At 32.5% G+C, this 230,686-nt stretch carries 197 protein-coding genes (2 of these 197 only partly in view); 88 read left to right on the top strand and 109 right to left on the bottom strand.

Annotated elements, in window-relative coordinates; genetic code table 11:
- From LPB88_RS05520 to LPB88_RS05495, 6 genes are all read left to right on the top strand, one after another.
- Positions 1–155, top strand: partial view of an aspartate aminotransferase family protein gene (locus LPB88_RS05520; RefSeq protein WP_230713309.1) — the end only. Its footprint begins 1,042 nt before the window's first position; the window shows 155 of its 1,197 coding nt (coding positions 1,043–1,197); its start codon lies off the left edge, out of view; it ends in the stop codon at positions 153–155.
- 345 nt (positions 156–500) lie between these two features.
- Positions 501–1,898, top strand: coding sequence for a tetratricopeptide repeat protein (locus LPB88_RS05515; RefSeq protein ID WP_230713307.1), 1,398 nt, complete (start codon positions 501–503; stop codon positions 1,896–1,898).
- On the top strand, positions 1,898–2,647 hold the full coding sequence (locus LPB88_RS05510) for a shikimate dehydrogenase (RefSeq protein WP_230713305.1): 750 nt from the start codon (positions 1,898–1,900) through the stop codon (positions 2,645–2,647). Before LPB88_RS05515 ends, LPB88_RS05510 begins: the two co-directional genes overlap by 1 nt.
- A gap of 102 nt (positions 2,648–2,749) precedes the next feature.
- Positions 2,750–3,478 carry a lipid A phosphoethanolamine transferase gene (locus LPB88_RS05505; protein WP_230713303.1) on the top strand — a complete coding sequence of 243 codons (729 nt, stop codon included), beginning with the start codon at positions 2,750–2,752 and terminating at the stop codon, positions 3,476–3,478.
- Positions 3,479–3,774: 296 nt separating this feature from the next.
- On the top strand, positions 3,775–5,766 hold the full coding sequence (locus tag LPB88_RS05500) for a DUF349 domain-containing protein (RefSeq protein ID WP_230713301.1): 1,992 nt from the start codon (positions 3,775–3,777) through the stop codon (positions 5,764–5,766).
- Positions 5,767–6,079: 313 nt separating this feature from the next.
- Positions 6,080–6,496: an OsmC family protein gene (locus tag LPB88_RS05495; protein ID WP_230713299.1), complete on the top strand. Its 417-nt coding sequence runs from the start codon at positions 6,080–6,082 to the stop codon at positions 6,494–6,496.
- Positions 6,497–6,570: 74 nt separating this feature from the next.
- Here LPB88_RS05495 and LPB88_RS05490 read toward each other — a convergent pair whose 3' ends face one another.
- Both LPB88_RS05490 and gyrA read right to left on the bottom strand, forming a co-directional pair.
- Positions 6,571–7,842, bottom strand: a complete 1,272-nt coding sequence (locus LPB88_RS05490) for a lipopolysaccharide assembly protein LapB (RefSeq protein WP_230713297.1) — start codon at positions 7,840–7,842, stop codon at positions 6,571–6,573.
- A 42-nt stretch (positions 7,843–7,884) separates the two neighbouring features.
- A complete protein-coding gene (gene gyrA / locus LPB88_RS05485; protein ID WP_230713295.1) occupies positions 7,885–10,527 on the bottom strand; it encodes a DNA gyrase subunit A in 2,643 nt (880 codons plus the stop codon).
- 258 nt (positions 10,528–10,785) lie between these two features.
- Here gyrA and LPB88_RS05480 point away from each other — a divergent pair, with 258 nt between their 5' ends.
- From LPB88_RS05480 to LPB88_RS05470, 3 genes are all read left to right on the top strand, one after another.
- Complete coding sequence (locus LPB88_RS05480) at positions 10,786–13,332, top strand: ATP-dependent Clp protease ATP-binding subunit (RefSeq protein WP_230713293.1); 2,547 nt, start codon at positions 10,786–10,788, stop codon at positions 13,330–13,332.
- Between the two features lie 140 nt (positions 13,333–13,472).
- Positions 13,473–14,843 carry a 30S ribosomal protein S6--L-glutamate ligase gene (rimK, locus tag LPB88_RS05475; RefSeq protein WP_230713291.1) on the top strand — a complete coding sequence of 457 codons (1,371 nt, stop codon included), beginning with the start codon at positions 13,473–13,475 and terminating at the stop codon, positions 14,841–14,843.
- 93 nt (positions 14,844–14,936) lie between these two features.
- On the top strand, positions 14,937–15,455 hold the full coding sequence (locus LPB88_RS05470; RefSeq protein ID WP_089352424.1) for a DUF421 domain-containing protein: 519 nt from the start codon (positions 14,937–14,939) through the stop codon (positions 15,453–15,455).
- 75 nt (positions 15,456–15,530) lie between these two features.
- Here the strand turns inward: LPB88_RS05470 and LPB88_RS05465 are convergent, their stop codons facing one another.
- The 4 genes from LPB88_RS05465 to hutH all read right to left on the bottom strand — a co-directional run bounded on the left by LPB88_RS05465 (position 15,531) and on the right by hutH (position 20,817).
- Positions 15,531–16,916, bottom strand: coding sequence for an SMI1/KNR4 family protein (locus tag LPB88_RS05465; protein WP_230713289.1), 1,386 nt, complete (start codon positions 16,914–16,916; stop codon positions 15,531–15,533).
- A 325-nt stretch (positions 16,917–17,241) separates the two neighbouring features.
- A complete protein-coding gene (locus tag LPB88_RS05460; protein ID WP_230713287.1) occupies positions 17,242–18,576 on the bottom strand; it encodes an inorganic phosphate transporter in 1,335 nt (444 codons plus the stop codon).
- Between the two features lie 33 nt (positions 18,577–18,609).
- Positions 18,610–19,254 carry a DUF47 domain-containing protein gene (locus LPB88_RS05455; protein ID WP_042564245.1) on the bottom strand — a complete coding sequence of 215 codons (645 nt, stop codon included), beginning with the start codon at positions 19,252–19,254 and terminating at the stop codon, positions 18,610–18,612.
- 48 nt (positions 19,255–19,302) lie between these two features.
- Complete coding sequence (hutH, locus tag LPB88_RS05450) at positions 19,303–20,817, bottom strand: histidine ammonia-lyase (RefSeq protein WP_230713285.1); 1,515 nt, start codon at positions 20,815–20,817, stop codon at positions 19,303–19,305.
- A gap of 650 nt (positions 20,818–21,467) precedes the next feature.
- Here hutH and thrA point away from each other — a divergent pair.
- The 9 genes from thrA (at position 21,468) to LPB88_RS05405 (ending at position 33,566) form a co-directional block, all read left to right on the top strand.
- Complete coding sequence (thrA, locus tag LPB88_RS05445) at positions 21,468–23,915, top strand: bifunctional aspartate kinase/homoserine dehydrogenase I (RefSeq protein ID WP_230713283.1); 2,448 nt, start codon at positions 21,468–21,470, stop codon at positions 23,913–23,915.
- Between the two features lie 147 nt (positions 23,916–24,062).
- A complete protein-coding gene (locus LPB88_RS05440; RefSeq protein ID WP_230713281.1) occupies positions 24,063–24,983 on the top strand; it encodes a homoserine kinase in 921 nt (306 codons plus the stop codon).
- 140 nt (positions 24,984–25,123) lie between these two features.
- Entirely contained in the window at positions 25,124–26,413 is a 1,290-nt protein-coding gene (gene thrC / locus LPB88_RS05435; protein ID WP_230713279.1) for a threonine synthase, read from the top strand.
- A gap of 134 nt (positions 26,414–26,547) precedes the next feature.
- Positions 26,548–29,256 carry a leucine-rich repeat domain-containing protein gene (locus LPB88_RS05430; protein WP_230713277.1) on the top strand — a complete coding sequence of 903 codons (2,709 nt, stop codon included), beginning with the start codon at positions 26,548–26,550 and terminating at the stop codon, positions 29,254–29,256.
- A gap of 301 nt (positions 29,257–29,557) precedes the next feature.
- The gene (locus LPB88_RS05425; protein WP_230713275.1) at positions 29,558–30,604 is read left to right on the top strand and encodes a serine hydrolase; all 1,047 of its coding nucleotides are present in this window, start codon (positions 29,558–29,560) and stop codon (positions 30,602–30,604) included.
- A 201-nt stretch (positions 30,605–30,805) separates the two neighbouring features.
- On the top strand, positions 30,806–31,333 hold the full coding sequence (locus LPB88_RS05420) for a DinB family protein (RefSeq protein WP_230713273.1): 528 nt from the start codon (positions 30,806–30,808) through the stop codon (positions 31,331–31,333).
- Between the two features lie 24 nt (positions 31,334–31,357).
- Positions 31,358–32,185, top strand: coding sequence for a hypothetical protein (locus LPB88_RS05415; RefSeq protein WP_230713271.1), 828 nt, complete (start codon positions 31,358–31,360; stop codon positions 32,183–32,185).
- Positions 32,186–32,317: 132 nt separating this feature from the next.
- Positions 32,318–32,824 carry a GNAT family N-acetyltransferase gene (locus LPB88_RS05410; RefSeq protein WP_230713269.1) on the top strand — a complete coding sequence of 169 codons (507 nt, stop codon included), beginning with the start codon at positions 32,318–32,320 and terminating at the stop codon, positions 32,822–32,824.
- A 193-nt stretch (positions 32,825–33,017) separates the two neighbouring features.
- On the top strand, positions 33,018–33,566 hold the full coding sequence (locus LPB88_RS05405) for a HutD family protein (RefSeq protein WP_230713267.1): 549 nt from the start codon (positions 33,018–33,020) through the stop codon (positions 33,564–33,566).
- Positions 33,567–33,828: 262 nt separating this feature from the next.
- Here LPB88_RS05405 and LPB88_RS05400 read toward each other — a convergent pair whose 3' ends face one another.
- A complete protein-coding gene (locus LPB88_RS05400) occupies positions 33,829–34,398 on the bottom strand; it encodes a Crp/Fnr family transcriptional regulator (RefSeq protein ID WP_230713265.1) in 570 nt (189 codons plus the stop codon).
- A 214-nt stretch (positions 34,399–34,612) separates the two neighbouring features.
- Between LPB88_RS05400 and LPB88_RS05395 the strand changes: the two genes are divergently transcribed.
- Complete coding sequence (locus tag LPB88_RS05395; RefSeq protein ID WP_230713262.1) at positions 34,613–35,725, top strand: polysaccharide lyase family 1 protein; 1,113 nt, start codon at positions 34,613–34,615, stop codon at positions 35,723–35,725.
- Positions 35,726–35,933: 208 nt separating this feature from the next.
- Here LPB88_RS05395 and LPB88_RS05390 read toward each other — a convergent pair whose 3' ends face one another.
- The 3 genes from LPB88_RS05390 to LPB88_RS05380 all read right to left on the bottom strand — a co-directional run bounded on the left by LPB88_RS05390 (position 35,934) and on the right by LPB88_RS05380 (position 38,263).
- Entirely contained in the window at positions 35,934–36,317 is a 384-nt protein-coding gene (locus LPB88_RS05390) for a DUF3037 domain-containing protein (RefSeq protein WP_230713260.1), read from the bottom strand.
- On the bottom strand, positions 36,307–37,089 hold the full coding sequence (locus LPB88_RS05385; RefSeq protein ID WP_230713258.1) for a HipA family kinase: 783 nt from the start codon (positions 37,087–37,089) through the stop codon (positions 36,307–36,309). Before LPB88_RS05385 ends, LPB88_RS05390 begins: the two co-directional genes overlap by 11 nt.
- Positions 37,090–37,414: 325 nt before the next feature.
- On the bottom strand, positions 37,415–38,263 hold the full coding sequence (locus tag LPB88_RS05380; RefSeq protein WP_230713256.1) for an NAD(P)H-hydrate dehydratase: 849 nt from the start codon (positions 38,261–38,263) through the stop codon (positions 37,415–37,417).
- 233 nt (positions 38,264–38,496) lie between these two features.
- On the opposite strand from LPB88_RS05380, the gene gcvT reads away from it, so the two are divergent.
- The 12 genes from gcvT to LPB88_RS05320 all read left to right on the top strand — a co-directional run bounded on the left by gcvT (position 38,497) and on the right by LPB88_RS05320 (position 66,672).
- Positions 38,497–39,579: a glycine cleavage system aminomethyltransferase GcvT gene (gene gcvT / locus LPB88_RS05375; RefSeq protein ID WP_230713254.1), complete on the top strand. Its 1,083-nt coding sequence runs from the start codon at positions 38,497–38,499 to the stop codon at positions 39,577–39,579.
- A gap of 261 nt (positions 39,580–39,840) precedes the next feature.
- Positions 39,841–41,871 carry a S41 family peptidase gene (locus tag LPB88_RS05370; RefSeq protein WP_230713253.1) on the top strand — a complete coding sequence of 677 codons (2,031 nt, stop codon included), beginning with the start codon at positions 39,841–39,843 and terminating at the stop codon, positions 41,869–41,871.
- Between the two features lie 187 nt (positions 41,872–42,058).
- A complete protein-coding gene (locus tag LPB88_RS05365; RefSeq protein ID WP_007811539.1) occupies positions 42,059–42,772 on the top strand; it encodes a YebC/PmpR family DNA-binding transcriptional regulator in 714 nt (237 codons plus the stop codon).
- A gap of 253 nt (positions 42,773–43,025) precedes the next feature.
- On the top strand, positions 43,026–47,717 hold the full coding sequence (locus LPB88_RS05360) for a hypothetical protein (protein WP_230713251.1): 4,692 nt from the start codon (positions 43,026–43,028) through the stop codon (positions 47,715–47,717).
- 1 nt (position 47,718) lies between these two features.
- Positions 47,719–49,797 (top strand): hypothetical protein, encoded by a 2,079-nt coding sequence (locus LPB88_RS05355; RefSeq protein ID WP_230713249.1) that lies wholly within the window; start codon positions 47,719–47,721, stop codon positions 49,795–49,797.
- Between the two features lie 3 nt (positions 49,798–49,800).
- A complete protein-coding gene (locus LPB88_RS05350; protein ID WP_230713247.1) occupies positions 49,801–51,171 on the top strand; it encodes a SprB repeat-containing protein in 1,371 nt (456 codons plus the stop codon).
- The gene (locus LPB88_RS05345; RefSeq protein WP_230713245.1) at positions 51,168–52,343 is read left to right on the top strand and encodes a hypothetical protein; all 1,176 of its coding nucleotides are present in this window, start codon (positions 51,168–51,170) and stop codon (positions 52,341–52,343) included. The genes LPB88_RS05350 and LPB88_RS05345 overlap by 4 nt, the downstream gene beginning before the upstream one ends.
- A 3-nt stretch (positions 52,344–52,346) precedes the next feature.
- The gene (locus LPB88_RS05340; RefSeq protein WP_230713243.1) at positions 52,347–57,218 is read left to right on the top strand and encodes a T9SS type A sorting domain-containing protein; all 4,872 of its coding nucleotides are present in this window, start codon (positions 52,347–52,349) and stop codon (positions 57,216–57,218) included.
- A 75-nt stretch (positions 57,219–57,293) separates the two neighbouring features.
- Positions 57,294–59,747 carry a hypothetical protein gene (locus LPB88_RS05335; RefSeq protein ID WP_230713241.1) on the top strand — a complete coding sequence of 818 codons (2,454 nt, stop codon included), beginning with the start codon at positions 57,294–57,296 and terminating at the stop codon, positions 59,745–59,747.
- A 54-nt stretch (positions 59,748–59,801) separates the two neighbouring features.
- Complete coding sequence (locus LPB88_RS05330; protein ID WP_230713239.1) at positions 59,802–65,765, top strand: fibronectin type III domain-containing protein; 5,964 nt, start codon at positions 59,802–59,804, stop codon at positions 65,763–65,765.
- The gene (locus LPB88_RS05325) at positions 65,765–66,262 is read left to right on the top strand and encodes a hypothetical protein (protein ID WP_230713237.1); all 498 of its coding nucleotides are present in this window, start codon (positions 65,765–65,767) and stop codon (positions 66,260–66,262) included. The genes LPB88_RS05330 and LPB88_RS05325 overlap by 1 nt, the downstream gene beginning before the upstream one ends.
- A gap of 35 nt (positions 66,263–66,297) precedes the next feature.
- Positions 66,298–66,672: a hypothetical protein gene (locus LPB88_RS05320; RefSeq protein WP_230713235.1), complete on the top strand. Its 375-nt coding sequence runs from the start codon at positions 66,298–66,300 to the stop codon at positions 66,670–66,672.
- A gap of 127 nt (positions 66,673–66,799) precedes the next feature.
- Here LPB88_RS05320 and LPB88_RS05315 read toward each other — a convergent pair whose 3' ends face one another.
- The 6 genes from LPB88_RS05315 to LPB88_RS05290 form a co-directional block, all read right to left on the bottom strand.
- Positions 66,800–67,555: a hypothetical protein gene (locus tag LPB88_RS05315; protein WP_230713233.1), complete on the bottom strand. Its 756-nt coding sequence runs from the start codon at positions 67,553–67,555 to the stop codon at positions 66,800–66,802.
- Positions 67,556–67,965: 410 nt separating this feature from the next.
- Entirely contained in the window at positions 67,966–68,598 is a 633-nt protein-coding gene (locus LPB88_RS05310; protein ID WP_230713496.1) for a LamG domain-containing protein, read from the bottom strand.
- A 41-nt stretch (positions 68,599–68,639) separates the two neighbouring features.
- Entirely contained in the window at positions 68,640–68,882 is a 243-nt protein-coding gene (locus tag LPB88_RS05305; RefSeq protein ID WP_230713231.1) for a hypothetical protein, read from the bottom strand.
- A gap of 396 nt (positions 68,883–69,278) precedes the next feature.
- Entirely contained in the window at positions 69,279–70,148 is an 870-nt protein-coding gene (locus tag LPB88_RS05300) for a LamG domain-containing protein (protein ID WP_230713229.1), read from the bottom strand.
- A gap of 332 nt (positions 70,149–70,480) precedes the next feature.
- Positions 70,481–71,521: a PLP-dependent cysteine synthase family protein gene (locus LPB88_RS05295; protein WP_230713227.1), complete on the bottom strand. Its 1,041-nt coding sequence runs from the start codon at positions 71,519–71,521 to the stop codon at positions 70,481–70,483.
- A gap of 70 nt (positions 71,522–71,591) precedes the next feature.
- Entirely contained in the window at positions 71,592–73,652 is a 2,061-nt protein-coding gene (locus tag LPB88_RS05290; protein ID WP_230713225.1) for a S9 family peptidase, read from the bottom strand.
- Positions 73,653–73,796: 144 nt separating this feature from the next.
- Here LPB88_RS05290 and LPB88_RS05285 point away from each other — a divergent pair, with 144 nt between their 5' ends.
- Positions 73,797–74,117, top strand: a complete 321-nt coding sequence (locus LPB88_RS05285; protein WP_230713223.1) for a YbaB/EbfC family nucleoid-associated protein — start codon at positions 73,797–73,799, stop codon at positions 74,115–74,117.
- Positions 74,118–74,261: 144 nt separating this feature from the next.
- On the opposite strand, the gene LPB88_RS05280 is transcribed toward LPB88_RS05285, so the two are convergent.
- The gene (locus LPB88_RS05280; RefSeq protein WP_230713221.1) at positions 74,262–75,281 is read right to left on the bottom strand and encodes a low specificity L-threonine aldolase; all 1,020 of its coding nucleotides are present in this window, start codon (positions 75,279–75,281) and stop codon (positions 74,262–74,264) included.
- 445 nt (positions 75,282–75,726) lie between these two features.
- Between LPB88_RS05280 and prfB the strand changes: the two genes are divergently transcribed.
- The 4 genes from prfB (at position 75,727) to lpxD (ending at position 79,614) form a co-directional block, all read left to right on the top strand.
- Positions 75,727–76,825, top strand: a protein-coding gene (prfB, locus tag LPB88_RS05275; RefSeq protein WP_230713219.1) for a peptide chain release factor 2 whose coding sequence is annotated in 2 segments (ribosomal slippage) — positions 75,727–75,789 and positions 75,791–76,825 — 1,098 coding nt in all. Because the reading frame shifts where the segments join, the coding sequence is not laid out codon by codon here.
- Positions 76,826–77,683 carry a hypothetical protein gene (locus tag LPB88_RS05270; RefSeq protein ID WP_230713217.1) on the top strand — a complete coding sequence of 286 codons (858 nt, stop codon included), beginning with the start codon at positions 76,826–76,828 and terminating at the stop codon, positions 77,681–77,683.
- Between the two features lie 118 nt (positions 77,684–77,801).
- Positions 77,802–78,248, top strand: coding sequence for a peptide-methionine (R)-S-oxide reductase MsrB (msrB, locus tag LPB88_RS05265; RefSeq protein WP_230713215.1), 447 nt, complete (start codon positions 77,802–77,804; stop codon positions 78,246–78,248).
- A 367-nt stretch (positions 78,249–78,615) separates the two neighbouring features.
- The gene (lpxD, locus tag LPB88_RS05260; protein WP_230713213.1) at positions 78,616–79,614 is read left to right on the top strand and encodes a UDP-3-O-(3-hydroxymyristoyl)glucosamine N-acyltransferase; all 999 of its coding nucleotides are present in this window, start codon (positions 78,616–78,618) and stop codon (positions 79,612–79,614) included.
- Between the two features lie 79 nt (positions 79,615–79,693).
- Here lpxD and LPB88_RS05255 read toward each other — a convergent pair whose 3' ends face one another.
- The 4 genes from LPB88_RS05255 to LPB88_RS05240 all read right to left on the bottom strand — a co-directional run bounded on the left by LPB88_RS05255 (position 79,694) and on the right by LPB88_RS05240 (position 81,371).
- Entirely contained in the window at positions 79,694–79,903 is a 210-nt protein-coding gene (locus LPB88_RS05255; protein WP_230713211.1) for a hypothetical protein, read from the bottom strand.
- A gap of 22 nt (positions 79,904–79,925) precedes the next feature.
- On the bottom strand, positions 79,926–80,246 hold the full coding sequence (locus tag LPB88_RS05250) for a DUF3817 domain-containing protein (protein ID WP_230713209.1): 321 nt from the start codon (positions 80,244–80,246) through the stop codon (positions 79,926–79,928).
- Positions 80,247–80,253: 7 nt separating this feature from the next.
- Positions 80,254–80,712, bottom strand: a complete 459-nt coding sequence (locus LPB88_RS05245) for a hypothetical protein (RefSeq protein ID WP_230713200.1) — start codon at positions 80,710–80,712, stop codon at positions 80,254–80,256.
- A 68-nt stretch (positions 80,713–80,780) separates the two neighbouring features.
- Entirely contained in the window at positions 80,781–81,371 is a 591-nt protein-coding gene (locus tag LPB88_RS05240; protein ID WP_230713198.1) for a TetR/AcrR family transcriptional regulator, read from the bottom strand.
- 200 nt (positions 81,372–81,571) lie between these two features.
- On the opposite strand from LPB88_RS05240, the gene LPB88_RS05235 reads away from it, so the two are divergent.
- The 5 genes from LPB88_RS05235 to hemN all read left to right on the top strand — a co-directional run bounded on the left by LPB88_RS05235 (position 81,572) and on the right by hemN (position 86,296).
- Positions 81,572–83,200, top strand: a complete 1,629-nt coding sequence (locus LPB88_RS05235) for an acyl-CoA carboxylase subunit beta (protein ID WP_230713195.1) — start codon at positions 81,572–81,574, stop codon at positions 83,198–83,200.
- A gap of 121 nt (positions 83,201–83,321) precedes the next feature.
- Positions 83,322–83,744: a DoxX family protein gene (locus LPB88_RS05230; RefSeq protein ID WP_230713193.1), complete on the top strand. Its 423-nt coding sequence runs from the start codon at positions 83,322–83,324 to the stop codon at positions 83,742–83,744.
- Between the two features lie 120 nt (positions 83,745–83,864).
- The gene (locus LPB88_RS05225) at positions 83,865–84,221 is read left to right on the top strand and encodes a hypothetical protein (protein WP_230713191.1); all 357 of its coding nucleotides are present in this window, start codon (positions 83,865–83,867) and stop codon (positions 84,219–84,221) included.
- Positions 84,222–84,334: 113 nt separating this feature from the next.
- Positions 84,335–84,811, top strand: coding sequence for a hypothetical protein (locus tag LPB88_RS05220; protein WP_230713189.1), 477 nt, complete (start codon positions 84,335–84,337; stop codon positions 84,809–84,811).
- 120 nt (positions 84,812–84,931) lie between these two features.
- On the top strand, positions 84,932–86,296 hold the full coding sequence (hemN, locus tag LPB88_RS05215; RefSeq protein WP_230713187.1) for an oxygen-independent coproporphyrinogen III oxidase: 1,365 nt from the start codon (positions 84,932–84,934) through the stop codon (positions 86,294–86,296).
- Positions 86,297–86,303: 7 nt separating this feature from the next.
- Here hemN and LPB88_RS05210 read toward each other — a convergent pair whose 3' ends face one another.
- The 8 genes from LPB88_RS05210 to LPB88_RS05175 all read right to left on the bottom strand — a co-directional run bounded on the left by LPB88_RS05210 (position 86,304) and on the right by LPB88_RS05175 (position 94,997).
- Positions 86,304–87,005 (bottom strand): sulfite exporter TauE/SafE family protein, encoded by a 702-nt coding sequence (locus LPB88_RS05210; RefSeq protein WP_230713185.1) that lies wholly within the window; start codon positions 87,003–87,005, stop codon positions 86,304–86,306.
- A gap of 67 nt (positions 87,006–87,072) precedes the next feature.
- On the bottom strand, positions 87,073–87,522 hold the full coding sequence (locus tag LPB88_RS05205) for a FixH family protein (protein WP_230713183.1): 450 nt from the start codon (positions 87,520–87,522) through the stop codon (positions 87,073–87,075).
- Between the two features lie 12 nt (positions 87,523–87,534).
- A complete protein-coding gene (gene ccoG / locus LPB88_RS05200; RefSeq protein WP_230713180.1) occupies positions 87,535–88,953 on the bottom strand; it encodes a cytochrome c oxidase accessory protein CcoG in 1,419 nt (472 codons plus the stop codon).
- 11 nt (positions 88,954–88,964) lie between these two features.
- Entirely contained in the window at positions 88,965–89,906 is a 942-nt protein-coding gene (locus LPB88_RS05195; RefSeq protein ID WP_230713178.1) for a cbb3-type cytochrome c oxidase N-terminal domain-containing protein, read from the bottom strand.
- A gap of 1 nt (position 89,907) precedes the next feature.
- On the bottom strand, positions 89,908–90,102 hold the full coding sequence (locus tag LPB88_RS05190) for a CcoQ/FixQ family Cbb3-type cytochrome c oxidase assembly chaperone (RefSeq protein ID WP_230713172.1): 195 nt from the start codon (positions 90,100–90,102) through the stop codon (positions 89,908–89,910).
- A gap of 7 nt (positions 90,103–90,109) precedes the next feature.
- A complete protein-coding gene (ccoN, locus tag LPB88_RS05185; RefSeq protein ID WP_230713171.1) occupies positions 90,110–92,299 on the bottom strand; it encodes a cytochrome-c oxidase, cbb3-type subunit I in 2,190 nt (729 codons plus the stop codon).
- A gap of 2 nt (positions 92,300–92,301) precedes the next feature.
- Complete coding sequence (ccoS, locus tag LPB88_RS05180; protein ID WP_089352373.1) at positions 92,302–92,493, bottom strand: cbb3-type cytochrome oxidase assembly protein CcoS; 192 nt, start codon at positions 92,491–92,493, stop codon at positions 92,302–92,304.
- Between the two features lie 116 nt (positions 92,494–92,609).
- The gene (locus LPB88_RS05175) at positions 92,610–94,997 is read right to left on the bottom strand and encodes a heavy metal translocating P-type ATPase metal-binding domain-containing protein (protein WP_230713170.1); all 2,388 of its coding nucleotides are present in this window, start codon (positions 94,995–94,997) and stop codon (positions 92,610–92,612) included.
- Positions 94,998–95,199: 202 nt separating this feature from the next.
- Here LPB88_RS05175 and LPB88_RS05170 point away from each other — a divergent pair, with 202 nt between their 5' ends.
- Positions 95,200–95,880 (top strand): Crp/Fnr family transcriptional regulator, encoded by a 681-nt coding sequence (locus LPB88_RS05170; protein ID WP_230713168.1) that lies wholly within the window; start codon positions 95,200–95,202, stop codon positions 95,878–95,880.
- Here LPB88_RS05170 and mazG read toward each other — a convergent pair whose 3' ends face one another.
- The 4 genes from mazG to def form a co-directional block, all read right to left on the bottom strand.
- A complete protein-coding gene (gene mazG, locus LPB88_RS05165) occupies positions 95,881–96,651 on the bottom strand; it encodes a nucleoside triphosphate pyrophosphohydrolase (protein WP_230713166.1) in 771 nt (256 codons plus the stop codon).
- A gap of 97 nt (positions 96,652–96,748) precedes the next feature.
- A complete protein-coding gene (locus LPB88_RS05160) occupies positions 96,749–97,528 on the bottom strand; it encodes a carbonic anhydrase (RefSeq protein ID WP_230713164.1) in 780 nt (259 codons plus the stop codon).
- Between the two features lie 255 nt (positions 97,529–97,783).
- Positions 97,784–98,272 (bottom strand): DUF5606 domain-containing protein, encoded by a 489-nt coding sequence (locus LPB88_RS05155; protein ID WP_230713162.1) that lies wholly within the window; start codon positions 98,270–98,272, stop codon positions 97,784–97,786.
- Positions 98,273–98,341: 69 nt separating this feature from the next.
- The gene (gene def, locus LPB88_RS05150; RefSeq protein ID WP_230713160.1) at positions 98,342–98,932 is read right to left on the bottom strand and encodes a peptide deformylase; all 591 of its coding nucleotides are present in this window, start codon (positions 98,930–98,932) and stop codon (positions 98,342–98,344) included.
- 201 nt (positions 98,933–99,133) lie between these two features.
- On the opposite strand from def, the gene LPB88_RS05145 reads away from it, so the two are divergent.
- Positions 99,134–101,356: an FUSC family membrane protein gene (locus tag LPB88_RS05145; RefSeq protein WP_230713158.1), complete on the top strand. Its 2,223-nt coding sequence runs from the start codon at positions 99,134–99,136 to the stop codon at positions 101,354–101,356.
- A 35-nt stretch (positions 101,357–101,391) separates the two neighbouring features.
- Here LPB88_RS05145 and LPB88_RS05140 read toward each other — a convergent pair whose 3' ends face one another.
- The 4 genes from LPB88_RS05140 to LPB88_RS05125 all read right to left on the bottom strand — a co-directional run bounded on the left by LPB88_RS05140 (position 101,392) and on the right by LPB88_RS05125 (position 104,732).
- Positions 101,392–102,891: a malate:quinone oxidoreductase gene (locus LPB88_RS05140; RefSeq protein WP_230713156.1), complete on the bottom strand. Its 1,500-nt coding sequence runs from the start codon at positions 102,889–102,891 to the stop codon at positions 101,392–101,394.
- A 121-nt stretch (positions 102,892–103,012) separates the two neighbouring features.
- A complete protein-coding gene (gene ruvX, locus LPB88_RS05135) occupies positions 103,013–103,429 on the bottom strand; it encodes a Holliday junction resolvase RuvX (protein ID WP_230713154.1) in 417 nt (138 codons plus the stop codon).
- 301 nt (positions 103,430–103,730) lie between these two features.
- Positions 103,731–103,964: a hypothetical protein gene (locus tag LPB88_RS05130; protein WP_230713138.1), complete on the bottom strand. Its 234-nt coding sequence runs from the start codon at positions 103,962–103,964 to the stop codon at positions 103,731–103,733.
- 138 nt (positions 103,965–104,102) lie between these two features.
- Entirely contained in the window at positions 104,103–104,732 is a 630-nt protein-coding gene (locus LPB88_RS05125; protein WP_230713130.1) for a PAS domain-containing protein, read from the bottom strand.
- A 290-nt stretch (positions 104,733–105,022) separates the two neighbouring features.
- Between LPB88_RS05125 and LPB88_RS05120 the strand changes: the two genes are divergently transcribed.
- From LPB88_RS05120 to LPB88_RS05110, 3 genes are all read left to right on the top strand, one after another.
- Positions 105,023–105,838: a 2,3,4,5-tetrahydropyridine-2,6-dicarboxylate N-succinyltransferase gene (locus LPB88_RS05120; protein WP_026982140.1), complete on the top strand. Its 816-nt coding sequence runs from the start codon at positions 105,023–105,025 to the stop codon at positions 105,836–105,838.
- A gap of 108 nt (positions 105,839–105,946) precedes the next feature.
- The gene (locus LPB88_RS05115; RefSeq protein WP_230713128.1) at positions 105,947–107,023 is read left to right on the top strand and encodes a glycosyltransferase family 9 protein; all 1,077 of its coding nucleotides are present in this window, start codon (positions 105,947–105,949) and stop codon (positions 107,021–107,023) included.
- Positions 107,020–107,790 (top strand): glycosyltransferase family 2 protein, encoded by a 771-nt coding sequence (locus tag LPB88_RS05110; RefSeq protein ID WP_230713126.1) that lies wholly within the window; start codon positions 107,020–107,022, stop codon positions 107,788–107,790. The genes LPB88_RS05115 and LPB88_RS05110 overlap by 4 nt, the downstream gene beginning before the upstream one ends.
- Here LPB88_RS05110 and LPB88_RS05105 read toward each other — a convergent pair.
- Positions 107,787–108,554 carry a Kdo domain containing protein gene (locus tag LPB88_RS05105; RefSeq protein WP_230713123.1) on the bottom strand — a complete coding sequence of 256 codons (768 nt, stop codon included), beginning with the start codon at positions 108,552–108,554 and terminating at the stop codon, positions 107,787–107,789. The two genes, LPB88_RS05110 and LPB88_RS05105, sit on opposite strands and share 4 nt — an antisense overlap.
- Before the next feature lie 83 nt (positions 108,555–108,637).
- Between LPB88_RS05105 and LPB88_RS05100 the strand changes: the two genes are divergently transcribed.
- A complete protein-coding gene (locus LPB88_RS05100; RefSeq protein ID WP_230713121.1) occupies positions 108,638–109,714 on the top strand; it encodes a glycosyltransferase family 1 protein in 1,077 nt (358 codons plus the stop codon).
- On the opposite strand, the gene LPB88_RS05095 is transcribed toward LPB88_RS05100, so the two are convergent.
- On the bottom strand, positions 109,711–110,595 hold the full coding sequence (locus tag LPB88_RS05095; RefSeq protein WP_230713119.1) for a hypothetical protein: 885 nt from the start codon (positions 110,593–110,595) through the stop codon (positions 109,711–109,713). The two genes, LPB88_RS05100 and LPB88_RS05095, sit on opposite strands and share 4 nt — an antisense overlap.
- Before the next feature lie 287 nt (positions 110,596–110,882).
- Between LPB88_RS05095 and glf the strand changes: the two genes are divergently transcribed.
- From glf to LPB88_RS05080, 3 genes are read left to right on the top strand one after another with little or no spacing between them, the layout of a single operon-like run.
- Complete coding sequence (glf, locus tag LPB88_RS05090; protein ID WP_230713117.1) at positions 110,883–111,995, top strand: UDP-galactopyranose mutase; 1,113 nt, start codon at positions 110,883–110,885, stop codon at positions 111,993–111,995.
- A complete protein-coding gene (locus LPB88_RS05085; RefSeq protein WP_230713115.1) occupies positions 111,988–112,752 on the top strand; it encodes a DUF4422 domain-containing protein in 765 nt (254 codons plus the stop codon). Before glf ends, LPB88_RS05085 begins: the two co-directional genes overlap by 8 nt.
- A 1-nt stretch (position 112,753) precedes the next feature.
- Complete coding sequence (locus tag LPB88_RS05080; protein ID WP_230713114.1) at positions 112,754–113,314, top strand: L-threonylcarbamoyladenylate synthase; 561 nt, start codon at positions 112,754–112,756, stop codon at positions 113,312–113,314.
- A gap of 119 nt (positions 113,315–113,433) precedes the next feature.
- Here the strand turns inward: LPB88_RS05080 and LPB88_RS05075 are convergent, their stop codons facing one another.
- Positions 113,434–114,558, bottom strand: a complete 1,125-nt coding sequence (locus LPB88_RS05075) for a cysteine desulfurase family protein (protein ID WP_230713112.1) — start codon at positions 114,556–114,558, stop codon at positions 113,434–113,436.
- Positions 114,559–114,644: 86 nt separating this feature from the next.
- Here LPB88_RS05075 and LPB88_RS05070 point away from each other — a divergent pair, with 86 nt between their 5' ends.
- Positions 114,645–115,610: a hypothetical protein gene (locus LPB88_RS05070; protein ID WP_230713110.1), complete on the top strand. Its 966-nt coding sequence runs from the start codon at positions 114,645–114,647 to the stop codon at positions 115,608–115,610.
- Between the two features lie 142 nt (positions 115,611–115,752).
- Here the strand turns inward: LPB88_RS05070 and LPB88_RS05065 are convergent, their stop codons facing one another.
- Together LPB88_RS05065 and LPB88_RS05060 are read right to left on the bottom strand one after the other, a co-directional pair.
- Complete coding sequence (locus LPB88_RS05065) at positions 115,753–116,304, bottom strand: Smr/MutS family protein (RefSeq protein ID WP_230713108.1); 552 nt, start codon at positions 116,302–116,304, stop codon at positions 115,753–115,755.
- The gene (locus tag LPB88_RS05060) at positions 116,294–116,479 is read right to left on the bottom strand and encodes a hypothetical protein (RefSeq protein WP_230713106.1); all 186 of its coding nucleotides are present in this window, start codon (positions 116,477–116,479) and stop codon (positions 116,294–116,296) included. The genes LPB88_RS05065 and LPB88_RS05060 overlap by 11 nt, the downstream gene beginning before the upstream one ends.
- 123 nt (positions 116,480–116,602) lie before the next feature.
- On the opposite strand from LPB88_RS05060, the gene LPB88_RS05055 reads away from it, so the two are divergent.
- The gene (locus tag LPB88_RS05055; protein WP_230713494.1) at positions 116,603–116,869 is read left to right on the top strand and encodes a DUF2752 domain-containing protein; all 267 of its coding nucleotides are present in this window, start codon (positions 116,603–116,605) and stop codon (positions 116,867–116,869) included.
- 26 nt (positions 116,870–116,895) lie between these two features.
- Here the strand turns inward: LPB88_RS05055 and LPB88_RS05050 are convergent, their stop codons facing one another.
- Positions 116,896–117,597: a DUF1003 domain-containing protein gene (locus LPB88_RS05050; RefSeq protein ID WP_230713104.1), complete on the bottom strand. Its 702-nt coding sequence runs from the start codon at positions 117,595–117,597 to the stop codon at positions 116,896–116,898.
- Between the two features lie 190 nt (positions 117,598–117,787).
- Between LPB88_RS05050 and LPB88_RS05045 the strand changes: the two genes are divergently transcribed.
- Positions 117,788–118,579, top strand: coding sequence for a serine acetyltransferase (locus LPB88_RS05045; protein WP_230713102.1), 792 nt, complete (start codon positions 117,788–117,790; stop codon positions 118,577–118,579).
- A 1-nt stretch (position 118,580) separates the two neighbouring features.
- Positions 118,581–119,468 carry a cysteine synthase CysM gene (gene cysM, locus LPB88_RS05040; RefSeq protein WP_230713100.1) on the top strand — a complete coding sequence of 296 codons (888 nt, stop codon included), beginning with the start codon at positions 118,581–118,583 and terminating at the stop codon, positions 119,466–119,468.
- Between the two features lie 151 nt (positions 119,469–119,619).
- Here the strand turns inward: cysM and LPB88_RS05035 are convergent, their stop codons facing one another.
- Positions 119,620–120,501, bottom strand: coding sequence for a sensor histidine kinase KdpD (locus LPB88_RS05035; protein WP_230713098.1), 882 nt, complete (start codon positions 120,499–120,501; stop codon positions 119,620–119,622).
- Positions 120,502–120,834: 333 nt separating this feature from the next.
- Here LPB88_RS05035 and rlmD point away from each other — a divergent pair, with 333 nt between their 5' ends.
- From rlmD to LPB88_RS05020, 3 genes are read left to right on the top strand one after another with little or no spacing between them, the layout of a single operon-like run.
- On the top strand, positions 120,835–122,247 hold the full coding sequence (gene rlmD, locus LPB88_RS05030; protein ID WP_230713096.1) for a 23S rRNA (uracil(1939)-C(5))-methyltransferase RlmD: 1,413 nt from the start codon (positions 120,835–120,837) through the stop codon (positions 122,245–122,247).
- Between the two features lie 13 nt (positions 122,248–122,260).
- A complete protein-coding gene (locus LPB88_RS05025) occupies positions 122,261–122,827 on the top strand; it encodes a DUF6452 family protein (protein WP_230713094.1) in 567 nt (188 codons plus the stop codon).
- Entirely contained in the window at positions 122,799–123,635 is an 837-nt protein-coding gene (locus LPB88_RS05020) for a DUF6048 family protein (protein ID WP_230713092.1), read from the top strand. Before LPB88_RS05025 ends, LPB88_RS05020 begins: the two co-directional genes overlap by 29 nt.
- Positions 123,636–123,699: 64 nt before the next feature.
- On the opposite strand, the gene LPB88_RS05015 is transcribed toward LPB88_RS05020, so the two are convergent.
- From LPB88_RS05015 to LPB88_RS05005, 3 genes are all read right to left on the bottom strand, one after another.
- Complete coding sequence (locus tag LPB88_RS05015) at positions 123,700–124,392, bottom strand: aspartate/glutamate racemase family protein (protein ID WP_230713090.1); 693 nt, start codon at positions 124,390–124,392, stop codon at positions 123,700–123,702.
- A 273-nt stretch (positions 124,393–124,665) separates the two neighbouring features.
- The gene (locus tag LPB88_RS05010) at positions 124,666–124,902 is read right to left on the bottom strand and encodes a hypothetical protein (RefSeq protein WP_230713088.1); all 237 of its coding nucleotides are present in this window, start codon (positions 124,900–124,902) and stop codon (positions 124,666–124,668) included.
- A gap of 81 nt (positions 124,903–124,983) precedes the next feature.
- Positions 124,984–126,150, bottom strand: coding sequence for a class I SAM-dependent RNA methyltransferase (locus tag LPB88_RS05005; RefSeq protein ID WP_230713086.1), 1,167 nt, complete (start codon positions 126,148–126,150; stop codon positions 124,984–124,986).
- A 134-nt stretch (positions 126,151–126,284) separates the two neighbouring features.
- On the opposite strand from LPB88_RS05005, the gene LPB88_RS05000 reads away from it, so the two are divergent.
- Both LPB88_RS05000 and LPB88_RS04995 read left to right on the top strand, forming a co-directional pair.
- Positions 126,285–127,049 carry a bifunctional 2-polyprenyl-6-hydroxyphenol methylase/3-demethylubiquinol 3-O-methyltransferase UbiG gene (locus LPB88_RS05000; RefSeq protein ID WP_230713084.1) on the top strand — a complete coding sequence of 255 codons (765 nt, stop codon included), beginning with the start codon at positions 126,285–126,287 and terminating at the stop codon, positions 127,047–127,049.
- An 89-nt stretch (positions 127,050–127,138) separates the two neighbouring features.
- Positions 127,139–127,807 (top strand): ZIP family metal transporter, encoded by a 669-nt coding sequence (locus tag LPB88_RS04995; RefSeq protein WP_230713082.1) that lies wholly within the window; start codon positions 127,139–127,141, stop codon positions 127,805–127,807.
- Between the two features lie 285 nt (positions 127,808–128,092).
- On the opposite strand, the gene LPB88_RS04990 is transcribed toward LPB88_RS04995, so the two are convergent.
- Positions 128,093–130,480: a TonB-dependent receptor domain-containing protein gene (locus tag LPB88_RS04990; RefSeq protein ID WP_230713080.1), complete on the bottom strand. Its 2,388-nt coding sequence runs from the start codon at positions 130,478–130,480 to the stop codon at positions 128,093–128,095.
- Positions 130,481–130,633: 153 nt separating this feature from the next.
- The gene (locus tag LPB88_RS04985) at positions 130,634–131,776 is read right to left on the bottom strand and encodes an AraC family transcriptional regulator (RefSeq protein WP_230713078.1); all 1,143 of its coding nucleotides are present in this window, start codon (positions 131,774–131,776) and stop codon (positions 130,634–130,636) included.
- 104 nt (positions 131,777–131,880) lie between these two features.
- Between LPB88_RS04985 and murQ the strand changes: the two genes are divergently transcribed.
- The 8 genes from murQ to LPB88_RS04945 all read left to right on the top strand — a co-directional run bounded on the left by murQ (position 131,881) and on the right by LPB88_RS04945 (position 138,149).
- Complete coding sequence (gene murQ / locus LPB88_RS04980; RefSeq protein WP_230713077.1) at positions 131,881–132,693, top strand: N-acetylmuramic acid 6-phosphate etherase; 813 nt, start codon at positions 131,881–131,883, stop codon at positions 132,691–132,693.
- Positions 132,694–132,857: 164 nt separating this feature from the next.
- The gene (locus LPB88_RS04975) at positions 132,858–133,079 is read left to right on the top strand and encodes a DUF6095 family protein (protein ID WP_140504408.1); all 222 of its coding nucleotides are present in this window, start codon (positions 132,858–132,860) and stop codon (positions 133,077–133,079) included.
- 103 nt (positions 133,080–133,182) lie between these two features.
- Positions 133,183–133,755, top strand: coding sequence for a pentapeptide repeat-containing protein (locus LPB88_RS04970; protein WP_230713075.1), 573 nt, complete (start codon positions 133,183–133,185; stop codon positions 133,753–133,755).
- Between the two features lie 101 nt (positions 133,756–133,856).
- Positions 133,857–134,432 carry a DUF1572 family protein gene (locus tag LPB88_RS04965; protein ID WP_230713073.1) on the top strand — a complete coding sequence of 192 codons (576 nt, stop codon included), beginning with the start codon at positions 133,857–133,859 and terminating at the stop codon, positions 134,430–134,432.
- 31 nt (positions 134,433–134,463) lie between these two features.
- Positions 134,464–134,928, top strand: coding sequence for a hypothetical protein (locus LPB88_RS04960; protein ID WP_230713071.1), 465 nt, complete (start codon positions 134,464–134,466; stop codon positions 134,926–134,928).
- A gap of 153 nt (positions 134,929–135,081) precedes the next feature.
- Positions 135,082–135,453, top strand: a complete 372-nt coding sequence (locus LPB88_RS04955) for a DNA topoisomerase IV (RefSeq protein WP_230713069.1) — start codon at positions 135,082–135,084, stop codon at positions 135,451–135,453.
- 147 nt (positions 135,454–135,600) lie between these two features.
- Entirely contained in the window at positions 135,601–137,520 is a 1,920-nt protein-coding gene (locus LPB88_RS04950) for a DUF294 nucleotidyltransferase-like domain-containing protein (protein WP_230713066.1), read from the top strand.
- Positions 137,521–137,522: 2 nt separating this feature from the next.
- Positions 137,523–138,149: a PolC-type DNA polymerase III gene (locus LPB88_RS04945; protein WP_230713064.1), complete on the top strand. Its 627-nt coding sequence runs from the start codon at positions 137,523–137,525 to the stop codon at positions 138,147–138,149.
- Between the two features lie 7 nt (positions 138,150–138,156).
- On the opposite strand, the gene LPB88_RS04940 is transcribed toward LPB88_RS04945, so the two are convergent.
- From LPB88_RS04940 to LPB88_RS04815, 26 genes are all read right to left on the bottom strand, one after another.
- Positions 138,157–138,489, bottom strand: a complete 333-nt coding sequence (locus LPB88_RS04940; protein WP_230713062.1) for a carboxypeptidase-like regulatory domain-containing protein — start codon at positions 138,487–138,489, stop codon at positions 138,157–138,159.
- 182 nt (positions 138,490–138,671) lie between these two features.
- Complete coding sequence (locus LPB88_RS04935; RefSeq protein ID WP_230713061.1) at positions 138,672–140,510, bottom strand: type VI secretion system baseplate subunit TssF; 1,839 nt, start codon at positions 140,508–140,510, stop codon at positions 138,672–138,674.
- 59 nt (positions 140,511–140,569) lie between these two features.
- Positions 140,570–140,983 carry a hypothetical protein gene (locus LPB88_RS04930; protein ID WP_230713053.1) on the bottom strand — a complete coding sequence of 138 codons (414 nt, stop codon included), beginning with the start codon at positions 140,981–140,983 and terminating at the stop codon, positions 140,570–140,572.
- A gap of 369 nt (positions 140,984–141,352) precedes the next feature.
- Positions 141,353–142,036 carry a hypothetical protein gene (locus LPB88_RS04925; protein WP_230713052.1) on the bottom strand — a complete coding sequence of 228 codons (684 nt, stop codon included), beginning with the start codon at positions 142,034–142,036 and terminating at the stop codon, positions 141,353–141,355.
- Positions 142,037–142,730: 694 nt separating this feature from the next.
- Positions 142,731–144,017 (bottom strand): hypothetical protein, encoded by a 1,287-nt coding sequence (locus LPB88_RS04920; protein ID WP_230713050.1) that lies wholly within the window; start codon positions 144,015–144,017, stop codon positions 142,731–142,733.
- Between the two features lie 2 nt (positions 144,018–144,019).
- Complete coding sequence (locus LPB88_RS04915; protein WP_230713048.1) at positions 144,020–145,831, bottom strand: type VI secretion system Vgr family protein; 1,812 nt, start codon at positions 145,829–145,831, stop codon at positions 144,020–144,022.
- 33 nt (positions 145,832–145,864) lie between these two features.
- Positions 145,865–146,260, bottom strand: coding sequence for a type VI secretion system tube protein TssD (gene tssD, locus LPB88_RS04910; RefSeq protein ID WP_115847644.1), 396 nt, complete (start codon positions 146,258–146,260; stop codon positions 145,865–145,867).
- Between the two features lie 156 nt (positions 146,261–146,416).
- Entirely contained in the window at positions 146,417–146,803 is a 387-nt protein-coding gene (tssD, locus tag LPB88_RS04905) for a type VI secretion system tube protein TssD (RefSeq protein ID WP_012025247.1), read from the bottom strand.
- Positions 146,804–146,976: 173 nt separating this feature from the next.
- Complete coding sequence (locus LPB88_RS04900; protein ID WP_230713046.1) at positions 146,977–147,408, bottom strand: GPW/gp25 family protein; 432 nt, start codon at positions 147,406–147,408, stop codon at positions 146,977–146,979.
- Between the two features lie 11 nt (positions 147,409–147,419).
- On the bottom strand, positions 147,420–148,133 hold the full coding sequence (locus LPB88_RS04895) for a hypothetical protein (RefSeq protein WP_230713037.1): 714 nt from the start codon (positions 148,131–148,133) through the stop codon (positions 147,420–147,422).
- 58 nt (positions 148,134–148,191) lie between these two features.
- On the bottom strand, positions 148,192–148,716 hold the full coding sequence (locus LPB88_RS04890) for a hypothetical protein (protein WP_230713035.1): 525 nt from the start codon (positions 148,714–148,716) through the stop codon (positions 148,192–148,194).
- A 106-nt stretch (positions 148,717–148,822) separates the two neighbouring features.
- Entirely contained in the window at positions 148,823–150,193 is a 1,371-nt protein-coding gene (locus tag LPB88_RS04885) for a DUF5458 family protein (RefSeq protein WP_230713033.1), read from the bottom strand.
- A 20-nt stretch (positions 150,194–150,213) separates the two neighbouring features.
- Complete coding sequence (locus tag LPB88_RS04880; RefSeq protein ID WP_230713031.1) at positions 150,214–150,663, bottom strand: hypothetical protein; 450 nt, start codon at positions 150,661–150,663, stop codon at positions 150,214–150,216.
- Between the two features lie 51 nt (positions 150,664–150,714).
- Positions 150,715–151,227 (bottom strand): type VI secretion system TssO, encoded by a 513-nt coding sequence (tssO, locus tag LPB88_RS04875; RefSeq protein ID WP_230713029.1) that lies wholly within the window; start codon positions 151,225–151,227, stop codon positions 150,715–150,717.
- Between the two features lie 22 nt (positions 151,228–151,249).
- The gene (locus tag LPB88_RS04870) at positions 151,250–152,419 is read right to left on the bottom strand and encodes a hypothetical protein (protein WP_230713027.1); all 1,170 of its coding nucleotides are present in this window, start codon (positions 152,417–152,419) and stop codon (positions 151,250–151,252) included.
- A gap of 39 nt (positions 152,420–152,458) precedes the next feature.
- The gene (locus tag LPB88_RS04865) at positions 152,459–153,412 is read right to left on the bottom strand and encodes a hypothetical protein (protein ID WP_230713025.1); all 954 of its coding nucleotides are present in this window, start codon (positions 153,410–153,412) and stop codon (positions 152,459–152,461) included.
- 155 nt (positions 153,413–153,567) lie between these two features.
- On the bottom strand, positions 153,568–154,614 hold the full coding sequence (locus tag LPB88_RS04860) for an SH3 domain-containing protein (RefSeq protein ID WP_230713023.1): 1,047 nt from the start codon (positions 154,612–154,614) through the stop codon (positions 153,568–153,570).
- A 285-nt stretch (positions 154,615–154,899) separates the two neighbouring features.
- On the bottom strand, positions 154,900–155,997 hold the full coding sequence (locus LPB88_RS04855; protein WP_230713022.1) for a hypothetical protein: 1,098 nt from the start codon (positions 155,995–155,997) through the stop codon (positions 154,900–154,902).
- 221 nt (positions 155,998–156,218) lie between these two features.
- Positions 156,219–156,860 carry a hypothetical protein gene (locus LPB88_RS04850; RefSeq protein ID WP_230713019.1) on the bottom strand — a complete coding sequence of 214 codons (642 nt, stop codon included), beginning with the start codon at positions 156,858–156,860 and terminating at the stop codon, positions 156,219–156,221.
- A gap of 124 nt (positions 156,861–156,984) precedes the next feature.
- Positions 156,985–158,211 carry an SH3 domain-containing protein gene (locus LPB88_RS04845; RefSeq protein WP_230713017.1) on the bottom strand — a complete coding sequence of 409 codons (1,227 nt, stop codon included), beginning with the start codon at positions 158,209–158,211 and terminating at the stop codon, positions 156,985–156,987.
- On the bottom strand, positions 158,204–160,627 hold the full coding sequence (locus LPB88_RS04840; protein ID WP_230713015.1) for a DUF5675 family protein: 2,424 nt from the start codon (positions 160,625–160,627) through the stop codon (positions 158,204–158,206). Before LPB88_RS04840 ends, LPB88_RS04845 begins: the two co-directional genes overlap by 8 nt.
- A gap of 10 nt (positions 160,628–160,637) precedes the next feature.
- Positions 160,638–161,132: a DUF4280 domain-containing protein gene (locus LPB88_RS04835; RefSeq protein ID WP_230713013.1), complete on the bottom strand. Its 495-nt coding sequence runs from the start codon at positions 161,130–161,132 to the stop codon at positions 160,638–160,640.
- An 83-nt stretch (positions 161,133–161,215) separates the two neighbouring features.
- The gene (locus tag LPB88_RS04830; protein ID WP_230713011.1) at positions 161,216–162,298 is read right to left on the bottom strand and encodes a peptidoglycan-binding protein LysM; all 1,083 of its coding nucleotides are present in this window, start codon (positions 162,296–162,298) and stop codon (positions 161,216–161,218) included.
- A 12-nt stretch (positions 162,299–162,310) separates the two neighbouring features.
- On the bottom strand, positions 162,311–163,303 hold the full coding sequence (locus LPB88_RS04825; protein ID WP_230713009.1) for a TssN family type VI secretion system protein: 993 nt from the start codon (positions 163,301–163,303) through the stop codon (positions 162,311–162,313).
- A 2-nt stretch (positions 163,304–163,305) separates the two neighbouring features.
- Positions 163,306–164,250, bottom strand: coding sequence for a type VI secretion system baseplate subunit TssG (locus tag LPB88_RS04820; RefSeq protein ID WP_230713008.1), 945 nt, complete (start codon positions 164,248–164,250; stop codon positions 163,306–163,308).
- Positions 164,234–164,875 (bottom strand): C40 family peptidase, encoded by a 642-nt coding sequence (locus tag LPB88_RS04815; protein WP_230713007.1) that lies wholly within the window; start codon positions 164,873–164,875, stop codon positions 164,234–164,236. Before LPB88_RS04815 ends, LPB88_RS04820 begins: the two co-directional genes overlap by 17 nt.
- A gap of 330 nt (positions 164,876–165,205) precedes the next feature.
- On the opposite strand from LPB88_RS04815, the gene LPB88_RS04810 reads away from it, so the two are divergent.
- Positions 165,206–166,258: a PKD domain-containing protein gene (locus tag LPB88_RS04810; RefSeq protein ID WP_230713005.1), complete on the top strand. Its 1,053-nt coding sequence runs from the start codon at positions 165,206–165,208 to the stop codon at positions 166,256–166,258.
- A gap of 5 nt (positions 166,259–166,263) precedes the next feature.
- Positions 166,264–168,723, top strand: a complete 2,460-nt coding sequence (locus LPB88_RS04805) for an AAA family ATPase (protein ID WP_230713003.1) — start codon at positions 166,264–166,266, stop codon at positions 168,721–168,723.
- A gap of 57 nt (positions 168,724–168,780) precedes the next feature.
- Here the strand turns inward: LPB88_RS04805 and LPB88_RS04800 are convergent, their stop codons facing one another.
- The 10 genes from LPB88_RS04800 to ychF all read right to left on the bottom strand — a co-directional run bounded on the left by LPB88_RS04800 (position 168,781) and on the right by ychF (position 180,989).
- Positions 168,781–171,495: a DNA gyrase/topoisomerase IV subunit A gene (locus LPB88_RS04800; protein ID WP_230713001.1), complete on the bottom strand. Its 2,715-nt coding sequence runs from the start codon at positions 171,493–171,495 to the stop codon at positions 168,781–168,783.
- 40 nt (positions 171,496–171,535) lie between these two features.
- The gene (locus tag LPB88_RS04795) at positions 171,536–172,027 is read right to left on the bottom strand and encodes a hypothetical protein (RefSeq protein ID WP_230712998.1); all 492 of its coding nucleotides are present in this window, start codon (positions 172,025–172,027) and stop codon (positions 171,536–171,538) included.
- Positions 172,028–172,258: 231 nt separating this feature from the next.
- Positions 172,259–174,130, bottom strand: coding sequence for a DNA topoisomerase IV subunit B (locus LPB88_RS04790; protein ID WP_230712996.1), 1,872 nt, complete (start codon positions 174,128–174,130; stop codon positions 172,259–172,261).
- A 163-nt stretch (positions 174,131–174,293) separates the two neighbouring features.
- On the bottom strand, positions 174,294–175,469 hold the full coding sequence (pncB, locus tag LPB88_RS04785) for a nicotinate phosphoribosyltransferase (RefSeq protein WP_230712994.1): 1,176 nt from the start codon (positions 175,467–175,469) through the stop codon (positions 174,294–174,296).
- Between the two features lie 98 nt (positions 175,470–175,567).
- Positions 175,568–176,545, bottom strand: a complete 978-nt coding sequence (locus LPB88_RS04780) for a transglutaminase domain-containing protein (protein WP_230712992.1) — start codon at positions 176,543–176,545, stop codon at positions 175,568–175,570.
- 3 nt (positions 176,546–176,548) lie between these two features.
- Entirely contained in the window at positions 176,549–177,073 is a 525-nt protein-coding gene (locus tag LPB88_RS04775) for an NADPH-dependent FMN reductase (protein ID WP_230712990.1), read from the bottom strand.
- Positions 177,074–177,143: 70 nt separating this feature from the next.
- Positions 177,144–178,058 carry a YihY/virulence factor BrkB family protein gene (locus LPB88_RS04770; RefSeq protein ID WP_230712988.1) on the bottom strand — a complete coding sequence of 305 codons (915 nt, stop codon included), beginning with the start codon at positions 178,056–178,058 and terminating at the stop codon, positions 177,144–177,146.
- A gap of 106 nt (positions 178,059–178,164) precedes the next feature.
- Positions 178,165–178,848: a hypothetical protein gene (locus tag LPB88_RS04765; protein ID WP_230712986.1), complete on the bottom strand. Its 684-nt coding sequence runs from the start codon at positions 178,846–178,848 to the stop codon at positions 178,165–178,167.
- A gap of 8 nt (positions 178,849–178,856) precedes the next feature.
- Positions 178,857–179,534 carry a TIGR02117 family protein gene (locus tag LPB88_RS04760; protein ID WP_230712984.1) on the bottom strand — a complete coding sequence of 226 codons (678 nt, stop codon included), beginning with the start codon at positions 179,532–179,534 and terminating at the stop codon, positions 178,857–178,859.
- Between the two features lie 360 nt (positions 179,535–179,894).
- On the bottom strand, positions 179,895–180,989 hold the full coding sequence (ychF, locus tag LPB88_RS04755; RefSeq protein WP_230712982.1) for a redox-regulated ATPase YchF: 1,095 nt from the start codon (positions 180,987–180,989) through the stop codon (positions 179,895–179,897).
- A 321-nt stretch (positions 180,990–181,310) separates the two neighbouring features.
- On the opposite strand from ychF, the gene LPB88_RS04750 reads away from it, so the two are divergent.
- Positions 181,311–183,965 (top strand): TonB-dependent receptor, encoded by a 2,655-nt coding sequence (locus LPB88_RS04750; RefSeq protein WP_230712980.1) that lies wholly within the window; start codon positions 181,311–181,313, stop codon positions 183,963–183,965.
- An 81-nt stretch (positions 183,966–184,046) separates the two neighbouring features.
- Entirely contained in the window at positions 184,047–184,793 is a 747-nt protein-coding gene (locus tag LPB88_RS04745) for a class I SAM-dependent methyltransferase (protein WP_230712978.1), read from the top strand.
- 83 nt (positions 184,794–184,876) lie between these two features.
- Here the strand turns inward: LPB88_RS04745 and LPB88_RS04740 are convergent, their stop codons facing one another.
- The 3 genes from LPB88_RS04740 to LPB88_RS04730 form a co-directional block, all read right to left on the bottom strand.
- Positions 184,877–186,049, bottom strand: a complete 1,173-nt coding sequence (locus LPB88_RS04740) for a hypothetical protein (RefSeq protein ID WP_230712976.1) — start codon at positions 186,047–186,049, stop codon at positions 184,877–184,879.
- A gap of 154 nt (positions 186,050–186,203) precedes the next feature.
- Positions 186,204–186,632: a hypothetical protein gene (locus LPB88_RS04735; protein ID WP_230712974.1), complete on the bottom strand. Its 429-nt coding sequence runs from the start codon at positions 186,630–186,632 to the stop codon at positions 186,204–186,206.
- The gene (locus tag LPB88_RS04730) at positions 186,622–186,972 is read right to left on the bottom strand and encodes a 4Fe-4S dicluster domain-containing protein (protein WP_230712972.1); all 351 of its coding nucleotides are present in this window, start codon (positions 186,970–186,972) and stop codon (positions 186,622–186,624) included. Before LPB88_RS04730 ends, LPB88_RS04735 begins: the two co-directional genes overlap by 11 nt.
- 138 nt (positions 186,973–187,110) lie before the next feature.
- Here LPB88_RS04730 and LPB88_RS04725 point away from each other — a divergent pair, with 138 nt between their 5' ends.
- The 6 genes from LPB88_RS04725 (at position 187,111) to LPB88_RS04700 (ending at position 192,228) form a co-directional block, all read left to right on the top strand.
- Positions 187,111–188,184: an acyl-CoA reductase gene (locus LPB88_RS04725; RefSeq protein WP_230712970.1), complete on the top strand. Its 1,074-nt coding sequence runs from the start codon at positions 187,111–187,113 to the stop codon at positions 188,182–188,184.
- A 93-nt stretch (positions 188,185–188,277) separates the two neighbouring features.
- The gene (gene serC / locus LPB88_RS04720; protein ID WP_230712968.1) at positions 188,278–189,348 is read left to right on the top strand and encodes a 3-phosphoserine/phosphohydroxythreonine transaminase; all 1,071 of its coding nucleotides are present in this window, start codon (positions 188,278–188,280) and stop codon (positions 189,346–189,348) included.
- A 243-nt stretch (positions 189,349–189,591) separates the two neighbouring features.
- Positions 189,592–190,542, top strand: a complete 951-nt coding sequence (locus LPB88_RS04715; RefSeq protein ID WP_230712966.1) for a D-2-hydroxyacid dehydrogenase — start codon at positions 189,592–189,594, stop codon at positions 190,540–190,542.
- Between the two features lie 103 nt (positions 190,543–190,645).
- The gene (locus LPB88_RS04710; protein ID WP_230712964.1) at positions 190,646–191,215 is read left to right on the top strand and encodes a hypothetical protein; all 570 of its coding nucleotides are present in this window, start codon (positions 190,646–190,648) and stop codon (positions 191,213–191,215) included.
- A gap of 235 nt (positions 191,216–191,450) precedes the next feature.
- Positions 191,451–191,891, top strand: a complete 441-nt coding sequence (locus tag LPB88_RS04705) for a DUF6146 family protein (protein WP_230712962.1) — start codon at positions 191,451–191,453, stop codon at positions 191,889–191,891.
- Positions 191,892–191,925: 34 nt separating this feature from the next.
- Complete coding sequence (locus tag LPB88_RS04700) at positions 191,926–192,228, top strand: DUF6787 family protein (protein ID WP_230712960.1); 303 nt, start codon at positions 191,926–191,928, stop codon at positions 192,226–192,228.
- Here LPB88_RS04700 and LPB88_RS04695 read toward each other — a convergent pair.
- Together LPB88_RS04695 and LPB88_RS04690 are read right to left on the bottom strand one after the other, a co-directional pair.
- Positions 192,225–192,521, bottom strand: a complete 297-nt coding sequence (locus tag LPB88_RS04695; RefSeq protein WP_230712957.1) for a hypothetical protein — start codon at positions 192,519–192,521, stop codon at positions 192,225–192,227. The genes LPB88_RS04700 and LPB88_RS04695 overlap by 4 nt on opposite strands.
- Before the next feature lie 76 nt (positions 192,522–192,597).
- A complete protein-coding gene (locus LPB88_RS04690; protein WP_230712955.1) occupies positions 192,598–193,338 on the bottom strand; it encodes a phosphodiester glycosidase family protein in 741 nt (246 codons plus the stop codon).
- 131 nt (positions 193,339–193,469) lie between these two features.
- Here LPB88_RS04690 and LPB88_RS04685 point away from each other — a divergent pair, with 131 nt between their 5' ends.
- The 3 genes from LPB88_RS04685 to LPB88_RS04675 all read left to right on the top strand — a co-directional run bounded on the left by LPB88_RS04685 (position 193,470) and on the right by LPB88_RS04675 (position 196,467).
- On the top strand, positions 193,470–194,135 hold the full coding sequence (locus LPB88_RS04685) for an ABC transporter ATP-binding protein (protein ID WP_230712953.1): 666 nt from the start codon (positions 193,470–193,472) through the stop codon (positions 194,133–194,135).
- A 112-nt stretch (positions 194,136–194,247) separates the two neighbouring features.
- Positions 194,248–195,012 carry a TIGR02757 family protein gene (locus LPB88_RS04680; protein ID WP_230712951.1) on the top strand — a complete coding sequence of 255 codons (765 nt, stop codon included), beginning with the start codon at positions 194,248–194,250 and terminating at the stop codon, positions 195,010–195,012.
- 102 nt (positions 195,013–195,114) lie between these two features.
- The gene (locus LPB88_RS04675; RefSeq protein ID WP_230712949.1) at positions 195,115–196,467 is read left to right on the top strand and encodes a DEAD/DEAH box helicase; all 1,353 of its coding nucleotides are present in this window, start codon (positions 195,115–195,117) and stop codon (positions 196,465–196,467) included.
- A gap of 146 nt (positions 196,468–196,613) precedes the next feature.
- Here LPB88_RS04675 and LPB88_RS04670 read toward each other — a convergent pair whose 3' ends face one another.
- On the bottom strand, positions 196,614–197,726 hold the full coding sequence (locus LPB88_RS04670) for a lactonase family protein (protein ID WP_230712947.1): 1,113 nt from the start codon (positions 197,724–197,726) through the stop codon (positions 196,614–196,616).
- A 263-nt stretch (positions 197,727–197,989) separates the two neighbouring features.
- Between LPB88_RS04670 and LPB88_RS04665 the strand changes: the two genes are divergently transcribed.
- The 5 genes from LPB88_RS04665 to LPB88_RS04645 all read left to right on the top strand — a co-directional run bounded on the left by LPB88_RS04665 (position 197,990) and on the right by LPB88_RS04645 (position 202,974).
- The gene (locus tag LPB88_RS04665; RefSeq protein ID WP_230712945.1) at positions 197,990–199,918 is read left to right on the top strand and encodes a BatA domain-containing protein; all 1,929 of its coding nucleotides are present in this window, start codon (positions 197,990–197,992) and stop codon (positions 199,916–199,918) included.
- Positions 199,919–199,996: 78 nt separating this feature from the next.
- Entirely contained in the window at positions 199,997–201,256 is a 1,260-nt protein-coding gene (locus tag LPB88_RS04660; protein WP_230712943.1) for a dihydroorotase family protein, read from the top strand.
- Between the two features lie 5 nt (positions 201,257–201,261).
- Positions 201,262–201,588, top strand: a complete 327-nt coding sequence (locus tag LPB88_RS04655) for a hypothetical protein (protein WP_230712941.1) — start codon at positions 201,262–201,264, stop codon at positions 201,586–201,588.
- A 120-nt stretch (positions 201,589–201,708) separates the two neighbouring features.
- Complete coding sequence (locus LPB88_RS04650; RefSeq protein WP_089352721.1) at positions 201,709–202,353, top strand: alpha/beta hydrolase; 645 nt, start codon at positions 201,709–201,711, stop codon at positions 202,351–202,353.
- A gap of 51 nt (positions 202,354–202,404) precedes the next feature.
- Entirely contained in the window at positions 202,405–202,974 is a 570-nt protein-coding gene (locus LPB88_RS04645) for a cysteine hydrolase family protein (RefSeq protein WP_230712939.1), read from the top strand.
- An 85-nt stretch (positions 202,975–203,059) separates the two neighbouring features.
- On the opposite strand, the gene LPB88_RS04640 is transcribed toward LPB88_RS04645, so the two are convergent.
- Genes LPB88_RS04640 through LPB88_RS04630 form a run of 3 tightly spaced genes read right to left on the bottom strand, consistent with a single transcriptional unit; the run spans position 203,060 to position 204,813 of the window.
- On the bottom strand, positions 203,060–203,482 hold the full coding sequence (locus LPB88_RS04640) for a hypothetical protein (RefSeq protein ID WP_230712937.1): 423 nt from the start codon (positions 203,480–203,482) through the stop codon (positions 203,060–203,062).
- A gap of 49 nt (positions 203,483–203,531) precedes the next feature.
- Positions 203,532–204,035, bottom strand: a complete 504-nt coding sequence (locus LPB88_RS04635) for a hypothetical protein (protein WP_230712935.1) — start codon at positions 204,033–204,035, stop codon at positions 203,532–203,534.
- Positions 204,036–204,048: 13 nt separating this feature from the next.
- The gene (locus tag LPB88_RS04630) at positions 204,049–204,813 is read right to left on the bottom strand and encodes an MBL fold metallo-hydrolase (RefSeq protein ID WP_230712933.1); all 765 of its coding nucleotides are present in this window, start codon (positions 204,811–204,813) and stop codon (positions 204,049–204,051) included.
- A gap of 90 nt (positions 204,814–204,903) precedes the next feature.
- On the opposite strand from LPB88_RS04630, the gene LPB88_RS04625 reads away from it, so the two are divergent.
- Complete coding sequence (locus LPB88_RS04625; protein WP_230712931.1) at positions 204,904–206,364, top strand: TonB-dependent receptor; 1,461 nt, start codon at positions 204,904–204,906, stop codon at positions 206,362–206,364.
- Positions 206,365–206,638: 274 nt separating this feature from the next.
- Here LPB88_RS04625 and bcp read toward each other — a convergent pair whose 3' ends face one another.
- Entirely contained in the window at positions 206,639–207,091 is a 453-nt protein-coding gene (bcp, locus tag LPB88_RS04620) for a thioredoxin-dependent thiol peroxidase (RefSeq protein ID WP_230712929.1), read from the bottom strand.
- 59 nt (positions 207,092–207,150) lie between these two features.
- Positions 207,151–207,747: a hypothetical protein gene (locus LPB88_RS04615; protein ID WP_230712927.1), complete on the bottom strand. Its 597-nt coding sequence runs from the start codon at positions 207,745–207,747 to the stop codon at positions 207,151–207,153.
- Positions 207,748–208,056: 309 nt separating this feature from the next.
- On the opposite strand from LPB88_RS04615, the gene nth reads away from it, so the two are divergent.
- Positions 208,057–208,707 carry an endonuclease III gene (gene nth, locus LPB88_RS04610; RefSeq protein WP_230712925.1) on the top strand — a complete coding sequence of 217 codons (651 nt, stop codon included), beginning with the start codon at positions 208,057–208,059 and terminating at the stop codon, positions 208,705–208,707.
- Between the two features lie 36 nt (positions 208,708–208,743).
- Here the strand turns inward: nth and LPB88_RS04605 are convergent, their stop codons facing one another.
- From LPB88_RS04605 to LPB88_RS04565, 9 genes are all read right to left on the bottom strand, one after another.
- Entirely contained in the window at positions 208,744–209,808 is a 1,065-nt protein-coding gene (locus LPB88_RS04605; RefSeq protein WP_230712923.1) for a tetratricopeptide repeat protein, read from the bottom strand.
- Between the two features lie 586 nt (positions 209,809–210,394).
- Positions 210,395–210,538, bottom strand: a complete 144-nt coding sequence (locus LPB88_RS04600) for a hypothetical protein (protein ID WP_230712917.1) — start codon at positions 210,536–210,538, stop codon at positions 210,395–210,397.
- A 50-nt stretch (positions 210,539–210,588) separates the two neighbouring features.
- Positions 210,589–211,173: an RNA polymerase sigma factor gene (locus LPB88_RS04595; protein ID WP_230712915.1), complete on the bottom strand. Its 585-nt coding sequence runs from the start codon at positions 211,171–211,173 to the stop codon at positions 210,589–210,591.
- A gap of 330 nt (positions 211,174–211,503) precedes the next feature.
- On the bottom strand, positions 211,504–212,262 hold the full coding sequence (locus LPB88_RS04590) for a family 16 glycosylhydrolase (protein WP_230712913.1): 759 nt from the start codon (positions 212,260–212,262) through the stop codon (positions 211,504–211,506).
- Positions 212,263–212,345: 83 nt separating this feature from the next.
- Entirely contained in the window at positions 212,346–214,007 is a 1,662-nt protein-coding gene (locus LPB88_RS04585; RefSeq protein WP_370635817.1) for a family 16 glycosylhydrolase, read from the bottom strand.
- 12 nt (positions 214,008–214,019) lie between these two features.
- A complete protein-coding gene (locus LPB88_RS04580) occupies positions 214,020–215,573 on the bottom strand; it encodes a hypothetical protein (RefSeq protein ID WP_230712911.1) in 1,554 nt (517 codons plus the stop codon).
- Between the two features lie 12 nt (positions 215,574–215,585).
- Positions 215,586–217,085 (bottom strand): RagB/SusD family nutrient uptake outer membrane protein, encoded by a 1,500-nt coding sequence (locus LPB88_RS04575; RefSeq protein WP_230712909.1) that lies wholly within the window; start codon positions 217,083–217,085, stop codon positions 215,586–215,588.
- An 11-nt stretch (positions 217,086–217,096) separates the two neighbouring features.
- Positions 217,097–220,135 (bottom strand): TonB-dependent receptor, encoded by a 3,039-nt coding sequence (locus LPB88_RS04570; protein WP_230712907.1) that lies wholly within the window; start codon positions 220,133–220,135, stop codon positions 217,097–217,099.
- A gap of 241 nt (positions 220,136–220,376) precedes the next feature.
- Positions 220,377–223,145 (bottom strand): triple tyrosine motif-containing protein, encoded by a 2,769-nt coding sequence (locus LPB88_RS04565; protein ID WP_230712904.1) that lies wholly within the window; start codon positions 223,143–223,145, stop codon positions 220,377–220,379.
- Between the two features lie 427 nt (positions 223,146–223,572).
- Between LPB88_RS04565 and uvrA the strand changes: the two genes are divergently transcribed.
- On the top strand, positions 223,573–226,368 hold the full coding sequence (gene uvrA / locus LPB88_RS04560) for an excinuclease ABC subunit UvrA (RefSeq protein WP_230712902.1): 2,796 nt from the start codon (positions 223,573–223,575) through the stop codon (positions 226,366–226,368).
- Positions 226,369–226,476: 108 nt separating this feature from the next.
- On the opposite strand, the gene LPB88_RS04555 is transcribed toward uvrA, so the two are convergent.
- The 4 genes from LPB88_RS04555 to LPB88_RS04540 all read right to left on the bottom strand — a co-directional run.
- Positions 226,477–226,776, bottom strand: a complete 300-nt coding sequence (locus LPB88_RS04555; protein WP_230712900.1) for a hypothetical protein — start codon at positions 226,774–226,776, stop codon at positions 226,477–226,479.
- A 239-nt stretch (positions 226,777–227,015) separates the two neighbouring features.
- Positions 227,016–228,662: a mechanosensitive ion channel family protein gene (locus tag LPB88_RS04550; protein WP_230712898.1), complete on the bottom strand. Its 1,647-nt coding sequence runs from the start codon at positions 228,660–228,662 to the stop codon at positions 227,016–227,018.
- A 91-nt stretch (positions 228,663–228,753) separates the two neighbouring features.
- Complete coding sequence (locus LPB88_RS04545; RefSeq protein WP_230712896.1) at positions 228,754–230,223, bottom strand: oligosaccharide flippase family protein; 1,470 nt, start codon at positions 230,221–230,223, stop codon at positions 228,754–228,756.
- 51 nt (positions 230,224–230,274) lie between these two features.
- Positions 230,275–230,686 carry the end of a glycosyltransferase family 4 protein gene (locus tag LPB88_RS04540; protein WP_230712893.1) on the bottom strand. The gene runs 875 nt beyond the window's last position, so only the last 412 of its 1,287 coding nucleotides appear in the window; its start codon lies off the right edge, out of view — the gene reads right to left on this strand; it ends in the stop codon at positions 230,275–230,277.

The raw sequence follows: 230,686 nt of genomic DNA, 5'->3' as shown, positions 1-230,686 counted from the left end.
AAGACAAAGGGCTCATTTTATTCTGGTTGCTGTTTGAAGGATGCGCCATTAGAATAACACCTCCATTAACAATTTCTGAAGAAGAAATAAAAGAAGGTTGTGCCATAATCTTAAGTGTTATGGATGAAATCCTGAAAAAAGAGCAAAAAGCATAATTTGGAGCTATTTACTGCGTCAGTTCGCTGTCGCTCGTGTCCTGCTATCCGCTTTATCTTTTATCCGCCGCGGCGAAACAAAAGAATATCGCTTCAAACGAAGTTCACTGAACTCCGATTAAAAACAGAAGCAAGGTGAAGTAATCAGGGCTAGGGCTTTACGTTAAAAATAAACTATAATAATAACTAATAATCTACTTAATAATAAGAAGATTATGACTAAAAACAGAATCGGAATTCTGTCCATATTGTTAATTAAATTGTTCAAAACAATTAATTTCCTTTCCCCACAACAATAATATGGTTGCCTAAATTTATAACAGGCTAATTTCAAATAAACAAAGTATGCAATTAAGCAACGAAGAAGAAGATTATAACCTATCCCTATCTAAATTTGAGTCGATGTTAAAAACTAACAAAGTACTCTTTTTTGATTCTGAAGAATTTGAAGAAATCATTCTTCATTATTTAGATATAGGTAAGGCTAATTTAGCAAAAAAGGCCTTGAAACTTGCATTAGACCAACACCCAAAATCTACGGGCTTAAAATTAGTACAAGTAGAAATGTTGGTTTACGACGACAAACTAGAAATCGCCGAGAAACTCCTGAATGAGTTATATGCAATTGAACCTAACAACGAGGAAATTTACATCCAAAAAGCCAATATTTGTTCTAAGAGAGATCAACACGAAAAAGCGGTAGAATTGCTTAAAATTGCCTTGCAATATACGGACGATTACGCTGATGTGTACAACTTAATTGGAATGGAATATCTTTTTATGGATAACCTTGAGATGGCAAAAGACAGTTTTATCAAATGTCTTGAAGAAGATTTAGAAGATCAATCTGCCTTATATAACGTGGTTTACTGTTTTGAATTTTTAGATCAAAATCAGGAAGCTATTTTGTATCTTAACAATTATATTAATAAAAACCCATATAGCGAAATCGCCTGGCATCAGCTTGGACGTTTGCATTATGGTGTAAAAGAATATGAAAATGCTATTCGCGCTTTTGATTATGCAACACTTATTGACGATGAGTTTTTAGGTGCTTTCATGGAAAAAGCGAAAGCCTACGAACGTCTTAAAAAATACGGCGAAGCAATCGAAAGCTACAACCGTACAATTGAGTTAGACGACGCAACTTCTTATGCCTTATTGCGCATCGGAAAATGTTACGAAAAGCTTGGCAATTCGGCGAAAGCCTTACAATATTACAACCAGACAGTGCACGAAGATCCGCTTTTAGACAAAGGCTGGATTGCGATAACTGATTTTCATGTTCGTCAAAAAAACTTCCAAAAAGCGTTATTTTTTGTCAACAAAGCATTAGCTATCGACAACCAAAATCGTTTGTACTGGAAACGTTATGCGACTATCAATAAACAAATGAACTTCTTTGAAGAAGCAGAATTTGGATATAGAAAAGCTGTAGAATTTGGAGATTATGCCTTAGATACCTGGTTATTTTGGGTTGATATCCTTCAGTTTTTAGGCGAATTCGAAAGTGCTATTCAAACTTTATTACAAGCGACAGAGTACTTTCCGGAAGAAAATGAAATCGAATATCGTTTGGCTGGATTGTATTTTATGGTACAGGACACCACAAAAGCAAAATTCCATTTAAGCAATGGTTTACGTTTGAACTTCGATAATTATATTCTAATCGAAGATTTATTTCCAGTGGTTTGGTCCAAAAAAACAGTTAAAAACTATATTGAAAAACATAGAAAACAATAATGATTGATATTTTAAGAAGACGTTTTGGCTTGTTGGGCCGTAATATTAGTTACTCTTTTTCGAAAGGATATTTTACAGAAAAATTTAGTGATGAGGTGTTTGCTGGTAACAGCTACGAGAATTTCGACATTTCTGAAATCAACTATTTTACTGAATTAGTAAAAAACAATCCTGATTTAAAAGGTTTAAATGTTACTATTCCATACAAAGAGCAAGTCATACCTTTTTTAGATAAACTTTCAAGAAAAGCAGCCTTAATTGGTGCTGTAAACACTATTAAATTTACCAAAAACGGAAAATTAAAAGGTTACAACACCGATTATTATGGCTTCAAAAAATCATTAGAACCACTACTGGAACCACATCACAAAAAGGCTCTGATTCTTGGTACTGGTGGCGCATCAAAAGGTGTTGCTTTTGCACTTGACGAACTTAATATTCCGTACATTTTTGTTTCGCGAGAAGCCAAAGAAAACATCATTGATTACAACTTAATCAACGCCACTACGTTTGATAATTTTCAGATCATAATCAATTGTACTCCGGTTGGTACAAGCCCAAATACAGAAGCTTGTCCGGATCTTCCTTATGAGTTTTTTACAGAGAAACATATAGCCTATGATTTAATATATAATCCGGCAGAAACTCAATTTTTAAAAAATGCTAAAGAAAGAGGTGCAACTATAAAAAACGGCTATGATATGCTTATTTTTCAGGCGGAAAAAGCCTGGAAAATCTGGAATAAATAAAACTTTCATTACAAAGAAAATGTTAATGTAATTTTTGTAAATTAGACTACTCATTTATAAGTAGTTATGATTAAATTACAAAAGCTATTCTTACTTAATTTTTTGATTACAGTTTCTGCCTTTGCGCAGGATAATAATCAAGATGCAAATGAAAATTCACAAAACCTTTACACAGAAGCCCGGTATCATTACTACTTAAAAACTATTTTGCTTTTTAATGAGTATTTAGATACCGACAGCGGATCTTTTAATACCACAGAACTCAGGTTTTTACACCCAATAGCCAATAAAGCCTGGAATTTAAGAGTAGATCTTCCATTAATTTCTACCAATACATCTTCTATAAATAAAACCGGAATTGGAGATATTGGTGTCGGAATCAGCTATATTCCATATTTAAAGCATGAAAGTGGCGGGATTGCCTTTCGTGCAAGGGTAATTTCCAATTCGGCAGCAGATCCGGCTTTAGGATCTGGAAAATGGGTCTTCGCACCTGCTATCTTTTATGGAAAATACCTAATTGCAAATAAACTTCTTTGGATAACCAATCTCGAAAATCAATCTAGTTTTGCAGGCTCAAGCAACCGAAACGATGTAAACCTTACTGCATTAGAAAATTATTTCATGTACATTATTGGAAAGAATTGGATTGCTGCCGATGTCGCATTCCGATATAACAATACCAATAAAGGATATCCCAATAATGCTTTTGTAGAATTTGGCCGAAAAATTACCCAAAATGATATGGCATATATACATCCAAGCGTTGGTTTTGGAGGTCACAAAACATATAATTATGGAATTGAAGTTGGAATGCTGATTTTATTCTGATCTTTTTACTAAAAGAAACTTCAAAAAACACTCTCAACAGATATTTCAATTGCAAAAAAATCAATTCAATTGAATCAAAATATCAACTTCACATTATTTTTCTTAAATGAATATTTATTTTTAATTTAAATTAACTTTAAAAAAAACAGCAAAAAAACAACGATCACATTCCTAAAATACTTCAATAAATAGGAATTTCATCGTAAAATAACGTATAAACAAACGATTTATTTTGTATTTAGAAACACCTTTACTATCTTTCGCTCTGTTTAAAATAAAAACCTTATACATTTAAAATGTTAGAAGAAAAGAATGATAACCTGCAAGAAGCAGACGGAAAATTAGAAATCGAAATTAGCGATTCTACACAAAATAATGCTACTGAAACAGCTGCTCCTGAAGCAACAACTGAAAATGAAATTTCGAGCAACGAAGTTGAATTAGAAAATACAGTTGAAACTACAGAAACTGCTCACCAAACTGCATTAGATGCTATAACAAATTCGAATGCCGAAGAAAGTGAAGATGAAACTCTAAAAGAGCGTCATGATATTCCTATGCAGGACTACAACACTTTTTCTTTGGATGCTCTTGTTGACGAATTGAAAAAATTGGTCAATGATGATAAAGCAATGTCTGTAAAAGACCATATCGAAGAAATTAAAAAAGCATTTTTACTACAATACAACCATCTTATAGAGGAGAAAAAAGAAGAATTCAATGCTTCTAAAGAAGATCCGAACGAAGAATTTGAATATCATTCTCCATTAAAATCTAAATTTGATGAATATTATAATATTTTTAGAGAGAAAAGAAATGCTCATTTTAAACATTTACAAACCAATCTAAAATCAAATTTAGAGAATCGACTTGCTATAGTTGAGGAACTAAAAGAGCTTATAAACCCACAGGAAAACATCAAAGACACTCTTAAACATTTTAATGATTTAAGAGAAAGATGGAAAAATGCAGGAGCAATCCCAAAAGACAAATACAATCACGTTTGGAACAACTATCACTTTCATGTAGAAAATTTTTATGACTACCTGCATTTAGATCGTGAAGCCAGAGATTTGGACTTTAAATACAACTTAGAGCAAAAACAAAAAATAATTGCTCGCGTTGAAGAATTAGTTAACGAAACTGATATTAGTAAAGCTTTCCGTGAATTGCAGGATTTACACAGAATCTGGAAAGAAGATATTGGACCGGTTTCTAAAGAACACCGTGATTCAATCTGGAATAAATTTAGTGAGTTAACTAAAAAAATTCATGACAAAAGAGAAATTTTGTTCGAAAGCCAAAGAGCAAACGAACAAAAAAATCTTGAAGTTAAAAAAGAAATCATTGCAAAAATTGAGGTTTTAGGAACCGAAAAAGTAAACTCTCATTCACAATGGCTGGTACAAATTCAGAAAGTAGAAGCGCTTAGAAATGAGTTTTTTGCTGCCGGAAAAGTACCTTCAGAAGTAAATGAAGAAACCTGGGCTGCTTTTAAAACTGCTGTGAGAAATTTTAATTCTTTTAAAAATTCGTTTTACAAAGACATTAAAAAAGATCAAAACGACAATCTAAATAAAAAAATGGCTCTTGTTGCAAAAGCCAAAGAATTACAAGAAAGTGTTGATTTTGGTGCTACTACTCCAATCATGAAGCAAATTCAGGAAGAGTGGAAACAAATTGGTCACGTTCCTAAAAAGTATTCAGATAAGATCTGGAAAGAATTTAAGGATGCTTGTAATCACTATTTTGATAAATTAAAAGAACACAAATCAGAAGAAAACATTGATGAGGTTGCTGCTTTTGACAACAAAAAAGCTTATTTGGATGTTTTGAGAGCCTACCAGCTAACTGGTGATCACAAAACTGATCTGGACGCTATAAAAGCACATATCGAAATCTGGAAAAGTTACGGAAAAGTACCTTTTGCAAGACGTCACATCGAAGGAAAATTCAATAAAATCCTGGACGCTCTTTTTGAAAAATTAAGTTTGAGTAAAAAAGAAACCGAAATGATGCGTTTTGCTAACAGAATTGATTCTTTATCTGATAGCAACGACACTCGTAAATTAGACAACGAGAAGATTTTCTTAATGCGTAAAATTGAAGAAGTTCAAAATGAAATTTTCCAATTGGAAAATAACATTCAGTTTTTCACGAATACTAAAAACGCTAAGAAAGAAAACTCAATTGTTCTTGAAGTTCGTAAAAACATTGCTATTCACAAAGAAAGCCTTGACGTTTGGAAAGATAAATTGAAACAGTTACGTAATTTAGGTCAGGAATAATCTTTGATTTATAAATATAAAATTAGGTGTAATAATATTCTCATTGCACCTTTTTTTATGCACTAATTTTTTTTTACCGCAAAGCGCGCAAAGATTTTACGCAAAGTTCGCAAAGCTAAATCAACATACAGCTTTGCGAACTTTGTGTTTTTTATAAACTCCGGCATATTTAAAAAACTTTGCGCGCTTTGCGGTTAATTTTTTCACACACTTCTACCCAAACTTAACATTCAAATTAAATTTCATAAAACTATTCTTTAAAATATTGATTATATTTGAGAATCAAAAGATTATAAACCTAAAATACTATAAAATGAAATTTACAAGAAAAGCAAATGCCAACTGGAAAGGAACAGGCATGGAAGGAAAAGGAACAATCAGTACTCAAAGTACTACATTAGATAATGCTCAATTATCATTTAAAACAAGATTTGCAGACGGCGTAGGAACTAATCCCGAAGAACTTGTTGCCGCAGCGCATTCTGGCTGTTTTACGATGCAATTAAGCTTTTTACTTAACGAAGGTGGTTTTACTGCTGATGATTTATCTACAGAAGCGACAGTTACCTTTGAAGACGGAACAATCACTTTGATTCATTTAGATTTAAAAGGAAAAGTTCCTTCAATCTCTGCGGAAGAATTTGCTCAAACTGCAGCAAAAGCAAAAGAGATTTGTCCGATCTCGAAACTTTTAAATACAACAATTACTTTATCAGCTACTTTAGTTTAGTCAACAACAGTAATTCTTAGGCATAAAAAAATCCCGTCGAAACGGGATTTTTTTTATAAATCAATAATGAATTATTAGTTCATTGTAGCTTTTAATGCTTTTGCTTCAGCAGTCATTTCTAAAGCTTTGTAAACTCCTAATAATGTTTTAGAAACATCTTCGTTTTTAGGATCTAATTCATTTGCTTTTTTAAGGTAAGGAATTACTCCTCTAAAAACGCTTTCTCTTTGTGCTTTTAATACATCGTAACGTTTCATATCTTTAGCAGAAGTACCCAATTTATTCATTTCGTCAATAATTGGTTTCTCAGCTTCTAATTTTAATGCTGCAACGTTAAGGTAAGCATTTGTATAGTTTGGATTGATTTCGATCGCTCTCAAATAATATTTCTCAGCATCAGCAGGGTTTTTAGCGTTTGCACTAATAACTCCTAAATTGAAAACTAAATCAGCATTGTTTGGATCTTTTTGTAAAGCTTCGCCAACTAGTTTTTTATAAGTATCGTAATCTTTAGTTTCAAGATATAAATTAGCTTCTGATAAAATTAAAGAAGCATCATCCGGATTTGCTTTTCTTGCATCTGCAATAGCTTTTTTAGCTTCTTCAGTACGTCCTTTTTGAACTAAGATTAAAGCTAAGTTTTTGTATATCTCACCTCTTTTAGAAGGAATAGCTTCTGTTTTTGGTTTTTCGTGAGTTCCCAATTTTACAGCCAAATCTCTTTCTTTTGCAGTATTAAAACCGTCTTCATTACCTGAAGCTTTATTCAAAGCAGTATAAGAAGTTCCTTTTCCAGAATAGTTTAATTTTTTCAATTCTTCATACATTGGTAAAGCCGTATCAAAATCCTGAGCATTTACCGCTGTTGAAGCTGCATAATACAAGTTAATTGTATCTTTTTTATCTAACAAATAAGCATCGTACAGTTTTTTTGCACCTTCAGCACTTTTGTTAGCTTGTGTATCAGCAATTGCAGCGTTAATTAACTTTCCTTTAATTTCGGTAATTGAAGCTGCAGCCTGAACTGAATATTTTTGTTTTCCAGACGTTTTTTCAACTTCTATTAACTTATTATAGCTCTCAGCAGCAAGAGACAAGTTTTTACTCTCTTCTACTTTTTTGTTTGCAAGCTCTAAATAAGCGTTTCCTTGTACAAAATAGTATTGTGCTTGTTCAACATCTTTGGCATTTACTACCAAGTTTTGAGCATCTTTCAATATCGTAATTGCTCCTTGAGCATCGCCGCTTTTTAGTGCTTTTTCAGCATTCTTAATTTGATCTTTCTGAGCAAAAGTAGCTACCGAAATCAATAATGCTGATGCTAGTATTACATACTTACTTTTCATAATATTCAATTTGTGTATTTAATTATTCCTGGGTTAAATTTATTATTCTTCAGATTCTTCCTCTTCAGAGTCGTCGTCGTCTTCTATTTCTTCGTCAGAATCGTCATCGTCATCTTCTTCTACAGTTCCATCATCTTCCAGAACCTCTAAGTCAGGCTTAACTCTTTCGATTACAGACTCAATAACATTACCATCTTCGTCAACAACAACTTCGGCAACATCATCTTTCATAACTTTTGTTACAGCTGCGATAGAATCTTTACCTTTTAAGTTAATCAATCGAACACCTTGTGTTGCACGACCCATTACACGTAAATCTTCAATAGCCATTCTAATTGTTAATCCTGATTTATTGATAATCATTAAATCATCAGCATCAGTTACAGCGCTAATAGAGATTAATTTTCCTGTTTTCTCCGTAATATTAAGTGTTTTAACACCTTTTCCACCACGGTTTGTAATTCTGTACACATCTTCACCATCGTCATCAACTAATTTAGTACGTTTACCGTATCCGTTTTCAGTTACAACTAAAATTTGCGAATCGTTTACATTTTCTTTATCAACAGTAACCATACCAATTACTTCATCAGTATCGTCTTTTAAGGTAATTCCACGAACTCCAGAAGCTGTTCTTCCCATCGGACGTGTTTTAGTTTCCTCAAAACGAACTAATTTACCAGACTTAACCGCAAGGATAATTTGACTTTCTCCATTCGTTAATTTAGCTTCAAGTAATTCATCTCCTTCCTTAATAGTAATGGCAGCAACACCATTTACTCTAGGTTTAGAATATTTCTCTAAAGATGTTTTCTTAACCTGACCTTGTTTTGTTACCATTACAAGGTTATGACTGTTGATATAATCTTTGTCTTTTAAGTCTTGCGTACAAATGAAAGCTTTTACTTTATCATCGCTTTCAATATTTACCAAGTTTTGGATTGCTCTACCTTTTGCAGTTTTACTTCCTTCCGGAATTTCATAAACACGCATCCAGAAACATTTTCCTTTTTGAGTAAAGAACATCATATATTGGTGATTGGTCGCAACGAACATGTGTTCAAGGAAATCCTGATCTCTTGTTCCGGCACTTTTTTGCCCAACTCCTCCTCTATTCTGAGTTTTGTATTCTGTCAAGTTTGTACGTTTGATATAACCTGCGTGCGAAATTGTAATAACCACATTTTCGTCAGCAATCAAATCTTCGATACTTACATCTCCACCAGAATATTCAATAGTAGAACGACGCTCATCTCCGTATTTTTCACGAATTTCTTCAAGCTCCTCTTTAATTAAATTCGTTCTTAGATCTACATCCGCTAATAATGCTTTTAAGTGCTCGATTAACTTCATTAATTCTTCAAACTCTGCTCTTAATTTATCTTGCTCCAGACCTGTTAACTGACGTAAACGCATCTCAACAATAGCACGAGCCTGAATATCTGACAAATTAAATCTTTCGATTAATTTATCACGAGCTTCTTCTGTATTTTTAGATCCTCTGATGATCGCGATTACTTCATCAATATTATCCGAAGCAATAATTAAACCTTCTAAAATATGTGCTCTTTCCTCCGCTTTACGCAATTCAAAACGAGTTCTACGAACTACTACATCATGACGGTGCTCAATAAAATAGTGAATCATATCTTTTAGATTCAACATTTGTGGGCGACCTTTTACCAGTGCAATATTATTTACACTAAAAGAAGATTGTAATGATGTAAACTTATATAAGGTATTCAAAACTACGTTTGGCGTAGCATCACGTTTCAGGATATAAACGATACGCATACCGTTTCTGTCCGATTCGTCACGAATATTCGCAATACCTTCAATTTTTTTATCGTTAACTAAATCAGCCGTACGTTTGATCATTTCGGCTTTGTTAACCTGATATGGAATTTCAGTAACAATAATACATTCTCTTCCGTCAACTTCTTCAAAACCAACTTTTGCACGCATTACAATACGCCCTCTACCAGTTTTAAAAGCTTCACGAACACCTTCATAACCATATATTACACCACCGGTTGGAAAATCCGGAGCTTTAATATGTGTCATTAATTCGTCAATTTCAATATCATTATTATCAAGGTAAGCAAGTGTACCGTTGATAACTTCAGTTAAATTGTGTGGAGGCATATTTGTTGCCATACCAACCGCAATACCAGTTGCTCCGTTTACTAATAAAGTAGGAACTCTTGTAGGCATTACTTTTGGCTCATATAATGTATCGTCAAAGTTCAATTGAAAGTCAACTGTTTCTTTTTCGATATCTGCCATGATATCTTCTGAGATTTTGCGCATTCTGGCCTCAGTATAACGCATTGCTGCCGGACTGTCACCATCGACAGAACCAAAGTTACCCTGACCATCCACTAATAAATAACGCATACTCCATTCCTGAGCCATACGTACCATTGCATCATAAACAGAGGTATCTCCGTGTGGGTGATACTTACCCAGAACCTCCCCTACGATTCTCGCAGATTTTTTGTGGGCAGATCTTGATGTTACTCCTAAGTCATACATTCCGTAAAGAACTCTTCGATGCACTGGTTTCAAGCCATCTCTAACATCAGGAAGCGCTCTCGATACGATTACTGACATCGAATAATCGATGTAAGCTGATTTCATTTCATCTTCTATGTTAATAGGAATTAACTTTTCTCCTTCAGACATAAGTTGTTATGTTTAAATAATTATATTAGTTTCAAAGCGTGCCAAGATACGTTTTTTTGGAATTTTTTCAGCTATTTCCTTACACTTATTTCAATGATTTATTAACAACTTTATTTCATCTTTTAGTTAATAAATTAAGCGTATTTTAACGCTTTTATTGTTATTTTTTTCGTCCCTTAGCTGTCAGGAGATCTCGAAGGGTATGGTTTTTGTTTTTCAAACACTAATTCACTAAATTTACAATACCAATTATATATTATGGATGATAATTTTTCACCAAGAGTAAAAGATGTTATTACCTACAGTAAAGAGGAAGCCTTACGTTTGGGCCACGACTTTATTGGTACTGAACATCTAATGCTAGGCATTTTAAGGGATGGAAACGGAAAAGCTATTCATATACTTAATAACCTTGCAGTCGATCTAGATCATTTACGCAGGAAAGTAGAAATACTGAGTCCAGCCAATCAAAGCGTTGAAGTAAATGCCGAGAAGAAAAATCTTCATCTTACCCGTCAAGCGGAAAGAGCCCTGAAGACAACCTTTCTTGAAGCAAAAGTATTTCAAAGCTCGTCGATTAGCACGGCGCACTTGCTTTTATGCATCTTACGAAACGAAAACGATCCAACAACCAAGCTATTGAATAAACTAAAAATAGATTATGACATAGCTAAAGAACAATATTTAAACATGACTCCAAACGAAGAAGAATTCTTAGAAAACTTGCCAAGAAACGAATCGTATAATGACGATTCAGGACAAGATGACAGTCTTAAAGAAAGTAGTTTTAATAATCCCGCCAATAAGTCAAACAAAAAATCTAAAACTCCGGTTCTAGATAATTTTGGGAGAGATTTAACAGAAATGGCCGAGGAAGGAAAACTAGATCCGGTTGTAGGACGCGAAAAAGAAATTGAACGTGTTTCTCAAATCCTAAGCCGTAGAAAAAAGAACAACCCACTTCTTATTGGAGAACCTGGAGTTGGTAAATCTGCTATTGCAGAAGGACTTGCTTTGCGTATTATCCAAAAGAAAGTATCTCGTATTCTTTTCCACAAACGTGTGGTTACTCTTGATTTGGCTAGTTTAGTAGCCGGAACAAAATACCGTGGTCAGTTTGAGGAAAGAATGAAAGCCGTAATGAACGAGCTGGAGAAAAATGACGACATTATTCTTTTCATTGATGAAATTCACACTATCGTAGGCGCTGGTGGAGCAACAGGTTCTCTTGATGCTTCAAACATGTTTAAACCTGCTTTAGCAAGAGGTGAAATCCAATGTATTGGAGCCACTACTCTTGATGAGTACAGACAATATATTGAGAAAGATGGTGCTCTTGAAAGACGTTTCCAAAAAGTAATTGTAGAACCAACTTCTGTTGAAGAAACGATTGCGATTTTGAACAACGTAAAAGACAAATACGAAGATCACCACAATGTAACTTATACTCAGGAAGCAATTGAAGCTTGTGTGAAGTTAACAAACAGATATATGTCTGAGCGTTTTTTACCGGACAAAGCTATTGATGCTCTTGACGAAGCTGGTTCTCGCGTACACATTACTAACATTGATGTCCCTAAACAAATTCTTGATTTAGAACGTCAGTTAGAAGAAGTTCGTGAAAACAAAAACATGGTAGTTAAAAAACAAAAATATGAAGAAGCTGCCAAACTTCGTGATGATGAAAAACGTATCGAAAAAGATCTAGCGGTTGCTCAAGAACAATGGGAAGAAGATTCTAAAAACAACAGAATTGAAGTTACAGAAGATAATGTAGCTGATGTTGTTTCGATGATGACCGGAATTCCTGTAAACAGAATTGCACAAACAGAAAGTAATAAACTGGCTAAATTACCTGAATTGATTCAGAATAAAGTAATTGGTCAAAACGAAGCAGTATTAAAAATTGCACGTTCTATTCAACGTAACAGAGCCGGACTTAAAGATCCTAACAAACCAATTGGTTCGTTCATTTTCTTAGGTCAGACTGGAGTTGGTAAAACACAATTGGCGAAAGTTTTAGCAAAAGAATTATTCGATTCTGAAGATGCGTTAATTCGTATTGACATGAGTGAATACATGGAGAAATTTGCGATCTCTCGTTTAGTTGGAGCGCCTCCGGGATATGTTGGTTACGAAGAAGGTGGTCAATTGACTGAAAAAGTTCGTAGAAAACCATATTGCGTTGTACTTTTAGACGAGATCGAAAAAGCACATCCTGATGTATTTAATATGATGCTTCAGGTTCTTGATGACGGATACTTGACTGATAGTTTAGGTCGCAAAATCGACTTTAAAAACACTATCATTATCATGACATCTAACGTTGGAGCACGTCAGTTAAAAGATTTTGGACAAGGTGTAGGATTCGGAACTGCTGCAAAAGTGGCTCAAGCCGATGAAAACTCAAAAAGCATTATCGAAAATGCATTGAAAAAAACCTTTGCTCCTGAATTCTTAAACAGAATTGACGACGTAATCGTATTCAACGCACTAGAAAAAGCTGATATTGATTTGATTATCGAAATAGAACTTGCAAAATTATATTCTCGCGTTTCTGAATTAGGATACAAATTAAATCTTACCGATAAAGCAAAAGCATTTATTGCTGAAAAAGGTTTTGACAGACAATTTGGAGCAAGACCTCTAAAAAGAGCAATCCAGAAATACGTTGAAGATTTATTGGCAGAAGAAATCATCACTTCAAAAATACATTCAGGTGACGAAATCTTAATGGATTTGAAAGATGACTCTCAAGAACTTTCAGTAGAAATACACAAAGCGGAAGAGCCAACTAATCAATAAATTATTCAAATTTTTTAACAAATTTAATTTACCCGTTACGTTTTCATAACATAACGGGTATTTTTTTTGGATAATTTACTATCTTTAGTAAAAGCAAATAGCTATTTTTGGCTATTAAATTCTATAATAAAAAACAACGTATGCTTCAAAACAAAGTCATTTTAGGTAGCGAAGAATGGTGCTCATTTCCAGAACTAGGAATTCCAACAATCAAGGCTCGTGTTGATTCTGGCGCCAAAACTTCGGCAATGCACGCCATAAACATAGCTCCTTTTATTAAAAATGATACCAATTGGGTAAAATTTGATATTAATCCTATTCAGAATAACATCAAAACCATTATTCATTGTGAAGCCCCGTTGGTTGACAAGAGAATTGTAAAAAGCTCAAGCGGATTTAGAGAACATCGTTATGTTATTCAGACCACTTTTAAAATTGGCGACTCAAAATGGCCAATCGAGATGACTTTGACCAATCGTGACTCTATGGGTTTCCGAATGCTTTTAGGTCGTGAAGCCATGAGCGGACGTGTTTTGGTTGATCCCGAAGAAAAATACTTATTAGGACAACCTACACCGGAATCTTTAAAGGAATTATACCAAAACTCTGAAAAAGCGAGTTCTGGTTTAAGAATTGGACTTCTTGCCAGTAATCCGGAATTATATAGCAACAAAAGAATCATGGAAGCCGGAGAAATGCGCGGTCATGAAATGCATTTTTTGAACATCAAAGAATGCTACATGAAACTGGATGCTAAAACCCCAGAGATTCATTACCGTGGTGGAAAAATATTAAATCAATTTGATGCTATTATTCCAAGAATCCGACCAAGCATAACGTTTTACGGATGTGCTTTAACGCGTCAGTTTGAAGCTTTGAAAGTTTTCGTTTTAAATTCGGCTACAGCCATAACACAATCGCGCGATAAACTATACTCATTGCAATTGCTTTTGAACAGCGGAATTGACATTCCGACAACTGGTTTTGCTAATTCTCCTTTGGATACAGATAATTTAATTAAAATGGTTGGAGGCTCACCATTAATCGTAAAATTATTAGAAGGAACCCAAGGAAAAGGAGTCGTTCTTGCAGAAACCAAAAAAGCAGCAGAAAGTGTTATTAATGCTTTCAAAAGCTTAAATGCAAACATCTTAGTTCAGGAATTCATTAAAGAAGCCAACGGAAAAGACATTCGTTGTTTTGTAATTGACGGAAAGGTGGTCGCAGCAATCCAGCGGGAAGCAATGCCCGGCGAATTTAGAGCCAACATTCACCTTGGCGGAACTGCTTCTGTTATAAAAGTTACTCCAGAAGAAAAAAAGATCGCTATAAAAGCCGCAAAAGCTATGGATTTAAAAGTGGCTGGTGTTGATATTATTCGTTCTTCAAAAGGACCTTTATTACTTGAAGTAAACTCTTCTCCAGGACTTGAAGGAATCGAAGGCGCAACAAACAAAGATATTGCTGGAGAAATGATCAGAGCAATCGAAAAGAATTTTAAATTAAGCTAATTCACTTTAACTTAATATTTCATACTTATTTTAGCAGCTTTGTCAAAGTTTAAAACTTTGACAAAGCTTTTTTTAAAACTAAATTGTAAAAGAATGACATTACTTCCATATATAGACATCAGTTTAAGAAGTCTCGCAGTATATTTTTTCATGACGATTGCCTTGAGAATCTTCGGTAAAAAAGAGCTTTCGCAATTAAACACTGCCGACATTATTCTGATTTTACTAATTAGTAATTCCGTGCAAAACGCGATGGTTGGTCCTGATACAAGTCTTTCAGGAGGATTGATTGCTGCTTCGGTTTTGTTTATAATCAACTTTATAATCAAAAAACTAACACATAAATATAAAATAGTTAATGATCTGCTTCTGGACAAACCCGAAATCCTGATTCATAACGGAACATTGGATTTTGATGCTCTGAGCAAACTAGACATCTCACACGAAGAACTAAAAGAAGCGGCACGTGAGCATGGTTTAGAACATTTAACAGATATAAAGCTCTGTACGCTAGAAATTGACGGTACAATAAGCATTATTTCGAAAGACAAAACCAACTTAAAAGAAACTCATTACAAGCGCAAGCACAATCATAAGAATTTAAGAAAGTGATTCTTTCAACGGAATAAATACTTTACAAAAAAAGCTAGTTTCAAATAAAGAAACTAGCTTTTTGTTTTTGCGATTCTACTTTTTAACTTCGCCAATAAAATAGTTATCTACATCGATCTTTTTTATTGTTTTGTTTGTTAAACCGTATGATTTAAGTCTATGATTCAGGTTTACTAAAATATAATCTTTTTCTTTTGGAAATTTTTCAGCAACGATCTTATAATGCGGTAAAAGTTTTCGATCTTCTACTCCATCCAGAGCCTGCAAAACCGTATGAATTACTCTATTTGAAGCATCAGAAAGACCTGTTATAAAAGTATCTATATAATTAGCTTTATTTTTCAATTGACCAAGTGCATAATAAGAACTAATTCTTATGTTTTTATTTTTATTAGAAGTAAAAGGAATAAGAATACCACCGTAATCCAAATCTGTTTCTTTTAGCAAATAAGTACACAATCGAAACGTTTCTTCATCTTTTATTGCATCAGCATTTGACTTGATAGTTTCTACCCAATCAGAACTTTTGTCTTTTGCGTACCAAAATATACACTGAAAAACTTCTAACAAACTCTCTTTTGTAAAATCAAGCAAATGAGGATACGCTCGTTCGTAATCAAATTTAGTCAGGATTTGAAGTAGTCTTTTTTGAATTGCACCGGAGTTTATTCTATACTGCTCTTCTACTAAATTAATAGTTTTCTGATCGAGATTTTTCTTTTTTAGAATCCCAAATAGGCAGTCCATTTTAGTATCAATTGTATGCGTTGAAAAATACACCTCAAAAATATGACTGCTTATTCCTCCTAGCGTATATCGGAACAAATCAGGATCAGCTGTCTTTATATTTTCAGGTATAATTTCGTCAAGCCATCTCTCATACCAATCTAAAAAATTTGATTCAAAAGTGAAGTGTGGCTTTTGCCTGTCACTATCTATATTTACAACTCTTCCTTTAAATTCGCCGTTTAAAACAAGGGCATGATAATAAGTACAACCCTGACTGCCCAGGGGTAATATTCCGGAAAATATTTTACCTAATTCGAGATCAAATTCTTCCTCAGAAATATCATCGTTTTCTTCAATATTTTTATTGAGATCAGACCAAAATTCATCAGACATTTTTGGAGAGATTTTACAATCTTCTTTTAAATAGCTTTTGGTATTTTCATAGATAAATTCATCCGTATTTTTCCCTAAAGAATAAATTCCATAGTAAGGTCCGGCAGCAGAATTTGAATCTGAAATTCCACCATTTCCTATATGGAGTAAAAACTCTTTATACGCTTCCGGAAGTTCCAGATTATACTCTTTTTCGAAATCTGAAATTTGGTTTTTACTTACCGTTTCTCCTACAAAATACTTATGACTCTCTGCACCAAATACCTCTAAGTTTTTATCGGCATCTTTTGCTATAATCAACTTGCTTTTGATTCTTTCAATCTGATTTAAGTAATCCATTTTCAATCTTTATACTTTCTTATTTTACAGTAAATATAATACGTTGGGTTCATATCAAACACATAGAAACATAGATTTTATGCCCAAATAAGAATATTAAAAAGAAATATATTTCTTTCTCATAGCCAACTCTGTGCATTTAAAAAAGTGAAACGCCTTTTTGAGAATACAACATCTATATTTCTATGTGTTAAAATAAATTACATTTTAATTTAAACAACTAATGAAATAAAACAAAAAAGCCGGTTTCAATAAAGAAACCAGCTTTTTTTATGTCGATAAAATGAGATCAAAAACCTTCTCCCATTTTACAAAAATCTTTTCACTAAGAAATAAATACGCTCAATACAAAGTAAACCAATCCTGCTAAAATAGCCGAGATAGGAATCGTTAATATCCAAGCCCAAATCAAACTTACAGTTACTCCCCAACGAACAGCAGATACACGTTTTGTTAATCCAACCCCGATGATAGAACCTGTAATTGTATGTGTTGTACTTACCGGAATTTTTAAGTGTTCTGTAAAGTAAAGTGTCAAAGCTCCAGCAGTTTCAGCGGCTACACCTTCAAACGAAGTTACTTTTGTGATTTTAGAACCCATTGTTTTCACAATTTTCCAACCACCACTCAAAGTTCCTGCAGCAATAGCAGAATAACATGCTAACGGAATCCAACCCGGCATAACTCCTTTTACACCCAAATCATCATTTGGTAAAACAACATCTAACCAAGAATCCATGTGAACACCCGGATTAGTGTGAATATATACTGCTACAGCAGCAGCAATAATACCCATTACTTTTTGAGAATCATTTCCACCGTGACCTAGACTAAAGGCTGCAGAAGATAATAATTGCATTTTTTTCAAAGCAGCATCAGCCTGATGAAGATTTAAACTACTGAATATTAAACAAAATGCACTTACTGTTAAGATAATAAAGGCTACTAGAAACCATTTAATATTATGTGGATCAAAAGCTACACTCCAAAAATGAGATTCAAATCTAGGCTTATCTATATCAGCATAAGGTACCATAAGGTTACTAACAAGCCAAACCGTTGCAATCATTAAGGCAACTGTAAATATTTTAGGCCCTATAATTTTACGAGAAGCATTTAACAACCAGATCGAAATCAAATAAGAAGCTAATGCTCCTAATAAAGGTGCTAAAACAATAAAAGCAATAATAATTAGAACTCCCGAAGGCATTCCTCCGTCTTTTCCTGCTTTATACCAGCTTACGATTTCGTACCAATAATGAGTAGCTCCATCTTCGCCAACGTAACCAGAAAAACCATGTACAGCGATCGCATGAGCAACTGCTGCTCCGGCAAAACCACCAATTAATGTATGTGATGAACTTGAAGGAATTCCTAACCACCAAGTCAATAAATTCCAACAAATCGCTGCAATAACCCCAGCTAGAATCACGACCAGGTTAATCTCCATAGTGTGCGCTGTTTTTGCAACAGTATCCGCAACACCAAATCCGAAAACCCAATAGGCCAGAAAGTTAAAAAATGCTGCCCAAAGAACGGCCTGAAAAGGCGTTAAAACCTTTGTAGCAACAACGGTTGCTATAGCATTTGCCGCATCATGAAAACCATTGATGTAATCAAAAATTAAGGCTAGTACTATAATAATTATAAGTAGCGTCATAAAATTATAACTTCAGAATGAAATAAATTGAATTTAAGAATGTTTTACAGAAATAGATTCTAGTATGTTCGCAACACTCTTACATTTGTCTGTTGCTGATTCTAAAACAGATAACACTTCTTTATATTTAATAATATTTTTAGCGTCTGTTTCGTTTTCAAAAATTTCAAAAACTGCTTTGTTATAAACGTTATCAGATTTGTTTTCTAGTTTATTAATTCTAGCACAAGCTTCTTTAATAATGTTCATGTTTTTCAGGTTGCTCAACTCTTTTACAGCACTGTCAATGTTTTGACAAGCTTCAAGGTTGATTTCTGTCATCTTTCTGATAGATTTTGTAATCTTATCAACTTGATATAATCTCATTCTGCTTGCTGCACCGTGAAGATAATCAGCAACGTTATCAATTGAAGTAATTAATGTATGAATATCCTCTCTATCGAATGGAGTAATGAAATTTCTGCTCAATTCAAGATTGGTCTGACGTGTAATGTCTTCTCCTCTTTGCTCTAACTCATCAATTTTCTGAAAAAGAACTTCTCTTTCTTTTAATGGAAGGTTTACAGCTTCGTGTAAATTAGAAGCTAATTCAATTAAATTGCTTGAAGCCTCTTCAAAAAGTGGAAAGAATTTCTTGTCTTTCGGCACTAAAAATTGGAAAATACTGTTTATTGACATTTTTTTATTTTTGATAGTGCAAAATTACTTCATTATTATTTTGTCATGTTAAGCCATTGTTAACAAATCGTTTTCAATTTGGAAACTATTCAAGAACGAAACTGTTTTTTCAATGTCATAATGTAAGATTCTATCCTCTTTTACCAAAGGCACAACTTCTCTATAGCTGCTCAGGAACATTTCGATAAAATCACTTGATTTCAAAGGCGCTCTGTAAGCAATGGCCTGTGAAGCATTCATAAGCTCAATTGCCAAAATACGCTCTAGATTATCCATAACACGCAATGCTTTTGTAGCTCCATTCGCTCCCATACTCACGTGATCTTCTTGTCCGTTACTTGAAACAATACTATCTATACTTGACGGAGTTGCCAATTGTTTGTTTTGACTTGCAATACTTGCAGCGGTATATTGCGGAATCATAAATCCTGAATTCAATCCCGGATTATCAACTAAAAATGCTGGAAGATTGCGCAAACCAGAAATCAATTGATACGTTCTTCTTTCAGAAATACTTCCTAATTCAGCCAAAGCAATTGCCATAAAATCTAAAGCTAAAGCCAAAGGTTGTCCGTGGAAATTTCCTCCAGAGATAATCTGATCTGATTCGATAAATATATTTGGATTATCTGTAACCGAATTAATTTCGGTTTTGAATACTTTTCTAACATAATCAATCGCATCTTTTGAAGCTCCGTGAACCTGAGGAATACAACGGAAAGAATACGGATCCTGAACATGCTTTTTCTCCTGAGCAATGATTTCACTTCCATCTAAAAACTCATTGACACGTTGAGCCGTCACAATTTGACCTTTGTGAGGACGTATAAAATGGATCAATTCGTTAAAAGGCTCAATTCTTCCATCAAAACCTTCTAATGAAATTGTTCCAATTAAATCTGCTAAATAAGAATATTTATAAGCTTTCAATAAAATATGAGCTCCGTAAGCGCTCATAAACTGAGTTCCGTTTAATAATGCTAAACCTTCTTTTGACTGTAAAACGATTGGTTCCCAGTTAAAATGTTTTAAAACATCTCCCGAAGCCATTTTTTTATCTTCAAAAAGTACTTCTCCTTCTCCTAATAAAGGCAAAGATAAATGTGCCAACGGCGCTAAATCTCCCGAAGCTCCAAGTGAACCCTGTGTATAGATTATAGGTAAAACATCATTATTATAGAAATCAACCAAACGTTGTAAAGTTTGTAACTGAACTCCTGAATGACCGTAGCTTAAAGATTGAATTTTAAGCAACAACATCATTTTTACAATTTCAGCAGGCACTTCTTCGCCAGTTCCGCATGCATGCGATTTCACAAGGTTTTCCTGAAGTTGTGATAAATTTTCATTAGAGATTTTCACATTACAAAGTGATCCAAAACCTGTATTGATACCGTAAATAGGTTCTGAATGTGAAGCCATTTTTTTATCTAAATAATCACGGCATTTTTGAACGTTTACTTTAGCTTCTTCTGATAATTCAAGTGTTTTTTGATTAACAATAATTTCTTGTAAAGCTTCTAAACTTAAAGTTTCAGTACTTATATAATGGATTTCTCTCATGATGTTTATAATTTAAGACCCCAAAATTCAACAAATCAATATTAAAAAGCAACATTTGTTCATAATAATTAAAATTAGACCAATACAATTTCTGCACTTTTAACTTTTTCACAATACTAATCACACGAAATCAGCTCCTTATTTTGCTTTCGGGAAATTAAATTTTTAGAATGCAGAAACAAAAATCAAAAAAAATCAATTCCTACTTAGCATATAGACTAAATTCGATATTTTTCAGAACATTTTTCTTAAAAATCAAGCCATTAACTCTTATCAGACTCAACAGAAATAAGCCTAAATATACGAATACATCAATTTATCATATCCTATCTTAATAAAAACTCAATATTAATTTCATGAGATTTAAATTATTAAAATATTCGTAAAAAGACATTAAAGGTTTTTAACTTTTATAAAAAACTGTACTTTTGAAACATCAAAAATGAAAAGTAACAGCGCAAAATATCAATCTTCAATGACAACTCAAACCAGAGTTGCAATTGCTGCTACAATTATTTCTACTACAACAACTACTACCCCTTAGGGGTATACATTTTACATATAATCCTGGTTATCTATACTTTTTTCCTGAAAGAAGAAAGGCATTGGATACATAAAAATATTTGCATAAAAAGAAAAAAATCATCAAAATGAAAGTATTAAAATTTGGCGGAACTTCGGTTGCCAATGCTCAAAATATAAAACTCGTTCTCGAAATCATAAAACAAAATTCTAAACAAGATAAATTAGCTGTCGTAGTTTCTGCTTTAAGCAAAGTCACTGATTTATTGCAATTAGCGGCATCAAAAGCAGCGGCAAACGACGAAAGCTTCAGAGAAATTGTTGCCGAAATCGAGAAAAAACACCTTGACACTTTAAAAGAATTAATTCCGGTAAGTGAGCAAAGCAGCTTACTAAGCCACGTAAAAAGAATTATCAATCATCTTGAAACTTTATTGGACGGTTGCTTTTTATTAGGCGAATTATCTCCAAGAACTGCTGACACTATTTTAAGTTTTGGAGAGTTGCTTTCGTCATATATCATCGCTCAGGCGTATCAACAAATTGACAAAGATGTAGTTTACAAAGACAGCCGTGAATTAATCAAGACTAATAGCAATTTTAGTAAAGCAGTTGTAAATTTTGAAGTTTCGAATCAATTGATTCAGGAATATTTTGGAGGAAATCAATCGCAAATTACTATTTTACCGGGTTTCATATCTCAAACTCTTGACGGAATCACTACAACTCTAGGTCGTGGAGGTTCTGATTATACTGCTGCAATTATCGCGGGAGCGCTCCAGGCATCTCAATTAGAAATTTGGACAGATGTAAACGGAATGTTTACTGCAAACCCAAAAATTGTAAAACAAGCGCGACCAATTGCGAACATCTCTTATCAGGAAGCGATGGAATTATCGCATTTTGGAGCAAAAGTGTTGTATCCGCCAACAATTCAGCCGGTTTTAAGAAAAAACATTCCAATTTTAATCAAAAATACTTTTGAACCGGAAGCCGAAGGAACTTTAATTTCAAGTCAGGTTTCGTCAAAAGATACTGTTGTAAAAGGAATCAGTCATATTGATCATATTTCGCTTGTAACACTTGAAGGTCCTGGAATGATTGGAGTTTCGGGTTCATCAAAACGTTTGTTTGAAGTATTATCTCACGAAAAAATTAATGTAATTTTTATTACTCAGGCTTCTTCTGAGCATTCTATTTGTATCGGAATTTTAAATTCAGATGCTGACAATGCCGAAGCTGCGATTAATAAAGCTTTTGAAGTTGAGATTTTACAAAACAAAATCGATCCTGCAATTGTAGAAAAAGATCTTTGCATTATTGCTTTGGTGGGCGAAAACATGAAAAATCACCAAGGTTTAAGCGGAAGAATGTTTAGTACTCTTGGAAAAAATAACGTAAATATCCGTGCCATTGCGCAAGGTGCTTCTGAGCGTAATATCTCGACTGTTATCAACGAAAGAGACGTTAAAAAAGCATTGAACACTCTGCACGAAAACTTCTTTGAGGAGAACACCAAACAATTGAATTTATTCGTGATGGGTGTTGGAAATGTAGGTGAAAAATTCATCGAACAAATTCACAATCAAAGAAAGTTCTTAAAAGATAATTTGAAGATTAATGTTCGTGTAATTGCATTATCAAATTCAAGAAAAATGCTTTTTGACGAAGATGGAATTTCTTTAAAAGAATGGCAATCCGATTTAGATAAAGGCGAGCCTGCAAACAAAGAAGGATTCATCGCTCGTGCTAAAGATCTGAATTTACGTAACAGTATTTTTGTTGATATTACTGCAAATGCAAGTGTTTCTGAAACTTACGAGAACTTCTTAAAACAAAGTATTGCTGTTGTAACTTGTAATAAAATTGCCTGTTCATCAGCTTATGATAATTATAAAAAATTAAAGAATTTATCTCGTCAATATAATGCTCCATTTTTGTTTGAAACCAATGTGGGAGCAGGATTACCAATTATCGATACGGTAAAAAACTTAATTGCTTCTGGCGATAAAGTGCATAAAATTCAGGCTGTTTTATCCGGAAGTTTGAACTTCATTTTCAATAATTTTGATACCAATAATTCTTTTCATGATGTTGTAAAAGAAGCCGGAGTTCAGGGATTTACAGAACCTGATCCAAAAATTGACTTAAGCGGAGTTGACGTTGCGCGTAAAATCCTGATTTTAATTCGCGAAAGCGGTTACGAAATGGATATTGACGCCATTGCAAACGAATCGTTCCTGCCTGCAGAATGTCTGGAAACAACAAATAACGAAGACTTTTTTGCTTCGCTGATTAAACACGCTTCGCATTTTGAGAAAATCTATGAAGAAGCTTTAGCCAAAGATTCAAGATTGAAATACGTAGCACAATTCGAAAACGGAAAAGCAAGTGTTGGTCTGCAATTCATTCCAAAAGATCATCCTTTTTACAATCTGGAAGGAAAAGACAATATCGTACTTTTCTACACAGATCGTTACGTAGATCAGCCTTTATTAATCAAAGGCGCCGGAGCCGGAGCAGCAGTTACCGCCTCAGGAATTTTTGCGGATGTAATTCGCATTGGAAACGTATAAAAAGGTGCAAAGGTTCAGAGATGCAAAGGCTCAAAGCAAAGAACCTTTGAACCTATGGACCTTTGTAACTTTGAACCTTAAAATAAAAATAATAAGTAGCAAAAACCTCTGCACCTTTGAGCCTTTGCCACTTTGAACCTATAACAAATGACAGAAATAAAACTATTTTGCCCGGCAACTATCGCGAATCTTTCGTGCGGATTTGACGTACTTGGACTTTGCTTAGACAATGCGGGTGACGAAATGATTGTTCGAAAAGTAGCTCAAAAAGGAGTTCGTATTACTAAAATTGTTGGTGCCGATTTACCTTTAGAAACCGAGAAAAATGTTTCGGGTGTTGCGGCTCTTGCAATGTTAGAAACGCTGGACGTTGATTGCGGATTCGAAATCGAGATCTACAAACATATCAAAGCCGGAAGCGGAATTGGAAGCAGCGCCGCAAGTTCGGCCGGAGCAGTTTTTGGAATTAATGAACTTTTAGGAAGACCTTATTCCCGCAAAGATTTGGTGCAATTTGCCATGCAAGGCGAGAAATTAGCCAGCGGAAACGCTCATGCTGATAACGTTGCTCCTGCCCTTTTGGGAGGTTTTACTTTGGTAAGAAGTTATGCTCCGCTTGATATTATAAGAATTGATAGTCCTGAGGAACTATATGCAACGGTTGTTCATCCACAAATTGAGTTAAAAACTTCTGATGCACGTTCGGTATTAAAACAAAACGTTTCCCTAAAAAGCGCCATTATGCAATGGGGAAATGTAGGCGGATTAATAGCCGGATTATACACCAAAGATTATGATTTGATTGGAAGATCACTTCATGACGAAATCGTTGAACCTTTGAGAAGTGTTTTGATTCCGGGATTTGATTTAATCAAACAAACGGCTTTAGAAAACGGTGCTTTAGGTTCTGGAATTTCAGGTTCTGGTCCGTCGATTTTTGCTTTAAGCAGAGGAAAAAATACCGCAGACCAAATCGCCAAAGCCATGAGTGACGTTTACGAAAATATGAATTTACCATATGAAATTCACGTTTCGAAAATTAATCCTGATGGAGTTCGTGTTCTTTGAACGCTGTAAGCAATAGGCTTTAGGCAATAAGCTTAAAACCTTTGCGAAAAATAAAATGAAGAAAAAAGAAAAAAGAAACAAGTTAAACGCATTAGAAAAAAGCCTAAAGCGTATTGCCTATAGCCTAAAGCAAAACAACCATGAAATACTATAGTTTAAACCATAATGCCCCAAAAGTTTCGTTTCAGGAAGCTGTAATACAAGGATTAGCAAGCGATAAAGGATTATACTTTCCAGAAAATATTACGGCTTTAGACCCTTCTTTTTTTGATAAAATCGAGAGTTTAAGCCACGAAGAAATTGCTTTTGAAGCAATCAAACAATTTGTGGGTGATGAAATCACTGCAAAAAAACTAAAAGAGATTATTGCCGAGACATTATGTTTTGATTTTCCGGTTGTGAAAGTCGAAAATGGCATTTATTCGTTAGAATTATTCCATGGACCAACAATGGCTTTTAAAGACGTTGGAGCGCGATTTATGTCACGTTGTCTGGCGTATTTTAATAAAGACAAAAAAGACAGTAAAAATACGGTTTTAGTAGCAACTTCCGGAGATACTGGCGGTGCGGTTGCAAGCGGATTTCTGGGTGTTGACGGTGTTGATGTTGTCATTTTATATCCGTCTGGAAAAGTAAGTGATATTCAGGAAAAACAATTAACAACTTTAGGGCAAAACATAAAAGCGCTTGAAGTAGATGGTGTTTTTGATGATTGTCAGGATATGGTTAAAAAAGCTTTTTTAGACGAAACTCTGGCGCATAAAAACCTGACTTCGGCAAATTCTATAAATATTGCACGTTGGTTACCGCAAATGTTCTATTTTTTCTTTGCTTACAAAGCGTTGAAAAGCCAAAACAAACCGTTGGTTTTCTCTTGCCCAAGTGGGAATTTTGGAAATATCTGCGCGGGAATCATGGCAAAAAAATTAGGATTGCCAATTGAACATTTCGTAGCTTCTACAAACGTAAATGATACCGTACCAAGATTCTTAGAAAACGGAAAATACGATCCAAAACCTTCTAAAGCGACAATTTCGAACGCAATGGACGTTGGAAATCCAAGTAACTTCATAAGAATTCAGGAATTATACAATAATGATTTAAAAGCTTTTGAAAAAGATTTCTCATCGTACAGTTATACAGATGAAGAAACACTTGTAGCTTTAAAAAAAATCTATAAAGCTAACGGTTACATCGCAGAACCACACGGTGCAGTTGGATATTTAGGTTTGAAAAAAGAACTTCAAAAACACGAAAACGCAATTGGTGTTTTCTTAGAAACCGCACATCCTATTAAATTTCTTGACGTTGTTGAACCTGCTTTAGGAATTACACTTCCGATTCCAGAACAAATTAAAAGTGTTATTAATGAGGAAAAAGTTAGTGTGAAGATTTCTAGTTATGAGGAATTGAAGGCATTTTTGGGATAATAATTTTACTAATAAAAAAAGTGACTAATAAATATTTATTAGTCGCTTTTTTTATATAAGCTGTTTCTATATTTTATATCAATACAAATATGCTAATTTATTAATACGAATTAATTTATATTTGAAAAAAAAATATGAAAAAACCAAATCAAATTATTAAAATAGAGTCTCTTTTGGAGGTTGTACTTTCTGAATACAATCTAAAAGATAATGTGATTGGTTATGTTAATAGAAACACATATGAGCTTAATAATAATGGAGAAATTATAGGCCTCAATTTAATAGGTAATAGAATAATTGATATTTATTTTTTAGAAGACTTTACATCGTTAAAATCATTGAATTTAGCAAATAATAAAATTTCTGACATTTCCATAATACAAAATTTGAAATTATTAGAACGTCTTGATTTGGATCATAATGACATTTCTAATATTTCTGCAATTAAAAATTTAACAAATCTAACTAGTTTAGTTATTTGGAAAAACAAAATATCTGACATTTCAATATTAAAAAATTTAAAAAACTTACTTTTTTTAGATCTTTCATACAATCAAATATCTGATATTTCTGTAATGTCAAATTTTACTCATTTATCAGAATTAATTCTCTGGGAAAACAATTTACACGATATAACAGTCTTAGAAAAACTGATTAATTTAAAAACTTTAAATCTTGGACAAAATCTAATAAATGATATATCATCTTTAAAAAATCTAAAAAATTTAAAAGAAGTTAATTTAGAAAACAATCAAATTTCGGATATAACACTATTGTTAAAAATTGACAGCTTAGAAACCGTAATATTAAATGGTAACAAAAAAATTGAAATAGATTTTCCATCAGAAGTTTTAAATGCAGACTGGCAGGCTGTAAAATTTTATTCTGAAAACTCAAAAAAATCTGTTCCTTTTAAAAATGTGAAAATTTTATTATTGGGAAACCCTAACATTGGAAAATCAAATTTACTAGAATATTTAGAAACCAATAAAATACCAAGACTAAATGAATTAACTCATGGTGTTGTTTATAAGAGAATTACATTTAATGATATTAATTTCCATATTTGGGATTTTGGAGGACAAGAATATTTTCACGCAACACATAAATTATTTTTTAGTCCAAGTGCTTTGAATATTGTTCTTTGGGGAAATTATCAGTCTCGACTAGAAGATGAATCAAGAACTCAAAACTTTGATTTAAATTATTGGTTACGAACAATTGAACAATTGACTAAAACCGATAAAAAAGAAGAGGTTTTAGTAATAGAAAACAAAACAGATCTAAATGATCCCAAGTACAGTGCAACCCCTCAAAATCAAGTCCAATTTGCAAATAATTTCAAATCCCTCAATATTACATTTTTAGATTTTTGCCTCCTAGAATTAAAAAAAACTGACACCTTTAAACTCACTTTGTTTGATCTTTCTCAAAAAATAATTTCAAAGTTCAACTATCCGGCTTTCTATGAAGTTTTTTGGAAAAGAATCGAAAATTTAAATAAAGATTTTGTTACTATTGAGGAAATAAATAATAGACCAAGAATAGAAAATACAATATCTGCTGTAAAGGTTTTTCACAATATGGGACTATTATTATATTTCCCTGAAATAATTGCTAGTAAAGTTTTTGTAAAACCCCAAATTTTATTAGAATTATTATATGAAAAAGTCTTGAGCAAGGATAAAAAAGATAGACTTAGTAAAATCGAAATTCAAAATGCAATAATAGGAAATTCGCTTGATTTAAGTGTTGAAGAAGTAATTAGCCTATTAAAATATTTCGATTTGTGTTTTGAAATAGATATAGAAAAAAACATATACTTTATCCCTCAATATTTAGAAGAGAAAAATCCTTATGTAACAATTTTTGAGAAAACGACTTTTAATTTTTGTAATATAAAGATACAAGCAGATAACTATTTGATGAGTTTAGCAATGTTAAAGATATTTACAAAATATGGAAATAATGTAAAAGGCAAAAGTACTAAGGAATATTTATTTTGGAATGATGGAATCATTATAGAAAAAGAAGATGAGATCCTAATGATTAAATTTCAACGAGAATCTCAAACTATCGAATTGTATGAATCAAAAAATGCACCTAATTTTAATTTGCAAAGAGAAATTGTAAATTATATTTTAAATCTGCCACACAGCGATGCAATAATTTTTAAAACAAATTACTATGGAAATATAATTTGGGATATTAATTGGAAATCCGATTATTTTAATGTCTTAATTAGTTTAGATGGCGAATATTTTATCCCTTGGCATAAATTAAATATTAATCAAGATTTAAGTCAAATAAAGACAAATAAATTAAATGGAGAAAAAATTGAAGACGTATCTAAATTCAATAAATATTTAAATATTATTTTGGAAGAAAAAAAAGAAATAGAAATAGTCGAAAAAGACAATCAAAAATCGGTAATAAATAACGTAACAAACTTCAATGGTCCCGTTACTAATCACGGTACAATTGGTAATAATAATCAAACCCCAATAAACAATTATCAAGATGCAAGTGCAAAATCTAACAGCAAGTCTAGTATAACAGATAAAGAAAAAAAGGATGTAAAAAAATGGAAAAATAATGCATTATTCTTATTTATATTTTCATCAATAATTACGAGTTTCCTTGTAATAATTTATTTTTACGAGTTTACTTTTATTATGAATCTAAAAAACTGGGGAGAATTCAAAAAAAATAAATTAACTAATCTTTTAATTTTTATTGGAATGACAATATGGAATGGATGGATTATAAAAATGACTTACGATAGATTTTATGATCCATCTAAAGAAAACTCATTCATAGATTTACACCGGAAAAAGAACTAGTTTTAGCATTAAAATAAAAATAATCTCTCATCAAAAACCAACCATGAAAAAAAGGGACTTCGTTAAAACAACATTACTTTTTGTCACATCGGTACAATTGTTTCCTAACAAATTGCTTAACTTCTAAAAAAAATTGAACTACCAAAGCTAATTTATTAGAAAGAAAAAGAAGCAACAAAGAAAAATTAAAATCCTTTTTTTAGGCTAAATATTTATTATTTACAGAAAACAGATTAACAAAGATTCTATTACTTTTGTGTTTTATCCCTTATCATAAAACACAAAAGTAATTTTACAAAAAATGAAAAACAAGTTACCTTTTCTTTCTATTGCTGTACTCCTATTTTTTATATCAAACCAGACCATTTTTGCTCAAAAAGATAATTATAGCGCAATAGACAGCTTGATTAAAACAACTTCGGTTCGACCTTTTAATGGTACAATTCTCGTATCTCAAAATGGAAAAATCAAATATTCTAAAGCCTACGGCTATTCTGATTTTGTAAAAAAAACACCTCTTAAATTAGATGACCCTTTTGTTATTTTATCCAATAGCAAGCAAATTACTGCTGTTCTGATTCTTCAGCAAGTAGAACTAGGGAAAATAGTTTTAAATACTGCTATAAAAAAATACTTGCCAAACATAAAACAACCTTGGACAAGTACTGTAACTGTCGAAAATTTATTAAATCATACTTCGGGCATTGTTGATTTAGAGAAGCCTGCAATTTTTCCCGCCGGAACTCAATTTAAATACTCTGATTTAAATTATATTTTGTTAGCACAAATTTTAGAAAGAGTAACTAACAAAACTTATGAAACTGTTGTAACCGAATTGTTCAAGAAGAACTATATGAAAGATAGTTTTTTCCCTAATGCCTCTAACCAGGATGAGGTTGTAAACGGTCTTCAATTTTTTAAAGACAATACAACCAAAGAAATCAAAGGTGTTATTGTTCCTAAAGAGCGAATTCCTGCAGCAGGACTTGTTAGCACGGTCGAAGACTTAGCACTTTGGAATAATTTGTTACATAATGGTAAACTTTTGAACTTAGTAACTTATGGCCGAATGACTAGTTATACGATCACAAACCAATATTCGGTTTTTGGTGATAAAGAAATTGGTTATGGATATGGGATTCGAGTAAACGATGAAGCAAAAATTAAAGAATTTGGTCATACCGGAATTGTACCTGACCAAGGATTTACATCGGTAAATTTATATTATCCAAAAACCAAAACAAGCGTGATTGTTCTGGAAAACCAAACCTTTGAAAATTTTGATATCGCTTATTATTTTGAAACTGAAATTCGAAAAATCGTACTCAATAGTGGATTACTGGATTAAGAAAAATGAATGATTTAAAGATTGAAAAATTAAATGAAAAGCTACAACTATAAATTTTGTAGCTTTTTTTATGAAAATCAATTTCAGTATTAGATTTCTATAAGTGAAATCGTTAAGTTTGAAATAAATAAACTAAGCCATTTTTATATCCGTTTGTATTATATTTTTTGAACCCCATAAAACATCAGAAATAAATTAATCATGAAATTAATAACAAAAGCAAAAAAAGGTGAATACCCTGAATATGCAGAAATGTATATGAAACTATTATCTGATGACGGTTTGATTTTAAAACATCTGAAAGATAATTTTTTGATGATAAAAGACTTCATATATTCTTTACCCGAAGAAAAATTATTACATCGTTATCAAGAAAACAAATGGAGTATTAAAGAAATATTAGTGCATATCATTGATGACGAGAGAATTTTTTCTTATCGCGCATTGAGATTTGCAAGAAATGAAAAACTAAACTTAATTGGGTTTGACCAAGATTCTTATGCTATTTATTCTGGAGCAGATAAACGAGATTTAGATAATATTTTTGAAGAATATGAAGCCGTAAGAAATTCTACAATTGCTCTTTTTAATGGGCTTCCCGAAGAAGCATTTGACAGAATGGGACATGGTACCGGAACTGCGAATGATGCAACTGTCAGAGCATTAGCTTATCATATTGCAGGACACGAACTTCATCATTTTAATTTTATCAAAGAAAACTATCTGTAGAAAAGAAATCTAAAACCAATCAAAATGAAAAAAAAATTTTTTTATGTTTTATTGCTATTTATTATAAGTTTTTCGGGTATTGCCCAACATTCTTTAAATAGAATTTGGATAACTGATAGTATTTTACCAATTCCTGAATCGGTATTATATGACAAAACAGATCAGATTTTATACACCTCTTTAATGGATGGTTCACCAGCTGAACGTGACGGAAAAGGAAGCATAGGAAAATTAGCTACCGATGGGAAAATCATTAATTTAGATTGGATACCAGGCTTAAATGCCCCAAAAGGAATAGCAAAATTCAAGAATAAATTATTTGTAGCCGACCTTACGGAAATTGTAATTATAGATATAAAACAACAAAAAATATTAAAAAAAATAACCATTGATGATTCCAAAATATTAAACGATGTAACTATTGATAAAAAAGGAGTTGTTTATGTGTCTGATCCAAAAGTTGGTAAGATTTTCAAATTAGAAAATGATATTGCAACTGTTTATTTAGAAAATCTAAACAAGCCAAATGGTTTAAAATTTATCGATAATGATTTGTATTTTTTAGACAATGGATCATTATACAAAATGGATGATAACAAGAACAAACAACTTTTGGCAGAAGGCATGGATGAAAATACAGATGGAATTGAGCCGATAGCAGACAAGGAGTTTATTGTGAGTTGCTGGACTGGAGTTGTTTATTATGTAAATAAAGATGGCTCAAAAGAAATTCTTTCGGATACCAGAAAAGAGGAATATTACTCAGCGGATATAGGACTCGACAATGAGAAAAAAATAGTCTATGTCCCTTCTCTTTTCAAAAAAACCATAGCAGCATATTCACTTAGGTAAAACAATAATAAAAGTCTGTCTTTCCTTTTAAATTATCTATTTTAGAAACCACTTATTATAAACTAAAAGCTACAACTATAATTTTGCAGCTTTTTTTATCTTTGAAAAATCAATCACAAGAATATATTACTCATGATTACAAAAGCATCTTTACAAGACATTCCGGCATTAAATATATTGATAAATTCGGCTTATCGTGGTGAATCATCTAAAAAAGGATGGACAACTGAAGCTAACTTATTAGAAGGAAAAAGAACCAACGAAGAAGAATTGACAGAAACAATTCTGGATCCTAAAAACACCATTCTTAAATATACCGAAGACAATCAAATTATTGGATCGGTTTTATTGGTAGAGAAAGAACATCAATTGTATTTAGGAATGCTGACCGTTTCGCCTGAATTGCAAAATAGCGGAATTGGTAAAAAGATGTTGGCTGAAGCCGAAAATCACGCCAGAGCTTTAGGATTGTCTTCTATTATTATGACGGTAATTTCGGTTCGTGAAGAACTTATTGCGTGGTACAAACGCCACGGTTATGTTGATACTGGCAAAAGAGAAGCATTTCCTGAAAGTGGAATTCATGTTACGATTTCGGAGAAACCTTTAGAATTTATTTATTTCGAGAAGCAAGTTTAAATGTTTTGCCACGAAGACACAAAGACACTAAGTTTTTTTAATCTTGCAAAGTTTCTTTTTTATATTTCTTTGCGACTCTGCGACTTTGTGAGATTTTCAATTCTTACGTTAGACGCACTGCTGTGCGTCTCAACAAAAAAACCTTTGCCTCTTTGTAACTTTGCAACTTTGAACCTTTTTTAAAAAATAAAAAATGAACATACGCCTTTTGCCTAAAAAAGATAGTAAAGCTTCTATTTGGAGTGGTGGATTGACATATGAATATATGATATATCCGGAAACAGCAAGCTATGCCGATAGAGATTTTATATTCAGAATAAGCAGTGCTACAATAGAAGAAGTGCCTTCAGTGTTTACCAAATTTAAGGGCTATCACCGCTATTTGGTTATGCTTGATAACAGCTTACATATTGAGGTAAACAAAGAAAAAAAAGTATATGAGAAATATGAAATCATGGAGTTTAACTCAGATGATGAAGTGATTTCTTATACAAAAGGTATTGATTTTAACTGGATGGTTTCTGAAAAAATAAGCCATCACAAACTGGAAATAACAAATAGTAATGAGAATTCTACTGCTCAAATAATACTTTTATTTTCTTTAGATACAACAGTTATTAAAATTAATGAAAAGCCATACGATCTAGAACCTTATGATTTATTGGTCATTGAAAATCAAGAAAAGGAAAATATAATGCTTCATTTTTCTAATGAATGCCTCTGTGGAATATTGGATTTTTAATGAGAATCATGTATGGTTTTACCACAGAGATTCACAAAGGTTTTGCGCAGAGATTCGCTGAGTTTTTTAATCTCGCAAAGACGCAAAGTCGCAAAGTTTATTTTCTTTACCTCTTCGCTTCTTTGCGAGATTTTTCAATAATACATGAGACGCACTGCTGTACGCCCCCACGGAAAAACCTTTGTTCCTTTGTCACTCTGCACCTTTGAACCTCTACAAAAAACCTTAGTCCCGATAGCTATCGGGATAGCATCTCAGAACCTTAGCACCTCTTTTTAATCTTTGACAAAAATTCGTGCGAAACTCCTAGATAAGAAGATAAATTTCGGTTATTGATTTTATCAACTTTGTTTGAATATCTCTCTATAAATTCCAGATATCTTTGTTTTGAAGTTTTATTCAATACATCTAAAAGTCTTTGCTGAATGGCAATATTAGCTTTTTCGACCATCAGAATATGAAACTGTATTAACTTGGGCACTTGCTCAAATAAGAGTACTTTGTTGGCTTTGCTAATCACCAGAATCTCGCTGTCTTCTATCGCCTTGATATTATAGGTTGTTGGCTTTTGATGATAGAAACTTTCGAGATCGCACATCCATTCATTTTCGAACGAGAAAAAAATAACACTTTCGTTGCCATTATCATTCAAAATGTAGGTTTTGAAAGCTCCTTTCAGAATAAATCCTTCATAAGAACTGTTGGAATCCTGAATCTGCAAAAACTCGTTTTTTTTGAGCTTTATAAATTCTGTCTTCTCCAGTATTAATTTCCATTCTTCATCAGTTAGTGGTATTTTACGTTCAATACTCAATCGTAGGTTTTTGTACATGTTTTTTACTTTTATTCTTACTCAGGGGCGTAAGTATGTGAATGAATTAAAAATAATGTAATCGATTACGCAAAAATATATCTTTTTGTAATGCGATTGGTGTTAAAAACACATTTAATAGTAAATTATTTTCAAAACATTGAACTTGTTCAACTTTTTTCATCCTAATTATAAGCAGATTTGCAGTCTTAACTATTTAACCAAACTTAATATTATGAAAATTAGATCAACATTTTCAGTGTTTCTATTAACACTTGTTTTCGGTTTTACAGCGTGTAATACTGAAGAGATTTCTTCTCCTCAAAGCAGTGAGAATGCAATTATTGAAACTCCCGCTCCAACTTCCGGTAGTTTAACTGCAAAAGTTGGAGACTGTACTCAGGTTCCCGGTTGGGCTTCGCAAAACGGTGGTACAACGGGTGGCGGAATTTCTGCAGAAACAACAGTTACTACTTATGCACAACTGAAATCGGCAATTGAAAACAGCGCGGTTAAGGTGATAAAAGTTAGCGGTACAATTACCATTACCACAAGATTATCATTGCAAGACCAAAGTGGTAAAACTATTTATGGCGCAAGCGGTGCAAAATTGGTTTCGACCAACCAAACTAAAGACGGTTCTGGCATTATCAACATTAAAAGATGTACGAATCTAATCATCAGAAATTTAATTTTTGAAGGTCCGGGCGCTTACGATACTGATGGTTGGGACAATGCCATCTTAGACGATTGTCAAAATGTATGGGTTGACCACTGCGAATTTAGAGATGGTGTTGACGGAAACTTTGACATCAAAAACAAATCAGATTATGTGACGGTTTCGTATTGCAAATTCGGTTATTTGAAAGCACCAAGAGCCGGAGGTCCCGGAGGTTCTGATGATCACAGATATTCAAACTTAATTGGATCAAGTGATGGTGCAACTGCTGATCGTGGAAAATTGAGAATTACTTTTGCTCGTTGCTGGTGGGCTCCCGGTTGTAAAGAAAGAATGCCAAGGGTTCGTTTTGGAAAAGTGCATTTGATCAACAACTATTTTAATAGTACTGTGAGCAATAAATGCATTGCAGCTGGTTTTGAAGCTAATCTTAAAGTAGAAAACAATGTTTTTGAAGGTGTTAAAACGCCAATCGATTTAATGACAGGATACACGGCTGTTACAGCTGTTGGAAATGTATTTACAAACACTACAGGAAACACAGCAGGAAGTAATACTGCTTTTACTCCACCCTATTCTATTGTAACACTTGCGGCTTCTGCTGTTAAAGCTGATGTTACTGGTGGAGCTGGTGCTACATTTACAGGTAATACTTGTGGATCGTTTTAATAAAAATTGAGTTAGTTATTTAAGCAGATGCTTAATATTCTCGCAAAGTCGCCAAGACGCAAAGTTTTTTATATTCTTTGCGTCTTGGCGTCTTGGCGAGATTTTTTATAAATATTATGTTAGAGCACTGCTGTACGCCTCTACAGAAAACCTTAGAACCTTAGCAACTCAGAACCTCAGAATCTTAAAAAAAACCTTTGAACCTCTACTAAAGAACTAACTCTTCGAATAATCTCTGAATCGTTTTTTCTAAATCCTCACACAATCCCGGATGTGGTCTTGATGTTTGAATTGCTGAGCTGCGAATCGCCGTTAACCATCGAAAACGCTCTGGAATTTCCATTTGGGCGATTGGACCGCCGTCTTTGGCTCCGTTAGCAATTTTTTCTAATGCGGTTACATTGCGATGCAATTGTTCGATATCAAAATCGTTTGAAAGGGCTTCAATTTTAGTATCGTTTATGTGGTGTAATACTTTGATAAATTTGGCTTTTTTGCAAAACAAAATGATTCCGATATTTAGGAATTCTTCGCGCTCCACTCTTGGTACCACACGAATTACGGCATACTCATATAAGTGACTATCTTGCATTTTGGGCTTGATTTACAAAGATTTCTGAATTATTTAATCGGGTTTGCAAAAATTGTAAGTAAACGTTTCGCAAAGCTTCTGGGGTTTCATCGGTATCTTCCCATTGCAGCCATTCCTGTGGAATTATATTTACAATTTCTTCGAGAATTACTGGTGTTAAAAGTGCTTTAAATTCAGCATCAACTTCTTTTAAAAGGGTCGCTTGTGGCAATAAAACATGATCTTTTATCAATGCAAAAGGGCTTTTGGCATGTTGCTCCCAATTGTTCCAGGAATGATGAAAATACAAACACGCTCCGTGGTCGATAAGCCATAATTCTTTGTGCCAAATCAACATATTGGTATTTCTAAACGTACGATCTACATTAGTGATATATGCGTCAAGCCAAACAATTTGCGACGCTAATTTAGCATCTACAGTAGTTACAACAGGATCAAATGTTATGGCGCCTGATAAAAAATGAAGTGCCAAATTTAATCCCTGACTTCCTTGCAGTAAATCCTGAATTTCTTCGTCGCCTTCACTTCTTCCAAAAGCTTCGTCGAGATTGGCGAAAACCAATTCCGGCAATTGCAATTTTAAAGCTTTGGCTATTTGTCCGCCAACTAATTCGGCTATTAAAGCTTTTACACCGTGACCGGCTCCTTTGAATTTTAAGACATATTTAAAATCGTCATCGGCTTCTGCCAAAGCGGGTAATGAACCGCCTTCGCGCAAAGGCGTTATGTAACGTGTAACATTTACGGTTCTTAGATCGAAATTGTTTTTCATATTTGTAAAATGAACTACAAACTTACGAATTTAGATTTCTGATTGTAGGGTTTAGATTTTAGATTTTTCTTGCTTTATGGTAAAGTTTTAAAAATAATCACGCAATCCCGATAGCTATCGGGAGCAAAGACGCAAAGTTTTGTATTCCTGAGCAAAGTCGAAGGTGTGCCAATTGGAAAGCGGCTTCGACTTCGATCAGCCTGACATAAAATATGTGTGAACTTTAGTTTATAAACAAAAGTCTATACGCAAATCGGATGAACTTGAAACTTGAAACAAAGAAAACCTGAAACAAATTATCTAATTATCTAATTATCTCAATTGCCTAATTCTCTAATTCAAGAAAAGCTTTTCCAAGATTCTCTATAATATCTGAGGCTATAAACGACTGATAACCGGTTTGTGGCAAGGCAATATCAGCGGTTAATCCGTGGAGGAAAACACCTAGTTTTGCGGCATATTTGGGCTCGTAACCTTGGGCAATCAAACTTGTGATGATTCCGGTTAAGGTGTCGCCGCTTCCTGCGGTTGCTAATGCGGCGTTTCCAGTGGTGTTTTCGTAGATTTCGGATTTGTTTATTATGTAAGTTGGTGCGCCTTTCATGACGATTATAACTTTGTATTTTTCAGAAAAAGCGACTGTTTTTTGAAACTTTTCCGATTCTGAATTCCACTTGCCAATTAGGCGCTCTAATTCTTTTGGGTGAGGTGTTAAAATCGTGTTTTCGGGAACTAAATCTAACCAGGATTGGTTTTGTGCTAAGATATTCAGGGCGTCGGCATCGAGAACTAAAGGTAAATTATTAATTCTTAAAAATTCAAATAGGGCTTTTTGGGTGCCTAACTCCTGCCCGATTCCGGGTCCAATTGCGATTGCCTGGGGAATTAATGGCAGATGAATATTGGTGATGAAATTGGCATTTTCATCGGTTACAACCATAACTTCGGGAATACAGATTTGCAGGATTTGATAACCGCATTTTGGTGTAAAAGTAGTTACGAGTCCGCAGCCTGATTTTAAACATGATTTTGAAGCGAGAACTGCTGCTCCTATTTTGCCGTAGCTTCCGGCAATAATCACGGCGTGACCCTGAAGTCCTTTGTGTGTAAGAGGATTTACCGGTTTGTAGAATTTTAGTATATCTTCTTTTGTGATTAGAAACGGATCTTTCATTGCGCCTGTTTTATGAATTAAAGTTACATAAAAAATGATGACGAAAATGTTTCTTATTACCATAGAGCCCTAGCCCTGATAGCAGCGGCATCCTTTTTGTTTTTTCTTTAAAAACAAAAAGATATAGCGGATAGCAGGAAATAGCTCCTAATCATTGCGAAATTTATAATTTAGTGTGTATCATTTTGATATTTTTTGAATAAATTTGCGATTCAATTTTTTAAAACAACACAATGAAAAACACTGCGCTTACGCACATACATGAGGGTTTGGGAGCGAAAATGCTACCATTTGCCGGTTACAACATGCCTATTACATACGAGGGAGTAAATGCTGAACACGAAACGGTTCGAAACAGTGTGGGAGTCTTTGACGTTTCTCACATGGGAGAATTTTTATTGACTGGACCAAATGCTTTGGCTTTGATTCAGAAAGTGACTTCAAACGATGCATCGACTTTGACGATTGGAAGAGCGCAATATTCTTGCCTGCCTAATAATGATGGCGGAATCGTAGATGATTTGATTGTATATAAAATGAAAGATGAGGAGTATTTATTGGTTGTAAATGCTTCGAATATTGAAAAAGACTGGAACTGGATTTCATCTCACAACGATTTGGGTGTTGATATGAAAAACATTTCTGATGATTATTCTTTGTTGGCGATTCAGGGGCCAAAAGCGGTTGAAGCTATGCAGCCTTTGTCTTCTATAGATTTATCGGCAATTGCTTATTACCATTTTGAAGTGGCTGATTTTGCAGGTTTTAGTGACGTAATTATCTCTGCAACTGGTTATACTGGTTCTGGTGGTTTTGAAATTTACTGCAAAAATGCTGATGCTGAAGCGATCTGGAATAAAGTTTTTGAAGCTGGTGCTGCTTTTGGTATTAAACCAATTGGTTTGGCTGCTCGTGATACTTTACGTCTTGAAATGGGTTTCTGTTTGTACGGAAATGATATTAATGATACTACTTCTCCGCTTGAAGCTGGATTAGGATGGATTACTAAATTCACTAAAGACTTTACAAATTCTGAAAATTTTAAAAAACAAAAAGAGGAAGGTGTTACTAAAAAACTTGTTGCTTTTGAAATGCAGGAACGCGCTGTGCCTAGACATGACTACGAAATTGTTGATGTTGACGGTGCTGTAATTGGTGTTGTAACTTCTGGAACGATGTCGCCTTCTATGAATAAAGGTATTGGTTTAGGATATGTTACGGTAAATAATAGTGCTGTTGATAGTGATATCTTCATCAGAATTAGAAAAAATGATGTTGCTGCAAAAGTGGTTAAATTACCTTTCTACAAGAAATAGTTTTTTAAGACATACATATTTTAGAAATGCGTTACTTTTTTGAGTGACGCATTTTTTTTTGCCACGAATTCACGAATTATTTTTAATTTCTTTTAATGAATTCTTGACTTCTTTTTCCGGTTTTACATTTTAAAAACTCATCCCGAAGCTTCGGGACTATATGTTAAAATAAATCTTCCGGTTGTAGGATATTTTAGAAAAAATATAACCTACTATCGAAAATTAAACGTAACTTTAGTGTAAACGATAGACTTTCTGTTTATGAAAAAAATTTGGCTAGTATTTCTGTTGACTTCTACTGTTCTATTTAGTCAAAATAGCGCTGAAACATGCGAATTAGTAAACAAAATAAACGCACTTATTCAGGCGGAACACATTAGGCCAAAACCTATGGACGATAGTTTATCTGTTTATGTTTTTGATAACCTTATCAATGGCTTAGATCCTTCGAGAAACATTTTCTACAAGAGTGAATACGACGAAATGGCGGCTAAATATCGCTTGAATTTAGACGATTTAATTCTGAGTGATGATTGCTCTTTTTTGGCTAATATCACGGATAAATACAAAACTGGTCTTTTGAGAACTAAAGCAGTTTTAGAAAAAATTCAGGCCGGACCTATTGATTACACTAAGAAAGATACTATTCGGTTTTATAAAAAATCATTTCCGTTTTATCTTAAAAAAGAAGATTTAGAGAAAGTCTGGCTCAAAAAACTTCGCTACCAAATTCTGGATGAAATGGCGGAAACGAGTGAGAATCTGGATTCGATTAAAGCTAATTTTAAATCGATTGAACTTGCTTCGAGAAAATTGATTTTGACAAATGAGATTTGCAGAATCAATACGCTTCTTGAAACGAAACTAAAACAGGAAGAAAACTTCTATAATTTCTTTTGTACTTATTTTGATCCGCATACGGCTTATTTTAGTGATGATTCTAAAACAAGTTTTGTGGCTTCATTATCCAAAGAGCATTTGTCCCTGGGAATGAGCGTGAATCTAAATGAGAAAAATGAAATTATTATAGAAGAAATTGACCCCAATGGGCCTGCTTACAAAACGGGACAAATAAAAAAAGGGGATCAGATTGTTTCTATTTCGAATCAGAAGGAAACCTTGCAGGTTTCTTGTGCATCACTTGAATCTATTTCGACAATGATTTTATCGGAATCTAATAAAAGTATTACGCTTACGCTAAAGCGAAACTCCGGTAAAAGCTTTGATGTTTATATCGAAAAACAAGTGATGAAAGACGAAGAAAATTCGGTTTTTAGTTTTATTGTTGGTAAAGAGAGTAAAATTGGATACATCAAGATTCCGAGTTTTTATGCTGATTTAGACGGAACGAGCAGAAAAGGCTGTGCCGATGATGTGGCTCGTGAAGTTATAAAACTGGAAAGAGATAATATAAAAGGTCTTGTAATTGATTTGATCGATAACGGCGGCGGATCTATGGAGGAAGCCATAAAAATGGCCGGAATGTTTATTGATTATGGTCCGTTGTCTATTGTGATAGATAATAAACAACAAACATCTGTGATTAATGATCCTTATAAAGGCTTGATTTATAAAGGACCAATTGTAGTCTTGATCAATAGCAATACGGCTTCTGCCAGTGAATTTTTTTCTTCGATATTGCAAGATTATAATCGTGCTTTGTTACTGGGAAGCAGTACACTTGGAAAAGCTACTATGCAAACTATTCTTTCGCTTGACGAAAGTAAAAATACTGACTTTCTAAAAATTACGATTAACAAATTCTACAGGGTTACGGGCAAAAGTCATCAATATATTGGGGTTAAGCCTGATGTAGTGCTTCCGGAATTCTACGAGGGTGTTTATCAAAAAGAAAGTGATTTTCCGACTGCAATCAAAAATGATAGTATCGAGCCGTTTTTAAAATACAGACCTTATGTAAAGAGAAATCTTATCGATAAACTGGCTAAAAATAGTACTGTAAGATTGACTGATAATTCTTTTTTTAATAATATTAAAAAAATCAATCTGAAAATCGATCAGTTGGTGAATATACCCAAAGCGGAGATTCCGATGACATTGGATGCAATTTTTCAGCAGAAAAAAATCGTAAATTCTCTTTGGACTGAAATCAGTACTTTTAATGATGAGAATAATCCATTGGAAGTTTACAATTCTACCGTAAATCAATTTTTACTTGGCGCCTATCCTACCGAAAAAACGATAAACCAATATCAAATTGACAATCTGAAAACGAATCCGTATCTAAATGAAGCGGTGAATGTTATTAATGAGTTTAATGCGGCGAAGTAGTTTCAGGTTTCAGGTTTCAATAAAAAATCTCGAATTCTAATTCAGAATTTGAGATTTTTTACTTTATTGACGCCAACAAAACCTGAAACCTGAAACTTGAAACTTTTTAACTAAAAATATAATTGAAATTGATTTTGCAAAAATAAGGAATAACCGTATTTTTGCATCACAAAACTAAAAATTAGAAATGGGAAGAGCGTTCGAATTTAGAAAAGGAAGAAAAATGAAACGTTGGTCAGCAATGGCTAAAACATTTACCCGAATTGGTAAAGATATCGTTATGGCCGTTAAAGAAGGTGGTCCTAACCCAGATGCCAATTCTAGATTAAGAGCTGTAATACAAAATGCAAAAGCGGCCAACATGCCTAAGGACAATGTGGAGCGCGCTATAAAAAATGCAAGTAATAAAGATACTGCCAATTATAAGGAAATTTTGTTTGAAGGATATGCTCCTCACGGAATTGCAATCTTAATTGAAACGGCATCTGACAACAATAATAGAACGGTTGCGAACATTCGCAGCTACTTTAACAAATGTAATGGTACAATGGGAACGCAAGGTTCTGTTGAGTTTATGTTTGACCATACTTGTAATTTCAGAATTGCAAAAGGCAATCTTGATCCTGAAGAATTAGAATTAGAATTAATCGATTTTGGTGCCGAAGAAGTTTTTGAAGATGAAGACGGAATTTTAATCTATGCGCCTTTTGGAAGCTTTGGTGCTTTGCAAAAAGAATTAGAAAACAGAGGTCTTGAAATTTTATCTTCTGGTTTTGAGCGTATTCCTCAAATCACTAAAGAACTTACTGAAGCTCAAATCGCTGATGTTGAGAAATTAATCGAAAAAATTGAAGAAGATGATGACGTCATGAACGTTTATCACACAATGAAAGAGGAATAATATCTTTCTTTTACAACTATAAAAAAAACTCCAGAGCAATCTGGAGTTTTTTTATGCCCGAATGTGGAAAACCGTAAAGATAAATGTAATGAATGTTTTAAGTTTGGCTGAGATTATTTTAGAGCTGATAATTATATAAACTTTAAAGGAAATAATATAATAACTTTTTATAAACAATTCTTTTCCTGTTAAAAACTATATATATTTGATACTCTAAAACACCATAAATACCACACCAAAACCTACAAAAACATTGAAAAAAACTACTCTTAGATTACGCCCTTTCGTATACATTTTAGTTTTATTTACAATCAGTTCGAACTGTTTTTCAAACACTTACACAGACACGATAAGTAATTCAAAAAAACTTTCTTTAACTAAAAGTAACAATTCAAAACCAAATTTTCTTCCAGAGAATAATTCCTTCAATTTCATTCAAAATTCTGAAAGTGAATTTACGAATGATTACCTAAGAAAGAATTTTCCTATTTCAGAACAAACTTCTGATGATTTACAGAAGGCAATGGCAACTTGTCTTAAAATAGATGAAAATGGTAATCTTACAGATAATCTTGAACCAAAGAATTTGTCGCAATTACCTTTGGGTATAAAAAAGACAATTGGCGGTATCCAATATCTATTGGGAATCAGTAATGCAAAATTTACACCTGAATATACCGAGTTAACAGCTTTTGTCAGAATCATTATTCCACAACATGACGCTGACGGAAAAGCGAAAGAATTATTTTTTGGTGCAAATAATATCAAGTTGTCCCATAAAGGAGGTTTGGTTGGAGATACCAATTTGGTTTTACTTGGTGATGTTCCTATTAAAATAAACGGCGAAAATCTATTATTGATTCTGAAGGGCGGAATGGATATGAAGACTGGAGCCGTTGAGAACAAAACTTATGTAACTATTGATTGTAATGGTTTTAAAGAACTTGGAATAACGGCTGATGTCCAGTTTTCAAGAAACATGCTAGAACCTGTTGACAATAATTATGTTGCCATTGCTTCTCCTGCCCTTGTTACTGGAAACTTTAAAACGATTGTTTCTAACTGGAATGATATTTTAATCGAAATATCATTGCCTAAATTTCAGTTAACATCTAAAAAAGGTTTTTGCTTTGAATTAAATAAAGCGGTAATCGATTTTAGTGATTTACGAAACTCTACAAATGTAAAATGGCCCCCCAATTACACTACGAAATATTTAGTCCCCGGAAATGAAAATCTGTGGCGTGGTCTTTATGTACAATCACTTAAAATAGTTTTACCCGAAGAGTTTAAGAAAAAAGAAAGCAAGGAAAGGATTCGCTTTGAAGCGACCGATTTATTGATCGACCGGATGGGTGTTTCCGGAACTTTTTCGGGAAGCAACTTAATTGGTATTGATGAAGGAGATGCTTCAGGATGGCAAATTTCTCTTGATACGGTTAGTATTACATTAGTCGCAAATTCAGTAACTGCTGCTAGTTTTGGCGGAGACATTCTTTTACCTCTTTCTGAAAAATCAGCAAATTGTAATGCCGGTATGCGATCTGAGCTTGCTTATAAAGCATTAATTGATCCGGTAAACAATGAATACCTTTTAAATGCGCAGGTTACAAACGGTATTTGCTTTCAAGCGTTTAAGGCAAATGCTATTATTGAAAAAAACTCTTATATAGAGCTCAAAGTAAAAGATGGTAAGTTTTTACCAAAAGCCGTTCTATACGGCACTTTATCTTTAAAAGCTAGTAACAAGCCAATTACTGCTGCAGAAGCGCAATCTGGTACAAATGCGCAAACCAAAGAAACGGTTGATTTTAAAGGAATCATATTCCAAAATTTAATGTTACAAACGGTATCTCCGTACTTAAGTGCTGATTATTTTGGATATAAAAATATTCAGGGCAAGGATCAAAGTGTTAGTAATTTCCCGGTAACGATTAATGAAATTGCTCTAATTACTACTCCCGAAAGTGCCAGTTTAAAGGTTGATATTGCCATTAATATGATGGAAAATCAATTTACCGGCCAAACTAAATTTTATGTGATTGGAAAATTTGGTAAGGATCAGGGAATCCAGAAATGGAAATATGACCACCTTAAATTTGAGCAAGTTTCTATTGGTGCCGACTTAGGCGGAATGAAATTAAAGGGGAGCATTACCATTATGGATAATGATCCTGTTTATGGAAAAGGCTTTAAAGGAATGCTAAGTTGCGATTTTACGGGAGGTATTAAAGTAGAAGCCAATGCCATTTTTGGATCTATCGATTTTAGATACTGGTATGTAGATGCCATGGTTGATGGTTTAAACATTCCCGCAGGAGCAATTACATTTAAAGGTTTTGGTGGTGGTGCTTATTATCATATGAAAAAAGACGGTTTCAGTAACCGATTTGCTGCTTCGGGATCTAATTACGTACCTGATATAGATTCTGGTCTTGGTGTAAAAGCCATGATTAAATTTGCCGGTACTGCTACTGCAGATGCATTTTGGGGAGGTGCTGGTTTCGAAATTGCCTTTAATGGTCATGGTGGTATTAACAGAATTAGTATTTATGGTGAAGGCCACGTAATGCAGACTTTTGAAATACCAGGCGCAGAAGAATTAACCGGCGCTTTAAAAGCAGTAACGGAAAATGAATCACTATTATCTAAAGCGGCATTAGAAGTTTTAAAAGTATCTGATTTATCTAAAGCGGCAAAAGACTTATACCCAAATACCGTGGAAACATCAATGGGAATTAATGCTTTTGCTGCGATCGAATATGATTTTAGATCAAAAACACTTCACGGTACATTCGATTTATATATTGACACTCCGGGTGGTTTTATAAAAGGCCGTGCATCAGGAAACAGAGCTGGTTGGGCAGTTTTACATTTTGCTCCAGACAAATGGTACATCCGTATGGGTACACCTACTGATCGTTTGGGAATAAAAATGGCTATTGGTTCTATCGAAGTCGAAGCCGGTGGTTATTTTATGCTTGGTGATGACATTCCTGCAAGTCCGCCACCGCCTGATATAGTTGCTCAATTGCTTGGTGTTAATGTTGCGGTTCTGGATTATATGCGTGATGAAAATAGTGTTGCATCTGGTAAAGGTTTTGCTTTTGGATCTGATTTTAGTATCAAAACAGGAGATTTAAGCTTTTTGATGTTTTATGCAAATTTCCAGGCTGGTTTTGGCTTTGATATTATGGTAAAAGATTATGGTGAAGCACAATGCAAAGGTTCTGGGCAAATTGGTATTAATGGCTGGTATGCAAATGGTCAATCGTATGCATATCTTCAAGGGGAACTTGGAATTAATATTAAATTGTTTTTTATAAGAAAGAAAATATCGATTATAAAAGGTGGAGGTGCCGTTTTACTTCAGGCAAAATTGCCAAATCCGGTTTGGATTCGAGGTTATATGGCCGGTTATTTTGATATTTTGGGCGGTGCAATAAAAGGCAGTTTCAGGTTTAAATTAGAATTTGGAAAAATGTGTGAATTCACAACGAATAATCCTCTTGAAGGTTTAAAATCGATTGCAGATATTACTCCTTCTGAAGGAACAAAAGATGTAAATGTTTTCACGGTACCACAAGTTGGTTTTAACATGCCAATTGATAAAAACTTTAAAATTGAAGGAGATAATGGTGTAAAAACATATCGTTTAAAACTGGAAGAATATACTATTAAAAAAGATGGAGTTCCGGTAATAGGAAGTTTAAGCTGGAATCAAACTAATGATTTAGTGAGTTTTAATTCTGTTGAAGTTTTACCACAAAATTCAAATTTAGTTTTAACCGTTAAGGTTAGTTTTCAAGAAAACATTAACGGAGCGTGGCAAACAATTTATGACCAGGGACAAGTTGCTATGGAAAGCGAAGTAAGAAACTTTACTACAGGAGCTGCTCCAAATAATATTCCGGTAACAAATATTGCTTACAGTTATCCTGTTTTTGAGCAAAAATATGTTTATCCAAACGAAAGTAAACAAGCATACGTTGTTTTAAAACAAGGACAATCTTATTTGTTTGAATTAAAACCGGGACAATCACAAAAGGCAATTTACAAAACAGGTGAAAAAACGATAAATTCTGCTATTACTTATAATGTTGGACTTAAAAAAGTAATTATTGATATGCCATCGCTTCAAACCCTTAAGCCATATAGCTTGTCTTTAATGACTTTAGAACCACAAACAGATGCTAATTCGAATTTGTCTCAAAATTATGAAAAACAAGATCTTGGTGACAATAATAGTGTAGAAATGAAAAGTAATTCGCTGAGTGAAACCGTGATTGGAGGTGATGGTACAGAAATGTTACAGTACAATTTTAATACTAGTCAGTACAATACGTTTCAGGAAAAAATGGCTGTAAAAAAACCAAAACAAACTTTGGTTGAGATTATTTATGCTGATGTGCATGCTTTACAATCACTAAATAGTTCATCAGAACCATTTGAGCTTCTTGAACTTATTGGAACCGATAAAAATCAAAATGCACCATTGATTAGTGCCGAAGCGATATTAGATGACGCATATTTTAAAGAGGAAATTTCTCCTTTAATCTATAGTGGATATCCATTAGAAAGTGATCTTACTTTTGACAGAAATACAGCTGTTTTGGGGATTCAGCCAGTTAAAGCAATTGAAGTAATGTCATGGTATCAGGATTATGCAATGAATATGCCTACTAATTTTATGCTTAAAGAATATTTACCTTTTAGATACAACCTACCATATTATTATAAAACAGATTTTGTTCAGCTGAGATATAAAATCGCGAACAAATACGTAAATACATTAAATCAGGCAATGATTGAAAAATATAATTATATCATTAATGGTCAGTTTCCATACATTAGAAAAGGAACTTATAATATTAAATTGAATTATACGCTACCGGGAGGACAAGCTGGTACAAGTTCAATTTTCACATACAACAAATCAAATTAGCATGAAATTTAAATTTTTAACTATCCTTTTTTTAATTGCAATTGTTAGCGGTCATGCACAGGTCGTTAGTAATAAGGATTCGATTATTACCGAAAAAAAAATAGAAATACAGGTTATAGCCAGAATTCAAAAAAATAAAATTTTATTGCGTTGGGCGGTAAACGATCCTCTTGCCTGGAAAAAATTAAACAAATATGGCTATTCATTAGAACGATATACAGTTACTAGAGATAATAAAACGCTTGAAAAACCTGAAAAATTAGTTCTCGCTCAAGTAATTAAACCGGAACCTCTTGAAGCGTGGGAAAAACTTATAGAAATTAATGACGAAGCTGCAATTGTAGCTCAGGCATTGTATGGAGAAGAGTTTGCCGTTAACGGAGCTGATAATTTACAATCCATTATTAATCTTTCTGAAGAGATGCAACAGCGATTTACTTTTGCTTTGTATACTGCCGATAAGGATTATCAGATTGCAAAAAAAGCTGGTTTGGGTTTTGAAGATTTATCTCCTAAACAAAATGAAAAATATATTTACCGAATAATTTCAAATGTGCCTGAAACCGAAATGGATATCGCATACGGTGGTGTATTTGTAAGTTTGAAAGAATATGAGCCTTTGCCAAAACCAATGGATTTTACTGCAAATTTTACTGATAGCAGTACAATGTTAAGTTGGAATTTTAAGATTCTTGCAAATGAATATGGTAGTTACTATATTGAACGTTCTACTGATAAAAAAATATTTAAGCGAATTACTGAAAAACCGTATACAAGTTTAAGCCAGCAAAACTCAAACAATAATCGAATTTTCTATATAGATTCGATCGCTAATAATGTTTCGTATAGTTATAGAATTCAAGGAATTTCGGCATTTGGAGAATTAGGCCCTTACTCTGAAATAGTGACTGGAAAGGGCAAAAAAGTACTGAAATTTGTGCCGCATCTTACTATTAAAGAGTTCAAAGACGATACTACTGTTAACTTAATTTGGGAATTTCCTGAAGAAGGTGACAGTGAAATATCTGGTTTTGAGCTTAATCGTTCTGACGAGGATGATAGCAAATACACAACTGTGGTTAAAAATATTTCGGTAAAATCACGAAGCGTAGTCTATAATAAATTATTGGGAACTAATTATTTTACACTAACCGCTATTGGTAAAAACGGCAACAACAGAACTTCGTTTCCTATGCTTGTTCAGCCCGTTGATTCAATTCCTCCATCAAAACCTGTTGGATTAAAAGGTGTGATAGATAGTTTGGGCGTTGTAAAATTAACCTGGACACATAATACCGAAAAAGATTTATTGGGATATAGAATTTACAAGGCAAACAACCCTGATGAAGAGTATAGCCAGGTGACAATAAGTCCGAGCGAACCCAATACATTTGAAGATAAAGTTGTTGTAAAAACATTAAATAGTAAAGTTTATTACAAAATTATTGCTGTCGATTACCGCTATAATATGTCTGATTTCTCAGAACCATTAATTCTAAAAAAAACAGATTTAATTCCCCCAGCATCGCCTGCCTTTACAAAATATGAGATAAAAGATAGTTCGATTTTTCTGGAATGGGCCAATAGTTCAAGTGATGATGTTGCAGTTCATCAGTTATATCGCAAGGAAGACGATCAGAAAGATTGGAGCTTAGTTTTTGAAACTAAAAACAAAGAAGAAAAATTTCAGGACAAAAATGTAAAAGATGGCTCTCTTTATAAATATACCATTTTTGCAAAAGATGAAAGTAATCTTGTTTCTAATCCTTCGCCGGGAGTTAATCTACTTGTTCCTAAATATTCTGTTATGCCATCTGTGAAAGGATTTTTTGCGCAGGCAAACAAAACGACCAATACGATTGATTTGTCTTGGGAATATTCTAATAATGAAGTGGATAGTTTTGAAATTTATAAGGCCTCTGATAAAGATGCATTGCAACTAATTCAAATTGTAGTTGGAAAAATAAAACGTTTATCTGACCCAACTATAACCATAAATACTACTTATAAATACGGAATTAGAGCTGTATATAAAGATGGCAGAACATCTCAAATGGATTTTTACACAATTAAATTTTAGGCTATGAGAAAAAACTACATTATATTTTTCCTTTTTTCGTGGATAAGTTTTTACGGACAAACTTATAATTTTAACATAACTAGTGGTATTCAATGTAACATATGCCAGGAAGAAGGAGCTCCTCCCGGCGGCCCCACATATAATTCATTTACAGCTGCTAATTATTATTATTTAATTAAATACAACAATACAACTATTGCTACCGAGAACACTAACTATGTATCTTATACGAATTCAGTTCCTCGCTACTCTGTCGCAATACCTAATGGGAGTTTAGTTACCGTAACTATGACCTCTAAAGGTAGTGTGCACTATGACACTACCTCAGGACCTTGTAATACAACTGATCCACCAAAAACAATGAGTTTAAAAGATCTGATTATTAATGGATCAGTAGGTTTTCAAAATTATCCTTGTGGACTTAGTGCCAATATTAATTCTTTTAAACCAAATATAACTATAAAAAATGTAGATCCTTTGGATCCAAATACTGTATGCGCAGGAGCTACAGTGAGTTTAAATGCCTTTTCAACAAATGATAATGGACGGTTTCCTGATGAGGCATATCATTGGCAGTATTCACTTGATAATAATAATTGGACAGATTTCCCCGCAACAATTACAAATAATACTCCCGCTCCAATATTTTCAATGCAACAATTGTTAGGTACTTCACATGCAGATTATTTTGATACGTTAATCTATTTTAGAACAGGTTATACAGTCAGGTCATTTTCTAATGTTTTATCTATTAAATATTCTTCTTGTGCACCTGTAATAAATGCCATCACTTACGTGGGTCCAAAGTGTTCTGGAGATAAAATTCAAAAAGTTGACATTACTTTTGACAGAGCATTAAAAAACGACGAAGGTTTGTATTTAATTGCAATGGTAAACGTTCAAAGTGGTGCAATCCGAAATCAGAGAAGTAATATCGAAATAACAGACTTCATCAGCTCAAATGTTTATTCGTACACCAACCTTGAAAACGACTTAGAACCAGGGCAAACGTACAAAATAGTTTATCAGGCAAAAATTAACAATCCGGCAGATCCTACTAAACCTTTCGTAAGGGGTACTATGGATTCTCCAGTTTCAACGAACTTTACCTATACTCCTCCTACTCCGATAAAGTTTGATATAACGGATAAAAAAAATCCTTCATGTGTTGGCGGAAATGATGGTTTTGTCGAAATAACGGTTACAAGCGGTACAGCACCATATAATTTTTATTTAGATGAACAACCCGTAACTGCAAATTATAATTCTGGCAATGGTAAATATTACATCTATGACTTAAAAGACAAGACTTTTAATGTCAAGGTTACAGACAAATTTAACTGTATCGATAAAACAGCAAACGATAGTCTATGAAAAAACTTTACATATTATTTTTCATTTTATATTTTGGAACTAACATGATTTGGTCTCAAACCGAATATGGCTTGCTTTTTATTTCTGACATCGACGCCAGAGAAGAGCAAGAACAAACTGTTGGGATACATCAAATTCAATTTGATAATGATATGTTAGCTTTTTATCCTAATTCTTATTTTACTCCAATACAAGCTCAGGAAGATTTTTTTTATGTTTCGCCAAACTTAACTACAAGAAAGATTTATTTTAATTTTAATAGTGATCATAGAGGCTGCTTTATTACTGAAAATCCTGTTTTTGATATTGATCTTCAAAATAACAGCAATAATGGTAGCGAGGTATATTTTACGGGATGCTTTGCTACGACAGTTCCTTATCTTATTCATCTTTTTCAGCCAACTAACGCAAAAAATTGTGTCGAGCAACTAATTGATTTGCACCACGGCTGGAACTGGCAATATAGTTACAATGGAATAAACTGGAGTGATTTCCCAAGTGAATATCAAGACCAAAGAAGTATTTCATTTAAAATAAAAGAATTAACCGGTTATGAAGATAAAACAAAAATTTTTTTCCGAACAGGTTATAAAACAAAATTTACAAATACAGTAACTTATGATATTATACCTTGTTCGCCTAATTTAGTAGGGGAACCTTTAAAAGTGAATACTCTTTGCAGTTACAGTAATGATGGTAAGGTAACTTTTACTTTTGACAGAGACATTGCCAACAATGAACGTTTTAGTCTTAATATTTTTGACATTACTATTCCTACTAAGCCAAGACTTGTAGACGAAATTAATATTTATAGCACAGGATTTCCAGATCGAAAATTTACTTATTCTGGCTTAGCAAAAGGAGACTATTTTTTAAGATATCAAACATTTATTGGTGCACAGGAAACAAGTACCGCAGATAGTCCTCCTTTTACGATTTCTAATCCTTCTGTTTTTAGTTTTCGGGCTTTAGAAAGTGCTCCAAACTGTCATGATGACTTCGGAACAATAAATATAATACCATCTGACGGAACACCTCCATACTATTATAAAATAAATACAGATCCTGAAATTGAATTTACAACGGCAATTACAATTCAAAAAAAATCAGGCGATTATTCAATTAAAGTAAGAGATTCTAAAAATTGCATTGATACAACTGCAAATAACTAAAATATGAAAAAAATTATACTTTTATTATTACTGATTACTGTTACAATTAGTTATTCTCAAACAGGTATCAGAAAAGTGACTATTTCAAATCCACCAGCTTTTAGTGCGATCACGGCAAACATCACAAATGTTACCGGATCTGGATTATCTGACGGAACGATTACTTTAAATGCGATTTCCGGAGGAACACCATCATCACCTGGTGCATATAACATTGCATGGACATATTTAACAAATCCAGCTGAAACTGTAAATACCACCCAATTAAAAGCAGGAACATACAGAGTTAGAGTAACTGATTCTAAAGGTTGTTTTGTAGAAAAAGACTTTGTTGTAAATCAGCCAGATCTAATTGAAGTTGCGATTGATGAACCAACTGTAATTTCTTGTTTTGGAGGAAATGGAAGCTTAACAGCAAAAGCGAAAGGTGGTTTTCCGTATGGTGGAACCCCAACTTATACATACAACTGGTTTAAATGCGATAATATAAATGGTGATAATCCCTTAGCTGTTAATAACACAGGAGCGCAATTACTCAATGTAAAAGCAGGGTTTTATATGGTAAATGTGATTGATAACCAAAACATGACCAAAATCACAACAGATATTGAGGAGTTAAAACAAAATCCTAAAATTCAAGTTATTGAAGTCGTTACTCCTGTTAGCTGTCGAGAAGCTGAAACAGGTTCAATCAAACTTACACCATCTGGAGGTGCACCAGGCACAACATATTCAATAGCTTGGAATGACGACTCCACAATAAAATCATTTGAACGTACAGGTTTAACAGCAGGAACTTATAGATATACTATTACTGATAATCTGGTAGTGGGATGTTCTACAGCCACAGTAGCTGTTACAATTAATCAGCCTGCAGTTGATCTTAGCGTGACCTACACCTCTATCCAACCAACACTAACAAACAATAATGGCGAAATCACACTAAATGTAACAGGCGGAATTCTTCCAGGTGGAGTTAATAGTTACACTTACGCATGGTCAAAAGTTGGTGATACTTCATTCCAATCGCAAGATGTAAGCCAAAGAACTGATTTAGGAAATGGCACCTATAATATCACAGTTATTTCATCTTCAGGATGTATCTTGTCACCTTCTATTTCTATAACATTAGAGGCTTTGAACATAAAGAGCTATACACAACAAAATATTAAATGTTTTGGTGCTGAAACAGGTTCATTAACTGTAGAAGTAAGTGGAGGAACAAATAATTTAACAGGTTATCATTACAAATGGTTTAAAAACGACATAGAAATTACCGGAGAAGAAACTAAAGCAATAACAGCACTTGCGGCAGGAACTTATCGTGTAGAAGTAAACGATGATCTTACAACAATTAATAAAACCTACATTATTACAACCGAGCCTTCAGCACCACTCTCAGCAACCCATACTTTTACAGATGTAGTTTGTTTCGGAGAAAATAACGGAGCAATAACGCTAAACATTAAAGGAGGAATGATTCCGTACACTGTTGTTTGGAAAGATGTACTTACCGGAGATACTGTTAGTGACCCGACAAAACTAAAATTGGGAACATATTCTTATGTTATTACTGATGCTAACTTGTGTACATTTCCAAGTCCGCAGAATATTGTAATAAATCAGAAAAGTGCAATAGCAATATCAAATATTACGCAAAAACAACCTACATTATTTACCACAACCGATGGTGAAATCACGATCAATGCAACTGGAGGAACAAATAATTATACTTATATTTTAAAGAAAAATAATGTTATCACTGAATATCCAGCAAGTCCCATAACAGGACTAGGAGAAGGTGTTTATGAAGTATCAGTAAAAGATAGTAATAATTGTACCACAGCTGTTCAGACAATTACTCTAAAAGCTTTAGCCGTTGTGTTTGTAAATAAAGTCGATGTAACTTGTAACAGCGCAAATACCGGAAGTATTGAAGTACTTGCCAGCGGAGGTACACCAATAATTCCTAATCAATATACATATAAATGGTCTTACAAAGAAAAAGCAGTAGATACTTATACTGTATTAACTGGAAAAATAACGAATAAAATCGAAAATTTATATGCCGGATTTTATAAAATACTTGTAACCGATAATGTAAATATTTCAAGAGAACTGGAAATTGCAGAACTGACTGAAAGACCTGCCATAACATATACTTTCACAAAAACAGAAGTGAATTGCTATAATGGAAGCGATGGAACTATTACATTAAATATTCAGGGAGGAACAGGAAATTACCATGTTGTTTGGAATGATGGCATTACCACAAAAGACAGAACAGGAATTCCTATGGGTGATTATTCATTCTCTATAACAGATGATAACGGATGTTCATATTCATCAACTCCAATACCAGTTAAAATTACGCAGCCATTAAAACCATTACTTATAGCATCTTCAAATAAAGTTGAAGCAACTGGTTATGGCTTAAAAAATGGTAGTATTGATATCGTGGTTTCTGACGGAACATTTCCTTACACTTATCAATGGTACCAAGGAGCGGCCAAAACCTTAATGACAGGTAAAACAAATCCTTTATTAAACGGAATTGGCACAGACACTTACACTGTCATTGTTACAGATATAAACGGATGTACAACAGAAGCAACTTATACGATCCTTCAGCCGAATAAACTTTTAATCACCGCAATAAATGAAACCGAATCAATAAAATGTTTTGGATACAAAGAAGCCGTTTTAAAAGCAACAATTACCGGTGGAGCACCAATTGGAGTTTTGGATGCTACTAAAAATTATATTTACAGATGGTACAATGAACTTGATCCTTTGGTAACAGTTTCAACAAATAATCCAACTGAAGTATTACTTGCAGGAAACTATTTCTTAGAAGTTTCTGACGGTTTTGGAAATAGTTTTACTTCAAATAAAGTAACGATAAACGAACCTACTCCAGTAAAAATAAGTTTTACCCAAACAGATGTTTCATGTAAAAATGGTCATGACGGAAAAATTGAAATTACTACAACTGGAGGTACCGGATTGCATACCATTTCGTGGAGTGTGCCTTCTGGAGCAAATCCTAATGTGATCGATAATTTATACGCAGGAAATTATTCTGTAACCGTAAGAGATGAGAATAACTGTTTTGATACTCAGAATTTTATTATAACAGAGCCTGAAATTTTAGCCATTAAAAGTGTCGTAAAAACGCCGCCATCAGCTTTAGGTGTAGATGATGCAAGTATTGCTGTAACGGTTCAGGGTGGAACTCCAAATTATAATTTTAATTGGCTTGACCAAAACAAAAATGTAATCTTTACTGATAACAATCAAAACTCAAATACGAGTATTTATAATATTTATGCCGGTCAGTATTTTATTTCTATTACCGATGCAAAAGGCTGTACAATTATAGAAAGAGATTTAGATAAAGTTGATCCGTTGTTTATTGATTTGGTTCAGATCAATACGGTACAATGCTTTGATGATGCTACAGCGAGTATAAAAGCGCTTACTTCTGGCGGACTTCCAGGCTATTATTATAAATGGTATAATGTAAATAATCCTGCAATTGTTGTGGGAACAACCGAAACATTAACAAATGCAAAAGCAGGAACCTATTATGTTGTTGCAACAGATTCTTTTGATAAATCTATTCAAAGTAAAAATATTACAATCACAGAACCAACTGCTTTAACCAATACGCTTTCTTCAGAATATGTTCGTTGTGGGAATTTAAATGACTGGACAATAACTTCGGCAGTTTTAGGAGGTACTTTGCCTTATACTTATTTATGGAATACGGGAGCAAAAACGCCAAATTTAATAGACGTTATTCCTGGAAATTATTCTTTAATTGTAACAGATAAAAACAGCTGTACCATAACCAAAAACATAACTGTTACAGCTCCTGCTCATTTAGATGCTGCCGAAAAAATAAAAATACCAACTTGTTATGAAGGTTCTGATGCAACTATTGTAGTTACGCCAATTGCTGGTACTGCACCTTATAAATATTTATGGAATACCGGCGAGACAACAAACATCTTAAATAATGCAGCAGCAGGAGAATATTCGGTTGAAATTACAGATGCCAGAGGTTGTATCATTTTAAGAAATTACACAATTATAAATCCTCCAAAAGATATTATTAATTTAGGTGAAGACGTAACCTTGTGTTTTGATCAGACTTTAACAGTCAATGCGGCTATTGACGATGATAAAGCTACTTATTCCTGGACATCTGACAAAGGATTTACAAGCAATAAAGCACTAATTACGGTTTCTGAACCTGCAAATTATACAGTTGTAGTTACAAATAAATTAGGCTGTAAGGCAACAGACACTATTAAAATATCGAGTCAGCAAACTGCGATTAGTGCCGAATTTGCGGTTTCAAGTCAGGTATTCAAAAACGAAAAAATCATAATTGTTGATATTAGTAATCCTGCCCCTGACACTGTAGAATGGGTAATTCCAGCTGATGCAACTATCGTTTCTAAAGATAAAGATTATGCCGAAATTAGTTTTAGTAAAGCCGGAGAATATGATATTACTCTAAACACTACTAAAGGAAATTGTACGGCTTCTCAAACAAAAACTGTTTTAGTTACTGAAGGTGAATACCAGGAAAACAATCCGGAAGAAACAACGAAAAATTTCGATTTAAAGATTTATCCAAATCCGTCATCAGGAAATTTCACGGTAGATGTAACACTCGATAAAGTTATGCCTGCAAACGTAAAAGTATATAGTTTGAATAACAATCTTCTTATAGATTCTAAAACTGATAATGGTAAATCAAATTATCTGTTCAACTTTAGTTTAAACGGACTCCCATCAGGAATATATTTTGTTCTTTTTGAGTCACAACAAGGAAGTAAATTGAGAAAAATCATTATTCAATAATACTTAATTATAAAATATCAATTCAAACAATAATGAAAATCCGAAAACAAAACTGATTTTCATAGAAGATAAATAATGATTTTAAATAAACTAAAATTTAGTATAATACTGTTTCTCATTAGTACATTAAGTTTTTCGCAAAACTTTAATGTACAGGAATTAGGAAAAGCAAAATTGATAAATGTATCCGGAGGAGTTTCTGCCAACAGCGTATTCTACTCCGGAAATGCAGCCAGAGATCCTTTCAGCTATTTTTTAAATGGAAACGTTAATTTCAACGTGGCCGGACTGTACAATATTCCTTTTTCATTCTCCTATACCAATCAAAAATTTGGATACGGAAAGCCTGTTTTAATGAATCGCTTAAGTATTCATCCATCTTATAAATGGGCAACTGCGCATATTGGAGACGTGAGCATGACTTTTTCGCCTTATACTTTGGCCGGACATCAATTTACCGGTTTTGGTGTGGATTTAACGCCACAGGGAAAATTCAAAATAAGTGCCATGTACGGGAGATTATTAAAAAGCAGCGAATACAACAATGCTTATCCGGATATTCTTCCAACTTATAAAAGATTTGGTTACGGATTTAAAACAAACTATGCATTAGAAAAAATCACTCTTGGATTAACTTTCTTTAAAGCAAAAGACGTCATTAATTCTATATCAAATCCTGTACCTTTTGAATTGGGAGTTTCTCCAAAAGAAAATGCTGCAATAAGTTTGGAAACATCTTTCAAACTGTTTGATAAATTACTGGTTTCTACTGAAATTGCAAACAGCAGTATTACCGAAGATACCAGAACAGCAGACGGAACTAAAGCAAAAGGAGTTGCTGCATTGTTCTTGAGTCCAAACAATACAACGGCAAGTTACAATGCTTTTAAAGGTCAGTTGGTTTACCCGGCCGGAAAAGGTACTCTTGGTTTAGGATATGAAAGAATCGACCCAAATTACAGAACATTAGGAGGTTATTATTTTAATAATGATTTAGAGAATATTACGGTAAATGCAACAGAAACTTTATATAAAGACAAAGTTTCTGTTTCGGTAAATCTTGGACTTCAAAAAGACAATTTAGACAAGCAGAAAGAAAGTCAGATGAAACGTTTAGTATCTGCTTTAACAATTGATTATCGTGCTAATGACAAATTAAATTTCAATGTAAATTATTCCAATTTCCAATCTTATACAAATAGTCGTAATCAATTTGATTATATCAATCAGGTTTCTAATTACGATTATCTCGATACTTTAAACTTTAGACAGGTCAATCAAAATGTGACTCTTGCAGTAAATTATTTATTGAGGAACGAGAAAACAATAAAAAAATCGATCAATGCTAATTTTTCAATGCAGGATGCCGTAAATCAACAGCAAGGAAGAACAATTGAAGGCGGTGCAACTACTTATTATAATTCAGGGCTTTCCTACAGCATTGGTTATCCTATGAAAGATTTAAACTTGATTGCATCGATAAACAATACTTACGGAAAAACAGATTCTGGTAAAAACCTTATTATTGGGCCAACAATTGGTGCAACAAAATTATTTTTTGATAAAAAATTCACTACTTCTGCCTCAACGAGTTATAATACAAGTTATAACGATGGTGTAAAGCAAAATGATATTTTTAATTTCAGAGTAAACGCATCTTACATCTATCAGCAGAAACATAATTTTAGTGCCGGAATTATATCATTATTCAGCAATTCTCAAACTCGAAAAAATAATGATCTAACAGCAACACTTACTTATACCTACTCTTTTGATAAAATAAAACTGCGCCCGAAAAGAGAACCAAAAACGGAAGATGAAACAGTTCAAAAATTAGAACCAATTCTAAAAATAAACCTCAACGGAAAAACTTTCGAAGGGACACGTGATGAAATCAGCGCGCAATTAAAAGAAATGCAGCTTGCTTTACAGCCATTACCAGCAGAAGAAACCATCAAATTAGAAGAATTATTAAATGCCACAACTCTTGCCAAAGAAGAGAAAGAGTTTAAGGAAAAGGCTTTGGACTATCTGGAAGCTTATTTTACTGAAGCTGAAACTTTAGAAAAATACAATGATTATTTCGCAGAATCGGTACAGAAACTTGAAAAAGACATGATCCATAAAGACGAGAGTCTTGAAAACGATTATTCAGTTGCAATTGGAAGAGTAAACAATCACGCTTTGCATAATGTAAACAATCCTGATACCAATACATCAAGTTACAAATCGTACATGAAATTGGCTGAAAGAGCCGAAAACAGTCGTAAGCAATTGGTAAATCACAGATGGATGTTAAAGGAAATTGGAGCTTTAGCAAAAGTACCAGCAGCCCAAATACAGCAAAATCAGTATGCAGCCGATTTTACTAAGCAAGAAATTGGCGAAGCTTTTCAACTAATCAATAGTAAAAAAGCATCAACAGAAATTGCCGATGCAATAGAACTAAAAATGATTCCATTCTATCATGAACTTGCTGTAAAAAACGCTGCAAATGATGAAATCGAATTAAAGTATATTCAAAAATAAAGACGTAAAAATAAGATACCAGCTCAAATAATGGATAAATCTCAATTACCCAAAATGATAAAAAAACTACACTTGTACCTGTTATTGTTATGTTCGCTTGCAGGAGGATTAGGAGGTTATGCACAAACCTTTCCGATAAGGATAACAACACAGCTAACACAGCCCTCACCTATTTATTTAAGTAATTATGCAGATGCTAATACTATAAACAGTCCAATAAAAATACAATTGGTGCTGAACGATTTGACTATTTCGAATCGTCAGGTGAGATTGAAAATATATTTTCAGGGCAACGGAATCGCGTTTAACACAAACGACTTTGTCGCAGGTGCAAAACCTTTATACCTTGAAGGAGGATTTCCGTTACAGTTAACAAATGTCGATTTAGCGCCTTATTTTGAGTATCAAAATTTATTAGGTCTTACGCCAAACCAATATGCACAGCCTTTACCGGAAGGTCTTTATAATATTTATGTTGAGGTTTACGACTTTGCAACTGGCAAAAAACTATCTAATAAAACGGGTTCTTCAACGATTATTTTCCAGAATGAACCGCCATTTTTAAATCTGCCTTTGAATAATACTTCAATTATGCAGCAAAACATTCAGAATATTATTTTTGGATGGACACCAAGAAGTATAAATGTCAGCAATGTTGAGTATGAATTTTCATTAGTCGAAATCTGGGATAAATATACGCCTGTACAAAATGCATTTGCCTATTCACCGCCTTTATATACAACTACTACCAGAACAACTTCTCTTCAATATGGCATAAACGAACCACAGCTTATTCCAGGTAAAAAATATGCATGGCGAGTAAAAGCAAAAGCACTACTTGGCGCCGAAGAAATTGGAGTTTTTAAAAATAATGGTTACAGCGAAATTTACTCTTTTACCTACGAAGTATTTTGTACAGCGCCATTAGCAATTAATACAGAAGGAATAAGCGAAAATCAGGCAAAAATTACCTGGAGCGGCAGTATTGATAACTTCGATTATCAGGTAAAATACAGAGAGAAAAATGCCGGATCAGAATGGTATGATCTTGTAACGCCAAGAGAAAATGTTACAATCAGTAATTTAAAACCAAAAACTACTTACGAATATACCGTTGGAGCATCTTGCGATGTTGGTAAATACACTCATAGCACTGTAAAAGAATTTACAACTCTTGTGAGAGACGAAATTGCTTTTCAGGGTTGTGGTATAAAACCAGATCCGGCTGATTTAGCCAATAAAAAACCATTACCGGAACTTTTCCCGAATGACGTTATTGCTGCAGGAGATTTTCCTATTGTGGTTATACATTCAACCGGAAGTAACGGAACTTTTTCAGGAGATGGTTATGTAACACTTCCTTTTCTTGAAAAATTCAGAAAACTAATCGATGCTGCCGATGCCTTAGGAGGAGATAAAATCAATATTGGACAATTCTCACGTATTAGAATTACGTTTAACAACATTGGTCTAAATACCGATTTCAAATTGATTTCTGGGGAGATTATTGCTTCTTATGACCCGAATTGGAGTGGTATCGGAGATCTTGATGGTGTTGTAAATGACGTATTTGGAGATGCCGGTAATGTGGTTAATCAACAAGTTGATTTTCCTGTAAAATCAGTTATTAAAAATGAGGATGGCACTATAACAATCGTAGGTCCTGATAATGTCAAAACTACACTTCCGAAAACAGTAAATGACATTGTAATAACAGATAAAGATGGAAAACAGTTTGCTGTTCCGGCGAATGCTCCTGCAGGGGATATTAAACAGACTGGACAACTGGCTCCAGGTGGAATACCAACCCCTAAGAACACTAATGGAATGGGATCCAGCGGTGATGTTGCCCAGATTTCATCTGAAGATGTTACTGTAGTCTTTTCTAAAGGAAACGGATTATATGCTTTTGATACTGCTCCAACAAAAGAAAATGGACAATTAAACAAAACCTACACAACTATTCCTCAAAAAAGCGGAGGTACATACAATGTCAATTACAAGGCAATCTCTGACAGTCCTAATAAAATAGATGTTATAACTGCAACTGCGGTATTCAAAAACGGAAAAACGAAAAAAGATCTTGTTTTTAAAACTCAAAATGGTACTGCTATAGACAGTACACAAATTGTCTGGAAAGACAATGTTGCAACATTGACGTTGAAAAAGACTTTAGATTTTGCAAAAGAAACTCTTATAGCCACTGTAAGACCAGCAGCACCAAAAGATCCGAAAGAAGCAGCTGGAAAATATGATATTGCCGGGGCTATAGATTTATGGCATTTGACAAACAAAAAGGTAAATGTCACTTTAGTAAGCGTGAATAATGCTACTTTACCAGTAAATGCTCAAAAAGAATTAAACGCAATTTACGAACCTGCAGGAATTTCTTTTGAAGTAAATACAAAAAATATAAGTTTAGAAAATACTTGGGGACCAAGTATAGAAACCAGTGAAAGTGATTTACTTAACACCTACACTGGAAAACAGCAAAAAATAACGGAAAACTTAAAACAGCAGTTAGGTTCAAATTACAAAAAAGACACCTATTACATTATTTATACAGGCTCTCCATCTGATAAATCAAACATTCTAGGCTTCATGCCTTTAAAACGTCAATATGGCTTTATTTTCAATAGTACTAATACTGTTAGAACATTAGCACACGAATTAGGTCATGGTGTTTTTGGTTTGAAGCATCCTTTTACAGAATACAATACCACTACCACAACTGATCTATTAATGGATTATGGAACCGGTGTTCAATTAAGTCACAACGACTGGCAAGTTCTTCATGCTCCTGGATTACAGTTGTATCCCTTTATTCAAGGGGATAGTGATGGAGAATATAAAGCATGGTCAAAACTTATAGGTACCATCGTACAAAATATACCAGGCTATGAAAATCAAATAAAATCTTTTGTAAGTCTTACAGGAGAAACTATAAGCTTACCTAAAGATGCTCGAGATTTTGGCTTTATAAATGGCTATTTAGTTGGCTTTACTATTGGTGAAGAAAGATGGTCCGGATTTGTCACTAAACCTGATGACAAAATCTTCAAAGGATATTATAAAGATGCAATAGAAAGTGCAAATGGTTATGACTTTACGGGTAAAGTACCGTACTCAATGAAAAGCGAAAGTAATCAAGTTTTCTTTACGCAAAATGGTAACTCTGATTGTTCTTCATACACAGTTTATTCTGGAATATTAAAAAATAGTGCAATTATAGATGGAGGTATTGATAAAGAAAATATTTATGCTTCAAAAAATATAAATCAACTAGCAGGACTAACTGAAATAAAATTAGAAGCTACAATTAATGACAAAATAAATTGTCTAAAAGGAAGAGCCCAAGAATTTTACAAATTTGTATTAGAACACTATCAATCAAATAATATAACAATTACCGAAACAGAAAAAGATGAATTGGCAGATTATATTTTAGCATACAAAAATGTGTTTATAGATAAACTGGATGGAGATGCAAATTCTATTGAATTAAAGCAGGTTATTAATTTCAGAGAAATGTTAAAATATGGTCATAAAGATTTAATAGCAAAGCTTAAAGGTGTTTCCGGATCAAATCTTAATGATGTTACTTTGGTAATAAATTTAGAAGATTATAAAAGAATTAAGGATGAATATCTTTTATATAAATATATTACTGAGGAATTTGATACTGATTGTACAATTGCTGAAAATTTAAGGCAAAAAATTCAAAAAGATGGCAATGAAATAAAACTTGATTTTGAACTTCTAGAAGCTTTAGGTAAAGATACTTATGAATTAATTAGTGGTAATGAAGCTATTGAATTATTAAGTTGTTTGTTAAAAAATCTAAAAATACCTGAAAGCTATTATAATCCAAACCGAATTGATAATGTTCAAAATAAAGTTTTTGATTATTTATTTGAAAGAGCAGGAGTTAAGCCAGAAAGTTTAGCAGCATTAATTCCTAAAGATTTCTATAATTATCCTAATGCATGTGGTTGCGGAATATGGAATTCTATAGTAGATCTAGCATTAGGAATTACCACTTTAGCTGATGGTTTGACATCCAATCCTGCAGACATTAATAAATTTTTAAGTGAAACATACAATGGTTTATCAAAGGAAAATGCTTTTTCTTCTATAGGAAAAGATTTATGGACAACTTTAAAAGAACACCATGGTTACGTGGATGGATACGGGCTTGATGGATACCAAACAACATACGCAACATGTTACGATGTAGTTTTTGTATTATCTTTTTATATTGGAGTTGGAGAAATAAAGGCACTTTCAACAGCTGGAGAACTTTCAGATGTAGCAAAAATTATTGCAAATGTTATTAAATCAGCACCATCAAGAACAGTAGCAACAATAACAGCACTTAAAAATGTTATTCCTGCTATGGCTAAATTTGGTAATAATATTACCCGAAAGATTGTTTTAGGAATTATAGAAAGAGTTCCTGAAGATGTTTTAAAAGTTCTGCCTGATGGAGCCAAAATAAGAATTATAAATGCACATTTAAACAAAAATATTTTAGAATTTTCAAAAGAGGGCTTAAAAATAATAGCTCCAATTGGATCTGGATCAAATCAAGTAAATCATATTCTTTATGAGTCAAACGAAGTAATTACTGATATGATTTCAGGAAAAACCGGAATCCTAAAAATAGGAAAAGATGACGCAGGAAATATAGTTGCCTGGATATTCTCTTCAAATACAGAAACCGGAATTTTAACTCGAATCGAAAATTTAGGATATAAAAACCTAGCCGATGAAATAACTAAACTAACACCAGACTTAAAATCTAAATTTTTAAGTGATTTTGAAGTTGCAACGTCAACCGTATTTAAGTCATTGAATGATGATATTGAATTATTTGAAGTTTGGAAAAAATGGAATAATAAAGGTATAAAATCAATTGACGACTTAGGTGCTTTTAAAAAGGTGTGGAAATTAAAAGTAAGAAACGTTACATTTGAAGAATTCTATATTAAAACAGCTTCACAAATAAAGAATGCAAATGGAAATAAATTTGCTCCTGAAATTTATGAGGCATGGACAAAAGGTAAAGGGCATGAAAATGATTTAAAAACCGTATATAGAAAATTTGGCCTAGATCCTGCTAAAGAATATCCACCATGTGAAGGAGTATGGGGAGTTGATAAAAGAAAAGCTCCTTCAATTGATGAAATTTTTGACAGGTTTCAAACAAGAGAAGGTTTAGGTGGTGGTTATGCTGGCGTCGTTCCTCCTAATTCAAGCTATACTATTTCTTCACGTGCTTTAATGGAAAATTATTCCGTATTAGTTGAAGAAGGTAAAGAGTATTTTTATTATAAATATAGAATGAAATCTATACCTTCGGATTTGATATTTGAATATGGAGAAGCAATTCCTTGGTTTGATGAATTAGGTGGTGCAATACAGGTAAAAACATCCAATTCATTTCAAAATCTTTCCAAAGAAATAGAAATCTTGGAAACATGGAAAATGAAAGATGGTGCTTGGGAACAAATTACTGGAACATTAGGCTCTCTTGTCAAAAATGGTAATAAAATTGAGTATACAAATCCCGCAGGAAAATTACTCAAATGGTCTGAACAAGGAGTCAAAGATATTGATCAAGCAATTGAAGCAACAAAAAAATTGGATATTTTAGATCCAAATAATATTGGCCGTATCACAGAGGGGAAAGTTGGTGAATTTGTAAAGACCAAAAAAACTTTAACTGGATTTGGTCAAAAAATAAATCCTAATATAACAGATTTTGATGTTGCGACATTAGATGAAATAATAGAAGTAAAAGCTACTTTTAATTCAGTTAAGGAAGATCAATTTACAAAGTTATTAGATAAATCAGCAGACAACTTTTGTAATCCTAACCAGAAAAAAATAATTCTTTATGTTGATAAATCGTTAAAAGAGGCTACAGATGCTCAAGTTAGAATGATTGATAGAATTAAATCGCAAGGAGTTATCTTTGTCAACTCTTTAGAAGAACTTGAAAAAATTTTAAAATAATGGGAACATATGCACATATTATTAAAAATTGGGAAAAACATAATCCTGAAAAAGTTTTTATGGATGCCGCAAATATTTGTTACAATATAAATGCTATGTTTTATTTTCATAATTACAAAACATTTTACAGTGATGGAAAACTAAAACATACATATGTAGGCATAATAGATGATAAGGTTTCAGTATCAGAGAATAATAACAATCAATTTATATTCAATATACAAGGAGTTAATAAAGAAGATATTGATATTGGACTAGATAAAGATTTAGATTATTTAATTCCTAATAAGAAATTATGTAGTCTCGCCTACATTGAAAAAGTAAGAGATGAAAATACAGAATTAATTTTTCGTTTTGCATATGAATATTTAAAATTAAATCCTGATGAATATTTTTGGTTTGAATGGGATTATGCTTTTAGTTGGGACGATATGGTAAAATTAAGAAAACGCCCATTCAATAAAAATTGGTGTTTTATAAATCCAAATAACCTTTAATTCTATATTTGAATTAAAGAAAATATACATAAAACATGATATACATTTTTTTCGATGGTTTAAAATCACATCAAGTAATCAACCAATATGATGATTGGTTAAGTTCTACAGACTATTCTATTTGGAGTAATTCATATATAGAAGTTCAAAATAAAAGAATTTATATTATAAAAGAAAATGTAAAAGTATTATCCACTTTTAGATATTTTGATAAAATAGAACTTGAGTTATTAGCAAAAAAATATAATGTCAAAGTAAAAGAGGAAGAAGGTATTTATTATGCTTATACTGATGATCATAGTTCAAGACAATTTGAAATTTCTGAAAATAACGAATTAGTTGTCATCTATTGTATAGAAGGCGGAAATATGCCCGAAAGTATTTTTATTTATGGCGTTTTTGAAAAATAGATTGTCCATTTTATGTCAACTTATTTTAGAACCAGACAATGTAAAACCAAAAGCCTTCTGAAATTCAGAAGGCTTTTTTACTATTACAATACCTGATATTACTCTTACAAAATATTCTTTGTCACGATCAAATCTCCCTACTCCCCTTTTTATCAACATAATTAACTCCCAATCCACCTAACCTATAAATTTTACTCATCTTTTCGCTGTCTATAATTATATCTTGATGAAGAACATTCCCTTTCAATGATTGTATATTAAAAGGTATCATTTTAGAATGATAATAATCGTTGCTGTTAACAGTAATCATTAACGTTTTACTATTTTTTAAAACATTTAACGGAATAGAAAACTCTCCCGTTTTGGGATTCATCATAAACGGAGTTGGTGAATTATTAATGGTAAGAGTCAGGTTTGGATATGTTCTGTCAGCCAAAGGTTTATGGGTTCTGGCATCTAATAATTTCCCTTTAATTATTATCGAAATTTCCTCTTCTATAGTTTGACTAAAAGCAACTTTACCAAGAATATGTGTAGTTGGCTTTTGGATGCTTATTTCAGTTTCAACTGACACTTTTTCTTGTGCAACAACACTTGACGTTAGTAGAACTGAAGCTGCAATTGCCGCATATTTAAGATTATTCATCTTAGAAACTTCATTGTACTCAAATTCATTTTCTAATTGCGTTGTTTTAAGTCTTGCGCAAATATTTTCATTTTTATTTTCTACAATAAATCTTGCGATTTCAGAATCTGTCTTTCTACTTAAATCAATTACATTTTTAGCGCAAGAATTACAAAATGAACCGTTTGAATTAGGAACCATTTTATCAAAATTTTCAGAACAAGAACTTGCTATTTCTAAAGTGAATTTCTTTTTCATTCTCTATTTTTTTAAGTTAAAACCATGCTGAGATGGCTATTACTTATATAGAGAACGTTTTAAACAAAAAGGTTGGGAAGAGAACAAAACTATTCTTTTATCTAAGATTATTCTTATTTTAATTATTTTTTAAGATCAATAAATCAAATTAACTATTATATTTGCCGATCTCAAATCTAAATTAATTTTAAATAAACATTATGCAAACATCTAAATACACAAAATTCGCCGTAATTATTCTGGTGATTTTATTTGTTGTTCTTAGCGTTATTAGCTAGAAATAAGAAACTAATAGATACAAAAAAACCTTCTGAAAGGATCTTTAGAAGGTTTTTTCTACTATTCCAAAAAATTTAACTCTACTAAACAACATAAAAAACTAACTAACTATTTAAAAATTATTCTTCATCTTATTTTAAAGTGATTTTTTTAGATGGAGAATTTGTTATTTTCAACAAATAGGTTCCTTCCGGTAAATCATTTATACTCATTGAATTATTGCCTATTATTCTTTGACCTTGCGAGAAAACCTCAACCTTTTTAGACATTCCAACCATATCGCTTGTCGCAACAATATTAATATCTGACTGCGCTACTTTTGCAGCTGTTTTTCCTTTAGTGGCTGTAGAGACAGGTTTCACTACAACTACTGGCTCGGCAGCAACAATTAAAGCTTTAGAGCTGTCATAAAGTGCTGTAACCTGATTGTCTGTAAGCCCAATATCATATATTTTTAAATCGTCTATATCAGCATTAATCCCTACAGTTGTATTAATTTCTCCTAATCTGAAGATATTACCTTTGGTAGAACGACTGATTCCGCTTAGAGATTTTAGCAATTTTCCATCTCTATATATTTTCGAAACTTTACCATCATAAGTAATTGTATAGTTGTACCAAACATCTTTTGCAAGCGGAGTCGAAACAATTACATCGTTTGTAGCACCCCAACCCGCCAAACTTAAGTCTGAGTTAGTCGATGCAGTACCTTGCTGCAATAAACCACAATATTGGGCATTATAAGCGGTTCCGTATCCCCAAATATAGTTTGCCGATGAAATATCATTTAATTTAACCCAGATACTTACTGTTCTTGCGCTATTTCCTGAGGAAGATTATCAATAACAGCTTCCAGGGCTTTATTGTTTAACCGCTGTGCTCCTTTTACAACTCCGGATCTATCAGTTACGAAATTATCAGCCCCCATAAAAGAAGTTGTATTATTGGTATTGTTTAAAGTACCATTAAAATTAAACTCCTGAATAGGATTTTGTGCATTGACATTCAAATAACTTACAAACATTAATGTGAGCAGTATTTTTTTCATAATAGTAAATTTAGGGTGTTAAAAAACATTGTGTTATTCTAACACTACTAAACTATATTATTATGTTTTTCAGCAAAAATTTGTTCGACAACTAACCTAAATAATCGTTAAATAACCAAAATTGATGATTTCAAACACTTTATTGCATTTACCTATACCTTTAACAATATTATTAAAATACCAAAATTATTCTAATAAAAACCAATTATTCTTACGTATAAATACGGTATTTATAATTAAATTAAAAATATTAGCATTTCCAGATAAACGAAAATATTCTGATATTAAATGCATAATGATTCTGTAGAAATTCAAGAAAAAAAACTCCATTCGTTTTGCGAATGGAGTTATTCCAGAAAGTAATGTATATTAGCAATTATTTATAATTGACTATTCTTAATTTTGACCGTTTGTTATTTTCAGTAAATATGTTCCTTCCGGCAAGTCATTAATATTTGTTGCATTGCTGCCAAGTATTTTTTTTCCTTGCGAGAAAATTTCAACTTTTTTTGCAATAATATTGCCTTTAGCTGTATTTTTAAAATCAGTTTTTGCATCTGTTGTACCTTTTTTAGCCATTGTCGTCTTTTCATCAACAGCTGCTATAGGCTTTGAACTGGTGTAAGATTCCATAACCTGCTCGTCTGTCATCGCAACATTATATATCTTAATATCGTCTATATCAGCATTAAGTCCAACAGAAGTATTCATTTGCCCCAGTCTAAAAATATATCCTTTTGTGGAACGTGTAATCCCTCCTCCTGATGATTTTAATAATTCACCATTACGATATATTTTAGATGTAGTACCGTCATAAGTAACACTATATTGATACCAAATACCTTTTGCAAGCGGAGCTGTAACTACAACATCATTTGGAGCGCCCCAACCTGCCAAACATAAATCAGCATTAGTTCCTGCTATGTTTTTCTGTAACAAACCAAAATATTGTGCGTTTACCGGACTTCCATATCCAAAAATATAATTAGCTGCAGCAATTGCATTAAATTTTACCCAAATAGATATTGATCTCGGTTTATTGTCTTGCGGAAGATCACCTACAACAGTCTGTAAAGCTTTATTAGTAAGACGTATAGCACCATTAGCAACTCCCATTCTGTCATTTACAAAAGTAGAAGATCCCAAAAATGAAATTGTTTTATCGTTATTACTTAAACTTCCATTGAAATTGAATTCCTGAACGGGATTTTGAGCATTCGCATTAAAAAAACTTACAAACATTAATGTGAGTAATAATTTATTCATATTGACAGATTTTAGAGGCGTTTAAAACGAGATTCATTAACAATACTAAAAATTTTAGAAGGAAAAAGATTTATTCAGTACAATATAAATAATCAAAACTGATGTTTTTATTTTTTCAATTAAATTCTCTTATACTTTCTATAATTTTGTTAAAACTATAAATTTTATTCAACTTAACAAATGATATTCAAGTATAAATGTAGTATTCTCATAAAAATAAAAATTTGTAGCAATTAAAGACAATTTACATCACAAATTTGTAAAAACATTTTTACAAAAAAAAACTCCATTTGTCAAAACAAATGGAGTTCTATATTTTTAAAAGTATTTTATTACTTTACGAATTCAATTTTTTGAACTTCTTCTTCATTGATGCTATCAAAGAATCCTTGTTCATTCATCCAATCATCGCTGAATACTTTACTCATATAACGAGATCCGTGATCCGGGAAAATTGCTATAATATTACTGTCTTTTGTAAATTCTCCCTCTTCTGCATATTGTTTGATCGCTTGCATTACTGCTCCTGATGTATATCCTACAAATAAACCTTCTTTTCGAGTAATCTCTCTGGCAGAGTGAGCACTTTCTTCATCGGTTACTTTCATGAATTTGTCAATAATATCAAAATCTGTAGCCGATGGGATTAAATTTTTTCCTAAACCTTCTATACGGTACGGATAAATTTCTTTGTTATCAAACTCTTTTGTTTCGTGGTATTTCTTTAATACTGATCCAAAAGCATCTACTCCTAAAATTCTAATATTTGGATTTTGCTCTTTCAGGAATTTTGCAGTTCCTGAGATTGTTCCTCCAGTTCCGCTACAAGCAACAAGGTGTGTAATTTGTCCTTTTGTCTGTTCCCAAATTTCCGGACCTGTACTGTTATAATGTGCATCAATATTTAATTGGTTAAAATATTGATTAATATAAACAGAACCTTTTGTTTCCTCGTGTAAACGTTTGGCCACGTTATAGTATGATCTTTCATCATCTGCTGAAACGTGTGCAGGACAAACATATACTTTTGCACCCAAACTTCTCAACATGTCAATTTTATCTTTCGATGATTTTGAACTTACTGCCAAAATACAGTTGTAGCCTTTTATAATGCTTACCATTGCCAAACTAAAACCTGTATTACCAGATGTTGTTTCTATAATGGTATCTCCCGGCGACAGAATTCCTTTCTTCTCGGCTTCTTCAATAATATATAACGCTATTCTATCTTTTGAGGAATGACCCGGATTAAAAGCTTCCACCTTTGCGTAGAAATTTCCTTCTAAGTCTTCGGTAATTTTATTTAGCTTAATAAGTGGGGTGTTACCTATTAACTCTAAAACATTATTATAAGCGTTTATTTCTTCTTTCATAAAAAAATAGTTAATCAAAGGCATTTTAAAATAACCTTGATAGGTTGCAAATTTAACAAAAAATTTCTAATTAGCTTTTAATTTTTTCTAAATCTAATAAAAAACTAAATTCTTTTGCTAAGTCTTTTAAAGCCTCAAAACGTCCCGAAGCTCCACCATGTCCCGCATCCATATTGGTATCTAAAAACAAAAGATTATTATTTGTTTTTACATTTCTCAATTTGGCTACCCATTTAGCTGGCTCCCAATATTGTACCTGCGAATCGTGCAATCCAGTAGATACATACATGTTTGGATAATTTTGCGCTTTTACATTATCGTAAGGTGAGTACGACAACATATAATCGTAATATTTTTTATTGTTTGGGTTCCCCCATTCATCGTATTCTCCAGTTGTCAACGGAATACTGTCGTCTAACATTGTCGTAATAACGTCTACAAAAGGCACCTGAGCAATAACTCCGTTGTATAATTCTGGGGCTTCATTTACGATAACTCCCATTAAAAGTCCTCCTGCTGATCCTCCTTCTGCATACAAATGTTTAGAAGAAGTATATTTTTCGTTAATTACAAATTTAGAGCAATCGACGAAATCTGTAAAGGTATTTTTCTTTTTTAACAGTTTTCCGTCTTCATACCATTGTCTTCCTAAGTCTTCTCCGCCTCTAATATGGGCGATTGCGTAAACAAATCCGCGGTCTAACAACGAAAGTCTTGTTGATGAAAAATAAGTATCCATTGTTATTCCGTATGAACCATACGCGTAAAGCAATAACGGATTTTTACCATCTTTATTTAATCCTTTGCGATAAATCATCGATATTGGCACTTTTACTCCATCTCTGGCAGTTGCCCAAACACGTTCTTCGATATAATTTTCTTTATCAAATTTACCTCCCAAAACCTGTTGTTCTTTAAGAATTTCTTTGGTTTTAGTTGTCATATTAAAATCAATTACAGACGAAGGCGTTGCAAGTGATTGATAGCTGTAACGTAAAACATCAGTATCAAAATCAATATTTGTGGTAGTAAAAGCACTATAGGTTTCGCTGCCAAAAGGAAGATAATAATCAGGTTCATCATTCCAAGGCATAACACGAATATGATTTAACCCGTTTGAACGCTCTTCTACAACTAAATAGTTTTTGAAGATTTCGATATCTTCTAACAAAACATCTTCGCGATGCGGAATAAGATCTACCCAATTTCTCTTTCCTGTTTTATTCTCAGGCGTTTTCATCAACTTAAAGTTAGTCGCCTTATCTTTATTGGTCAGAATGTAAAATGAGTCTTCAAAATGCGAAATACTATATTCTAAACCACGAACACGCGTCTGGAAAACTTCAAATTCTCCATCAGGGTTATCTGAATTCAAAATTCTATATTCAGTCGTTAAGGTGCTTCCTGAACCAATAACAATATATTTTCTAGATTTTTCTTTGCTTATCGAAACATTAAAAGTATCGTCGGTTTCATTAAAAACCAAAACATCCGTTGCAGAATCTGTATTTAATTTGTGTCTGAAAATTTTATCAGCTCTTAAAGTAACTTCGTCTTGTTTGGTATAAAAAACAGTTTTGTTGTCGTTTGCCCAAACAGATCCGCCGGTAGCATTTTCGATTTTATCAGACAGAATTTCTCCTGTTTCTAAATTTTTAAACTGAATGGTATAAATTCTTCTTCCAACAATATCTACTCCAAAACTGGCAAATTTGTTATCCGGACTTATACTTAATCCTCCTAATTTAAAGTAAGCATGTCCTACAGATAATTCATTACAGTTGAACAAAATTTCTTCTTCTGCCGAAAGGCTTCCTTTTTTTCTGGCGAAAATTGGATAATCCTTTCCGGTTTCAAAACGAGTGATATAAAAATACCCATTATAAAAATAAGGTACAGACGAATCGTCTTCTTTAATTCTGCCTTTCATTTCCTCATACAAGTTCTCCTGAAGAGTTTTTGTATGGGTTGTCATGTTTTTGTAGTAGGCATTTTCCTGATTTAAATAATCAATAACCTCAGGATTCTCGCGGTCATTTAGCCAAAAATAATTGTCAATTCGGGCTTCTTTGTGTTTTTTTAATGTTTTTGGAATCTCTTTGGCCTTTGGAGCCATTATATCGTTTTGCATTGATTAAGCATTGGTTTTTAAATTCGGAGCTGCAAAAATACTACAATCACAATAGAACCAAATTAATTTTTTCATAAAATATTCTATTGATATAATACAGCAATATACTAATTTTGTATGAAATAATTTAAAAATCAACAAAAAATGGATTTAATGGGAATGATGGGTAAACTTAAAGAAACCCAACAAAAAATTGAAGATACAAAAAAGCGTCTGGATACAGTTTTGATTGATGAACAAAGCGCTGATGGATTATTAAAAGTAACGCTTACTGCAAATAGAAAAGTAAAAACAATCTCTATTGACGACTCTTTACTTGAAGATAAAGAACAACTGGAAGATTACTTAATTGTAACGTTAAATAAAGCAATCGAAAAAGCAACAAACGTTAACGAAAGAGAATTGGACGCCGTTGCAAAAATGGATATGCCAATGATTCCGGGAATGGATAATCTTTTTAAGTAAGGTTCAAAGGTTTTAAAAAAGGTTCAAAGGGACAAAGGTTTTTCTATTGTGAATAAAACCTTTGTCCCTTTTTTATGTCTTTGAATTTTTATTTTTCAAAAAAAGCCTCTGTTCCCCTGAACCTTTGCAACTTTGAACCTTTTTCTAAAACTTCTGAAGCGTTTCAATTACATACGTATGCATTACTTCTTTGTAATCAAGATGCGTAACGATTCTAAGTTTATTGTGTCCCATTGAACTTATTAAAATATTTTTAAGTTTCAATTTTTCAATTAAAAGCTGGTCGCTGTAACCTTCGGCCAAGGAGAAAATCAAAATATTAGTTTCTACTGGTTCAATCGCTGCCACCCAAGATTTTGTACTTAGAATTGCTGCAATTTCTTTGGCTCTTCTGTGATCTTCTGCCAGTCTTTCGATGTTATTAGCCAAAGCAAACAATCCGGCTGCAGCCAAATAACCTACCTGACGCATTCCTCCGCCCAATATCTTTCTGATTCTCAACGCTCTACGAATATCATCTTTAGTTCCAAGTAAAACTGAACCTATTGGAGCGCCCAATCCTTTTGACAAACAAACTGAAATGGTATCGAAAATAGCTCCAAATTCTTTCGGATTTTGTCTCTTAGCCACCAACGCATTCCAAATTCTGGCTCCATCTAAGTGAAACTTCAGATTATTAGCGTCGCAAACCTTTTTTATCTCTTTTAAATCTTCTAATTCATAACAAGCTCCGCCACCTTTATTTGTCGTGTTTTCTACACAAACCAAACTCGTTAACGGACTGTGATAAAACTCTGGATCATTAATCGCAGCAGCAACCTGAGAAGCATTTATCATTCCGCGATTTCCGTCTAACAAGCAACATGAAACACCGCTGTTAAAAGAAACTCCTCCTCCTTCATAATGATAAACATGAGCATATTTATCAGCAATTAATTGTTCTCCTGGCTGTGTATGTAATTTAATAGCGGCTTGGTTTGCCATAGTTCCCGATGGGAAAAAAAGTCCGGCCTCCATACCAAAAAACTCAGCCACTTTAGTCTCTAATTCAATAACTGTGGGATCTTGCCTGTATACGTCATCGCCAACATGAGCGTTAAACATATACTGCAACATTTCGTATGTTGGTTTGGTAATGGTATCGCTAATTAAATTTATTTCCATATTCTAAAAAATATCTCTTTTTTGTGTGGCAAAATTACGTATTACTAATAGTTATTCTTGGCAAGTTTTGCTAAAATTTAACTAGCAGCTTACTATAGAACCAAATTAACGTAATATTTACAAAAAACATATAAAACTAGTATATTATTCTAAATCTAACTTACAATTTTTGAAACTATTTTTTTGGTCGAAATAATCTGTCTTATTATACAGTGATAAAAACATCATAAATTATTTAAGGTGCTTAAATATTTTTGCAATCAAAACTTTTGAATATACTTTTTTCTTCTGTTAAATTATTTTCAATATTCTGAAAACTATATCTTATTTTTGTACAACAAAATTACGCACTTACAAATGGTTTATTTTGATGAAGTTTCATTAAAATTTGGCCCTTGAATAATTACGTAATATTTATAAAAAAACTAAAAACTACTATTAATTTATGACAACTACCGAGCAAATAAAAGGTATTGTGGAGCGCCTTGGTGCGTTGAGGAGGTATCTTTGACGTCGATGCCAAACTAATTGAAATTGCCAACGAAGAAGAAAAAACCTTTGCACCTGACTTTTGGAACAATGCAAAAGAAGCCGAAGTCATTGTAAAAAACCTTCGAAACAAGAAAAAATGGATCGAAGATTATAACAAAGCAATCGAACTTACAGATGAATTGCAACTTGCCTATGATTTCTATAAAGAAGGAGAACTTTCTGCAGAAGAATTAGACGAGCATTACAATACAACGCAAACTCATATAGAGAATATTGAGTTCAAAAACATGCTTTCTGACGAAGGTGACAGTTTAAGTGCCGTAGTTCAGATTACTGCCGGCGCCGGAGGAACTGAAAGTTGTGATTGGGCAGGAATGCTAATGCGTATGTATATGATGTGGGGCGAAAGTTATGGTTATAAAATAAAAGAACTGAACTTTCAGGCTGGCGAGGTTGCGGGAATCAAAACCGTTACGCTGGAGTTTGAAGGGGATTATTCTTTTGGATACTTAAAAGGAGAAAACGGTGTACATCGTTTGGTTAGAATTTCTCCTTTTGATAGTAATGCCAAACGCCATACTTCATTTGCTTCTGTTTATGTTTATCCGCTTGTTGATGATAGTATCGAAATTGACATTAATCCTGCCGATATCGAAATTACAACTTCTCGCTCTAGTGGAGCCGGAGGACAAAACGTAAATAAGGTAGAAACCAAAGTACAATTGGTACACAAACCAACCGGAATTCAGATTCAATGTTCTGAAACACGATCTCAACAAGACAACAGACAACGTGCCATGCAAATGTTACGTTCTCAATTGTACGAAATCGAATTAAAGAAACAACAGGCACAACGCGCTGATATCGAAGCCGGAAAAATGAAAATCGAATGGGGTTCGCAAATACGTAATTACGTAATGCAGCCTTACAAGTTAGTAAAAGATGTTCGTACAGGCCATGAAACCAGTGATGTTGATGGCGTTATGAACGGAAATATTGATCCTTTCCTAAAAGCATTTTTAATGATGATGGGGCAAAAAGAGGAAGAATAAATGAATAAATATATCAAAGGTTGTTTAGTTCTAATAGGTATTATTATTACTGTAATAGCAATAATAATTGGCTTGTTCTTTTGGTCATCAAATAGCCGCAGAAAACAAGCCGAAATTGATGGAGTTGCATTCTCAAAAGAATGCGATTCTGTCAAAGTTATTACTGAACAACCAGAGATTCAGTTTGCAAGATTCAAAAAAAATGAAATTAACATTCTGAAGTTCCAGATATTAAGAGATGGGAATTTTATTCAGGACACCTTGATTAAAAATGGGTTTAATAAAGAAGCCAACTCTAGTGAATACAAATCTATTACTATTCCCTATAAAGAATTTTTAAAGACCGATACCATTGTAGTTACCACACAAAACAAATTACATTATTACATTTCAGGGTATCATCATTATGCTTACTTACATTACGGAATGGCTGGCTATGTTGGAAGTCATGACTGTAGATTTTCTGAAAATCCTATGATTAACAATCTAGTTCATCTAAGACCCGTACTTTTTAGAGAAAACGGCTGGATTAACCCCGAAATATCAAAACATATTCAAAAAATCAGCGCTTCTGATAGTGTTGCATATCATGATTTTTCTAAAAAATCTGCTATAAAAATAGAAGATGCTGAACGCATCTTTATGAAAAAAAGACATAATAAAACACTTATTTCTATGTATTTTTATGGAATTGATGTTGGTTCCCAAAAAAGCTATTACTTATTTGGCGAGGAAATAGAACCTAGTAAAAGAAGCGATCTGTATGTAACGCAAAAAAATCCACAAAGAGATGTAATTAAGATTGATTGCCAAACCGGAGAATACAAACGTTATAAAAATTATCCATTTGACAATTGAGCATTTTAATTTTATAATTAATGAGTAAGTATACTTGTCACTTTTTATCTACCTAAAAGAATAGTAACTTTACAAAACAACGCAATTCAATCTTTTTTAAATTTTAAAAATTACAATCATGATCAAATGGGCAGATATAATTCGTTTTACGAATAAAGGGAATCCAACTCCGGAGAAAAGAGTTGAAAAAACACCGGAAGAATGGAAACAGATCTTAACTCCTGAAGAATTTCAGGTAGCGCGATTAAAAGGCACCGAAAGATCTTTTAGTTCTGAACTTTGCAGTTTATTTGATCCCGGAATTTATGAATGTAAATGTTGTGGCACTTTGCTTTTTGATGCAACCGAGAAATTCGAATCAGGAACAGGCTGGCCTTCTTTTACACAACCGTTAAAAGAAAATGCTATTGCTTATCTTGCAGACAAATCATATGGAATGATTCGTGTTGAGGTGGTTTGCAATACCTGCGACGCACATTTGGGACATGTTTTTCCTGATGGACCAGAACCAAGCGGCTTGCGCTATTGTATTAATGCTGTTTCATTATCTAAAATAAAAGAATAAATATTCTCCAAAAGCGATTCCTTTTAAGTAAAAAAGTGAATCGCTTTTTTGTTTTGTCAGTTCTTTTCAAAACATATCGATTTACAAAATTGTAAGTCTCTACGTATCAAATAATTATTTTTATTTCCCAATTCCTTTTAACAGGAATTAAAGCTTAATTTATAGGTAAATCCAACCAAATACACTCCTGAGACAGTAACTCAAAATTGCAATACCTGCAAGAAATTAATACGTAAAATGTTAATTTTTTAGTATTAGAACCGATATATTAAACATATTTCAATAAACTAAAAAAAAATATTAGGTAATTAAGATCTAATTGGTTTTATTTGGAAAAAATTAACCTCATATCTATTAAAATCAATAAATGAAATCCTATTCAATTCAAGAAATCAATGAAGTTATCAATGGCGTAATCTACGGTACTACTTCGCAAAGCATTACTGCAACAGAGCAATTAGAGAAAGCTACAACTTCAGAAATTTCATTTATAGGAAACAAAAAATATGAAAAATTTTGGTCAGCCTCAAATGCATCTATTGCCGTAGTTAACGAGGATATTTCGATAGAACCTGGTGAAAATCGCGCTTTTATAAAAGTAAAAAATGCAGATTTGGCAATGTCTCAAATTCTTGCCCTTTTTGCTCCACCTACTCCATTATTTCACAATGATATTCATAGAACAGCTGTTGTAGACGAAACAGCGATTATTGGCGAAGGTGCACGAATTGGTGCCGGTTGCTATATTGGACCAAAAGTTGAAATTGGTGCTTATGCAACTATATATCCAAACGTAACTATTCTGGACGAATGCACAATTGGTAAAAATACTATTATTTGGTCAGGAACTGTGGTTCGTGAGCGTTGTCATATTGGAAATGATTGTATTATTCATCCAAATGCTACAATTGGAGCCGATGGTTTCGGATTCCGTCCTTGCAGCGAAAAAGGTTTGGTGAAAATTCCACAAATTGGAAATGTAATTATCGGAAACGGAGTTGAAATTGGAGCAAATACTTGTGTTGATCGCGGTAAATTTAGCTCAACTGTTCTTGGTGACGGTTGTAAAATTGATAACTTAGTACAAATTGGACATAATAGTAAATTAGGTAAATTTTGTATTATGGCCGGAAACAGCGGTTTAGCAGGTTCTGTAACTTTAGGAAATGGTGTTATTATTGGTGGAAGCGCTTCTATAAAAGATCATACTACTATTGGTGACGGAGCTATTGTAGGAGCTGGTTCAGGTGTAGTTGGAGATATTCCGGCAGGAAAAACAATGTTAGGTTATCCGGCTGTAGAAGCTCGCGATGCACTAAAACAATGGGCAATTTTAAAACGAATGGTTTGTGATTCTAAAAAATAATCGAAACACTATTATATAAAAAAACCAGAAGTTAGCTTCTGGTTTTTTTATGCTTATTTCACAACGACAAAAAATCTATTTATAAAGCCTCACATTTGAAACCTAAGACTTTCATTAAAAGAATAATTTCTTTTATAATATCATTATCCGATTCAAGTCGCAAAATACGATCACAATCTTCAAGATCAAAATTCCATTTTACTTTCGGAAATAAATGATTCAATTTTGGAGCAATTCGCTTTACTTTCGAAAGAGAATCTACATTTGTTTTAAATACTAAAACCATCATTTGAATTCTTTTTTAGATTGATTTAATTTTCAGATGAAACCTTTATTTTGCTTAAAATTTTACTGTCAATATAAAAGGTTCCAAACGGAATGATACAAGCTAAAAGCACTTTCCAGGTTGTATCCTTAAATCGCCAGTTTTGCTCTACTCCTACGCTTAAAGTATTAAAAATAAAAAGCAAAAATAAAGCGCCATGAACCGTACCAATGGGTCTCGTTAAAAATGGCATTCCAAAAATATATTTTAGCGGTACAGCAATAAATAAGAGTATCAATAAAGATGTTCCTTCTAAAAATCCAATGATTCGTAATCTTCCAGTATTTGTTTGTAGTAAGTTTTTCATAAAAATGTTATCTAAAATAAGGTCTGTTTGCTAAAGGAGAAAATGGCCACGGAATCGCGATAAATATGACAATTAAAGCGATAGAAAACCATAACAGTATTGTTTTGAATTTATCGCTGTCGTTTTGTTTTCTTTTGGCTAAAGCCGAACCAATCGTGATTAAAACAATTGCGGACAGCATTAAGAGAATATGCAGTATCCCGAAAAAAGCAATATCGGTACTTTGCATCCCTTCTGAAAAGTTTTTCCAAAAGTATTTTACTATCGGACTTTGTACATAAATGAGGATTCCGAAAATGAGCTGAATATGTGCGATCGTAGCAGTCCAATGCCGGACTGAATTATCTGTTTTAGTAAAAGGCAGTTTTGAAGAATACCCCTTATAAGCTCGAAAAATAGAGTACAATAAGCCAACTAAAACAAACCATCGCAAAGCCGAATGGCAGAATAAAAGTGATTGATACATTGTTTTTTGATTAAGACAATGCAAATATATTCAAAAACATACTAATTAGTATGTTTTTGAATTAAAATTTATTTAAGGCTATTTAAGTAATTCTTAAACTCCTTTAAATAAACAAAATAACAAGAATTACTATCCTGAAGTTTTCCAAAATTACGGATTCCCCAATAACCTGACATGATGAAAAAAGAAACTTGTTTACCGTCTACATCTCTTCGGATCAATCCTAAAGTTTGAGCTCTTTCAATTGCATTTTCGATTGTCATCATCCATTGATTTACCAGTTCAGACAAAGCCTGACTAAACTGATTGTTCCAAGGCGTCATTTCCTGTGTCAGGTTTCCAACCGGACAGCCATATTTCACCTGCAATAAAGGATCTTCAAGCAATAAATAAGAAATCATATTGTAAAAATCATCGATTGGGTTTTCTGAATTTTCTATTGGTTTTATAAAACTCCCCAACATTGTAGGCTTCAAAATCTCTTCGATAATAGCAACTCCCATTTCATCTTTTGTTTTAAAATGATAATAAAAAGCACCTTTAGTTACCTGTGTTGTTGCAATAATTTCATCGATACTTGTCGTTTGATATCCTTTTGAATAAATCAATTCAAATGCTTTCTGAAGAATTGTAAGTCTTGTATTTGCTGCTTTTGACATAAAAAATACTAGTTAGTATGAAACAACAAATTAAAACAAAAAAAATGACTTATTACTCGTTCAGCTTTTGAGTATAAATTATTAGAATTTTGAATATTGGTAACTTGTTTTTATTTCATCTTCCGATAATATTTTATGCTGTCAGTTTCAATTGATTTTGTAAATTAGCCAACACTATTTTGTAAAAACTTTAATATATTATGGATTTAAACTTCAATAAAAACGAAGATCACAATAAATTACTACTTTCTGAACTAAAACAAAAATTTGCCAAAGTAAAATTAGGCGGAGGCGAAAAACGTATTAAGAAACTACACGCCGAAGGTAAAATGACCGCACGCGAACGTATAGAATATTTACTGGATGAAAATTCTAAATGTATAGAAATTGGAGGCTTTGTTGGAGAAGGAATGTACGCAGAACATGGCGGATGCCCATCTGGCGGTGTTGTTATCAAAATAGGATATATTAGAGGCAAACAATGTATTGTTGTCGCAAATGACGCCACTGTAAAAGCTGGTGCCTGGTTCCCGATTACAGCGAAGAAAAACCTGCGTGCACAGGAAATTGCCATGGAAAACAGATTACCAATTATCTATTTAGTAGATAGTGCAGGTGTTTATTTACCGCTTCAAGATGAAATTTTTCCGGATAAAGAACATTTCGGACGTATTTTTAGAAACAATGCCCAAATGAGCAGCATAGGAATCACTCAAATTGCCGCTGTAATGGGAAGTTGTGTTGCTGGTGGCGCCTATCTGCCAATTATGAGTGATGAAGCTTTAATTGTAGATAAAACAGGAAGTATTTTCCTTGCCGGAAGTTATTTGGTAAAAGCAGCAATTGGAGAAACTATTGACAATGAAACCCTGGGTGGTGCAACCACACATTGCGAGATCTCAGGAGTTACTGATTATAAAGCTAAAGACGATAAAGACGCTTTAGACAAAATAAAAAATATCGTAGATAAAATTGGTGAATATGACAAAGCTGGCTATAGCCGAACAAAAGCGGAGAAACCAACACTGGAACCAAAAGATATTTACGGAATATTACCAAAAGCCAGAAACGAGCAATATGATATGATGGAAATCATTAATCGTTTGGTTGATAATTCAGAATTTGAGGCTTACAAAGACGGTTATGGTCAAACAATAATTACAGGTTACGCCAGAATTGACGGCTGGGCAGTGGGAATTGTTGCTAACCAACGAAAAGTAGTAAAAACCAAAAAAGGCGAAATGCAATTTGGTGGTGTTATCTATTCTGATAGTGCCGATAAAGCAACTCGTTTTATTGCCAATTGTAACCAAAAGAAAATACCATTGGTTTTTCTGCAAGACGTTACCGGTTTCATGGTTGGATCAAAATCTGAACATGGCGGAATCATAAAAGACGGTGCAAAAATGGTAAATGCAGTGAGTAATTCAGTCGTTCCGAAATTCACTGTCATTGTTGGAAATTCTTATGGAGCAGGAAATTATGCAATGTGCGGAAAAGCCTATGACCCTAGATTAATTTTTGCATGGCCTAGCGCAGAACTTGCTGTAATGGGCGGAACTCAGGCTGCTAAAGTTTTGGCACAAATTGAAGCTTCTTCGCTTAAAGCAAAAGGAGAAATCATTGACGAAGCCAAAGAAGCAGAGCTTTTTAATAAAATTAAAGCACGTTACGACGAACAAACTTCGCCTTATTACGCCGCTTCAAGATTATGGACAGATGCAATCATTGATCCTTTAGATACCCGCACGTGGATCTCTATGGGAATCGAAGCTGCAAACCATGCTCCTATTCAAAAACCATTTAATTTGGGTGTAATTCAGGTTTAGGTTTTAGAAAATCGCAAAAACACGTTAAATAAATCGCAAAAAACTTATTTTCAACCACTTAAAAATACTTATATCATTAAAAATTAGTAACTTTATTTATAATTTTTAATCACGTAGTATCATGGAAAATGTAAAAAGTTTGAATAAATGGGCAAATGCGCACACTTATTTACCTGTAGATTTAGTACGTATTGTATTGGGCGTTTTTTTATTTATGAAAGGAGTTTCATTTGTAACAAACGTTCAATATCTGCATGATTTAATTTCTCCTATTGATCAATTTGGCGGTGGAATGTTTTTATTACATTACATTGCACCAGCCCACATGATTGGGGGTATTATGATTGTTTTTGGGCTTCTCACCCGATGGGCAATTGCAGCTCAATTACCAATACTTTTTGGAGCAATTCTAATAAATTTCATGGGACACATGCATTCCGAAAACTTGATTCTGGCAATCGTAGTTTTATTAATCTGTGTGTTTTTCTTGTTTTATGGAAGTGGAAAACGTTCGGCTGATTATTATTTCAAAATGCAACAATAACCTTATTTTATCCTCAATGGTAATAGTAAAATCTTGAGGATAAAATAATAAGCTCACTTTTAAAGTTAAATAATTCTATAAAATTTCTTTAATCGTCATTTATGGGTTAAATTCGCCGCCATGAATTGGATTCGTAAAACCGTTATTTTTGTATCACTTTTGATCATAGCCTTCTTTGCTTGTCAAGCGAATGAGGTTGCTGTGCATGAAAATCAAAAAAGTAAAAATCAAAATACAGATCCAAATTTCTCTATCGATCAATCAAATTCTTTAGCTTTTATCCAGCCACAAATTAGTTATCAATTTGCGGCAAATGCAAAGACAAACCCATCTATTTTAGTTAAGTGGTTTGATTCTATTTTTATGGTGATTCCACAGCATAAAGCAATAAAATCAACATCAAACTTTGCAAATCAATTTCTTACCCAGAGCAAAAAAGTTTTACTGATGCTCTATCCTTTCCATTTTTTCTGGTAGGTAAATACATGAAATTCTGATTAGAAGAATCTATTTCTTCTAAATTAAATAAGTGGTTTTCTTTCTGAAAACTATTTATCATTTCATATTATTTATCAAATTTTAAACACAAAATGGAAACAAGTGTAACCATAATAGGTATTGTGATTGCGATCATAGTAGCCGTTCCTATTTATTTTTCTGCACGATCAAGCGCTGCAAACAAATCGAAGATTTTAAATATAAAAAAGAAATTTAATCCAAGTCATCCAGAGGATTTTGATGTAACAGAATCTCAAAGCAATAAAACGCTTACAATAGATCAAAAACACAGGAATTTTATTTTAATGAATTTTAATCCAAATCAACAAGAATCAACTTATTTAGATTTAAAAAGTGTTTCTTCCTGTAAATTGGTTTTAACAAATGATGGAAATTCAGATACAATACTAAAAATTGATTTTGAATTTCAGGAAAAAGAAACCTCAAAAAAAATCACCATTCCATTCTACGATTTTGATGATGATCGCATCAAGCAAATAAGTGCGTATCAAGATCATATGTTTGCGAAAAAATGGCTTAAAATCATTCAAGATTCTATTTCACGTTAGTTATTTAATTCAGAAAATAGGCTCATTATGAGCCTATTTTTTTGCTAATTACATGACATTTGTCATTTTATGTCTTATGCCTAAGTCTTAATTTTGAAAGACACAAAAATCCGTCTTTTTATGAAACTTTCATTGACACAAAAATACAATGTACCAGGTCCAAGATATACAAGCTATCCAACTATTCCTTACTGGAATGAAACTGGTTTCACAACGGAAAAATGGATAGAATCTTTTAAGAAAGCATTCGTAGAAAGCAACTCAAAAAGCGGAATCAGTTTATATATTCATTTGCCATTTTGCGAAAGCATGTGTACTTTCTGTGGCTGCAATAAACGAATTACAAAAAATCACTCAGTTGAAGAAAACTACATAAAAGCACTTTTAAAAGAGTGGAGTTTGTATTGCAAACTATTACCCGAAAGACCAATTATAAAAGAAATACATTTAGGCGGAGGAACTCCAACTTTTTTCTCGACAAACAATTTAGAACATCTTATAAATGGCATTTTTTGTTTTGCCAATAAAGCGGAGAATTATGAATTTAGTTTTGAAGGCCATCCTAACAATACTACTTATGAACAACTTAAAAAACTATATGATTTAGGCTTTCGCCGAGTAAGTTTTGGTGTTCAGGACTACGCCGAAAAAGTTCAGAAAGCAATCCACAGAATTCAGCCTTTTCACAATGTTGCCAAAGTAACTTTTTGGGCCAAAGAAATTGGCTATACTTCTATCGGACATGATATTATCTTCGGTTTACCATTTCAAACCATTGAAGATGTCATTGATACTATCGAAAAAACAAACTCTCTTAAACCAGATCGTTTAGCTTTTTACAGCTATGCTCATGTACCGTGGATAAAAGGAAACGGGCAACGTGGTTTCAATGACGAAAACCTTCCAAAAGATTCTGAAAAAAGAAAATTATACGAAGTTGGAAAACAGATGCTTTCTAAAAACGGTTATAACGAAATAGGAATGGATCATTTTGCTTTAGCATCCGACAGTTTACACAAAGCTGTACAAAACAAAAAACTACATCGAAATTTTATGGGTTACAGTGCTTCAAAAACTCAACTAATGATTGGTTTAGGTGTTTCTTCCATAAGTGATAGTTGGTATAGTTTTACCCAAAACACAAAAAATCTGGAGGATTATTATCAGTTACTAGAATGGGATAAACTCCCTGTCGTTAAAGGTCATATTCTAGATAATGAAGACCTAATTATCCGCAAACATATTCTAAACCTAACCTGTGAATTTGAAACTTCATGGCATAACGAAGATCTTTATTTTAAAGAACTTCCAAATGTTTTATCAGATCTTAAAGAAATAGAAAACGATCAATTAATTGTAATTGAAGAAGATAAAATAAAAATCACCGAAGCTGGAAAACCATTCGTTCGAAATATTTGTATGGCTTTTGATTTGCATTTAAAAAGAAAATCACCGGAAACTAATTTGTTTTCGATGACCGTTTAATAAAAACTTAATGACAGTTAGGAGTTCCTTGTACAAACAAACTCATATTTGATGGGGAAATATAAGGAATTCCTAAACCTAGTCCTCTAAGGATAAATAAAACCCCAATAATAACTGCAACGTAAGGAATTGCTTTTTGTATTTTATTTCTAAAAGGAAGCTTTATTAATGAATTAACATATACTACAATAGTCATTAATGGCATTGTTCCTAATCCGAATAAAATCATGTACAAAACGCCAAAACCAGCGCTCTGCATTGCGATAGCGCCAAACAAAGCAACGTACACCATTCCACAAGGCAAGAAACCATTCAATAATCCTATTGTGAAAAGAGATTTATAGGTTCTCTTTTTAAATTGATTTCCTAAACTTGATTTTATTTTTGAAATAATCTTATAAACCGGTTTTGAAAAATTATACTTAGCGAAAACTTTCTCCGGAATCAAAACCACAATTATCATCGCAATACCGATAAAAATAGACATTTTTTGCTGTAATCCAGCCAGGAAAAACCCTCTACCCAACAAACCAAAAATTAAACCGATTGTTGCGTAAGCGGTCAAACGTCCTAAATGATAGGTAATAATTTGAGTTACACGTTTTGTTTCATTCTGGCGATCTACAGGTAACATCATAGCAATTGGACCACACATTCCTACGCAGTGTAAACTACTAATTAAACCTAATATAAAAGCTGAATATAACATTTTTGATATTTTTTTGCCACATATTAATTAGACTAAATTGATTCAAAAAAATTGCTTAAAAAACACTTTAATTTACATAAATCACTTCTTTCGAAAGATACTTTGTTCCTTTATATTCCCATTCCATATTAACATCCCAACGACCTTTAATAAGCTTCTTTTGCGGAATAAGTAAAGAGGAGTTAGTCAAAACTATTTGAGTATCAAAATCAAATTTCTTGTTTGAAGGTCTGTATAAAAGTACATTTCCTTTTACTTTATCACTTTCAAAAGTTGCAGGAAAAGCTATTTTCACACCGTTTTCAGTATAGATAATTGATGGTTTTTGCTGTAAATCATGAGCATTTTGAATTCGGGCCATTTCATCCTGAAAATGTGAATCGTGTTTGTAATATTCTTCAACAACCAAGTCATTGTCATACTTACTATTTGACTGTACTTCAAAAACAAAATATAAAATAAAAGTCATAAACAATGCAAATGCAATGACAATTCCAGTTCCCCAATTTATTTTCATGATATTGTATTTTTAATTAAAACTTCGTGGTCCTAAAAAATTAGTTGTTGTGGTTTCAATCAACTCTTTACCATTATAAACTCCAATTTTAACTTTGGTTTTATCGCTTTCCAAAAGAGCTTCTTCAATTTCTATAAATAATGTTCCTTGCGAAATTCCTTCTTTTAAAACTTTAAAATGTTGTGTTCCTACATTTTTAATATCACCCTTTTGATCAATTAATTCAAAATGAATATCATGATAATCTTTCATGGTTTTATTAACGATCTTGTAGGTGTAAACATTACTGATTTTATCACCTTTGTGTTGAAATAGCTGCCCGGGTAAACGCAAAACAATTGCCTGAACATCTGTTCTTAAAAATAACATTCCCATAAAAATACTTAACAAGATAAACAAAACAGCTGTATAGCCTTTCATTCTGGCTGTAAATTTAAACGGTGCTTTTTTTACAATTTCATCTTCAGATGCATATCTAATAAGTCCTTTAGGCAGGCCAACACTTTCCATAATCGTATCGCATTCGTCGATACAAGCAGTACAATTGGTACATTCCAGCTGCGTTCCGTTTCTAATATCAATTCCCATTGGGCAAACATGTACACATTGATGACAATCAATACAATCACCTTTTCCTGTTACAGCTCTGTCTTCTTTTTTATTAAACTTTGCTCGTCCTTCTTCTTTTTCTCCTCGCACAAAATCATAGGCCACGTTAATTGATTTATCATCTAAAAGCACGCCTTGTAATCTTCCATAAGGACATGCAATAATACAAACCTGTTCGCGAAACCAAACAAAAACAAAATAGAAAACTCCCGTAAAAATTAATAGTGCAATAAAATTACTTGCTTGTTTAATTGGTCCTTCCTCGACCATCAAAAACAGCTGGTCACTTCCTACCAGATAAGCTAGGAAAACATTGGCAATACCAAATGAAATCACGAAAAATATTGTCCATTTTGTCAATCTTTTTCTAATTTTTTCTGAATTCCATTCTTGTCTTGCTAGTCGCGATTGAGCACCGCGATCCCCATCAATCCAATATTCGATTCGGCGGAAAACCATTTCAAGAAAAATAGTTTGCGGACAGATCCATCCGCAAAAAATCCTGCCAAATACAACTGTAAACAAGATAATAAAGACAATACCAACAAGCATTGAAATTACGAAGAGGTAAAAATCCTGTGGCCAAAATGGAAATCCAAAAATATTAAATCGACGTTCCATAACATTGAACATCATAAATTGGTTCCCATTCACTTTAATAAATGGATTGGCAACTAAAATAGCTAATAATACATAACTAACTATTTTTCTATATTCGTAAAATTTACCAGATGGTTTTTTAGGAAAAATAAATTTTCGATTACCTCCTTCATCAATAGTTCCAATGGTATCTCTAAAAGCTTCGTCTGGTAAATTTGACATGATTCTTATAATTATTTTTTAACTTCAGTACTATCTTTTTCGGTACTTGCGGTGGTATCTTTTGTTGGAGCACTATCATCTACCCAAATCTCGCCTTCAGCAGCTTTTGGATCTTTAGGATTACTACCTTGTAATGACAAAATGTAACTTGCTACTTTCTGGATTTCTTTTGGTTTTAAACCATTGTTTTTCCATGAAACCATTCCTTTGCCATCACGTCCTCCGTTGGTTATAGTGTGGAAAATATTTTTAATTCCACCACCTAAAATCCAATGATCATCTGTCAAGTTTGGTCCAATTTGTCCTCCGGCATCAGCACGGTGACAAGCAGCACAATTCATTGTAAATATTTCTTTACCAGCTGCTAAACTTTCCGGATCAGTAAGCAAAACAACCGTTTTTTCATCCATTAAATCCGGTGCTGTTTTAAGATATTCATCTACATCTATTTTTGCCTGAGCCATTTCTTTTTTAAGCTCTGTTTCCTGATCATCGCCACCAAAAAGTTCGTAACGGGCAACATAAATTACTCCAAAAACAATACAGATATAGAATAAATATACCCACCAAGGCGGTAAATTATTGTCTAACTCTTTAATACCGTCATAATCATGGTCCATTAACAAATCACCTTCTTTTTCAATTGGCTGCGTTTGAGTAAGCTTAAGCATTAAATCTTTGTACCAGGTACTTTCTGTTAAACTCAAACTATCCTCATGTTCTTGTTTTGCTTTTTCTTCAGGCGACATCAATTGATACATAATGCGATTAACAGCACTTAATGTAATCTCGATTGCAATCAGAATAAATAGAAAGACAAACAAAAAGATAGAAACCATTGGGTATTTTATAAAAGCCGGTTTATCTCCTGAGTCTATAAAGTATTCCATCAAAGCAAAAACGATGAAGAAAATCAGTGGTACTCTTACATATACTGGGAAAAATTTTTTCATTTTAAATATCTTTTGAAATTAAACTATGCCCTTCATCCAAAGGTATTTCACTCATTTCCTGAATTTTTTCTTTTTTATATGAGAAAACCCAAAAGCCTAATCCAACAAAAAAGAAAAAGAATATCAAGAGAGAAAGTATCGGGTAAATTTCTATACCCGAAATAGTCTCCATATTGTGTTTTATTTGTTCAAACATAATGTTGTTATTTAGAAGAAATTTCTTTTACTTTAATATCAGTTCCAAGTCTTTGTATATAGGCAATCATAGCAACTATCTCTCTTTCATTCATAGGAATGAATTTTTCGCCTCGTGCAGCTGCTTTTTTCTTACTTTCCTCATAACTTTTCACATAGTCCGGATCGTTTTCTAAACTTTTTTCGATTGCTAATGCCTGGGTTCTTAATGTTTTTTGTGCATTTGTAATTTCAGCTTCTGTATATGGAACACCAAGTGTAACCATGGCCTGCATTTTCTTTTGAGTTAATGAAATGTCCATCGCCTCATTATCAAATAACCATTTGTACCCTGGCATAATTGAACCTGCAGAAATACTTTGCGGATTCCAGAAATGGTTAAAATGCCAATTGTCATTGTATTTTCCACCTACTCTTAGCAAATCAGGACCTGTACGTTTTGATCCCCAAAGGAATGGATGATCATACACAAACTCTCCTGCTTTTGCTTGTGGTCCGTAACGTTCTACTTCACTTCTAAAAGGACGAACTGACTGTGAATGACAACCAACACAACCTTCTCTGATATATAGATCACGTCCTTCAAGTTCTAAAGGTGAATATGGTTTAACACTTGAAATTGTTGGAATGTTTGATTTAACCATAATCGTTGGTACTATTTGAATAATCCCTCCAATTAAAATGGCAATTGTAGCCAAAATGGTTAACTGAATTGGCTTTCTTTCTAACCAGGTATGAAATTTTTCTCCATTAAGCCTGCCACTGCTAATTCTTTGTAAAGCCGGAGCCTGAGCCAATTCATCTTCAATAGTATTACCTGCTCTCACGGTCATAATGATATTATAAACCAATGTCAGCATTCCAATTAAATACAAAGTACCTCCAATTGCTCTCATCCAATATAATGGCATGATTGCAGTTACTGTTTCAAGGAAGTTACCATATGTTAAGGTACCATCAGGATTGAATTGTTTCCACATCGATGCTTGTTGAAAACCTGCAACGTACATTGGTAAAGCGTATAAAATAATTCCTAAAGTCCCAATCCAGAAGTGGAAGTTGGCTAATTTCTTTGAGAATAATGTACTTTTTGTCATTCTTGGAATCAACCAATAAATAATACCAAATGACATGAACCCGTTCCAAGCTAATGCTCCTACGTGAACGTGTGCAATAATCCAGTCTGTATAGTGCGCAATAGCATTTACATTTTTTAAAGAAAGCATTGGTCCTTCAAAAGTCGCCATTCCGTAACCTGTAATAGCCACTACAAAGAATTTCAAAACTGGTTCTTCACGAACTTTATCCCAGGCACCTCTCAACGTCAAAAGTCCGTTGATCATACCTCCCCAAGATGGAGCGATTAACATTACAGAAAATGCAACACCTAAATTTTGAGCCCAGTTTGGTAGAGCTGAATATAATAGGTGGTGTGGCCCTGCCCAGATATAAATAAAGATTAAAGACCAAAAGTGAATAATTGATAAACGGTAAGAATAAATAGGACGATTAGCAACTTTTGGAATAAAATAATACATCAATCCTAAAAATGGTGTTGTTAAGAAAAAAGCAACTGCATTATGACCGTACCACCATTGTACCAGTGCATCCTGAACTCCCGCATAAACAGAATAACTTTTTAAAGCTGAAACCGGAAGTTCAATATTATTGAAAATATGCAAAACTGCTACTGTTACAAAAGTTGCAAGATAAAACCAAATTGCAACATATAAATGACGCTCTCTACGACGCAACATTGTACCAATCATATTGATTCCCATTACTACCCAAATAAGTGCAATAGCAATATCTATTGGCCATTCTAACTCAGCATATTCTTTAGAAGAAGTATAACCTAAAGGTAATGTTATAGCTGCCGCAACAATAATAAGCTGCCAGCCCCAAAAATGTAAGTTACTTAAAAAATCACTAAACATTCTGGCTTTTAACAATCGCTGTAGCGAGTAATACATACCGGCAAAAAAAGCATTTCCAACAAAAGCAAAAATAACCGCATTGGTGTGTAATGGTCTTAATCGACCGTAACTAAGCCATGAAATCCCGTCTGTGATATTGGGAAAAAGGTACATAACCGCTAAGGTTAGCCCCACTAACATACCCACTACTCCAAAAAGGATGGTGGCGTAAATGAATTTTTTTACAATTTTGTTGTCGTAGTAAAACTGTTCCATTTCCATAATTATACTTGTTTTTCTTCTGTTGGTGAATTATTATTCTTGGGAGTGATTTTGGTTTCGTCGTCAAAAAGCATTCTGACTGAAGGTGTATAATCGTCGTCGTACTGCCCTGATTTAACAGCTACGATAAAAGCAATAAAGAATCCAATTGCAACGAAAATACTTACTGAAATTAATAGATAAATAACACTCATACCCTAAATTTATGTTAACAAAATTACTACGTTACTGGCAGGTAAAATATGATAATTATCATAGTTAGAGGCTTATGTTAAATTTATAAAAAAAAAACTTATAAAATTATTTATAATTATTCTAAATTTCTGATACTGAAATAGTTAGACATTGACGTAACAAAACTAACTATCGTAATAGTGCTCAAAGGCATGATAATCGCAGCAACTAATGGGAGTAAATTACCTGTAATAGCAAATGAAAGTCCAACGATATTATAGAGTAGTGATAATCCAAAACTCATTTTTATTATAGTAATAGACTTTTGAGATAATTTTAAAAAGTAATCTAGTCGCGAAAATTCACTTGCGGCCAAAATTGCATCGCAAGCTGGAGAAAATACATTAACGTTTTCAGAAATTGAAATCCCGACATTACTTTGTGCTAATGCTCCAGCATCATTTAAACCATCACCAACCATCATCACGTTTTGACCATTTTCTTGTAGTTCTTTAATAAACTCTAGTTTCTGCTCCGGTTTTTGATTAAAAATAAGTTCTGTGGTTTTAGGTAAAATTGCCTCTAAATTGGCTCTCTCTCCGTCATTATCTCCTGAGAGTACTTTTATCTGGTAGTCTTTACTTAGTGTCATGAATAATTTTTCCAGACCTTCACGATATTGATTCTGGAAGGTAAATTTCCCATAATAAACAGTATCAATTCTAATATGCAGTCCTGTTTTTTCGATTTCAGAAAGGTCTGTAACCGGGCTATCCACAAACTCCGCAGATCCTATTTTGATTGTTTTATTTTGAGCAGATGCCTCAATTCCTTTTCCGGTTATTTCCTGAAAGTTATCAATTACTATTCTTTTCGATTCCGGCAAAAAATCATATAACATTCGGCTCAAAGGGTGATTTGAGCCACGAAGAACATTTTTGATAAGTATAAAATCTGCTTCACTTAATTTATCTCCTTCATATAGAATATTGGATTTTTTGTTGGTTGTAATTGTTCCGGTTTTATCAAAAACTATGGTATCTACTTTAGCCAATTGTTCTATAACTAAAGCATTTTTAAGATACATTTTTTGCTTGCCCATTATTCTCAGAATATTCCCAAAGGCAAAAGGTGCTGTAAGGGCCAGCGCACAAGGACAAGCCACAATTAAAACGGCAGTAAAAACATTGAAAGCCGTATTGGCATCGATAAATATCCAGTAGCCAAATCCTCCAAAAGCAATTAATAATAAAATAGGTGTAAAGTAGCGACTAATTGCATCGGTAATTGTTTTGTGTTTCTGGAATACTTTTTTCTGGAAAATTTCATTACTCCACAACTGCGTCAGATAACTTTGGGAAACGGAATGCAAAACTTCCATTTCAACAACTTTACCTATTTGTTTTCCGCCTGCAAATACTTTATCTCCCGATTTTTTTGTGATAGGAACTGCTTCTCCTGTTACAAAACTGTAATCAATTTCAGCGCTTTCACTTATTAAAATACCGTCAACGGGTATTAATTCCTGATTTCTAATTAATAATCGATTCCCTTTTAAAATATCATAAATAGGAACACTTTCTTCAGATGTATCTGCATTGATTCGGGTAACAGCAATTGGGAAATAAGATTTAAAGTCACGTTCGAAACTTAAAAAACTATAGGTTTTTATTTGAAACATTTTCCCGAGCAACATAAAGAAAACCAGTCCCGTTAAGCTGTCAAAAAAACCAGATCCATAATTCATAACAATATCAAAAGTGCTTCGAATAAACATGACGATAATTCCTAAAGCAATTGGAATATCGATGTTCAACATTCTTGATTTGATACTTTTATAAGCCGAAACATAATAACCACTTGCCGAATATAGAAAACTAGGCAAGGCTAAAAGAAAAATTAAAATTCTAAAAAAAGGTTTGTAATTATCTAACCAGAATTCTTTAATTTCAAAGTATTCCGGAAAAGAAAGCAACATAATATTTCCAAAACAAAAGAAAGCAACACCAAGTTTATAGGTTAAACTTCGATCGATACTATTTTTTCCTGTCTCGTAATTTTCTAAACTAATATAAGGTTCATAACCAATTGAACTAAGTAAATTTGCAATGTCTTTGAGGGAAACAACATCTGAATTGAAGGTAATTCGAACTCTTTTTTCAGGAAAATTAACTTGTGAAGTACTTATTCCTGATTGAATTCTGTTTAAATTTTCCAAAATCCAAATACAAGAACTGCAATGAATATGAGGTATGTTTAAAGAAACAATTGCTGTATTGCCTTCTTGAAATTCTAATATTTTTGATAAAATAGCCTCATTGTCCAGGAAGTCATATTTACCCTGAATATCTTGCGGAGTGGCACCTGGTGATTTCTCAAAATCATAATAACAGGTTAAATCATGAAGACTAAAAATTTCGTAAACGGTTTTACAGCCGTTGCAACAAAACTTTTTTTCATCAAAATTGATTTCTTCATTTTTAGGAATGGTAAGTCCACAATGAAAGCAACTCTGTTCACTCATAATTTGTTTTTTTAATCTAACAAATATTCAAAATAAGAAGCGACTTTAAATATGACATTTATCATAGTACAATAAAATCAAATTCTAATTTACTGAAATAAAACAGGTAAATAACAAGATAAGATTTTTTATATATTTTTTTAGGTCGTAATAGCACCTTCGAAAGCGATTATTGGTTAATTTTGCAGTAAATTTTTTTGCTATGAATAAATGTGACCAATGTATCGTAAGACAGCTTTCTTCTCTTAAAGCACTGAATAAAGATGAGGTTGTACAGTTGGCTAATAGCAAATCTACCTACAAAATAAAAAAGGGAGAAGCAATTTTTGAAGAAGGCGAAATCACAAATGGCGTCTTTTGTATAAAAGACGGTGTTGGAAAACTTTCTAAATTAAGTGCTAACGGAAAAGATCAGATTGTTAAGCTGGTAAAATCAGGAGAACTTTTAGGTCAGCGCTCTATGATTAGTAACGAACCGGCAAACCTGACTGCAAAAGCTGTTGCCGATATGGAAGTTTGCTTTATTCCAAAAACCGAAATCATACACTTCTTTAATAATAACAATCAGTTCTCAATGAACCTGATGCAATCTGTTTGTGAGGATTTGAAAGAATCTGAAAACGATAAAATCGCATTGGTTCAAAAAACGGTTAAACAGCGATTGGCAGAAACCTTGTTATATCTATATGACTGCTTTGGCGAAAACGCAGATAAAACTCTAAAAGTACAGCTTAGCAGAGAAGAATTAGCCGGAATGATTGGAACTGCTACTGAAAGCTGTATTCGATTGTTATCTGATTTTAATAAACTGGAATTGATTGAATTAAAAGGAAAAAAAATTATGCTGAAAGATATTAAAACATTAAAAAAACTAGCTGAATAGTTATAGTTTCTTAGCCTCGTTCCAAAAAATATCCATTTCTGCCAAAGTCATATCCATTAACGGCTTTCCTAATTCACTGGCTTTGCTTTCAAGGTATTGAAAACGCTTGATAAACTTTTTATTTGTACGTTCTAGAGCGTCTTCCGGATTCACATTTAGAAATCTTGCATAATTAATCATCGAGAATAGAACATCACCAAATTCGGCTTCAATTTTATCCTGATCGCCAGATAGCACCTCTACTTGCAATTCTTCAAGTTCTTCCTGGACTTTATCCCAAACCTGGTGCGGTTCTTCCCAATCAAAACCAACTCCTTTTACTTTATCCTGAATTCGGCTTGCTTTTACCAATGCCGGCAAACTTCTTGGAACTCCTTCTAAAACGGATTTTTTCCCTTCTTTAAGCTTTAATTTTTCCCAGTTTTGCTTAACTTCTTCTTCGTCTTTTACAACTGTATCACTATAAATATGGGGATGACGATGAATTAGCTTATCGCAAATTTCATTACAAACATCAGCAATATCAAAATCATTGGTTTCAGAACCTATTTTAGCGTAAAAAACAATATGAAGTAATAAATCACCTAATTCTTTTTTAACTTCATTTAGATCATTATCCAAAATAGCATCTCCTAATTCGTAAGTCTCCTCAATTGTAAGATGTCTAAGGGTTTGCAACGTTTGTTTTTTATCCCAAGGACATTGTTCACGCAGCTCATCCATGATAATTAATAATCTTTCGAAGGCTTTAAGTTGAAGTTCTTTGCTCATTGTTTTATTTATTAGAACAAAAATAATTTATTTTATTAATTAAGTCATCTATATATATAAAAAGAAGATCTTACGATCTTCTTTTTTCTAACAATACTTATTTAGATTCCTTAATAACTCGCCCATTTAATTGCTGGATATCTCTAAAATTATTAATTGGCATTATTTTTCTTAAATCCTCAATCATTTTTAAAGAAACATCTACTGAATTTTTAAAAATAAACCATTGAACTCCCTCTGTACAAGGAGGAGTTGTTAGTGACCCCGTATATGTATAATATGCTTGATTATCAGGTAAAACTTCTTTTAAATTGAAAACATCTTTTACTTCAATAGTCTCGTTAACTTTAATTGGTAAAAATTTATCAAGAAAATCAAAAGTTTCATTATTCTCCTTACTTTCTTTTGCCATTATAGCCACCACGGCAAACTTCCCTTCCTTATTTTTATGAACCATATGAATTACTAATGGATATCTAACTCCTTTAACAGTATGTTCTGCCGGTTCATGAAAATGAAATTGCACTAAATTATATTGATCCCCATTAAGAGTTATATAATTTTGTTCCTCAAAATTAAACTGAATAGAATGTCCATTATTTACAACATCATGTATTTTTGTTTCTTCACTGTAATGGAAATCAATAGGCTGTAAAGTTTCATCCATTTCGGTTTCTACAATATCTACAGGAGATTGTGCATTTCCTCCACAATCACTCTGATCAATTTCTGACCAATATTTTGGTCCTGTTTCTCCATCGTAACTCCAATGCTTTGCTTCATTATCCGTTACTTTTTTTTCTCCTTTATTATTCTCACAAGATGTAAGAATAATTACTGTCAATCCAAGCAAAATTTTTGCGCTAACCTTTTCCATCTTTTTATTTAAAATTAAATTATAGAAAAACATATCAACTTTCAATTCAATTTTCAAAACTAAAAGCATCAAACCGAAACAGGATTCTTTTATTTAAGCAAATGAATAATTAGATATATTTTCCTACAAATTTAAATTTTAAATTTCATTAATTGCCTTTAAAAAATCATAAATAATTCTAAATATGTATAGCTAAAAAAAATCCTGTCAAGAAAATGTCTTAACAGGATTAATATATTTGAATGTAAAAATCTACTATTCTTCTTTTTTAGCTTTTGCTTTTTTAGCAGCAGGAGCTTTTTTTGCTTTTTCTTCAACAACTGGAGCTTCTTCTGTAGTTTCAGCAGCAGCAGCTGGAGCTAAATCAGTAACTAATCCTTTAGCCTGAAGTGTGTTATACCAGTTTAATACTTTTTTAATATCAGAAGGATAAACTCTTTCTTCATCATAATCTGGTAAAATTTCTTTGAAATAACCTGCTAATGTAGCGTTATCTTCTTTGTGCGAAATAGCTTGTCCTTTATTCTCTTTAGCTGCAATACGTTGCATTACTTCAGTTAATGGTTTTTCGCCATCGTGCGTATAAATTGAAATTTCTGATAATAAACTTACGTTACTTTTTAAGTTTACTGTAATTTTTTTTCCATCTAATAATGATTCTGCCACAAAACCTGTACGAGTTTGTACTTTCAATACATATAAACCTGGTTTCCCAGAAATGGCTAAAATTTTCTCTAAATTCATGTTTATTAAAATTAGTATTAAGAATTTGATTTATTATATTTTCTCGATTCTAAAACTACTTTAGAATACTTATCTTCCTTTTTTTGCAGCAGCAAATTTCATTCTGTACTCTTGAAAAGTTTTACCTTCAGTAATATTTTTCAATTTCTTTTGAATCAAACGCTTTTTCAGAGAAGATATTTTATCTGTGAATAAAACGCCTTCGATATGATCGTATTCGTGCTGAATAACTCTTGCTATTAAACCATCAAAAACCTCTGTTTTCATCACGAAATCTTCTTCGCAATATTCTATCGTAACAGTTGGTTTTCTATAAACATCTTCGCGAACATCCGGAATACTTAAGCATCCTTCGTTAAAACTCCACTCCTCACCTTCTTCTTTAAGAATTTTAGCATTGATAAAAGTCTTTTTAAATCCTTTTAAGTTTTTTTGCTCTTCTGACGGTAAATCTTCATCATCGCTAAAAGGAGTCGTATCAATCACAAACAAACGAATTGCCATACCCACTTGCGGTGCAGCAAGTCCAACACCATAAGCGTTGTACATGGTTTCATACATGTTTGCTATTGTTTCTTTTAAGTTTGGGTAATCTGGCGTAATTGCCTCACCCACTTTTCTTAAAACAGGATCACCATATCCTACAATTGGTAAAATCATTTGTATTATTTTAATGTATTATCTACTGAAAAACCTAAATTTAGTCCTCCTTAATTCAGGTGGCAAAAATAGTAAAAAATAGTCAATGAATAATTTTCTACAATAGAATATATCTATTTTTCGATTATTCCGCAAAATCTCATCCATAATTATGCCAAAATAATTCGTACAATTCTTACCTTTGCTAGTAAACCGCAATATATGCTTGATCGTATCTCGAAATTCACCAACAGTACTTCTTTTTTAAATGCCTCAAAAGTAACTATTGCTTCTGTTGTTCCTGTTTTAATTTTAAATTTTTTAGGACATTTCGAAATTGGTTTTACAATCGCCTTAGGTGCATTTTATACGTATCCAAGTGACATTCCTAGTTCATTAAGTCATAAGATTAAGGGACTTATTGTTGCGTCCTTTATTGTATCAGGTGTCAATTTATTAGTAAATCTTACCTATCCATATCCGTTTTTATTTTATCCTTTTTTGGGGTTCTTACTTTTTCTATGCTCGATGATTTCGGTTTATGGACAACGTGCTACTTTAGTTTCATTTTCAGCTTTATTATCAATTTCATTATCATTTGGGCATTTGCATGAAGGATGGGAAGCTTTTGAATACTCCGGTTTTATCTTTATTGGTGGTATTCTTTATTTAATTGTATCTCTTGTTTTTCATTTTATACAACCATATAAGTATGTCGAATTACAAATTGCCGAAGGAATAAAACTAACTGCAAAATACTTAAAATTAAGAGGTGATTTATGGAGTCCTGAAGCTAATCGACAAGCCATAATTGAGAAACAATTGGCTGTTCAAGTTGATTTAAACTTGATTCATGAAGATTTAAGAAAGATGCTTATTGGTAATCAAAGCGCATCCGCAACCACGAGTCAAAACCGTAAAATGCTGCTTGTTTTTATCACATTAGTCGAAATTCAGGAACTGGCACTTTATACCTCATTTGATCATAGCAAACTTCACGAGAAATTTGCCAAACATCCGGATGTTCTCAGAACTTATCAAAATGTAGCTTATAAACTAGCTTCAACTCTGAAGAAGCTTTCTAAAAACGTACATCATATTGCCGTTTATGTAGATAAAAATGATTTAAAAAATGAACTTGATGCTCTTGAGTTTGCCATTTTTGATTATGAAAAAACATTAGGCCCGGAAGAAGCTGCCGAAGGCGTTTTGATGTTAACCAATATGCTGAAATATGCTAAAAACCAAGTTGGAAAAATTAAAATTATCCAACGTGCTTTTTCGCTTGCTATGCAATCTTATAAACTAAAAGATAAGGACAAAGAGTTAGAGAAATTCTTAACACCTCAATATTATCCGTTACGTACATTAACAGAAAACTTAAGTCTTTCCTCTTCTATTTTCAGGCATTCCTTGCGTTTAACGATCACCATTTTGATTGGTTTTGTTATTGGGCAGCTTTTACCATTTCAAAATGTCTATTGGATTTTATTGACGATAGTAGTAATTATGCGGCCTGGTTATGGACTAACCAAGGAACGTTCGTACAATAGAATTTTCGGAACTATTCTAGGCGGATTATTGGCTTTCGGAATTGTTTCAATCATTCAAAACCACGTTGCGCTTAGTATATTATCTATTATTTGTATGCTTCTTGGAATTTCGTTTACTCAAATCAATTATAAAATAAGCGCCACTTTTGTAACAATGTACGTTGTTTTTATTTACGGAATTTTAACGCCGAATGTTGTTGAAGTGATTCAGTTCAGAGTTTTAGACACATTAGCTGGGGCAATTTTAGCCTTTGTCGCCAATCAGTTTTTATGGCCTGCCTGGGAATTTATAAATACACCTATACATATTGAAAATACGATTCGTGCCAATAGAAATTACCTTAAAGAAATTGCTGATTATTATAATAAAAAAGGAGAAGTACCAACATCATACAGATTAGCCCGAAAAAATGCTTTTGTTGAAATTGGTAATTTAATGACTTCCTTTCAGCGAATGATGCAGGAGCCAAAATCGAAGCAAAAAACACTACCATTAGTTAACAAACTGGTTGTTTTAAACCATTCGATATTATCTGCTTTGGCATCATTATCGACTTATATTCAGTCGCACCAGACAACATCGGCCTCTGAATCCTTTAATTATATTATAAAAACCATTTTATCAAATTTAGATCATTCGATTTCTATTTTACGAAATGAAGCCATTATAACGGATACTTTTTTTGATAAAGAAGATGTCACGCTACAATTTGAAGAACTTAAACGTGTTAATTTTAAACGTTTAGCTGCAGATGACGAACTCGACAAAGAAACTCGTCAAGCAAAAATGCAGGAAGCACAAATGGTTATCGAACAATTGATTTGGATGAGTAATCTTGCCGAGAAGATTCTGAAGATTACAAAAGAGATAAAAGCAACAAATCCAGATTAATTCATCTGGATTTGTTATTTATATAAGATCTGATCTTAGTTATTTCTTAATTTCAAAACTTCAGCAGTTTGTTTTCTAAGTTCTGCTAAAAGCTCTGGTTTATCATTTAAAGTCTGTCCGTAAGAAGGAATCATATTTTTCATTTTTGCTTCCCATTCCGGTGTTTTAATTTGGTCTGTAAAACATCTGCTCACCAAATCTATCATAATAGCAACTGCAGTCGATGCTCCCGGAGAAGCTCCTAATAATACTGCCAAAGTTCCATCATGCGTATTGATTACTTCAGTACCAAATTCTAAAACTCCACCACCTTTTTCATCTTTTTTAATTACTTGAACACGTTGTCCCGCTTTCTCTAATTTCCAGTCTTTAGAACGTGCTGTTGGCAAATATTCGCGCAAAGCTTTCATTCTGTCTTTTGGAGATTGACGTACTTGCTCGATCAAATATTTAGTTAATGGAATATTATGGAATCCCGCTGATAACATCGGAATTAAATTATTTGCTTTTATAGATAATGGTAAATCCAAGTAAGAACCATTTTTTAAGAAACGTGTAGAGAATCCTGCAAAAGGACCAAAAAGCAATGCTTTTTCTCCATCAATTACACGAGTATCAATATGCGGAACTGACATTGGTGGCGCACCAACACTAGCTTTACCGTAAACTTTTGCCTGATGTTTAGCAATTACTTCCGGATTTGTACATTTCAACCATTGTCCGCTTACCGGAAAACCTCCGTAACCATTTCCTTCAGGAACATTTGCTTTTTCTAATAATGGCAATGAACCACCACCAGCACCAATAAAAACAAACTTAGTATAAGCTTTTCTTTTTTGACCTGTTGCTATATCTGTAATTTTAATTCTCCAGGATTTATCCTCACGTTGTCTTAATTTGACCACTTCATGATTAAAATATAAAGAAACACCATCCAGTTTTTCTAAATAATTAAACATACTTCTGGTCAAAGCCCCAAAATTTACATCGGTTCCAATTTCCATGTGTGTTGCGGCTAATTTTTCAGTAGTATCCCTACCTTCCATAACAAGCGGCATCCATTCTTTCAGTTTTTCAAAATCAGAACTGAATTCCATTTGAGAAAATATAGGATTGCTTTGCAGGGCTTCGAATCTCTTTTTAAGATATTCAACATTTTTATCTCCCCAGACAAAACTCATGTGAGGAACACTTTTTATAAAATTATCCGGAGATGGTACTTTATTCTCTTGGACTAGATAAGACCAAAATTGACGCGAAATCTCAAAAGATTCTGCTATACTTATTGCTTTTTTTGGATCAATACTTCCGTCAGCCTTTTCTGGAGTGTAATTTAGCTCACAAAAAGCTGAATGTCCCGTTCCTGCATTATTCCAAGCATCTGAGCTTTCGGCTGCAGCAACATCTAATCTTTCGTAAATTTCAATTTTTATATCAGGTTGTAATTCTTTCAAAATTACCCCAAGAGTAGCACTCATAATTCCCGCTCCAATAAGTACTACTTCACTATTAGAACGTATTGTTTCATTAGGCATAACAATATTGTTTTTAAAGTGCAAAGGTACTTTTTATAATTGCAAAAAAAAACTAAAATTACATGATAAAAGTTATGTTTTTCTAAAAATTAAGAGGCTATGGTTTTGAACGTTAAAAAAATTAAAAACGCTTTGAAGAAAGATAATCCTGAAGCATTATTGTAGCCGAAATTTCGTCAATTAATCCTTTATTCTGACGTTGTTTTTTGCTCAATCCGCTATCGATCATAGTTTGAAATGCCATTTTTGAAGTAAAACGCTCATCTACACGAACGACTTTCATATCTGGAAAAATATTAGAAAAATGAGTTACAAAACCTTTAATAATTGAAGCACTTTGTGAAGGTTGACCATTCATTTGTTTAGGCTCACCAATTAAAACTGCTTCGACTTTTTCTTTGGCAAAATAATCTTTCAAAAAATCGATTACAGTATTTGTTGGAATCGTAGTCAAACCCGACGCTATGATTTGCATTTCGTCAGTAACGGCAATTCCGGTACGTTTTTGTCCGTAGTCTATGGAGAGAATTCTTGGCATTTTGCAATTTTTTTATTCAAAGGTAAAAGGAAAATTCACAAACCTAAAGAGAATCTCTAATATTTTATAAAACTGAAAACCAAAACTATATTTTCATCAGTATCAACTTCATAAACTGAAACATAATCTCTAATATATTCACTATCAAAATACCTTGATTTTTTTAAAGAGAAAAGGATTGCGAACATCTTTCTTCAATTTTTTTATTAAATCATTTTTGAATTTTCTAGCCGCTTGTGGTTTATCTCTAGCTATATAATCAACTTGTTCATTTAGGACAAACAAAAAATCTTCAGTAAAACTAATCTTCATATTTAGAAATTGTTTTTTCTAAAATTTCATCAACTTCTTCTAGCGTATATAATTTTGTTGTTCCATTTTTTAATTTAGAATAAGCTGCATGTACTTTTCTTTTATTTTCATCAAAATCAGGATCTTCCGGAGTTATTTTTAATTCATCTGAAGAAAATGAATTTAAAAAACTCAAGATTTTTTCCTTAATTTCTGGCTGAAATTCTAATCTGATCGCATCCATAATACTTTCATTTATAACACAAATATAAACCATTTCGATCTAATGTTATTTAGATTTAACTTTCCAATAAAAAATCCGTTTTGAAAACTCAAAACGGACTTTACCCAAATATCTGAAACTAAAAAAATACAATTAAATTTATCTATTAAATAACCTTCTAAAAAAACCTTTTTCCTCTTCTTCTTCCTCCTCTTCTTCTACATATTGAGAGAATTTCGCCTGCCCTTTTTCATGTTCATAAATCAGTTCTTTAATATATTCGACATAAGTTCTCTTTTTTTCTTCGAGAAATCCAATCAAATATTTTTCGCTAAACTCAACTCCGCTTGCAGCTTCAATTTGCAGAAGTTTTTTATATAAAGGAATAATGTGTTGTGTTATCACTTCTTGCGGAACTGATTGTCTTCTTCCAAAATAATTTACAATTACGCCATTTTCATCTTTTGCGATTTCAAAATCGGTAATAACCCAATAATATCTTCCGGATTTAGCAAGATTCTTTACAATTGCATGAAAGTTTTTTCCACTTTTCAGATTTTCCCAAAGCACTTTAAAAATGACTTTTGGCATATCCGGATGGCGAATAATATTGTGCGGTTGCCCCATTAATTCGTAATCCTCATAACCTGATACATCAACAAATGTCTCGTTTGCATACTCAATTATGCCAAACGCATTTGTTTTACTCATAATTACCTGAGTTTTGTCCCACGAGACTTCTTTATCAATAACTGTAATTTGGTTTTGCAGCTGATTTTCTTGATTCATCTTTTACTGATTAAATGATTTTGTTTTGGAATGGTATATATAATTCCGTTTCTAAATCGTGTCGGAATTGTACCGCAAAATTAAAGAGAAGAAAAAACTCAAAATCTGATTTTTGTCATATTTTGATATTAAAAAAACTTTTAGAGGAGGTTAGTAAAAAGATATATGATTAAGAAACAAACTTTTTATTTATCAAATTAAAAACAAAAAGTTATATCTGTAACATTTTACAAAGCTTTTACTTTTTTGCTTTTGCCCAAATAAGTTATCTTTGCCAAAAATTAAATCTTATGAATTCTTTACAGACTATAATTGAACAAGCTTGGGAAAACAGAGCTTTATTACAAGAAACTACTACGACTGACGCCATTAGAGAAGTTATCGAATTGGTTGATGCAGGAAAATTACGTTGTGCTGAACCAGTTGGTGACAAATGGCAAGTAAACGAATGGGTTAAGAAAGCTGTTGTAATGTATTTCCCAATTCAAAAAATGGAAACATGGGAATCTGGTATTTTCGAGTATCACGACAAAATGTTGCTAAAAAGAGGTTATGCTGAAAAAGGAATTCGCGTAGTACCAAACGCTGTTGCACGTTACGGAGCTTATATCTCTAGCGGTGTTATTTTGATGCCAAGTTATGTAAATATTGGTGCTTATGTAGACGAAGGAACTATGGTTGATACTTGGGCAACTGTTGGTAGTTGTGCTCAAATTGGTAAAAATGTTCACTTAAGCGGTGGTGTTGGAATTGGTGGAGTTTTAGAGCCATTACAAGCTGCTCCGGTAATTATTGAAGACGGTGCTTTTATTGGTTCTCGTTGTATCGTTGTAGAAGGAGTTCATGTTGGTAAAGAAGCTGTTCTTGGTGCTAACGTTTGTTTGACTGCTTCAACAAAAATTATTGATGTAACTGGTGACGAGCCTGTTGAAATGAAAGGTTTTGTTCCTGCACGTTCAGTTGTAATTCCTGGAAGTTATACTAAAAAATTCGCTGCTGGTGAATTTCAGGTTCCATGTGCCTTGATTATTGGTACACGTAAACCATCTACAGATTTAAAAACTTCTTTAAACAATGCACTTCGTGAATACGACGTAGCTGTTTAATATATTTAAATAAAAGAAATTAAAAAATCCAAATTCCAATCTTATCAATTGGAATTTGGATTTTTTTTGCTTCAATTTGTAACCAACAAAAAGATTCCGTTTTTCAATATGAAGATACTTGTAATTCAACAAAAAATGATTGGCGACGTTTTGATAAGCAGTATAATATGCAATAATTTGCGTGCTGCATATCCTGATGCTCAAATAGATTATTTGGTATATGTTTCGACAACTCCGGTTTTAGAAGGCAATTCAAGTATTGACAACATTATTTTATTCGAAGAAAAACATCGCAAAAGCAAAAAAGAATTATTAAATCTTGGTTTACAGATCCGAAAAGAAAAATATGATTTGCTAATTGATGCGTATTCAAAATTAGAAAGCTGGATATTGGTTTTATTAAGCAATGCTAAACAAAAAATCTCGTATAAAAAACCAGGAAGAACCCTTTTATATACTGATAATGTTCCGTTTGAACCTTTCCCTAAAAGTAATTTAGGTTTAGCGATCGAAAGACGTCTTTCATTGCTAGAACCTTTGAATTTAAAGATAAAAACAGATCCAATTCCTAAATTATTTGTTTCTGAAAAAGAAAATCAGGAAGCTATTGCTCTTTTTGAAAAACACAATGTTCGAAAAGATCGAAAAACGGTTATGATAAGTCTTTTAGGAAGTGAAAAGCTAAAAACATATCCTTTAGAATTCATGGCTAAAGTAGTTGATTATGTTGCAGACAATACTGACGTAAATATTCTATTCAATTATTTTCCGAAACAAATTGAAGAAGCAAAAACTGTTTTTGACGCCTGTAAACCTTCCACACAGGAAAAAATATATTTTGATTTATTAGGTGGAGATTTACGTTCTTTTATTGGTTTAGTCAATCAATGTGATTTGATTATTGGTAACGATGGCGGCGCAATTAATATGGCAAAAGCTCTTGAAAAACCTTCTTTTATTATTTTTTCCCCTTGGATAGAAAAGAAAATCTGGGCCACTTTTGAAGATGGAATTCATCATCTTTCTGTGCATTTAAAAGATTATCGCTCTGATTTATTCGAACAGAAAACAGAAAAAATGCTCAAAAAAGAGTCTTTGTCTTTATATCAGGAATTTAAACCTGAATTTTTTAAGGATAAAATCGAATTGTTTCTAAAGCAAAATCTAAGCTCTTCTGCAAAATGATTTTATCAGAAAAACAACTTTTAACGGCATTGGTAATTACCTATAATGAGGAACAAAATATAAAAACTGTTCTCGATCATTTGGCTTTCGCCGATGAAATTATCGTTGTCGATTCTTTCAGTACAGATAAAACCTTCGAAATAGCAGCTTCATACGAAAACGTAAAAGTTGTACAGCGTGCTTTCGACAACTTTGCTTGTCAACGCAATTATGCTTTGAGTTTAGCCTCAAATTCATGGGTTCTTTTTATGGATGCAGATGAAAGAATAACACCTGAATTACAGCAAGAAATTAGCTTTGTAATCAATCAGCAAAATAGTGCTGCAGCGTATTATATGCGTCGAAATTTTATGTTCGAAAATAAAAAATTACGCTTTAGCGGATGGCAAACTGATAAAATTATCAGACTTTTCAAGAAAGAAAATGCCAGTTATAATATCAAGAAAATCGTTCACGAGAAACTAATCGTAAACGGGAAAATCGGAAAACTGAAAAACAGGCTTATTCATCATTCGTATTCGAATTATGATGATTATAAGCAAAAAATGGTTTTCTACGGACAATTAAAAGCTCAGGAAGAAGTTTTAAAAAAAACTTCTCCCAATTTTTTTCATTTTTATATTCGTCCCGCGTATCAATTTCTGAATCAATATCTGGTTCGTTTTGGTTTTCTGGACGGTAAAAAAGGAGTTATAATTTGCTACTTAAATGCTTTAAGTGTTGCCGTACGTTTTCAGGAACTTAAAAAAATCAAAGCAAAAAACTAAGATTTCCAGAATTTCAGCTTCTTTTTAAGTCTTTTCTTTTTCGCAAATCCTTCTTGAAAATCAGACGTTGCCTGCCACATTTTTTCAAAAATTTCAGCCTCAGTTTTCTCCTTATAAAACTTCGAATATTCGTTGCTCATTATTGCAATCATTCCTTTTTGTGGTGTTAAACGACTAAAATTATTCATGCGTTGCTCAAAACTCATTGCAGCATGAAAATTCATTCTGTTTAAATCAACCAAAAAGAATTCGTATTTATTTTCAACACCCTTTTTGATTAACGTATTTCCCGGAGAATGGTCCAGGAACTCTACTCCTTTTTCGTGCAAATCAAAAGTAAACTTCGTAAACTGTCTCAATATATTGTCGTGATCCGGATAATCAGGAATTTCAACCAATTCGCGATACGTTAATTCTGTTATCAAATGCTCGCTTACATAATAACTGTCTTTTAATCCGATAAGATTAAAATTTTCAAGAAATGCAATAGGTTGTGGTGTACCTATATTCTTCTCTAATAAAATGGTAGCAAATTCAAAAGATCGTTTTGCTTTTGATTTTCGAAAATACTTATACGCAATTTTATTAACGATATTCGGAATTTTAAACGATTTAATGTTGACCGTTTTTCCGTTAAGATCAAACAACTTAATCTTATTACGATCTCCATTTCCAAATAATTCTCCTGAAGAATTAAACGTTTTAATTTTGTCAAGAATTGACACCGTGCTATTTTCAAAAATGGGATTTACCTTAAAATTCATCAGTAGATTTTTATAACCAACAAAAATACGTATACAATTTAAGACTTCAAATTAATATTGTATTTTCGTAAAAAAAATAAAGGATGTCGCATCAAAAGAGTGTTTTTTTAGAAACTCATAATATAAACAACAGGGCAAGTGGCTTGGGAACTTTTAATTATGAATTAATTAAAGGATTGGCTTCATTAGATTTTAATGATCTGGAATTAACTTTAAACAGCTCAAAACCAGAGCTTCTTAAAGAAGAATTTAAAGACAAATTTAAGTACCATAAATACAACAGCCTTTCAAGACATCCGTTGTTCCGAATTCGAAAAAAATATGATTTATGGCATTCTGTAAACCAGAACATTAAAGTTGAGCCTTTTCGCACCAATAAATATTTGTTAACGGTTCATGATATTCATTTTGTTGAAGAAGTTTCTGCAGACAAAGATCATAGATTGAACAAGCTTTTTAAAGCAAAACTGGAAAGATCTAGTGCAATTACTTACATTTCAGAATTTGCTAAAAAACATACGCATGAACATTTTGATGTACCAAATGTTCCGGAATATATTATTTATAACGGAAACCCAATTTCAACACTTTTAGATACTTCATCTTTTACAAGCAATATTCCTGTAGACAAACCTTTTTTTTTCACGATTGGAGATTTTATTGAAAGAAAAAATTACGGTTCAATCATTAATATGATGAAACTAATAAAAGATTTCAATTTAATTATTTCCGGAAATAACAATAAAAAATATGGTGAAGAAATCAGGAAATTAATTGATGACAATGGTTTGAGCAATCAGGTTTTTTTGACTGGAAAAATATCTGATGAAGGAAAACAGTTTTATATGAAAAACTGTACTGCCTTTCTTTTTCCATCAATTCGGGAAGGTTTTGGACTTCCGCCAATTGAAGCTATGAGTTTTGGTAAACCTATATTTTTATCTGATAAAACTTCATTGCCTGAAATTGGAGGTGATATTTCTAATTACTGGACAAATTTTGATCCGGAGTATATGAAAAATGTACTTTTTGACGGATTAAATCATTTTGACACCAATAAAAATGAGATAGAAACTCTTTTGAAAAAAAGAGCTGCAAGTTTCGATTGGAAAATTGCAGCTGCTAGTTATTTAGATGTGTATAAACAAATTTTGTATTAAGGCCTAATCTTTTTTTTCATAAGAAACTTAAACCACTGTCCAAAGTTCTTTTTTAATAAAAAGAATTTTCCAACGTTAATTTTATTCGTTAATTTAAAATTGCTTAACAATTCCTGAAGAGATTTTCCTTCCATAAATTCTACTGTTTTCCAATGCATTGGATCTAAATAGAAAAAACCACGAATTTCTTTGTAATTAGAAAACGTAACCGAATCCCATTTACTCATAAATTCAGTTTTATTGATCTCATCATTATGTCCCCAATTTTCAAGTTTTTGAACCAAATCTTCTCTTGAACGGGACAAGCAATCGTGTAGAGCAACAGAATCAGTATAAATCGAACGACATTTGCCATGTCTTCCTACTTTATAATTTGGATAGTTTGTTGCAATCATAAATTTATCCAGTTTATCCACATACAAAACACCCTGATCTACATATTTATATAGATTAATTTTAAAACCACATATCTGAACTAACTTGTCCTGAGGATTTATCAGCAAATCATTTTTTGATTTAAGAAAAGAAACGAACTTACTAAAGTCATAAAAATATTCATCAGAATCCAGTTGAATTAACCAATTTCCAATTCCCATTTTATGAGCAAGCATTTTACGTTCCCGTATTTCGCACTCCATTGTAGTAAGTCCCTGAACATAGAACTCCTCTTCATATATGACTATTTTTTTTTGAACATCAAAGTCTTCAATCCATTTAAAAAAATCATCTTTAATTCCTATAGACTCCCCTTTCCAGGTCTTTCTATTGCTGTCAATTGCTAAAAAAATGGTATCTGCCTCTTTATAAACTGTTGGAATTGCATTTTTTAACAACTCATAATCGTAGGAAACTAAATATCCTACTTGTATTTTTCCTATCATTGATGCTTTTATGAAATTTGACACAAATTTACTACTTTATCTCTATTTTTGTTAAAAAAATCCTAATTTTATTTTAGATCCATATTTAAACCACATGTCTAAAAGTTCTTAAAATAGCTTGTTGTGTGCAATGTTTAAACTTAGATTTCCAATTCTCAGAACGCGCTTTTACATTCTTTTATTTCATACTACATTCCTGTCATTTCGGGAATATCTTACATTTTTCGTGTCATTGATGCTTTTACAAAATCTGTTGCATTTTATTAATTAATATCTATTTTTACGCCATGAAAAAGCAATATGATTATTTAATAATTGGATCGGGACTCTTTGGAAGTGTTTTCACATATGAGGCAACAAAAGCAGGTAAAAAATGTCTGGTTATTGACAAAAGAGAACATACCGGAGGAAATGTATATTGTGAAAATATTGAAGGAATTAATGTTCATAAATACGGTGCTCACATATTTCATACAAACGATAAAGGATTGTGGGATTATGTAAATCAATTTGTTGAATTTAATAATTTTACCAATTCTCCAATGGCATTAGCAAAAGGAAAATTATACAATTTACCTTTTAACATGAATACTTTTTATCAGCTTTGGGGCACAAAAACACCTCAGGAAGCGAAAGCAAAGATTGATGAACAAATAGCCATTTATGGTGTTGAAAACCCACAAAATCTCGAAGAACAGGCTTTAAGTCTTGTTGGAAAAGACATTTACGATAATTTCATTAAAGAATATACCGAAAAACAGTGGGGAAGAAAAGCTACTGAATTACCGGCTTTTATTATCAAGAGACTTCCGGTTAGGTTTACTTTTGATAATAATTATTTTAACGATAAATATCAGGGAATCCCAATTGGCGGATACAATAAACTAATCGAAGGTTTACTTGAAGGTATTGAAGTGGTTACCAACACTGATTATTTTTCGGACAGGGAAAAATTTAATGCCCTTGCTGATAAGATTGTTTATTCTGGAAAAATCGATGAATATTTCGATTATAAATTAGGGGTTTTAGAATACAGATCGCTTCATTTTGAAAACGAAGTTCTGGATACAGACAATTTTCAAGGAAATGCTGTCGTTAATTATAATGATGCCAGTTATGATTTTACCAGAATAATCGAGCATAAACATTTTGAATTTGGCAAACAAAGCAAAACGGTTATTACTAAAGAATATCCGCAGGAATGGAATCCGTCAAATGAAGCTTTTTATCCTATAAATGATGATAAAAACCAAGCGCTGTTTGAAGAATACAAAGAACTATCTCTAAAAGAAGAAAATGTAATATTTGGAGGAAGATTATCTGAATACAAATATTATGATATGCATCAGGTAATTGCTATGGCCTTAACAAGAACTAAAAAAGAATTTAAAAATGATTAAAATTTTTGTTGTTACTCATAAAGAAGATCCTTTATTAGCAAATGAAGTACTCGTTCCTATTCAGGTTGGAACAAATGAGCCTATTACGGCAACTATTTTAAGAGACAATACGCTTGACAATATCTCTGCAAAAAATGGTAATTATTGCGAATTAACAGCCGCATACTGGATTTGGAAAAACGTAAAAGATGCTGATTATGTAGGTATTTGTCATTATAGAAGATATTTAAACTTTTATAGTGATTGGTATAATTTGAAACCTTCTGCACAGAAGAAAATCAAAACTGAGGATTTTAAAAATACCAAATTATACAATACTTCTTCTGAAAAATTAGAGAAAAAAATAGCTTCTGTTCTTTCAGAATATGATGTAATTATGTGTAAACCATACACATTCAAAGATACTACTTTGACCCAAAACTATTGTGACGATCATCGTCTTGAAGATTGGGATTTGACTAAAAAGATAATTTTGGAGAAATATCCGGAATATAAAGATAGCATTGTTTCGTTTTTAGATGAAGGAACGACATTTCATATTGGGAACATGATGATTTCCTCTAAAGAGAAATTTGATGCCTACTACAGCTGGTTATTCTCAATTCTTTTTGAACTTGAATCCAGAATTACAATTCCAGAAGATGCTTATCAAGCCAGAATTTTTGGCTTTATTTCAGAGAGATTGATTAACCTTTATATGTACCACAACAAATTTAAAATTAAAGGAGTTCCGTCATATAAAATAATAGATTTATAAAATGAACGAGGAAATAATCAACGCTTACGAAGTCATAAAAGAGGGCGGAATCATTCTGTACCCTACTGATACCGTATGGGGAATTGGCTGTGACGCCACAAATCCAGAAGCTGTTGCCAAAATATATAAATTAAAACAACGTGCCGAAACGCAAAGCATGATTGTATTGATGAATGGCGAAAAAATGATGTATAATGTCTTCAAAAACATTCCTGAAGTTGCGTGGCAAATTTTAGATTTATCTGAAAACCCAACTACTTTAATTCTAGATGAACCCAGAAATGTAGCAAAAAACATTATTGCAGCAGATAATTCGCTTGGAGTTCGAATCGTAAAAGAGCCTTTTTGTTTTAAACTATTAGAGCGAATGAAAAAACCATTGGTTTCAACTTCGGCTAATATCTCGGGGCAACCCACACCTATCGCTTTCAAGGATATAAATCCGGAAATCATAAAAGGTGTCGATTATGTAGTAAAACTAAATCAGGATAAAGTTGCTGGAAAACCTTCGACAATTATAAAGTTGACAAACGATTCACAAGTAAAAGTGATCCGCAAATAATTTACTTCGACTTCGCTCAGTCTGACAAAAGATTTCATTGTCTTTCTGAGCGAAGTCGAAGAATATTTTAAAAAAAGCTTAGTGACTTAGCTGCTTAGAACCTTAGCAACTAAAAAAAGCTAAACAGTTTTCAAACTCTCAATCAGCCAATCAATATCTTCTTTGGTATTGTAATGACTAAATGAAATTCGGAGATTTGGCAATTTCAAATCAGTCTCTGATAACATTTCTTTTAGCACATGTGATGGCTTTATACTTCCGGATTGGCATGCACTTCCTCTTGAAACTGCAATTCCTTTCATATCCAAACTAAACAAAAGCATCGAAGTTTTATCTGCTGAAAAAGGTAAAATGATATTGATAATATTATAAAAATCATCCTTTTTTCCGTTGATTCTAAAGCCCGGAAAATGAATTTCCAATTGCTCAATCAAATACATTTTTAAATCAGTAATGTATTTTCTTTCCTGATCTAAATTTTCATAAGAAAGTGATAAGGCTTTTGCCATTCCTGCAATTTGATGAACCGCTTCAGTCCCTGCGCGAAGTCCTTTTTCTTGTTCTCCACCAAAAATTAAAGGCTGTAAACCGGAATTTTTTCGAACAAAAGCAAAACCAACTCCTTTTGGCCCATGAAATTTATGTGCACTTGCTATTATAAAGTCAACTGGTGTTTGCTGTAAATCGATTTCTGTTTTCCCTATAGATTGTACCGTATCCGAATGAAATAAGACGCCATATTGTTTGCAAATAACTCCAACTCTATCTAAATCTAAAATAGTTCCGGTTTCGTTATTTACATGCATTAAACTAACGATTGTCTTTTTTTCTTCTGATAATAAATTCGACAAATGAGTCAAATCAATACTTCCGTCAGGATTAATATTAACATAATCGACCTGAGTATTATAGTCGAATTGCAATACCAGCGCCGTATGCAAAACGGCGTGATGCTCAATTTTTGTAGTAATGATTCTCTCGACTTTAAGGTCTTCAACCGCCGAGCGAAGAATCCAGTTATCCGCTTCAGTTCCTCCTGAAGTAAAAATAATTTCCTGTGCAGAGCAATTTAAATACTTTGCAATACTTTTTCTTGAAAGTTCTAAAACAGTTTTTCCATTTCGTCCAAAGCTATGTGTAGAAGACGGATTACCAAAATCTTCTGTCATAACTTTAGTCATTTCCTGAATAACTTCAGGGCGCATAGCCGTTGTAGAGGCGTTGTCGAGATATACTTTTTTCATCGCTGCAAAGTTATGAAATATCAATTATGAAATCTTAAATATCATTTGCGAAATTTTTCACTATTTTTGACCCAAATAAATTTACGATGAAAAAATATGCATGCCTTCTCTTATTTGCGCTACTTTTAAATGGTTGCGATGATGGCGATTTAACAGTTGATTCTATAGATTTTGATAAAGTTACTGCTACAAGCTGTGACACAACAAACACTTTACTTTATAAACTTAAAGACAGAGAATCATTATTATTGCAATTAGCTCCAAACAGCCTTATAAACAACCCAACACCAGAAGGTCTACCAGTAACTTACGACATTAAGGACGACAGTCAGTATCGTGTTGTTTACAGAGCCTATGACGGTACAGTTGGAGTACCAAATATTTGCGGTATAATCCCTCCAAAAACACCAAATGTTATCGAAGAATGGCTAGGAACTGGTGGGAAAATAGAAATAACTACTACGCAAATTACCTCCGCTCCAAGTGAAGTAGACGGTAGTACCCGAGTTACAGGTTATAACCATAACATTGTTTTTAAAAATATAACTTTTTCAAAACCTTCGGGACCACAAGTTGAGCAAGAATACATTTTTGGAGATTATAAAATTACGATAACACCTACTCCTTTAACTTTTGCGAAACCGGAGGAAGCTGGAGAATGTCCACTTTTAAATCAAGTTTATAACTACAATGCTGCATTTTACATCATGCTTCAAAACTTTGATCAAAGTCTGTTTAAAAACGAAGCGACTCCAGCCGGGCAACCAAGAATAGGAACTATAAGTGCAACACAAAACAACGTAGTCTATCGTACCCTTACCGGTGTTGCTTTAAATAAAGATTATTTCTGTCAGGCTATCGCTCCAACAAATCCTGCCGTAAAAGAAACCTGGAACGGTTCAAGCGGAACAGTTGAAGTTACAACGCAAATCGCCGGAACCATAGTTCAGCACACCATTGTAATAAAAAATGTAACGCTTGTAAAAGGAAACAGCAGCTTCAAATTAGGTAATAATTTTGCATTAGGAACTGTAACTAAATCGACGAATTAGGGCTTTAAAGACAATTTTAAAACCAATTTAATTCCTACAAAAAAACGTCCGTTTTTCAAAACCGATTTAATTAAAAATCAGAAAGAAAAACGGACGTTTTTTTTTGCTTAAAAATAAACAACTCTAGCCTCGAAAAACAACTTTATTTATTGTTTTGCCTAAAATAAACTTCGGTGGCACCTAAGCCATATTTTTGATAATTGGCATCCTGAAAATCTATTCCGTCATAACGACCCAATAAAAAATCAAGTTCGGCTTTTAAAATTCCCTCGCCAACACCGTGAATAAAAACAATTTTTGGAATGCGATTTCTAATTGCAAATTCTATGTGTCTTTTTGCCGTTTCGGTCTGTAAAGTCAAGATATCATAATTTGACATTCCGCGTTTGTTTGGAACCAGTTTTTCGATGTGTAAATCAAATTCGGGAGCCGGAATTTCGCGTTTATCTTTCTTTTCTTTTACAAAACTTCTTGGTTTTGGCTCTGTTTTCTCTTTTGTAATCTCATCTAAATTAATTCTTTTAATAGAATTCATTAAATTACTGGAATCGTGAATTTTAAGCAATTCGTTGACAAAAAACGTCATCGTAAATCCGTCTTCTGTTTCTATTAAAACTTCGTTATTTTTAACCGAAACTACCGTTCCGTTTATGGCTTCGTCTAAGACTGAAACCTTATCTCCTTTAGTTAACATCCTGCTCCTCTTTATCTTGATTTTTACTTGGTGTTTTTGCGCTCAGCTGCATCATTCCAAACATGAAAACTGCAATTGCAATTACCGTGATATAGACATTCTTTTCTGCCGAAACCTGCTCGTATAACGCAACCGAAATGGCAAGAATCATTATTATAATTTTAATCGCTTTCATATTTTAAAGTATAAGAGTTCAAAAGTATAAAACTTTAAAATAGCAGTTCACTCCTTTTGACATGTTATCAAATATTTTTTTGTAAAATTGTAAAAAATAATCGACTTGAATTTAGAGAAATATATGATCCCCTGCCTGTTCAAAACATTCTTCGGAGTTGAGTGTTTGGGATGTGGTTTTCAGCGCGCTTTATTCTTACTTTTTCAAGGCGAATTTTCGGCCGCTTTTCAGATGTATCCGGCGCTTTATTCTACCCTTATCTTTTTCGCTTTTGTCGCTTTGTATTTTTTAGATAAATCGAGAAACTACAAAAAAATCGTTTGGAATATCGCATTCATAAATCTCGTTTTTATGCTTGGTGGATACTATTATAAACACTTCTATCTTTAATTTTTTTCATTCAAAAATTGCTCAAATTATTTCTTAATCTGGTTCAAAATATCATTCATCATTTCGATTTGCACTTTTTGAATTTCGATTAATTCCTGTTGTTGATGCATAATCATGTGATCAATTTTATCGTGAATCATTCTTATTTCTAATTCAGATTTCAGGTTAATCATATAATCTTTTTTGGCTCTGTTTCTGTCTTTTTCTTCCTGACGATTTTGGCTCATCATAATTACCGGAGCTTGCAATGCGGCGATACAGGATAAAATCAAATTCAATAAAATAAACGGATATGGATCAAAACCTTTATTAACCAAAATATAAACATTAGCACTAATCCAAATGACTATGAAAGCTAAAAACGAAATAATAAACGTCCAGCTTCCGCCAAAATCTGCCACCTGATCTGCTATTTTCTGTCCAAAGCTTCTGGTTTCCTGCTCATCTTCTGCAATAGTCACAATTGATCTGTCTTCTTTTAGAGATGTAATAACACTTTTTTCAAGATCAGAAAGCGTACCTATTTCGGTAGACAAATAATTCGAAACATATTTTTGGCGATATTCATTTAACTCCTTAACCGCAATACAATCGTCTTCGCAAAAAGAAGGATGATCCTTGATAATTAGTCCTAAAATTGGATCATGTATCGATTTTCCATAAATTTTCTGACTTTCGGGAAATTCAAGATTAGAAATAGCGCTTTTAAAAGTTGAATTATTTTTCATTTTTATAAATTTTACTGGCTAATTTACGCATTTAACTTCTTAAGAATCATATAAAATAATCGCTTTTATCATTCTTTTTTTTATCACAAATAGAATTTGCTATGCAAAATTTCTTTAGTTAATTCGTGCCCTTATTTACAAAAAACGCCTTACTTTTAACGTTTTAAATTATCCACTCAATTTTACAATTGTGACAAAAGACAGTATCATACAAAATATAAAAGCTCTAAAAAGCCATTCAAACATTAATTACGGAATCAAAACCAAAACAGAAGATTTTACCGAAAAGCTTTTCTACACTCTTTTTGATTCAAATGCAGCTTTAGACGAGAGCATTGACGAACTCGAAATCCGCTTTAAAGAGATTGCCGTTCTGGCCTGCAAAAAACCTCAGAACTTATGCGAATCTATTTGGGACCGATTCCTCGAAAAATTACCCAGCGTCTTAGAAAAACTAAATGATGATGCTTCCTATATTTTAGAGAATGACCCTGCATCAAATAGTATCGACGAGGTTTATTTGGCATATCCCGGTTTCTACGCCATCGCTATTTACAGATTAAGTCATGAACTTTATAATCTGGATTTGTTATTATTCTCAAGATTAATGAGCGAATATGCGCATCGAATTACCGGAACTGATATTCATGCCGGTGCTCAAATTGCATCGCCGTTTTTTATCGATCACGCAACCGGAATTGTTATTGGTCAAACGACCGTTATCAAAAAACATGTTAAAATCTACCAAGGTGTAACTCTGGGAGCATTAAGCGTAAGCAAGGAAATGAAAAACGCCAAAAGACATCCAACAGTAGAAGCAAATGTTTGCATTTATGCCAATGCAACTATTTTGGGAGGCGAAACCGTTATTGGCAAAAATAGTATTGTGGGAGGAAATGCATGGATTACCAAATCGATTCCCGAAGATTCTATCGTTCTAAACACTACTACAACTGAAGTTAAAATAAAAGAAAAAAAATAAAATGGGTCCACAGAAATTGCTTAACCTAATTGGAAATACTCCTTTGATGGAAACTGTCAATTTGGTTAAAAATAAAAACGTAAAACTTTTACTAAAGCTCGAAGGAAATAATCCCGGCGGAAGTGTAAAAGACAGAGCCGCATACAATATGATTGCTTCGGCTCTTGAAAGAGGCGATATTAAAAAAGGAGACAAACTAATTGAAGCAACAAGTGGCAACACCGGAATTGCTCTTGCGATGATTGCTCAATTGTTTCAAATAGAAATAGAATTGGTTTTACCCGAAGATTCTACAAAAGAACGCACTCAAACAATGCGTGCTTATGGCGCTACAGTGATTTTAACGCCTGCTAGCGAAGGAATTATTGGTTCAAGGGATTATGCCGACAAAAAAGTGGCAGAAGGCGGTTATTTGATGCTAAATCAGTTTGCAAATGAGGACAACTGGAAAGCACATTATAAAACTACCGGTCCTGAAATCTGGAATGATACTGACGGAACCGTTACACACTTTGTTTCGGCAATGGGAACTACGGGAACGATCATTGGAACTTCGACTTATTTAAAAGAAAAAAATCCGGCAATTCAAATCATTGGAGCGCAGCCAAGCGACGGATCTCAAATTCCGGGAATTCGTAAATGGCCACAGGAATATTTACCGAAGATTTTTGATGCTTCAAAAGTAGATACCGTAATTGATGTTAGCGAAGAAGAAGCTCGTGCAATGACTAAAAGATTAGCGCTTGAAGAAGGCGTTTTTGCAGGAATGAGCAGCGGAGGTTCTGTTGCCGTAGCGTTAAAAATTGCCGAACAATTGGAATCAGGTGTAATCGTAGCGGTTATCTGCGATCGTGGTGATCGTTATCTTTCTTCTGATTTATTTGATTGAGAAATCTAGGTACAAAGGTTCAAAGCTACAAAGGTTCAAAGTTTTACAGACTGACTACAAAACCTTTATATTCTAAAAAAGACGCACTACTGTGCGTCTCAACAGAAAACCTTTGTCACTCTGAACCTTTGCATCTTTGTACCTTTTTTAATCAATAATTAATATCAAACTCAATTTTAAATTCAGCTCCTTTGTTTTTTCCTTCGCTGATGGCGGTTAATTTACCTTTGTTTCTTTCGATAATTTTCTTGCACAAATACAACCCAATTCCGGTTGATAATTCATTGGCAGTTCCTAATCGGCTCATTTTGGTAAATTTCTTAAACAATTCATCAATCTGAGTTTTATCAAAACCAATTCCTTTATCTATAACACTTATAACCAAATTCGAATTTTGAAGATATATTCTAACTTTAATTTCGCTGTCAAAATAAGAGAACTTAATTGCATTGCTGACTAAATTAACCAAAACCTGAACCAATAAACCTTCATCTATTTTAAGTTTTGCTTCGACCAGTTCTAAGCTTAAAGTCAGTTTAATATTTTTATCAATTAAACGCTGCTCAACCTGCTCGTTTATAAAAGGTAAAATATTAGGAAATATAATTGTTTTTGGATCCTGATTTACTTTTACAACCTGATCCTGTTCCTTGAGAAGTTTTATGAAATTTTCGATGTATCGGAATTGCAAATTAGTCGATTCACAAATTAATTCCGCCAAATGCTTAATCGAATCTGATGGATTTTCGCTTAAAATTAACTTTGCCAAACCTTGCGGGTTACCAGCGAAATTTTTCAAATCATGAGAAAGCATGTAAATCAAATCCTGTTTTTCATTTATAAAACTTTCAGATTCATAGATTGATTCCTGAATATTACACATCAATAATCCCGCTTCATCTGTATATTCTGTTGGTAAAACCGATAATTGTCTGTTATTTCTATAATCATCCAGAGATTTAGATGCTAAAGAAATAGGCTTAATTAATTGATTTAAAACCAAAAGCGTCACTAAAGTTGCTAATAAAGTCATTATTAAAGCAAAAATTATAATTGAAATTGGAGAAATAGAGTGATTTGAAAAAAGTACGAAAAACAATATACCAATTAAGGGGATATGGATACCTATGAAAGCAACAAATAGAAATTTGAACACATAACTTTTTCTTAGAAAGCCTATTTGCGAAAGATTATGATACAACTTCATAAAATAATAACAATACTATAGGTTAAAAATGCAGCATTTGGGCTTATTGCTATTAACAAAGTTAGCTTTTAAACTCGATAAAACTAGTATTTTAAAGAAATTGATAAAATATTTTGAAATTTAAATTTATAAAAGTTTACAAACCCTTATTTTTGCGCTATGGGAAGAAAAAATACAGACAAAGTTGTCTTTCATCAAATTCAGGTTCTTGATGCTGGAGCAAAGGGAGTGTCAGTGGCTAAGGCTCCTGACGGAAAAGTAATCTTTATTCCGAATGTTGTTCCGGGTGATGTAGTTGACGTACAAACTTTCAAAAAAAGAAAAGCCTATTATGAAGGCAAAGCCGTAAAATTTCACGAATTTTCAGAACATCGTATAGAACCAATATGCGAGCATTTTGGAGTTTGTGGAGGATGTAAATGGCAAAATATGAAATACAGCCAACAGTTGTATTATAAACAAAATGAGGTAAAAAATCATTTGCAACGCATAGGAAAGGTTGAACTTCCTGAATTTGAAGATATTTTAGGTTCAGAAAAACAGTTTTTCTATAGAAACAAAATGGAATTTTCGTTTTCTAACAGCCGTTGGTTAACCGAAAAGGAAATTGAAAGCACAGAAGATTTAGGAAACAGAAACGCCTTAGGATTTCACATTCCGAAGATGTGGGATAAAATTCTTGACATCAACAAATGTCATTTACAAGAAGATCCTTCAAACGCGATCAGAAACGAGATCAGAGATTTTGCAAACGAGCATAATTTAGCATTCTTTAATCCTAGAGAACAATCTGGTTTATTGAGAACTTTTATGATCCGTACGGCTTCAACCGGAGAAATCATGGTTTTGATTCAGTTTTTCGAAAATGACAAAAAAAATCGTGAACTTATTTTAGATCATCTTTACGAGAAGTTTCCACAAATTACTTCATTGCAATATGTCGTAAATTCAAAACAAAACGATACTATTTACGATCAGAATATCAAACTATATAAAGGTAGAGATTATATTCTGGAAGAAATGGAAGGTTTAAAATTCAGCATCAATGCTAAATCTTTTTACCAAACCAATTCTGACCAAGCGTATGAATTATACAAAATAACACGCGACTTTGCCGGACTTTCTGGTAATGAAACTGTTTATGATTTATATACAGGAACAGGAACTATTGCACAATTCGTTTCTAAAAAAGCGAAAAAAGTAATTGGTGTAGAAAGTGTTCCCGAAGCGATTTTAGACGCTAAAGCAAATGCTGAACGCAATAATATAACTAATTGTGAGTTTTTTGTAGGAGACATGAAAGTGGTATTTAACGAAAGTTTTATCGCTCAACATGGAAAACCTGATGTTATTATCACAGATCCGCCTCGTGACGGAATGCACAAAGACGTTATTGATCAAATCTTGAAAATTGCTCCTAAAAAAGTAGTTTATGTAAGTTGTAATTCAGCAACACAAGCTCGTGATTTGGCTCTAATGGATGAAAAATACAAAGTTACACGTGTGCGTCCGGTCGATATGTTTCCGCAAACGCATCATGTTGAAAATGTTGTACTTTTAGAACTTCGATAACAAAAAACTATAAATGAAAAAAATAGTAGCTTTTTTATTGCTCTTTACTTTTGGCTTATCAAGCTGCGAGAAAGATGATATTTGCGATCCAACTACTCCTACTACTCCGCGATTGGTAATATCATTTTTTGATAATGCTGATGCAAGTTTACCTAGAAAAGTAACCAATTTAAAAGTAGTTGGAAAAGATAAGGATGGTAATGATTTGGCTGAGGGAATTGTTTTTAACGAAACTAGTACAACAGATACTAAGTATTATGCAAATGGTACTTCAATTTCAATTCCGTTAAAAACAAATGAAAACACTACCACTTATAGTTTTATTTATAATGCTGCAAGTACAGATCCCACTTTGATTAATAAAGATGTAATACGATTTGACTATACACATCAGGACTTATATGTATCAAGAGCATGTGGCTATAAAACTACTTTTACATTAAATCCTTTTGTTGCCGATCCAGTATCACAGCCTTTTATATATAGCCCGGGAGTAGATGGACCTTGGATAAGAGTCATTAACGTAGAAAAATATAACATTGAATCTGAAAATGAGACACACATTAAAATATACTTTTAGTTTTTGCTTATTGTTTTCAATGTTTTTGGTTCAAGCCCAGGAAACGCCGACTACTACAGCAACAAAAGAAATTGTTCCCGAAAAGCCAAAAGCAAAACCCAAAGCTGAAACTGCTAAACCGGCAATTCAGGAAACAAAAAAAGATTCCGTTCCTAAAACAGATCGTTATGGTTTGCGTGTGGGTGTCGATTTATATAAACTGACTCGTGGACTTTATGATAAAGATTATAAAGGTGTTGAATTTGTGGGAGATTTTCGCTTGACGAAAAAATACTATCTGGCAGCCGAACTTGGTTATGAAGACAAAACAACTGACGACGACAGACTAAACTCAACCACAAACGGAACTTATATAAAAGGAGGTTTTGACTATAATATGTACCAAAACTGGCTTGACATGGAAAACCTGATTACGATAGGTTTAAGAGGTGGTTTTAGCTCGTTTAGCCAACAAATAAACAGTTATAAAATCTATAATCCTAATCCGTATTGGGGAGAACAGCCTGCGATTGTGTCCGGCGAAAAATTCAACGGTTTAACAGCCGGATGGCTTGAAGTTGCGATGGGAATAAAAGCCAAGGTATTTAATAACATATTTGTAGGTTTTGGTGTTCAGCTAAAACTTTTAGTTATGAATAACAAACCAAGCGGCTTTGACAATCTTTACATTCCTGGTTTTAACAGAACTTATGATGGAAATTTTGGAGTAGGTTTTAATTACACAGTTTCTTACTTTATACCTTTATACAAGAAAAAAGTAATTGTACCTGAAATCGATACTAAAAAAGAAACTTCTAAAAAACAGTAGTTTTCTTAATATAAAAAAAGAGCCCCGAATTTAGATATTCGGGGCTCTTTTTTATTTGTATATTTTAAGACAATTGGAATGCTATTGCAGCATTTGAATGTATTAAAGTGGTATCAAAAACAGGAACAGTAACATCTTCTGGTTTTATAACCAAAGGAAGTTCTGTACAACCCAGAATAACACCTTCGGCACCATTTTCTATTAGTTCATTTGTAATCCTCAAAATATGTTTTTTAGTTTCGTCAGTAACGATACCTTTTCCTAATTCCTCAAAAATTGTAGTATGTAGAAAATCTCTGTCCTCACTATTCTCCGGAATAATGGCTTCAATACCTCTAGCACTCAGTTTTTCTTTAAAGAAATCCAGTTCCATTGTAAACTTAGTTCCCAAAAGAGCCACTTTTTTAAGGTTTTGCTTTTCAATTTGAATAGCCGTTTCTGTAGCAATGTGAATAATAGGCAAATCAATAGCTTTTTCAAGTCTATCAGCAATTAAGTGCATGGTATTGGCACATAAAAGAATCGCTTCTGCTCCACCCGATTTTAAGAATTGACAAGCTTTAAAAAGCATTTCAAAAGTACGATCCCAATCATTGGCATCGTTGTTCTTTTTTATATCAGCATAATTGAAAGAATAAATCAAACATTCTGAGAAGTTAAGTCCTCCCATTTTCTCGTTCATCCCCTGATTTATAAGTTTGTAATAATCTGCTGTCGAAACCCAGCTAATCCCGCCTATAAGTCCAATTATCTTCATAAACAACTATTTTTAAACCGTTGGGTGCAATTAATAAAAGTTTTAAATCTATATTTCGCTTATTTGCCTAAATATTTTTTCACGCAGATTTTAAAAAGATTTAAGCAAATGCACGCAGATAATTATCTAAATTTTATCTGCTCAAATCTGCAGAATCTGCGTGAAATATTTTTTTTTATAATCCTTTAGTCTTTGGCTAATATAATACTCATTCTTGCAAAATAAAATCTATATATGTCTTAAAAGAAACGATACACAACTGAATAATTTATCTTATCCAATTTCTTTAATTCCTTTTATAAAAATCCATTTCATAAACAGTTTTTCTCCGTCTTTGGTTTTCACCGCCTGAAATTTAGGTGAAATCAAAGTTGCCGCAATAAAAGAAGTCATCGGGATCCAAAATCCTGTTAAATGGGTATAGGTTGCCACTAAATATCTTCCTAAAATAAATAGAATCGCAAAACATCCTAATTGATATAAAAAAGCTCTTACTTGTAGTTTAGTCATTATTTTTTCTTTTTAAGTTTCAGAGGTTCAAAGGGGCAAAGTTTTTCCCTCTGTGCCTTTTGAACCTCTGAGCCTTTGAACCTATTGTTCGTTAACTTGAAATTTCGTTCTCTTACTTCCTTCGTACATTTCGTATTTAACCAAACGTGCTTCTAAGCTTGCGTTAAAAAGTTTGATTTTACGAGAAGGTTTTAAACCTACAAACTTCAATGCTTCAAGATTTGCAGTAATAAACCAGGCATTTGTTCCTGGGTAACTTTTCTTTAAAGTATCTCCGATATTTTTGTAGAATTCTTCCATGTGAATATCCAAACGCTCATCATAAGGCGGATTAAAAACCATGTGTAACTTTCCTTCAACTGCTTTTTCAGAATCAAAAAAGTTATTTTCTTCAACTGTAACGTAGTCGTCTAAATTCGCATTTTTGATGTTGTCTTTGGCTTTGTTTACAGCACTTGGAGCTTTATCAAAACCTTTTATAGTATAATGGAATTCTTTTGTTTTTTTCATCAGACTGTTTACAATCTCATCGAATAAATCATTATCCCAATCTTTCCATTTTTCAAAAGCAAATTCTTTTCTGTTGATATTTGCCGGAATGTTGCAGGCAATCATAGCAGCTTCTGCAAGGAAAGTTCCAGAACCACACATTGGATCTAAAAAGTGACTTTGGCCTTCCCAACCCGATAATAATAAGATTCCCGCTGCCAAAACTTCGTTGATTGGTGCAATATTTGTCGCGGTTCTATAACCACGTTGGTGCAGTGAATTTCCTGAAGTATCCAATGCAACCGAAACCTGATCTTTGTCAATATGAATATTGATTCTCAAATCCGGAAATGCTTTATCGATACTAGGCCTTTGCCCCGTTCTTTCTCTAAACTGATCTACAATTGCATCTTTACATTTTTGAGAAACAAACTCTGAGTGATTAAAATAAGTCGAATGTACTGTCGCATCAATTACAAACGTTTGATTTGCATTTAATAATTTAGACCAGTTTACACCCGAAATTCCTTTATATAGTGCTTGTTCATTATTTGCTCTAAACGAGTAAATAGGTTTTAAGACTTTAAGTGCTGTACGCAACGATAAATTGGCTTTGTACATAAAACCTTTATCGCCCTTAAAGCTTACCATTCTCACTCCTTTTTCAACATCCTGAGCGCCAAGAGCACGTAATTCGTTCTCTAATATTTCTTCAAAACCAAAAAAACATTTGGCAATCATTCTAAAATTTTCTTCCATCTTTATTTTTGTATTAAAAAACAACTCCGATCGTGATACACAACTAATGATTATACAGCTATATCGCGAAATAGTTATTTTTCGGCAAAAATACACTAAATTTGCGGTACTTTGAATTAATTGAAATAGAATAAATGTCTGAAGCACCAAACTCATCAACACCAAATCAGGATCGTAACACTCAAAACTGGTTCACATCATGGTTTGATACTCCGTATTATCACATTCTTTATAAAGACCGAAATTACAGAGAGGCGCAGATTTTTATGGATAATCTTACACATTATTTAAACCTGCCTGAAAAAGCTAAAGTACTTGATTTAGCTTGCGGAAAAGGACGTCATTCTATTTACCTAAACCAATTAGGATTTAACGTTTTAGGCGCAGATTTATCTGAAAACAGCATTGCCGAAGCCAGCAAAAACAGCAACGAAACCCTGCATTTTAAAGTGCACGATATGCGTGAGCCGTTTGAAGAAAAATTTGACGCTATTTTCAATTTATTTACCAGTTTTGGTTATTTTGAAAATGACGATGATAATTTGACGACTCTAAAAGCAATAAAAGAAAGCTTGTCTGAATATGGTTTTGCCGTAATTGATTTTATGAATGTAAATCAGGTAATCGAAACTTTGGTTCCTGAAGAAGTAAAAACCGTTGAAGGAATCGATTTTAAAATCAAAAGATACGTTGAGGACGGACATATTTTTAAGGAAATAGACTTTGAAGATCAGGGCCAAAAGTATCATTTTACTGAAAAAGTAAAAGCATTAACTTTGAAAGATTTTGAAGAATTAATGGCCGAAGCCGGTATTTTTCTGTTAGATATTTTTGGAGACTATAAACTCAAAAAATTCCATAAAACCGAAAGCGAACGATTAATCATGATTTTTAAATAATTGGTAAATCGTTAAATTGTTTAACCGGCTAATCGATTAAACAAATCAACAGTTAAACGATTAAACCAAAAAAACCGATTAAACAAAATATGAACTATCTTTTACCTTTATTTTCTGTACTATTAGGATATATTGTGGCTTTGTTTTTAAAACCTCAAAACAAAACCAACCTAAAATTGCTATTAGCATTTAGCGGTTCATTTTTACTATCGTTAACCGTAATGCATTTATTGCCGGAGGTTTACGAATCACACAATCATAATATTGGTTTATTTATTATGGTCGGAATTTTATTTCAGATCATCCTGGAGTTCTTCTCAAAAGGGGCAGAACATGGTCACGTTCACGGACATGCACAAATGTCTCAGATTCCGTGGTTATTATTCATAAGTTTGTGTATTCACGCCTTTTTAGAAGGTTTTCCTGTAAGTCTTCATCATGATTTAGCCGTCGGGATTGCCATTCATCATTTGCCAATTGCAGTCATTCTGACTACCTTTTTCATCAACGCAAATCTGGACAAAAAAGCTATTTTTATATTCATGCTTACCTTTGCAATTATGACACCGCTTGGCACAATTGCATCTGAATACTTATCCTTTTTAAACGATTATTATACCGAAATAACTGCTGTTGTAATCGGAATTCTTTTCCATATTTCGTCGACAATTATTTTTGAAAGCAGTGAAGGACATAAATTCAATATCGCCAAAGTTTCGATGATTGTTTTGGGAATTTTACTGGCATTTTTTATATAAGTTGGGCGTGACATTAAGTTAAGCTTTTAGAAAATAGAATTAATCTCCAAAGAGGTAAAATCGCAAAGCTTAAACATAATCTTGTCAGAAATGACAAAATCTTTGCGATTTTGCTCCCGATGGCTATCGGGATTGCGAGAGATTTATTTGCCATGGCATTATAGATTTTCTCTTAACTTAACGACATTGGCTCCTATCCCTCACGCAAATAAAACCAAAATAACATCTCGTAATTTCATTTTCATAATTCCAATTATCTAATTTTCTAATTGACTAATTATCTAATTAGTTCCCCGTTCTCTTTTTCTCCTCCTGATTTCCAAAAGCTCTTTCTTCTACTTTTATCTTTTTATTTCCAAAATTATAAACCACAGATAAACGAACGAATCTATTACTTTCCGTTTGACTGTAAACCTGTTTTACGCCATTTACAACCGAAGTAAAATCTTTTAAATAAGACGTATTAAAAATATCATTCGCCAAAAACGCAATCTGCATGGTTTTGTTAAACAAATCCTGTTTGAAACCGATATCAAAACTCGAAGCATATCCTAATTCATACAAACCGCTTTTAAAAGGCGTAGTATATGAAAAATCGATTTGTAATTTTGTTGTTTTACCTAATACAAAAGTATTATTTGTCGAAAAATCAATCTGTAAACTGTTTGATGGATTCGCATTGATGTCTTTAATAAATTCCGTTTTTGCACCTAAAAAGTATAATGAATTTTCACTTTGCCACCAATCTGCAAAAGTTGCCGAATAACTTTCTCCAACTCCATAACTCAAATTTTTAAAATAATTCTCACGTGTTACAATTTGTGTATTCGTTTCTGGGTTTGCACTAAATAAAACGCCATAACCATTTGTAACAGAATTGACAAAAACACTAGTTCTTAGAATTTCTTTATAAGAATGCGCAAACTCAAAATTATCACTAAAAGAAGGTTTCAAAAACGGATTCCCTTCTGAATAACTATTACTGCTAATGTAAATACGAAACGGATTCAATAAGTCAAAACGAGGTCTATTGATTCTTTTCCCATAATTTAAAGTGAAACTATTGTTTTCATTTTTCTTGTAAGAAGCATAAACCGTTGGAAACAATTTCAAATAATTGTTTTCTGTAGTTTGATTCATAGTTTCAGAAAACCCATTTGTTCTAGTATTTTCCAATCGTAATCCCATTTGAAAGTTCCATTTTTCATTTAGTTTTTTATCAGCATTCACATAAATCGCCTGATTATTTTCAGTGTATTTAAATCGGTTTGACTGATTCGGATCCAATTCTGGAGTTCCTGAAATTGTATTGTAATAAAGTACATCGCTAATACTATTTGTAAAACTCATTTTTGCACCGTAAGACAAATTGATCGCTTGAAGCGGATGTTCCATATCGGCCTTAAAACTCCAGTTGTCAATATCCTGATTCGAAATATTTCTTCCCGCCTGATTCACATCTGTAAATATCATGTCTGGCGTATAATTATTAGCAATAAAACTTCTGTCGAATTTAGAATCGTAATTAAAATAATCCACATCAAAAGATAATTTTCGCTTTAAGTCATCTAGATTGGTAATCAAATGCGCATTATAAGTTTGATTGCCAGATCCTCTGTCTGTATTACTTTTATTCAGGGTAATATTGTCCAATTGATTTTGAGCATTATAATTATTAATCGAAATATCCGATTTGAAATCTGGATTATTTCTGTCATTCATAAATTGAAAACCAACTGTCGTACGTTCAGAGAAATCATAATCCAAAGCTATTTTTCCCGAAAGGTTTTCGGTTTTTACTTTTGTTATGCTACTCATATGTGAAAGTCCATCAGGAAAATACATTTTTAAATCATCTGTAGCATTCAAATAACCTGTTTTTGCATTAACGCTGGCAGAAAAACGAAACTTCTTTTTATTGTAAAAGAAATTATCTCTCAAAGTAAAAATTCCATATTTATTCTGATCATAAGAAGCTGTGGTTGTGTTTTTCCACGAATCACGGACTCCTTTTTTCATGATAATATTAATCAGTCCGCCAGTTCCTTCCGCTTCATATTTCGCCGGCGGATTGCTAATAATTTCAATATTTTTAATATCACTTGCTGATATTGATTTCAAAAAGTTATTCAATTCTTCGCCAGCCAATTCAATCATTCTTCCGTCAATCATAACGCGAGAAGTTCCTTTTCCTAAAATAGTAATGGTGTTATTTTTAACTACAACTCCGGGCGCCGTATTAATCGCGCTTAAAGCATCACCTCCAACATTTGCAACATTATTCTCAAGATTGTACACCAAACGATCTGTCTTCTGTTCGATCGTTTTCTTTTTAGATTGAACAACAACTTCAACTAAATTGGTTGTATTTTCTTTTAAGATAATAGTTCCTAAATCAGTATCCTTTTCTATTGAAATCTCTTTTTCGTATTCTTCAAATCCCAAAAGACTAACGCCAATTTTATAAAAATCTTTTTTTAGATTGATTTCAAAAGTTCCATCTTGTTTCGTTGTTGTTCCGTCAATAATTTTCCCTTCTGAATTTAATATTGAAATATCTGCCCATTCTAAAGATGTTGTTTCGCTCGCTATTTTTCCTTTTAATTTAAATGATGCTTGTGCTAAGCAAAAGAATGGCAGTAATAAAAAGATAAGGAGGTTTGATGTTTTCATAATTTCTAATTTTAACTTGTTCAATTAATTTGAAGCAAAGTTGCCTTAGAAATTTTCGAGATTCGACCGACAAAAAAAAGTCGAACCATTTTCTACTAAAGAAATTGGTTCGACTTTATAAGGCACGAAGTACGACTTTTTACAAAACCCTTATTATGAATCGTTTCGGTAAGCAGTAGGCGTTAAATTGGTATATTTTTTAAAAGAAGTATTAAACGAAGATTTGGAGTTAAAACCAACTTCATATAAAATTTCTAAAACCGTAAGCTGACTTTTAGACTCATCTTTCAAAATGTTCATGGCTTTTTGGATGCGATATTCATTCACAAAATCAAAAAAGTGCTGATCCATTTTATGATTAATCAAAACAGACAAATCTCGAACCGGAATATCAATTTGATTGGCCAATTCCTGAATCGTAAGCGACGGATCAAGAAAAGGTTCTTTCTCAAGCATATATTGTTTCAAAGTCGAAATTTGGTTTGTAATCAAATCATTCTGAACATTTGATGGAACAGATTTATCTTTAACTTCCGGCAGAATATCTTTTGTGAGTTTCAATTTAGAATTAACTCCTCTAAAAAGTTCGGGATGATTCAATGCTTTCATTATAAACCAGCAGGTTATAAACAAAGCGATACTTCCTACAAGTACATTTGCCCAAAGAAATACCTCTCTGAAACCGCTATAGCGCAATAAATTTTTTAATGCCACAATTGAATGTGCGATAAGAAAAACACAAGTTATCTGAAAAAGCCATTTATAAGTTGCCGTACTGGGATTTGCGTAATTTTCTAAATAGATTTCTCTATACTTTTTCAGAATTAAAAATACACTGACAATGTAAAACGCATATTGAAATTCAATTAAAATCTGGACAAAATAAATCTCAGGCAATTGATTAAACGTTGAAAGAAAAGTATCTTTATCTGTGTCAAAGTTTAAATAAATTCTAGGAATGAAAACTAAATTGACAACTATAAAGGGTAGTAAATGAATTAAATGTTTCCATTGTAATCTAAAATCAGAATAACAAACTGCCAACACAAAAAAGTAAAACAAAGGCATTTCAAATAAACATGTAGTCGACCTAAAAATCTCCCAATTTAGTTCGGTTCGCGTTGCAGCATCAATAAAAAGTCCACTTAGATCGACAGCAGAAAAAATAAAAAACCAGGCAAATAATCTGTTTGCCAATTTATTTTCAGTTTTAACTGTTAATAAAAAAAAGGCCAGCAGTAAAGAAACAAAAACAGAGATCTTACCAATCCCTTGCAACAAGCTTAATTTATCCATTTATCTTTTAATATGTAACAAATATAATATTTTAGTTCTTTTAAAAAGGTTCGAAAAATTGCGATAAAAAAGATTAATTTTGGCATGAGTAATTATACGAAAAAATGACCTTTACAAAAACCACAGAACAAGCTTCAAAATACGAACATTTAGAAAAAATGTCTGTTCATGAATTGCTTATGAATATCAATCAGGAAGACAAAACGGTGCCCGATGCTGTCGAAAAAGCAATTCCGCAAATTGAAACTTTAGTCGCTCAGGTAGCTGAAAAATTAAAATTAGGCGGGCGATTATTTTACATCGGAGCCGGAACATCCGGGCGTTTAGGCGTTGTCGATGCTTCTGAATGTCCTCCTACTTTTGGTGTTCCTTTTGATTTGGTAAACGGAATTATTGCGGGCGGAGACACTGCAATTCGTCGCGCTGTAGAAAATGCAGAAGACAATGCAACACAAGCCTGGATTGACTTACAAGCTAATAATATTGGCGAGCATGATGTTGTAATTGGTATTGCAGCTTCTGGAACTACACCTTATGTTATTGGTGGTTTAGAAACCTGCAATCAAAATAATATCGTTACCGGATGTATTACCAATAATGCAGGAAGTCCTTTGGCTCTGACAGCTCAATTTCCGGTTGAAGTAGTTGTAGGTCCTGAATTCATTACCGGAAGCTCGAGAATGAAAGCAGGAACAGCTCAGAAATTAGTATTGAATATGATTTCGACTGCAGCCATGATTCAGCTTGGAAAAGTAAAAGGTAATAAAATGGTCGATATGCAGTTGAGTAATATCAAACTGGTTGATCGTGGAGTAAAAATGATTATGGGAGAAATTCCAGTTTCATACGAAGAAGCTTCAGAATTATTAAAAAAATATGGCAGCGTGAGAAATGCTGTTGACAATTATTTAAAGTAAAAAGTTTATTGTGAAAGGTTAAATGTTGTTTAACCGCAAAGTTCGTGAAGGTTTTTCGCAAAGGCATCTTTGTCAAAGTTTAAAACTTTGACAAAGATTATACGAACTTGAAACCTGAAACTTGAAACTTGAAACATTTCAAAACTTGAAACTAAAAACAAAAAATGGCAACAAATAAAGAATTATTAGGAAAAGGAATTAAATACTTAACAGGTTCGTTGCCTTTATTATTTATTGGGCCTTCGTTGATTTATAATGCTTTTATGAATCAGCATACAAATTGGCATTATTTAGTTTTAGGAATCGGGATTGTGGCTTGTTTGAGTGCTATGTTTTTAATTTTTTATGGATTGAAAATCATTATGAAAGGTTTGTTTAATGACTAATTTAGTCGCTTAAGCAAACCCGACAGGTTTTTAAAACCTACTGGGTTTAAAAATAAAATAATTCAAGTCTTCTAGTCCAATTCTATATCCAATATCTTTTTACATGGAAAGTCTAATTCACATTCAGAAAACCTTCGAGAAAGTCGCTTACATTGACAAAAAAATAAACAATCGGGAGTTTGAAGATTGTGTTTTTAAAAACTGTGATTTCTCTAATAGTAATTTTGGTTACATTACTTTTTTAGACTGCGAGTTTATTGATTGCAATTTATCGATGACAAGCTTATTTAGTACAAGCTTGAAGAATGTTACTTTTAAAAATTGTAAACTTCTCGGAATTGCTTTTAATGAATGTGACGATTTCCTATTTCAGGTTTATTTTGAAGAAAGCACTTTGGATTATGCAATTTTTTCGAATAAAAAAATGCCTAAAACCAAGTTCATCAATTGTTCTGTAAGAGAAGTAACTTTTATAGGAACGAACTTAACAAGTTCGGTTTTTGATAATTGTAATCTGGAAGGAGCAATTTTTAACGATACACAATTGGCAGCAGTTAATTTTAAAACCGCTTACAATTATAAAATTGATCCTGAATTTAATCCGATGAGAAAGGCACAATTTTCAAATGATGGAATTGTTGGGCTTTTGGATAAATATGACATTAAGATTGTATAAAAAAATATGCCACTAATTTCACCAATTTTTCCGAATTAAAATTTTAATCGTCTTGTATTAAATCAGTAAATTGGTGAAATTCGTGGCAAAAAAATATAATTATGGAAGCAACTGAATCTTATTTAGAAAGCGTTAAAAAACAATTTTTATACTATAAAATGCTGGGGGAAAAAGCAATGGATCAATTAGAACCAGATCAGCTTTTTGTTTCTGTAAATGAAGATACTAATAGTATTGCTGCTATAATCAAACATGTCTCTGGTAATATGCTTTCGCGCTGGACTGATTTTTTAACTTCGGATGGTGAAAAAGAATGGCGTAATCGTGATGCCGAATTTGAAAATGATCTACAATCTAAAGAGGAAGTTTTAGAAGCCTGGAATAAAGGCTGGGATTGTTTTCTGGATGCTTTGAATAATTTAAAAGCGGATCAACTTTCTGATATTATTTATATTCGTAACGAAGGTCATACGGTTATTGAAGCCATAAACAGACAATTGGCGCATTATCCATATCATATTGGTCAGATTGTTTTTTATGCCAAACAACTAAAGAATAGCAGTTGGAATAGTTTGTCGATTCCGAGGAATAAATCAGGAAATTATAATGCTGAAAAGTTTGCCAAGGAAAAAGAAATCAAGAACTTTACCGATGACGAATTGAAAAGGTTGAAATAACAATTGTTATATTTATTTCGGAATTATAAATATGAAAGACAACAAAAACGAAACACATCATTTCTTGCCTAGTGGAGAATGGGAAGGATTTTATTGTTATTCTAATTCGCCTCACCAACATAAAATGTCTATCGAATTGAATTTTGCAAATTCTATTATTTCCGGTTCAGGAATTGATGATGTAGCCTCGTTTCGATGGAATGGTTCTTATAATTTAGAGTATTTTAAAATTAAAATGGTCAAAAAATATTCGACACATATCATTAATTATAGTGGCGATATTGACGAAAATGGTATTTGGGGGCTTTGGGATAATCCTGAAGATTTGAGTTTTTTTGCCAATATTTCGCCAAACGTTCTTCGACAAGCGCAAGCTATGGCAAAAGGAGGTTTTCATATTTGGCCGAAAGCAGTAAACAGCGAATCTAAAGAGGAAGTCAGAGAAGAAGTAAAAGAATCTAAAAAATTAAAAGAGTTCTATATTCAGAAAATTTAGATCTTATAATATATATATAATACAATTGGTACTTGAGTAGCCGTTAACTTTCTAGCCCTGATGGGAGGGAAAATCCTTTTGTGCCGGGGTTCGGCACAAAAGATTGGAAGGAACAGCAAGAAATAGCTCCAAAAAAATAACTTAAATTTAAAAATGAAAAAAATTATATTCCTTTTGCCGTTACTAACATTATTATCTTGTTATGATGCAGAACACAATTGCAAAGATTTTAAAAACGGAAAATTCAAATTTGAGTTTGATGTAAATGGTGTTAAAAAAACAACCATTTTTGAACGTAAAGATGGTATTGAAATCGAAACTTTTGAAGGTAAAACAGATACCTCGACAGTGCGCTGGGTAAGCGATTGCGAATATATTTTGCAAAAGAAACACCCAAAAAATATGGCGGAAGAAAAAGCAATCAGTATGAAGATTTTAACGACTTCTAAAGATTCGTATACTTTTGAATTTGGAATGGTGGGTTCTGATCAAAAACAACGCGGAAAGGTTTTTAAAATCGAGTAGATAAACTATAAATTCTGCTAAAAAGGCACGAAGACGCGAAGAATAAAATCTTAGTGTCTTCGTGCCTTTTTGCTAAAATAAAAAAACTTAATGGTGTTTCTTTTACATTTCTGTTTTATGTCTTACATTAGAACCTAAATCTTACGCATGAAAAATACCATTTCGCATAGAGTCGCTGACTTTTTAAAGGACTTTCCTCCTTTTAGTTTTTTACATCAAAAAGACTTGGAAAAACTGTCTGAACAAATTTCGATTGTTTACAAAGATAAAGATGCCGTGATATTTGCCGAAAATGATAAGACACATGATTCTTTTTATGTGGTTCATAAAGGTGCTGTGGCGCTCAAAAAAAATCAGAAAAATAATGTTCTTGACATGTGCGATGAAGGTGATATTTTTGGATTACGTCCACTTTTGGCACAGGAAAACTATATTATGGAAGCTGTCGCTTATGAAGAAACCATTTTATATGCGATTCCAATTGCGGTTTTTAGACCTTATGCTCTGGAAAACAGAACCGTTGGTAATTTCCTGATCGAAAGTTATGCTTCGAATACCCGAAATCCATATTCTGATATTCATAAAGATAAGTTATACGGAGACGATATTGTTCATGATCAATTGCATTCTAATAAAGATTCGTTTGATTTACAGCCTATAAAATATTCCAAAAAAATTGTCACTTGCAGTCCGTCTACAACAGCCAGAGATATTGCAAAAATCATGAATAAGAAAAAGGTTGGCGCCATTTTAATTGTTGACGAAATGCTGCCAATTGGTATTATTACGGACAAAGATTTACGCAATAAAATTGTAACAGGCGATTTTTCGATCATGACTACGGCGGAAACCATAATGACGAAACCTGTTATTACCTATCCTAAGAAAATGACGGTTACTGAAGCGCAAATGGCAATGATGAAGAGTAATATTAGTCATTTGTGTCTTACTAAAGACGGAACTACTAATACCAAAGCTGTTGGGATTTTATCTAAACACGATGTTATGGTGGCTCTAGGAAATAATCCTGCCGTTTTAATAAAAGCCTTAAAAAGAGCTAAAAAACCAAAAGAAATTAAACCTATTCGTGCCAGAATAATGCAATTGCTTCAGGGATATTTAGATCAAAACATTCCGATGACATTGATTTCTAAAATCATAACTGAGTTGAATGAAGCTTGTACAACCCGTGTTATTGAAATGTGTATTGAAAAAATGAGCAGTCCGCCACCTGTGAAATTTGCCTGGTTAGCATTGGGTAGTCAAGGCCGAAGTGAGCAAATGCTGCACACAGATCAGGATAATGCGATTGTTTATGAAAATGTTTCTGAAGTTTTTAGAGAGGAAACAAAAGTCTATTTTTTAAAATTTGCTTCATTAGTAAATAAAGGTTTATTTGATATTGGCTATGATTATTGTCCTGCCGAAATGATGGCTTCAAACCCTAAATGGTGTATGAGTCTTGATGAATGGAAAGACAAAGTCCATCACTGGATCACGAATCCGGGAAAAAATGAAGTTTTATTGTCTTTCATTTTTTTCGACTATAGCCTAACTTATGGTGACGCCGAAGTCACGAATGACCTTTCTGATTTTATTTTCGAAAATATAAAAGCAAACCCAATTTTTTATGTTCATTTGGTGAGTGGTGCTTTGCAAAGCCCTTCTCCTACTGGGTTTTTCAGACAATTTCTGGTAGAGCAAGATGGAGCAAACAAAGACAATTTTGATATAAAAAGAAGAGCTTTAATGCCGCTTACAGATGCTGCACGTGTTTTGATTTTATCGCATTCTGTAAAAGGAATCAGTAATACTGCTGAACGTTTTGAAAAATTAGCCGAGTTAGAACCCAATAACAGCGAGTTGTATTTATCATGCTCCTATTCGTTTAAAGCTTTATTAAAATTTAGAACTAAACAAGGGCTTTTACACAACGATTCAGGGCAATTTATTGCATTGGAATCTTTGTCTAAAATGGAAAAGATTAAGCTAAAAAGGACTTTCAAAACCATAAAAGAACTTCAGGAATTAATTAGCGTAAGATTTAATGTTTCAAACGTCGTATAAATATGGCTTTATTTAATTTTTGGAAAAAAGAAGAAAATCTATTTGATGAAAATATCTGCATTGAGGAAACAAGATTTGTAGTTTTAGATACTGAAACTACCGGTTTTAATTATGATAATGACCGGATATTATGTATTGGCGCGCTCATTTTGCAAAACAATATCATATCTATTCAGGATAGTTTTGAGGTATATATTGAACAGGATCATTACGATAAAGCAACAGCTCAGATTCATGGTATTTTGAAAGCTTTTGTAATTCAGCGACCTTCTGAGTTAGAAGCTTTACAGCAATTCTTAGCCTTTCTGGGAGATTCAATAATTATTGCACATCACACTACTTTTGATGTCACAATGATAAATAAAGCTTTGGAGCGAAATGGTTTACCAGAATTGACCAACAAATGTTTAGACACTGCTATTCTATACAAAAAGACCTTAATCAAATCGCATTTGTTTGAACGAAAGGATCATTATACTTTAGACGATCTTGCTGATAAATTTGACATTTCTAAGAAAGACCGACATACTGCTTTGGGCGATGCTTATATTACGGCAATCGCCTTTTTGAAGATTGTAAGTAAATTGAGAGAGAAAAAAGAGATTAGTCTGAATTCGTTATTCAAGTAACAAACGTTTAATTAGTTGCAAAATCACTTTCTTTGGCATATAAATACAGTCTATTATATTTCAAACTCTTTTGTGAATATTTACCCAGATAATCAGGTTTACGATTTATCTTTTTTGTAACATAATCTTCTTTTTTTAAGATCACTTTATACGCCGAATTTGATTTTACTTCAATACAAAAATATCCCGTACTGTCTGTTTGGGTCTTATAACCATTTATATCTATAGAAACATTTTCAATAGGTTTTTCTGTATCATAGTCGTATACATGACCATTAAATTTATTATTGTCGATACAACTGGAAAATAGTAATACTATAAAAATCAATATTCTCTTCATACCAGTTATTTCATTTATAAACCTTATTATTGAATTTTCATCTAAAAAGCAAATTTAGCCTTGAGGTCTTCAATAAGAAGTCTACTATAAATTATAAAAGTATAACTATAGGATTTTTAACAATTGAGAAAAGCTTTTTAAATAAAAAACCTGACTTATGTAAGTCAGGTTTTGTTTCATTTCTAGTTTTCAATAAACAGGCGATACGGAAATACGTTTGACGATCTATTTTTAAGATTTTTCATAAAACTTTCACACAAGTAATCCCATTCTGTAACCGATAAATAATCTTTTTCAGCAGAGTTTACTTTTAAATGAATATCAACTGTACGGCTAAATCCTGCTTTCACAGAAATTTCTTTTCTTGTTCCTTTTTCTATTTTGACATCTGTAATACAGCTTTTAAAATGATTAAAACTAAATGCTTTTATATCTGCAAAAGTTACAATTCGGCCACGCGTTAATAAAGCATTACGATAGGCTAAAATACGATCTTTATTATTTTGCTTATTTGTTCCGCCAACTGTGTTTGTAACTAAGATTGCTTCTTTGCTTACAAATGAAAAATCATCTTTAGATTCTAAAACTGTTCCTGCTTTAATATCGTTTCCTTCTTCTGCACAGGTAGACCAATAATTTATTGCAAATGTTTTACCTATAGATTCATCAATTTTAGGCTTGATCATTAAATAAGGGTCATTGTTTTTAGAGAAACTGCTTTCTTTTGCCTGCTGTTCAACTGATGCCAATAATTGATTAATTTCAACCAGCGAACTGCTCATAAAATCTTTACCTAAACCCGCAAAAGAAGAACTTTCATCTTTTAATAAATCCAATACGTTCTGAAGCAATTCTGAAGCACTTCTAGAATCAAATCTTGAAACTCCTCCTGTTCTTAAAACTGCATTTCCTTCTTCTATAACGCCATCTTTAAACTCTTTTATTTCATAGCGATTATTGAATCCGTCAATAACAGAATCAACATCTAAATAAATATTATTGTCTGTTTCCAGCGCTACATACGATAAGAAATTTCCAATTGTTTTATTTATAATATGTTTTTTCTTATTGATTACAGGAAAACAGTTAGCCGTAAAAGATACATTGTCAATAATTTGAGGAATCAATGATTCCGGAAAAACTAATTTTATCCAGATAACATCTTTTCCTTTATCATTTGTTATTTCCTCAAAATTTTTATACTCAGCACTATATTCCTTTATTGCTTTGTGCTTTAATACTCCTTTTAAAGTGTAAAAATTATCAAAATAAAACTCATTGACTTCCTGCATTACCTCACTAAGATGTGTATAATTGCGGTTGATTATATTTTCGATGTCAAGATTGTTTATTGGAACATTGTACCCTTCTTCGACTTTAATCTCCACGTCATCATGAAAGCATTTTACTTGTTTTAAGTAATAATGAAACATTTCTTTTTGGTGGGTGTTTTTAATGTCGATGTACAACATTAAATCTTCCAGCTCCAATACATTCTGGCCATTTAATTCAATACCCAAAAAGACTACACCCGAAGGCAAAGAATGTTTGTAACCTCTAACGGCATCTTTATAAAAGAGATTAGAAATTTCGTATAGATTTCTTTCATAGGCTACATACTTCACCTCACATGACGATAATTTTACTTCTAATGTAGGCGAAAGTGCAATTTCTTTAGTGATGGGCGCCAGTGGATTATAAATATTATGAATCCTTCTGCTTACCGTCATTTGGTTATGCAAAGAGACTTTTATGTTATTCTCTAAAGGCAAAGCATGCATGATTGCTCTTGCTGGTTTGGCTCCGGCTGCAACTTCCGGAAACATGATTTCTAAAACTCTTTCAACTACTCTTGTTTTAGAATCTTCAAGTTCATGTGCTACTTTTTCTAATTCATAAGATAAAGCATTTAACATCATTGATACAACAGGATCAAAAGAGGTTTCCATCTCAACATCTGAAAAGCCCCACGATCTAGCCGCTCTTTTTAATACTCTGTCTTTTATTCTTTCTTGTCTCATTTTTGCTTTATTTTGGAAATGGGAAACTTAGTTTTAAATTTTGATGTTTTCTTTAGTAACTATCTCATTTTTAAAAAGATAAATTTTATTATCAGAATAAATACTCCAAAAATTAAAATTAAACTTAAATACTGTTCTAAAAAAACACCAGTAATCATCTCCATGTTTGTAAAACTACTCCAAGATGCAACTCTTGAATTAAATATTCCAATTTGCGCTAAAAAAATATTAAATATTCCATATAATGATATTATTACGAGTGAAATATTTTTATTAGCAATAAATCGACTAGAAATATAAACTATTGGAAAAATCAAAATGGATAAACCATTTATTAGTACATCTTGAAAATAAGAACAATTCATGCAGTTAGCTGAAATCTCTTTTTCATATTTATGCATGGTTAAATACAAGACTATTAAAGAAATTATATTAATAATGATTCCTAAAAATATGATTTTTTTTAAACTCATCGAATTAATCTATCCTTTTTTTAAATTTATCAAGACAATATAGTATTATTGTCATGGAGACATTAAAAACTATAAACAATCCAAAGATACTTAAGTAATTATTTATTAGTTCGTCATTACTAATACAGTCAAGATTATTATCTAAATCTGAAGTAAAACATCCTAAAAATAGACCCATTAAAAACATTATTATAAATCCAATTACTAACAATGAAAATATAGTTACCAGATAAAATTTTATAAAAAATATATTTTTAATGTATTCCTTATCATGCATTTCAAATAACAAAAGTTTGAATTGCTTATTTTTAAACCTCATTTTAAAATATTTAAAAATCAACTTTTTACTAAATTATTATACTATCTATTTCATACAATAATTTCACAAAAAAGTTTTCTGTTTTTCAAAAAAAATTCTTTTTCACCTTCTTTCCCTAATATCTTGACAACCTTTACTATTTCTGCCCTAGAATCATCTATTTCGATCATAAACATTCCTGGCTTATCTTTATATATCCCTCTATAAATTAAACTCCATTTTGCCTTTTTTGTTTCCTCCTCATATGATCTATTTATAGAAGTAAAACTTGAATATAAGTCAGCTTCATTATCTTTAAGATATTCAATTATGTCTTCAATTGTAATTTTGAATGGTTTATCTAGATCAAGTTCCTTAATTAACTTTCCGATTTCGTCAAAATCATACCAAATACCAATTTTACAATCTTCTTTAAATTTCGGTCCTTTTGATTTAATTTTCCCTGACTGATAAAATTCTTTATAAGTGCTGTATAGTGAATTATTCGCTAATTCGTTTTTCACAAACCATGAGCCTTTATCTCCCGCGTTTTCTTCTATAGTTATGTTTTTTGTTAATTCATACGTTTTACCTAGACCATCTGCATTGTTCTCATAGATTTTTTTTATGTCAAACGTTTCAAAATCATTATTAACTAAAATGTTGTATTCTATATTTTTAATTTGGTAGTGCTTTATTTTTTCAACTTTTAGTTGTTTTTTTTCTTGCGGTCTACAACTAAAAACTACAAGCATTAAACCTATTATTATCGATATTTTTTTTATTTTATCTTTTTCACAATCAACTACCTACTATACGTATATAGTAATATTTTTACAATAAAAAATCATCATTAAAAAAAACAACCAAACTCCTTTGGATTTATTTTCATGAAAAAATTTTACACTTGTAAATGGGATTTTTTTTCTATTCTTTCTATATAGCCTTGGTTATTGGCATCTTTTAAATAATATGTTAATCACTATTTTCTAAAATTAAATTGCTAAAAATATCTTAATTTTTATTTTTTTATTTCAGCTTTTCGTATTTACTTTTCTACTTATAAAATTTTGATGTTGTTTTATTGAGTACAATGAAAAAACAGAAATTACCGAGGCAAAGTATAAAATAGTTAAAAGAACTAGCATAGCAGCTTTTGATTTATTTAATATTTTAAATTTTATTCCAAAAAAAAGTTGAAACAATAGTATAAATGGAAATGCAATAATTAAGAAAAAAAAGAATCCATAAAAAAGAGTTACTACAAAAGCAGAAATACCCTGACAATTCAAAGGATAATCTGCATTATTAAAGTACTTATGACTATCCTCATAAAAATGATATGCTATCGTTAAAATGATAAAAAAAATAAACATAAAAATTTCTATCTTGAATATTCTGATAAGAAATGTTTTAAAAAAAAGACTGATTTTATTCATAATTAAAATTTTATTTACCAGCGATATATCCAAAGTAACCATCTTTAAATACATCGTATGAAAGTGTCCATTTCCTAGTTCCTCCCCAAGTGTAAACTTCAACATTTACTAATTGTGTACTATCATTGGAATTTATATTTATTAGTCCAACCCAATGAGTAGGAATTGTAAAAGTTGACTTCTTATTCTTTGAGAAATTATCACTATCTATTAAAAGACCAATCCTATAACCCTGATTAAGTTTATCTTGCAATTTTTTCACCCATATAGAAGCACCTCTTGTTCTTGATGTAACTAAGTTTGTGTCATTAATAACATCCTTATAATTTGCAATATTTTTCATAATACTTGCAACTTCATTTGGTAACGTTAATCCTGTACCCCCTTCGATTGTTCCTCCTGCATTAGGACCATCAGGATCATAATCAAACATTACATTCAAATTATCCTTAATACAAATTAGAAATATAAAATCTGCCAATGTCATTTTTTTAACACCATTAGAATCTAATGGATACTTCGCATCAGTAGGTTTATACTTCAACAAATGCTCATCTTGATCTATTAATAATTCATAGCCTGTTAAAATATTCTTTGCTTTACCCATTCTATGGATATCTAACACAAATTTCCTATAGGCATCCCCTTGTTCTCGCGCGAAATTAAATCCGACAACAGCAATACCGCACATTGAGCTTCCTCCTTGATCTATTAAAGATGAATTAATAATTCTATCCTCTATTTCTTGCTTTAAATCCTTTCTGTTGAGTAATCTAAATCTATTATGCTGCCAAACTTTAAATTCTCCTTCATTCTCTTTATCGTTTATATAAGCGCGTACATAAACAAAACGTCCACAAAGTTCTTCTTCATTCATCTTTATTTTTAAATTATCACCTGTAGATGATAACAAAATCTCGTCCCACTTGTTTTCAGATAAATTATGGTATTTCAAAACCCACTTTATATCACCCTTATTTTTCGGAGCACCTTTTTTGTAACTTTTCACTTTAAAATGATATGTTTTACCAAAAATCATTCCTGGATTATTTAATCCATTAGCTGTATCATTTGTAGATCCAAAGTCTAATGCTGTTAAAAGCTCAATTTCTTTTACACATTCTTCTTCTTTTTTCTCAGGAGCTTTATATTCATGATAAGTGTTCCCTTTTTCATCACCAACCCATCTATTTTCTTTGGCAGCTGTTGATTTAAAATGACCATCTAAAACCTCTATGGTTGTAGCTCCTTTACTAGTTTTAGTAATGGTTCCGCCAACTATACGTACTCTTGACATAATTATGCAGATTTAGTTTTTTCACCACTATGTTGTTGTACTTCTTTAGATGACTTTACAGAAACATGCTCTTCAGAACTCTGCATAGTGTATTCTTTACTCGCTGTCTCTTGCCTTTCCTTTGCTGTATGAGATTCTAAATTTCCTTCAATATTTTCCATGAAATTACCGGTAACATTTAGCATATGATCTCCACCAACACTTGTATTAAGCATCATACCAACAATACTAGTTTTATCTGCCCCAGCACTTTCCATAATATTAACTCCTGCAGTATTAGTAATATTTTCAGAGGCATTCATGACAATATTAGCCGCGTTCATAGTTATTGTATTTGTAGCCGTAATATTTATATTTCCGCCAACAGTATCAAGCAATATCTCGTTGCCATTTTTGTCAGAGATTATAATGCTTTCATCTTCTGTAAACTTTATTAAATGACCGCTTCTGGTATGAATGGCTTTTACATTATTCTGACTATCAGCGTAACCGCTTTTGTCTTGTCCGTTGTATTGTGCTCCAATAACATAAGGATTCTGAACATTGTTGCCTTCAAAACCTACTAATACCTCTTCTCCTATTTCAGGAATAAAATAAAAACCTTTACCCGCACCAGAGTGAGGCTGTACCATTCTAATCCATTCGCTTACAGCATTACCGCTTGCTGCATAAAACTGTACTTTTACACGTCCTAATCCATCGGGATCATTGTTATCTTTTACTTGTGCTGGCTGAGTTTCTGCTTTTGCAAAAACATGTACATTGGTATAATGTGGCGCTGCAACATCTGCAGGTATAGCCTTAAATTCGCAAGAATAATTTCCGTGTACCTGAGAATGATGTATAACTTCGATAGCAACTAACTCATGATTTACCGTTTGGTTTTGTATGGTAAATACTTGTCCAAGTCCTATTGGGAAATAAGATATCCCGCTATAGTATACACTATTAGCATCGTTAGCCGCTGTTTGCAGTTTAACCATTTCGTCAATATCATCCTTATTTTGGGCATTTACAGTATACACACCATTACTTAATTCAGCGTTTGTAACAGTTGCCTGATTATAATTAACATTGGATGCAAAACTATCTTTACTTCCTGTGGAAGTTTTTGCTGCAGCATTTTGAATATTAGAAGCACTATTATAATCGTAACCCATTAAAGAAACTTTATGAGAAACCATATTGGCTTGTATCTTAAAATTATGAAGCGAGGCTCCATTGACTAATGTCGTTTTACTGTTCTTTGTCTGACCGTATTGCATACGCATTCCGTCAAAATAAAACCATTGCCCGTAACGTGTTGCCAGTCTTTTTAGAAATTCAAAACTGGTTTCATTGTATTGTACAATATTTTGGAACTCTTTAAGATAAGTCGATTTTATAGAATCTCTCTGGTAGAACTCACCTGGTCCTTCTGCAAAAATTCCCAGTACGATATCATCCATACTGCGTTCCTTAAATGTTCTTGATTTTTTCATGTCATCAATAACAATACTATGGCTTACTCCTGATACATGTAAACCAACTGCACTGCCGTTGATATCAACAGATGAAAGCTCGGTAATAATCCCTTTGCTCATTAATCTGAGTCCTGTAAGGCTTCTGAAAGTAAAGATTACTTCATCTCCTAAATAACTTCTTAAAGCTTTTGCCTGATCTGCAGGATTAATTACCGCTTTGCCTGTGTATTGCCAAACAAATGAAAAATGATGATGATCGGCCATTTTTTGCGATAGCTTTAAATCATAATAAACAACGTTTTGGGTAAAACTCCCTATAGTTATATGTACTTGTTCTGAAAAATGTGCCATAATGATGCGTGTTTTTTAATTAGCTTTTACAATTTAGTCTAAAGCAATCCAGTTATTAGAGAATTTTGCATCTCCAAAAGTCAATTCTTTAGCCACCAATTCCATTGTTATTTTCATCGGAACTTCGGTAGTACTTGTAAATTGCTCATCATAACCCACACAAAATGCTTTTGAAAAAGTAAGTTCTTTCATTTTACTTAAAGCATCTCTTCTGTAAAAAACAATTTTTCCGTCTTTGGTCAGGTCCCCATTTAGCATCCATGATAAAAAATGACTATTCTGACTTGCCTCGATAATCATTTTTATGATACCTCCTTTAGCATTCCCGGTAGGTTTACTTGTAGTATCTATTTCTTGTTTAAAACTAATATTAAATTCAAGAACATTAAATTCTTCACCGTCTATATGTAATTTTGATAAAAAGCTCATTTGTAGATTTATTAGGTTGTTAGAAATGGTGTATTGTAAGCTTAACTCCTGCTCGCTTAAATAATGGATTTTAAAAAATAAAATAAAAAAGGAAGTCCAATGAATGGACTTCCTTAATAGTTTCAAGCTTAATAAAGTTTGATAAAGTCCAAAGGATTATACCCAAGCATTATCAAATTCTCCTCCACCCATCGAAATTTTACGCGCAGAAATCATAAAAGTTTCCGTTAAAGGATTTTCACTGTTATGATCAAAGTTTTCTTTGTACTTAACCATGTAAGCTTCTGTAAACTTTAGCTCTTTTAAAGTAGCGTTTGAGTCACGTTTGATGAATTTTACTGAACCATCTTTTCTTTCGAAATTATTGGTCATCCACTCAAACAATTCAGTACTACCGGTAGACTCTACCTCGATCATGATTCTTCCTCCACGTGTTACCGTAGATGGACGCCCAGAAGCATCTGTTTCCTGAGCCAAATCATAACTCACATTTAATACTTTGTAATCTTTACCTGCTACTGTTAATGATGTTAAAAACGACATAATGAAAAATTTTTAGTTATTAATTTATTTATTTATACCGTAAATATATAAATAAAATCTTATCAATATTATATTTTTAATAAAATTTTATTTACATTATATATTAATCAGATTATCAGCGTTTTACATATCAAAAAAAACAACTTTTAAACAGTTAAAAATTGCAAAATCAGCTATTTATATGATAATGGACCAACAAAAAAGTATCCTCTGAAATCAAAAGCACGGTTAGTACTTTTTATTGTTGCTTCAATAATAATATCAACCTTCTTTTTTGACCTGCTTACGCTATCAACAAAATATATTGTTTCTGATAATTCGACTTTTAATTCATTTACTTTTATCCTTTTTTCATGAAAAAGCAAAGATTGTTTCATGGTTTTTGAAATAATTTCTTTGAGCGTATTTTCATTCATCAGTAAATCAAAATCAATTTCCCAGATTTTAGAACCAAAGGTTTCATCAAACTTGCATTCACCAAATGTGGTGGTCGCCAATAGTATAATTTGCTGCGCTATCGAATGCTCAATAGAAGTTTTCTCTAACTCTTTTTTTTGTATTACGCTGTTAAAATCTATAGGCAGTTTATAAAAAGCTCCTTTCATCTATTTTAGTATTAAATATAAATCAACCTATCTGCACGCCCTTGTTTGTTTGTTTCCATTGCTTTAGAAACCTGCTTTCTTTTTATAATATGCAATTTTACTTTTGGAGTCAGCTTCAAGAATTTTTCGCGATATAAAATATCACCTATAAACCTATGCCCCTTTTTTTCATCTACAATTACAAAATAACTTGTTCCTTTTTCAACTTTAAGCGTATTGATGTCTCCTGCAAAAATTTGGATATTTTGTTCTTCTTTTTGAAAAGAATAAGTTAGTTCTTCGTGACTCAGTTTTCTATGTTTAGAAATATCAAACGTTTCAACTTCTTCTTTTAAAGGTTCAAAAGGAATATTCTCAAAAAGAAAATTTTTAGGTGCCAGAAACTTTAAGCCCAAAAAACTCCATAGACCTTTTTTCTTAGTTTGCTGTTTAAAAAAATAAGTATCGCGTGTTACTTTATACTCTTCTTTTTCATTGGTTTTATCATCTGTGACAATCATTTGATACGTTGGAATCTCAATTTCAGCGGGAACTTCTGCACCTTCAAAATGTGTTTTTAAGTTCACTGTTCCTACTTGCTGTTCAGAAATTATAATGCTAATGGTATGCTGATGCAAAGCTGAATCTGTTCGGACAATAACTTTACCTTCACCGCTTCCTGCGTAAAAAACAGAACCGTCATTATCAGTAAGTCCCAAAGAAAGATTCAATTGTGGAATTGGCATTTTTAAACTATTTTTTGAAATTAAACTTTATTCTATTTTTTGAAATTACAAACTCATATTATCTTTTCTTAATCTTATATAATTTCAAACAATACAGATATAATCTTATATTTTGATTATCAATTTCACTCGGACTAAATTCATAGTCTCTTTTTAGTGTATAAAATTTTATGGTATTAATTGTATTTCCCATAAGTTTTTTAATATCTCGCCTGGTAAGCTCTAATGCCGCTATTCCCTCACAGTTAACTTTAAATGCATTTTTTAAAATATACTTTTCTCCATTTTTAAAATAAAGCTCTAAAGGCTGTTCCTGTTTTACACATACATTATCTGTGAAAATTCTAAAATATAAGTATATGCTGCTTTTTCTTTTTCCGAGTTGAAATACAGCATATTCATTATCTTCATTAAAAACACGTAACAAAATTGGCGTTGCACTTGCAAAAAGTTTACCCGAAAGCAATAATTCATTTTGCTTAATAGGGCAACTTATAGTATCAATCTGGTTTACTTTTTGTGCCTTAATTGTATTTGAAACAGAAAATAATGCAATAAAAAGTAAAATTTTAAGTACGTTCATGAATTTGAATTATTTGGTTTGATCATTCAAAAGATCAATGTTTTTTTGATTTAAAAAGGAAACACATTCTTGATGTGTTTCCTTTTTAGATTTTATAATACAACTCTTATTTTTGTTCGTAATCTGTATCCCATTCTGTTCCGTCATTCCCTTTCTGACCATCCATTTTGATAAGGAAGTTTTTTGCCGGGAAATATGGCTTCATGTGAATATCCATGTAAATTCTGTCTTTTTGAATTGGATCCTGCTCGAATCTGCGGATTTCGAAGTTTTCGATTAATTTATCCGGACCAGTGATTCCGTCAAGGAAAGCAACAATCTGATTCATAATCTCTTTACGTGTTTTTGCAGTAAAGTTTTCGAAAGCACGACGATTAAGGAAATCCATTAATACTTTGGTCACATAATCAAAAACACGAACTACAGAATACGTTTGTAATCCTAAATTGTCTCCGCTAAATAATGTTTTTGCAGAGAAAGCCATTACTTTTCCGTACTCGTTTACCATAGGAACTAATCCTAAGTTTTCAAGATTTGCAATTTCACTTTTCTTAAGGTCAAATTTTACACCATCAACTTCATTGATTCCACCGAATTTTTTACCGGCAGTAACCTGAGACATTAATGTTTTGTATATTTTTCCTGCAAGTGCTGCCGATGGAGCAATGTGTAAATCTTCGTTTTCACCAATTTGGTCAAATCTACCACGACCTACTAACCAGTTACATGTCATGATTACGTTTGAGCGGTATACATCTCCACCTGTTAAGGCAGCTGCATCAAACATTTCCATTACATCATCCGGTTCATCAAGGTGTTCGAAATCTGTAACTAACATTACTTTATTTTCGTGTGCAATTTTTGCCCATTTTTCGATTACTTTATTTGAACCCAAATAACCAGGAATTACCAAAATACCATAGTTGTTTTTTAGGTCTAAACGATCGTAATTGTCTACTAATTCTGAGTGAATTGCATCAATAAAACGCGTGTTGTCAAGATCTTTTAATTGCTCTAAATCAGCATTTACGATCGTAACATTTTTTACTTTATCTGTTTCTGTATTTTTGAAAAACAAAGCAATTGTTCTGTAAGCCGCTTCGATTTCTCTTGTATCTTCAACTGCTTTTACAAGATTCTTTTTCAACAATGCTTCAGACTCTTTGCTTTTGTCCTCACTTTGAGCTACCATATCAGTCAAAGCTTCATTGCTGCTTAAAACAGAATGCCAAAGCTCTAATGTTTTCTTAAGTGTTTCTCTTTCTTTGGCTTTGTTTACTTCTCCAAGGAAAATTTTTCTTCTTGCTTTTCTATCCGGATTCAGGTTTTGAATTCCTTCAATTGACATTTCCAACAAATCAAACCCGCCGTATTTAGCCAGTTTTTCAACATTTTTTTCAATAGAACCTCCGGTTACTTTACGTTCTAATACTGCAGTATCAACGTCATTACCTTTATATGCTTCTTTATTTGACATACTTTATATTTTTAAAATTCTTATTTGTTCTCTTTTAATTCGCTGATTAGCGTAGTTAAACTTTCTAACAAAGCTTGTTTTGCTTCTCCGTCTTCCAGTGCAGCTTTCAAAATTTTATTTGATTTTAACTGACGAATAATTTTTTGATATTGATCTTTTTCAGTTTCAAGATCAGATAAAAAACTACTTTGAGAAGTAATTCCTTTGATACCAAAATCCCCTAAATTTTTAAAATCCAATGCTTCTACTTTAGTAGCGCCGTCAACTGTTTCAAAATTTACTTTTACCTGCGGTTTAAAATGTTCAAATGCTTTTTCAACACTTGTAATTCCTTCTACTAATTCTGGTTTTACAGGCGCATCAACAGTTAATTTTTGAGCAACAAGTGTTCTGTTTTGAGGAATTGCAACGATAGCTTCATCTGCATCTAATTTTACTTCATTACCTCCTATTCCATAATTTGATAACATACTTTTGATTTTTTAATTATTATTTGACTAGTTCTTTATACTTATTTCTAATTATTGATTCTGATAAATCTGACGGCAAACATCTAAATCTCTGCTTACTTTCTCCAATTCTTCTTTATAGGTTTTAGCCGATTGGTTTAAACTGTCTATCAAATGTGAATTATGCGTAAGACTTCTGATTTGTTTTTTGTAATCAATAATATTCTTGTATGCCAGGATGACATTGTTGTAGAGTTTTTTATTCTCCGTAGTATCTTTTGGTACTTTCTGGTACATGTTGGCAATCATAACATTGGCCAAACGCTGCTGAAAATCGTTGTCTACTTTTGGTGAATTAATAGAATCAATTGTCATTCTTACGCTATCTATTTTAACCGAAAAATTGGTTTGATAATCGTATTCTCTCTTCATCATTTCATTTTCTGCTTTTAGCATTTTATTTTCTGCTATTGGCATATAAAAGTTGAACGATACTGCAATTAACATAACCGAAAAAGTAAGGATAAAGGCAATTAAAAAAGCGATAAATGCTTTCTGACGTTCTTGTTTGTTTAATACTTCCATAATTTATATTACTATTATATTCTTAATCTTTTATAAAGAAACCGTGTCTTTTTGGGCTGTGAACAATATCTTTTTTCTCTGTTTCGGCAACAAACAATTCGATATTTTCTTTTTTCTTGCCTATATAATCCAGTTTGTTTAGTGTTTCAAACAACTTTTCAATTTTGGTTAAGGTGTCTATGACCAGCGTAGCAGTTTTATCGATGTGCACATGATCGTAACCGGAGTTTATAAGCGAGGTAAACATGATTTCCAGATTTCCTTGTGAAATATCACACCATTCGGCAAAATAATTTAACAGTTCTTCTTTTCCTCCTCCCGATTTTGAATCGATAAAGTTTTTCATCACTCTTGCAAAAGACACTACTGTACTTAACATCGCTGCCGGGTGCTGGTGTAACGAAAACCAGCGAAACTGCGTCAGGCATGTTCCTAAAAAAGAACTTGTATTATCTGCCAATTGCATCACTGTTTGCGGCAAAATTCCCGTTTGCTGAATTCTATTAATTTTTTGAGAAATTTGTACGGAATAAATTTCTATTTGTCCAAACGAACGTGCGATTTGTGCCTGAATATCAACCAATTTAGGATGACAGGCAACAGTAACCGATGACGGAATATAGGCTTCATCCAGAACAGTTGTATCTCCAATCAGGACTTTACCAATTGCCAGATAAAACCCTCCGTATCCTATTCCTGAACGAAATTCTTCGGCTTTGATAAGATGAAGTTTGTATTCTGGTTGTGTATAGGGATATCTTGGTGGAACTTCATCCGGATCCGGCTCACCAAACGGAATTCTTTTTTTAGAATTAACCGATATACAGGCCAGCAAAACCAATTGTTCTCCTTCTTTGATCTCGTAAGTATCTTCGGGATAAGGAACCTGAAGATCGAGCGTATCTGTATTGCTTTTACTAATTTCTATTCGTGATCCGTTTGGCGTAATAGCGTGACATTCTTCTACACGAACGCGAAGCAATTTATGGTTATCGATACTCAATGTAATTTTAGTAGCATCTTTATTCTGATTTCCCGAATCTAATAATCCATAACTCATGGGCGTGGTATGAATACCTATTGCATCATTTACCAATTCAGAAACGTTGTCCTGCATCGATAAAAAGTGACTTTTGTTGATCTTCATCCCGTCAATCCAGTTCACGGGAAAATGATGTAATTTTTCTATCATGGTTTTATATTATTTTTTTACTAAATATTTTATCATTACTCAATTGACTAAATTCTTAGTCATATTAACTTTTGAGTAGCCAAGCAATTCTTTTTCAAATTCTGCTGCCTGTTTAGTATTGAAAATCTCAAACTTTTTATAAAATTTTGCTTTTCTTTTTATTTCCTTATCGAAATAAATGCAAAAATCTTTATTATCAAGATTTCCAAATTGCTCAAAATAGGTACACATATTTCCTAAAAACTCATTTAATTTTTCCTTCACAGTTTCATCAGTACCTTCGCTATGCCCAATAACAGAACAATAAACTGGTGACGGAATATTTTTTGAAGGAGCTATCTCATCACTTAAACTTACTATTTGCTCAATATTTTTTTCGTCTATTACAATTTCTTGATTTACCGTTTCACTTCTTAGATAGTCAAGCATTTTCCAAAGCCTGCCATCAGGAAACTGCATAAACAATTGCACAATAATTTCACCTTTTGCAAGCTTAGGAATTTCAACTTCCATCAGTTTCTCAATTTCTTTCATCAGTTTATTATAATCTACACCATCGCCAAGATTTGTTGTATAGATAACAATATGACTTCCTAATTTGTCTATTTCCGCTTTATACTCCTGGCAAGTATATTCTCTTATAGTGTATAAATCTTTTGTCTTTAATAAGCCCTTAATTTGAATTCCTCTTGAAAATGTGGTAGACCCTGTTGCCATAACATACTTTTGGTTAAAAATCCTGCCATGTAAATCATGTTTTTTATTCTTTACCAAATAATAAAAATCTACGTCATCACATTCTGAGAAATCTGACTCTTTAAAATATTGCATGTTAAAAACGGGAGCGTCTATTTTATCATTAAAAAATATTGAGTGTATTTCCTTATCATCTCCTACTAAATACAATAAATGTTTATTGCATTGATAATTTTTAAACTGGCTTTGAACCAAACTGGATAATAATAAAAAAGCAGCTATAATTATTGATTTCATTCTTTACTTAATTTGTTGTTACAGGTTGTGCTTATTCAGTTTTATTAATAGCTTTTTTCGGGTTAAATAGTAACAATGGCGCGCACTGAGCCATTTTTTTGTTAGAATATTCAGGCTGCAATTTTTTGTTTTTGAGCTATTTTTTTTGTTAAATATTAGTTTGCTATTTTAGTTTTATAAACATATCCCTTGTTTCCAGATTTGGTTTGCACGTACCACCAATTACCGGAATTATCCAATACTTCAATTCTATCTCCTGATTTAACTTTTTCAACTATGTCAGATGTACTACTTTTATCTTTTCTTAAATTGGTATATCCATTAGGATCATTGATTTTATATATACTTTCATTTTCAGAATTTGGATTTTGACCATAAAGCAATTCTACATAATCTCTTAATCGTTGGAAATTAAAATATTTATTCTTTTTTAAATATGATTTATAATCTGGATTTTTAATAAGGATAGCTTCGGTATTACCTACAACACCAACTTCTAAATCTTTATTAAGTAAAATCGCAATTGTCTTATTAGGATTAGAATACAAATTTGGATTGTTTCTTATATTACCCACAATGTGACCAATTTCTGAAAACCCATTCCCTTCTTTTGCATAAGATAAGTCTTTTGATTTACCTCCGTAATTCACTAATAAAATACCCTCCAAAATATCTTCCCTAATTTCAAGTTTTTCATTTTGATCAAAAATTAACTTTTCGAAAGAAGACTCATTATCAAAATCAAATTTTTCCAAAACAAATTTTAATAACTCGAAATCTGAAACGTAGCCATACTCAATTACTAAGTCTTTTAACTCTTCTTTATTATTTAGTTTTAACCAATTTAAAGCGTTTTTATCTCCATAAAAAACATAAGAATTATAATAGAATTCTAAATCATCATTTATAGCTTCCTTATTATCATCAGTTTCCGGATCTTCAATCAAAATAAATTTATTCTCCTTAATTGCAATTTCAGTAAACATTGCAGGTCTTAAAACAACATTCTTATTTTTGTATTCATATATATCTACATTAAAAACTTCAAGAACTTTATCTTTAAATTTTTGCTCATCAGGAAATTTAAATTGCCTATTTAATAAGCTCGTTTTTACTTTTTTTATGTAATTAACAGATAAAGTATCATAGTTATATTCTAAGCCATCACCAAGATCTGTTATATTATAAGGTGCAACTTTCAAATTGTCTGCAATTTTTAAATTTTCTCTTTGTTTCTCCTCTTTTTTATTACAAGAAATAATCAATAAAATCAGCGAAAAATTAAATATTATTCTCTTCATTTTTATATTATATATGTTTCAATAATTTGTCATGTCATTGGGTATTCCGCCAGCTAGCAAGAATTATCTCATTCTTGCTAGCTGAGGCTTTTCTTTTTCAATACGTCAATGAACTTATTGTATTGTTGTATTTTCTTTTGCTTAGTTTAATACTAAATATTGCCCTATAAAAAGCATAAATTATTATTACTTCTTTGATAATTTTTTAATAATATCAGAATTAAAATTTTGAAACAGTACCGTACCAAAATCTTTCTCAGAATAATTCAAATTAGTTGGTTTATCATTGTTCCAATTGATTACTTCTGAATATTTATGAAGGACAATATTTTTATTATTCTTATCATATTTAAAGGTTATATACTTAGATGAAGTAAACTCATCAGGAGATTCATTTGCCAATTCAATTGTAAAATAATTGTCTTTTACTACTAATTTTCGAAAAAAGTCATTAAAATCATTCGGATAGATACTACTGTTTTCATATTTAAAATAGGAGTTATTACCATCATTTATGAAAACAACAATTGGGGCTATTTTTGTTTTATCATCATCAGAATTAAAATCAGCATTGTTTTCAAAAATTAAAATTTCATCTTTATTTCCATCCACATTTAAGTCACTTGTTTGTTGTTTGGCTAAAGAAAAGTTTTTTGCTTCAATAGATTTTACGAAAGTTGAAATATCATCAACTTTACTTAGATCAACATTTTTTTTAACTTTATTTGATTTACTATTAATGAAATTATCTCTCCAATTTTGTTCAAATCTACTTTCAGAATTATTGTCAATTTTAAGAGAATCTAATAATAACCAATTTTTAGTTTTATTATCGAACGTATATAATTTTTCTTTGTAATTTTCTTTTTGATAATAAATAGGATCACCGTTCGGATTGTAGTTTAAAAATTCTTTAGGAATTAAATAAATGAAAATATCAAAATCTTCTTTTAAATCTTCAATATTTAAATTATTGATTTTTTCTGTTTGAACATCTATTTCTTCATCTCCAATTTGTAAACCTTCTTTTGAAATTAAATATATAGAAACATTACCAAAAATATTTTCTCCTTTAGGATTATACAAGCATCCATTATCAGGAGTAAAAAAGTAGTCTTCATCGTAAGTGTAACTAGTGCATTTTAAAATTTTATCAAAATCAATACTTTCCTGTTGTTGATCAATCGTAATTTCTTCTTTTTTTGTCTGCAAATTATCTTTACAACTATATATTGTAACAATCACAAAACACAGTAGTAATGTTTTTATTTTTTGAATTTTCATATTTAATTTTAATGATATTTTAAAAATTACAACCTTTACTTTTTCTTTATTCAACATTTAAATTCCGCCAGCTAGCAAGAGTATCTCATTCTTGCTAGCTGAGGCTTTTCTTTTTCAATACGTCAATGAACTTATTGTATTGTTATTTTTTTAATCTCCTTTAGAAGATTGAATTGTGGTATTTCATTACTTAACTTTAATAAAAACAAACCTTAATCTAATTAAAAATAAAGGTCGTTTTTTTCCATTTCAGCATCCAGAGATTCATCAAGATAATAAAGCGAATCACTTTCAATTTTTCCGTTTTCTTTTATTTTACTTCTTTCATATAAAACATAACCAACTGACTTATTTAATGGAGAAGAAAAATATTTAATTTGCCAAATCTTTTTATCTCTTAAATCTAAATAAGACAGCGATGTAAAATTACTTGGCTCATATTTTAGATCATCTACATTTCGATAAAACTCAATAGAATCTTTCTTTTTATTATCAAAAAAGGTGTATAGAACAATTCTATGTTTTTTTCCACCACTTATTAATTGTTTCTCAAATTTGAAATCAATATTGTTCATTTTAACATTACTGTTCTCAAACTTCAAATAACTCTTTTCGTATAATTCATTTTGTTTTTTTAATACAGAATATCCTTTATTCTTATTTAAATTCTCAAAATATGTTTTATTCCCTAAAGCTAAATCACCTAAAAAAATATTGCTTTCTGATTTAAAATTAGCTTCTGAAACAATCAAAGTTCTATTAATTTGTTTATTTTTTACCGTATTTGATACAGACTTCTCAATTTCTTTTTTGCAAGAAATTAAAAGAATAATTATTAAAAAGAGAGTTACTAAATTTTTCATATTATTAATTTTTCTAAGTAAAAAGTTCCACCAGCTAACAAGAATATCTCATTCTTGCTAGCTGAGGCTTTTCTTTTCAATACGTCAATGAACTTTATTGTATTTTATAATCTTATACAATAATTTATTCCGATTTTATTTTAGTTTTATAAACATATCCCTTTTTACCATCTACAGTTTGTATTAACCACCAATCACTTGATTTGTCTAAAACCTTTATTTCTTCCCCAGTTTTAATTTTACCTAAAATTTCTGATGATGAGTTTTTTCCTTTTCTTAGGTTAGTATACCCGTCAGTGTCTCTAATAAAATATTTTTGAGAAATATTATTTTTTGTTGTGCATTTTTCAGCTCTTTCTGACTCATCAGGCATAGACACTAATTTATCTTCAATATTCGTTTCCTTAAGATTGATGTTTTGCAATACATCGCAATTATATTCTATAGCATTTTTACTTTGGTCCGATAATGTTTTGTAAATTATATTTCTAAGTATCCAATTTTTATTTTCATATACTATAAAATAATTATTTTCAGAAATCCCTCTATCTGGGAATTTTGTTTTTACTAATAATCCTTTTTCAGTATTAGGATTATTTACAATATCATAAACAATATTTCCCCCGTCTTCAGAAAAATTAATCGTTTTTACTGATAAAATGTAATTTTTCCCATCGCCTAAAAACAATACCAATTCATTTCCTTTATAAGGAAAACTACTCACTATCTTATCAAGAATCTTATCACCATTTATATCGAATGTTTTTATAATGTAATCTTCATTTTTCTCATAAAAGGTAAAAGTATCTTTAACATCTTCGTCACCTTTTAATTTATTTGTAAAAAGATCTTTTACAATAATTTTATTTTTTGCATTCAACTTTAAAAATAACTCATTGTTTATATTTGGGTGAGGTGAATCAAATAGAAAAAATAAAACAGATTTTGCTTCTTTTTCACTAAGTGAATTCAACAATTCCATTCTATTATTTTTTACAAAATATTCAATTGATTTATCTTGAAAATAATCAATAGCATCTGCATCCCATTTACCATTATAGCAAATGCTTGTTATATTTTTTTCATACTGTCTATATTCTTTCTTTAAAATTAAAGAGAACCAATAATCTATATATTTATTTGCGTCTTTGTATAAAATATTAGGTTTATCAGTTGAATTATTCCATCCAAAATATTCATTAAACGTTTCAAATTTATTAGGAAACTGATTTAAAAATTCAATTTCATTTTTACTATTATATGCGTTTTTGATATTAATTGCATTTTTATCCTCTTGCGAAGAATTTCTACAACTAACCAATAAAAGCAATATTAAAACATACTTATTCATACTTTTGAGTTATTATTATTTTAGCATTATCAATTCCTTTTTCTTCGACATAATCAAAAATTTCTTTTAGCTTATCTTTACTATTACCTACAAAATCAACTGATCTAGTAGAACCAGGTAAAAGACAACCTTCTGTATCTGCTGCGGTGTTTCCAGAGTGAATTAAAATCGCTCTATCTTTAGAAACTCCACTATTATAAACTTTTAAACCTTTTTTTACCTTTGTACCTTTATGCCATGCCAAATTATAAGTTCCAATTGGTATCCTTTGTTCAATCCCTGCAGTAGTTGTATCGGGTCCTTTTTCTTCCAATATAAAACCTTTTATTTCACTACCATCAATTGTAAATTCACCAATTGTTGATTTTTTAGTTTCCCATTTCCTAACTAATCGAATAGTTACTGCCTTTTCGTCAGTTGTACTAGTTGATGCTTTTTCGGAAGTTTTGTTAACACAATCTTGGGGAAATTTGAAGATTTTTTTTAAAGTATTTACATAATTTCTTCTCTCTTGCAATCCATTGCTTCCACCATTAACTAAATAACTAATTACGTCAACTTTATCATCATCAGCAATTAAACCAAAATCTACGGTACCATAACTTATAGTTTTATTTCCTTTTTTATATGATATTTTATTTTTAGGGTAATTAGGTTTATGAATTGTAACATATGAAGGAGCAGTTGATGCAGCTTTCCATCTATCTCCAACACTAAGAACTTTTCCTTGTTTCCAATACCATCCAGCGGAGTCAAAAGCATTTTCTAAATTATTAGCAATAACTTCATAATCGTCGACACACTCAACTCCACTGTAAGCTTTATAAATTTCATAATTGCTTTCCCATGTCAATTGCATAAGACCTCTACCAAAATATGGTTTATATTCACCTCTTTTACTATATTCTTTTGTAGTTCTAAACCTATCTGTTTCGAGGTAAGCTTGAGATAAAAAGTGAATTTTTCTTAGGCAAGTATTAATATTATATTTTTTAAAAATAATATTTAATTGTGAGTTAAACTTTTCAATAGTTTTATCTTTAGAATCTAATTCGCAATTATCAGATCCAAACAAATTATATTTACTCGACTTTTGTACCATCGGTTCACTATCTCTTAACTTCTCTAAGATTTTAGTAAATTCCTCCAAAGTAAAATCTCTATTACAATAACATTTACCTTTTTTATCATTTTTTTCATCCTTTTTATCAGGATCAGCAACCTTCATCACTTTATTTGTAACTTCAATCTGATCTTGCTTAAAAGCTTTAACATCAACATTAACTATTTTGCTTACTGTACTTTTTTGGGTTTGTAAAACTTCAACTTCGGCAAATAGTTCTTGTTCTTCTCCTTCTCCTAAATATCCTCCTTTACTTCTTGGTATCTTATTAAGGGTTACAGTTATGGGAAATATGTTGCTGTTAATAGTAAATTTTTGATCGACTAATAAATCATTACTAATTGAATCCTCATCATACAATCTAAGACGAATCTCCTTTCCAATTAATCCATTAGAATCTATCCATACTTTTAACTGCTTTTCCTTAAAAACACCTTTTATTGCATGATTTGCTATATCTGTAATATGCACTTTTGTAATTGCTCCTTTTGGAGCTGTCTGTGCACCAGATGTCGATGTTTTCGGTTTTGTTGTTTGTACAGGTGGAGTTGTTTTCGTTGGCTGTTGTGGCGGTGTCGTAGTTTTCCCTTTATAAGGAGCTACAGGTGTTTCAACGTCATTAACATTGACATTTTTACTGGCTAATTTTTTATCGTCAAAATCAGTTGTAACATAGTATTCATGTATTTTACCTTCATCTTTGCTCATTTTGGCGATCTTGGCAAAACTTGGTTTTAATAAAAAGTCAATATCTACAATTCCTTCTTTTACAATACCAGAACGTGTTTCCAGCAGGTTTTTTTCATTCGCCTTATTGTGTCCTGCGCCCTTTGCATCGTCTTCCCAAAGTGTCACATACACCTTGCGTCTTTCCATATGCAAACAGTGCACTCTCGCTTTAAGTGTTTGCCCGTATGATAAGGGCGCAGAAGGTTTCTTGCCACTTTTATCAAGCAATTCTATACTTTCAATTTTTGGTTTATCAGCAGGTTTGGCTTTTATGTCTATTCGTGCTACCTGATTTCCTTTTGTTGCCATAATACGAATGCCATTTCTTTCCAGACTTCTCTGCAAGAACGTATAAGAGACTTTATCTCCTTTTTTGTCATTCTCTTTTGTTTTACGCCATCTGCCATATTCTAAAACATGTACAGTCCATAAAACAGGTGTATCAAACGGGCTTTTTGGTGCCGTAGTATGAGGAAATAATGGAGCCAGAGCATTACTTATCGTGTAAAACTCTTCTTTTCCTACTACAGGATTAGGATTTCCGGTTATTTTAAAATCTGACATACTCTTTTATTTATTTACAAAAAATATCACTCTCCTCTAAACCTTTCTTAAAATCAGCTTTATTGACTAATGGATTTATTTGGTTATTTACCTGTGGTTTAGTCTTCTTTGCATTTTCTTTTCCCGGTTCTGCCTTCTGTCCGTGCTTGTCTACTGTAATACAATCCGGACCACCAATTGGGCAGGTTCCTTTACTATTTTCTAATAAAATTTTACCTTTATTTGACAGTGTCACTTTTTCATAAAAACCACTCCATTTTGTTATTGTAGCCTTGCAAGGCAAATAATCTCCGCTTCCGTTAGGCTGCATTTTGCATTTACCAAAGGTGTTTTTCTCTAGTGTTTGTCCAATTTCTTTATCGGTTGCAATGAGTTTCTTTTTACCATCTTTATCATTAGCATAATGCTTTTCTTGTGATTTAACTTTTAATGCATCTGTTTTTGGTTCGACGCTAAACTTGCATTTTAATGTTGCACCTTGTACTACTACATGTTTCTCACTCATGGCTTTACCTTTTTAGAATATTAAAATATCCTTGTTAACAGCTTTATTTTTTTTTAGAAATCTTATTAATTACTAATAAATTTTCAATTGCTATTTTCTATTTTTTCTTTTTTCAGTGGCTCAATTACTATCGTCGTTTTTATCATTTCGTCACCATCTATAAAACACTCTAAATTCACTTTTTCAACACAATACGTATCAGCATTTAAATAATAAACAGCATCATAGTTTCCTTTAAATTGATAATGTCTGTATAGTTTGTTGAACTCAGAATCTACATAATCTCCTTTTTGTTCTACTTTTATAAATCCTGATTCGTCCAGATAGGGCGCAACTTTCTGTTCAATTTCATAAACAGCTTCTTTATTTTTTTCTAACGGAAAAGAAATTGTATCCTCTAACTTCAAATTAGCAGTATATGCAACATGAATTCCGTTAAAAAAAGCTCTCAAAAAATAATCAGAACTAAGCGTTGCTAATAAATTCTCTGAATCTTCCAGTGCATATTCGATAGCATCGATATGCTTTTCTGTTACTTCGCTTTCATAATAATCTAAGATTTCTCTTTTTATAAGTTTCCAACGACTTACAATTTCGTTGTAATTAAAAATATCAATCCATTTACCAGATTCATCAACAACAATTTTAAGCGGATATAGAATTTCTGCCGTTTTTGCGTCTAATTCTTCCATAACCGTATCCGGCACTTTAGCATTAATATAAATATCTTTTCCTCTGTTTATCTCAAAAAGATGAAATCCTTTTTTATCCTCTGCAAGCCATTCTACACTCACTTCTAATTCTAAAATATCTATCTCATCACCAAATTCGGTAGTATAGGCTACTTCATATTCTTTCTTGATATTTCCAGACAGCAAAGGCAATTTATAGTTATCTCCAAAATTTACTTTTTCCGGTTTTTTCTCTATTTCCTCCTTTTTTGAAGTTTTATCTTTTTCAGGCGCCAGAATCAAAAACTCCAAATGACTTTTAAAATCAGCTTCAATCAAATCAGCAATAGGACAATATATATTATGATATCTTCTGAGTTCACGCGCATCTTCGCCAAGCTCAAGGGCTACACTTTTTAGCGTATCTCCTATTCGTATCTTGTAAGTACGATGTTTGTGATATGGTGATACCTCAGATTCTTCTATATAATACATGATCCTGAATAATTAGTTTTGTTCTACAGCAACTCTTTCTTCTTTAGCCTTATTTTTGTTTTTATCTTCACTAGGATCGTATATAAATCCTTCTTCTTTCTTTTTGCCGGTATTTAATTTAATCTCTTTTTCTTTCTGTCTTTTACAAATAATTACAGAATTCTCCGTGATACCATTCATTCCTAAGGTATACTTAGCGTCAACATATTTTGCTGCCTGATACCATTTTGGCTGCAGAAAAAATACCCAGCTGCAATTTTCTCCTTTATGCTGCAATTCGATTTTACTTTCGGCATTATGTTCATTATACCCAGTAACTGTATGATAAAATAATGCTCCAAAATCGATTCTTACCGGACCTTTTGATCTGATAGAAGTATATATTTCACTATCCGGTTTTTTCTGGATTAACAACGTAATCAACAGTAAATCTTTCATTTCAACATTATCGATCTCCGGAAAAGGATTTTTTCTTTGCGGAATTCTCCATGTAACATATTCTTTAGGAGGAATTTGCATCATATAATTAAATACAGCATAAACTCCCGTTGGCACCATAAATACCAGAAAGTGAGAACACATGATGAACGTCAGGCTGATTCCGTTTAAAGCGGTGTAAATAATAATAAACAATACACTGGAGTAAAGCGTAACGAGAAAAGCAAACAACAATTCGATACCAACTGTGGCTTTTAAATGAAATTCGTTAAAATACCAGCGATACAGGTAAACATTCAGGATTCCGAACAATAAAGAAGCGATCTGATAAAAAAGAAACTCATCAGACAGTTCTGTAAATAATTTGTTGTAGCCTAAAAAACCTACCAGGGCATATATGACCACAAACGAAAAAAGATAGATGTAAAACTTCTTTTTATACGTTACGGCAAAATCTTTTACTTTATCGCTAAATACCATTGTAAGTATGACACTAACTGCGATAATTATCACTAAAAATACAATAAGCCTAATATCCACAAGGGCTCCTAAATGCTTTTTTATCATTACTAAATTCTTGTTGTAAACCCTAAAACAGGCTGTTTACTTAAATTAAATTCTTCTGTTTGCTCATTCATCAATAAGACTGTTTTGATCTCTACTTCCATAGGAAAAAAGTGTTCGTAAAAACAATCTATAAATATTTTAATTTCTCCGTTATTGATATAACTATGAAAAGGTTTATTGGTTATTGGGCCTATTTCAATGGTTACGTATAGAGAATAATCCATGTAATTATTTCCGCTGATAAAATCAACTCCTAATCTATTTTCTCCTAATTTAATTTGCTCTCCTTCATCAATATATTCTTTTGAACTTGTTGTTGTAAAGCTTACTTTTTCTTCAATAATACTTGCCAGACAGCGACATGCGAGATCAATATCTCCAACAATTTTATAGGCATAAGGCAAAAGCTGAATAAACTTTGAGACCAAAACGGCCGGATAAATATGTGGCAAACCCCAAAAATCATAAAAAAAATCTAGTGGTTTACTCCCATTTAGCTTATACAAAAAATCCCTTTCAACGCTTTCTACTTTAGTTCTATAATGAAAAATTTCATTTTCAAACGGCGTAAAAAAATTACGGGCTTCAGCCTCCTGCCTTTTCTGATGCTTATGTTCCCGAATCATCTGCCCTACCGATTTATCGGCATTGTTCTCGCTCAGGCTATGTACAAATCCCTCCGGAAGCGCATCATACATGCTGTCTCTCGACAATTGTATGTTTAAAAATTCCTGCTTATCGTAATTATCATCCTGTATTGCGGCGCCTAAAACATCACTCCTATGCGCTCTTGAGAATTGTCCGTGATTTGAAATCGTAATTTCATCCTGAACAACAACATTACTCTCAAGAAGTTCATTAGCAATGACTTCTGCCCTGATATCATACGAAATACTCTCTATTTCGCGTACCACCTCTTCAAGACTCTTCTTACTTTTTCTTTGCATCGTCGTTAATTCGTCCTGCGCCTATGTATCGCAACTGAAAATATTCGTCGTTGAAATTGTATATAGCAAGCCCTTTATCTGTACAGGCCAAAATTCTATCATTGTGCAGATACAAACCAACGTCTGAAATAGGATGATCCTTGTCGTATCTAAAAAAAACCAGGTCTCCTTCTGCTAAAAAACTTCTTCCGGTAAAAATCTGAATTGATTTTGATTTCCACATTCCTGCAGGATCCTTTGGGAGTGTTACTTTATAAACGTCGCTGTACAGAGACTGCAGAAAATAAGAGCAGTCAATCCCATTTTTAGAGAAACTTTTTTCTCTATAAGGGGTATTGATCCACGGATCGATATACGAATACAATTTGTAGTTTGTGATTTTATTAGGCATTACAGCCAGTACTATGGAGTATTTTTCTTTTAATGCTAAAACTTCATCACTTAAATTCTCTGAATTATCGTTGACAACAGTTTTATTTTTCAAGCCTTTTTCTTCCATTCCTGATTGCTTTTTGAGCAAATCCAGAGAATAATCGTATTTAAAAGGAATTTGAGAAATATAATTTTGGGCATGACCTCCTGTAAAGAAGTGCATCAAAAAAATTAAAAAAACTGCCTGCCTCATAAAAATATTATTTGTTGTTTTTATCATTTTAGTTTTAAAAAAAATGATAACACTTTTATTCTCTATTTTGAAATCTAAGCAACACTAAAAAAATCAACATCATCATTTTTTTAGTAAAAAAACTAACAAAACAATTATCGTTAGTTCTTTTTTTTAATATGAATTTATTTACGGTCATAAAACGTTGGATTGCAAACCTACTGAAATATTTTGTAAGAATGCAAATTATTTTTGTAAAATTTATAGTATCTTTTTAAAATATTTGTCCCTATTTTTGCTTTCGTTTTTATCAAAAATATCTGACGTCTCGAATTACTTTAAAAAACTGAAATGAATAAAAAAAATATCGATATTAGAGTTGTTTTTTTCTTTGTTATATTATTATTAATTGGAATCATTACTTTTATCATTCAGCTTTTCAACCACGTAGACTGTGAAGATGCTAAATTTTATGTTTTTTCTGATCACTCGCAAACCGAGGAATCCATTGAGTTTTATGACAAAACACCCAATGCAAAATCATGGAAATGGGATTTTGGAGATGGCTCCGAACCAGATGTAAGAAAACATACTTTTCATGTCTATAAAAATCCGGGAACTTATTTTGTAACCTTAACCATAAATGAAAATTGTGTTCATACAAAAGAAATGGTTATTAAGGATAAATTTGCAGCAGATAAATTAGGCACTCCAAAAATTATTGCTGCAAAAATTATTTTTGTAGGACAGCCAACTTACTTTAAATCAGTCTCTGACGATGCCAAAACCTGGGAATGGGCATTTGGAGAAAACAAAGGAATTGACGAAACTTCATCCAATCCGGTATACACTTTTTCGACTCCCGGTGAAAAAACTATTACGCTGGTTATCAATGGAGATTTTAGTCGTGTAGCAAAAAAAATCGTCTATGTTCATCCAAAAGTGATTAAAAAAACAAATCCGTTAGACGTAACGTCATACGAATATGAGAAAAAAGCCGAAGCTTTTGCACTGCCAAGAGGTCCCGTTAAAAAAGATCCTTTAGAAGATATGCTGCAATATGTACCGGTTGCTCCAAAAACAAAATCAACAAAAGATAGCGTTAATGTGGTTAAAAAAGCTCCTAAAGTATCTGAAGATCAATTCGAAATTTTACTAACCAAAGTCGCAGAAGGCAGTAAAGTTAAAGATGATTTTACCGAATATTTATGCGATGATCTGGATATTCCGGTCGTAAAAAACGATAATGATTTATTGACATTCTCTCAATTATGTGCTTCCATTAAAGGAAAAAAAATCAGAATAGAATCGATACGATTAAACAAAGACAAGCAAAATAATTGCATAAAAGGATTGAATATCAGCTACAAAGTAAAAAAATATCTGATATGGTCTAAAGACTAAATAGTATGGAAGAAGAAAAAAATATTTTCAGCACAGAATTACTAAGCGCATTAGAAATTGCAAAAAAGATTGCTAAAACCAATTTAAATAAATATTACTCTGCATCACATTTACTTAAAGCTATCTTAAACAGGGATTTATCACTTTTAAAGCGCCTTGAAGCAATGGGCAAAGATGTTTATTATCTTGATGAATGGGCAGAAGTTCGAATGGAAGAAGAACCAAAAACAACAAATGTTCTTGACGCCGAACCAAGCGATTTAATCGATGAAATTATAAAAGAGGCAGAATCAGTCCGAATTATTTTAAATGAAGACGAAATCAGTCTTTATGCCATCATAGTGGCTATTAGTTCTCCAGGCGTGGGTTTCAACTTCGATCAGATGAAATCTTATCCTATTTCCAGAAATGAGCTATTAGAAGATCAAATTGTTATTCCGCAAGAAAATAACATCACAAAACAAGAAGTAAAAAAAGGCTTCTTAGGCAAATATACGATCCATAAAAACCTTGAAAAAAAGGCAAAAAGAGTTACTGCAATTGGCCGTGAAACCGAATTAAACACTATAAAAGAAATCCTTTGCCGATTCTCTAAACCCAATGTTTTACTTATTGGCGATCGCGGAGTTGGTAAATCTATATTGATCGATACACTTGTTCAGAATGTAATTGCAAATCAGGTTCCTGATGTTTTAAACAAAGTTCAGCTTTTTGAATTAGATTTATCCTCATTAATTGCAGGAGCTTCATACAAAGGTGAAATCGAAGATCGCTTAAAAAACTGTATTCAGGAATTAAAGCAATACCCAAAAGCGATTCTTATCATTGAAGAAATTCATACTTTGCTTGATAAAAATGGAGGCGATTCGGGTGTTTCAAATGTTTTAAAAGGCGAATTAGCAAAAGGGTTAACTATAATTGCTACTTCAACAATTGACGAATATTCGAAAAGAATTGAAAAAGAACAAGGACTTTCGGGCATGTTTGAGATTGTAAAACTCGAAGAATCTGATGATGAAACTTTGTTTCGAATGATTCGCGAATCGATTAAAATCTATCAGGAACATCATAAAATTCAAATAGATGACGAAACAATATCTGAATCTATTCGCTTATCCAGAAGGTATTTAAAAGAAAAGAGCCTTCCTGAATCAGCCATAAATCTGATTGATCACACGATGTCAGTTTTAAAGACTTCGGGTGAAACTTTCTTAAAAGAAAAACAATCAATTCTTGATAAACTGGCCGTTTTAAAGAACAACGAAACCCATTTATCTGAAGAACAATTATTAAAAGAATCTAACTGGTTTTTAACCGATTTAATCAATAAAACTACATTTTTGATGGTTGTGGATGATCAAAACGAAACCAGAACTTTTGAATCTTCCGAAGCCATCATTAAACATATTGAAGACCTGATCAATACTCTTGAAGAAAGGGCATTAGATAAGCGTGTTCATATTGAAGCTTTTGATTTATCACTTATAATTGCCCAGAAAACCGGAATTCCGGCAGGAAAATTAAAAGAAGAAGAAAAACAAAAACTGAATACAATTGAAGAGGTTTTAAACCGAAGAGTTATCGGTCAGGATCATTGTATCGCAACCGTTGCCGGTTCTATTTTAGAATCGAGATCCGGATTAAGCAAAGCCGGACAGCCAATCGCTTCTTTCTTTTTTTTAGGCCCAACAGGAACCGGAAAAACGGAATTAGCCAAAAGTCTTGCTGAATTTCTTTTTCAGGATGAAAATGCAATTATTCGCTTTGACATGTCTGAATTTAAAGAAGAGCATTCAGCAGCATTACTTTACGGAGCGCCTCCAGGCTATGTGGGTTATGAGGAAGGTGGGTTGCTGGTGAATAAAATAAGGCAAAAACCGTATTCTATCGTATTATTTGATGAAATTGAAAAAGCTCATACTTCTGTCTTTGATGTATTTTTACAAATAATGGATGAAGGAAAATTGCATGACAGATTAGGAAAAGAAGGTGATTTCTCAAACGCCATTATTCTTTTTACCTCAAATATCGGAGCTGATCATATTGTGGAAACTTTTAATAAAGGTCAAATCCCCGCTTCATCTTCTCTAATGGAAATTATGGGAAATTATTTCAGACCTGAGTTTTTAGGAAGGTTAACCGAAATTGTTCCTTTTGCTCCTATCAGCAAAGAAAATGCCTTGAAAATCTTTGAAATCCATCTTAAGAAGGAATTTATGGATTTGCTAAAAAATATTAATATCGAAGTTGAAATTCCGCTTGAAGCCAGACTTTATCTTGCAGAAAACGGTTATAATGCAAAATATGGAGCACGACCTATAAAAAGCATAATCAGAAGCCATTTAAGAAGACCATTGGCTAAGAAAATAATTTCAGGCGAAGTAAAAGATGGCGATAAAATGACCGTAATTATTGAAAATGAAGAGGTGAAATGGATTAAGGAAGAAGTTGTAATCGAGAATTAAGATCAAAAGATACTGATATAAAAAAACCGCTAAGAAAATCTTAGCGGTTTTTTATTTTTATTCTAAAACTAGTCCTATTTGGCCATCGTCATCTAATTCTGTTTCAACCGAATCATCGTCGGTAAATTCTGGTGTTTCCGGAACTTCTTCAACGGGTTCTTCATAAGGCAACGGATCTAAAAGATTAACTTGTTTTAGTTTTTCAGTAGTCAGTTGATTTCCTAATGCTTTAAGGCCTTTAATCGCAATAAAATCCTCTACATCTATATGTAAATCTTCTTTTTGAACTCCTTTTACTTTTGCGAAAACCAATTGTGCCACCGGACGATAATCTGTCGATACAATCTCTAATTGCGAATTTGCATGTTCTGTAATGAAACTTTCTTCTTTTTCTGTTTCAACAAGAAAACGTTTCAAATAATAACGTTCTTTTTCTCCATCAAAATAAATAGCCGAAATTGGTTTCTTAGGATTCCATTTCTCCAAAACAATCATATCTTCATCAAAATGAGTCGATAATTCCGGTATAATAACCTTCAATTTACCTGTTTGATTAATGATTAAGATTTTATCACTTGGTTTAAATTCGCCCAATAATTCTCCTCTTGCATCAACATTCAAACGTTTTACAGTATCATCAAACCAAACTTTTCTTGGCAATAAAGTCGAAATTCCTTTCTCTTTTAATTCGATTTTCTTGATTGGATACTTGGTAACCAAATTTCCTTTTGACGCACGGCCTTTAATTGCTAATTTGGCAAAATCGATATCAAATTTCAGTTTCTTGATAGTTCCAATCTGACGCAATAAAATTGTAATTACCTCAGCTTCCCCATTTGGATTATGTGAAAAATAAACGACTTGTGAACCATTCGTCTCATTTGTTAAATCATAAGGTTTATCACGCGTTACACCTGAAACATTAAAACGTTTAATATAAGATGGTCCTGATTTTCCGTCACGGTAAATCATGTTGTAAATTGTACGTTTATCGCTCTTATCAAAAATCGCAACGTGAATTATATCTTTACCTACAAATGTTTTGGCATCTACCTTTGTTACAAGCATTTTACCATCTCGTAAAAACACAATTACATCGTCGATATCAGAACAATCGGTAAGATATTCATCTTTTTTAAGAGACGTTCCAACAAAACCTTCTTCGCGGTTTACGTAAAGTTTTGTATTACGTAAAACTACTTTTGTAGCCTCAACATTATCAAAAACACGAAGTTCTGTTTGACGTTCGCGGCCTTTTCCGTATTTCTCCTTTAATTTTGTGAAATAAGCGATCGCAAAATCTGTCAAATGCTCCAGATTGTGCTCTACTTCTTTCATTTCATCTTCTAACTTAGCAATAAAATCATCGGCTTTATCAGAGTCAAAACGAGTGATACGAATCATAGGAATCTGAGTCAGTCTTTGCAAATCGTCATCGTTGATTTCTCTAACGAATGATTTTTTGAAAGGCTCAAAACGATCGTACAAATATTTATAAAGAGATTCTCTATCTGAATATAATTTGAAATCAATGTACATTTCTTCACGAATGAAGATTTTCTCTAAAGTAGAGAAATGCCATTTATTCTTTAACTCTTCTAATTGAATTTCTAATTCCTGACGAAGTAAATCTACTGTTCTGTGTGTCGAAATTTTCAACATTTCAGAAACTCCAATAAACAACGGCTTGTTATCTTCAATAACACACCCTAAAGGTGCTACAGAAGTTTCGCAAGCTGTAAAAGCAAACAAAGCATCGATAGTTTTATCTGGAGAAACACCTGGGAAAAGATGAATCAATATCTCAACATCGGCAGCGGTATTGTCTTCGATTTTCTTGATTTTTATTTTACCTTTATCATTGGCTTTCAAAATACTATCAATCAAAGTCGTTGTATTGGTCGAAAACGGAATTTGCGTAATTACCAAGGTATTCTTGTCTAATTGTGCAATTTTAGCACGCACACGCACACGTCCGCCACGAAGTCCGTCATTATAATTCGACACATCGGCAATACCTTGTGTCATGAAATCAGGATATAATGTAAAGGCTTTTCCTTTTAAAATCTTGATCGAAGCATCAATTAATTCATTGAAGTTGTGAGGTAAAACTTTAGTCGAAAGACCAACCGCAATACCTTCTGCTCCTTGTGCCAAAAGCAACGGAAACTTTACCGGAAGATTGTTTGGTTCTGCACGACGACCATCGTACGAAACACCCCAATCGGTAATTTTTGGAGAATACAAAACCTCCAAAGCAAATTTAGATAAACGTGCCTCGATGTAACGAGAAGCCGCAGCTCCGTCACCTGTTAAGATATTTCCCCAGTTTCCCTGGCAATCTATTAATAAATCTTTTTGACCAATTTGCACCATCGCATCACCAATACTCGCATCTCCGTGTGGGTGATACTGCATGGTGTGACCTACAACATTGGCAACTTTATTATAACGACCATCGTCTAATTCTTTAAGCGAGTGCATAATACGACGCTGAACCGGTTTAAAACCATCTTCGATTGCCGGAACTGCACGTTCAAGGATTACATACGAAGCATAATCAAGGAACCAGTCTTTGTACATGCCCGTTACTTTGGTAATAACGTCTTCTCCTTCTTCTTCTTGATTTTCGTAAAAATGCTGTCCTTCAAAATGTTTAGCATCTACGTTGATAATTTCATCGTCGCCGTCTTGATTGTCATCAATTTGGTTTTCATCTGAATTATTCTCGTCGTCGTTTGGAATTATGTTATCGTCTTCTTCGTCTTTCATTTTTATGCTGAATTTATTTCAGTATGTTTATGATTTAATTTTATTTTAAAATCCTTCTATTTTTAAAAAATATGAACTCTTCATCTATATTTTTATCTTCTATAAAAAGTTTAATTCCAAACTTTTTAAATAATGCTCCCATATCAGAATAACAGTATTTTTGAAATCCATCAAGATTAAGTGAATTGCTTGAAGCATTACATTCTATGCAAAACTCATTATAGGCAATAATTCTATTTTTAGCATCTCTAAACAAAATCATGTGTCTTGGATTATAACACGCTGATTCAATTTGTTCCAAAGTACAAGTGTCACATACTATTAGATTTAAAAGTTCTTTCTCCTGAATCTTATTAAGTACAACTCTCTCCTGAATCATTGTACTGTCAAAAGTTAATTTATAATTATCAACTAATATCTTATAAGTTTGAGATTCTCCTTTATATTTTGTGTCCCAACAAACTCTATTATAATAAGAAACTAATTCAATTTTTGAATAATTCTTTAAAGGGAAATCTCTCTTTGTAATCATTTTACTAAATGATTGGCTTTCTATCTTTTCTTTTTTACAAGAAATAAGAATTAAGATAAAAATCAAAAATAGTATTCTCTTCATATAATTATTCCATTTCTAATTAAAAAGAATAAATTTCGTCAACACTGTCGACGAAATTCAAATTATAAATTCCGCAACACTGTCGCGGAATTTTATATCTCAAAAACCCCAGTCAGTGACTGAGTTTTTCATATTTATTTTAAATTTCTAAACTTCAGCCTCAACTGCATCCAACTCCACTTTCAAATTCTTTATAATAAACTCTTGTCTGTCCGGAGTATTTTTCCCCATATAGAAAGATAACAATTGCTCAATCGAAGTATTTTTATCCATCATAATTGGGTCAAGGCGAATCGTTTCTCCAATAAAATTCTTGAACTCATCTGGAGAAATCTCTCCCAAACCTTTAAATCGGGTGATTTCCGGTTTTGGTTTTAGTTTTTCGATGGCATCTTTTCTTTCTTCTTCTGAATAACAATAGATGGTTTCTTTTTTATTTCGAACCCTGAAAAGTGGTGTTTGCAAGATATACAAATGTCCTTCCTTGATTAATTCAGGGAAAAACTGAAGGAAAAATGTAATCAACAACAAACGAATGTGCATTCCGTCGACATCGGCATCGGTTGCGATTACGATGTTGTTATAACGTAATTTTTCTAATCCGTCTTCGATATCCAAAGCTGCCTGGAGTAAGTTGAATTCTTCATTTTCATAAACAATTTTCTTGCTCATTCCGTAGGAGTTCAAAGGCTTACCACGTAAACTGAAAACTGCCTGAGTATTCACGTCACGCGACTTTGTAATAGATCCGGAAGCCGAATCTCCCTCGGTAATAAAAAGTGTACTTTCTAAGTTTCTTGGGTTTTTAGTATCCGGAAGATGTGCGCGGCAATCTCTTAATTTTTTATTATGAAGATTGGCTTTTTTAGCACGATCTGTTGCCAGTTTTCTAATTCCTGACAATTCTTTTCTTTCGCGTTCAGCTTGCAGAATTTTACGTAATAAAGCTTCTGCCGTTGGCGTGTTTTTATGTAAATAATTATCTAGTTTGTTCTTCACAAAATCATTTACAAAAGTACGAACCGAAACTGCCGGAGTTCCGTCATCAGAACCCATATCTGTCGAACCTAATTTAGTTTTGGTCTGAGACTCAAAAACCGGTTCCATAACCTTGATACTAATCGCACTCACAATCGATTTACGAACGTCTGAAGCTTCAAAGTTCTTGTTGTAAAACTCACGAATCGTTTTTACAATTGCTTCTCTGTAAGCTGCTAAGTGCGTTCCTCCTTGTGTGGTATTCTGACCGTTGACAAAAGAGTGATATTCTTCGCTATATTGCGTTTTACTGTGTGTTAAAGCGATCTCAATGTCATGATCTTTTAAGTGAATAATTGGATATTCAAGATCTTCTTCGCTGATAGTTTCTTCTAATAAATCTCTAAGACCATTTTCAGAAATATATTTTTCCCCATTAAAAATAATTGTCAAACCATTGTTTAGGTAACAATAGTTTTTAACCATTTTAATGACATATTCCATACGGAATTTGTAATTTTTAAAGATGGTTTCATCTGGCGTAAAAGTTACTTTTGTTCCTTTTCGCTTTGTTGTATCAACTATATCTTCTTCAAGAACCAGATTTCCTGCTGAAAATTCTGCTCCTTTTTGTTTATCATCACGAACAGATTCTACACGGAAATAATTTGAAAGTGCATTTACGGCTTTTGTTCCGACACCGTTCAAACCTACTGATTTCTGGAAAGCTTTAGAATCGTACTTTCCTCCCGTATTCATTTTTGAAACTACATCAACTACTTTTCCTAACGGAATTCCACGTCCGTAATCACGAACCGAAACCGTTTTATCCTTGATAGTCACTTCGATAGTTTTCCCCGAGCCCATTACGAACTCATCGATACAGTTGTCTAAAACCTCTTTTAACAGAATATAAATACCATCATCCGGCGAAGATCCATCTCCCAATTTTCCGATATACATCCCCGGACGCATACGGATATGTTCTTTCCAATCGAGTGATCGAATATTATCTTCGGTATATTGATTTTGCTCTAGCATAAAGTAAATTGGATTTTTGGCTAATGTACCATTTATAGTCAAAAAATGAAAGCGTATTTTTTTTTTTGTTACGATTAATAACAGCTTTAAATCCTATTTAAATTGATTTTAAAATAATACGACCGTTAAAAGTATAAAAAATCAGCCTTTAAACAAAAAAATACTATTTGATTCCCAGTACTTCTTTCGCCAAATCAATCATTTCGGGAGTTCCCGTATTTTTATTTTTCTCGTCAGAAAGTTTCACAACTCCTTCCCAATGTCTGTTTTCCATTTTTACTTCTGTCAATTTTATAACCATATTCATAGATGACAAACCTACATCATTGGTAAAATTGGTTCCAATTCCAAATGACATTTTGATTTTATCTTTACAAAAATCACTTATGTTTTTTACTTTATCATAATTCAAAGAATCTGAGAAAACAATTACTTTCGATTGCGGATCAATTCCCATTTTAGTATAATGCGAAATTACTTTTTGTGCAAACTCAATTGGATCTCCGCTATCATGACGCACTCCATCAAAAAGTTTGGAGTATTTTTTATCAAACTGACTGAAGAAAATTTCACTAGTATAAGTGTCTGTTAAAGCAATACCCAGATCTCCGCCATAAACTTGTGTCCAATGTTCAAGGCTCATAAAATTAGCCATTTTAAACCCGTACTGCGCCGCATGAAACATAAACCATTCGTGTGCATGTGTTCCTAAAGGCCGCATGTTATTGACCATCGCAAAGTGTACATTACTAGTTCCTATAAAACTTTGAGAACCAAAAGTTCGCAACGTTTCGTTTATCAAAACATGTACATCATAAGAATGACGGCGTCTTGTGCCAAATTCTAAAATTGCAACTCCAAGCTTGTTATAATTATCAATTTTGTTTTTAGTAAGCTCTTTTACAGCCTTATCGTTTAAACGAATTAAATGATTGGATTTATAAAAAAGTTCCGAAATTAATGCCATCAAAGGCACTTCCCACAAAATAGTACGATACCAATACCCCTCAACAGTAACTTTTAATTCAGAACCTTCCTGACTGATTTGAACTTCTGACGGATCATAAATATAGCCATGCAAAAAATCAAAATAAGTAGGATCTAAATAAGGACAATGATGAGACAAATAGAGTTTTTCGTCTTTTGTTAATCGCAAATCGGCCATGGCATCAACTGATTTCCGTAGTAAATCTCCAAAGCCTGGCGGAAAACTATGTTTACCCCTATTTATAAAACCATAACGAACTCTTGCCTTTGGAAAAAGTTTTATTACAGTATGCTGCATCGTAAATTTATAGAAATCATTATCTAATATTGATTTCAGGAAAGTTGTTTCCATAATCCGGCTACTCTATATTAATTTTCAAAACCCTAATTGCTAAGATACGCCAATTCGATAAAAGAAGAAAGTTCTTTAAATAAACATCTCGATTATATTTACTCTGGAACTATTTTAAAAGAAGCAATGCTGTTCTGATATAGAAAAAAAGTAATAAATGAACCCATTTTTTTATCGTAAGCAACTTGAAATTCTAACGCTCCTCTTACTTCTCTTGGATTTTCAACTTTAGCAGGCTGACCTTTTTTCAAATAAAAAAGGGGATCTTTTTTTGAAATATTTTTTATTCTAAAAATGATTTTATCTCCGTCATTTGCTTCAATTATTCCAGAATTAGGTAATAAGATTTCATAATCGCCTTCGATAGTTGCATCAAAAATAAGAGGTCCATTTAAGAAATCGTCTTTGCTTAATTTTTCATTTAAATAAACTCCGGAATCGGGAAAATGCTTTGCAAAAAAGTACTTGGGATCTGTATCAAAATAAACAGAATTAAAATAATTTACCATCGCTCTTTTGTTACTGTCATAATATCCTTGTCCCCAGGTAACATCAACCAAAATCCATTTTCTATCAATTTGAACTGTATTCCAGGCATGATTTGATTGTGAATTTTGACGGCCAATATCGCTTAATAAGCGTTTAGAATCACCACGAATAACTTCAGATTTCAAACCGACTAAAGACGCTAAACGCTGATATAAAAGTGTAAAACCTTCGCAAACTGCTTTTTGAGAATCAAATGCTTTTTGCCAGGTTTTGTCCTTTAATGCTTCTATCTGTTTTTGCTTTTCAGCTTCGGTTCTATAGCTAAATCTTATTGATTTTGGAGGGTTCAGATACGATTTATAGTCGTACTTTATATTCAAAGCAATCCAACTGTAAATTGCCCTTGCTTTATCGTGTTCTGTTGTGAAATCTGTTTGAATTCGTTCTGCCAAACTTTCTGTAGAACTAAAATGTTTGGGATATTTCAGTACAATCTTATCAATCGCATCATATTTTTGAGAATACGACGAATACGGAAAAATAAAACTCAAGAAAAGAAATATAAAGGCAATCTTTTTTATTGTCATGGTTTAAAAACTAGACTTAATAATGTCTTTTAATTCCTTATCTAACTCCGTATTTGAAATTTTATTTTCTTCTAAGTTAAAATTAGCATTGAAAGTTGGTAACGAAAAAGTAGCTTTTATTTGCGCTCCGTATCTTGGTAAAGCATTATTGGCGATTTCTAAAACCGAAGCTCCTCCTCTTGGTCCAGGCGAAGTCGCTAGTAATAACATTGATTTTTGTTGAAAAATTTCTTTCATAATTCTGGAACACCAATCAAAAAGGTTTTTGAATGCCGAAGAGTAATTTCCATTGTTTTCTGCCAAAGAAACAACCAAAAGATCCGCACTTTCAATCTTTTTAAGAAATGCTTTTGCAAGTTCATGCTGACCGATTTCTTTTTCTAAATCGACACTAAATAACGGCATAGCAAAATCATTCAAATCTAAAACTTCGACTTCAGCATTTTCAAATAAACTTGCTGCATAAGTTGCAAAATGTTTATTGATTGAATGCTGGCTATTACTTCCTCCAAAGGCTACAATTTTCATATTTATTTTATTTTGTGTTGACTGCTTTTTTTGCCACTGATTGCAATGAATTTAATCTGTTGCATATATCTCATTTGGGGATTTCGAAGATCTCCTTTTTTATTTCCACTGAATAATCATTTGGAGCAATTTGTCCTCCGAACGACTTGGCGTAAACTTTAGTAAATTCAGCTCCGAAATATAAAATAATGGCTGAATAGTACACCCAAACCAAAATAATAATCACGGATCCTGCCGCTCCATAAACACTCGCAATAGTTGAATTTCCTAAATAAAATCCTATTGCAAATTTACCAATCATAAAAAGAACCGCTGTACAAACGGCGCCAATAAAAGCGTCTTTCCATTTTATGATTCCGTCAGGTAAAGTTCGGAATATAATCGCAAAAAGCAATGTGATACTTCCTAAAACAATAACTAAATTTATAACATAAAATAAATATACGGTACTATCTGCCAAATATATCTTTAACCTGGAATTTAAAACATCTAAAGTCGCGTTCAACATTAAACTAACCAACATTAAAAACCCTACCGAAACTATCATCGAAAAAGACATGATTCTGTTTTGAATGAACTTTTTAAGGCCTTTATTGGGTTTCGCTCGCAAGCCCCAGATAAAATTTATAGAGCTTTGAATCTCTGCAAAAACTCCCGAAGCTCCAATCAACAACATTACAACTCCAAAAACGGTTACAAAAACATTATTATCTGATAATTGCACGTTTTTGATGGCGTCCTGAATCTGGATTGCAGCCTCGTTACCAACTAAACGGTTTATTTGTCCGTAAAGTTCTCCAGTTACAGCTTCTTCTCCAAAAAAGAAACCGCAAATCGTAATAATTATAATTAATAAAGGTGGTAATGCAAATATGGTATAATAAGATAAAGCAGCGCTTAGTTTAATGGCATTGTCATCATTGAACTCTAAAAAGGTCGTTTTAATTAAATACCAGATTTTTGATAAAATATTTTCCTTTTCCACAAGTCTATTTTTTGCGATTCTATCAAATTTAAGAAGAAATCAAAGAAAATCAATTGTCGCTTTTTTCGTAAATATTATATTTTTACCATGTTGTTATTTAGTCATTTCATTTTAAAACCTTATCATATTGCAAATCTGTTCCTAAATTTTTAATCTTTAAAATATCTTTAAACTCACGTCGGGTTGGTTTTATTAGATAAGAAGTTGAATCTAACATTCTACCTTTAATAACTGTTACTGAATCTAACTTTTTTAAATCTTCTTTTAAATAAATATGCTTAATTTTTAGAATATTTTTTTCTAGAGCTATAGTTTGAATATTCCAAAAAACAGAATCTCTTGTGCTTAATACTAATTGACCATTGATACGTTTTGCTTTCTGATTAAGTGAAAATCTAAATAATGTATCTATAATTTTTCGAGACAATTCTATCGAATCACTTACTACTTTTACATCAAATTTGTCTTTAGTATCCTTAGTAATTAATTTTCCGCCAACAAGGTCATATTCGGATCGCAAAGAATCCATTTTTAGTTTATGAACTTTGAATTTTATAAAATACTCCTTTAAAATCCTATCTTCTTCAATTCTAATAAAAATAGAATCGCTATTCATATATAAACCTTTGAACTTAGCAGGAAAGCTTGTTAATTCTGAATCATTATCAGGTTGTGGATTTTGAAAATAGAAAGTTAAACAACCATCACAAATTTCTGTTGCTGCTGCATCAGCTTTTTTACATGAAGTTAAAACAATAAGTAAAGTGAGAATTAAAGCTATCTTTTTCATGACTACTTTTATTGATAATGACAGAAAATCCCTTTATCATAAATCGTCCACAAACTTGCTTTTTGATTAGCGGCCTTTAAAGCACAGTTTGCCCATGTATTACAGGTATAAAAAAGGCTATAACTTCCTTTGGCTTCATAAAAAGCATCTTTCTTTCCGTAGCTATAACCTTGAATCCATTCTGGGTTTGTTGGATTATTAAAGCTTTCTAAAATATAAGTTACTAGCTTTTGGTAGTCTGATTTTGAAACCAGAATACGTTTGCAGTTTTCACCTTCTCTTAATTGTTTGAAAAATGTCGTGTGCATTGCCGACGAGCTTACGCCAAAGATCGCTTTTAAAGCGGTACTAGCTTTTAAATCGGACCATTCTGGTGTATGCAAATAAAATCCTTTATCGCCCCAGCCAAAAGCTACAAATTGCATTAAGCTATCTTTTGATTGTGTCTGGCTGAATTGGATTTCGTTTCGCCAGTCTTTAATTTCAGTTGTAATTGGAACTACAATATCAGTGTGAACTCCGTTTGAAAGTATGTAAATGGGAATTGCATCTTTTTCATCAACTTGTGCAACATCTGAATTAACGGTGATTTTAGAAATCAGATAAACAGAGATTACATATAAAACAAGAAAAGTAATGATTCCGAGGATAGTCCAGCCTAGAAATTTGAAAGTTCTTTTTAGCATTTGGTTGGTTGTTATTAGATTTATAAAATGGTCTTTTTTGTTGTAACCAATTTTTGAGCCAAAAAAAATAATGGTACGCGGATAAAACGGATTCGCTAACGCGAAAACGCAGATCTACACGGATTTTTTTTATTTTATTTTTTGTTATGCTCATTTTTTGTCATTTCTACCAAAGGGAGAAATCACACTAGTTAGTCGACAAAGATTAGCAAAATTCTATACAGAGTTTCTTGTGTGATTTCTCCCTTTGGTCGAAATGACAAACTTTGTGACGCTAGCTTTTAAACCATAAAAAAACTGCTGAATTTCTCCAGCAGTTTTAGTCTTGTTTCTATAATCTTGATTCTATTCTCTAGAAATTTAAACGTTGAAACGGAAGTGCATTACATCACCATCTTTTACAACATATTCTTTTCCTTCGACTTTGAATTTTCCTGCTTCTTTTGCTTTTGCTTCTGAACCGTATTGAACGTAATCTTCGTATGAAATTACTTCGGCACGAATGAATCCTTTCTCGAAATCAGTGTGGATAACTCCAGCTGCTTGTGGCGCTGTTGAACCAATGTTGATTGTCCAGGCACGAACTTCTTTTACACCAGCGGTAAAGTAAGTTTGTTGTTTTAATAATTTGTAAGCCGCACGAATTAAAACTGATGCTCCCGGCTCTGTTAATCCCATATCTTCAAGGAAAACCTGACGCTCTTCGTAGCTTTCTAATTCTGTAATATCTGCTTCTGCTCCTACTGAAAGGATAATTACTTCAGCATCTTCATCTTTAACTAATTCACGAACCTGATCTACATATTTGTTTCCGTTTACCGCTGAGTTTTCATCAACATTACAAACGTATAATACTGGTTTTGCTGTAATTAATTGGAAAGATTCCATTAAAACTTCTTCGTCATTACCTTGAGGTACAACAGTACGAGCCGATTTAGCTTGTAATAATGACTCTCTGATTCGGTCTAAAAGTGCTTTTTCAGTCTGCGCTTCTTTATTTCCGGTTTTAGCAGCACGGTTTACTTTTTCTAAACGTTTTTCAACAGTTTCTAGATCTTTCAACTGTAACTCGATATCGATAGTTTCTTTATCACGAATTGGGTTTACATTCCCGTCTACGTGAACAATGTTATCGTTATCAAAACAACGCAAAACGTGAATAATAGCATTACACTCTCTAATGTTTCCTAAAAATTGGTTTCCAAGACCTTCACCTTTACTTGCTCCTTTTACCAAACCTGCAATATCAACGATATCAACTGTTGCCATTTGTACGCGTTCTGGTTTTACCAATTCTTCTAATTTGTTGATTCTTGGATCCGGAACGTTTACAACACCAATATTAGGTTCGATTGTACAAAACGGAAAGTTGGCACTTTGCGCTTTTGCATTAGATAAACAATTAAATAATGTTGATTTTCCAACATTTGGTAATCCTACAATTCCTGCTTTCATATGTAGATAATATTTATTTTTTACTCTGTATCACCCTTCTCAGACCCTTATTTTATTATCTATAAATCAAATAATTACCTTCTTGAATGATCGTTTTTTCTGATAAATTAAATTTTGACAAAATCATATATTTTGCCCTTAAAATTTTGCAAATATAAGATTTAATACCTCGTAACTAAACAAAAAATGACGATATATATTTTTTCGCTAATTTTCTTAAAAAAAATAAAACTTTTTACTAATTTTTTGTTAAATAAGTTTACTTTTATCTCAACTTTTAACAAACCACTATTAAATTTTTTAACCAAAACAAGTTTTAACATGAAAAAAATTGCAGTCTTATTATTTCTATTTCACTCGTTATTCATTTTTGCGCAAAAGCAAATCACGGGTGTGGTCAAGGATAACACAGGAACACCTCTTCCTAGTGTTAACATTTTAGAAAAAGGAACTAACAACGGTGTTTCTACCGATATGGATGGATCTTACAAAATTACCGTAAAAGATGGAGCATCTTTAATTTTTAGTTACGTGGGGTATAGCAGTGTTACCAGAATTGCTACTACTTCAGTAATTGATGTTTCTTTGTCCGAAGAAAGCGGTCAAAACTTAGATGAAGTAGTAGTAACCGGTTCCAGAACAGCTGCAAGAAGTAATACCACAAGCGCATTACCTATTGATGTTTTGTCTGCCAAAGATTTAACTTCTACTGGCCAGGCCTCATTCGATAAGGCTTTGCAGTATAAAATTCCGTCCTTTAATACTGTACAGACTCCTGTAAATGATGCGACATCATTACTGGATCCGTACGAGATTAGAAATATGGGACCAAGCAGAACATTAATCCTTATTAATGGTAAACGTAAAAATTTAAGTTCATTACTTTATGTACAAACTTCTCCAGGACGTGGAGAAACGGGAGCTGATATTTCTGCTATTCCAACTGACGCGATCGAAAGAGTTGAGATACTTCGTGATGGTGCTTCTGCACAATACGGATCTGACGCGATTGCCGGAGTTATGAACATCATCTTAAAGAAAAACGCTACTGATGGATCTTTGACAGTGAGAAGCGGAATTACATCTGAAGGTGACGGCGAAATGTTGGGTGTAAGTTTAAACAACGGAACAACTGTTGGCGAAAAAGGTTTTTTAAATTATACAATAGATTTTTCTAAAGTAAATTTAGCCAACAGACCAGGAAAAGTTGATGCTGCAGGAGATGCAGGAGATTTTGGTGCTGACATCGCAGATGTTCAAGCTTTTCTTGCTAAATATCCTGACGCTGGAAACATTAATGGATCACCAGAAACGGCTGCTGCCAAATTCTTAATCAATGGTGGAAATGACATCAGTGACAATACAAAAATGTATTATAATGCTGCTTATGTATACAAAAAAGTGAACTCTTTTGCGAATTACAGAACTCCATATTGGAGAACACTAGCAGACGATCCTTATCTTATTGATTTTTTCGGAAAAGGTACTGGTGCTGATAGAATTTACGAAGGATATGTACCAACTTTTCAAGGTGACTTAACAGATTATAATGGTACTTTAGGTTTCAAAAATGTTAGAAATGGCTGGAATACTGACGCGAGTGTAACTATTGGAGGAAACAAACAACTTTATACTGTAAATAACTCTGTAAACAGATCAAACATTGTTGATGAAAACGGTCAAAATGTTTATAGAGAAAACAGCCCGATTTCTTTTAAACCAGGTGGAACTGGGTTTAATCATGTGGTTGGAAATATTGATATTTCTAAAATCGTTTCAGACCATATCAGTATTGGATTTGGTTCTGAATTTAGATCAGAAAATTTTGAAGTTCTTGAAGGAATTAAAGCTTCTTGGGATGGAACTGGAGCTGACTCTTTTGCAGGAAACAGACCTGAAAACTCAGGAAAATGGAATCGTTACAATGTTGGGGTTTACTTCGATTTGGCTTACGATGTAACAAAAGACTTTTTAATAAACGGAACCGTTCGTCATGAAGAGTATAGTGATTTTGGTGGAGCAACGGTTTGGAAAGTAAGTTCAAGATATAAATTCTTAGATGATAAAATCACTTTAAGAGGATCTGTATCAACAGGCTTTAGAGCACCAACTTTACACCAAATTTATACTCAAAAATCTCAATATTCTTTCGTAGCAGGACAAGGAATTCAAGTAAGCGGAATTATCAACAACGTTTCTCCTCAGGCACGTCAATTAGGAATTCCTTCTTTAGATCCTGAAAAATCAACAAACATAACTATTGGAGTTGGTGCAAAACCTTTTAAAGATTTTAATATTACTTTAGATTATTACAACATTAAAGTAGAAGACAGAATTGTATTAGGGGACAGACAAGATACACCATTTGGTAATGTAGCTTGGTTTTCTAACTCTTTTGACTCAAGAACTTCAGGTTTAGATGTAGTTACTGGTTATAACAATATTGGTATCGGTTCTGGTAAATTAGGTATTAATTTATCTGGAAATATCACTTTCCAAAACGAAAGAATTTCTCCTGTAACAAACAATTCATTTGGAGATATCTTAACTTCTTTGACTTTTACATCAAGACCTAAAACGAAATGGATCTTGGGCGGTAACTATGAAATTGGCAAATTTGGATTTTCTCTTAACAATACTTATTTTGGAAAAACAACCTTCAATCAAGATGGTTTAGATGCCAATTTAAAAACCGAATTTATTCCTAAAATTGTTACTGATTTAGGTGTCAACTTTAATGCTACTGAAAAATTAACATTCGCTCTAAACATAAACAACTTATTTAATGTTTTACCAGAGTGGGAATTTAAATCAGAAAATGCTGCAGGTGACGCAATATTAGCGGATCCAGTTCAAACAAAAAAACAATACAACCTAATTACTTTTAACGGACGTTACTCTCAAATGACTTATGATGGATTCCATTTCAGTCAATTAGGAACTATGTTTAATTTATCTCTAAATTATAAATTTTAACCGTAATAATTAAAATTTTAAAAAGGGCTTACATCAGATAAGCCCTTTTTTTATACATTTATAATAATAAAACCTACTGTGATGGCAAATTTATATGATGGCAAAATGGCCGCGATATACGATGCAATGTACCAGACATTTGTCAATTATGACGAAGAATATGTTTTTTACAACAATCTAATTCAAGAAAATAAAGGCTTGAGTATTCTCGAAATTGGAAGTGGAACTGGCAACCTTGCTAAACGATTCTCTGCAAATAATCAAAACTATCAAGGTCTTGATTATAGTGAAGATATGATTGCAATTGCCAAAGAAAGAAACAAAAACTGCTCTTTTACACAAGGCGATATGCGCCAATTTAAACTCGATAATGCAGTTGATACGATTTTAATCACCGGAAGATCTACAAGCTATTTAATTACCAATGACGATATTAATAGAACTTTTGATTCTTTATACAAAAACCTAAATGATAACGGTGTTATAATTTTTGATTTTATTGATGCGAATAGATTCATTCCTTTCACCAAAGAAAATCCAATTATTATTCATGAAGCAGAATACCAAAATGCAAATTACTTTAGAGAAAGTCATTGGGACACAAATAATGCTCTAGAAAATTTCATGTTAGAATGGACTGCTCAATATTACACTCTTTTAAATGGTTCAAAAGAAATTATAGAAAATGATTTTTCGACTGTTAGAGTTTTTACACTAAATGAAATACAGCTGTTTTTATATTTGAATAATTTCGAAATAATAAAAACTATAGACCGCAAAACCTATGCTTACGATACTTATGTAATTGTCGCAAAAAAAAGAGCCTAAAAAAAATCCCGAACTAATAGTTCAGGATTTTTTTATTACTAAAACGGATACATTTACGTTTCACATTTTCACAATTTACATTTTTACAACTTAAACTGCAATGAATCTATAATACCTTTCTCTTCTTCAGTGGCTGTAAATCCTGATATGTCCCAATAATTGGTTAGGATTTTATTCTGTTTGTTAAACAATGATTTTTCTTTAAAAACGTCACTTTCCTTATACGTAAAATTTTGTTTATTGAATTTTGTGGTAACAAAGTTATTGCGAACCTGAATATTCTTTTTAGTCTTGTCTTTAAAATACAAATCATAAGCGATTTCTTCATTAGAACTCAATAAAAAATAATCCAAACCATCAACTCTATAACTTACTTTTATCTGTGATCTTGTAATATTCTTAGTTCCAGCGTCTGGCTGGATATCAAATTCGATAAGTTTTGATGGAGTAATGATGATACTAAACTCTATGATTAACTTTTTCTCAGGATCATAAATGATTTCAAAACTGTCAACTGCTTTTTTAGATTTATCCAAAGGCATAACATTCATCACATAATAGTCCTTATTTTTTGGATGCCCTTTTGTGATGTAATCATATTCTTTTCTTGTTTTTGAATCTAAAAGAGGGTCAAAATACTTGAAATTAGAATAATTTTCCATTATAACATTCAAATTATAACCTTTCAAATCAGCACCTATATCAGTTTCCAGCAAGCCATAAGACCTGTTTTGCTCTACTAACAAAGTTGTATTTACCTTTTTTTGACGTGCTACAAATTGAAAATTTACCAAACCATCATTGTAATAAGAATATTTATTATCGAGCATAAAAAACTCTCTTACATAAACTTTAAGTCGATAGGATACTGCTAATTTTTGTCTCGAATTTGAAACAATTCTGTTAAGTGTTTTATATGGATTTTCTTTTGAGACAACAATTTCATCTAGTTTATTATTAGTGTTGTTATTTTTAAGATAAACTACAAACATATCTGGTTTTAAAGGTCCCCAGCGAAGTGTCACTTTTTCGTAATTGATCTCCGAAACCTGAACACTAGATGAACCGTTCAATTCGAAAGTTACCTTACCTTCTTTATTGCTCAACAAAACCTGCCTGGTTTTCATTATCAGTACTGTTGCATTTTCGATAGGCAATTGTGTTTCTATATCCTTTACAACAATAGAATATTTAGCGCTTTGCGAAAAAGCACTAAAATTGAACAACACAATAAATAAAAGTAGCAGTCTCCTCATAGGCTGTAATTAAATTTTCAACTAAAGTATTAAAATATTACTAAAAAACTAATACTTCTTAAATAAATCACTAAATACCAATGAAATAAGTAACACTTTTCAAGTTTTTCCAAAAAAAAAATCCTGAGTTCAAAACTCAGGATTTTTTACTTATTTATATGAAGTTCTTAATATATCCAAGGACAAATAGAAAAGCTAATAAAAAAAGAATTAATTCATTAAAATCAATCCAATAATAAAATAAACTGTATATTTTAGTTTTATACTTATCTTCTTTATCAACCAGAACGGTAATTTTTTCGTTTAATTTAAAATTAGTAACTAATTTTAATTCACCCTGAGCAGATTTAATTGTATCTCCATTTACATAATATTCAAATTCGGGAATTATTCTACCTATTAGTACTGAACCACGACCACCCGTATGATAACTAACACTTTTAGTAAGTCCTGTTATTTTGCCGTTATAAAAATTATAATTTTCAAAATTTGCAACTTTCAGATAAATAAACCCCGTATAGATTAATAAAAAAGAGAATGTTATAGAATTATTTTTTACAAACTTTCGGAAATTATTCGCCATGCAAAAACGCCTGTCTATTCAACAAGGTTTCTTCATCTTCTACATGATTATCATCTGGTACACAACAATCAACAGGACATACAGCAGCACATTGAGGCTCATCATGAAAACCTTTACATTCTGTACATTTTCCTGGAACGATATAATACACTTCGTCAGAAATTGGAGTTTGAGCATCATCTGCATCAACTTCAGTTCCGTCAGGTAAAATTATTTTTCCTGAAAGTTTAGTTCCGTCTTTATATCTCCAATCATCAGCTCCTTCATAAATTGCTGTATTTGGGCACTCAGGTTCACAAGCCCCACAGTTTATGCATTCGTCAGTTATAATTATTGCCATTTTGTTCTTGGTTACGAGTTAAAAGTTACAAGTTGAGAAATAATAATAATACGAAGATTTTATTCTGCTTTGTCTTGTAACTTAATATAGCTTATTTTTGTGCAAAATTACAATCAAAACTCTTCATAAACAAACATTATGACATTAGAAACAAAAAAAAGTATTTTTGTTGAATTAGGAAAATTTTTAAAACAATTTTCTGAAAAGGATACAATTAAAAAATCGGATGTTTTACATAACGATTTATTTTTTGATGATTTCGAAAAGCTGATACATTTATCTCAATCTCATAATGGCTGGTACACCCCTGAACAAGTGTATTTTGCAATAAAATCATGGGCAGACGCTTTAACTGATGAAAACATTGACAAATGGCTTTCACAGTATTCATCAGAGTTTTCTCAGGATGACAAATCGGGAAAAAATGTCGCTTTAATATTAGCCGGAAATATTCCGTTAGTAGGTTTTCACGATTTTCTTTCGGTTTTAATTACCGGAAACAAAGCTTTAATAAAAACATCATCAAACGACCAACATTTATTGCCTTTTTTGGCCAAGTACTTAATTGCTGTTGATGAAAGCTTAAAAGATAAAGTCACTTTCGTGGAAGGTAAACTGGAAAACTTCGATACCGTAATTGCGACAGGAAGCAATAATACAGCACGTTATTTTGAATATTACTTTAAAGACAAACCTTCGATTATTCGAAAAAACAGAAATTCGGCTGCCGTTTTAAACGGAAAAGAAACTCATGAAGATTTAGAAGCTTTAGGTGAAGATATTTTCAGATATTTTGGTTTAGGATGCCGTAATGTTTCGAAGATTTTTGTTCCGAAGGGATATACATTTGACGCCTTTTTTGAAGCTATTTTCAAATATCAGGATGTTATTCATTATGAAAAATATGCTAACAATTACGACTATAACAAAGCCGTATTTTTAATGAGTAATTTCAAATTATTAGATAATGGCTTTTTAACGCTAAAAGAAGATCCGAGTTACGCCTCTCCTATTTCGAGTGTTTTTTATGAATTTTATGAAAATATCGAAGATTTACAAGCTCGCCTTAAAGCTGATGCTGAGCAAATTCAGTGTATCGTGAGTAATGATTTAATCGAAAATAGCATTCCATTCGGGCAAACGCAAAATCCTCAATTGTGGGATTATGCAGATAACGTAGATACTATAACGTTTTTGTTAACAACAAAGTAAAAATATGTTTAATTATTTCGAATAATTTATCGGTTTTTCAGCTCCTATTGCCGAAATTTGCATCTTTAAAATTTCCGACTATTAACAAAAACCATGAAAAAACACAACTACAGCGCAGGACCAAGTATCTTACCTCAAGAAGTTTTTGAGAAAGCATCAAAAGCAATTTTAGATTTTAATGATTCAGGACTTTCTATTCTGGAAATTTCGCACCGAAGCAAAGATTTCGTTGCAGTTATGGAAGAAGCTCGTTCCCTTGCTTTAGAATTATTAGGGCTTCAGGGAAAAGGGTATCAAGCCTTATTTTTACAAGGTGGTGCAAGCACAGCATTCTTGATGGCTCCTTACAACTTGATGAAAGAAAACGGAAAAGCAGCTTATTTAGATTCAGGAACCTGGGCAACTGCCGCCATAAAAGAAGCTAAGCTTTTTGGCGAAACTGTTATCGTAGGTTCTTCAAAAGAAGAAAATTACAACCATATTCCAAAAGGATACGAAATACCTAGTGATGCTGATTATTTTCACTGCACTAGTAATAATACCATTTTTGGAACTCAAATGAAAGAATTCCCAGCAACTAACATTCCAGTGGTTTGCGATATGAGTTCTGATATCTTTTCCCGCGATTTAGATTTCTCTAAATTTGATTTAATCTACGCCGGAGCTCAAAAAAATATGGGTCCTGCAGGAACTACTTTGGTAGTTATCAAAGAAGAAATTTTAGAGAAAAACGGAAGAACAATTCCAAGTATGTTAGACTACGCAAAACATATTAAAGGAGAAAGTATGTACAATACTCCACCTGTTTTTGCGGTTTACGTTTCATTATTAACATTACAATGGATCAAAAGTAAAGGCGGAGTTGCTGCTGTTGAAAAATTAAACGACGCAAAAGCTGATTTACTTTATACTGAAATTGACAGAAACCCATTATTTAAAGGTGCTGCAGCGGTTGAAGATCGTTCTAAGATGAATGTTACTTTCTTATTAAACAATGCTGATCATACAGCTACGTTTGATGCTTTATGGAAAGAAGCAGGAATTTCAGGATTGCCAGGACACCGTTCTGTTGGTGGTTACAGAGCTTCTATTTACAACGCTATGCCTATCGAAAGTGTTCAGGTATTGGTTGATGTAATGAAAGCTTTGGAATCTAAAGTTTAATCGTTTTTCCGGTTAATCGTTAATTTGATTAACTGTTTAATCGAAAATTTGTATTGAATACTGAAACCCTAGCCCCGATAGAAGTGGAAATCCTTTTTTTGTTTTTTCTTTAAAAACAAAAAAGATTGGAACGAATAGCGGGATTAGCTCCTAAATCAAAAAAGAAAAAAACATAATAGTTGGTTCATCGGTTAAACAATTTAACGATAAAACGATTAACCAATAAAAAACACATAAACTAAAATGAAAGTATTAGCGAATGATGGAATTTCTAAAAGTGGAATTCTGGCTTTAGAAAAAGGTGGATTTGAAGTTATAACTACAAAAGTAGCTCAGGAACAAGTAGCTAATTTTGTGAATGAAAATAATGTAGACGTTGTTTTAGTGCGTAGCGCAACTAAAGTTCGTAAAGATATTATCGATGCCTGCCCGGGATTAAAAATTATTGGTCGTGGTGGTGTTGGTATGGACAATATCGATGTTGATTATGCAAAAAGCAAAGGAATTCATGTAATTAATACTCCTGCTTCATCATCAGAATCTGTTGCTGAATTGGTATTTGGACACTTGTTTTCTGGTGTTCGTTTCTTGCATGATTCTAACAGAAATATGCCTCTTGAAGGGGATTCAAACTTTGATGGTTTGAAAAAAGCTTACGCAAACGGAACTGAATTAAGAGGAAAAACTTTAGGTATTGTTGGTATTGGTCGTATCGGACAAGCTACAGCAAAAATGGCTCTTGGTTTAGGTATGAAGGTTATCGCCGCAGATATGTTTATTCCGACTGTAGATGTTAAAGTTGAGTTTTTTGATGGTCAGTCTATCACAACTACAATTGTTTCTCAATCATTAGAGTCTTTATTTAAAGAAGCTGATTTTATCACATTGCACGTTCCTGCTCAGGATGGTTACATCATTGGAGAGAAAGAATTGGCAATCATGAAAGATGGTGTTGGAATCGTAAACTGTGCTCGTGGTGGTGTTATTGACGAAGTAGCTTTAGTAAAAGCATTAGATTCTGGAAAAGTTGCTTTTGCAGGTTTAGATGTTTTTGAAAGCGAACCAAAACCAGAAATGGCAATCTTAATGCACACTAAAATCTCGTTGACTCCGCACATTGGAGCTGCAACTGGAGAGGCACAAGACAGAATTGGAACAGAATTAGCTTCACAAATTATTACTTTGTTAAGCTAAGTAATAAAAAAATAGATTAACTTTAGAGGGATTTACTATGTATTTGTAGTAAATCCCTTTCTTTTTGCATAAATTTGACGTCTAATTTAAACTCTAAAAAATCATGTTTGAACAATTAACGCAATTAGTACAACAATACGGAGGTGATGCCGTAGTAAACAATTCTGCTATTCCAAATGAGCAAAATGAAGCTGTAATAAGCGAAACAAGTTCTTCTATTTTTGCAGGATTGCAAAAAATTGCTTCAGAAGGTGGCGGTGAGCAACTTGCCAGTCTATTTAGTGGAAAATCTCCTATTGACAGCTCGAACCCAGTTGTGCAGCAAATAACACAACAATTGACAGGAAGCCTTGGCGAAAAATTTGGATTAAGCAGTACTGCTTCTTCTGGTGTTGCGGCAAGCATGATTCCGCAGATTTTAAATTCATTAGTAAATAAAGCCAAAGATCCTAACGATAGTAGTTTTCAGATTTCGGATATTATTGGAGCCATTTCAGGAAACAGCGGACAAGCTTCCGGGATTATGGATACGATTTCTAAATACGGAATGCAATTTGGTCTGGATCAAAACGCTGACGGAAAGGTAGATGTTGCAGATGCAATGGCATTAGCATCAAGCCAAAAAAGTGGTGGCCTTTTTGGAGGTATATTAGGAAAACTGTTCGGGAAATAGATTTTTGTTTTAAGGGACATAGGATCAAAGTTACAAAGGAACAAAGTTCTTAAAACCACAAAATATACTAAGCTGTTTACATAAATGTAAACAGCTTTTTAATTTACCTAAAGAAAGAAACATCCCTAAACCTTTGAAACTTTGCCACTATGAACCTTTGAACCTCCCTAAAAACTGTTAAATAATAAAACTTTTTCCTCTTTTTTTCGTAAATTTAGGTCTGAAATTATGCGTTATGAAAAAATGTATTTACATATTAATTGTTCTACTAACAGTAATTGCATGTTCTACAACTTCAAAAAATACAGCAGTTGCATCGGCTTCGCCTAAATCAAATGGTGGCGTAAATGATACCGTGCGCATTGCCAATGATTCTCTCGAATATGAGGTTATTATTATAGATAATGGTTTCAGCACTTGGTTAAACTCGAGAGCGCTTCCAAGAAATTATTATGGATTAAACTATCTTGAGACTAAAAATCAATTATATGTGACAGAGTGGAATATCAGAGCTTCACAACCACAACGTTACAACCCAAATTTATACGAAATGCAAATTGATTACAGTCCATTTATTCATTACGGATACGAAGTAAATTACTTGATTTATAACTATATGATTTATTTTCAAAATACATACAAACAAAAACTCGGAGGGTATGTTCCTATACGATAATGTTGTTTATATTTGTAATTGTTATAAATAAAGCATGAATAAATTAAAGCAACGTTGGGGGATTACCTCAAATGTACAAGCCATAATTATACTTATCGTTTTTGCCATTACTGGATCGGCATCTGCGTACTTGTCTAAACCTTTTTGTGTATGGCTTGGCATCACCAAAGAAGATTTTGGCGGATGGTTTACTTTAATCCGTTTGTTGATTATTTTCCCTATTTATCAGGTTTTATTAGTTGCAATAGGAACTATTTTTGGGCAATTCCGTTTCTTTTGGAATTTCGAAAAGAAAATGCTCAAAAATATGGGGCTTGGATTCCTCTTCAAAAACTAAATTTCCCTATCTGATTTTTGAAAATAATAGGTATAAATCCACGTCAGTGTAAATGACGGAATCACATCTGTAAAAGGGATTATCTCTTCAAGAAAAGTCAAAACACCCGCTACTTTCCCTACTCTTCCTTTATACATTTTGGTCATTATAAAAGCCGCAACTGGCGCCCAAATGACATCTGAGAATTCTCCCAAAAGCGGAATTGTAAACGAAATCATTCCAATTTCGTCCAAAAGTAAACCTAAGAGTAATTTTCTGGTTCTGTCATCTTTTGTTACTTCTAAATCTTGCATTTTCATTTATTTAGATATTATTCGAATTTAAAAAGATTTTACTAACCAAAATTATTTCCTAAAACAATTTCATTATTTAATTACCACCTTGATTAATCTTTCTTTTTCCGGTTACTGCAAATATTACACCAAAATTGCCATCGGTCTGAATCCAATTTTCTGATGGAACATAAGCACGTGATACAAAACCATCCAAATACAAGGCATTTTTACATCCTAAACTTTTAAAGTAATTCGCGAAATCATAGAAATTAATTTCTTTTTTAGACAACACAAAAACTATCTTTCCATCTGGTAAAATTCCAACCCCATTTCGAATATTCAAATTAACTGATCCTTCTTTAAAATCCGGATGAATTTTACCATCGATAACTAACATTGGTCCCGATTGTGTCGCATATTCTATTTTTCCATTATTCTGAAATTTTTCAGTAGTACAAATTTCAGCTGTTTTACCCGTTGTTAAATAAAATACTCCATTCGGTTGCAAGTAGAAATTCCCTTCCGCTTTAGTCGTATCTAATGGCGACAAAACCTTCTTCTTTTCAAGATAAAGACCTTGCGGAGAATTGTCTTTTTTATACATTCCGGCATTCATTGCAAAGTCTAGTGATAAGCTATTTCCCTCTATCCAAGTCTTTAAACTTTGAATATTTCCAAAATTTTGCCCTGCCTCATTTTTCCAATACAATTTTAAATCTTGTTTTTTAAGATCCACTTTATAGACCACAAACCGATCATCAGAATATATTTTTGCATTGATAAAAACTGCAAGAACAATTACTATCAATATTAAAACTCCAATTTTTAATTTCATTTTTCAGATACTTTCTCATAAATGTAAACAAAAAAACCAATATTAATTTATATATCATTCTTCTTAAATTTCTGTTACAACACATTTTTATATCGACAGAATCTTTGTTTCTTTGTAAAAACAGTTTCAAAATGATACACGCAAAAAACATACATAAATTCTACGACCAACTTGAAGTTTTAAAAGGAGTTGATTTGCATATTAAAAAAGGAGAAATTGTTTCGATTGTTGGCGCTTCCGGTGCCGGAAAAACTACTTTATTGCATATCTTAGGAACACTTGATAAACCTTCAAAATCAGAAACGGAAAGTTCTTTAACCATCAATGGTCAGAATGTTTTAGGATTTAATGATAAAGCGTTATCAAAATTCAGAAACTTAAATTTAGGATTCATCTTTCAGTTTCATCAGCTTTTACCTGAGTTTACGGCTTTAGAAAATGTCTGTATTCCGGCATATATTGCGGGCAAAAAACCATCAGAAACTGAAGCTGAAGCCAAAAAACTATTAGACTTTTTAGGATTATCTCATAGAATTAATCATAAACCAAACGAACTTTCGGGCGGAGAACAACAACGTGTTGCCGTAGCAAGAGCGTTAATTAATAAACCGGATGTTATTTTTGCCGATGAACCTTCGGGAAATCTCGACACACATTCTGCCGAGAATTTACATCAATTATTCTTCCAGCTTCGTGACGAATTTGGGCAGACTTTTGTAATCGTAACCCACAACGAAGAGCTGGCTAATATGGCTGATAGAAAACTGGTTATGGTTGATGGCTTAATTAGTAATTAGGAACTATTTCCCACTATCCACTTGTATCTTTTTCTGTCTGAAAAAGCCAGAAAAAGGATACCGCTTCTATCAGGGCTAGGGCTTTACGATAACAATTACCTTTCATTAAATTATGACCAAATCAGAATTAAAAGATTTCCTTGACGAAAAAGTCATTCAATATAACAATCAGGATTTCATCGAAAGTGATCCTGTACAAATTCCGCATTTGTTTACCCAAAAAGAAGACATTGAAATTGCCGGTTTCTTAAGCGCTACAATTGCTTGGGGAAATCGCAAAATGATCATCAAAAATTCGCATCAAATGATGGAATTAATGGGCAATACGCCTTACGATTTTGTCATGTCATATTCTGATGAAGATTTAGAAAGACTGGAAAACTTCGTTCATCGTACCTTCAACGGAAAAGATTTTGGAGGTTTTATAAAAGGATTACACCATATTTACAAAAATCATAATGGTCTAGAAGCTGTTTTTTCCAAAAATCAAGAAGCGGACAGTTTACAAAAAAGCATCAGCGAATTCAAAAAGATCTTTTTCGAAATCGATCATTTGCCTCGCACTCAAAAACATATTTCAGATCCCTTAAACAATTCGGCAGCAAAAAGAATAAACATGTATTTACGCTGGATGGTTCGTCAGGATACAAAAGGAGTCGATTTAGGCATTTGGAAAACCATTTCGCCAGCGGCATTATCATGTCCGTTAGATGTACATTCCGGAAATGTAGCCAGAAAATTAGGTTTGCTTACGCGAAAGCAAAATGACGGTAAGGCATTAGCCGAATTAGATTTAAAACTTAGAGAGATGGATGCACAAGATCCTGTTAAATATGATTTTGCACTTTTTGGATTAGGTGTTTTTGAAGGATTTTGAGTTTGAGAATTAGAATGTTAGATTCCTTTTTTATTAGATGATTCGAAAAATCTAGTGCTCTAACCATCATTTTAATGTACATTTGCACAAAATTTAATGCAAATGAGCACTTTCGAAAAATTCAATCTCCCAAAATCAGTACAAAAAGCAATCGACGAATTAGGATTTGTTACGCCAACTCCTATTCAGGAAAAATCTTTTTCAGTGATTATGTCTGGGCGAGATATGATGGGAATTGCACAAACCGGTACCGGAAAAACATTTGCCTACCTACTACCACTTTTAAAATTATACAAATTTACCCCAACCAATACACCAAAAATTGTAATTCTGGTTCCAACTCGTGAATTAGTTGTTCAGGTTGTAGAAGAAGTTGAAAAACTTACCAAATACATGTCAGTTAGTACACTTGGTATTTTTGGTGGAGTAAATATTAATACACAAAAAAAAGCAGTTTATGAAGGTGTCGACATTTTAGTTGGAACACCTGGGCGTACAATGGATTTAGCACTTGATGCTGTAATTCGTTTTGATGAAACTCAAAAATTAGTTATTGATGAGTTTGATGAAATGCTGAATCTTGGTTTCCGTACGCAATTAACAGCGCTTTTGGCGATGATGAAAACCAAACGTCAAAACATTCTTTTTTCTGCAACAATGACGGATGAAGTTGATGCTGTTTTGAATGACTTTTTTGATTTTCCGGAAGAAGTAACACTTGCAGCTTCGGGAACTCCGCTTGAAAACATTACTCAAATCACATATAATGTTCCAAACTTTAATACAAAAGTAAATCTGTTAAAACATTTATTAGAAACAAACGAAAGCATGGAACGTGTTTTGGTTTTTGTGAACAATAAAAAAATCTCAGACATGCTTCATACTCGAATTGAAGAAGACTTTGAAGGACAATTTGGAGTAATTCACTCTAATAAATCTCAAAATTACCGTTTGAGTACAATGGCTGAATTTCAGGAAGGAAATCTTCGCGGATTAATTACTACTGATATTATGGCGAGAGGTTTGGATATTTCGAACATCTCTCACGTTATTAACTTTGAACTTCCTGAGTTTCCTGAATTGTATATGCACAGAATTGGTCGTACAGGTCGTGCAGATGCTACAGGAACCGCAATTAGTTTTATTACGCCTCGTGAAGAAGAATTTAAAGTAGAAGTAGAAGTTTTAATGAATCAGGAACTTGAAATTGCTGATTTCCCCGAAGAAGTGGAAATTTCAACTAAATTAATTGAACCTGAAAAAGACAAACAACCAATTAAATTTTTAATGAAAAAGCAGACACTAAAAGGTGATGGTGCTTTTCATGAAAAAGATAAAAAGAATAAGAAAGTTAACTTAGGTGGACCTTCTAAAACAAAAAAGAAAACTCACGGATCTGTTAATAGAAACATGTTGAAAACGAGAGATAAGAAGAGAAAAGATAAGGATAAATAGATCTTTTTAAGGGACAAAGGTTCAAAGGAACATAGGTTCAAAGTATAAAAAAAGCTCGAAGATGTAAGTAAGTTGTTATAAACTTAAATTTACATCTTCGAGCTTTTTATTTTTTACGTCCCAAAAGAAACCTCTGAGCCTTTGAATTAAATCTTTGTAAAAACCAACCCAACTGGTGAACAAAGTTCGATTTTCTTACCTGTATCAGTAAGTTTTCCTGTTGTTTTATCTCTTTTAAAAACAACTATATTATTAGTGTATTGATGTCCTACCAAAAGATAACTTCCTGTTGGATCAATTGCAAAATCTCTTGGTCCTTTTCCTAAAGTACTAAGTTGCTCAACAAGTTCAATGCTTCCGTTTTTAAGGATTTTATAAACCGAAATATTGTTCGCATCTACGCGATCTGTTACATATAAAAAGTTTCCGTCAGGCGAAATTTTTATAGCCGCTGCACCTGTACCTCCTTTAAAATCTTTTGCAAGGATACTTGTTTCAGCGATTACTTTTAAACTTCCTGATTTATCATAACTAAAAGTCGTCAACGTACCGTCTAGTTCCTGAATCAGATAAACGAATTTACCGTCTTTACTAAAAGTTAAGTGCCTTGGACCGCTTCCTGGTTTTACATCAACAGTCTCTTTTAAAGTCAACATTTCGTTTGCCGAATTTGGATTGTATTTATAAATAAAAATTTTATCCAAACCTAAATCGTTTGACAAAACAAACTTTTTATCCGGCGAAAAAACAACCATGTGTACATGCGCTTTTTCCTGACGGGCAACATTTGGTCCTTTTCCTTCATGCTGAATTAATTGCTGTACTTCAGTAATACCTCCATCAGGTTTTTTCTTAAAAACCACAATATTTCCGCCCGAATAATTGGCAACAAGTACATTTTTAGTATCATTAATCAAATGACAAGGATCTGCACCCAAAGCATTATTCTTATTTATAAAACTAACTTTTCCTGATTTTGAATCATAACCAAAAGCACTTACTGCGCTTTCTTTTCCGTTTTCGTTTACAGCATATATAAATTTATTATCTGCAGAAACAGATAAATAACTTGGACTTATTACATTTTCAGATGAGTTCTTTAATTTAAAATCACCCGAAGAAGCATCAAATTCATAAACGTAGATTCCGTTACTTTTACAAGTATTGGTATAAGTTCCAACCAATAAATTGAATTTATTCTGTGCTTGCACATTTATAAAAGTAAAAGCCGAAAAAAGCAGTATATATAATCTTCTCATAGTTTTTTGAGTTTTTTTTGAATAGGCTAAAATACTCAATAATATCATTCGCAAATGGATTTTTTGTTACAAATGAAACCTCAAAAGTTACATTTTTCAAATCCCATCACAGCCTTATAAACCATAAAAGCCATATAAGTTCATTTAACTTTTGTCTAAATTAGAGTTTGCTCATAATCTCTTACATTACTTATATCTTTTGACTAAAAATTTGTATTTTTGACCAGCATCTACAAAACGTAGTGAAGTAAATCTAAGCCAGAATGCATTTTAAACATCCCGAAATTCTATACTTTCTGTTTTTATTGATTGTTCCAATTTTGGTACATTTATTTCAATTACGACGTTTTAAAATCTCCTATTTCACCAATGTTCGATTCTTAAAAGAACTCGCTGTTCAGACTCGAAAAAGTTCAAAAATCAAAAAGAGGCTTTTATTAGCAACTCGTTTATTGTTGCTGACTTGTATTATTTTGGCTTTTGCCCAACCTTTTTTTGAAGCCAAAGACAGTAAAAATGCTTCAAACGAAATGTACATCATTCTGGATAATTCGTTTAGTATGCAGGCAAAAGGGAAAAAAGGCGAATTACTAAAACGTGCCATTCAGGAATTATTAGAAAACACGCCAGAAACTACTCAGTTTTCTCTTTTAACCAACACTGAAAATTATTGGAATACAGACATAAAATCTTCTAAAAGTGCTTTACAAAATCTAAACTATAGCGCGACTCCTTTTGAGCTTCCGTCTATTATGGCTAAAATAAAAGCGCATAAATCGGCACATAAAAAAGATATTGTTATTATTACTGATGCTGTTGGTTTAGCCGAAAAAGACATTAAAAACATTGATACCGAAGAGAAACCTTATTTCATAATTCCGGAAGCTGAGCAAAAAAACAACATTGCTATTGATAGCGTTTTTATCAATCAGACTTTAGAAAACTTCTACGAAATAGGCGTTAATTTATCTACTTACGGCGAAGATTTTAAACCCGTTTCGATGGCGTTGTACAATCAGAATAAATTAATTGCCAAAACGATTATCAATTTTGATACGAAGAAAAAGAAAATCAATTTTACGATTCCAAAAGAAGCTTTTCATGGCTATGTTACCATTGAAGACAATGGCTTGACGTATGATAACAAACTATATTTCAGTATTTCAAAAACAAAAAAAACGAATGTTATTAGTATTGGCGAACCTGAAAAAAGTAATTTCTTATCCCGAATCTATACTGCATCAGAATTCAATTATAACAATTACTCGATAAGTAATTTAGATTATAATAGCCTGGACAAGCAAAATACTATTATCCTAAATGAATTAATTGAAACTCCTCAAGCTTTACAAACTACCTTGAAAGCTTTTGTTACTAAAGGCGGAAATCTGGCTGTAATTCCTTCTGAAAAAAGTTCTGTTTCTAATTTGAATTCTTTCTTAGCCAATTTCGGTAAAGTTCAGTTTGGTTCTCTTGAAAATAAAAACAAATTAATTACCAAAATAAACTTTGATCATCCTTTGTTCTCAGGTGTTTTTGAGAATAAAATTACCAATTTTCAATATCCAAAAACAACAAATTCATTTGTAATTTCCAGCCCCTATCCTGCTGTTTTGTCTTATGAAGATCAAAGTGTTTTTGTAACTGCAATTCAAAATCCGGTTTCGGGAATCACTGTTTTCTCGGCACCAATAAATACAACAAATTCTAATTTCCAGCAATCTCCTTTAATTGTTCCGTTATTTTATAAAATGGGGCAAAACAATCAAAAAACTGGTGTAAATGCATTGACAATTGGCAATAATCAGCCTTATTTTGTAGATGTTTTATTGACGAAAGATGCTATACTGGAAGTAAAAGGAAATGATGATTCTTTTATTCCAATTCAGCAAATATTGAATAATAAAGTAAAACTAACCTTTAATGATTTCCCAGAAACAGCTGGAAATTATAGCATTTTTGATAAAAAAGAATGGGTTGAAAACCTGAGTTTCAATTATAAAAGAAGCGAAAGTGATTTAAGTCAGGTAAATACAAATGTGGTTTCAGATTTTAAAACTGCTGATACCATTTCTACCATTTTTAATACACTACAAACTGAGCGAACAGACAGCCAAATTTGGAAATGGTTTGTTATCTTTGCACTGTTATTTTTAGCATTAGAAATGGCAATCATAAAGTTTGTAAAGTAAAACTTAGGTTTCTTTAGAGTATCTTACTTTTTACAAAAATCATTTTACGATTTAAGTACAAAATAAATTTATCTACATATGAAAATAATCATCAGAAGCGCCAAAATTATCGATTCAAAAAGTCCGTTTCATAACCAGACCGTTGATCTTTTAATTGCAGATGGTTTAATAGAAAAAATAGGAACTTCAATTCTTGATATTGAAGATACAACCGTAGTAAAATTCGACAATTTACATCTTTCGCAAGGTTGGTTTGACAGTAGTGTATCTCTTGGAGAACCAGGATACGAAGACAGAGAAACAATCGCAAACGGATTAAATGTTGCTGCCAAAAGTGGTTTTACCGCAATTGCCTTACAACCCAACTCCTTCCCTATTATTGACAACCAATCTCAGGTAAATTTTGTAAAAAATAAAGCGAATGGTTTTGCAACCCAACTTTTCCCGATTGGAGCTTTAACCAAAGCGAGCGAAGGAAAAGATATGGCCGAATTGTTTGATATGAAGAAAACCGGAGCTGTAGCTTTTGGAGATTATAACAAAAGTATCGACAACGCTAATCTGCTGAAAATTGCTTTGCAATATGTACAGGATTTTGACGGATTAGTAATTACGTACGCGCAAGATGCCAATATAAAAGGAAATGGTGTTGCAAACGAAGGAATCGTTTCTACGAAATTAGGTTTGAAAGGAATCCCGAATTTAGCAGAAGAATTACAGATTGCCAGAAACTTATTTTTACTAGAATACACCGGAGGAAAACTACACATTCCGACTGTTTCTACAGCAAAAACTGTTGCATTAATTAAAGAAGCCAAAGCAAAAGGTTTACAAGTAACGTGTAGCGTTGCAGTACATCATTTGGTCCTTACAGATGAAAAACTGGAAGGTTTTGACACGAGATTTAAAGTAACACCTCCATTAAGAAACGAATCTGACAGAGCAGCTCTTGTAAACGCCGTTCTTGACGGAACAATTGATATGATTACTTCTGACCATAATCCAATTGATATTGAATTCAAAAAAATGGAATTTGATATGGCTAAAAATGGAACAATAGGATTAGAAAGTACTTTTGGAGCTTTATTAACTGTTTTACCTCTTGAAACTGTAATCGAAAAACTAACTTTAGGAAAAGCGGTATTTGGCATCGAAAACAATTCAATTGCTGAAGGTTCTAAAGCAAACTTTACTTTCTTTACTCCGGAAGGGAAATCAACTTTTACAAAAGCAAATATTCTTTCAAAATCTAAAAATTCTGCCTTTATAGGAACTGAAATAAAAGGTTCTGTTTACGGAATTTTAAATCAAAATCAACTTGTTATATCTACTAAATAATTAAAATGAATAATTCAATCGAAGAGGGAAAACCAATCGCAATTACCAGTTATATTTTGATCATTGGTGTTTTAATCGCGATGTCTATGAACTCTGAAAATAAAAATACTTTTGCTTCATTTCATATTCGTCAGGCTTTAGGATTATCTCTTACTTTTATTTCTTTTGGCGCGATTATAAGCAACTTTGACAGCTTTATGATTACTTTCCCAATGTGGATTTGTATCTCTATTTTATGGACTTACGGAATCTTTAGTGCTATACAAGGGCAAATGAGACCTATTCCTTTAGTTGGAGGACTTTTTCAAAAATGGTTTAAGTCTATTGGATAGAATTTAAATTCCAATCCCGAAGCCTCGGGATAAATTCTAAATTCCAATAACTTTGTCAAAGTTCAAAACTTTGACAAAGATTTAATCGGTTAATCAAACCAACAATTCACATTTCAAAAAATGAATCTATCTTTAGAATATAAAATACAAGAACCAAAAGTTATCTTAGATAAAAATCCTGTTTTACTTTTATTACACGGATACGGCAGTAACGAAGCCGATTTATTCTCGTTTGCTACTGAACTTCCTGATAATTACTATATTATTTCGGCAAGAGCACCTTATGATTTACAATATGGAGCTTACGCTTGGTATGCCATAAATTTTGATGCTGATCAAAATAAATTTTCAGATAACGAGCAAGCAAAAACTTCCCGTGATTTAATTGCAAAATTCATTGACGAATTAGTTGCCAATTATCCTATTGATGCTAATAATGTTACTTTAGTTGGCTTTAGCCAAGGCTCTATTTTAAGCTATTCTGTAGCGCTTTCTTATCCTGAAAAAGTTCAGAGAGTTGTGGCTATGAGTGGTTACTTTAATGAAGAAATCATAAAAGAAGCTTACGAGAAAAACGATTTCAAAAAGCTGAAATTTTTCGCATCTCACGGAACTGTAGACCAAGTAATTCCAGTTGACTGGGCTCGAAAAACACCTGCAATCCTAGAAAAACTAAATATCCCTATTACTTATAAAGAATATCCGGTTGGTCACGGTGTGGCTCCGCAAAATTTCTTTGATTTTAAGAATTGGCTGGCTTTGTAGTTTATAGTATTCAGCCTCAGTTTCCGTTTTAAAAATTTAAAATCTTTAAATATGAGCACTTCAAAAATTAATAATCCTGCGTTAATTTTAATTGATATCCAAAAAGGATTTAACGATATAGCTTATTGGGGCGGAGACCGTAATAATATAAATGCAGAACAAAAAGCTGGTGAGCTTTTGAAAATTTGGAGAACTAAAAAATTACCAATTTTTCACGTGCAGCATTGTTCATCTAATCCAAATTCAATTTTAAACGAAACAAATCCAGGAAATGAATTTCAGGATATTGTAAAACCAATTGAAGATGAAATCATTATCAAAAAGAACGTAAACAGTGCTTTTATCGGAACAAACTTAAAAGAATTACTTGATGATGCAAAAATCACAAATCTTGTGATTGCAGGCTTAACAACAGATCATTGTGTTTCGACAACTACAAGAATGGCAGGCAATTTTGGTTATACAGTTTATTTAATTTCTGATGCAACAGCTACTTTTAACAAAAAAGGTCTAAACGGAGAAGAATTTTCTGCAGAAATAATTCACCAAACTGCTTTAGCAAGTCTAAACGAAGAATTCGCTCAGGTAGTTACTTCCGATTTTATAAAGCAGCATATTTAATGCGATTTGTTTTCAAAACAAAAATATTTACTATCATAAAACAACAAAGGCAAGAAGTAATTTCTCGCCTTTGTTTATTTTATATTTATTCTCCCGTATAAATAATCTTATCTCCTTTTTTCAGGACATAACCTTTCCAGGGAATTAATTGTAGATCGCCTTTGATCCAAGGTTGTCCTTCTGCTTTTCTTTCCAGAATGATTGATTCTTCCTGTGTGTCTAGAAAAAGCTCAGCTTTATCTCCGTCAAAAATCACGAAGGCAGCAGTAGTGTATGTTTTTCCGGTTTCCTCTGTATGAGACAACTTTGTTCCTTCAAAAATACGTATACATTCTTTTTTAAGTGTAGACCAGCTATACCCTGCCGAACCTTTACATCCGTGAGCGTCAGAATCTCCTCCAACTAAATGTGGTTTTGGTTCTTTTGTAGTGTTATTTTCCTGAGAAACTTTTTTTCCGCAAGAAAACGAAAGACCAATAATAATCGAAAATAAAAATATCTTTTTCATAAGTTCTATTTTTTATTTGATTATGGTAAAAAATAGAACTTATTCGATCCTATTTTTGATATAACCAAGTCTGATTTACTTCAAAAGTAATCTTTTCATCTTGATCAACAAAATATTTTAACAAGACTTCTCCCCATAATTCCCCATTACTATAATCAGCAATGATCCATCTGTGGTTTAGAATTTTTATTTTGTTGATGATAAACTTGTTTGGACCAATTTTATCTTGTCCTGTATAAGGATTTCCGCTTGGATTTGAATTCAGGTCCAATAATTTTTCGGTAACAACCGGAATCAATTTTTCGAATAAAATTACTTTTCCGCCTGAAGCACTATTATCAAAATAGTTTTGTGCATTTTCATTATGTTCTAGAGAAAAATAATCGGCATCAGCCAGTTTTGTTGCTACTAAATTGATGCTATCTCTTAGTTTCTTAGTTGTTTTATCGTATCTTTCTTGCTCAAACTTTACTTCTCTGCTGTAAAACATATAAGTAAAAACATTCATTAATATCGCCAGGATAAAAAGATAAAGCATTAAGGATTTTTTCATTTTTGTGGTATAATTAAATTGTAATTTCTAAGTTATCGTAAGCCAGGAAAACGTTTTTTGGCAATTGCTTTTGCACTTCTTCATGAAAGCCCAAAACATGGCTAATATGCGTTAAATAAGCGATTTCCGGCTGCACCAAATTTATAAAATCAAGTGCTTCCTGCAAATTAAAATGTGTATCGTGTGGTTCTACTCGTAATGCATTTACAACCAAAACCTTAAGATTTTTTAGTTTCTTAATTTCTGCTTCTTCAATGGTTTTAACATCGGTTAGATATGCGAAATCATCTATACGATATCCAAAAACCTGCAAATCTCCATGCATTACATTTATAGGAATTGCCATTTTATCACCAACGGCAAATGGCTCATTATTGATTACTTCAATGGTTTTAACACTTGGAGCACCGGGATATTTGTTTACGGTTTCGAAAACATAATCAAAACGGCGCTTCAGATTATCAATTACTCTTTGATGTGCATAAACAGGAATTTCGCCCTGACGAAAATTAAACGGACGAATATCATCCAAACCGGCAGTATGGTCTGCATGTTCGTGTGTAAATAGTATAGCATCGATATGTCGGCAGCCACACGAAAGCATTTGCTGCCTAAAATCAGGACCGCAATCGATCACGTATGAATGCTCGTTCCATGTAATCCAAATGGCTACTCTGAGCCTTTTATCCTTAGCGTCAGTGCTTTTACAAACGGGATGATCGACTCCGATGATCGGAATACCTTGTGATGTGCCAGTACCTAGAAAATAGACCTTCAATTGAACTTATTTTTTTTACAAAAATAGGATTATTTCTCTTTCATTAGAAGCCTAATTTGCTAACTTTGTAACAAATCTATTTAAAATAAAATGGGTACAGAAATAAAACTCAAAGGTGACAAGGTCATCGAACAGATTCCTTCTATAAAAGACAAAGCTTTACGCATAAATTTAAACGAGAATATTTACGGAACATTTGCAGAAATTGGAGCTGGACAAGAAACAGTGAGACATTTTTTCAGATCCGGCGGTTCATCGGGAACGATTGCAAAAGCAATGTCTGCCTATGACAAAGATTTTAGTGATGCCATTTACGGTATTGAAACTGACGGCCGTTATGTTACTGAAGAGCGATTAAAAAAAATGCTGACTCTTGAAGGGCAAATAATTGAAGAGCGTTTAAGCAGAGAAAAACATCCTACTAAACTTTTCTTTAGTTATGCAAATACGGTTGCTACGATAGATTTTGCAAAACAGTTTAAAGGTCACGGTTGGGTTGGAATCAGATATCAAATCGAGCCAGACGAAGCTTATAACGAAATTATTCTGCACATTCGTTTTAAAGAAACTGACGCCAGACTACAACAGGAAACACTTGGAATTTTAGGTGTAAACTTAATTTACGGTGCTTTTTACAAATACAACGATCCCAAACGATTACTTCGTTATTTATACGATCACTTAGATAAAGACCAATTAGAAATCGACACTATTAACTTCTCAGGACCTCGTTTTGCTGATGTTGATAATCGTTTAATGAGTTTACAGTTGGTTAAAAACGGAATGACGGATGCGGTAATGTTTAACCCTGAAGGGAAAAATATTTTGCCAGCCGCCATTTTATACAAAAAGAATCTTCTTGCATTAAGAGGAAGTTTTCGCCCGGTTACAAAGGTAAACATGGACATGTACGAGAAATCGCTTAAGATGTTTCTCGATGAAAATAAGGTTGAAAAAGACAATACTTTAGTCGTTTTTGAAATTACACTTTCGAATTTACGTTCTGATGGTGAAATTGACGAGCGTGACTTTATGGATAGAGCCGAATTGCTTTGTTCATTAGGTCAAACGGTTATGATCTCAAATTTCCAGGAATACTATAAAGTTGTGGAGTACTTTGCTAATTATACCAAAGCAAGAATGGGATTAGCAATGGGTGTGAACAATTTAGTTGACATTTTTGACGAGAAATACTATCGTCATTTAAGTGGTGGAATTCTGGAAGCTTTTGGAAAATTATTCTACAGAGATATGAAAGTTTTCTTGTATCCGATGTTAGATGACAACGGCGTTTTAATGAATTCAACTAACTTAAAAGTACATCCTAGAATGAAAGAATTATACAAATTCTTTAAATTCAACGGAAAAGTGGTTGACATTGCTGATTACGATCCGCATAATCTTGAGGTTTTCTCTCGTGAGGTTTTAAAAATGATCAATCAAGGAAAAACGGGTTGGGAACATATGCTTCCTTCCGGTATTGCCGAAATTATAAAAGAACACCACCTTTTTGGATATCATCCGCAAAAAGAATTGGAACAAAATACTTAGAATTAAAAAAATCCCCAAAAAAGAAAGTTTTCTTTTTTGGGATTTTTTTGTTTCACGTTTCAAGTTTTTTTGTTTCAGGTTTCCTTTGTTTCAAGTTTCATCTAATCTTGTCATTTCGAGGGACGAAAAATCACAAAACTATACACTAAAAAATATTACTTAATATTTTTGTCAAAGTTTTAAACTTTGATAAAGATTTTGCTACAAACCAGACCTAAAGATTTCTCACGCAAAAAACTTGAAACTTGAAACTTAAAACAAAGAAAACTTGAAACTATTTCAATATCTGCGCTGCATGTTCTTTTGTTTTTACTTTTTCGATTACCTCATCGATGATTCCGTTTTCGTTGATTACGAATGTAGTTCTGTGGATTCCGTCGTATTCTCTTCCCATGAATTTTTTAGGTCCCCAAACACCAAATGCATTGATTACAGATTTGTCTTCGTCTGCCAATAACGGAAAAGGAAATTCGTATTTATCTTTAAATTTTAATTGTGCTTTTTGACTATCGGCACTTACACCTACAAGCTCGTAATTATTAGCTTTAAAACGCTCAAAATTATCCCTTAAATCACACGCTTCTGCTGTACAACCTGGCGTACTTGCTTTTGGATAAAAGAAAACTACTAATTTTTTTCCGGCATAATCTGCCAATTTATGTGTTTTACCATCTTGATCTACTCCTGAAAAATTTGGTGCTTTATCACCGGCTTTTAATGTTATCATTTATTTAGGTTTTTAGATTGTTGATTTTAGAATAAATTAATTTAGATTCTAAAATTTAATTACTTATTGACATATTGATTTAAATCGACTTTAATTTTTTCAATCAACCACTTATTAGTTTCTTTTGTTTTGTATTTATATTTAATTTCAAAAATACCGTTTTTAATTTCCCCCTTTTCAAATAAGTACTCCGCAAAAATATAGTTTGATTTTTTTAAAGCCTGATCAATTCTTCCTTTCGGCAAATTAATTTTAAATATTTTATTAGTATTCAAATTTAAAAAGCTTAAAAAACTGTATTTTTCTTTATCGATAGTTACAAAATAAGGATATTTTTGAATTTCACTATGAAATACTTCTCTACCTAATTCTGCTATTTTTTTTCCACTATTCTTATCAAACAGCACATATTCAGGTGGATCACAACAACCTGAAATTAAACGGTTTTCTATTATAAAGGTACTTTTATATTCGACCCAACTAGTGTAACCTAATTTTTCTGTTAATTCGATTAGATTTTTATCTAAAGAAAAAAGTATTCTCTTTTTCCTTGCTTTACTTTCAAAAACAAGCCAAGAGGAATCACAATTAAATTGACGGTAAATTTTTGTTCCATTATTAAAAGTTGTTTTTTCACAAGATATAATTTCATTCAATTTAGGTAGTTTTTTACAACTACAATTTTGGCTCAAACAAAATTGGGAAACAAATACAAAAATAACCGTCATTATAATTTTCATTATTTAAAATATCTACATTAATAAAGACTAATAGTTCTCATGCCCCAGATTATAGTGAAAACCCCGGAATTGTGGTAGTTTACATTTTTTGCATTTAGAAAGCGACCGGAGGAAACTCTTGTAAATACTTAAAAATGTTACTAGCGCAATGAGGAGTTGTAACGGAAAGCTGGATTAGGCACATCATTAAAATTATGCTATTTTTACAGGATTAAAAATACGGAAATGAATAAAGAAGCTCGCGTACAATTTGTTATAAATACGTTAAAAGAACTCTATCCTACTATACCTATTCCATTAGACCATAAAGATCCTTATACACTGCTGATTGCCGTTTTACTTTCGGCGCAATGTACGGATGTTCGCGTGAATCAAATTACGCCTTTGCTTTTTGCAAAAGCTGATAATCCGTATGATATGATTAAAATGTCGGTAGAGGAAATTAAAGAGATTATTCGACCTTGTGGTTTGTCTCCTATGAAATCGAAAGGAATTCATGGTTTGTCACATATTTTGATTGATAAACATAACGGAGAAGTTCCGCAGAGTTTTGAGGCACTTGAAGAACTACCCGCAGTTGGACATAAAACGGCAAGTGTGGTGATGTCACAGGCTTTTGGCGTTCCTGCTTTTCCGGTTGATACTCACATTCACAGATTAATGTACCGATGGAATCTTTCGAACGGGAAAAATGTTGTGCAAACTGAAAAAGATGCTAAAAGATTATTCCCCAGAGAAATATGGAACGATTTGCATCTTCAGATTATTTGGTACGGACGTGAATATTCGCCTGCGAGAGGCTGGAGTTTAGACAAAGACATTATCACCAAAACTATTGGCAAAAAGTCTATAATTGAAGAAGCTGCTAAAAAATAATATTTAGCAGCTTCTTCTTATTTTTTGCTTGTTTTTTTACATGCTGCTCTTTAGTGCATTGTATTCATTTGTCATGTCTAAAGATCTGTAAACACCTAAAAGTGTTTTTGTTGCATCTGAATTTTTAGGTTCAATTGTCAGAACTTTTTTAAGATACGGAATCGCACTACGGGTAATATCATCTTTTCGGGCATTTAACTTATCATATTTCTGCATTTCTGCAGGAGAAGTTCCTAAATTTGATATTTCATCAGCTAAATCTTTTTTTACCTGCAACTTCAGGTAAGCCAGATTAATATAAGCATCAACATAATTAGGGTTCAATTCTAAAACGTAATTATAGATCGATTCTGCTTTAGCGTAATCCTTTTTTTCGAGATAAGAATAAGCTAAATTATTATTGACCTCTATTTTTTTAGAAGGAATTGACTCTGTTCTAGGCTTTTCGTATAGTCCTTGCTGAATAGCTGATTCTCTTGCTTTTGGCGAAACAAAAACATCTTCTTCCTTTGTTTTTTTGTTTGTGGCATAATACAAAACTCCTTTTCCGGAAAAATTAATCTTTTTTAAGGCTTCATAATATTTAATTGCCGAGTCGAAATCTTTAGCATTTACAGATGAAGATGCTGCATTATACAAGTTTAGTGTATCTTTTTTATCAAACAGATAAACTTTATAACTTTTCTCTGCGCTTTCTTTGAATTTACCTGCATTAAAATCTGCCATTGCGCCATTGACAAGACTGGATTTCATTTCTTTCAAAGCCATATTTGCTTTGACCGTAAATTTGAACTTACCTGACTCGTTTTCATACAAAAACACATCCTGATAAGACTGTGATGCCAGTGTGAAATTATTAGCTGCGTCGATATTTTTTCCAGCTAAATCTTTTAATACATTTCCTTTTAAGAAGTAAAAATCAGATTTATCTTCATCAGACGCATTAAGAATAAGGTATTCTGTTTTATTTAAAATTGTTATAGCTTCTTCGCTTTTTCCTTTATCAAATAAACTTTGAGCCTCTTTTATCTGGTCTTTTTGAGCAAATGCTCCGATACTTATCAATAGTAGGAATGATAGTATCATAAGGTTCTTTTTCATTTTTTTTGGTTTTGTTAGTTGGTTAAATCGATTGTGGAACAAATAATATTTAAAATATTAGAACAAAGTTTCTCTCTTTGCCTAATACTAAATACTTAGTATAAAAACACTATTGGTCTTCATACTTTTTGCGCAACATTATTACGCACAACAAACAAAACAAAATAAAGTAGTGTAATTTTTCTTCATAGACGATCTGGTTATTTTGGTTAAACTTTTACTTTCTGATTTCAATAGTAGTAAATTTTCATGTATTTTGATTTTTTAATACGAAAAAATCTATAATTAACTAATTTACTTGAATAAAAAATTATTATTTAACCAAAATAAAAATTATTCTTGAATAAATAAGCAAAATGTAAACAAAATATTAAATTTTAACATCCACAAGACAAAAACAGAACTCAACAATCAAACTATCAAGTAATTAGAACATTATTTTTATTGAAGTAAAAAATAACAAAACGTAGGATTAATACATAAAAAAACTCACTACCTGTATTTACATACAAATAGTGAGCTTTCAACCAAAACGACCATTTGGTTTTTCTTTCGAAATAAACATCCGACCAAAGTAGTGGGCTGTTTAATTAGCTACAATTTCAAAACTCTTATCTTCAATTTTCACAATTGTTAATGCTTGTGAGTAATTAAGCAAAAAAGAAATAACTTCTTTCTTCGGTTTTAAATTTTTAGAAGCTAATGCCTTTTTCGAGTAAATTTTCGCCATACCATCAAAATGTTTTATAATAGTATAACGAGCTAATACTCAAAATAGTATTAGTTGGTCAAAATAATTTGATGTTTGTCGATTATTTTTCTCAAATTCATTAATGCATAACGCATTCTTCCTAATGCTGTGTTAATGCTCACATCTGTCAGCTCTGAGATTTCTTTGAAACTCATATCCTGATACATACGCATTACCAATACCTCTTTTTGATCATCCGGCAATTCTTCAATTAGCCTTTTTAAGTCGACTTCGACCTGATCTACAATCATTTTACCTTCGATAGTTAGGGAATCATCAGACATAATAGAAAAAATCGAAAACTCTTCGGTTTCTCTATACATTGGCATTTTTTTGGTCTTGCGAAAGTGATCTACAATTAAATTGTGAGAGATACGCATCACCCAAGGCAAAAATTTACCTTCTTCATTATAAGAATTACTTTTTAAGGTTTTGATTACCTTAATGAAAGTATCTTGAAAAATATCATTTGAAATATCTCTATCAGAGATCTTAGAATATATAAAACCATATATCTTAGATTCGTGTCTTTTTATTAATGTACCAAGAGCAGATTCATTGCCTTCGACATAATTTTTTACTAATAGAGCGTCTGGAATGTGCAGATCAGCCATAATACTACTTTTTTTAGTTCTGTTTTAAAATCTTGGAGTAATTTTTCTAAAAAGTAGTTTTATTGTATAGGCGTATCCTTTTTTGAGTTATGTTAATATTTTGACCAAATTTAACAAATAATTGTTTTAAAAAGCAAATAAAAGAAGCATTAATTAGCAAGAAACTATTAAGTTTTATAAAATAGACTTAAGCTTCACTTGAAAAGCACCTAAAACGCCTTAAATTGCAAGTACTTTAAGCCATTAAAAAATAGATGTAAATAACTCACAATTAAATATTTAAGTCATTTACATCTGTTCTAAATCACAACTTTTCAAACTATTGTTTTCTTATTGATACACACGTACATAATCGATATAATATTTCTGTGGAAGCACTTTATCATCGACTTCAGGGCCTCCAAAATTTCCCCCTATGGCTAAATTTAGTACAATATAAAATGGTTTGTCAAATGGCCATGTGTCTTCGTTTTTAACCTGGGGATTAAAAGTATAAACTAAGCTTTTATCAACAAAAAAATCAATTTTGTCTTTTGTCCATTCAATCGCATATACATGATATCCTTCTTCTATATTAGGAAAAGCGGTTCTTTTAGTATTAATTGTATTTCCGTGACTGTCTTGTGTATGCAAGGTTGTATATACCATGTGTGGATCACGGCCAATATATTCCAAAATATCTATTTCTCCAGTTTTGGGCCATTTCACCTCATCGATATTGGCACCTAACATCCAGAAGGCTGGCCATAAACCATGACCAATTGGCAATTTTGCTCTGGCTTCGATTCGGCCGTATAAAAATTCTTTCTTTCCTTTTGTAGTTATTTTTGTCGATGTGTATTTATTTCCTTCTTTTCGGGCTTCGATAACTAAATTTCCATCTTTAAATTCGTGATTTGTTTTGGTATAAATCTGTCTTTCGTTGTTTCCGAAACCACAAAGATCAGGACAACCGTCTCCTATTTCAAAATTCCAAACCGATTCGTTTACTTCCTTTTTATTAAAATTTTCTTCCCATACCAATTTTCGTTTTACTTCCTGAGCAAAGCCAAAACTGGTGATCATTAACAATACAATTACTTTTTGCATACTTTGATTTTTAAATTGCTAAAATTAAGAAGGCCAGCCTTAAACTGACCTTCTTGCTTCATTCTTACTAATTAATTTGTATTCTATTGATATACTCTCACATAATCAATTTCCATTGAAGATTGTGAAAAAGCCGGATCAATATTACCGCCCAGATTACCTCCCATCGCAACATTTAAAATTAAGAAAAAGTCGCTATTAAATGGAAGAGAACCGTCATTAGGAACTGAATGAATCAGCTCATCATCTACAAAAATTTTGACTGATGATGGTGTCCAAATTGTTTTATAAACATGAAATTCTGTTGAAACGTTTGCAATTGTTTTAGAACCAGTATTGCCTTGTCCGCCTGAATGTCCGGGATAATGAAGGGTAGCTAAAATCACGTTCTGATTATTACCCACATGTTCCATCATATCTATTTCACCACAAGCCGGCCATGGTTTTGTAGCATAATTTTGCCCTAGCATCCAGAGTGCCGGCCAAGTCCCTGCTCCTATTGGAAGTTTGGCTTTTATTTCGACTTTTCCGTAAGTGAATGAAAATTTACCATCGGATTTTAATCGTGCCGAAGAATAATCTGCTCCGCCTGAAGCTTCTTTCTTAGCCGTGATTTTTAAGTTTCCACCTTGAACTATGACATTTGTTGCTGAGTTGGTATAATTCTGTTTTTCATTATTTCCCCAACCATTATCTCCTTTTCCTAAATCATAACCCCATTTTGTTGCATCTGGCGCTCCATCGGTATTGAATTCATCAGACCAAACAAGGTTTGTATAATCTGTTACCGGATTTTGTGTTGGTTTTGTTGTGGTAAAAATATGATACCATGCCAGTCCCGGACTTCCACCCATAACAGCTCTAACAACCATTCTGTTTGCTGTAATCGACAAGATTTCGTATGAACTCTGACCAATATAATACCCCATAAATCCACCATCAGAGAAGTTTAACATTGTTCCTCTGGTTTGTGTGGCATGATCAGGATTTTTCGACACAAAAGATTCTGACGGACTTAATGAAACCGTTTTAACTCCGCTTGCATCATAAGTTAAACAAGCATCGTCTGGCCCGCTTCCTCCTCCTACACTTTTAAAAGCAGCATTAAAAAATGTTGCTCCTCCATTGTTTAATTCATATTTCAATTGTCCTGCATCCAATGAGAATGTCAATACATTTTCGTATAAACAACTGCTTGTTGGTGATCCTGCTTTTTCAAAAGCTCCCGCAGAATAATAGTTTGGATAAAAGTTTTTAGCAGCATCGGCATCATTTTGACCTACTCCTAAATGTCCGGGCTCTGAGGCTGACCAATACCATTTTTTAGAAGTTCCGGCTGTTAAGAACTGAACGGCTTCGTCATCGCTAAAATTACTTAATACAGTAACATCTAATGTTGTGTTAGTAGCAATACCCGCTTTTCCGGTTGCAATTATAGTAACGGTATAAGTATTTACTCCTGTTTTGGTAAAACGTTTGGTAAACGCACCACTTGGGGAATTCTCTGAGGTTCCGTCGCTAAATACATATTTATACGAAATAGCATTATCTGCTGTTGCTACCAGCTTTACCATTCCTGAACCGTCTCCCTCTGGTGTAGTGGCAGTTTTACCTACAATTTCAGCTGTTACTTTAAGATTTGATGGCGCTGACAAATCGCCAAATGCATAATCATCTTTCTGGCAACTTACTGCCAAAAATATGGTCAGTAATGCTATTATATTTATAATTATTTTTTTACTCATGATTTCGTGTTTTTAGTTGGATTGTTTAATGTCATCAAAATAATAGGTTTTTCCTGTGCCGTTAACTCCAAAGTCAAAGAACACTACTACACGCTGAAATTGATTGGCTGTTGTAGCTCCGTCAAAATCAAATGTTAGCTCTTCCCATCCGTTTGCAACAGTTGATGTAGCATCTACTTCTTTATTGATTGAACTATCTGCCATGTTTTCAAACTTCATTTTAACGACAATTCCTGCCTGAGGCGACCATACTTTCATTTTGATCTTTTTGAAAGTAGAAAAATTAAGCGGACTTGCTAATTCGATGAACGATCCTGCCCAAACTTCTGAGCCATTTCCTTTTGTTAAAGCACCTACTTTTGCCGAAGTATTAATTCCTGTTTTATCCGGATTATTTGCTAATACTGAATTTGCTCCACCAAAATTGGTAAATGCATAAGTCAATACAGAAGACTCAAAAGTCAATGGCAATTTTACAGTTTCAACACCTGACGTCAATTGAATATCATCAAAATAATAATCAACTCCGGTACCGTTATTTCCGAAATCAAAGAATACTACCAGTCTTTGATAATTTTTAGCATTATCAACCGCTGAGAAATCAAAGGTCAATTCTTCCCAACCGTTAGCGATCGTATTGGTTACATCGACTTCTGTATTAATATCAGGATTTGCTAAATTCTCTAGTTTCATTTTAACCACAATTCCTGCTTTTGGCGACCATGCTTTAAGTTTGATTTTTTTCAATGTCGAAAAATCAATTGGCGCACCTAATTCTATAAATGAACCTGCCCAAACTTCAGAACCTGCACTTTTATTTAACTTGGCCACTTTTGCACTCGGATTATCTTCGTTTACACTTGGATTATTGGCTACAGCTGTATTTGCTCCTCCAAAATTTGTAAAGGCATAATTAAGTGTTGCAGACTCAAAATCTACCGGTAATAAAACCGGATTCGATATTATAATGGTTTCTTCGTATGTTGTACTGGCAACTCCTCCGCTTAATGCTACTACTTTTACTTTGTACTCTCCCACATTAGCATACATATGCTTAATGGTTTCGCCTTCCATAAAATTGACCGGAATTTCATTTGGAGTTTCGCCAAAATACACCTGGAAGAAAGTTTCTAGGTTCGCTTTTGCGGAAACTGAAGCAGACAAATTATCTCCTACAACATGTGCCAAAGTCACTTGTAAATTAGTTGGTGCTAAAAACGAAACGGTAACTTCCTGATCTACTTCGGTTACTTTTCCGTTGATTCCCGTTGCTTTAATTTTTGCATGGTAAACGCCTTCTTTATAAGTATGGGTTGCAGTGCCTCCAGATCCAAAATAATCAGATTCAGGACTTCCGTCTCCATAGTTTATTTTGTATTGTGTAACGCCTTCTCCTTTAGGTAAAAAAGTAACCTTACCTGTGTTATCCTGCGTTACGGTGGTCAAAGCAGATACGTTAGACGGCGCACTCACGCTGTCTAAATCAATATTGCTATTATCTTCATTTGAACAACCCAGAAGTATTGTTAAAACGAAAAGACTTATAATAAAATGTAATTTTTTCATAATAATGTTTTTTTAATATCCAGGGTTTTGTTTCCAATTTCCGTTTGCAAATTGAATTTCTTCAATTGGAAGCGGAAATAACTCATTTTTATTTGCTGTAAAACCTGCTATTTTTCCAACTGCTTTTCCGGTTCTTACTAAGTCGAAGAAACGATGTCCTTCTCCTAAAAGTTCAACTCTTCTTTCTGCCCAAATAAAATCGGTAAGCGCAGCTCCCGAAGCTGATATATCATGATTATTGTCTCCAAAAGCACGTCTTCTTACTTGGTTTAAGTACGTTCTTGCTTTTCCATCATCAATTCCGCCACGGTTATACGCTTCTGCTGCCATTAATAAAACATCAGCATAACGTATCGATCTGTAATTGTTTGGATTTGTTAAATTCAAATCACCCTGAGCTTCTGAGCTTCTTTTTCTTGGTAAATATTTTCTGTTGAAGTAACCTGTGTCTTCATTTCCTTTTCCAAATGAAACTCCTTTTCCTCCATCATAATTTGTATTTGCGGCGGCAAAAGCTGCGATGTCTAATATGGCAACATCTTTACGTTTGTCACCTACTTCAAAAGCATCTGCGGCTTCTTTAGTTGGAACGTTGAAACTAAATCCTGAAGAAAAAAGTGGTCCGGAATAATTTCTTACTCCGCTAAAACCTACTGCAACGTTACCTTCACTACATTGTAAACATCCAAAACCTGCTCCTTCAACATCTGTATATTGTACTTCAAAAACAGATTCAGTTCCGTTTTCACCGTCTAATTCAAACATGGCATTATAATCAGCAACTAATGAATATTTTCCAGAAGTAATTACGCCGTCAAAAGCTGTAGCTGCTTGTGCAAATTTATTTTGATATAAATAAGCTTTTCCTAATAATGCCTGAGCAGCACCTTTAGTAATACGTCCTTTTTGAGATGCTGTTGGAGATAAATTAGCGGCAGCAAAAATTAAATCTGCTTCAATTGATGCATACACCTCTTCTACTGTTGCACGTGGCACCGTTTTTTCATCTCCAATTTTAAATCTAGCATCTCCTTTCATCGGGATTCCACCAAACCATTTCACTAACTCAAACTGGTAATACGCTCTCAGAAAACGTGTTTCTGCAAGTAGCTGGGTCTTTCCCTCAAAATTTGTTTTATCCTTAAATTCAAGAATATAATTGGCTCTTTGAACTCCTGCAAACATCCAGTTCCAGATGTCTCTTAAATTGCTGTTTGTCTGAGTATGAATCATATCGTCTATTTGCTGAAAACCTATAACATCTGTAGGGCTTTCTCCGCCTGCCAATGTATTATCTGAAGCAATTTCGCCCAATAAAACATTTACATAAGAAGACTGAAGCAAATCATACGCTGCAACTAATGCCTGATCGTAATCTGCTTTTGAATTAAAATAATTTTCAGAATCTATAGAGTATTCTACTTTTGGATCTACGAACTCATCTGAACAAGAAATACTTATTGTCGAGAACAGAGTTAGCATTATAATGGTTGTAAATAAATATTTTTTCATTTTAATTGAAATTAAAAATTAATGTTTAAGCCCAATAAATAGGTTCTCGGAATAGGATAAAATCCGTAGTCAATTCCTCCACCAATTGGAGCTCCGTTTGAAGCTCCCGGATCAAAGCCTTTGTATTTGGTAAATGTGTATAAATTATTTACTCCTGTGTAAAGTCTTAATTTTGTAATTCCGGCTTTTTGAGAAATGCTTGGATTAAGTGTATATCCTAATTGAATGTTTTGAATTCTTAAATACGATGCATCCTCAACAAAATAATCTGAAAAAACATTATTTGCCGTTGCACCTGTTGTAACTCTTGGTGTAGAATTGCTTGTTCCCGGTCCTGTCCATCTGTCTAATACATAATCTAAACGATTTGCATCTGATAATGTTCTTTCGTAATTACGAACCATATCATTACCTACTGAAGCAAATGTGTAAAGTGCAAAATCAAGATTTTTATAGTTTAATTGAACATTGAAACCCATTGTAGCCTCTGGAATTGGATCTCCAATATTGGTTTTATCTTTTGTATCAATTACACCATCTCCATTTGAATCTACATAACGAAGATCGCCCGGAGCTGCATTTGCACCTAAAGCCAGTTGCGACGGATGCGCGTCAACTTCGGCCTGGTTCTGGAAAATTCCATCTGTTTTATATCCATAAAAGTAACCTAATGGTTTTCCTACTTCCATGCGTGACGGTGCAGGTTGTCCTACTCCAAAATTTCCGCCTTCAATAAAACCGGTTCCGTTATTTACTTCTAAGACTTCATTTTTAAGAAAAGTCACATTGTAACCTACACTCATTGAAAATGAATCTGAGAATTTCTCTTTATAATCTATCGAAAATTCTAATCCTGAATTTCTAACTGAGCCCGCATTCAAAGTTGGGGCACTTGCACCTGGAGCGCCTGTGCCTGTAATCCCTGAAACCGGAATATTAGGAATCAATAAATCATTTCTGGTGTCTATAAAATAATCGGCAACAACGAATAATTTGTCGTTTAGAAATTTCATATCCAAACCAACATCAAATTTTCTGGCCTCTTCCCATTTCAAGTCCGGATTTGGTACTTGTCCCGTTGCTGTTCCGTTTACCAATGCGCCATCAAAAACATAAGTAGCTTCACCACTTAAAAGTCCTAAATAACCATAGTTTGGAATTTGATCATTTCCTAAAGTTCCATAACTCGCTCTTAATTTCAAGAAGCTAATTGCTTTTGATTCTCCAAAGAAACCTTCGTCAGAGATTACCCAACCTCCTGTGAAAGAAGGAAAATATCCCACTTTGTTTCCAGGGCCGAATTTGGTCGAAGAATCGCGACGCAACATTGCCGATAATAAGTATTTACCTTTATAATCGTATTGTGCTCTTCCAAAATAAGATAATCTTCTTTGATCGTACACGTATGAGCTATTAGTTAAAGTTTCAGAAACTCCTTTTGTCAAAGAAATATCTGCAAAATCCCATGAATTATTTGGAACATCAAAACCAGTTGCAAAAAGTCCGTTACCCCATTCTTTAAAAATAGTTGTACCAAGAGTTCCGACAATATTGTGACTATTTGCAATTTTTGCAGTGTAAGTTCCAAAAAGGTCAAACGAATAATTATTATCATTTACAGCACCTTGCGTAACAGAACTTCTTTGTACGTCAAAAACTTTTCCGCCGTAGCTAATTTGTTTGGCAAACGTTTTTGATTCGCTGTTTGAAGTATTAAAACCTATAGAACTTGACAGTACGAATCCTTTGAAGATTTTATAATCCAAACCAAAATTTCCGTTCAGTTTTTTATAATTGTAATCATTATAAGTATTTGCGATTTGCGCTAACGGATTAATAATTTCGTTTCCTAATCCTGTTGTATTTGGTACTAAAGCGAAATCGCCCTTTGCATCATAAGGACTTAAAGTTGCCGGAACATTTAAGGCATTAAATAAAACAGATCCAAGTCCGTTTTCGTTCAATGTATTTCTGGTAAAATAAGTATAGATTACATTGGTTTTCAATTTGAATTTATCACTCAAATCAGCCGTTAAACCTAATCTTGCTGTGTTTCTTAAAAATCCGGATTTATCTCCGCCAACAATTCCTTCCTGATCTAAATGTGAACCACTTATTGAGTAAGCAATTTTCTCTCCACCGCCTGAAATTGTCAAATCATTACTAATGATTGGAACTCCGTCTTTAAAAACCTGATCCTGCCAATTGGTGCCATTTCCTAAACCACTTGCATTTGGGTAAGGAAGTGCTTTACCGCCGTTGGCATAACTTTCGTTTAATAAAAGTGCATATTCAGTCGCGTTAAGCGTTGGTAATTTTCTTGACGTATACTGAAATCCTGTGTAGCTGTTAAAAGAAACTTTTGTTTTAGAATTCTTTTTACCCATTTTGGTTGTCACCAAAATAATTCCGTTTGCTCCAATTGTACCGTAGATAGCGGCCTGAGCATCTTTTAAAACCGTAATAGTTTCGATATCATTTGGGTTAAGTAATCCCAAATCTCCCACATAACCATCAATAATAGTTGTAGGCCTGTTTTCTCCATTTGTAGCAATACCACGAATACGAATATCCAAAGGCGCTCCCGGCGCTCCAGATTGTGTCGTAACATTTACACCCGACATTGTACCTTGTAATGCTTGCTCAATTCTTGCTGGTTTCAAGATATCAAGCGTTTTACTGTCTACTACAGAAACTGCTCCTGTAACTTCTCTTTTCTTTTGGCTACCGTAACCAATAACTACAACTTCTTCAAGAGATTTTGCGTCATCGCTCATTTTTACCGTTATTTTAGGTGCCGAAACCACAACTTCTTGGGTTCTAAAACCTATATAACTAAAGACAAGTGTGGTTCCTTTTGTAACTCCTGATAATTTAAAAGATCCGTCGAAGTCTGTGGTTGTACTTTGCGACGAGCTTTTAACTTTTACATTTACGCCAGGTAATGCTAAACCTGAGCCATCTAGTACTGTTCCGTTTACATCAAAAGACTGCGAAAACGCATACGATGTAAACAGCAATAGTACGGTTAGTAATAATTTAGATTTCATAATTAGTTAGTTTTTATTGAAAGCTAAAATTATCGCATCCTCTTAAGAATACGTTAAAATTAACCTCAACAAAAAACATACATAACAAAAAAATCATGCTAAAATTCAATATATCTCAAAAAATATACTGATTTACATATAATCTCAGAATGAAAAAATCATTAACATTACCTTAACAAAAACACTCCAAATATCAAATGTTGAGGTAATGTATAGTTTTTTTGAAGTACTTTTTGAGTTCCTATACAGCCAGAATATATTCGACCAAACCAATTTCGTGCTGCAAATCCATTTTTTTACGCAAACGATATCTTTTAATTTCAACACTTCGAACCGAAATATTAAATAAAGGAGCAATTTCTTTTGAAGAAAGATTTAATCGCAGGTACGCACACAAACGCAAATCGTTTGGAGTCAATAACGGATGTTGTTGTTTGATTCTTTTCAGGAAATCTTTATCGGCATTATCAAACGCTTCTTTAAAGACATTCCAGGAATCTTCTTCGGTTATGTTTTTATTAATGGTACTAATTACTGATTTAATATTATTGCTGTCATTTTGAGTCGTCTTTTTCAAATCATCTTTGATAAAAGCAAGCAATTCATTTTTACTATTCAAACTCATGGTTGAAACTGCCAATTCCCGATTTTTATTATCAACATCCTGCGACAATTGTTCGTTTCTGAGTTTCATTAATTGCTGTTCGTTTTCCAGTTCTTTAATTTCCAGCAAAAGATTATTCTCTTCAATTAATTTTGCTTCCTGTTTTCTATAATAATTGGTGTACGCTTTATTGATAAAATAAGCCAACACAAACATTAAAAGAAAATAAATAAACCAAGCCAGATTTGTCGAATACCAAGGTTTTAAAACCACAAATGTATAGGTTGCAGTATTTTCTAAAATTGTATTAGCATATTTGGCTCTTACTTTAAACGTATATTTTCCCGGCGAAAGATTTTTGAAATTCACCGTCGCTTTCGTACTCCATTCGCTCCAATCATTCTGAAAACCTTCTAACAAATATTGATATTCTGAATTGATATATTTGTTGTATTCCGGAACGGTATAATTCAACGTGATATTATTTTCGCTTGAGCGAAAGTTCCCTTCACTTTGAATAGCCACATTCTTTAAAGTTTCGTTTTGTTTGTTTATGGTAATATCAGTAATGAAAACCGTATAATTTTTAAAACTTAAATCGTCAATATTCAACGTATAATATCCATCGGTTGTACCAATTAAATACGTTGATTTTGAGATTTGCGTAATATTTTCATAACCCAGCATCGAATTCGTTAGCGATGACGGAATAGGAATTACATTCTGCTTTAATTGGTTACTGAGTTTACTGGCCGAGAAATAATGAATATAATTTTTAGAAAACAACCAGATTTTATTCGAATTATCGACAATTAATTTACCCGAAGTATATTCGTCTTTTTCAAAAATAGAACTTAGCAAATTGTCTTTTTCGAATAGTTTTCTTGCAGTATTTAGTTTAAAAATTCCACCTTTATAAGCATAATAAATCTGATTGTTAAATTTGGTCAAACTTGCATTCTTTCCTTTTCCGGGAGATTTATAAGTGAAAAATCCATCTGTTTTTAAGAGCGTTTTATCCAGTTTAAGTCTAAAAATTCCTTTGTATTCATGACTTACATAAACATCCAGATTATTTGAAACCTCAAAATATCTTGACGAATAATCAAAACCCTGCACTTTATTCCTGAAAACCCATTGATTATTTACTTTCTCCAAAACCGAAATTCCATAATAATTTCCCTGAAACAATTGATTCCGATTATTCGGAACAGATTCAAATTTCCAGGTTCCGGATCCCGAAAAGATATTCCTGGCAGAATCATTTGTAACAATAAAAGTACCAGAATCGTGACCGCAAAAAAGCGTATTATCATATACAAAAAGCGACCAAACCTGACCTTTTGTTCCGTTAATGAATTTAAATTCTGAATTACTCTGGATACTTTTACAAAATAATCCCTGATTTGTTCCCACATACAGCAAACCATTAAAAGTTGCCGATGCATAAACGGTTCCTAAAACTCCTGTATCATCCGTAAAACTGTGCACAGGCGACTGAATATTAATACAATTGATTCCGTTATCAAGCCCCGCCCATAAATTCTGATCTTTGTCTTCAAAAAGTGATAAAGCTGTATTATTACTCAAGCCTTTGCTTTGCGAAATATGATATTTAAGTTTTCCGGTATCCGACAAAATAAAAATTCCGTTAGAAACCGTTCCCAAAGCAAAACTTCCGTCCTGAAGGTGCTGGCTGCTATAGACAAAACTCGATTTTAATTCGGCATCGACATCTGTAGCGAAACGCGTTAAAGTATTTCCGGTCAATTTATAAATACCATCCAATTGTGTCTGAATCAACAAACCGTCGTCCATTGTAAAAACATTGACAATCGTGAATTTTTTTAGAATAGGATTATCCGAAACTAATTTTGCTTTTCCGCTTTCAATTTCAAAAAGTCCTTCTTTTATGGTCTGGAAATAAATTGCATTTTTAGGAGCAAACGACTTTATCACACCATTTTTAGGAGCAATGATTTTGAATTTTCCGGTTTTAGTGTCATAAATATAAATTCGGTTTAGAGATTGAAACAAAATCCACTGATCGTACTTCAGGATATTCCAAAACTGTTCGTCGTCCAGTATTTTATTTTTGATAGTATCACTAAGCGAAGTATATTTTAGTTTGCCATTAGTCTGTCTGGTCCAATAACCAAAATTCATGTAACAGCCCGTATAAATCTTGTTTCCAATTACTTTTACAGATCGAATAATGGTTTCATTTGGAGCCGTATATAATTGCCAGGTTGTTCCGTTATATTCTAAAAGTCCATCATTATTGGCAAAATACAAATAGTTTTGATCGTCCTGCGAAATCATCCAACTCTGATTTCCGGCACCATAAACAGAAGATGAATATTTGATAATTGGCGGAAACTCCTGCGAAAACAGTAAGAAACTCATCAAAAAAAGCAGTATAGACAGTTTAGTTTTCAAATCGGGATATTGTATTAATTTATTATAAAAACAGTTCTAAAATAGCTTATTTTATATTGAAATAACAAGTTCAGCAAAATTATTTTTAACATCTAACGCTTAAAAATATACCACAGATTCCACAGATTAAAAGGATTTAATATTGTAGCTGTTTTTTTGCCACGAATTCACGAATTTATCCCAATTAAATTGACGAAATACGCGGCGAAAAAATTAGAGAAAATTCGTGAATTCGTGGCAAACTTTTTTACGCAATCAATAACTCAAGAAATCATTTTAATCCGTGAATCCCGATAGCTATCGGGAGTGGCAAAAAATTAGTTAAGATTTGGAACAATCTGATTAACAAAACTCAAATCAAAATTGATTACTTTTGTAGAAATTGACTTTTTTTATGCAAATCGACCTTTCTACACTCGACCCAAAACATAATATTATAATTAAAGGAGCACAAGTACATAATTTAAAAAATGTAGATGTGGTGATTCCCCGAAACAAACTTGTTGTAATCACGGGGCTTTCAGGATCAGGGAAATCAAGTTTAGCATTCGATACTTTATACGCCGAAGGACAACGTCGTTATGTAGAAAGTTTATCATCGTATGCACGTCAGTTTTTGGGACGTTTAGACAAACCAAAAGTGGAATACATTAAAGGTATTGCGCCGGCAATTGCAATTGAGCAAAAGGTAAACACAACAAATGCCCGTTCGACCGTAGGAACTTCAACAGAAATCTACGATTATATCAAACTTTTGTTTGCCAGAATTGGCCGTACGTATTCGCCAGTTTCAGGATTAGAAGTTAAAAAAAATACCATTACCGATGTTGTTTCTGATGTGAAAAATCTGGAACTAGACAGTAAATGGCTGCTTCTTTCTCCTATTCATCTTGAAGAAGGAAGACAATTAGAAGATAAACTAAAAGTACTTTTACAACAAGGTTTTTCCCGTATTTTGGTTGATAACGAAATGGTTCGTTTAGATGAATTTACACCTACAGAACTTCATAAATTAGATAATAAAGATATTTTATTGATCATTGACAGAATTGTTGTCAAAGACGAAGAAGAATTCTACAATCGTTTGGCCGATGCAGTTCAAACAGCTTTCTTTGAAGGAAAAGGAATCTGTTATTTACAGGAATTAAACTCTGATAAAAGATTTACTTATTCTAATAATTTTGAGCTTGACGGAATTACATTTTTAGAGCCAAACGTACATTTATTCAGTTTCAACAATCCTTATGGAGCTTGTCCGGTTTGCGAAGGTTACGGAAATATTATTGGTATTGATTCTGATTTGGTAGTTCCAAATACATCTTTATCCGTTTTTGAAAGCGCTATTTATCCTTGGCGTGGCGAAAGTATGAGTTGGTACAAAGACGAGTTGGTAAAACACGCCTATAAATTCGATTTCCCAATTCATAAACCTTATTTTGAACTTTCAGATGACCAAAAAGATTTACTTTGGAAAGGAAATCAGTACTTTCAAGGTTTAAACGCTTTCTTTAAAGAACTCGAAGAAAAAAATTATAAGATTCAAAACCGTGTAATGCTATCACGTTACCGCGGAAAAACAAAATGCCATTCTTGTCGCGGAAAACGCTTACGTGAAGAAGCATCGTACGTAAAAATCAACAGCAAAACAGTTTCTGATTTAGTTGATTTGCCAATTAAACATTTGGTTACTTTTTTCAAAAATATCGATTTGAATGTTTACGAACAGCAAATCGCGAAACGTTTAATGGTCGAAATCAACAATCGTTTGTCCTTTTTGACAGAAGTTGGTTTGGATTACCTGACTTTAAACAGAAATTCTGCTACACTTTCAGGAGGAGAATCGCAGCGTATTAACCTTGCGACTTCATTAGGAAGCAGCTTGGTGGGTTCTATGTACATTCTTGATGAACCAAGTATTGGTTTACACCCAAAAGACTCTGAACGATTGATTAAAGTTTTGCTTTCGCTTCGTGACCTAGGCAATACAGTAATTGTCGTAGAGCACGATGAGGATATTATGAAAGCTGCCGATATGATTATTGATATCGGTCCTGAAGCAGGAACTTTTGGAGGTCATTTAGTAGCTCAGGGAACATATCCGGAAATCTTAAAATCAGACTCTTTAACGGCTAAATACTTAAATGGTGATTTAGAAATTTCTGTTCCAAAGAAAAGAAGAAAATATAAAAATCATATTGATATTGTTGGTGCCAGAGAAAATAACTTGAAAAATATCAATGTTACTTTTCCTTTAGATGTTCTGACTGTAATTACAGGAGTTTCAGGAAGTGGAAAAAGTACCTTGATCAAGAAGATTTTATTTCCTGCCATGCAGAAAAAGCTTGAAAATGCTGCTGAAAAAGCTGGTCAGTTTAGTGAAATCAAAGGTTCTTTTTCGCAAATAAAACATATCGAGTATGTAGATCAAAACCCAATTGGTAGAAGTTCAAGATCAAATCCTGTAACGTATATCAAAGCTTATGATGATATTCGTGATTTGTATGCCAAAGAAAAACTATCCAAAATAAGAGGTTATCAGGCCAAACATTTTTCTTTTAACGTTGATGGAGGCCGTTGTGAAACTTGCAAAGGAGAAGGTTCTATTAATGTCGAAATGGTTTTTATGGCCGATGTTTCGCTGCCTTGTGAAACCTGTGGAGGAAAGCGATTTAAAAAAGAAGTTCTGGAAATTACTTTTGACAATCAAAACATCAACGACATTTTGACGATGACAATTGATGATGCAATTGCCTTTTTCGAAAAAAATAAACAGACAAAAATCACTCAGAAATTACAACCGCTACAGGATGTAGGTTTGGGATATGTACAATTAGGACAATCTTCTTCTACTCTTTCCGGTGGTGAGGCACAACGTATTAAACTGGCTTCATTTTTAGTAAAAGGTGCAACAAAAGACAAAGCTTTATTTGTTTTTGACGAACCTACAACTGGTTTGCATTTTCATGACATCAAAAAATTACTAGCTTCATTTGATGCTTTAATTGATAAAGGACATTCTATTATTGTAATTGAGCACAATCTAGACTTAATAAAATGTGCCGACTGGATCATAGATTTAGGCCCTGAAGGCGGAGAAAACGGCGGACATTTACTAGCTGTTGGAACTCCGGAAGATGTTGTAAAAGAGAAAAAATCAGTTACAGGAGTGTATTTGAAAGATAAATTATAAAAAGGTTCTGAGGTACTAAGTAGCTGAGGTTCTATGCCATAAGAAAGCCCTAAATTAAATCGTAGTTATTTAATTTAGGGCTTTAATTTTTGTGAATTAATAATTTTATTAAGCGACTAAGCACTTTTCTTCAAACGGAAAACCATCTTCATCAATAGCTATTAATATTTTCTTTTGTTTTGAAGCTTCAAAAGTAAGGTATAACCACGCAAATGACCATAATCCAAGCGTTAAACAAAAAATTATAAAATTTAAACCGTGATTGACGGCTTTTCCACCTTTTGAAAGAACAGCAAAAAGAAATTGATCATTTCTTTCTTCAAGAGTAAATCCCTTATGAATTTTATTCGATATCATATTAGAAAACACTTGTAAGCTTTGTTCCTGACTGAGCTGATTGTTCTTCATAATTATTAATCTAAAATTAATTCAAATTCTACCACACTAATTTTCATTTTAATTTTATTGCAAAATTATCTAATATGAAAAGATCTACAATACTCACTTTTAGCGATCTTAAAATGCATTAAACTCAAAAGAATTAAAAAATCATTTTCAATTTTTCAATATAAATTTAATTTTAATAAATTAAACCACAAAATGAACAACTGTTAAATAATCAAAAACAACAACTAATTATCAATATCTTAACCTTTATTTTTAATATTAAAAGTTGGTGATTCATAATCTTTATCCAAATAATTCGCTGGGATTGTTGTTGTGTTTCCGTCACGTAATGCGTTATAATGTGGCGACATAATTTCTATTCCCGCTGCATTAAATGAATCCTGAATATTCTGATGTAACGAAGAGTAAATTCGAGGCTGTTTCGTTGGCTCTTTGGTATAAACGTTAATCTGATAAGAGACATAAAAATCATCTAAGCTTGTTTGTAAAACAAAAGGAGCCGGAGTCTGCTCAATCATTTCTGTTTTTAATGCCGCATCTATCAAAGCTTTGTAAATATCTTTCCAAGGTACGTCATAACCAATTGTAACGGTTGTATGAATTAACAATCCGTTATTAACTTGTTTTGTGTTTGAAGAATAGTTTGTAGAAGTACTTGATAAAACAGTAGCATTTGGGATTGTAATGTCTTCAAATTTAGGCGTTCTGATTCTTGTCACCAACGCTGTTTTCTCGATAACTTCCCCGCTTACATCGCCAATTTTGATAAAGTCGCCAATCTTAAACGGACGCATATAAGTAATTACCAATCCTGCAACCATATTCGCAATTGCATTTGATGAACCTAATGAGAATAAAACCCCAACAAATACAGAAACTCCTTTAAAAATTGGAGAATCTGATCCTGGCAAATACGGAAAAATTATTACTACCATAAAAGCCAACATTAAAAGACGAATTATATTGAATGTTGGCATAGCCCAATCACTATAAAAACCATCTATTTTAATGTTCTCTTTCTTTATCTCATCAAAAAAGAAACGGATTACTCTTATAGTGTATTTAAATATAACTACAATAACAATTATGGTGACCAAACTTGGCAGGAAACCAACAAATCCCATAACGGCGAGTTTTGCCGGAGAAAGAATCCAACTCAATAATGTGGTTGTATAAGCTTCTGTCGCCGGGAAAATACTAAATAGTACAGGCAACGAGAGATAAACGATTAAAATGAGCGTAAGTGCTTTTATAAAACCGTACAATTTCATTAATAGAAATTGCTGTTTCTGCGGCGAAAGAATACTGATATTATTATATGTGAATCCTTTAAAATATCGATCGCTATTTTTTAGGATATAAAATTTTATTCGGTTAAAGATCTTCCCAACAAAATATAGAACTAATCCAATAATCAGAACCAATAATGCAGTATATCCAAGTCTTTTTGGAAGCATCGAATAATTTTCATTTTGATAAATGATTGCTCTTTTTATCAAATTCAAATTCCTATTGGCAATATAAGTTGCGGTTTGATTTTCGGCTTTGCCATCAATATCCAGAATCGACATGATTACAAAATCATTCTTATACATGATATCCTGTGAGATATCTGAAGGAACTACCGAAATTGAATCTTTCTCAAAAAAAGAATCTTCATAAAGTTTTCTGATTTTTTCTGTAATCGCATTTGCTCTGTTCTCGGCAGAAAAAGAACCAACTTTATTATAGACATAAAAAAGTGTGTCTTTAAAAGGATGTACAGGATATCCTTTTAGTTTACTAAGTTCCGGTTTTGCAATTTGAGTACTGTCTTTTTGCGCGAAGGCAAATGGTGAAAATAAAACAATAAAGAAGGCTAAAAAACAAAGTATTTTCTTTTTCATATTCTGTTAGAATAAGTTGGTATTCATAACAAATATAAAAACAAAATAACTTAGAATTTAAATTACTTTTTATTTTCTCAATAAAATCGTGTTAAATTTTAATACCAATCTTCTTCAAAATTGTATCAATCACTTTATTAATGTCCGGAGAAATATTGAACTTATAATTTAGATATACGTACAAAATTGTAACCAAAATCGATTTTAAAGCAATGCTGATAAGCTGAAAAAATGGAAACTCCCAAAAGTAAAACATTAAAAACAAGACAAATGTTAACAACATCGAGGAGATCGTTTCTTTAGTAAACGGATATAAATTAAGCTTTTTAACCACAAAAAGAAGTTTTGCGAGACTATATAAAGTAATAGACAATAAAGTGGCAAAAGCTGATCCGAATATTCCAAAAATTGGAATAAAGATCATGTTTAAAACCACAGTCAATACCACCAGCATCAATCCTAAATACAATACCATGCGGTAATATTTGGTATTAAAAATGATAGCGTTATTGTTTCCTAAAATTAAATCAAAGTATTTAGACAAACCAATCATGAATACAACCGCAATTCCTCCGCTGTATTCTTTTGGAACCAGCTCGTACAATTGATTAATATTTACGAATATGCAAAGCATTACAAAACCACCTACCATCTGCAGGTTTATAGAGGTCTTTTTGTAAAGCCGATTCAACTCATCGTGTTTGTTCTCATGCATTAATTTTGCAGTGATTGGATATACAATTTGGTGCATGGCACGACTTGGAACTGAGATTACCAATGCAATATAAGTTGCCACAGAATAGAAAGCGATATTTTCAATCTGCATGTATTGATTTAATATCATTTTATCGCCATCTAAAAGCAAATTAGCAACACTTCCAGACAAAATAATATAAAAAGTATATACTAATATATCTTTTGTATTTGTTGGTATTGTAAACTGAAAAGTTGGTTTTTGAATACTAAATGCATATAGCATGGTAATCAAGAATGCAAAAAAATACAAAATTGCTGTTGCATACACAAAACCTTCCACACTAAGCCAATTGTAGTAAACACCTATTAATAGAAATAATGAAAACAATCGTAAACCCACTTCCTTAACAAAGTTTCCAAAAACGGAGTGCATATTTACTCGCAGCCAAGCATAAAAAATTTCAAAATATGCCATACATAGTCCAATAAATGGTATTAACCATATATAACTTTTTACAATGGCATTCTTTTTTGACAAAAAGAACAGAATCTCATCATAAAAAACAAGCCCAATCAGTAAAAGTGGAATTATTAATAGCAGAGGAAATAAGACAGTAAAGGATAAAAAACGGGATTTTTCTTCATCCGTTTGATATTGTGAATAAAATTTAACCAAAGTGTTTTGCATTCCAATCGCAAATAAAGGCATAATCACATTAGCACAAGACGTCACATAGTTAGTTAAACCATAATAAGTTGCTCCTAAATAAATTGGGTATAAATAAAGTGTATTAATGGCTCCGATAGCGAAACCTATATAAGTTATAATTGTATTTTTGAAAGATTGATTTAAAACAATACCCATGTTTTGATTTTAGATTGTAGAGCTCTGATTTTAGAATTTAGATTTTTACCTTTATTCGTTAATCAATTGTGCTAATTGCTTGGTTAGGTTTTTTCTTGAATATTGTTGTAAACCAACTCCATAAGATTGTAATTTCCCTTCCAAAAACTGATTATAAAAGTCCAAAATTACACTTTTTAACTTCGCTTTCTCAGAATAATCAAAAAATACTCCTGTATTAGTTTCTTTTATAATATCGGCAAAATCAGAACCCTCAGGTCCTATCGCAATTATCGGGCGATTTGAGACCATATATTCAAATAATTTACCCGGAATAATACTTTTGGTATCTTCTGAATTTATCTCTATTAAAAGTAAAACCTGTGATTTTTTTTGATGAGCAATTGCTTCATGGTGCGAAACATATCCCAGAAGGTTCAAATAATCATTCAAATTAAATTCTGCAATAGCGTCCAGCACTTCC

It is taken from the genome of Flavobacterium sp. JAS (assembly GCF_020991455.1).
In the GTDB taxonomy this organism is placed as follows: Bacteria; Bacteroidota; Bacteroidia; order Flavobacteriales; family Flavobacteriaceae; genus Flavobacterium.
This window is presented reverse-complemented; position numbering and strand designations above follow the sequence as displayed.

Bases quoted from the DNA above. Each gene is read 5' to 3' on its own strand.
- LPB88_RS05515 (WP_230713307.1), top strand. From the start codon at position 501: ATGCAATTAAGCAACGAAGAAGAAGATTATAACCTATCCCTATCTAAA.
- LPB88_RS05510 (WP_230713305.1), top strand. From the start codon at position 1,898: ATGATTGATATTTTAAGAAGACGTTTTGGCTTGTTGGGCCGTAATATT.
- LPB88_RS05500 (WP_230713301.1), top strand. From the start codon at position 3,775: ATGTTAGAAGAAAAGAATGATAACCTGCAAGAAGCAGACGGAAAATTA.
- LPB88_RS05495 (WP_230713299.1), top strand. From the start codon at position 6,080: ATGAAATTTACAAGAAAAGCAAATGCCAACTGGAAAGGAACAGGCATG.
- LPB88_RS05490 (WP_230713297.1), bottom strand. From the start codon at position 7,842: ATGAAAAGTAAGTATGTAATACTAGCATCAGCATTATTGATTTCGGTA.
- gyrA (WP_230713295.1), bottom strand. From the start codon at position 10,527: ATGTCTGAAGGAGAAAAGTTAATTCCTATTAACATAGAAGATGAAATG.
- LPB88_RS05480 (WP_230713293.1), top strand. From the start codon at position 10,786: ATGGATGATAATTTTTCACCAAGAGTAAAAGATGTTATTACCTACAGT.
- rimK (WP_230713291.1), top strand. From the start codon at position 13,473: ATGCTTCAAAACAAAGTCATTTTAGGTAGCGAAGAATGGTGCTCATTT.
- LPB88_RS05470 (WP_089352424.1), top strand. From the start codon at position 14,937: ATGACATTACTTCCATATATAGACATCAGTTTAAGAAGTCTCGCAGTA.
- LPB88_RS05465 (WP_230713289.1), bottom strand. From the start codon at position 16,916: ATGGATTACTTAAATCAGATTGAAAGAATCAAAAGCAAGTTGATTATA.
- LPB88_RS05460 (WP_230713287.1), bottom strand. From the start codon at position 18,576: ATGACGCTACTTATAATTATTATAGTACTAGCCTTAATTTTTGATTAC.
- LPB88_RS05455 (WP_042564245.1), bottom strand. From the start codon at position 19,254: ATGTCAATAAACAGTATTTTCCAATTTTTAGTGCCGAAAGACAAGAAA.
- hutH (WP_230713285.1), bottom strand. From the start codon at position 20,817: ATGAGAGAAATCCATTATATAAGTACTGAAACTTTAAGTTTAGAAGCT.
- thrA (WP_230713283.1), top strand. From the start codon at position 21,468: ATGAAAGTATTAAAATTTGGCGGAACTTCGGTTGCCAATGCTCAAAAT.
- LPB88_RS05440 (WP_230713281.1), top strand. From the start codon at position 24,063: ATGACAGAAATAAAACTATTTTGCCCGGCAACTATCGCGAATCTTTCG.
- thrC (WP_230713279.1), top strand. From the start codon at position 25,124: ATGAAATACTATAGTTTAAACCATAATGCCCCAAAAGTTTCGTTTCAG.
- LPB88_RS05430 (WP_230713277.1), top strand. From the start codon at position 26,548: ATGAAAAAACCAAATCAAATTATTAAAATAGAGTCTCTTTTGGAGGTT.
- LPB88_RS05425 (WP_230713275.1), top strand. From the start codon at position 29,558: ATGAAAAACAAGTTACCTTTTCTTTCTATTGCTGTACTCCTATTTTTT.
- LPB88_RS05420 (WP_230713273.1), top strand. From the start codon at position 30,806: ATGAAATTAATAACAAAAGCAAAAAAAGGTGAATACCCTGAATATGCA.
- LPB88_RS05415 (WP_230713271.1), top strand. From the start codon at position 31,358: ATGAAAAAAAAATTTTTTTATGTTTTATTGCTATTTATTATAAGTTTT.
- LPB88_RS05410 (WP_230713269.1), top strand. From the start codon at position 32,318: ATGATTACAAAAGCATCTTTACAAGACATTCCGGCATTAAATATATTG.
- LPB88_RS05405 (WP_230713267.1), top strand. From the start codon at position 33,018: ATGAACATACGCCTTTTGCCTAAAAAAGATAGTAAAGCTTCTATTTGG.
- LPB88_RS05400 (WP_230713265.1), bottom strand. From the start codon at position 34,398: ATGTACAAAAACCTACGATTGAGTATTGAACGTAAAATACCACTAACT.
- LPB88_RS05395 (WP_230713262.1), top strand. From the start codon at position 34,613: ATGAAAATTAGATCAACATTTTCAGTGTTTCTATTAACACTTGTTTTC.
- LPB88_RS05390 (WP_230713260.1), bottom strand. From the start codon at position 36,317: ATGCAAGATAGTCACTTATATGAGTATGCCGTAATTCGTGTGGTACCA.
- LPB88_RS05385 (WP_230713258.1), bottom strand. From the start codon at position 37,089: ATGAAAAACAATTTCGATCTAAGAACCGTAAATGTTACACGTTACATA.
- LPB88_RS05380 (WP_230713256.1), bottom strand. From the start codon at position 38,263: ATGAAAGATCCGTTTCTAATCACAAAAGAAGATATACTAAAATTCTAC.
- gcvT (WP_230713254.1), top strand. From the start codon at position 38,497: ATGAAAAACACTGCGCTTACGCACATACATGAGGGTTTGGGAGCGAAA.
- LPB88_RS05370 (WP_230713253.1), top strand. From the start codon at position 39,841: ATGAAAAAAATTTGGCTAGTATTTCTGTTGACTTCTACTGTTCTATTT.
- LPB88_RS05365 (WP_007811539.1), top strand. From the start codon at position 42,059: ATGGGAAGAGCGTTCGAATTTAGAAAAGGAAGAAAAATGAAACGTTGG.
- LPB88_RS05355 (WP_230713249.1), top strand. From the start codon at position 47,719: ATGAAATTTAAATTTTTAACTATCCTTTTTTTAATTGCAATTGTTAGC.
- LPB88_RS05350 (WP_230713247.1), top strand. From the start codon at position 49,801: ATGAGAAAAAACTACATTATATTTTTCCTTTTTTCGTGGATAAGTTTT.
- LPB88_RS05345 (WP_230713245.1), top strand. From the start codon at position 51,168: ATGAAAAAACTTTACATATTATTTTTCATTTTATATTTTGGAACTAAC.
- LPB88_RS05340 (WP_230713243.1), top strand. From the start codon at position 52,347: ATGAAAAAAATTATACTTTTATTATTACTGATTACTGTTACAATTAGT.
- LPB88_RS05335 (WP_230713241.1), top strand. From the start codon at position 57,294: ATGATTTTAAATAAACTAAAATTTAGTATAATACTGTTTCTCATTAGT.
- LPB88_RS05330 (WP_230713239.1), top strand. From the start codon at position 59,802: ATGATAAAAAAACTACACTTGTACCTGTTATTGTTATGTTCGCTTGCA.
- LPB88_RS05325 (WP_230713237.1), top strand. From the start codon at position 65,765: ATGGGAACATATGCACATATTATTAAAAATTGGGAAAAACATAATCCT.
- LPB88_RS05320 (WP_230713235.1), top strand. From the start codon at position 66,298: ATGATATACATTTTTTTCGATGGTTTAAAATCACATCAAGTAATCAAC.
- LPB88_RS05315 (WP_230713233.1), bottom strand. From the start codon at position 67,555: ATGAAAAAGAAATTCACTTTAGAAATAGCAAGTTCTTGTTCTGAAAAT.
- LPB88_RS05305 (WP_230713231.1), bottom strand. From the start codon at position 68,882: ATGAAAAAAATACTGCTCACATTAATGTTTGTAAGTTATTTGAATGTC.
- LPB88_RS05300 (WP_230713229.1), bottom strand. From the start codon at position 70,148: ATGAATAAATTATTACTCACATTAATGTTTGTAAGTTTTTTTAATGCG.
- LPB88_RS05295 (WP_230713227.1), bottom strand. From the start codon at position 71,521: ATGAAAGAAGAAATAAACGCTTATAATAATGTTTTAGAGTTAATAGGT.
- LPB88_RS05290 (WP_230713225.1), bottom strand. From the start codon at position 73,652: ATGCAAAACGATATAATGGCTCCAAAGGCCAAAGAGATTCCAAAAACA.
- LPB88_RS05285 (WP_230713223.1), top strand. From the start codon at position 73,797: ATGGATTTAATGGGAATGATGGGTAAACTTAAAGAAACCCAACAAAAA.
- LPB88_RS05280 (WP_230713221.1), bottom strand. From the start codon at position 75,281: ATGGAAATAAATTTAATTAGCGATACCATTACCAAACCAACATACGAA.
- LPB88_RS05270 (WP_230713217.1), top strand. From the start codon at position 76,826: ATGAATAAATATATCAAAGGTTGTTTAGTTCTAATAGGTATTATTATT.
- msrB (WP_230713215.1), top strand. From the start codon at position 77,802: ATGATCAAATGGGCAGATATAATTCGTTTTACGAATAAAGGGAATCCA.
- lpxD (WP_230713213.1), top strand. From the start codon at position 78,616: ATGAAATCCTATTCAATTCAAGAAATCAATGAAGTTATCAATGGCGTA.
- LPB88_RS05255 (WP_230713211.1), bottom strand. From the start codon at position 79,903: ATGATGGTTTTAGTATTTAAAACAAATGTAGATTCTCTTTCGAAAGTA.
- LPB88_RS05250 (WP_230713209.1), bottom strand. From the start codon at position 80,246: ATGAAAAACTTACTACAAACAAATACTGGAAGATTACGAATCATTGGA.
- LPB88_RS05245 (WP_230713200.1), bottom strand. From the start codon at position 80,712: ATGTATCAATCACTTTTATTCTGCCATTCGGCTTTGCGATGGTTTGTT.
- LPB88_RS05240 (WP_230713198.1), bottom strand. From the start codon at position 81,371: ATGTCAAAAGCAGCAAATACAAGACTTACAATTCTTCAGAAAGCATTT.
- LPB88_RS05235 (WP_230713195.1), top strand. From the start codon at position 81,572: ATGGATTTAAACTTCAATAAAAACGAAGATCACAATAAATTACTACTT.
- LPB88_RS05230 (WP_230713193.1), top strand. From the start codon at position 83,322: ATGGAAAATGTAAAAAGTTTGAATAAATGGGCAAATGCGCACACTTAT.
- LPB88_RS05225 (WP_230713191.1), top strand. From the start codon at position 83,865: ATGAATTGGATTCGTAAAACCGTTATTTTTGTATCACTTTTGATCATA.
- LPB88_RS05220 (WP_230713189.1), top strand. From the start codon at position 84,335: ATGGAAACAAGTGTAACCATAATAGGTATTGTGATTGCGATCATAGTA.
- hemN (WP_230713187.1), top strand. From the start codon at position 84,932: ATGAAACTTTCATTGACACAAAAATACAATGTACCAGGTCCAAGATAT.
- LPB88_RS05210 (WP_230713185.1), bottom strand. From the start codon at position 87,005: ATGTTATATTCAGCTTTTATATTAGGTTTAATTAGTAGTTTACACTGC.
- LPB88_RS05205 (WP_230713183.1), bottom strand. From the start codon at position 87,522: ATGAAAATAAATTGGGGAACTGGAATTGTCATTGCATTTGCATTGTTT.
- ccoG (WP_230713180.1), bottom strand. From the start codon at position 88,953: ATGTCAAATTTACCAGACGAAGCTTTTAGAGATACCATTGGAACTATT.
- LPB88_RS05195 (WP_230713178.1), bottom strand. From the start codon at position 89,906: ATGAAAAAATTTTTCCCAGTATATGTAAGAGTACCACTGATTTTCTTC.
- LPB88_RS05190 (WP_230713172.1), bottom strand. From the start codon at position 90,102: ATGTTTGAACAAATAAAACACAATATGGAGACTATTTCGGGTATAGAA.
- ccoN (WP_230713171.1), bottom strand. From the start codon at position 92,299: ATGGAAATGGAACAGTTTTACTACGACAACAAAATTGTAAAAAAATTC.
- ccoS (WP_089352373.1), bottom strand. From the start codon at position 92,493: ATGAGTGTTATTTATCTATTAATTTCAGTAAGTATTTTCGTTGCAATT.
- LPB88_RS05175 (WP_230713170.1), bottom strand. From the start codon at position 94,997: ATGAGTGAACAGAGTTGCTTTCATTGTGGACTTACCATTCCTAAAAAT.
- LPB88_RS05170 (WP_230713168.1), top strand. From the start codon at position 95,200: ATGAATAAATGTGACCAATGTATCGTAAGACAGCTTTCTTCTCTTAAA.
- mazG (WP_230713166.1), bottom strand. From the start codon at position 96,651: ATGAGCAAAGAACTTCAACTTAAAGCCTTCGAAAGATTATTAATTATC.
- LPB88_RS05160 (WP_230713164.1), bottom strand. From the start codon at position 97,528: ATGGAAAAGGTTAGCGCAAAAATTTTGCTTGGATTGACAGTAATTATT.
- LPB88_RS05155 (WP_230713162.1), bottom strand. From the start codon at position 98,272: ATGAATTTAGAGAAAATTTTAGCCATTTCTGGGAAACCAGGTTTATAT.
- def (WP_230713160.1), bottom strand. From the start codon at position 98,932: ATGATTTTACCAATTGTAGGATATGGTGATCCTGTTTTAAGAAAAGTG.
- LPB88_RS05145 (WP_230713158.1), top strand. From the start codon at position 99,134: ATGCTTGATCGTATCTCGAAATTCACCAACAGTACTTCTTTTTTAAAT.
- LPB88_RS05140 (WP_230713156.1), bottom strand. From the start codon at position 102,891: ATGCCTAATGAAACAATACGTTCTAATAGTGAAGTAGTACTTATTGGA.
- ruvX (WP_230713154.1), bottom strand. From the start codon at position 103,429: ATGCCAAGAATTCTCTCCATAGACTACGGACAAAAACGTACCGGAATT.
- LPB88_RS05130 (WP_230713138.1), bottom strand. From the start codon at position 103,964: ATGGATGCGATCAGATTAGAATTTCAGCCAGAAATTAAGGAAAAAATC.
- LPB88_RS05125 (WP_230713130.1), bottom strand. From the start codon at position 104,732: ATGAATCAAGAAAATCAGCTGCAAAACCAAATTACAGTTATTGATAAA.
- LPB88_RS05120 (WP_026982140.1), top strand. From the start codon at position 105,023: ATGAATTCTTTACAGACTATAATTGAACAAGCTTGGGAAAACAGAGCT.
- LPB88_RS05115 (WP_230713128.1), top strand. From the start codon at position 105,947: ATGAAGATACTTGTAATTCAACAAAAAATGATTGGCGACGTTTTGATA.
- LPB88_RS05110 (WP_230713126.1), top strand. From the start codon at position 107,020: ATGATTTTATCAGAAAAACAACTTTTAACGGCATTGGTAATTACCTAT.
- LPB88_RS05105 (WP_230713123.1), bottom strand. From the start codon at position 108,554: ATGAATTTTAAGGTAAATCCCATTTTTGAAAATAGCACGGTGTCAATT.
- LPB88_RS05100 (WP_230713121.1), top strand. From the start codon at position 108,638: ATGTCGCATCAAAAGAGTGTTTTTTTAGAAACTCATAATATAAACAAC.
- LPB88_RS05095 (WP_230713119.1), bottom strand. From the start codon at position 110,595: ATGATAGGAAAAATACAAGTAGGATATTTAGTTTCCTACGATTATGAG.
- glf (WP_230713117.1), top strand. From the start codon at position 110,883: ATGAAAAAGCAATATGATTATTTAATAATTGGATCGGGACTCTTTGGA.
- LPB88_RS05085 (WP_230713115.1), top strand. From the start codon at position 111,988: ATGATTAAAATTTTTGTTGTTACTCATAAAGAAGATCCTTTATTAGCA.
- LPB88_RS05080 (WP_230713114.1), top strand. From the start codon at position 112,754: ATGAACGAGGAAATAATCAACGCTTACGAAGTCATAAAAGAGGGCGGA.
- LPB88_RS05075 (WP_230713112.1), bottom strand. From the start codon at position 114,558: ATGAAAAAAGTATATCTCGACAACGCCTCTACAACGGCTATGCGCCCT.
- LPB88_RS05070 (WP_230713110.1), top strand. From the start codon at position 114,645: ATGAAAAAATATGCATGCCTTCTCTTATTTGCGCTACTTTTAAATGGT.
- LPB88_RS05065 (WP_230713108.1), bottom strand. From the start codon at position 116,304: ATGTTAACTAAAGGAGATAAGGTTTCAGTCTTAGACGAAGCCATAAAC.
- LPB88_RS05060 (WP_230713106.1), bottom strand. From the start codon at position 116,479: ATGAAAGCGATTAAAATTATAATAATGATTCTTGCCATTTCGGTTGCG.
- LPB88_RS05055 (WP_230713494.1), top strand. From the start codon at position 116,603: ATGATCCCCTGCCTGTTCAAAACATTCTTCGGAGTTGAGTGTTTGGGA.
- LPB88_RS05050 (WP_230713104.1), bottom strand. From the start codon at position 117,597: ATGAAAAATAATTCAACTTTTAAAAGCGCTATTTCTAATCTTGAATTT.
- cysM (WP_230713100.1), top strand. From the start codon at position 118,581: ATGGGTCCACAGAAATTGCTTAACCTAATTGGAAATACTCCTTTGATG.
- LPB88_RS05035 (WP_230713098.1), bottom strand. From the start codon at position 120,501: ATGACTTTATTAGCAACTTTAGTGACGCTTTTGGTTTTAAATCAATTA.
- rlmD (WP_230713096.1), top strand. From the start codon at position 120,835: ATGGGAAGAAAAAATACAGACAAAGTTGTCTTTCATCAAATTCAGGTT.
- LPB88_RS05025 (WP_230713094.1), top strand. From the start codon at position 122,261: ATGAAAAAAATAGTAGCTTTTTTATTGCTCTTTACTTTTGGCTTATCA.
- LPB88_RS05020 (WP_230713092.1), top strand. From the start codon at position 122,799: ATGAGACACACATTAAAATATACTTTTAGTTTTTGCTTATTGTTTTCA.
- LPB88_RS05015 (WP_230713090.1), bottom strand. From the start codon at position 124,392: ATGAAGATAATTGGACTTATAGGCGGGATTAGCTGGGTTTCGACAGCA.
- LPB88_RS05010 (WP_230713088.1), bottom strand. From the start codon at position 124,902: ATGACTAAACTACAAGTAAGAGCTTTTTTATATCAATTAGGATGTTTT.
- LPB88_RS05005 (WP_230713086.1), bottom strand. From the start codon at position 126,150: ATGGAAGAAAATTTTAGAATGATTGCCAAATGTTTTTTTGGTTTTGAA.
- LPB88_RS05000 (WP_230713084.1), top strand. From the start codon at position 126,285: ATGTCTGAAGCACCAAACTCATCAACACCAAATCAGGATCGTAACACT.
- LPB88_RS04995 (WP_230713082.1), top strand. From the start codon at position 127,139: ATGAACTATCTTTTACCTTTATTTTCTGTACTATTAGGATATATTGTG.
- LPB88_RS04990 (WP_230713080.1), bottom strand. From the start codon at position 130,480: ATGAAAACATCAAACCTCCTTATCTTTTTATTACTGCCATTCTTTTGC.
- LPB88_RS04985 (WP_230713078.1), bottom strand. From the start codon at position 131,776: ATGGATAAATTAAGCTTGTTGCAAGGGATTGGTAAGATCTCTGTTTTT.
- murQ (WP_230713077.1), top strand. From the start codon at position 131,881: ATGACCTTTACAAAAACCACAGAACAAGCTTCAAAATACGAACATTTA.
- LPB88_RS04975 (WP_140504408.1), top strand. From the start codon at position 132,858: ATGGCAACAAATAAAGAATTATTAGGAAAAGGAATTAAATACTTAACA.
- LPB88_RS04970 (WP_230713075.1), top strand. From the start codon at position 133,183: ATGGAAAGTCTAATTCACATTCAGAAAACCTTCGAGAAAGTCGCTTAC.
- LPB88_RS04965 (WP_230713073.1), top strand. From the start codon at position 133,857: ATGGAAGCAACTGAATCTTATTTAGAAAGCGTTAAAAAACAATTTTTA.
- LPB88_RS04960 (WP_230713071.1), top strand. From the start codon at position 134,464: ATGAAAGACAACAAAAACGAAACACATCATTTCTTGCCTAGTGGAGAA.
- LPB88_RS04955 (WP_230713069.1), top strand. From the start codon at position 135,082: ATGAAAAAAATTATATTCCTTTTGCCGTTACTAACATTATTATCTTGT.
- LPB88_RS04950 (WP_230713066.1), top strand. From the start codon at position 135,601: ATGAAAAATACCATTTCGCATAGAGTCGCTGACTTTTTAAAGGACTTT.
- LPB88_RS04945 (WP_230713064.1), top strand. From the start codon at position 137,523: ATGGCTTTATTTAATTTTTGGAAAAAAGAAGAAAATCTATTTGATGAA.
- LPB88_RS04940 (WP_230713062.1), bottom strand. From the start codon at position 138,489: ATGAAGAGAATATTGATTTTTATAGTATTACTATTTTCCAGTTGTATC.
- LPB88_RS04935 (WP_230713061.1), bottom strand. From the start codon at position 140,510: ATGAGACAAGAAAGAATAAAAGACAGAGTATTAAAAAGAGCGGCTAGA.
- LPB88_RS04930 (WP_230713053.1), bottom strand. From the start codon at position 140,983: ATGAGTTTAAAAAAAATCATATTTTTAGGAATCATTATTAATATAATT.
- LPB88_RS04925 (WP_230713052.1), bottom strand. From the start codon at position 142,036: ATGCTTGTAGTTTTTAGTTGTAGACCGCAAGAAAAAAAACAACTAAAA.
- LPB88_RS04920 (WP_230713050.1), bottom strand. From the start codon at position 144,017: ATGTCAAGAGTACGTATAGTTGGCGGAACCATTACTAAAACTAGTAAA.
- LPB88_RS04915 (WP_230713048.1), bottom strand. From the start codon at position 145,831: ATGGCACATTTTTCAGAACAAGTACATATAACTATAGGGAGTTTTACC.
- tssD (WP_115847644.1), bottom strand. From the start codon at position 146,260: ATGAGCTTTTTATCAAAATTACATATAGACGGTGAAGAATTTAATGTT.
- tssD (WP_012025247.1), bottom strand. From the start codon at position 146,803: ATGTCGTTTTTAACATCATTAACAGTAGCAGGTAAAGATTACAAAGTA.
- LPB88_RS04900 (WP_230713046.1), bottom strand. From the start codon at position 147,408: ATGAAAGGAGCTTTTTATAAACTGCCTATAGATTTTAACAGCGTAATA.
- LPB88_RS04895 (WP_230713037.1), bottom strand. From the start codon at position 148,133: ATGCCAATTCCACAATTGAATCTTTCTTTGGGACTTACTGATAATGAC.
- LPB88_RS04890 (WP_230713035.1), bottom strand. From the start codon at position 148,716: ATGAACGTACTTAAAATTTTACTTTTTATTGCATTATTTTCTGTTTCA.
- LPB88_RS04885 (WP_230713033.1), bottom strand. From the start codon at position 150,193: ATGTCAAATAAAGAAGCATATAAAGGTAATGACGTTGATACTGCAGTA.
- LPB88_RS04880 (WP_230713031.1), bottom strand. From the start codon at position 150,663: ATGTTATCAAATTATGGAATAGGAGGTAATGAAGTAAAATTAGATGCA.
- tssO (WP_230713029.1), bottom strand. From the start codon at position 151,227: ATGGAAGTATTAAACAAACAAGAACGTCAGAAAGCATTTATCGCTTTT.
- LPB88_RS04870 (WP_230713027.1), bottom strand. From the start codon at position 152,419: ATGATAGAAAAATTACATCATTTTCCCGTGAACTGGATTGACGGGATG.
- LPB88_RS04865 (WP_230713025.1), bottom strand. From the start codon at position 153,412: ATGAAATCAATAATTATAGCTGCTTTTTTATTATTATCCAGTTTGGTT.
- LPB88_RS04855 (WP_230713022.1), bottom strand. From the start codon at position 155,997: ATGAAAATTCAAAAAATAAAAACATTACTACTGTGTTTTGTGATTGTT.
- LPB88_RS04850 (WP_230713019.1), bottom strand. From the start codon at position 156,860: ATGAAAAATTTAGTAACTCTCTTTTTAATAATTATTCTTTTAATTTCT.
- LPB88_RS04845 (WP_230713017.1), bottom strand. From the start codon at position 158,211: ATGAATAAGTATGTTTTAATATTGCTTTTATTGGTTAGTTGTAGAAAT.
- LPB88_RS04840 (WP_230713015.1), bottom strand. From the start codon at position 160,627: ATGTCAGATTTTAAAATAACCGGAAATCCTAATCCTGTAGTAGGAAAA.
- LPB88_RS04835 (WP_230713013.1), bottom strand. From the start codon at position 161,132: ATGAGTGAGAAACATGTAGTAGTACAAGGTGCAACATTAAAATGCAAG.
- LPB88_RS04830 (WP_230713011.1), bottom strand. From the start codon at position 162,298: ATGTATTATATAGAAGAATCTGAGGTATCACCATATCACAAACATCGT.
- LPB88_RS04825 (WP_230713009.1), bottom strand. From the start codon at position 163,303: ATGATAAAAAAGCATTTAGGAGCCCTTGTGGATATTAGGCTTATTGTA.
- LPB88_RS04820 (WP_230713008.1), bottom strand. From the start codon at position 164,250: ATGCAAAGAAAAAGTAAGAAGAGTCTTGAAGAGGTGGTACGCGAAATA.
- LPB88_RS04815 (WP_230713007.1), bottom strand. From the start codon at position 164,875: ATGAGGCAGGCAGTTTTTTTAATTTTTTTGATGCACTTCTTTACAGGA.
- LPB88_RS04810 (WP_230713005.1), top strand. From the start codon at position 165,206: ATGAATAAAAAAAATATCGATATTAGAGTTGTTTTTTTCTTTGTTATA.
- LPB88_RS04805 (WP_230713003.1), top strand. From the start codon at position 166,264: ATGGAAGAAGAAAAAAATATTTTCAGCACAGAATTACTAAGCGCATTA.
- LPB88_RS04800 (WP_230713001.1), bottom strand. From the start codon at position 171,495: ATGAAAGACGAAGAAGACGATAACATAATTCCAAACGACGACGAGAAT.
- LPB88_RS04795 (WP_230712998.1), bottom strand. From the start codon at position 172,027: ATGATTACAAAGAGAGATTTCCCTTTAAAGAATTATTCAAAAATTGAA.
- LPB88_RS04790 (WP_230712996.1), bottom strand. From the start codon at position 174,130: ATGCTAGAGCAAAATCAATATACCGAAGATAATATTCGATCACTCGAT.
- pncB (WP_230712994.1), bottom strand. From the start codon at position 175,469: ATGGAAACAACTTTCCTGAAATCAATATTAGATAATGATTTCTATAAA.
- LPB88_RS04780 (WP_230712992.1), bottom strand. From the start codon at position 176,545: ATGACAATAAAAAAGATTGCCTTTATATTTCTTTTCTTGAGTTTTATT.
- LPB88_RS04775 (WP_230712990.1), bottom strand. From the start codon at position 177,073: ATGAAAATTGTAGCCTTTGGAGGAAGTAATAGCCAGCATTCAATCAAT.
- LPB88_RS04765 (WP_230712986.1), bottom strand. From the start codon at position 178,848: ATGAAAAAGATAGCTTTAATTCTCACTTTACTTATTGTTTTAACTTCA.
- LPB88_RS04760 (WP_230712984.1), bottom strand. From the start codon at position 179,534: ATGCTAAAAAGAACTTTCAAATTTCTAGGCTGGACTATCCTCGGAATC.
- ychF (WP_230712982.1), bottom strand. From the start codon at position 180,989: ATGAAAGCAGGAATTGTAGGATTACCAAATGTTGGAAAATCAACATTA.
- LPB88_RS04750 (WP_230712980.1), top strand. From the start codon at position 181,311: ATGAAAAAAATTGCAGTCTTATTATTTCTATTTCACTCGTTATTCATT.
- LPB88_RS04745 (WP_230712978.1), top strand. From the start codon at position 184,047: ATGGCAAATTTATATGATGGCAAAATGGCCGCGATATACGATGCAATG.
- LPB88_RS04740 (WP_230712976.1), bottom strand. From the start codon at position 186,049: ATGAGGAGACTGCTACTTTTATTTATTGTGTTGTTCAATTTTAGTGCT.
- LPB88_RS04735 (WP_230712974.1), bottom strand. From the start codon at position 186,632: ATGGCGAATAATTTCCGAAAGTTTGTAAAAAATAATTCTATAACATTC.
- LPB88_RS04730 (WP_230712972.1), bottom strand. From the start codon at position 186,972: ATGGCAATAATTATAACTGACGAATGCATAAACTGTGGGGCTTGTGAA.
- LPB88_RS04725 (WP_230712970.1), top strand. From the start codon at position 187,111: ATGACATTAGAAACAAAAAAAAGTATTTTTGTTGAATTAGGAAAATTT.
- serC (WP_230712968.1), top strand. From the start codon at position 188,278: ATGAAAAAACACAACTACAGCGCAGGACCAAGTATCTTACCTCAAGAA.
- LPB88_RS04715 (WP_230712966.1), top strand. From the start codon at position 189,592: ATGAAAGTATTAGCGAATGATGGAATTTCTAAAAGTGGAATTCTGGCT.
- LPB88_RS04710 (WP_230712964.1), top strand. From the start codon at position 190,646: ATGTTTGAACAATTAACGCAATTAGTACAACAATACGGAGGTGATGCC.
- LPB88_RS04705 (WP_230712962.1), top strand. From the start codon at position 191,451: ATGAAAAAATGTATTTACATATTAATTGTTCTACTAACAGTAATTGCA.
- LPB88_RS04700 (WP_230712960.1), top strand. From the start codon at position 191,926: ATGAATAAATTAAAGCAACGTTGGGGGATTACCTCAAATGTACAAGCC.
- LPB88_RS04695 (WP_230712957.1), bottom strand. From the start codon at position 192,521: ATGCAAGATTTAGAAGTAACAAAAGATGACAGAACCAGAAAATTACTC.
- LPB88_RS04690 (WP_230712955.1), bottom strand. From the start codon at position 193,338: ATGAAATTAAAAATTGGAGTTTTAATATTGATAGTAATTGTTCTTGCA.
- LPB88_RS04685 (WP_230712953.1), top strand. From the start codon at position 193,470: ATGATACACGCAAAAAACATACATAAATTCTACGACCAACTTGAAGTT.
- LPB88_RS04680 (WP_230712951.1), top strand. From the start codon at position 194,248: ATGACCAAATCAGAATTAAAAGATTTCCTTGACGAAAAAGTCATTCAA.
- LPB88_RS04675 (WP_230712949.1), top strand. From the start codon at position 195,115: ATGAGCACTTTCGAAAAATTCAATCTCCCAAAATCAGTACAAAAAGCA.
- LPB88_RS04670 (WP_230712947.1), bottom strand. From the start codon at position 197,726: ATGAGAAGATTATATATACTGCTTTTTTCGGCTTTTACTTTTATAAAT.
- LPB88_RS04665 (WP_230712945.1), top strand. From the start codon at position 197,990: ATGCATTTTAAACATCCCGAAATTCTATACTTTCTGTTTTTATTGATT.
- LPB88_RS04660 (WP_230712943.1), top strand. From the start codon at position 199,997: ATGAAAATAATCATCAGAAGCGCCAAAATTATCGATTCAAAAAGTCCG.
- LPB88_RS04655 (WP_230712941.1), top strand. From the start codon at position 201,262: ATGAATAATTCAATCGAAGAGGGAAAACCAATCGCAATTACCAGTTAT.
- LPB88_RS04650 (WP_089352721.1), top strand. From the start codon at position 201,709: ATGAATCTATCTTTAGAATATAAAATACAAGAACCAAAAGTTATCTTA.
- LPB88_RS04645 (WP_230712939.1), top strand. From the start codon at position 202,405: ATGAGCACTTCAAAAATTAATAATCCTGCGTTAATTTTAATTGATATC.
- LPB88_RS04640 (WP_230712937.1), bottom strand. From the start codon at position 203,482: ATGAAAAAGATATTTTTATTTTCGATTATTATTGGTCTTTCGTTTTCT.
- LPB88_RS04635 (WP_230712935.1), bottom strand. From the start codon at position 204,035: ATGAAAAAATCCTTAATGCTTTATCTTTTTATCCTGGCGATATTAATG.
- LPB88_RS04625 (WP_230712931.1), top strand. From the start codon at position 204,904: ATGGGTACAGAAATAAAACTCAAAGGTGACAAGGTCATCGAACAGATT.
- bcp (WP_230712929.1), bottom strand. From the start codon at position 207,091: ATGATAACATTAAAAGCCGGTGATAAAGCACCAAATTTTTCAGGAGTA.
- nth (WP_230712925.1), top strand. From the start codon at position 208,057: ATGAATAAAGAAGCTCGCGTACAATTTGTTATAAATACGTTAAAAGAA.
- LPB88_RS04605 (WP_230712923.1), bottom strand. From the start codon at position 209,808: ATGAAAAAGAACCTTATGATACTATCATTCCTACTATTGATAAGTATC.
- LPB88_RS04600 (WP_230712917.1), bottom strand. From the start codon at position 210,538: ATGGCGAAAATTTACTCGAAAAAGGCATTAGCTTCTAAAAATTTAAAA.
- LPB88_RS04595 (WP_230712915.1), bottom strand. From the start codon at position 211,173: ATGGCTGATCTGCACATTCCAGACGCTCTATTAGTAAAAAATTATGTC.
- LPB88_RS04590 (WP_230712913.1), bottom strand. From the start codon at position 212,262: ATGCAAAAAGTAATTGTATTGTTAATGATCACCAGTTTTGGCTTTGCT.
- LPB88_RS04585 (WP_370635817.1), bottom strand. From the start codon at position 214,007: ATGAGTAAAAAAATAATTATAAATATAATAGCATTACTGACCATATTT.
- LPB88_RS04580 (WP_230712911.1), bottom strand. From the start codon at position 215,573: ATGAAAAAATTACATTTTATTATAAGTCTTTTCGTTTTAACAATACTT.
- LPB88_RS04575 (WP_230712909.1), bottom strand. From the start codon at position 217,085: ATGAAAAAATATTTATTTACAACCATTATAATGCTAACTCTGTTCTCG.
- LPB88_RS04570 (WP_230712907.1), bottom strand. From the start codon at position 220,135: ATGAAATCTAAATTATTACTAACCGTACTATTGCTGTTTACATCGTAT.
- LPB88_RS04565 (WP_230712904.1), bottom strand. From the start codon at position 223,145: ATGAGTTTCTTACTGTTTTCGCAGGAGTTTCCGCCAATTATCAAATAT.
- uvrA (WP_230712902.1), top strand. From the start codon at position 223,573: ATGCAAATCGACCTTTCTACACTCGACCCAAAACATAATATTATAATT.
- LPB88_RS04555 (WP_230712900.1), bottom strand. From the start codon at position 226,776: ATGAAGAACAATCAGCTCAGTCAGGAACAAAGCTTACAAGTGTTTTCT.
- LPB88_RS04550 (WP_230712898.1), bottom strand. From the start codon at position 228,662: ATGAAAAAGAAAATACTTTGTTTTTTAGCCTTCTTTATTGTTTTATTT.
- LPB88_RS04545 (WP_230712896.1), bottom strand. From the start codon at position 230,223: ATGGGTATTGTTTTAAATCAATCTTTCAAAAATACAATTATAACTTAT.